This is a genomic window from Streptomyces sp. NPDC087440 (assembly GCF_044744005.1).
Classification (GTDB): Bacteria; Actinomycetota; Actinomycetes; order Streptomycetales; family Streptomycetaceae; genus Streptomyces.
In genome coordinates, this window is record NZ_JBIUXN010000015.1 from 55,883 (window position 1) to 261,858 (window position 205,976).

The 205,976-nt window shown below is 71.2% G+C and carries 157 protein-coding genes, 3 tRNA genes and 3 pseudogenes (1 of these 163 cut by a window edge); 74 read left to right on the forward strand and 89 right to left on the reverse strand.

The genetic code is table 11. The features are described from left to right. The 5 genes from ACIO3O_RS27025 to ACIO3O_RS27045 all read right to left on the reverse strand — a co-directional run. A protein-coding gene (locus ACIO3O_RS27025) for an ABC-F family ATP-binding cassette domain-containing protein (RefSeq protein ID WP_401750108.1) crosses the window boundary here: on the reverse strand, positions 1-545 show its 5' end (the start). Its footprint begins 1,093 nt before the window's first position; the window shows 545 of its 1,638 coding nt (coding positions 1-545); its start codon is at positions 543-545; the stop codon falls past the left edge of the window. A gap of 645 nt (positions 546-1,190) precedes the next feature. After that, complete coding sequence (locus ACIO3O_RS27030; RefSeq protein WP_401750110.1) at positions 1,191-2,231, reverse strand: oxidoreductase; 1,041 nt, start codon at positions 2,229-2,231, stop codon at positions 1,191-1,193. A 284-nt stretch (positions 2,232-2,515) separates the two neighbouring features. Then, positions 2,516-4,249, reverse strand: coding sequence for a BCCT family transporter (locus ACIO3O_RS27035; protein WP_401750111.1), 1,734 nt, complete (start codon positions 4,247-4,249; stop codon positions 2,516-2,518). A 71-nt stretch (positions 4,250-4,320) separates the two neighbouring features. Beyond that, positions 4,321-5,634: a M14 family metallocarboxypeptidase gene (locus ACIO3O_RS27040; RefSeq protein ID WP_401750112.1), complete on the reverse strand. Its 1,314-nt coding sequence runs from the start codon at positions 5,632-5,634 to the stop codon at positions 4,321-4,323. Continuing rightward, positions 5,631-7,655, reverse strand: a complete 2,025-nt coding sequence (locus ACIO3O_RS27045) for a Xaa-Pro dipeptidyl-peptidase (protein WP_401750113.1) — start codon at positions 7,653-7,655, stop codon at positions 5,631-5,633. The genes ACIO3O_RS27040 and ACIO3O_RS27045 overlap by 4 nt, the downstream gene beginning before the upstream one ends. Positions 7,656-7,865: 210 nt before the next feature. Between ACIO3O_RS27045 and ACIO3O_RS27050 the strand changes: the two genes are divergently transcribed. Then, positions 7,866-9,374 carry a M1 family metallopeptidase gene (locus tag ACIO3O_RS27050; protein WP_401750114.1) on the forward strand — a complete coding sequence of 503 codons (1,509 nt, stop codon included), beginning with the start codon at positions 7,866-7,868 and terminating at the stop codon, positions 9,372-9,374. 93 nt (positions 9,375-9,467) lie between these two features. On the opposite strand, the gene ACIO3O_RS27055 is transcribed toward ACIO3O_RS27050, so the two are convergent. Continuing rightward, positions 9,468-10,394 (reverse strand): oxygenase MpaB family protein, encoded by a 927-nt coding sequence (locus ACIO3O_RS27055; protein WP_401750116.1) that lies wholly within the window; start codon positions 10,392-10,394, stop codon positions 9,468-9,470. A gap of 249 nt (positions 10,395-10,643) precedes the next feature. On the opposite strand from ACIO3O_RS27055, the gene ACIO3O_RS27060 reads away from it, so the two are divergent. Next, entirely contained in the window at positions 10,644-12,137 is a 1,494-nt protein-coding gene (locus ACIO3O_RS27060; protein ID WP_401750118.1) for an aldehyde dehydrogenase family protein, read from the forward strand. Positions 12,138-12,348: 211 nt separating this feature from the next. Then, positions 12,349-13,329, forward strand: coding sequence for a sphingomyelin phosphodiesterase (gene sph / locus ACIO3O_RS27065; RefSeq protein ID WP_401750392.1), 981 nt, complete (start codon positions 12,349-12,351; stop codon positions 13,327-13,329). A gap of 10 nt (positions 13,330-13,339) precedes the next feature. Here the strand turns inward: sph and ACIO3O_RS27070 are convergent, their stop codons facing one another. Then, positions 13,340-14,362 (reverse strand): MBL fold metallo-hydrolase, encoded by a 1,023-nt coding sequence (locus ACIO3O_RS27070; protein WP_401750120.1) that lies wholly within the window; start codon positions 14,360-14,362, stop codon positions 13,340-13,342. Positions 14,363-14,457: 95 nt separating this feature from the next. Between ACIO3O_RS27070 and ACIO3O_RS27075 the strand changes: the two genes are divergently transcribed. Further along, on the forward strand, positions 14,458-15,270 hold the full coding sequence (locus ACIO3O_RS27075; RefSeq protein WP_401750122.1) for a helix-turn-helix domain-containing protein: 813 nt from the start codon (positions 14,458-14,460) through the stop codon (positions 15,268-15,270). A gap of 73 nt (positions 15,271-15,343) precedes the next feature. On the opposite strand, the gene ACIO3O_RS27080 is transcribed toward ACIO3O_RS27075, so the two are convergent. Further along, the gene (locus tag ACIO3O_RS27080; protein WP_401750123.1) at positions 15,344-17,806 is read right to left on the reverse strand and encodes an ABC transporter permease; all 2,463 of its coding nucleotides are present in this window, start codon (positions 17,804-17,806) and stop codon (positions 15,344-15,346) included. Then, positions 17,803-18,576, reverse strand: a complete 774-nt coding sequence (locus ACIO3O_RS27085; RefSeq protein ID WP_401750125.1) for an ABC transporter ATP-binding protein — start codon at positions 18,574-18,576, stop codon at positions 17,803-17,805. The genes ACIO3O_RS27080 and ACIO3O_RS27085 overlap by 4 nt, the downstream gene beginning before the upstream one ends. 110 nt (positions 18,577-18,686) lie before the next feature. On the opposite strand from ACIO3O_RS27085, the gene ACIO3O_RS27090 reads away from it, so the two are divergent. From ACIO3O_RS27090 to ACIO3O_RS27110, 5 genes are all read left to right on the forward strand, one after another. Continuing rightward, positions 18,687-19,892: a histidine kinase gene (locus tag ACIO3O_RS27090; protein ID WP_401750128.1), complete on the forward strand. Its 1,206-nt coding sequence runs from the start codon at positions 18,687-18,689 to the stop codon at positions 19,890-19,892. A 5-nt stretch (positions 19,893-19,897) separates the two neighbouring features. Then, on the forward strand, positions 19,898-20,530 hold the full coding sequence (locus ACIO3O_RS27095) for a response regulator (protein ID WP_401750394.1): 633 nt from the start codon (positions 19,898-19,900) through the stop codon (positions 20,528-20,530). A 96-nt stretch (positions 20,531-20,626) separates the two neighbouring features. After that, positions 20,627-21,796, forward strand: a complete 1,170-nt coding sequence (locus ACIO3O_RS27100) for an NAD(P)-binding protein (protein WP_401750129.1) — start codon at positions 20,627-20,629, stop codon at positions 21,794-21,796. Between the two features lie 241 nt (positions 21,797-22,037). After that, a complete protein-coding gene (locus ACIO3O_RS27105) occupies positions 22,038-22,805 on the forward strand; it encodes a sensor histidine kinase (protein WP_401750131.1) in 768 nt (255 codons plus the stop codon). After that, positions 22,769-23,005 carry a hypothetical protein gene (locus ACIO3O_RS27110; RefSeq protein WP_401750133.1) on the forward strand — a complete coding sequence of 79 codons (237 nt, stop codon included), beginning with the start codon at positions 22,769-22,771 and terminating at the stop codon, positions 23,003-23,005. The genes ACIO3O_RS27105 and ACIO3O_RS27110 overlap by 37 nt, the downstream gene beginning before the upstream one ends. On the opposite strand, the gene ACIO3O_RS27115 is transcribed toward ACIO3O_RS27110, so the two are convergent. Then, on the reverse strand, positions 22,969-23,880 hold the full coding sequence (locus ACIO3O_RS27115; protein WP_401750136.1) for a GlxA family transcriptional regulator: 912 nt from the start codon (positions 23,878-23,880) through the stop codon (positions 22,969-22,971). The genes ACIO3O_RS27110 and ACIO3O_RS27115 overlap by 37 nt on opposite strands. A gap of 165 nt (positions 23,881-24,045) precedes the next feature. Between ACIO3O_RS27115 and ACIO3O_RS27120 the strand changes: the two genes are divergently transcribed. Continuing rightward, the gene (locus tag ACIO3O_RS27120; protein WP_401750138.1) at positions 24,046-24,660 is read left to right on the forward strand and encodes an MBL fold metallo-hydrolase; all 615 of its coding nucleotides are present in this window, start codon (positions 24,046-24,048) and stop codon (positions 24,658-24,660) included. Between the two features lie 46 nt (positions 24,661-24,706). Here the strand turns inward: ACIO3O_RS27120 and ACIO3O_RS27125 are convergent, their stop codons facing one another. Continuing rightward, entirely contained in the window at positions 24,707-26,515 is a 1,809-nt protein-coding gene (locus tag ACIO3O_RS27125) for an AMP-dependent synthetase/ligase (RefSeq protein ID WP_401750139.1), read from the reverse strand. A 197-nt stretch (positions 26,516-26,712) separates the two neighbouring features. Between ACIO3O_RS27125 and ACIO3O_RS27130 the strand changes: the two genes are divergently transcribed. Beyond that, positions 26,713-27,453, forward strand: a complete 741-nt coding sequence (locus tag ACIO3O_RS27130) for a MerR family transcriptional regulator (protein WP_401750141.1) — start codon at positions 26,713-26,715, stop codon at positions 27,451-27,453. A gap of 236 nt (positions 27,454-27,689) precedes the next feature. Here ACIO3O_RS27130 and ACIO3O_RS27135 read toward each other — a convergent pair whose 3' ends face one another. From ACIO3O_RS27135 to ACIO3O_RS27155, 5 genes are read right to left on the reverse strand one after another with little or no spacing between them, the layout of a single operon-like run. After that, a complete protein-coding gene (locus ACIO3O_RS27135) occupies positions 27,690-29,864 on the reverse strand; it encodes a 3-hydroxyacyl-CoA dehydrogenase NAD-binding domain-containing protein (RefSeq protein WP_401750142.1) in 2,175 nt (724 codons plus the stop codon). Positions 29,865-29,905: 41 nt separating this feature from the next. Beyond that, positions 29,906-31,120 carry an acetyl-CoA C-acetyltransferase gene (locus ACIO3O_RS27140; RefSeq protein WP_401750144.1) on the reverse strand — a complete coding sequence of 405 codons (1,215 nt, stop codon included), beginning with the start codon at positions 31,118-31,120 and terminating at the stop codon, positions 29,906-29,908. A gap of 47 nt (positions 31,121-31,167) precedes the next feature. Then, positions 31,168-32,310 carry an acyl-CoA dehydrogenase family protein gene (locus ACIO3O_RS27145; RefSeq protein WP_401750146.1) on the reverse strand — a complete coding sequence of 381 codons (1,143 nt, stop codon included), beginning with the start codon at positions 32,308-32,310 and terminating at the stop codon, positions 31,168-31,170. Between the two features lie 14 nt (positions 32,311-32,324). Next, positions 32,325-33,350 carry an LLM class F420-dependent oxidoreductase gene (locus tag ACIO3O_RS27150; protein WP_401750148.1) on the reverse strand — a complete coding sequence of 342 codons (1,026 nt, stop codon included), beginning with the start codon at positions 33,348-33,350 and terminating at the stop codon, positions 32,325-32,327. Positions 33,351-33,372: 22 nt separating this feature from the next. After that, positions 33,373-34,527 (reverse strand): CaiB/BaiF CoA transferase family protein, encoded by a 1,155-nt coding sequence (locus ACIO3O_RS27155; RefSeq protein ID WP_401750150.1) that lies wholly within the window; start codon positions 34,525-34,527, stop codon positions 33,373-33,375. A gap of 145 nt (positions 34,528-34,672) precedes the next feature. Here ACIO3O_RS27155 and ACIO3O_RS27160 point away from each other — a divergent pair, with 145 nt between their 5' ends. Next, on the forward strand, positions 34,673-35,848 hold the full coding sequence (locus ACIO3O_RS27160) for a saccharopine dehydrogenase family protein (protein WP_401750152.1): 1,176 nt from the start codon (positions 34,673-34,675) through the stop codon (positions 35,846-35,848). Positions 35,849-35,893: 45 nt separating this feature from the next. Here ACIO3O_RS27160 and mmpA read toward each other — a convergent pair whose 3' ends face one another. Both mmpA and ACIO3O_RS27170 read right to left on the reverse strand, forming a co-directional pair. Then, on the reverse strand, positions 35,894-36,070 hold the full coding sequence (gene mmpA, locus ACIO3O_RS27165) for a morphogenic membrane protein MmpA (protein ID WP_401750154.1): 177 nt from the start codon (positions 36,068-36,070) through the stop codon (positions 35,894-35,896). Positions 36,071-36,118: 48 nt separating this feature from the next. Beyond that, positions 36,119-36,820: an endonuclease V gene (locus ACIO3O_RS27170; RefSeq protein ID WP_401750156.1), complete on the reverse strand. Its 702-nt coding sequence runs from the start codon at positions 36,818-36,820 to the stop codon at positions 36,119-36,121. A gap of 56 nt (positions 36,821-36,876) precedes the next feature. Between ACIO3O_RS27170 and ACIO3O_RS27175 the strand changes: the two genes are divergently transcribed. Further along, on the forward strand, positions 36,877-37,176 hold the full coding sequence (locus ACIO3O_RS27175; RefSeq protein ID WP_401750158.1) for a YciI family protein: 300 nt from the start codon (positions 36,877-36,879) through the stop codon (positions 37,174-37,176). 317 nt (positions 37,177-37,493) lie between these two features. On the opposite strand, the gene ACIO3O_RS27180 is transcribed toward ACIO3O_RS27175, so the two are convergent. Further along, a complete protein-coding gene (locus tag ACIO3O_RS27180; RefSeq protein WP_401750396.1) occupies positions 37,494-38,573 on the reverse strand; it encodes a WD40/YVTN/BNR-like repeat-containing protein in 1,080 nt (359 codons plus the stop codon). A 124-nt stretch (positions 38,574-38,697) separates the two neighbouring features. On the opposite strand from ACIO3O_RS27180, the gene ACIO3O_RS27185 reads away from it, so the two are divergent. The 5 genes from ACIO3O_RS27185 to ACIO3O_RS27205 all read left to right on the forward strand — a co-directional run bounded on the left by ACIO3O_RS27185 (position 38,698) and on the right by ACIO3O_RS27205 (position 44,376). Next, positions 38,698-39,006 carry a GNAT family N-acetyltransferase gene (locus tag ACIO3O_RS27185; RefSeq protein WP_401750160.1) on the forward strand — a complete coding sequence of 103 codons (309 nt, stop codon included), beginning with the start codon at positions 38,698-38,700 and terminating at the stop codon, positions 39,004-39,006. Positions 39,007-39,018: 12 nt separating this feature from the next. Continuing rightward, positions 39,019-39,471 carry a (4Fe-4S)-binding protein gene (locus tag ACIO3O_RS27190; RefSeq protein WP_401750161.1) on the forward strand — a complete coding sequence of 151 codons (453 nt, stop codon included), beginning with the start codon at positions 39,019-39,021 and terminating at the stop codon, positions 39,469-39,471. A gap of 118 nt (positions 39,472-39,589) precedes the next feature. Continuing rightward, positions 39,590-40,000 (forward strand): SsgA family sporulation/cell division regulator, encoded by a 411-nt coding sequence (locus ACIO3O_RS27195; RefSeq protein WP_401750163.1) that lies wholly within the window; start codon positions 39,590-39,592, stop codon positions 39,998-40,000. Between the two features lie 359 nt (positions 40,001-40,359). Beyond that, complete coding sequence (locus ACIO3O_RS27200; RefSeq protein WP_401750165.1) at positions 40,360-42,006, forward strand: ABC-F family ATP-binding cassette domain-containing protein; 1,647 nt, start codon at positions 40,360-40,362, stop codon at positions 42,004-42,006. A 93-nt stretch (positions 42,007-42,099) separates the two neighbouring features. Then, positions 42,100-44,376, forward strand: coding sequence for an ATP-binding cassette domain-containing protein (locus ACIO3O_RS27205; protein ID WP_401750168.1), 2,277 nt, complete (start codon positions 42,100-42,102; stop codon positions 44,374-44,376). On the opposite strand, the gene ACIO3O_RS27210 is transcribed toward ACIO3O_RS27205, so the two are convergent. Beyond that, positions 44,373-45,062 carry a FadR/GntR family transcriptional regulator gene (locus ACIO3O_RS27210; protein WP_401750170.1) on the reverse strand — a complete coding sequence of 230 codons (690 nt, stop codon included), beginning with the start codon at positions 45,060-45,062 and terminating at the stop codon, positions 44,373-44,375. The two genes, ACIO3O_RS27205 and ACIO3O_RS27210, sit on opposite strands and share 4 nt — an antisense overlap. Before the next feature lie 214 nt (positions 45,063-45,276). Here ACIO3O_RS27210 and leuA point away from each other — a divergent pair, with 214 nt between their 5' ends. The 6 genes from leuA to ACIO3O_RS27240 all read left to right on the forward strand — a co-directional run bounded on the left by leuA (position 45,277) and on the right by ACIO3O_RS27240 (position 52,131). Beyond that, positions 45,277-46,980, forward strand: coding sequence for a 2-isopropylmalate synthase (leuA, locus tag ACIO3O_RS27215; RefSeq protein WP_401750399.1), 1,704 nt, complete (start codon positions 45,277-45,279; stop codon positions 46,978-46,980). Then, complete coding sequence (locus ACIO3O_RS27220; RefSeq protein WP_401750173.1) at positions 46,980-47,789, forward strand: ABC transporter ATP-binding protein; 810 nt, start codon at positions 46,980-46,982, stop codon at positions 47,787-47,789. The genes leuA and ACIO3O_RS27220 overlap by 1 nt, the downstream gene beginning before the upstream one ends. 103 nt (positions 47,790-47,892) lie before the next feature. Further along, positions 47,893-48,672 carry a dimethylargininase gene (ddaH, locus tag ACIO3O_RS27225; protein WP_401750175.1) on the forward strand — a complete coding sequence of 260 codons (780 nt, stop codon included), beginning with the start codon at positions 47,893-47,895 and terminating at the stop codon, positions 48,670-48,672. A gap of 123 nt (positions 48,673-48,795) precedes the next feature. Next, positions 48,796-49,767 (forward strand): acyl-ACP desaturase, encoded by a 972-nt coding sequence (locus ACIO3O_RS27230; RefSeq protein WP_401750177.1) that lies wholly within the window; start codon positions 48,796-48,798, stop codon positions 49,765-49,767. 545 nt (positions 49,768-50,312) lie between these two features. Further along, on the forward strand, positions 50,313-51,248 hold the full coding sequence (locus ACIO3O_RS27235; protein WP_401750178.1) for a chitosanase: 936 nt from the start codon (positions 50,313-50,315) through the stop codon (positions 51,246-51,248). A gap of 49 nt (positions 51,249-51,297) precedes the next feature. Then, on the forward strand, positions 51,298-52,131 hold the full coding sequence (locus tag ACIO3O_RS27240; protein WP_401750180.1) for a hypothetical protein: 834 nt from the start codon (positions 51,298-51,300) through the stop codon (positions 52,129-52,131). A gap of 19 nt (positions 52,132-52,150) precedes the next feature. Here ACIO3O_RS27240 and ACIO3O_RS27245 read toward each other — a convergent pair whose 3' ends face one another. The 5 genes from ACIO3O_RS27245 to ACIO3O_RS27265 form a co-directional block, all read right to left on the reverse strand. Continuing rightward, the gene (locus ACIO3O_RS27245; protein ID WP_401750401.1) at positions 52,151-53,485 is read right to left on the reverse strand and encodes an SDR family NAD(P)-dependent oxidoreductase; all 1,335 of its coding nucleotides are present in this window, start codon (positions 53,483-53,485) and stop codon (positions 52,151-52,153) included. A gap of 475 nt (positions 53,486-53,960) precedes the next feature. Continuing rightward, positions 53,961-54,032 (reverse strand) — tRNA-Val (locus tag ACIO3O_RS27250). Positions 54,033-54,043: 11 nt separating this feature from the next. After that, a tRNA-OTHER gene (locus ACIO3O_RS27255) sits at positions 54,044-54,112 on the reverse strand. Positions 54,113-54,129: 17 nt separating this feature from the next. Beyond that, positions 54,130-55,767 (reverse strand): GMC family oxidoreductase, encoded by a 1,638-nt coding sequence (locus tag ACIO3O_RS27260; protein WP_401750182.1) that lies wholly within the window; start codon positions 55,765-55,767, stop codon positions 54,130-54,132. Positions 55,768-55,873: 106 nt separating this feature from the next. Next, positions 55,874-56,131, reverse strand: coding sequence for a WhiB family transcriptional regulator (locus ACIO3O_RS27265; RefSeq protein WP_401750184.1), 258 nt, complete (start codon positions 56,129-56,131; stop codon positions 55,874-55,876). Between the two features lie 365 nt (positions 56,132-56,496). On the opposite strand from ACIO3O_RS27265, the gene ACIO3O_RS27270 reads away from it, so the two are divergent. The 3 genes from ACIO3O_RS27270 to ACIO3O_RS27280 all read left to right on the forward strand — a co-directional run bounded on the left by ACIO3O_RS27270 (position 56,497) and on the right by ACIO3O_RS27280 (position 59,289). Beyond that, a complete protein-coding gene (locus ACIO3O_RS27270; protein ID WP_401750185.1) occupies positions 56,497-56,751 on the forward strand; it encodes a hypothetical protein in 255 nt (84 codons plus the stop codon). A gap of 170 nt (positions 56,752-56,921) precedes the next feature. After that, positions 56,922-57,806 carry a hypothetical protein gene (locus ACIO3O_RS27275; protein ID WP_401750187.1) on the forward strand — a complete coding sequence of 295 codons (885 nt, stop codon included), beginning with the start codon at positions 56,922-56,924 and terminating at the stop codon, positions 57,804-57,806. Positions 57,807-57,879: 73 nt separating this feature from the next. Next, positions 57,880-59,289 carry an NAD(P)/FAD-dependent oxidoreductase gene (locus ACIO3O_RS27280; RefSeq protein ID WP_401750189.1) on the forward strand — a complete coding sequence of 470 codons (1,410 nt, stop codon included), beginning with the start codon at positions 57,880-57,882 and terminating at the stop codon, positions 59,287-59,289. 15 nt (positions 59,290-59,304) lie between these two features. Here the strand turns inward: ACIO3O_RS27280 and ACIO3O_RS27285 are convergent, their stop codons facing one another. Then, entirely contained in the window at positions 59,305-60,375 is a 1,071-nt protein-coding gene (locus tag ACIO3O_RS27285; RefSeq protein ID WP_401750190.1) for an ATP-dependent DNA ligase, read from the reverse strand. A 105-nt stretch (positions 60,376-60,480) separates the two neighbouring features. On the opposite strand from ACIO3O_RS27285, the gene ligD reads away from it, so the two are divergent. Beyond that, on the forward strand, positions 60,481-61,527 hold the full coding sequence (ligD, locus tag ACIO3O_RS27290; protein ID WP_401750191.1) for a non-homologous end-joining DNA ligase: 1,047 nt from the start codon (positions 60,481-60,483) through the stop codon (positions 61,525-61,527). Further along, the gene (locus ACIO3O_RS27295; RefSeq protein WP_401750192.1) at positions 61,524-62,615 is read left to right on the forward strand and encodes an ABC transporter permease; all 1,092 of its coding nucleotides are present in this window, start codon (positions 61,524-61,526) and stop codon (positions 62,613-62,615) included. Before ligD ends, ACIO3O_RS27295 begins: the two co-directional genes overlap by 4 nt. Before the next feature lie 451 nt (positions 62,616-63,066). Here the strand turns inward: ACIO3O_RS27295 and ACIO3O_RS27300 are convergent, their stop codons facing one another. The 4 genes from ACIO3O_RS27300 to ACIO3O_RS27315 all read right to left on the reverse strand — a co-directional run bounded on the left by ACIO3O_RS27300 (position 63,067) and on the right by ACIO3O_RS27315 (position 68,198). Continuing rightward, complete coding sequence (locus ACIO3O_RS27300) at positions 63,067-65,286, reverse strand: glycoside hydrolase family 3 N-terminal domain-containing protein (RefSeq protein ID WP_401750193.1); 2,220 nt, start codon at positions 65,284-65,286, stop codon at positions 63,067-63,069. Positions 65,287-65,432: 146 nt separating this feature from the next. Further along, complete coding sequence (locus ACIO3O_RS27305) at positions 65,433-66,125, reverse strand: TOPRIM nucleotidyl transferase/hydrolase domain-containing protein (protein WP_401750195.1); 693 nt, start codon at positions 66,123-66,125, stop codon at positions 65,433-65,435. Positions 66,126-66,189: 64 nt separating this feature from the next. Next, positions 66,190-66,852, reverse strand: a complete 663-nt coding sequence (locus ACIO3O_RS27310) for a response regulator (protein WP_401750197.1) — start codon at positions 66,850-66,852, stop codon at positions 66,190-66,192. Further along, positions 66,849-68,198, reverse strand: a complete 1,350-nt coding sequence (locus tag ACIO3O_RS27315) for a sensor histidine kinase (RefSeq protein WP_401750199.1) — start codon at positions 68,196-68,198, stop codon at positions 66,849-66,851. Before ACIO3O_RS27315 ends, ACIO3O_RS27310 begins: the two co-directional genes overlap by 4 nt. 724 nt (positions 68,199-68,922) lie before the next feature. On the opposite strand from ACIO3O_RS27315, the gene ACIO3O_RS27320 reads away from it, so the two are divergent. Both ACIO3O_RS27320 and ACIO3O_RS27325 read left to right on the forward strand, forming a co-directional pair. Further along, the gene (locus tag ACIO3O_RS27320; protein WP_401750201.1) at positions 68,923-69,834 is read left to right on the forward strand and encodes an ATP-binding cassette domain-containing protein; all 912 of its coding nucleotides are present in this window, start codon (positions 68,923-68,925) and stop codon (positions 69,832-69,834) included. Then, positions 69,831-70,679: an ABC transporter permease gene (locus ACIO3O_RS27325; RefSeq protein WP_401750202.1), complete on the forward strand. Its 849-nt coding sequence runs from the start codon at positions 69,831-69,833 to the stop codon at positions 70,677-70,679. The genes ACIO3O_RS27320 and ACIO3O_RS27325 overlap by 4 nt, the downstream gene beginning before the upstream one ends. 7 nt (positions 70,680-70,686) lie before the next feature. Here ACIO3O_RS27325 and ACIO3O_RS27330 read toward each other — a convergent pair whose 3' ends face one another. Continuing rightward, positions 70,687-72,534 (reverse strand): GMC oxidoreductase, encoded by a 1,848-nt coding sequence (locus ACIO3O_RS27330; protein ID WP_401750203.1) that lies wholly within the window; start codon positions 72,532-72,534, stop codon positions 70,687-70,689. Continuing rightward, on the reverse strand, positions 72,531-74,450 hold the full coding sequence (locus tag ACIO3O_RS27335; protein ID WP_401750205.1) for an AMP-dependent synthetase/ligase: 1,920 nt from the start codon (positions 74,448-74,450) through the stop codon (positions 72,531-72,533). The genes ACIO3O_RS27330 and ACIO3O_RS27335 overlap by 4 nt, the downstream gene beginning before the upstream one ends. Positions 74,451-74,596: 146 nt before the next feature. Between ACIO3O_RS27335 and ACIO3O_RS27340 the strand changes: the two genes are divergently transcribed. Continuing rightward, positions 74,597-75,076, forward strand: coding sequence for an SCP2 sterol-binding domain-containing protein (locus ACIO3O_RS27340; RefSeq protein ID WP_401750207.1), 480 nt, complete (start codon positions 74,597-74,599; stop codon positions 75,074-75,076). Between the two features lie 14 nt (positions 75,077-75,090). Continuing rightward, positions 75,091-76,305, forward strand: a complete 1,215-nt coding sequence (locus tag ACIO3O_RS27345; protein WP_401750210.1) for an acyl-CoA dehydrogenase family protein — start codon at positions 75,091-75,093, stop codon at positions 76,303-76,305. Between the two features lie 12 nt (positions 76,306-76,317). On the opposite strand, the gene ACIO3O_RS27350 is transcribed toward ACIO3O_RS27345, so the two are convergent. Next, on the reverse strand, positions 76,318-77,502 hold the full coding sequence (locus ACIO3O_RS27350; RefSeq protein ID WP_401750212.1) for an adenylate/guanylate cyclase domain-containing protein: 1,185 nt from the start codon (positions 77,500-77,502) through the stop codon (positions 76,318-76,320). Between the two features lie 425 nt (positions 77,503-77,927). On the opposite strand from ACIO3O_RS27350, the gene ACIO3O_RS27355 reads away from it, so the two are divergent. Beyond that, positions 77,928-80,024 (forward strand): MDR family MFS transporter, encoded by a 2,097-nt coding sequence (locus ACIO3O_RS27355; RefSeq protein ID WP_401750214.1) that lies wholly within the window; start codon positions 77,928-77,930, stop codon positions 80,022-80,024. Between the two features lie 687 nt (positions 80,025-80,711). Here ACIO3O_RS27355 and ACIO3O_RS27360 read toward each other — a convergent pair. The 6 genes from ACIO3O_RS27360 to ACIO3O_RS27385 form a co-directional block, all read right to left on the reverse strand. Beyond that, positions 80,712-81,146, reverse strand: coding sequence for a hypothetical protein (locus ACIO3O_RS27360; protein ID WP_401750216.1), 435 nt, complete (start codon positions 81,144-81,146; stop codon positions 80,712-80,714). Between the two features lie 308 nt (positions 81,147-81,454). Next, positions 81,455-81,622: a hypothetical protein gene (locus tag ACIO3O_RS27365; RefSeq protein ID WP_401750218.1), complete on the reverse strand. Its 168-nt coding sequence runs from the start codon at positions 81,620-81,622 to the stop codon at positions 81,455-81,457. 385 nt (positions 81,623-82,007) lie between these two features. Further along, positions 82,008-82,688, reverse strand: a complete 681-nt coding sequence (locus tag ACIO3O_RS27370; RefSeq protein WP_401750220.1) for an RNA polymerase sigma factor — start codon at positions 82,686-82,688, stop codon at positions 82,008-82,010. Between the two features lie 191 nt (positions 82,689-82,879). Continuing rightward, positions 82,880-83,107 (reverse strand): hypothetical protein, encoded by a 228-nt coding sequence (locus ACIO3O_RS27375; RefSeq protein ID WP_401750222.1) that lies wholly within the window; start codon positions 83,105-83,107, stop codon positions 82,880-82,882. A 144-nt stretch (positions 83,108-83,251) separates the two neighbouring features. Further along, on the reverse strand, positions 83,252-83,461 hold the full coding sequence (locus ACIO3O_RS27380; protein WP_401750223.1) for a DUF397 domain-containing protein: 210 nt from the start codon (positions 83,459-83,461) through the stop codon (positions 83,252-83,254). Continuing rightward, positions 83,443-84,285, reverse strand: a complete 843-nt coding sequence (locus ACIO3O_RS27385; protein WP_401750225.1) for a helix-turn-helix domain-containing protein — start codon at positions 84,283-84,285, stop codon at positions 83,443-83,445. Before ACIO3O_RS27385 ends, ACIO3O_RS27380 begins: the two co-directional genes overlap by 19 nt. Positions 84,286-84,467: 182 nt before the next feature. Between ACIO3O_RS27385 and ACIO3O_RS27390 the strand changes: the two genes are divergently transcribed. After that, entirely contained in the window at positions 84,468-84,929 is a 462-nt protein-coding gene (locus ACIO3O_RS27390) for an ATP-binding protein (protein ID WP_401750226.1), read from the forward strand. 13 nt (positions 84,930-84,942) lie between these two features. On the opposite strand, the gene ACIO3O_RS27395 is transcribed toward ACIO3O_RS27390, so the two are convergent. The 5 genes from ACIO3O_RS27395 to ACIO3O_RS27415 form a co-directional block, all read right to left on the reverse strand. Continuing rightward, complete coding sequence (locus ACIO3O_RS27395; protein WP_401750228.1) at positions 84,943-85,545, reverse strand: DUF1877 family protein; 603 nt, start codon at positions 85,543-85,545, stop codon at positions 84,943-84,945. Beyond that, a complete protein-coding gene (locus ACIO3O_RS27400; RefSeq protein ID WP_401750230.1) occupies positions 85,518-85,742 on the reverse strand; it encodes a hypothetical protein in 225 nt (74 codons plus the stop codon). The genes ACIO3O_RS27395 and ACIO3O_RS27400 overlap by 28 nt, the downstream gene beginning before the upstream one ends. A 307-nt stretch (positions 85,743-86,049) precedes the next feature. Beyond that, positions 86,050-86,864, reverse strand: a protein-coding gene (locus ACIO3O_RS27405) for an IS5 family transposase (RefSeq protein WP_401750232.1) whose coding sequence is annotated in 2 segments (ribosomal slippage) — positions 86,050-86,538 and positions 86,541-86,864 — 813 coding nt in all. Because the reading frame shifts where the segments join, the coding sequence is not laid out codon by codon here. A gap of 75 nt (positions 86,865-86,939) precedes the next feature. Further along, positions 86,940-87,389, reverse strand: coding sequence for a hypothetical protein (locus ACIO3O_RS27410; RefSeq protein ID WP_401750234.1), 450 nt, complete (start codon positions 87,387-87,389; stop codon positions 86,940-86,942). A gap of 127 nt (positions 87,390-87,516) precedes the next feature. Next, on the reverse strand, positions 87,517-96,156 hold the full coding sequence (locus ACIO3O_RS27415) for a DNRLRE domain-containing protein (RefSeq protein ID WP_401750237.1): 8,640 nt from the start codon (positions 96,154-96,156) through the stop codon (positions 87,517-87,519). 238 nt (positions 96,157-96,394) lie between these two features. Between ACIO3O_RS27415 and ACIO3O_RS27420 the strand changes: the two genes are divergently transcribed. Then, complete coding sequence (locus tag ACIO3O_RS27420) at positions 96,395-96,901, forward strand: hypothetical protein (protein WP_401750238.1); 507 nt, start codon at positions 96,395-96,397, stop codon at positions 96,899-96,901. A gap of 40 nt (positions 96,902-96,941) precedes the next feature. On the opposite strand, the gene ACIO3O_RS27425 is transcribed toward ACIO3O_RS27420, so the two are convergent. Next, entirely contained in the window at positions 96,942-98,201 is a 1,260-nt protein-coding gene (locus ACIO3O_RS27425; protein ID WP_401750240.1) for a cytochrome P450, read from the reverse strand. Between the two features lie 248 nt (positions 98,202-98,449). Here ACIO3O_RS27425 and ACIO3O_RS27430 point away from each other — a divergent pair, with 248 nt between their 5' ends. Further along, positions 98,450-99,529: a TetR/AcrR family transcriptional regulator gene (locus ACIO3O_RS27430; RefSeq protein WP_401750242.1), complete on the forward strand. Its 1,080-nt coding sequence runs from the start codon at positions 98,450-98,452 to the stop codon at positions 99,527-99,529. 392 nt (positions 99,530-99,921) lie between these two features. Here ACIO3O_RS27430 and ACIO3O_RS27435 read toward each other — a convergent pair whose 3' ends face one another. Further along, positions 99,922-100,983 carry a PucR family transcriptional regulator gene (locus tag ACIO3O_RS27435; protein ID WP_401750245.1) on the reverse strand — a complete coding sequence of 354 codons (1,062 nt, stop codon included), beginning with the start codon at positions 100,981-100,983 and terminating at the stop codon, positions 99,922-99,924. Between the two features lie 190 nt (positions 100,984-101,173). Between ACIO3O_RS27435 and glnT the strand changes: the two genes are divergently transcribed. The 8 genes from glnT to ACIO3O_RS27475 all read left to right on the forward strand — a co-directional run bounded on the left by glnT (position 101,174) and on the right by ACIO3O_RS27475 (position 109,876). Next, a complete protein-coding gene (glnT, locus tag ACIO3O_RS27440; RefSeq protein ID WP_401750247.1) occupies positions 101,174-102,520 on the forward strand; it encodes a type III glutamate--ammonia ligase in 1,347 nt (448 codons plus the stop codon). 28 nt (positions 102,521-102,548) lie between these two features. Next, positions 102,549-103,433 carry a glutamine amidotransferase gene (locus tag ACIO3O_RS27445; RefSeq protein WP_401750248.1) on the forward strand — a complete coding sequence of 295 codons (885 nt, stop codon included), beginning with the start codon at positions 102,549-102,551 and terminating at the stop codon, positions 103,431-103,433. Then, positions 103,421-104,122, forward strand: a complete 702-nt coding sequence (locus tag ACIO3O_RS27450; RefSeq protein WP_401750249.1) for a glutamate synthase — start codon at positions 103,421-103,423, stop codon at positions 104,120-104,122. The genes ACIO3O_RS27445 and ACIO3O_RS27450 overlap by 13 nt, the downstream gene beginning before the upstream one ends. A gap of 39 nt (positions 104,123-104,161) precedes the next feature. After that, entirely contained in the window at positions 104,162-105,487 is a 1,326-nt protein-coding gene (locus ACIO3O_RS27455) for an FMN-binding glutamate synthase family protein (protein ID WP_401750252.1), read from the forward strand. Next, on the forward strand, positions 105,484-106,599 hold the full coding sequence (locus ACIO3O_RS27460) for an FAD-dependent oxidoreductase (RefSeq protein ID WP_401750254.1): 1,116 nt from the start codon (positions 105,484-105,486) through the stop codon (positions 106,597-106,599). The genes ACIO3O_RS27455 and ACIO3O_RS27460 overlap by 4 nt, the downstream gene beginning before the upstream one ends. Positions 106,600-106,722: 123 nt before the next feature. Then, positions 106,723-107,382: a helix-turn-helix domain-containing protein gene (locus ACIO3O_RS27465; RefSeq protein ID WP_401750257.1), complete on the forward strand. Its 660-nt coding sequence runs from the start codon at positions 106,723-106,725 to the stop codon at positions 107,380-107,382. A 47-nt stretch (positions 107,383-107,429) separates the two neighbouring features. Beyond that, positions 107,430-107,927: an NUDIX hydrolase gene (locus ACIO3O_RS27470; RefSeq protein ID WP_401750258.1), complete on the forward strand. Its 498-nt coding sequence runs from the start codon at positions 107,430-107,432 to the stop codon at positions 107,925-107,927. Positions 107,928-108,079: 152 nt separating this feature from the next. Next, positions 108,080-109,876: an FAD-dependent oxidoreductase gene (locus ACIO3O_RS27475; protein ID WP_401750259.1), complete on the forward strand. Its 1,797-nt coding sequence runs from the start codon at positions 108,080-108,082 to the stop codon at positions 109,874-109,876. Here ACIO3O_RS27475 and ACIO3O_RS27480 read toward each other — a convergent pair. Genes ACIO3O_RS27480 through ACIO3O_RS27495 form a run of 4 tightly spaced genes read right to left on the reverse strand, consistent with a single transcriptional unit; the run spans position 109,873 to position 115,754 of the window. Further along, positions 109,873-113,172, reverse strand: coding sequence for an NACHT domain-containing protein (locus tag ACIO3O_RS27480; protein WP_401750261.1), 3,300 nt, complete (start codon positions 113,170-113,172; stop codon positions 109,873-109,875). The two genes, ACIO3O_RS27475 and ACIO3O_RS27480, sit on opposite strands and share 4 nt — an antisense overlap. 43 nt (positions 113,173-113,215) lie before the next feature. After that, the gene (locus ACIO3O_RS27485) at positions 113,216-113,980 is read right to left on the reverse strand and encodes an amino acid ABC transporter ATP-binding protein (protein WP_401750263.1); all 765 of its coding nucleotides are present in this window, start codon (positions 113,978-113,980) and stop codon (positions 113,216-113,218) included. After that, positions 113,977-114,855, reverse strand: a complete 879-nt coding sequence (locus ACIO3O_RS27490; protein ID WP_401750402.1) for an amino acid ABC transporter permease — start codon at positions 114,853-114,855, stop codon at positions 113,977-113,979. Before ACIO3O_RS27490 ends, ACIO3O_RS27485 begins: the two co-directional genes overlap by 4 nt. Before the next feature lie 11 nt (positions 114,856-114,866). Beyond that, the gene (locus ACIO3O_RS27495) at positions 114,867-115,754 is read right to left on the reverse strand and encodes an ABC transporter substrate-binding protein (protein WP_401750264.1); all 888 of its coding nucleotides are present in this window, start codon (positions 115,752-115,754) and stop codon (positions 114,867-114,869) included. A 265-nt stretch (positions 115,755-116,019) separates the two neighbouring features. On the opposite strand from ACIO3O_RS27495, the gene ACIO3O_RS27500 reads away from it, so the two are divergent. Genes ACIO3O_RS27500 through ACIO3O_RS27510 form a run of 3 tightly spaced genes read left to right on the forward strand, consistent with a single transcriptional unit; the run spans position 116,020 to position 120,083 of the window. Continuing rightward, positions 116,020-117,927 carry a M64 family metallopeptidase gene (locus ACIO3O_RS27500; protein ID WP_401750266.1) on the forward strand — a complete coding sequence of 636 codons (1,908 nt, stop codon included), beginning with the start codon at positions 116,020-116,022 and terminating at the stop codon, positions 117,925-117,927. Between the two features lie 48 nt (positions 117,928-117,975). Next, a complete protein-coding gene (locus ACIO3O_RS27505) occupies positions 117,976-119,265 on the forward strand; it encodes a VWA domain-containing protein (RefSeq protein ID WP_401750268.1) in 1,290 nt (429 codons plus the stop codon). Beyond that, the gene (locus tag ACIO3O_RS27510) at positions 119,265-120,083 is read left to right on the forward strand and encodes a hypothetical protein (protein ID WP_401750270.1); all 819 of its coding nucleotides are present in this window, start codon (positions 119,265-119,267) and stop codon (positions 120,081-120,083) included. The genes ACIO3O_RS27505 and ACIO3O_RS27510 overlap by 1 nt, the downstream gene beginning before the upstream one ends. A gap of 59 nt (positions 120,084-120,142) precedes the next feature. Here ACIO3O_RS27510 and bglX read toward each other — a convergent pair whose 3' ends face one another. Then, positions 120,143-122,452 (reverse strand): beta-glucosidase BglX, encoded by a 2,310-nt coding sequence (gene bglX, locus ACIO3O_RS27515; protein ID WP_401750273.1) that lies wholly within the window; start codon positions 122,450-122,452, stop codon positions 120,143-120,145. 257 nt (positions 122,453-122,709) lie between these two features. On the opposite strand from bglX, the gene ACIO3O_RS27520 reads away from it, so the two are divergent. After that, on the forward strand, positions 122,710-123,789 hold the full coding sequence (locus tag ACIO3O_RS27520) for a hypothetical protein (RefSeq protein WP_401750274.1): 1,080 nt from the start codon (positions 122,710-122,712) through the stop codon (positions 123,787-123,789). 37 nt (positions 123,790-123,826) lie between these two features. Here the strand turns inward: ACIO3O_RS27520 and ACIO3O_RS27525 are convergent, their stop codons facing one another. The 3 genes from ACIO3O_RS27525 to ACIO3O_RS27535 form a co-directional block, all read right to left on the reverse strand. Next, positions 123,827-124,651: an SAM-dependent methyltransferase gene (locus ACIO3O_RS27525; RefSeq protein WP_401750276.1), complete on the reverse strand. Its 825-nt coding sequence runs from the start codon at positions 124,649-124,651 to the stop codon at positions 123,827-123,829. A gap of 99 nt (positions 124,652-124,750) precedes the next feature. Beyond that, positions 124,751-124,966, reverse strand: a complete 216-nt coding sequence (locus ACIO3O_RS27530; RefSeq protein ID WP_266660214.1) for a DUF397 domain-containing protein — start codon at positions 124,964-124,966, stop codon at positions 124,751-124,753. Between the two features lie 93 nt (positions 124,967-125,059). Next, positions 125,060-125,920: a helix-turn-helix domain-containing protein gene (locus ACIO3O_RS27535; protein ID WP_401750278.1), complete on the reverse strand. Its 861-nt coding sequence runs from the start codon at positions 125,918-125,920 to the stop codon at positions 125,060-125,062. A 240-nt stretch (positions 125,921-126,160) separates the two neighbouring features. Here ACIO3O_RS27535 and ACIO3O_RS27540 point away from each other — a divergent pair. From ACIO3O_RS27540 to ACIO3O_RS27550, 3 genes and pseudogenes are all read left to right on the forward strand, one after another. Then, positions 126,161-126,622 (forward strand): annotated as a pseudogene (locus tag ACIO3O_RS27540) (ATP-binding protein); the annotation flags it as partial. Positions 126,623-126,738: 116 nt separating this feature from the next. After that, positions 126,739-127,164 (forward strand): hypothetical protein, encoded by a 426-nt coding sequence (locus ACIO3O_RS27545; RefSeq protein WP_401750280.1) that lies wholly within the window; start codon positions 126,739-126,741, stop codon positions 127,162-127,164. Positions 127,165-127,299: 135 nt separating this feature from the next. Then, entirely contained in the window at positions 127,300-127,734 is a 435-nt protein-coding gene (locus ACIO3O_RS27550) for a hypothetical protein (RefSeq protein WP_401750281.1), read from the forward strand. 56 nt (positions 127,735-127,790) lie between these two features. Here the strand turns inward: ACIO3O_RS27550 and ACIO3O_RS27555 are convergent, their stop codons facing one another. The 4 genes from ACIO3O_RS27555 to ACIO3O_RS27570 form a co-directional block, all read right to left on the reverse strand. Then, on the reverse strand, positions 127,791-128,321 hold the full coding sequence (locus ACIO3O_RS27555) for a thioesterase family protein (protein ID WP_401750404.1): 531 nt from the start codon (positions 128,319-128,321) through the stop codon (positions 127,791-127,793). Between the two features lie 50 nt (positions 128,322-128,371). Continuing rightward, complete coding sequence (locus ACIO3O_RS27560) at positions 128,372-129,358, reverse strand: 3-hydroxyacyl-CoA dehydrogenase NAD-binding domain-containing protein (protein WP_401750283.1); 987 nt, start codon at positions 129,356-129,358, stop codon at positions 128,372-128,374. Positions 129,359-129,414: 56 nt separating this feature from the next. Beyond that, the gene (locus tag ACIO3O_RS27565) at positions 129,415-130,308 is read right to left on the reverse strand and encodes a 3-keto-5-aminohexanoate cleavage protein (protein ID WP_401750284.1); all 894 of its coding nucleotides are present in this window, start codon (positions 130,306-130,308) and stop codon (positions 129,415-129,417) included. Between the two features lie 159 nt (positions 130,309-130,467). After that, positions 130,468-131,424, reverse strand: coding sequence for a TetR family transcriptional regulator C-terminal domain-containing protein (locus ACIO3O_RS27570; protein WP_401750286.1), 957 nt, complete (start codon positions 131,422-131,424; stop codon positions 130,468-130,470). Between the two features lie 115 nt (positions 131,425-131,539). On the opposite strand from ACIO3O_RS27570, the gene ACIO3O_RS27575 reads away from it, so the two are divergent. Both ACIO3O_RS27575 and ACIO3O_RS27580 read left to right on the forward strand, forming a co-directional pair. Next, positions 131,540-132,712, forward strand: coding sequence for a GDSL-type esterase/lipase family protein (locus tag ACIO3O_RS27575; RefSeq protein ID WP_401750288.1), 1,173 nt, complete (start codon positions 131,540-131,542; stop codon positions 132,710-132,712). 2 nt (positions 132,713-132,714) lie between these two features. After that, complete coding sequence (locus tag ACIO3O_RS27580) at positions 132,715-134,010, forward strand: MFS transporter (RefSeq protein WP_401750290.1); 1,296 nt, start codon at positions 132,715-132,717, stop codon at positions 134,008-134,010. A gap of 52 nt (positions 134,011-134,062) precedes the next feature. Here ACIO3O_RS27580 and ACIO3O_RS27585 read toward each other — a convergent pair. From ACIO3O_RS27585 to ACIO3O_RS27615, 7 genes and pseudogenes are all read right to left on the reverse strand, one after another. Beyond that, positions 134,063-136,763: pseudogene (locus tag ACIO3O_RS27585) on the reverse strand (AAA family ATPase). Positions 136,764-136,891: 128 nt separating this feature from the next. Then, complete coding sequence (locus ACIO3O_RS27590) at positions 136,892-137,968, reverse strand: YeiH family protein (protein ID WP_401750292.1); 1,077 nt, start codon at positions 137,966-137,968, stop codon at positions 136,892-136,894. Continuing rightward, positions 137,968-138,537 carry a cysteine dioxygenase gene (locus tag ACIO3O_RS27595; RefSeq protein WP_401750294.1) on the reverse strand — a complete coding sequence of 190 codons (570 nt, stop codon included), beginning with the start codon at positions 138,535-138,537 and terminating at the stop codon, positions 137,968-137,970. The genes ACIO3O_RS27590 and ACIO3O_RS27595 overlap by 1 nt, the downstream gene beginning before the upstream one ends. Positions 138,538-138,625: 88 nt before the next feature. Further along, positions 138,626-139,530, reverse strand: a pseudogene (locus ACIO3O_RS27600) (LysR substrate-binding domain-containing protein). A gap of 117 nt (positions 139,531-139,647) precedes the next feature. Continuing rightward, positions 139,648-140,121, reverse strand: coding sequence for a hypothetical protein (locus ACIO3O_RS27605; protein ID WP_401750295.1), 474 nt, complete (start codon positions 140,119-140,121; stop codon positions 139,648-139,650). Then, positions 140,097-143,306 carry a M36 family metallopeptidase gene (locus tag ACIO3O_RS27610; RefSeq protein WP_401750297.1) on the reverse strand — a complete coding sequence of 1,070 codons (3,210 nt, stop codon included), beginning with the start codon at positions 143,304-143,306 and terminating at the stop codon, positions 140,097-140,099. Before ACIO3O_RS27610 ends, ACIO3O_RS27605 begins: the two co-directional genes overlap by 25 nt. A gap of 242 nt (positions 143,307-143,548) precedes the next feature. After that, positions 143,549-145,261, reverse strand: a complete 1,713-nt coding sequence (locus ACIO3O_RS27615) for a cytochrome bc complex cytochrome b subunit (RefSeq protein ID WP_401750299.1) — start codon at positions 145,259-145,261, stop codon at positions 143,549-143,551. Between the two features lie 615 nt (positions 145,262-145,876). Between ACIO3O_RS27615 and ACIO3O_RS27620 the strand changes: the two genes are divergently transcribed. Next, positions 145,877-147,352: a hypothetical protein gene (locus ACIO3O_RS27620; RefSeq protein ID WP_401750301.1), complete on the forward strand. Its 1,476-nt coding sequence runs from the start codon at positions 145,877-145,879 to the stop codon at positions 147,350-147,352. Here the strand turns inward: ACIO3O_RS27620 and ACIO3O_RS27625 are convergent. After that, a complete protein-coding gene (locus ACIO3O_RS27625; RefSeq protein WP_401750303.1) occupies positions 147,321-149,489 on the reverse strand; it encodes a tetratricopeptide repeat protein in 2,169 nt (722 codons plus the stop codon). The genes ACIO3O_RS27620 and ACIO3O_RS27625 overlap by 32 nt on opposite strands. Before the next feature lie 168 nt (positions 149,490-149,657). On the opposite strand from ACIO3O_RS27625, the gene ACIO3O_RS27630 reads away from it, so the two are divergent. Next, complete coding sequence (locus ACIO3O_RS27630; protein WP_401750407.1) at positions 149,658-150,827, forward strand: M20 family metallopeptidase; 1,170 nt, start codon at positions 149,658-149,660, stop codon at positions 150,825-150,827. 600 nt (positions 150,828-151,427) lie between these two features. Here the strand turns inward: ACIO3O_RS27630 and ACIO3O_RS27635 are convergent. Genes ACIO3O_RS27635 through ACIO3O_RS27645 form a run of 3 tightly spaced genes read right to left on the reverse strand, consistent with a single transcriptional unit; the run spans position 151,428 to position 154,435 of the window. Then, entirely contained in the window at positions 151,428-152,219 is a 792-nt protein-coding gene (locus tag ACIO3O_RS27635) for an ABC transporter ATP-binding protein (protein WP_401750305.1), read from the reverse strand. Between the two features lie 6 nt (positions 152,220-152,225). Next, positions 152,226-153,350, reverse strand: a complete 1,125-nt coding sequence (locus ACIO3O_RS27640) for a FecCD family ABC transporter permease (protein WP_401750306.1) — start codon at positions 153,348-153,350, stop codon at positions 152,226-152,228. After that, a complete protein-coding gene (locus tag ACIO3O_RS27645; RefSeq protein ID WP_401750308.1) occupies positions 153,347-154,435 on the reverse strand; it encodes a FecCD family ABC transporter permease in 1,089 nt (362 codons plus the stop codon). The genes ACIO3O_RS27640 and ACIO3O_RS27645 overlap by 4 nt, the downstream gene beginning before the upstream one ends. Before the next feature lie 152 nt (positions 154,436-154,587). On the opposite strand from ACIO3O_RS27645, the gene ACIO3O_RS27650 reads away from it, so the two are divergent. The 6 genes from ACIO3O_RS27650 to ACIO3O_RS27675 all read left to right on the forward strand — a co-directional run bounded on the left by ACIO3O_RS27650 (position 154,588) and on the right by ACIO3O_RS27675 (position 162,574). Next, positions 154,588-155,598: an ABC transporter substrate-binding protein gene (locus ACIO3O_RS27650; protein ID WP_401750310.1), complete on the forward strand. Its 1,011-nt coding sequence runs from the start codon at positions 154,588-154,590 to the stop codon at positions 155,596-155,598. Positions 155,599-155,817: 219 nt separating this feature from the next. After that, positions 155,818-157,470, forward strand: a complete 1,653-nt coding sequence (locus ACIO3O_RS27655) for a (2,3-dihydroxybenzoyl)adenylate synthase (RefSeq protein WP_401750312.1) — start codon at positions 155,818-155,820, stop codon at positions 157,468-157,470. Between the two features lie 95 nt (positions 157,471-157,565). After that, complete coding sequence (locus tag ACIO3O_RS27660; RefSeq protein WP_401750314.1) at positions 157,566-158,198, forward strand: isochorismatase family protein; 633 nt, start codon at positions 157,566-157,568, stop codon at positions 158,196-158,198. A gap of 4 nt (positions 158,199-158,202) precedes the next feature. Then, the gene (locus ACIO3O_RS27665; RefSeq protein ID WP_401750317.1) at positions 158,203-158,451 is read left to right on the forward strand and encodes a phosphopantetheine-binding protein; all 249 of its coding nucleotides are present in this window, start codon (positions 158,203-158,205) and stop codon (positions 158,449-158,451) included. Next, positions 158,448-162,386 carry an amino acid adenylation domain-containing protein gene (locus tag ACIO3O_RS27670; RefSeq protein WP_401750318.1) on the forward strand — a complete coding sequence of 1,313 codons (3,939 nt, stop codon included), beginning with the start codon at positions 158,448-158,450 and terminating at the stop codon, positions 162,384-162,386. The genes ACIO3O_RS27665 and ACIO3O_RS27670 overlap by 4 nt, the downstream gene beginning before the upstream one ends. Next, a complete protein-coding gene (locus ACIO3O_RS27675; protein ID WP_401750320.1) occupies positions 162,383-162,574 on the forward strand; it encodes an MbtH family NRPS accessory protein in 192 nt (63 codons plus the stop codon). The genes ACIO3O_RS27670 and ACIO3O_RS27675 overlap by 4 nt, the downstream gene beginning before the upstream one ends. A gap of 63 nt (positions 162,575-162,637) precedes the next feature. On the opposite strand, the gene fes is transcribed toward ACIO3O_RS27675, so the two are convergent. From fes to ACIO3O_RS27705, 6 genes are all read right to left on the reverse strand, one after another. Continuing rightward, positions 162,638-163,885, reverse strand: a complete 1,248-nt coding sequence (gene fes / locus ACIO3O_RS27680) for an enterochelin esterase (protein WP_401750321.1) — start codon at positions 163,883-163,885, stop codon at positions 162,638-162,640. Positions 163,886-163,963: 78 nt separating this feature from the next. Beyond that, the gene (locus ACIO3O_RS27685) at positions 163,964-164,776 is read right to left on the reverse strand and encodes an ATP-binding cassette domain-containing protein (protein WP_401750323.1); all 813 of its coding nucleotides are present in this window, start codon (positions 164,774-164,776) and stop codon (positions 163,964-163,966) included. Further along, the gene (locus ACIO3O_RS27690) at positions 164,769-166,943 is read right to left on the reverse strand and encodes an oligopeptide/dipeptide ABC transporter ATP-binding protein (RefSeq protein ID WP_401750325.1); all 2,175 of its coding nucleotides are present in this window, start codon (positions 166,941-166,943) and stop codon (positions 164,769-164,771) included. Before ACIO3O_RS27690 ends, ACIO3O_RS27685 begins: the two co-directional genes overlap by 8 nt. Next, the gene (locus ACIO3O_RS27695) at positions 166,940-167,947 is read right to left on the reverse strand and encodes an ABC transporter permease (protein WP_401750326.1); all 1,008 of its coding nucleotides are present in this window, start codon (positions 167,945-167,947) and stop codon (positions 166,940-166,942) included. Before ACIO3O_RS27695 ends, ACIO3O_RS27690 begins: the two co-directional genes overlap by 4 nt. A 9-nt stretch (positions 167,948-167,956) precedes the next feature. Then, entirely contained in the window at positions 167,957-169,555 is a 1,599-nt protein-coding gene (locus tag ACIO3O_RS27700) for an ABC transporter substrate-binding protein (RefSeq protein WP_401750327.1), read from the reverse strand. 96 nt (positions 169,556-169,651) lie between these two features. Then, the gene (locus ACIO3O_RS27705) at positions 169,652-171,091 is read right to left on the reverse strand and encodes an amidase (RefSeq protein ID WP_401750329.1); all 1,440 of its coding nucleotides are present in this window, start codon (positions 171,089-171,091) and stop codon (positions 169,652-169,654) included. A gap of 752 nt (positions 171,092-171,843) precedes the next feature. On the opposite strand from ACIO3O_RS27705, the gene ACIO3O_RS27710 reads away from it, so the two are divergent. Next, on the forward strand, positions 171,844-172,095 hold the full coding sequence (locus tag ACIO3O_RS27710) for a hypothetical protein (protein WP_401750331.1): 252 nt from the start codon (positions 171,844-171,846) through the stop codon (positions 172,093-172,095). Positions 172,096-172,139: 44 nt separating this feature from the next. Here the strand turns inward: ACIO3O_RS27710 and ACIO3O_RS27715 are convergent, their stop codons facing one another. Together ACIO3O_RS27715 and ACIO3O_RS27720 are read right to left on the reverse strand one after the other, a co-directional pair. Continuing rightward, the gene (locus ACIO3O_RS27715) at positions 172,140-173,891 is read right to left on the reverse strand and encodes a hypothetical protein (RefSeq protein WP_401750333.1); all 1,752 of its coding nucleotides are present in this window, start codon (positions 173,889-173,891) and stop codon (positions 172,140-172,142) included. A 79-nt stretch (positions 173,892-173,970) separates the two neighbouring features. After that, positions 173,971-175,197: a hypothetical protein gene (locus tag ACIO3O_RS27720; RefSeq protein WP_401750336.1), complete on the reverse strand. Its 1,227-nt coding sequence runs from the start codon at positions 175,195-175,197 to the stop codon at positions 173,971-173,973. Between the two features lie 156 nt (positions 175,198-175,353). Here ACIO3O_RS27720 and ACIO3O_RS27725 point away from each other — a divergent pair, with 156 nt between their 5' ends. From ACIO3O_RS27725 to ACIO3O_RS27750, 6 genes are all read left to right on the forward strand, one after another. Next, entirely contained in the window at positions 175,354-177,045 is a 1,692-nt protein-coding gene (locus tag ACIO3O_RS27725) for an N-6 DNA methylase (RefSeq protein ID WP_401750338.1), read from the forward strand. Then, on the forward strand, positions 177,042-179,105 hold the full coding sequence (locus ACIO3O_RS27730) for an N-6 DNA methylase (protein WP_401750341.1): 2,064 nt from the start codon (positions 177,042-177,044) through the stop codon (positions 179,103-179,105). Before ACIO3O_RS27725 ends, ACIO3O_RS27730 begins: the two co-directional genes overlap by 4 nt. Continuing rightward, positions 179,102-180,337 carry a restriction endonuclease subunit S gene (locus tag ACIO3O_RS27735; RefSeq protein ID WP_401750342.1) on the forward strand — a complete coding sequence of 412 codons (1,236 nt, stop codon included), beginning with the start codon at positions 179,102-179,104 and terminating at the stop codon, positions 180,335-180,337. The genes ACIO3O_RS27730 and ACIO3O_RS27735 overlap by 4 nt, the downstream gene beginning before the upstream one ends. Before the next feature lie 78 nt (positions 180,338-180,415). Further along, entirely contained in the window at positions 180,416-183,622 is a 3,207-nt protein-coding gene (locus tag ACIO3O_RS27740; RefSeq protein WP_401750343.1) for a type I restriction endonuclease subunit R, read from the forward strand. Between the two features lie 45 nt (positions 183,623-183,667). Further along, positions 183,668-185,308 (forward strand): protein kinase, encoded by a 1,641-nt coding sequence (locus ACIO3O_RS27745; RefSeq protein ID WP_401750345.1) that lies wholly within the window; start codon positions 183,668-183,670, stop codon positions 185,306-185,308. A 312-nt stretch (positions 185,309-185,620) separates the two neighbouring features. Continuing rightward, the gene (locus ACIO3O_RS27750) at positions 185,621-186,424 is read left to right on the forward strand and encodes a hypothetical protein (RefSeq protein ID WP_401750347.1); all 804 of its coding nucleotides are present in this window, start codon (positions 185,621-185,623) and stop codon (positions 186,422-186,424) included. A gap of 341 nt (positions 186,425-186,765) precedes the next feature. Here ACIO3O_RS27750 and ACIO3O_RS27755 read toward each other — a convergent pair. Beyond that, a tRNA-Leu gene (locus ACIO3O_RS27755) sits at positions 186,766-186,853 on the reverse strand. A gap of 97 nt (positions 186,854-186,950) precedes the next feature. Next, the gene (locus ACIO3O_RS27760; RefSeq protein WP_401750349.1) at positions 186,951-187,412 is read right to left on the reverse strand and encodes a hypothetical protein; all 462 of its coding nucleotides are present in this window, start codon (positions 187,410-187,412) and stop codon (positions 186,951-186,953) included. A gap of 160 nt (positions 187,413-187,572) precedes the next feature. Between ACIO3O_RS27760 and ACIO3O_RS27765 the strand changes: the two genes are divergently transcribed. Beyond that, positions 187,573-188,901, forward strand: coding sequence for a DUF2254 domain-containing protein (locus ACIO3O_RS27765; protein ID WP_401750351.1), 1,329 nt, complete (start codon positions 187,573-187,575; stop codon positions 188,899-188,901). A gap of 24 nt (positions 188,902-188,925) precedes the next feature. Here the strand turns inward: ACIO3O_RS27765 and ACIO3O_RS27770 are convergent, their stop codons facing one another. From ACIO3O_RS27770 to ACIO3O_RS27795, 6 genes are all read right to left on the reverse strand, one after another. Continuing rightward, positions 188,926-189,933 carry a sugar phosphate isomerase/epimerase family protein gene (locus ACIO3O_RS27770; protein ID WP_401750353.1) on the reverse strand — a complete coding sequence of 336 codons (1,008 nt, stop codon included), beginning with the start codon at positions 189,931-189,933 and terminating at the stop codon, positions 188,926-188,928. Between the two features lie 156 nt (positions 189,934-190,089). After that, positions 190,090-191,292: a Gfo/Idh/MocA family protein gene (locus ACIO3O_RS27775; RefSeq protein WP_401750354.1), complete on the reverse strand. Its 1,203-nt coding sequence runs from the start codon at positions 191,290-191,292 to the stop codon at positions 190,090-190,092. A 50-nt stretch (positions 191,293-191,342) separates the two neighbouring features. Further along, complete coding sequence (locus ACIO3O_RS27780; RefSeq protein WP_401750356.1) at positions 191,343-192,425, reverse strand: substrate-binding domain-containing protein; 1,083 nt, start codon at positions 192,423-192,425, stop codon at positions 191,343-191,345. A gap of 56 nt (positions 192,426-192,481) precedes the next feature. Further along, positions 192,482-193,453: an ABC transporter permease gene (locus ACIO3O_RS27785; protein WP_401750409.1), complete on the reverse strand. Its 972-nt coding sequence runs from the start codon at positions 193,451-193,453 to the stop codon at positions 192,482-192,484. Positions 193,454-193,497: 44 nt separating this feature from the next. Continuing rightward, a complete protein-coding gene (locus ACIO3O_RS27790; RefSeq protein WP_401750358.1) occupies positions 193,498-195,039 on the reverse strand; it encodes a sugar ABC transporter ATP-binding protein in 1,542 nt (513 codons plus the stop codon). 314 nt (positions 195,040-195,353) lie between these two features. Then, positions 195,354-196,541 (reverse strand): ROK family protein, encoded by a 1,188-nt coding sequence (locus ACIO3O_RS27795; RefSeq protein ID WP_401750360.1) that lies wholly within the window; start codon positions 196,539-196,541, stop codon positions 195,354-195,356. A gap of 242 nt (positions 196,542-196,783) precedes the next feature. Between ACIO3O_RS27795 and ACIO3O_RS27800 the strand changes: the two genes are divergently transcribed. Then, entirely contained in the window at positions 196,784-197,167 is a 384-nt protein-coding gene (locus tag ACIO3O_RS27800) for a hypothetical protein (RefSeq protein WP_401750362.1), read from the forward strand. Between the two features lie 114 nt (positions 197,168-197,281). On the opposite strand, the gene ACIO3O_RS27805 is transcribed toward ACIO3O_RS27800, so the two are convergent. Next, a complete protein-coding gene (locus tag ACIO3O_RS27805) occupies positions 197,282-198,238 on the reverse strand; it encodes a beta-ketoacyl-ACP synthase III (RefSeq protein WP_401750363.1) in 957 nt (318 codons plus the stop codon). Positions 198,239-198,452: 214 nt separating this feature from the next. Here ACIO3O_RS27805 and fdhD point away from each other — a divergent pair, with 214 nt between their 5' ends. Then, entirely contained in the window at positions 198,453-199,283 is an 831-nt protein-coding gene (fdhD, locus tag ACIO3O_RS27810; protein ID WP_401750365.1) for a formate dehydrogenase accessory sulfurtransferase FdhD, read from the forward strand. Between the two features lie 32 nt (positions 199,284-199,315). Here fdhD and ACIO3O_RS27815 read toward each other — a convergent pair whose 3' ends face one another. Together ACIO3O_RS27815 and ACIO3O_RS27820 are read right to left on the reverse strand one after the other, a co-directional pair. Further along, on the reverse strand, positions 199,316-199,720 hold the full coding sequence (locus tag ACIO3O_RS27815) for a (2Fe-2S) ferredoxin domain-containing protein (RefSeq protein ID WP_401750367.1): 405 nt from the start codon (positions 199,718-199,720) through the stop codon (positions 199,316-199,318). Continuing rightward, positions 199,717-200,760, reverse strand: coding sequence for a bile acid:sodium symporter family protein (locus ACIO3O_RS27820; protein ID WP_401750369.1), 1,044 nt, complete (start codon positions 200,758-200,760; stop codon positions 199,717-199,719). Before ACIO3O_RS27820 ends, ACIO3O_RS27815 begins: the two co-directional genes overlap by 4 nt. Positions 200,761-200,859: 99 nt before the next feature. Between ACIO3O_RS27820 and ACIO3O_RS27825 the strand changes: the two genes are divergently transcribed. Further along, entirely contained in the window at positions 200,860-201,732 is an 873-nt protein-coding gene (locus ACIO3O_RS27825) for a LysR substrate-binding domain-containing protein (protein WP_401750371.1), read from the forward strand. 60 nt (positions 201,733-201,792) lie between these two features. Here ACIO3O_RS27825 and ACIO3O_RS27830 read toward each other — a convergent pair whose 3' ends face one another. Next, positions 201,793-203,418, reverse strand: coding sequence for a glycosyl hydrolase family 28-related protein (locus ACIO3O_RS27830; protein WP_401750373.1), 1,626 nt, complete (start codon positions 203,416-203,418; stop codon positions 201,793-201,795). A gap of 409 nt (positions 203,419-203,827) precedes the next feature. On the opposite strand from ACIO3O_RS27830, the gene ACIO3O_RS27835 reads away from it, so the two are divergent. Next, on the forward strand, positions 203,828-205,651 hold the full coding sequence (locus ACIO3O_RS27835) for an AMP-dependent synthetase/ligase (RefSeq protein WP_401750375.1): 1,824 nt from the start codon (positions 203,828-203,830) through the stop codon (positions 205,649-205,651). Positions 205,652-205,976: the final 325 nt, after the last annotated feature.

Genomic DNA, 205,976 nt, shown 5'->3' on the forward strand with positions numbered 1-205,976 from the left:
AGGAGGAAGACGTCGTACCGGGAGAGGAGGAGGGAGGCGAGGCCCGCGCGGGCGGCCTGGCCGCCGGACAGGCCCGTCATCGGCTGGTCGAGTCCGACGGTGAGGCCGAGGGACGCGGCGACCTCCTCGGCCCGCTCGTCGAGGTCGGCGCCGCCGAGGTCGAGCCAGCGGTCGAGGCTGACGGAGTACGCGTCGTCCGCGCCCGGGGTCCCGTCGACGAGGGCCTGGGTGGCGGTGTCCAGGGCGAGCTGGGCGGCGGCCACGCCGGTGCGGCGGGCGAGGAAGTCCCGTACGGTCTCGCCTTCGCGGCGCTCGGGCTCCTGGGGGAGGTGGCCGACGGTGGCGGTGGGCGGGGAGAGGCGGAGCTCGCCGCCCTCGGGTGTGTCCAGGCCGGCGAGCAGGCGCAGGAGGGTGGACTTGCCCGCCCCGTTGACTCCGACGAGGCCGATCACGTCGCCGGGGGCGACGACCAGGTCGAGGCCGGAGAAGAGGGTGCGGTCGCCGTGGCCGGCGGCGAGGTCTTTGGCGACGAGGGTTGCAGTCATGAGGAGCTGATCCTAATCGAGGGGCGGGGCGGGGCGCCTCCGGCTTTTCGGCTCCGCCGCGGGGTGGGGCTTGCCGGGCGGGGCGCCCCGTCAGGGGCGCGGGGAACTGCGCGCCCAGCCACGACGCTCCTGCACGGAACCGTGTGGTGGCCGCGCGGCGAGCGCTTTAGGTGGAGGGGCGGGTCTGGGGCCTCTCTGCCTGAGCGGCACGGGGCTTTCGCGTCCGGTACGGGGGTGGGGCGGGGCCCTCTTGGACGCGCGTCCGGAGCAGGCGCTCGGCCAGGGGCCGGTGCCGGGCTGCCCCGGCGGCGAGAGGGCCGGTACGGGGGTGGCCCGGAGTCGGGTGGGCCGCCCCCTTGCCCGCCCGTTCCGCCCCCTTGGGGCGGCCCCGTCGCCCAAGGGGGCGGAGGTGGAAGAGGGCGGAGCCCAAGGGGGCGGGGACGGCACGGGGCGGAGCCCGAGGGGCGGGCGGCACAGGGCGCGGAGCCCCGGGGGGCCAGGGCCGCACAGGGCGGAGCCCGAGGGGGGCAGGGCGGCACAGGGCGGAGCTCGAAGGGGGTGGCAGAGGGCGGAGCCCGAAGGGGTGGGGTGGCGAGGCGGAGCTCCGCGTGGAGGGCGGGCGGGGTGGAGTGTGGGCCGTCGGGGTCAGCGGGCCATGGGGGTGGTGAGGACGGAGGCCAGGGTGCGGGCGACGATGTAGGACTGGCCCCGCGTCGCCTTCTCGTCCAGCGGAATGCGGTGTTTGCCCGCTTCGAGCAGCCCCTCGAAGACCAGCTGGGCGTGGGTCCGGTGGAGGCGGTCCTGCCGGTAGGCGTAGAGCTGGACGCGGCAGGTGGACGAGACCTCCACCCCCGCTTCGTCGTCGGCCGCGACCAGCCGGACCAGTCGGCGCTGTTCCGGCGGGCTCTGGTCCAGGGCGTTTTCGATCTGGGCGACGAGGACCGGGATGATCGGGGCCAGACCATCGAGGTAGGCGGGTTCGACCCCCGCGCGTTCGAAGGCGGCGCGTACCGCCTCCTTCTCGTGTTCGGCGATCGAACTGCCGAAGAGGACCGTTCCGTACGTGCGGATCTCCGTCGGCGGCACCCGGTCGGCGTCGGCGGCGATCTCCGCGCCGATGTTGATCGTACGGAGGGCGGCGGCCAGCTTCGCGAGGACGGCGACGCGGGAGCCGATGAGCAGGACGCGGCGGCGGAGCAGGGGCGCGGCGCCTTCGGGTGCGTCCTCGGGCGGGAGGAGGCGGGCAAGTTCGGCGCGGTACTGGGCGGCCTCGAAGCGGAACGGGCCTATGCCGTGGTAACCGTCGCGTTCGAAGTCGAGGGTCTCCGTGGTCTGCCAGGCGAAGTCGCGCCAGACGATGTCGGTGCCCTGCTGCTCTATGACGGCGGTGACCGCGCCGCATTCGAGGCCCTCGCACTCGGGGCAGCCGTAGATCACGTACCGGTTGTCGGGGAGCGGGGGCGCGGCTTCGAGGAGGAGTCTGCGGACGTGCGTGACGAAGATCGCGGGCGGGACGTCGGAGGCGAGGGGCGAGACGGCGTCCAGGTCCGAGAGCTGGTGGAGGAGGGGGTGGCCGTCGACGACGAAGTCCATGAAGTCGCGGTGGAGTTGGTAGACCCCGTTGGCCAGGACTCCCCCGGTCCGGACGGCCGGGGCCAGCCCGAAGGTCGCGTGCGCGGCAGACATGGGGTGAGTATTCCCCGTGGGGGGTGGTTGTGTGCGGGGGTCGGTGAATTCGATGGTTCCCGAACCCCCGAGAGCCGCCGACACCAACCGGTGATCGCCCCCGGTGCCCGAAACCTGGACGGACAGAGGCCTGGCGGCACCGGGAACTCGACGGCGCTGGGGACCCGGGAGGCCCGGGAATGCGGAGCCCCGGGACCTGGGAGCCCAGGGAACCCGGGAACCCCCGACAGGGGGCGCGGGAACCCCGGGCGGGGCGGCCTCGGGCCCCGGGCCCGGCGTGTCGGTCAGGCCTTTTCGGTCGCCTCCGCCTCTGTCGCCCCCGACTCCCCGTTCCCCGGGCCGATGCGGATTTCGAAGTCGCCGTCGTATTTCTGGTGGCCCTCGATGACGGCCGCCTCGACCGCCTCCACCCCCAGCTCGCCGCGCACGATCAGCGGGTCCCTGCGCAGGTCGCGCAGCAGGGCCCAGCACATGCCGATCATGACCAGGACGAACGGGGCGGCGACCAGGATCGTGAGGTTCTGGAGGCCCTTGAGGGCGTCGTCCTCGCCGTCGCCGATCAGCAGCATGACGGCGGCGACCGCGCCCGTGACCACGCCCCAGAAGACCACGACCAGCTTGGTCGGCTCGAAGGAGCCCTTCTGCGAGAGCGTGCCCATCACGATGGAGGCGGCGTCCGCGCCGGAGACGAAGAAGATGCCGACCAGGATCATGACCAGGATGCTGGTGAGCGTCGCGACGGGGAACTCGCGCAGGAGGCCGAAGAGCTGGCCCTCCGGGGTCGACTCGTCGGGCAGGTTGCCCGCGGCCTTCATCTTCATCGCCGTACCGCCGAAGACCGCGAACCAGAGCAGGCTGACGGTGCTGGGGACCAGGATGACGCCGCCGATGAACTGGCGGATCGTACGGCCCCGGCTGATGCGTGCGATGAACATGCCGACGAAGGGCGTCCAGGAGATCCACCAGGCCCAGTAGAAGACCGTCCAGCTGCCCAGCCACGTCGCGACGTCCTTGCCGCCGGTGGCCTCGGTGCGACCGATGAGCTGCGGGAGGTCGCCCAGGTACGCGCCGATGGAGGTGGGCAGGAGGTCCAGGACGATGACGGTCGGGCCGGCGATGAAGACGAAGACGACCAGGAGCAGGGCCAGCACCATGTTGGTGTTGGACAGCCACTGGATGCCCTTCTCGACGCCCGAGACGGCGGAGGCGACGAAGGCGACGGTCAGGACCGCGATGATGGCGATGAGGAGGCCGGTGCCCGCCTTCTCCATCCAGCCGACCTCCTTCATCCCGCTGCCGATCTGGAGCGCGCCCAGGCCCAGCGAGGCCGCTGAGCCGAAGAGGGTGGCGAAGATGGCGAGGATGTCGATGAAGCGGCCCACTCCCCCGTTGGCGTGCTTCTCGCCGATGAGCGGGGTGAAGACCGCGCTGATGGTCTGGCGGCGGCGACGGCGGAAGGTGCTGTACGCGATGGCCAGGCCGACGACCGCGTAGATCGCCCAGGGGTGCAGCGTCCAGTGGAAGAGGGTGGTCGCCATGGCGGTCTGCATGGCCTCCGACGCGTTGGCGGGGTCGGTGCCGGGCGGCGGCGAGGAGAAGTGGCCCAGCGGTTCGCTGACGCCGTAGAACATCAGGCCGATGCCCATGCCCGCGCTGAACATCATCGCGACCCAGGAGACCGTCTTGAACTCGGGCTTCTCACCCTCCTCGCCGAGCGTGATCTTGCCGTAGCGGCTGATGGCGAGCCACAGGGCGAAGACGACGAAGGCGGACGCGGCCAGTATGAACGCCCAGCCGCCGTTGTGGATGAGGCCGTTGAGGAGCGTGGTGGAGACGTTTTCCAGGGACTCGGTGGCGAGGGCACCCCAGAGCACGAACGCGAGGGTGAGTGCGGCGGTGACGCCGAACACGATGCGGTCGGTGTGTGGCCGGTGGGTGGTCTCCGGGCTGCCGGGCAGGTCCGCCATGAGTGGCGAAGCTGCCCGGCCGTCGCCCGACGGCTGGTCGTCGTGGGACACGTGGTCACCTTTCGGGTAGGGAGGATTCCCTGCCGCTACCCGGTATCACAGGTGTCCCACGTCACAGTCCGCTAACAGCGCGTGTCGGGTTTTCCCTTCGTGAGGTGGTAGGTCGCACCGGGGTCGAGGAGGAGCGGGACCAGGGCGCGCTGGGACTGCCGCAGGGGTACGTACGCCCCGTCCCGGGTGGTCCGGAACGCGACGCCGTGCAGGGCGAGTTCGTCTCGTACGTCCGCGATCTGATCCTTCGTCAGGCGGTACCCGCAGGGCGGATCGGCCAGGATCTCGGCGGGCTCGGCCGGGTCGTTGTCGGCCCCGCCGAGATAGACCGGGCCCCGGTCGGCGAATCCCGCCAGACGGGCGCGGGCGGTGGCCAGCGCGAGCGGGACGCGCCGCTGGTCCGCGTAGGAGAGCGCGCCGTCGAGGGAGACGGTGTGCGAGGTGACGCGGCGTCGCTTGTTGAGGGCCTGGTCCTGCTGCTCGGCCTCGGTGAGGGCGTCGACGCGGCTCTCGATGAGCAGGCCCGCGGAGTGCTTGACCCCGGAGGCGTTGCGCAGGATGCGTTCCTGGCCGTCGCCCGCGACCTGCTGGGTGGGCTCGCCGGTGACGGGGTCGGTCCAGATGCCGTACGTCCCGGTGGTGAAGCCGGAGGCGTGGGCGGCGGGACGGACGTACCGCTCGGAGAGCTTCTGGGACTCGTCGTGCAGGTGGGGGTCGGTGTTGAGGTTGCGGGGCCACAGGTCGAAGAGGTCCTTGTCGTAGACCTTCGGCGTGGAGCCGTATTCGTGCAGGTCGTAGACGAGGTCGGGCCTGCGGTCGCGGAGGACGGCGGCCATGGCGCGGCCCTCGGCGGTGGCGAGCGCGATGTGGTCGCGGTTGATGTCGACGCCGTCGGAGTTGCCGCGCGTGTCGGCGGCGCGGCCGTCCGGGTTGGCGGTGGGCACGACGAGGACGGTGGTGCCGCGCAGGAAGTCCCGGGTCCTGCGGTCGGTGGCGTACGCCAGGTCGCGGACCCGGCTCAGGCAGGCCTCGCGTCCGGCTGGTTCGTTGCCGTGCTGACTGCAGATCAGGAGCACCGTGGAGGTGGTGTGTTGGCGCTCGGCGATGCGGACCAGCTGCAGCGGGCGGCCCTGTTTGGTGGTGCCGATGGTGGTGAGGGTGGTGCGGGCGCTGGCCCGATCGACGGCCCGCAGGAAGTCCTGCTCCTCGGGCTGGGTGGTCCAGCGTGCACCGTTGGAGGATTCGAATCCGGTACGGGGAGCGGAGGCGCGGGCGGTGTCGGCCCCGTGTGCGGGCGCGGCCAGCATCGGGACGGCGAGGGCTGCCGTCCCGAGCAGGGTGGTGAGTGTCCTTGCCCGCGTCGCCGACTTCGACGGGGCCCTCATCGGGCCTCCCCCGGCATCCGGGACAGGTCCTGCGGGACCGGGACCGAGTCGCGGGCGCCCGGCGAGAGCGGGGCGGCCTGGGCGTTGCCGGAGGTGGCGCGGGCGAAGGCGCGCTCGCCGCCGACGACCGGGAGCCTCGCCGAGGTACCGGAGAGGGAGAGGTCGACGGTGGGGCGGCTGTCGGGGGCTTCGACGAGGCCCGCGTCGGTGCCGCCGACGATCAGGGCGAGGCGGTGGCCCGCCGGGACGACGTGGTCGGAGGCGGCGAGGTCGATGGTGATCTCGTAGGTCTTGCCGGGGGTCAGCGGGCGGGCCTTTCCGTCGCCCCGGTAGTGGGCGAGGCTCGCCCAGCCCCGGCTGAAGACGGTGTGGTCGACGGCCTTGGTGTTGGCCCGGGTCTCCTTGAAGCAGGCGCTGTCGGCGGCGGTGCTCGCGCCCCAGCAGGTGCGGCTGGTGAGGGTGGAGATGCCTTCACCGGCGGCCGCGTAGTTGCGGATGGTGTCGGGGCCGAGGTCGACGAGGACCGCGCTGAGGTTGGCGCTCGCGGTGGAGGGGGTGACCTTCAGGGTGACCTTGCCGGTGCCGGACAGGCGCAGGTCGCGGGAGAGCGGCTTGGTGGCGAAGCCCGCCTTCTCCGGGGTGCCGGTGTCGATCTTCGTGGCCCAGGCGTCCTCGTCGAGGGACGGGTCGTCGGTGAAGGTCTCCTTGGCGCCGGGCTTGGCGGGCTTGAGGCCGAGGGTGCCGACTCCGGCCGAACTGCCCTTGTCGGGGCGGACCTTGGTGGCTTCGGTGGAGCGCGGGGGCCAGACCTTGTCGGTGGTCCAGCGGTCGGGGGCGCGCTCGATGTCGGCCATGGGCTCGCGGTCGATGCCGTTGTCGTAACCCATGAGTTCGTGGTCGAACCAGCGGTGCAGGGTCTTCACCCACTCCGCGCGCCGGTAGTCGAACGGGTCGACGTGCCCGGTCTGCGACAGCCACACCTTGCGGTCGACGCCCTGCTGGGCGAGGGCGTCCCACCAGGTGCCGAAGTTGCGCATGCGGACGTTGAGGTCCTGCATGCCGTGCACGGCGAAGACGCTGGCCTTCACCTTGCGGGCGTCGGGGACGAAGTCGCGGTCGGCCCACATGGCGGTGCGGTCGCCGTTGAGGGGCGCGTTGTCGGAGAGGTACTTCTTCACCGGGGCGCAGCGCTGGGCGTACTCCTCGTTCTCGATGCCCGCGGCGAGGTCCTCGGGGCCGCCCTCGTACAGGTCGGCGCCCTGCTGGAAGTAGTAGTCGTACCAGGAGGAGATGGCGCCGATCGGCACGATGGTCTTGAGGCCCTTGACGCCGGTGGCGGCGGTGCCGTTGGCGACGGTGCCGTCCCAGCTCTTGCCGATCATGCCGGTGTCGCCGTTGGACCAGGAGGCGCGGGTGCGCTCGGTTCCGGTACGGGTGGTGTAGCCGGTGCCGCGGCCGTTCAGCCATTCGATGACGGCCTTGGCGGAGGCGATCTCGGAGCGGCCGCCGATGTCGATGCAGCCGTCGGAGCGGCTGGTGCCGGTGAAGTCGACGGCGACGTAGCCGTAGCCGCGCGGCACGAAGTAGTTGTCGTAGAACAACGGAAGTTGGAGGGGCTTGCCGTCCGTGTCGTACGTCTTCTTCTGGCTCTCGTTGCCGCGTCCGCAGCAGCGGTAGTACGGGCTGGCGTCCATGATGACGGGCACGCGGCGGCCGGTGCCGTCGAGTTCGCGGGGCCGGACGATGTCGACGGCGACCCGGTCGGTCCTGCCGTCCTTGTCGCCGTCGATGCGGGTGTCGACCCAGACCGACTCGCGGACGGCCTTGTCGTACGAGAAGACGGGCTTGCTCTCGGTGGGGCGCCCCGCAGCCGGAGCGGCGGCGGCCGGGGCAACGGCGCTCGGCGTGTCGGCGCCCTGCGCGGACCCGGCGGGCGCCAGCAGGACGGCCGTCATCGCCGCCACGGTCAGAGGGACGAGGGTGCTTCGTCTCGGGCGCCGGGCCCGCGCTGGTATCGACATGGGCGGACGGTAACCCGGTCAACTCCTGCGCAAAAGAGGGCAGTAGAGAGACGGTGAAGGACGGTGGCGGCAAATGGGATGCGGGTGGTCATGTCGGCCGTATGGCAATCGTGTGACGACACATGACAGCAGCAACCATGGACATGACTGGTGGCCGAGGGGCTGAATAGAGTGCCAATACGTCGCACCCACTGACCACTTGGAGCACTCGTGCACCGCAGATACATCGCCCCGGGCGTTCTCGCCGCGGCCACCATGCTGCTGGCGATCCCGGCATCGGCCGCTTCCTTCTCCCCCGGCGCCCCGGGCATCGGCGACCCCTACTACCCGGCCAGCGGCAACGGCGGCTACGACGTCTCGCACTACGACCTGCGACTGAAGTACCAGCCGACGACGGACCTGCTGGAGGGCACGGCGACGCTGAACGCCACCGCCAAGCAGGACCTTTCGCGCTTCAACCTGGACCTGGGGCTCGCGGTCAGCGAGGTGCGGGTGAACGGCAGGCTCGCGAAGTTCGCCAAGGAGGGCGAGCAGGAGCTCGTCGTCACCCCGGCCACGCCGCTCCAGAAGGGCAAGTCCCTCTCGATCGTCGTGAAGTACGCGGGCAAGCCCTCCGAGGTGAAGATCGGCGGCTGGACCGCCTGGGCGCGTACCCCGGACGGCGGCGTCGCCGCGCAGGAGCCGGACTCGGCCGCCTGGTGGTTCCCGAGCAACGACCACCCGCTGGACAAGGCCACCTACGACGTGTCGGTGTCGGTGCCGGACGGCCACCAGGCCATCTCCAACGGTGTGCTCCAGTCGCAGAGCTCGAAGCTCGGCTGGACCCGCTTCAACTGGCGCTCCAACAAGCCGCAGGCCTCCTACCTGGCCACGCTCGCCGTCGGCAAGTTCGACATCACCACCGACAAGACGGCGTCCGGCCTGCCGGTCCTCAACGCGTACAGCAAGGACCTCGGCGACAACGACGGCGCGGCGCGCGCGAGCATCGAGCGCTCGACGGAGGTCGTCGAGTGGCTGGAGGGCGTCTTCGGTCCCTACCCCTTCAACGCCGTCGGCGGTTACGTGCCCAACGTGACCAGCGGTTTCGCGCTGGAGACGCAGACCCGCCCGTTCTACAGCCCCCGCCAGTTCGCCAACGGCTCGAACGTCTCGGTGGTCGTGCACGAGCTGGCCCATCAGTGGTACGGCGACAGCGTCTCCGTGCACCACTGGAAGGACATCTGGGTCAACGAGGGCTTCGCCCGCTACAGCCAGTGGCTGTGGTCGGAGAAGGAGGGCGAGGGCACGGCGCAGGAGCTGGCCGACTATACCTATGCCTCCCGCTCGGCCGAGGACCCGTTCTGGCAGGTCAAGCCGGGCGACCCGGGTGCGGACAAGCAGTTCGACATCGCTGTCTACGACCGGGGTGCGCTCGCCATCCAGGCGCTGCGCAACGAGGTCGGCGAGGACGCGTTCTTCCAGATCCTCAAGGGCTGGCCGAAGCAGTACGCGTACGGCAACGCCAAGGTGTCCGACTTCGTGAAGTACGCGGAGAAGATCTCCAAGAAGCCCCTCGCGGAGCTCTTCGACACCTGGCTGTACCAGCCGGAGAAGCCGGCCGCTCCGGCCGCCGCCGAGTCGAAGATCGCGCGTGGTCTGGCCAAGGCCCCGGCCGCCAAGCCGGTCCAGCCGAAGTCCTGGAAGAAGATCGCCGAGACGAACACGATCCACGACCACTGATCGTCGGCCGGTTCCGCCCGTCGGTCGGCTCCGCCCGTCCGTCGGTTCCGCCCGCCTGTCGCTCCCGCGCCGTCGCCCGCTGTCGTACGTACGTCAGCGGGCGGCGGCGCGCTGCTGCGCCCCGGACCTCCGCGCCGCCCTGGCCCCGGCCCGCGCCCGTCGCGCCATCGGCAGATAGCGCAGCCGCTCCGGCAGCCGCGGTACGAGGCCGCGCACGACCCGGCTGAACCGGCGCAGCCTGCGCTCCTGTGCGGCCGTCCACTCCAGCCCCAGCGCCTCGCGCGCGTCGGGCGGCATGTAGCCGACGGTCACGAAGGCGCGGAAGGTGGACAGGGGCGGGAGCAGCACCGGCCACAGGGCGCGCAGCAGCAGCCGCACCGGCAGCGGGCCCCGGTCCGGCGGCGGAACCTTCAGCCCCGGGTCGGTCAACTCCCGCACCACCAGGGTGCGTTCGATCTGCTCGGCGAGCATGGTGCGGTAGTAGGGCCAGAACTCCTCGACGGTCTGTGGCATGTCCCGGTCGTGGATGCCGAGGATGCGGCCGACCTGGAGCCACTCGGCGTACAGCTGCCGTTCCTGGGCGTCGGTGAGGGGCCGCCGGTTGAGGTGTGCCAGGGCGTGCTGGTAGCAGGGGAAACCCGTGGCGTGCACCCACGCGTAGTACGCCGGGGTCAGCGCGTGGTACGTCCGGCCGTGCGCGTCGGTGCCCATGATCGTCTTGTGCAGGGTGCGCAGCCTGCGGCCCTCTTCGGCGGCGGCCTCCCCTCCGTACACCCAGAGCATCACCGACCGCAGCGAGCGCTCGCCGCGCCCCCAGGGGTCGGTGCGGAAGACGGAGTGGTCGTCGACGCCCGCGCCGACCGCCGGGTGCGCGACCTGCATGGTCAGGGCGGCGGGCAGCATCAGCAGGGCGCGGACGTCTCCCGCGACGGACCACAGGATGCCGCCGGGCGGCGGCGGGGCCGGGTCGGCGCCCCGGCCGTGGCGGGTGGCGGGGCGTATGCCGGGTTCGGTCGTCATGGGGCGGCTCCCAGGGTGGGGCGGGCCCGGGGCTGTGCCGGGTTTGTCCGTGATCCAGTATGCGCGGGCGGGAGGCGGCGGGAAACGGCCGGGTCGCCGCTGACCGGCGTCGGGCTTCCGTCGGCGGACCGCGCGGGTGCACGCTGTGGTGCGTACGGTCCGGGCGCTCGCGGGCACGCGTCGGCGCGAGGCGAAGCCCGGGCCCACGGCCCCTTCCCCCTTCCCCTTCCCCCTTCCCCAGGAGTCCAGATGCCCTCCCTGCCCCAGGCGACCACCGGCACGACCTTCGACTCCCTTTCCCCGGTGGATGGTTCGACCCTCGGTACGCATCCGGTGCACGGTCCGGCGGAGGTACGGGAGGCGGTGCGGCGTTCCCGGGAGGCGGCCCGGCGCTGGGCGGCGGCCGGGTGGAACGGGCGGCGGTCGGCACTGCTGACCTGGAAGCGTTCGCTGGCGCGGCGGATGGACGAGGTCGCGGAGGTGGTGGCGGCGGAGACCGGCAAGCCGGTGCACGACGCGCGCGCCGAGGTGCTGCTCGCCCTGGTCCACCTGGACTGGGCGGCGCGCAACGCCAGGCGGGTGCTGGGGCGGCGGCGGATGCCGTCGGGTGCCGGGGCCATGGGCCAGCGGGCGCTGCTGGCGTACAAGCCGGTGGGCGTGGTCGGGGTGATCGGCCCGTGGAACTATCCGGTGCACACGCCGATGGGTTCGATCGGGTACGCCCTGGCGGCGGGCAACGGGGTGGTCTTCAAGCCGTCCGAACTGACGCCGGGCGTGGGCGAGTTGCTGGCCGCGTCGTTCGCCGAGGCGGTTCCGGCGGAGTTCGCGGACCTGTTCCTGGTGGTGACCGGGTTCGGCGAGACGGGGTCCGCGCTCGCGGAGGCGGGGGCCGACAAGGTGGCGTTCACCGGGTCGCCCGGCACCGCGCGGAAGGTCGCCGAGGTGTGCGCCCGGACGCTGACCCCGCTGCTGGCGGAGTGCGGTGGCAAGGACGCGGTGCTGGTGGGCGCGGACGCCGATCTGGAGGCGGCGGCGAACGCGATCGTGTGGGGCGCGATGGCGAACGCCGGGCAGACCTGCGCGGGGGTCGAGCGGGTCTACGCGGTCGCCTCGGTGCACGGCGATCTGGTGGAGCGGATCGTCCGCAAGGCACGAGAACTGACGCCGGGTCAGCACTACGGCCCGATGACGCTTCCCTCCCAACTCGCGGTCGTGGAACGGCACATGAAGGAGGCACTGGCCGGTGGCGCGCACGCGCCGCTGGGCGGACCGGAGTCGCTGCGCGCGCCGTTCGTCCACCCGGTGGTGCTGGTGGGGGTGGCCGAGGACGCGGCGGCGATGCGCGAGGAGACCTTCGGGCCGGTGGTGTCGGTGAACGCGGTGCGCGACCTCGACGAGGCGGTGGAGCGGGCGAACGCGTCCGCCTACTCGCTGGGCGCGGCGGTGTTCACCGGCACCCGGAAGGAGGGGCTCGCGGTGGCGGAGCGGCTGACGGCGGGCGGGGTGTCCGTGGGGTCGGTCCTCGGGTACGCGTCGGTGCCCTCCCTCCCCTTCGGCGGGGCGGGCGAGTCGGGGTACGGGCGCATCCACGGCGCGGAGGGGTTGCGGTCCTTCGCCTCGGCCAGGTCGATCACGGTGCGGCGGCGGATCGGGGGTGGAACGGACCTGATGTCGTTCGCGACCTCGCGGGAGGCGGCGGAGCGGATGGTGGAGCTGGGGAGGAGGCTGCACGCCCGGCGGTGAGGGATTTCCCCGGTTGTTCAGGTGGCGAGGTGGAGAGGTCGCGCGTTGTCTACCGGGAAGTAACTCCGCCTGGTTTGATGTGCCGCACCAGCTCGTGCCGCACCTCTCGCCCCACCTTTCACGGGAGAACTCTGTGCAGATTCCTTCGCGCACTTCGCGTACGTCGGACACTTCGCGTACCTCGGGTACGTCGCGCTCCGCCCGCCGCCGGGTGCTCACCGCCGCCGCGACCGCGGTGGCCGCGGCTGCCGCGCTGGCGACCGCCGTGCCGGGCGCGGCGGCGGCTCCGGCGGCGTCCGGCGCCTCCGCCGACGTACCGGCGCTCAGCGTCCTGTCGTACAACGCCTTCATCTTCAGCAAGAACCTCTACCCCAACTGGGGCCAGGACTTCCGTGCGAAGGCGATTCCGGCGGCCTCCTTCTTCCAGGGGCACGACGTGGTCGTCCTCCAGGAGGCGTTCGACAATGGGGCGTCCGACGCGCTGGGGCGCAACGCGGCCGCCCAGTACCCGCACCAAACGCCGGTGGTCGGCCGGAGCAAGAGCGGCTGGGACGCCACGGGCGGCGCGTACACGGCGACCTCGCCGGAGGACGGCGGGGTGACGGTCTACAGCAAGTGGCCGATCGTGCGGAAGGAACAGTTCGTCTACCAGCAGGCGTGCGGCGGCGACTGGTTCTCCAACAAGGGCTTCGCGTACGTCGTCCTGGATGTGAAGGGCGTCAAGGTGCACGTGGTCGGCACCCACCTCCAGTCGACCGACCCGGGCTGCAAGGCGGGCGAGGCGGCGGCGAAGCGCAGCGCGCAGCTGAAGGAGCTGGACGCGTTCCTCGACGCGAAGAAGATCCCGGCGTCGGAGCAGGTGCTGGTGGCGGGCGACCTGAATGTCGACTCGCACAGCGCCGAGTACGCGTCGATGCTGGCGGACGGCGGTCTGGACGGGGCCGCTTCCCGCACCGGTCACCCGTACTCCTTCGACACCGATGACAACTCGATCGCCTCGGAGCGCTACCCGGACGACCCGCGCGAGGACCTGGACTACGTCCTGCCGCGCACGGGTCACGTCCGTCCGGCCGGGTGGAACAACCACGTCGTCAAGGAGCAGAGCGCTCCGTGGACGGTGTCGAGCTGGGGGAAGTCGTACACGTACACCAACCTGAGCGACCACTACCCGCTGGTGGCGTCGGCCCGCTGACCGACCGGCCCTAACGGACCGGCAGGAACGTGGTGCTGAGGTGGGCCGTGGCGAGCAGCGCGCGGCCCGCCCGTGCCTCGCGGAGCAGGTGCTCGCGGCTGTTCCTGGCCGTGGCGGGGTCGCCCTCGAAGCGGTAGGGGACGGCGGGGTCGACGAGCTGCACGGCGTGCACCAGGACGTCACCGGTCACCATGATGCGCCGGTCCCGGCCGCCGCCGCCCTCGACCAGGACGGACTGGTGGCCGGGGGTGTGTCCGGGCGTCGGCAGCAGGGTGACCGCGCCGAAGTGCCCCTTGCCCACCCCCAACAGCCTTGTCCTGCCGTCCACTTCGTGGAGCTGCCCGGTGCGGCGCAGGGGTGCGAGGACGTAGCGGTGGGCGGTGTCGGTCTCCGGGATGTTCGCGGTTTCGGCGCGCTGGAGGACGTAACGGGCCTCGGGGAACATCGGGACGCCCGCGGGTGAGACGGACCAGCCGTAGTGGTCCGCGTGGAGGTGGGTGAGGACGACGGTGTCCACGTCACGGGTGCGGATTCCGGCCTCGGCCAGCACCTGCGGGAGGTGTCCGGGGACGGGGGCCCAGGAGGCGGCGGGCGAGTCGGCGGGGCCGACGCCGGTGTCGACGAGCGTGACCCGGCCGCCGGGCCTGCGGATCGCGTAGCAGCGGAAGTCCAGCTCCCAGGTGTCGGCGGGCCCGAAGGCACGCGGGTCGACGCGTCGGGCTCGGGCCCAGGCGGCGGCGCTCGCACCGGGGAAACTGTCGGTCTGCTTGCCGGGGAACGGGCCGTGGGCGTCGAGCAGCGCGAGGACTTCGAAGGGGCCGGTGCGGCGGCGGACGATGCGGCCACCGGCGGCGGCCGTCGCGGTGGCCGCCGACACCTCGGTGTCGGCGGCGGCGGCCGGGAGCGCACCGGCCGTGAGGGCGACGGCCGAGGCGGCTGCCGCAGCCGCCGCGCCGCGCAGGACGGTCCGGCGTGCGGGGCTCGCACTGGGGGGTGTGTGAGGGTGCTCGGCGTGTGGACTGTGTCGGGTCATGCCGTCATGCTGACGCCGGGACCGCGGACCGTTCTTGAACAATCTTGCGCGGTTGCGACGGGTCTCCTGCGGGTGGCCGGCGGGAGGAGCGGATCATGCCGGTGGAGCGTCGGACGCATCTGGACGGCGACGGGCTGCGTGTCACGGGCGTGCGGTGCGAGGATCCCGGATGCGGGTGGACGGAGCCCCGGGCCGCCGGGGAGTTCGGGCTGGTGCTGGTGCGGCAGGGGGTGTTCCGCAGCCGGGTTGACGGGGTGGCCCGGCTGGTGGACGCGGCGAGCGTGTTCGTCGAACGGCCGGGCCAGGAGCAGCAGTTCGCACATCCGCAGGGGGCGGACGCGTATACCGAGGTCGTCGTCGGTGAGTCGTCGCTCGCCTCCCTCCTCGGCGGCGATCCGCGTGTCCCGGAGGGCCTGGCGTACTGCACGCCGGACGTGTCGTTCGCCCACCGGATGCTGCTGAGCCGGGCTGCGGCCGGTGCGGACTCCCTCGAACTCGCCGAGCGCAGCACGGATGTGACGGTACGTGTCCTGGCTCAGCTCGCCCCTGAGCGTCTCGCCTCCGGGCTGCCCCGCACGGCCGCCGCCAGGGCGGCCCTGGTGGACGCGGCACGTGGCGCGCTCGCCCAGGACCTCGGCCTCGGACTGACCGCGCTGGGCCAGGAGGTGGGCTGCTCCCCGCACCACCTGAGCCGGATCTTCCGGGCGGGCACGGGCGTGCCGCTGGCCCGCTACCGCAACCGGCTGCGGGTCGCGCTGGTGCTGGAGCGGCTCGTGCAGGGCGAGTCGGACCTGGGGGCGCTCGCGGCGGAGTCGGGCTTCAGCGACCAGTCCCACATGACCCGGGTGGTCCGGGAGGCGGCGGGGGTGCCGCCGGGGCGGGTGCGGGGGTTGTTGAGGGGGGCCTGAGGGGGGTGTTGCGGGGGGGGGCTGGTCCCTGGGCGCGGCACGCACCGGATGCGGGCGGCCCCCGCCCGGCCTCCTACCTGACCCCAGCCGCCCCCGTCCGCAGCGCCGCCCGTGCCGGGAGCACGCCGGCCGCGAGGGCGAGGAGGAGGCAGCCGACGACCGCCGCCAGGACCGGGGTCCACGGGATCACCAGGTCGACCTCGATGCCGAGGAGCGCGGTCAGTCCCGCCCTGATGCCGAGCAGGGAGGGAAGGGCGACCAGGGCCCCCAGCAGGGTGCCGAGGGCGACGACGAAGGTGGTCTCGCCCGCCACCGTCCACAGCACCTGGCGCGGTGTGGCCCCGGCGAGCCGCAGCACCCGGAAGTCCGCGAGCCGGTCGGCGGTCGCCATGAGCAGCGTGTTGGCGACGGCGATCGCGGTGTACCCGGCCGACATGACCACCAGGAGCAGGGTGAACACCCACACCAGCCGGTCCTCCTCGGCGTCCGCGCTGCCCGCGTGGGCGGCGAGGGAGATCTCGCGGCCCCCCGTGACGTCGCTCGGCGGGCCGGTCCGGTAGACGACCTCGGTGAGTGCGGAGGGGTCGTGCGCGCGGACCGTCGCCCGGTTCAGCAGGGTCTGGTACGGGCTGGAACGGTCGTCCAGCACCGCCACGACGCGCAGGGCGACCGTGCGCCCGTCCTCGAAGGTGGCGCGGAGGGCGGTCGCCGCGCCCAGGGTCCGGCGCACGGACTCCCCCACCGCCACGGTGTCCGCGCCGCGCAGGGCGTCCAGGGACCCGGAAAGCACCGTGAGCCGGGGGTTGACGCCCGTGAAGGGACCGGGGTCGATGCCCGCGGCGGTGAGCGTGGCGTCGGCGGTGTGCAGGGTGGTCGGCAGGAGCGCGGCTCCCCGGACGCGGGCGACGGCCGCGTCGCTGAGGCCCGGGGTGCGGTCGGGCACCACGGCGGCCTCGGCCCGTACGGACACGGCTTCCTCGGTGCGGTAGGACTGCGCGGAGGTCTGGGTGTTCCCGGTGATCAGGACGACGAAGCCGATGGTGGCGAGCACCGGCGCGACCGTGGAGGCGGTGCGCCGGACCGCCGTCAGCATCCCTTCCCTGACGAGCAGCGCAACGGCCCCTCCGCGCCGGTCCGACGGCCGGGTCACCAGCCTGACCAGCGGGGGGACGAGGGCCGGGGTGAGCAGGGCCAGCCCGGTGATCAGGCCGACGGCGGTCAGCAGGGCGAAGCTGACCATGTCGGTGGGGTCGCCGAGCGCGATGGCGAAGGCCGCCGCACAGCCGAGCGCGGTGCAGCCGATTCCGGTACGCAGCCGCGCCCTGGACAGCGGCCGCTCGTCGACGGCCGCCTCGCGCAGCGCGTCGAGCGGCGCGGTGCGCGAGGCCCGGCGTGCCGCCGCCCAGACTCCGGCCAGGGCGACCAGCAGTCCGACGGCGAACGCCCCTGCCAGTACGGGGAGTTGGATGCGGGCCGCGAAGCCCTCCGGCTGGAATCCCACGTCGACCAGGACGTCTCCGAGTGCGGGCGCGAGCACCGCCCCCAGGGTCACCCCGGCCCCGGCCGCCACGGCGCCGACGGCGAGCGCCTCCCCGTACAGCATGCGGCGCAACTGCCCGGGCGTGGCGCCGACGGTGCGCAACAGGCCGAATTCGCGGCGGCGTTGGGCGACGGAGAAGGCGAAGGTGGAGGAGACGACGAAGACGGTGACGAAGCCGGAGAGGGCGGCCATCGCGGCGAGGACCTGCGCGCCGATCCACCGGGTCCGCTCGTCCTGCACGGGCGCGAGGGCCTCCCGCCCGTCACCGGTCAGTACGGTGCCCGACGCGCCCACGGCCTTCGCGGCGGCGGCCGCGACCGCCGCCCGGTCCGCGCCGGGGTCGGTGAGCAGTCCCAGGACGCGGACCCCGCCGGAGAGGGCGGCGGCGCGGGCGTCGGTGACGTAGTAGCCGGGTCCGTCGACGGTTCCGGTGACGGTGAAGGGTTCCGGCCCCTCGGCGGTGACAAGTCTGATCCGCGAACCGACGGCAAGTCCCAACTCTCTTGCCACGACGACGTCCTGATGCCCCATCGGGGCACGCCCCTCCCGGACGGCGTACGGAGCGAGCGCCGCGCTCGACCACCCGTGCCCCTCCCGCGCCCCGGCCTTCTGCTCCCCCACCGGCCGCCCGTCGTCCCGTACCGCCTGGGCGGGGAAGGACCGGTCGGCCACCACCTCGCGCACCCCGGGGACGGCGGCCAGGTCCCGGGCGAGCCGCTCGGTGCGCTGCGGCGACCAGGGCGGCCGGTCCAGGAACGCACCGTCCGTGGCCGCTCCCTTCGGGGCGTGTACGAGGACGGGGGTCCCCGCATAGCGTTCCGGCACGCCGCTGCCGCCCGAGAGCAGGATCAGCGCGCTCGCGGTGAGGATCGCGACGCCGAGGCACAGCGCGAGGAAGGACCCGGCGAGGGCGGTGCGGCGCTCGCGGACGGAGGCGAGGGCCAGGGTGAGGGGGTTGGTGGCCGCCCCTGACCGGGGTGTGCGGCGGCGGCTCATGCCTGCTCCTCCAGTACCGCCATGCGCGAGGCGATGGCCTCGGCGCCCGAGCGGGTGGTGATCTCGTCGGCGACGCGGCCGTCGGCGAGGAGGACGACGCGGTCGGCCCAGGAGGCGGCGGCCGGGTCGTGCGTCACCATGATCACGGTCTGGGCGTGCCGGTCGACGAGGCCGCGCAGCAGGGCGAGCACGGCCCGGGAGGTGTGGGTGTCGAGGGCGCCGGTGGGTTCGTCGGCGAAGAGCACGGCGGGCCGGGAGACCAGGGCGCGGGCCAGGGCGACGCGTTGCTGCTGGCCGCCGGAGAGCTGGCTGGGCCGGTGCCCTGCCCGGTCGGCGATGCCCACCTCGGCGAGGGCCGCGGTGACGGCGGCCGGGTCGGGGCGGTGTCCGGCCAGGAGCAGCGGGAGAGCGACGTTCTGGGCGGCGGTGAGGGCGGAGACCAGGTTGAAGGCCTGGAAGACAAAGCCGACACGGTCGCGGCGGAGCAGGGTGAGGGCCGTCTCGTCGAGCCCTTCGAGGGCGGTGCCGTCGAGGGCGATGCTGCCGCTGGTGGGCCGGTCGAGGCCTGCGGCGCACTGGAGGAGGGTGGACTTGCCCGATCCGGAGGGCCCCATCACGGCGGTCATGGTGCCGGGTGCGAAGGAGAGGGTGACGTCGTCGAGCGCGGTCACGGCGCGCTCGCCGGTGCCGTACCGCTTGGTGACGGAGGTCAGCTCCACGGGCCGTTCGCCGAGTGCGGATCGTGGTGCGGGGTGTGTGGTCGTTGGCATGCCGGGAAGTCAACCGGCGGGCGGCGCACGGCACATGGGCCGCTGCGCTAGTCCTCGCACTACACCCAGCACTAGTGCCCATGCGTCCCGCCCGGGCTATCGTCGGCCGGATGATCACCCGAACCGTGCTGGAGGCGCTGACCCGCCACCCATTGGGCTTCCTCCGTTCGCCCTGGCCCTGGCGCTCGCTGGCCCATCTGCTGTCCGGCGGGGCGCTGGGCGTGGGGACCTGGCTGGCGGTGGGCGGCCTGTTCGCGGCCCGCGGCCGGATCGGCCTCGGCGTGACGGTGGTGTGCGCACTCCTGGTGACGGGCTTCGCGGCGCTGGTGTCGGGGCCGCTGGAGCGGTGGCGGCTGCGGCTGGTCGACCCGGAGGCACGGCCTGCCCGGCAGGGCCTGCGCACCCCCGCCGGACTGCGCGGCCTCGGCTACGGGGCGGTGTCGGTCCTTGCCGTCGGCTGGGCCGATCTCGCCCTGACCATCGTGGCGTTGGGGATTCCCGGCGTACTCCTCCTGGCACCCTGGCAGCCCGACGCCGTGCTGTGGGCGTCGATCGGCGGACCGGTGGCGGGGGTGCTGCTGCTGCCGGTGGCCGCGTACCCGATCACGGCGTGGGCGGGTGCACGTGGTGCGCTCTCCCGTGCCGTGCTGGCCCCGGACGAGGTGGAGTTGACGGAGGTGCGCCGTTCGAGGGCGCGCCTGGTCGATGCGTACGAGGCCGAACGGCGGCGCATCGAGCGGGACTTGCACGACGGCGCGCAACAACGCCTGGTGGCGCTGACGATGAAGCTGGGCCTGGCCGGGCTCGACCTCCCGGCCGGTTCGCGGGCCGCCCGGGAGGTCGCCCAGGCGCACGCGATGGCGAAGGAGGCCCTGTCGGAGCTGCGCGAGCTGATCCGGGGCGTGCATCCGCAGGTGCTGACCGAGCGGGGGCTGCCCGCCGCGGTGCGGGACGTGGCGGGGCGCTCCCCCGTACCGGTCGACGTGGACCTCGAACTGCCCGCCCGCACAGCGGAGTCGGTGGAGGTGGCCGCGTACTTCGCGATCTGCGAGGCGCTCACGAACACGGCCCGGCACAGCGCCGCCACCCGGTGCCGCGTCACCGGACGCCGGGCCGGCCCGATGCTGGTGATCGAGGTGTACGACGACGGGCGCGGCGGCGCGGACCCGGCGGCCGGATCGGGGCTGACGGGCCTGGCGGACCGGGTCGCGGCGGTCGACGGCAGAATGCTGCTGTCGAGCCCTCCCGGCGGCCCGACCCGGCTGCGCGTGGAGATACCGGTGGAGTCGACCGAGGAGGGGCCGTGCGGCAGTTGAGGATCGTGCTCGCGGAGGACGCGGTGCTGCTGCGCGAGGGACTGGTGGGCCTGCTGGAACGGTTCGGGCACAGTGTCCCGGCGGCCGTGGGCGACGGCCCCTCGCTGGTCGCCGCAGCGCGGGAGCACCGCCCCGACCTGGTGGTGGCGGACGTACGGATGCCGCCGGGCTTCCGGGACGAGGGCCTGCGCGCGGTGCGTGAACTCCAGCGGGAGCAGCCCCACTTGGCGGCCGTCGTGCTGAGCCAGTACGTCGAGCAGACCTTCGCCGAGGAGCTGCTGGAGTCCCGGCACGGGGCGGGCACCGGCTACCTCCTGAAGGACCGGGTGGGTGACGTCGAGGAGTTCGTGGACTCCCTGGTGCGGGTCGCGGACGGCGGCCTGGTCGTCGATCCGGAGGTCGTGCGCCAGCTCCTCGCCCGCCGCCGGGACCCGCTCCAGCGGATCACGCCGCGCGAGCGGGAAGTGCTGGGCCTGATGGCGGAGGGCAGGTCGAACGCGGCGATCGCGCGGGCGCTGGTGGTGACGGAGGCGGCGGTGGCCAAGCACATCGCGGGCATCCTGCAGAAGCTGGACCTGCCGCCGGCCCCGGACGACCACCGCCGGGTACTGGCGGTGCTGGCCTACCTCCGGGGCTGACGACTCGGGCACCCGCCTACCCCGATGTCACATTCGCAGGGGTGGCGTTCGTCCAGTGGTCGAAGGGGCACGGGGCCCCTGCGAAGGAGGTTCGTGATGAGCGGGAACGTGACGGTCGTCGGGGGCGGGATCGCCGGGCTGGTGGCGGCGATCACCGTCGCGGAGGCGGGAGTGGGCGTCGATCTGTACGAGGCCCACGGCTCGCTGGGCGGGCGGGGCAGGGCGACCCCCGCACCGTATGTGGCGCACGAGGGGGCGCACGTCTTCTACGCCGATCTGCCGCACTGGGACTGGCTGGTGCGACGGGACCTGGTGGGGAAGCTGGGCCGGCCGCCGGTCCGCGACCTGAAGTTCGGCTTCGTACGGGACGGCAGGCTGCGGGCGACGCCGCCCGCCGGGATGCTGCGGATGGTGCTGCCGGGGCGGCCCGCGAGCGCGCCGGTGGACATGACGTTCCACGCGTGGGCGTCGGAGCGGTACGGGGAGGAGGCGGCGCGGGCGGCGGCGCGGGCGATCTCGGCGGTGACGTACGACGCCGACACGGGGCGGCTGTCGGCGGCCTTCGTGTGGGAGCTGTTCCGCAGGGTGTTCGCGCCGGCCGTGCCGACGGTGCGGTGGGTGGTGGGCGGCTGGCAGGCGGTGCTGGGCAGGATGGAGGCGCGGGCCGGGGAGCTGGGGGTGCGGGTGCATCGGGGCGAGCGGGTGACGGAGCTTCCCTCGGACCGGCCGGTGGTCGTGGCGACGGAACTCGCCGCCGCGCGACGCCTGTTGGGTGACTCGTCCCTCACCTGGGAGAGCGGGCACTGCGTGCTGCTGGACCTGGCGGTGCGCTCGGACCGGCGGGACCGGTTCATCGCGTTCGACCTGGACGGGGGCGGGTTCCACGAGTCGTACTCGATGCAGGACCCGACGGTCGCGCCGCGCGGCGAGTCGCTGTTCCAGCTGGACATGCCGATACGGGAGGGGGAGAGCCTGGCGTCGGCGCGCGGCCGGGTGGAGGCGCTGGCGGACCTGACGGTGCCGGAGTGGCGGACCCGGACGACATGGAGCCGAACGGCGACGGCGAAGGGCCGCACGGGCGCCCTGGACCTGCCGGGCCTGACGTGGCGCGACCGCCCGGCGGTGGAGCGGGGCGACGGGGTGTTCCTGGCGGGGGACATGGTGGCGGCGCCGGGGATGCGCGGGGAGATCGCGATGCTGAGCGGGGTGGAGGCGGGCAGGGGTGCGGTACGGGCCCTGACGGGCGTCGACCCGGCCCGTGCCTGAACGGTGGGTGCCGACGTGGCCCGTGGCGGACGCCGCTGTGGCTGCTGCTGCATGTGGCACTGGGCCGGGTGGGGGCGGTGGTCAGCGGCGTACTGGTCCTCGCGGGGGTGACCCCGCCGGGGAACTGGCTGGACGCCGAGGCGGGGCTGAGCCTGTTCGGCCGGACGGTACGGGCGGACGGCGGCCCGCAGAACTGGGTGGTGGCGTTCTGCTGCCTGCGTTCGCGGCGACGGTGTGCGCGGTGGAGACGCGTGCACTGCGGTGGCTGGCGCCGAAACTGCTGGGGCCTTCCCCCAGCGAGCGGCTCGCGCTGGCGGATCTGCGGGAGCAGGAGCTGGCCGGGCGCAACAGGCTGGCGCACGAGCTGCACGACTCGATCGGCCACACCCTGACGGCCACCACGATCCAGGCCGCGGTGGCGGGCGAGGTGCTCTCCGCGGACCCGGTGGCGGCACGGGCCGCCCTGCGCAGCATCGAGTACTCGACGCGTGCCGCGCTGGAGGACCTGGACTACGTACGGGGCGTACTGCGCGAGCAACGGGCGGACGCGGCCCCGACCCGGACGCTGGCCGACCTGCCCGAACTCCTCGACCGGCTGCGGCACACGGGCACGGTGGTGGAGCAGGAGCTGTCGGGCGACTGGGCGCAGGTGCACGGGACGCTGTCCCGCGCGGCCTACCGCATCCTCCAGGAGGGGCTGACGAACGCGCTGCGGCACGGAGCGGGCGGGGTGGTGGAGGTCCGGGTGGCCGCCGGACCCGAAGGACTCGAACTCGGCGTGCGCAACAGGACCGGCACGGATGCGACCGCCGGGGAGTGCGCCCCGAGGAGGCCGCGTTCCTTCCCCACGTCCGGGCACGGTCTGCCCGGCCTGGCCGAGCGGGTGCGGCTGCTCCAGGGCGAGTTCGAGGCCGGCCCGCACGGTGCGCGGCACTGGCGGCTGGCGGTCCGGCTGCCGCTGCGGGTGGCGGCATGGGCGGCGACTCCCCCTCCTGCGTCGGTCTGTTGATCGCGGACGACGACGAGGTGACCCGCAGCGGTCTGCGCACGCTGCTCGCCCTGCAACCCGGAATCACGGTGCTGGGCGAGGCGGCCGACGGAACCGAAGCGGTCGAACTGGCGCTGCGGCTGCGGCCGGACGTGGTCCCCCTGAGCCTGCCGGACCCCCCGGGCTACAGCCCCGCGTTCCGCGCGAACGACCTCCGGTAGGACCTCGGCGGCACCCCCCTGCGCCGTACGAACTGCTCCCGCAGCACCGCCGCGCTCCCGTACCCGACCCGCCGCGCGATCTCCTCGACCGGCAGGTCCGTCGTCTCCAGCAGTTCCTCCGCCGCGCTCAGCCGCAGCCCCACCAGCCACGCGTGCGGCGTGGTCCCCGTCGCCGCCGTGAACCTCCGTGCGAACGAGCGCCTGCTCATCAGCGCCCGTCCCGCCAGGTCCGCCACCGACAACGGCTCGTGGAGGTTCCCGCGCGCCCATTCCAGTACGTCCGCCAGCCTGCCGTCCGCGCATTCCTCCGGCACGGGGGCCGCCAGGTACTGGGACTGCCCGCCCTCCCGGTGGGACGGCAGCACCAGGTCGCGGGCCACCGCGTTGGCGACGGCCGCGCCGTGCTCACGCCGCACCAGGTGCAGGCACAGGTCGAATCCGGCGGCCGCCCCCGCGCCGGTGACCACCGCCCCCTCGTCGACGTACAGATCGTCCGCCTCCACCCGCACCCCGGGATACCGGCCCGCCAGCAGGGCCGCGAACCGCCAGTGCGTCGTGGCCCGGCGCCCCTCCAGCAGCCCCGCCGCAGCCAGCGCGAAGACCCCCACGCAGTGCGCGGCGACCAGCGCGCCCCTCGCGTGCGCCGCGGCGAAGGCGTCCAGCACCGCGTCCGAAGGCGGGGTACGGAAGTCCGCCCAGGGCAGGGCCAGCACCAGGTCCGCCGTGGCGATCCGGTCCAGCCCCTCCCCCACCGCGACCGGCACTCCGATGTCTGTCCGCACCTGGCCCGGTCGCTCCGTGCACAGCGCGAAGTCGAAGACCGGCAGTCCGGGCCGCGGGTCGAAGACCTCCGCGACCACTCCCACGGCGAGCATGCCGACGCCGGACGGCGCATACGCCGCAATCCGAAGGAAAGGCCCCGACTCCGCTGCCGATTCCGCCTCTTGAGCCTCCATGGTTCCCCAGTCTGGCACGATTCCCGCGATCACTGGCAGAAGGGCCACTCGTACGGCCCGACCGGGCCCGGAATGCTTGCGGGCATGACGACAACGACCGCAGCACAGACCGAAACCCCTCTCGCCCGCACCGCCACCTACACCGTCCTGCACACCGGCTACACCCTCTCCACCGGCCCCGGTGTCGCCGCCACCGTCTCGTACGTCTCCGACGGCGACCGGCACGTGATCTTCGACCCGGGCATGGTGCCCGGCCGGGACAGCATCCTGGGCCCGCTGGCCACCCTCGGTCTGGGCCCGGACGACATCACGGACGTAATCCTCAGCCACCACCACCCGGACAACATCCTCAACGTGGGCCTCTTCCCCCGTGCCCGCGTGCACGACCACAAGGCCGTGTACGACGGCAACCAGTGGACGGACCGCGACGCCGAGGGCCACGCGCTCACCCCGGCGCTGCGCCTGCTGCACACTCCGGGGCACAGCGCGGAGGACATCACCCTCCTGGCGGGGACGGCATCCGGCGTGGTGGCCTTCGCGGGCGACCTGTGGTGGCGGCCCAACGGGCCGGTCGTCGACCCGGTCGCCCCCGACCAGGACCAACTGCGCCGCTCGCGGCAGCGGGTCCTGGCCCTGGCGGACGTGATCGTGCCGGGCCACGGGGCCCCGTTCCCGGCGGACGAGAACGCGCCGCTCTAGCGGGAAGGGGCGGCAAGCACGGGGCCGCCCCCTGCGGCCACCCCGCTCAGGCGTACAGCGCCTCGATCTCCGCCCCGTACTTCTCCCTGATCGCCCTGCGCCGCAGCTTCAGCGAAGGCGTCAACTCCCCGCTGTCCGGCCCCCATTCGTCGGCCAGCACGCGGTACCGCTTCACCTGCTCGGTACGGTTGAGGCGCGCGTTCGCCGCCTCCACGGCCCGCGCGATCTCCTCCCGTACCGCCGGATGCTCCGCCGTCACCGGGCCCTCGATGCCGCGCGCCGCCGCCCACGCCGGGAGCACCTCCGCGTCCGGCACCAGCAGGGCCACCACGTACGACTTACCGTCGCCGTGGACCAGGGCCTGGCCGATCAGGGGGTGTTCTTTGAGGGTGTTCTCGACGAGGGCCGGGGAGACGTTCTTGCCCGTCGAGGTGACGATCATTTCCTTCTTGCGGTCGGTGAGCCACAGGAAGCCGTCGTCGTCGATCCGCCCGATGTCGCCGGTCGCGAACCAGCCGTCCGCGTCGAGCGCCTCCTCCCGGGTCCCGTCCGGCCGCAGGTAGCCCCGGAAGACGGTCTCGCCGCGCACCAGGATCTCGCCGTCGTCGGCGATCCTGAGCTCCAGGCCGTCGAGCGGACGGCCCACCGACCCCAGCCGGAACCCGTCCGTGGGGCTGTTCGCGGTGCAGACGCCGACCGTCTCGGTCAACCCCCACGCATCCATGATCGCGATGCCCAACCCCGCCCAGAACCGGGTGACTTCGAGCGGCATCGGCGCGGACGCGCTCGCCGTCCAGACCAGCCGGTCGAAGCCCGCGAGGGCCAGCAGCGGCGCGAGCCCCTGCCTGGCCTCCGCGTACGCGGCCTCCAGCTCGGGCGGTACGGGCTCGCCGCGTTCGCGCACGGCGATGTGGGCACGCGTGGTCTCCCCCATCCGCTCGATCGCGGCACGCTGCTCCTCGGGCAGACCGGCCAGTGCGGCCCGTACGCCCGCCGCCATCTTCTCCCACACCCTGGGCACGCCGAAGAACTGCGCGGGGTGCAACTCCCTCACGGTGGCGGCAACTTCGGTGACGTCGGCGCACAGGTGGACGTGCGAGGCACGGAAGACGGGCAGGTAGATGCCGAGCACGCGTTCCGCGATGTGCGCGAAGGGGAGGTAGCAGATGTGCTCGACGTGGTCGGGGAGGTCGACCACCGTGTCGAGCGAGAGCGCGTTGCTCACCACCATGCGGTGGGTGATCGGTACGGCCTTGGGGTCGCCGGTGGTCCCTGAGGTGTAGACGACGGTGAGGACGTCCTCGGCACGGGTCTCCCGCCAGGTCTTCTCGAAGGCGTCGGGCTGGTACAGGCGGCCCCCGGAGGCGTGCAGCGAGCCGTACGTGCGGTGCGGTCCCGCCTCGGCGGCCTCCGCCACGACGAGCTTCTCCAGTGCGTTCGACGCATCCCCCAACAGGGGTTCCCAGCGCGGGAGTTCGGTCGCCCCCTCGATGACGGCGAAGCGGGCCCCGCTGTGCCGGACGATGTGCGCGACCTGCTCGGCGGCGGCCGTTGCGTACACGGAGACCGGGATCGCCCCCAGGTGCGTCAGCGCGAGATCGCTGAGCCAGTGCTCGGGACGGTTGCCCATCATCATGAGCACCTGCTCGCCCCGGCGCACGCCGAGTGCCGCGTACCCGGCGGCCAGGACGGCGGTCTTCCGGCGGACCTCGCGCCAGGTCAGCGTGGTCCAGCCGCCGTCGCCGGTGCGCCAGGACAGCGCGGGGAGATCACCGTGGTCCTCGGTGTTGCGCAGGAGCAGGGCGGGAAGGGTGAGTTCTGCCGGGTCGGCGGGAAGTCGCAGGATCGTGGTCATGACCGCCTCGTGTCGTCGTCGACGTCGGTCGCGTCGAATCCACCGGGCCTTGTCCGGACGTCGTGCCTGTGCGTCGTGCCTGGACGTGGGAGGGAGGCTTTCACAACGATGGTGAGACAGCAATACTGTTGCACTGCATCTCAGCACGGACCGGCGCCAGCGGGACGGTCGGACGGTCAGAGGAACGGGGCACTTGCATGACGACCACCACCGGTACCGGGGAGCCGACGCTCACGGTCGACGAACTGGCCGCGCGGGCCGGCGTCACCGTCCGCACCATCCGCTTCTACAGCACCAAGGGGCTCCTCCCGCCCCCGACGATCGGCCCGCGCCGGGTCGGCCACTACGGTCCCGAGCACCTCTCCCGGCTCGCCCTCATCGACGAGCTCCAGCACCACGGGATGACCCTGTCGGCCATCGAACGGTATCTGCAGCAGCTCCCGCCGGACCTGAGCGCGCACGACCTCGCCATCCACCGCGCGGTGGTCGCCTCCTGGGCGCCCGACTCGGCGGAGCTCGCCACGCGGGCGGAGCTGGAGCGCCGGGCGGGCGGCCCGCTGTCGGACGTAGACATCGACCGGCTGGCCGCCATGAGCGTCCTGGAGCGCGCGGAGGAACCGGACACCTTCCGGGTGGACCCGGGGCTGCTGGCGCTCGGCGTGCAGCTGCTGGGCGTACCGATCGCACACGAGACGATCCTCGCGGCCCGCACGATCCTGATGGAGCACACCCGCTCGGCGGCGCGCGAGCTGACGCGCCTGTTCCGGGACGAGGTGTGGAGCCCGTACCGGGAGCGCGAGTCGGACCCGGAGCACGTGGAGGCGATGAAGTCGCTGTCCGCGCACATGCAGCCGATGGTGCTCCAGGCCCTGGTCACGGCGTTCCAGCGGTCGCTGAAGGAGGAGCTGCGGGCGGCGTTCGTGGACAAGGAACGCTAGGGACGCCCGTGCGTCCGGCTCACGGACGCACGGGCCGGGACCATCCGGTCGCCCCTCACCGGCGGTGCCGCACCTCCGGCGGCTCGGTCCCCCGCACGTGCGCGGCGCGAGACCATCGCCCTCAACGGCCGCCGCCCACGGGCCCGGCATCCGGTCCTGGCCGTGGCAACGAGGGCGCCGGGAAGGGGTCCGACCCGTTCCCGGCGCCCTGTCACGCCCCCTCACCCCAGAACCGCTCACGCGTCCGTGAACTTCTCGCCCTTCTCCGCCTTCTCGACCAGCAGCGCCGTCGGCTCGAAGCGGTCGCCGTAGGCCGCCGCCAGCTCGCGGGCGCGGGCGACGAATCCGGGCAGGCCGCCCTCGTACCCGTTGATGTACTGGATGACGCCGCCGGTCCAGGCCGGGAAGCCGATGCCCATGATGGAGCCGATGTTCGCGTCGGCGACCGTCGTCAGCACGCCCTCCTCGAAGCAGCGGACCGTGTCGATGGCCTCGGAGAAGAGCATCCGCTCCTGCATGTCGCGGAAGGGGATCTCGGTGCCCGGCTTGGTGAAGTGCTCGCGCAGGCCCGGCCACAGGCGGGTGCGCCTCCCGTCCTCGCCGTACTCGTAGAAGCCGCCGCCACCACTGCGTCCCGGGCGCTGGAACTCGTCGACCATGCGGTCGATGACCGCGTCCGAGGGGTGGCCGGGCCAGGTGCCGCCCGCCTCCTCGACGGCCTTCTTCGTCTCCAGGCGGATCTTGCGCGGCAGGGTGAGGGTCAGCTCGTCCATGAGGGAGAGCACCTTCGCCGGGTAGCCGGCCTGCGCGGCGGCCTGCTCGACGGACGCGGGCTCGATGCCCTCGCCGACCATGGCGACGCCCTCGTTGATGAAGTTGCCGATGACGCGCGAGGTGAAGAAGCCCCGGGAGTCATTGACGACGATCGGGGTCTTCTTGATCTGGCGGACCAGGTCGAAGGCGCGCGCGAGGGCCTCGTCACCGGTCCGCTCGCCCTTGATGATCTCGACCAGGGGCATCTTGTCGACCGGCGAGAAGAAGTGCAGGCCGATGAAGTCGACCGGGCGCGTGACACCCTCCGCCAGGCCCGTAATGGGGAGGGTGGAGGTGTTGGAGCACAGGAGCGCGTCGGGCTCGACGATGTCCTGGATCTCCTGGAACACCTTGTGCTTGAGGCCGGTGTCCTCGAACACCGCCTCGATCACCGCGTCGCAGCCCGCGAGGTCGGCGGGGTCGGCGGTGGGGGTGATGCGGGCGAGGAGTTCGTCGCGCTTGGCCTCGGTCGTACGGCCCCGGCTGAGCGCCTTCGCGAGGAGCTTCTCGCTGTACGCCTTGCCCTTGGCGGCGGCCTCCGGGGAGACGTCCTTGAGGACGACCTCGATGCCGGCCCGCGCACAGGAGTAGGCGATGCCCGCGCCCATCATGCCCGCGCCGAGCACGGCGACCTTGCGGACCGTGCGGCGCTCGACGCCCTTCGGGCGGCTGGCCCCGGAGTTGACCGCCTGGAGGTCGAAGAAGAACGCCTGGATCATGTTCTTCGCGACCTGGCCGGTGACCAGCTCGGTGAAGTAGCGGGCCTCGATGGTCAGCGCGGTGTCGAAGTCGACCTGCGAACCCTCGACGGCGGCGGCCAGGATGTTGCGCGGAGCGGGGTAATTCGCGCCGCCCGTCTGCTTCTTGAGGTTCGCGGGGAACGCCGGGAGGTTCGCGGCGAAGCGCGGGTTGGACGGGGTGCCGCCGGGGATCTTGTAGCCCTTGACGTCCCACGGCTGCTGCGACTCGGGGTGGGCGTCGATGAAGGCGCGGGCCTTGGCGAGCATCTCCTCGGGGGTGGCCGCGACCTCGTGGACCAGGCCGTTCTCCAGGGCGCGCTGCGGGCTGTACTGGGTGCCCTGGAGGAGGACCTTGAGCAGCGCGTCGGCGATGCCCATGAGGCGTACGGTACGGGTCACACCGCCGCCCGCGGGCAGCAGGCCGAGGGTGACCTCGGGCAGGCCGATCTTGGAGCCCGGCGCGTCGAGGGCGATGCGGTGGTGCGAGGCGAGCGCGATCTCGTAACCGCCGCCCAGGGCCGCGCCGTTGATGGCGGCGACGACGGGCTTGCCGAGGGTCTCGATGCGGCGCAGGGCGGCCTTGATGGACGTGCCGGTGTCGAAGGCCTGCTGGGCGTTCTCCGGGCCGACCTTGATCATGTCCTTGAGGTCGCCGCCCGCGAAGAAGGTCTTCTTGGCGGAGGCGTAGATGATGCCCCGGATGGAGTCCTTCTCGGCCTCGACGCGGTCGGCGATCGCCGCGATGGAGTCCTTGAAGGCCTGGTTCATGGTGTTCGCGGACTGGTGGGGGTCGTCGAAGGTGAGGGTGACGACGCCGGTCTCGTCCTGTTCCCAGCGGATGGTGGTGGACTCGCTCATGTTCTGGCTTCTCCGTAAAGGGTGGCGGGGCGGGACGAGATTCAGACGCGCTCGATGACGGTGGCGACGCCCATGCCGCCGCCGACGCACAGGGTGGCGAGGCCGTAGCGCTTGTCCTGGCGCTCCAGTTCGTCCACGAGGGTGCCCAGGATCATCGCGCCGGTCGCGCCCAGCGGGTGGCCCATGGCGATGGCGCCGCCGTTGACGTTGATCTTGTCGAGGGAGAGGCCCATGTCCTTGGCGAAGCGCAGGACGACGCCCGCGAAGGCCTCGTTGATCTCGACCAGGTCGATGTCGTCGATGGTCAGGCCCGCCTTGGCGAGTGCCTTGCGGGTGGCGGGGGCGGGGCCGGTGAGCATGATGGTGGGCTCGGAGCCGGAGACGGCGGCGGAGACGATGCGGGCCCGGGGGGTCAGGCCGTAGCGCTCGCCGACCTCCTTGGTGCCGATGGCGACGAGGGCCGCGCCGTCCACGATGCCGGAGGAGTTGCCCGCGTGGTGGACGTGGTCGATCTTCTCGACCCAGTGGTACTTCTGGAGCGCGACCGCGTCGAAGCCGCCCATGTCGCCGATCGCCGCGAAGGAGGGCTTGAGGGCGGCGAGGGAGTCGGCGGTGGTGCCGGGGCGCATGTGCTCGTCGTGGTCGAGGATCAGCAGGCCGTTGCGGTCGCGGACGGGGACGACGGAGCGGTGGAAGCGGCCGTCCTTCCAGGCCGCGGCGGCGCGCTCCTGGGAGAGGGCGGCGTACTCGTCGACGTCGCGCCGCGAGTAGCCCTCGATGGTGGCGATGAGGTCGGCGCCGATGCCCTGCGGGACGAAGCCGTTCTCGTAGTTGGTGATCGGGTCGTTGAACCAGGCGCCGCCGTCGGAGCCCATGGGCACGCGCGACATGGACTCGACGCCGCCCGCCAGCACCAGGTCCTCCCAGCCCGAACGGACCTTCATGGCGGCCAGGTTGACGGCTTCGAGGCCCGAGGCACAGAAGCGGTTCTCCTGGACTCCGGCGACGGTGTCGGGGAGCCCGGCGGAGATCGCGGCGGTGCGGGCGATGTCGGAGCCCTGGTCGCCGACCGGGCCGACGACGCCGAGGACGATGTCGTCGATGGCGGCGGGGTCGAGGTCCGGGAAGCGGGCCCGGATCTCGTGGATGAGGCCGACGACGAGGTCGATCGGCTTGGTGCCGTGCAGGGCGCCGTTGGCCTTGCCGCGGCCGCGCGGGGTGCGGATCGCGTCGTACACGTACGCTTCGGTGCTCAAGACGAATGCCTTTCGGGAAACGGTGCGGGGCGAAGGGGAAGGCTGGGTCAGCCGAGGATCGACCGGCCGATGATCTCCTTCATGATCTCGGTCGTGCCGCCGTAAATGGTCTGGATGCGGCCGTCGGTGAAGGCCTTGGCGACCCGGTACTCGGTCATGTAGCCGTAGCCGCCGTGCAGTTGCAGGCAGCGGTCGGCGACGCGTTTCTGGAGTTCGGTGGCCCACCACTTGGCCATGGAGGCGTGGACAGCGTCGAGTTCCCCGTCTCGGTGATCGACGATGCAGCGGTCGAGGAACGTTCGGGTGACGGCGCACTCGGTGGCCATCTCGGCGATCTCGAAGCGGATGTGCTGGAGCTTGGCCAGCGGACGTCCGAACGCCTCGCGCTCCTTGACGTACTGGGTGGTGATCTCCAGCAGGTACTCGGCGGCGGCGATCGCGGCGACGGCGATGCCCATGCGTTCCTGGGCGAGGTTGGTCATCAGGTGGATGAACGCGCCGTTGAGCTCGCCGAGGAGGTTCTCCTTGGGGACATGGACGTCGTTGAAGAACAACTCGGCGGTGTCCTGGGCCTTCTGGCCGATCTTGTCGAGGTTCCGGCCGCGCTCGAAGCCCTCCGCGCCGCGCTCGACGACCAGGAGGGAGAGGCCCTTGGCGCCGCCCTCCGGGGAGGTCTTGGCGACGACGATCACCAGGTCGGCGAGGATGCCGTTGGAGATGAACGTCTTGGAGCCGTTGAGCAGCCAGTGGTCGCCCTTGTCCTCGGCGGTGGTGCGGATGCCCTGGAGGTCGGAGCCCGCGCCGGGCTCGGTCATGGCGATGGCGGTGATGGTCTCGCCGGAGCAGAAGCCGGGCAGCCAGCGGCGCTTCTGCTCGTCGGTGGAGAGGTCGGTGAGGTAGGGGCCGATGATGTCGTTGTGCAGGCCGATCGCGAGGCCGGAGGCCCCGGCGCGGGTGAACTCCTCGGCCAGGACGGCGCTGTAGACGAAGTCGGCGTTGCCGCCGCCCCCGTACTCCTCGGGAACGGCGAGCCCGAGCAGGCCCTGCTTCCCGGCGGCGAGCCAGGCCTCGCGGCTGACGATGCCGTCCTTCTCCCACTGCTCGTGGTGCGGGAGGACTTCCTTGGCGAGGAAGGTGCGGACGGTCTCGCGGAAGGCCTCGTGCTCGGCCGTGAAGATCTGACGCTTCATCATGACACCTTCTGTTAGAGCCAGTTCTTGACGGTCTCGATGAGCTTCGCGGGCTCGGGGCCGACCGGAACGACGTTGAGCATGGTGACGCCCGCCGCCCGGAAGGCCTCGACGCGCTCGCGGACGTAACTCTCCGGCCCGCACAGCGACATGAGCTCGCAGAACTCGTCGGGGACGGCGGCCTCGGCCTCCTTTTTCCTGCCCTGGAGGTAGAGGTCCTGGATCGTGGCCGCCTCCTCCTCGTAGCCGTAGGCGACGGCGAGGTCGTTGTAGAAGTTCTTGCCCCTGGCGCCCATGCCGCCGACGTAGAGGGCGATCTGCGGGCGGGCCACGTCCCGTGCTGCGGCGGCGTCTTCGCCGATGGCGAGGATGCCGCCCGCGACGGTCTGGAGCGGCCCGAGCGCGGGGTCCCGCTTGGCCCGTCCCGCCGCGAGGGCGCTCCCCCACACCGCGTCCGCCTTCTCGGGGAGGAAGAGGGTGGGCAGCCAGCCGTCGGCGATCTCGGCGGTCAGCTCCACGTTGGCGGGGCCGAGCGCGGCGACGTACACGGGAATGGTGTCGCGGACCGGACGGGTGAGGATCTTCAGCGGCTTGCCCAGCTTGCCGCCCTTCTCCTTCGGCAGCGGCATGTCGGTGATGCCGTGGTGGTCGATGACCTCGCGCTTCCAGATGCGGCGGCAGAGTTCGACGGCTTCGCGGGTGCGGCCCAGCGGCTTGTCGTACGGCTTGCCGTGCCAGCCCTCGACGACCTGCGGCCCCGACGCGCCGAGCCCCAGCAGTGCCCGCCCGCCGGAGACGGCGTCCAGGCCCGCGCCGGTCTGGGCGATGAGAGCGGGGGTGCGGGAGTAGACGTTGAGGATGCCCGCGCCGATCTTCATGCGGGTGGTGCGGGCGGCGAGGTAGCCCATGATCGTGGGGGCGTCGAAGCCGTACGCCTCGGCGACCCAGACGGCGTCGAGCCCGGCGGACTCCAGGGCCGCGATCTGGTCGCAGCCCTCGCGGGGGTCGCCCGCGTAGCTCAACGGGACGGAGATCTCCATCAGTTGGTCTCACCCTTCGGCATCATTCGGTCTCACCCTTCAGCAGATTCGGTACGTCCCAGTCGGCGGCCACCTCTGCCGTGTCGGCCCCGGGCAGCGCGGGCCCCCGGCCGATCGCGCCCGGCGTCACGGAGAAGCGGGGCGCGGGAGCGGGCTGGGTGACGCCGCCGTGCTCGACGTAGGTGGCGCGGGCGGCGAGGTGGGGGTGGTGCGGGGCCTCGCGCATGGACAGGACCGGGGCGACGCAGGCGTCGGAGGTCGCGAAGACCTCGGTCCATTCCGCGCGGGTGCGTTCCTTGAAGCGGGCGGCGATGGTGTCGCGCAGGTCGCCCCAGCGGGCCAGGTCGCCCCGGTCGGGGGCGGTCTCGGCGATGCCCAGGAGAGCGGTGAACTCGGCGTAGAACTGCGGCTCCAGCGCACCGACCGCCATGTACTGGCCGTCGGAGGTCTCGTACGTGCCGTAGAACGGGCAGCCGCCGTCGAGCAGGTTCGCCCCGCGCCGGTCCTGCCAGCCGCCGGCCGCGAGCATGCCGTGCAGCATGGTGGCGAGGTGGCTGGCGCCGTCCACGATCGCCGCGTCGACGACCTGGCCGGCCCCTTCGGGGGTGCGGGCGTGCTGGAGGGCGGCGAGGACGCCGATGACCAGGTAGAGGGAGCCGCCCGCGTAGTCGCCGACCAGATTGGCGGGGACGGTCGGGGGCTCACCGGCCCTGCCGATCATGCCGAGGGTGCCGGTGAGGGCGAGGTAGGCGATGTCGTGTCCGGCGCGCTGGGCGAGGGGGCCTTCCTGGCCCCAGCCGGTCATCCGCCCGTAGACCAGCTTCGGGTTGCGGGCGAGACAGGCGTCGGGGCCGACGCCGAGACGCTCGGCGACGCCGGGGCGGTAGCCCTCGATGAGGATGTCGGCGCGCTCGACCAGGGAGAGCACGCGCTCGGCGCCCTCCGGGTCCTTGAGGTCGACGAGTACGGAGCGCTTCCCCCGGTTGGTGAGGTCCTGGGCCGGTGCCACGCCCAGCCCGGCACCGCCGGGACGGTCCACGCGGACGACGTCCGCGCCGAGGTCGGCGAGGCACATCGCGGCGAAAGGTCCTGGTCCGATGCCCGCCAGCTCGACCACGCGCACTCCGGCGAGCGGTCCTTCGGCGGATTTGTCGTTCGTGCCTGCTGTCCCTGCCATCAAGCCCCCAGCACTGTGACACAACTGATGTAACAGCAGTGATGCTAAGAACGTGTTCCACTCTGCACAAGCCCTTTGGCCAAGCGAGCGCTTAGCCTTCTGGATGTGCCTTCTGGGCACGTACACCGACACCTGGAGGAGCGGCATGCCGCGTCCGTACGACATCGTGCTTTTCGGAGCGAGCGGCTTCGTGGGCGAACTCACCGCCGCCTACCTGGCCGAGCACGCACCCGCCGACTGCCGATGGGCCCTCGCGGGCCGCAGCCTGACCAAGCTGGAGGCGCTGCGGGAGCGGCTCGCGAAGTCCCGGCCGGAGTGCGCGGAACTTTCGTTGGTGCAGGCCGACTCCGCCGACTCGGATGCGCTGCGGGAACTGGCGCGCAGCACCCGGGTGTTGGCGACGACGGTCGGCCCGTACCTCCGGTACGGGGAGGGCCTGGTGGCCGCGTGCGCGGAGGCGGGCACCGACTATCTGGACCTGGCGGGCGAGCCGGAGTTCGTGGACCGGATGTACCTGGGGTACGACGCGGTGGCCCGGCGCAGCGGGGCCCGGCTGGTCCACTCCTGCGGCTTCGACTCCGTACCGCACGACCTGGGCGCGTACTTCACCGTGCGGCAGCTGCCGGAGGGGGTGCCGCTGCGGGTGGACGGTTTTGTGCGGACCGGGGCGCGGTTCTCCGGGGGTACGTTCGCCTCCGCGCTGGGGGCGATGGGGCGGGGGCGGCAGATGTTGCGGGCGGCGCGGGAGCGCCGCGAGGCCGAGCCCCGGCCCGAGGGCGGACGGCGGGTGGGCGCGCCGCTGGGGGTGCCGCACCGCAGCGGTGAACTGGGCGCGTGGGCGGTGCCGCTGCCGACGATCGACGCACAGGTGGTGGAGCGGTCGGCGGCCGCGCTGGAGCGGTACGGTCCGGACTTCCGCTACCGGCACTACGCGGCGGTGAAGTGGCTGCCGGTCGCGGTCGGCGGGGCGGCGGCGGTGACCTCGGTGGTCGCGCTGGCGCAGGTGCCTGCGGCGCGGCGGTGGCTGGGCTCGTTCATCGCGCCGGGGACGGGGCCGGACGCGGAGCTGCGGGCGAAGAGCTGGTTCAGCGTGCGGTTCGTCGGCGAGGGCGGCGGGCGGCGCGTGTACACGGAGGTGTCGGGCGGGGACCCCGGGTACGGGGAGACCGCGAAGATCCTCGCGGAGGCGGCGCTGTCGCTGGCCTTCGACGAACTGCCCGGGACGGCCGGGCAGGTGACCCCGGCGGTGGCGATGGGCGATGCGCTGGTGGAGCGGTTGCAGGGGGCGGGGATCAGGTTCAGGGTGGCGGCGGTGCGGTAGGGCGGGGGCGGCGGGGCCGGGGCATTCCGGATCGTCCGGGCACGGTCAGTGCCCGGATATCCAGCCGGAGATCGTGTAGATCATGCCGCCGGTCCAGCCCAGCATGGCCAGTGCGCTGACGAACATCGTCACCGCCAGCTTGCGTCCGGCGCGGTGGACGGTGACGGACTCGAAGTACTCGGCGGGGGCGGGGGCGGTCTGTGCGCTCGTGCTGATGCTCATGGTGGTCACCCTGTCCCGGGAAATCGATTTCAACATCCGTACATGTACTCAGTTACACGCCTGTTGCTTCTGCTCGCCCGTCGCTTCGGCCAGTGCGCGTCGGCACAGGGAGTCCGCGCGGCGGGTGGTCTCCGGCTGGCGGTAGGAGGCGGCCAGGTGCAGCGTGTGCGCGCAGGCGTTGTCCAGCGAGATCCGGTGGCCGACGGAGACGAACACCGGCTTCACCCCGGGCTGGGTGCGCAGGGCGCGGCCGACCTCGGTGCCGTCCCGCGCGTCGAGCAGGGGTGTCCGGTCGCCGCGGGCGGGGCCGGGTTGCTCGTACGTGAAGGTGAACGGGTTCTTCGCGACGCCCAGGGTGGGCAGGCCGGTCAGTACGCCGAGGTGGCTGGCCAGGCCGAAGCGGCGCGGGTGTGCCAGCCCGTACCCGTCGCACACGACGAGACCCGGGTCGGCGGTGAGGCGCTCCAGGGCCGCCAGCACCGTCGGAATCTCCCGGAAGGCCAACAGCCCCGGTATGTACGGGAACTCCACGCGGCCGGTGGCCGTGACCTCCTCGACCACGGCGAGCGTCGCCGCGTCGAGCACCACGGCGGCGGCCACGACGACGTCGCGCTCGTCGTCGTACGCCACGTCGACGCCCGTGACATGCCCCGTGCCGGGGGGCGGTCCGGGCTCGTCGAGGACGACCCGGGCGCGGAGTTCGTCCTGGACGGAGCGGGCGGTGGCTTCGTCGAGCGGTGAGTGGTTCATCGTGCTCGCCACTGTAGGACGTGGGTCTGACAAGGGGCCTCGGTAGGGTGGCGGCCATGTTCGTACTCGAATTGACCTACACCGCACCTGTCGAGCAGGTGGACGCGCTGAGAACCGATCACGTGGCGTGGCTGGACGCGCAGTACGAGACGGGGGTCTTCCTCGCGTCGGGGCGCAAGCAGTCGAGGGACGGCGGGGTGATTCTCGCGGTCGCGGACTCGCGGGCGGAGATCGAGGCCGTCGTGGCGGAGGACCCCTTCACGACGGGCGGCGTCTGCGCGTACCGCATCACGGAATTCGCCGCCACGAAGACGGTCCCGGGCCTGGAGCCCTACCGCCAGGCTCCGGTCGCCTAGACCCTCCGGGGGGGGGCGGGGCCTGTCACCTGCGGGGCTTCGGGTGGCTGCTGCCCAAGACGGGGCTACGCCCCTCGCCCCCTGCCCGGCTCCGCCGCGCGTCCTCAAACGCCGGACGGGCTGAAGTGCCTGGCGCGGGCTGTGGCGCCCCTGAATGCCGCCCGAAGGGCAGGCATATCAGGGGCGCGGGGCTGTGTCGATGTGCGGCTCCGCCGCGTGGGCGCGACCAGCCACGACGCACCCGCACAGAACCCCGCCCCGGCACCGGGTGCCGACCCGACCCCGCCCGCCCCGCGCCCAAGCGGCCCGCGGCCCGCTCAGAACTCCAGCCTCGCCACCCTCCCCTTCTCCCCCGCCGCCCAGCACCCGAAGTCCTCCGTGCACGACACCGTGTCGTACGAGCCCCCGTCGATCTTCCGCCACGAGCGGCCCGCGTTCAGCGTCACGTCCGTCCCCGTCGGACCCACCGCCAGCGCGACCGAGCGCGAGTGGGGCAGCCAGGTGACCCCCGAGCGGTACTCCGCCGGCGGCACGGCGGAGGCCTTCCATGTGCGGCCCCCGTCCCCGGTGACCGCGGCAGCCTGCGGTGACGGCTGTCCCGCGCGGTAGTCGCCGCCGACCGCGATGCCGTGCTCCCGGTCGCGGAAGGCCACGCCGAACACGCCCCGGGCCGGGTCGCCGGCCGGGATGGACACGTCGGTGGCCTTCCAGGTCAGGCCCCGGTCGGCGGAGTGCAGGACCCGCCCCCGGGAGGCCCCGCCGGTGGCCAGCCACACGTCCCGCGAGCCGTTGCTCACCAGGCACTGGCCCGACGCCGCGAAGCCCGCCTCGCCCGGCAGGGCGTCCGGCATGCCCTTGTTGGGGAGAACCTTCCAGGACCTGCCGCCGTCGGAGGTCGACAGGATGCGGTACTTGCCGTCGACCGGGTCGCTCATCGCCAGGCCGTTGCGGCTGTCGAAGAAGGTGAGGCAGTCGTAGAAGGCCTTCGGGTCGGGGTTGCGGAAGGTTTCCTTCCAGGTGCGGCCGCCGTCCTCCGTGCGGTACGTCCGCGACGCCTCGCCCTCGCCGATCGCCAGCACCACCGCACGCCGGCCGTCGAAGGCCTCCACGTCCCGGAACTCCAGCTCGCCCGCTCCCGGCGGAGAAACGTTGCGCCAGGTGCGCCCCCCGTCGGCGGTACGCAGCACGGTGCCCTTCGAGCCCGCCACCCACGCCGTCCGGCGGTCCACCGCCGCCAGGCCCCGGAACCGTACGTCCGTCACACCCGTGTCGCCCAGCCGCCACCCGGCGGGCGTGTGGGCCCGGTCGGCCGGTGCGGCCGGTGCCGTCGACGCCGCTTGCGCCGGTGCGGAGCCAAGTGCCGCGGCCACCGCCGCCGCACTCAGTCCCACGGCCATCATTCGTCTCGTCTTCCCCATACCCCTCATGGCGCTGGAAGCTAGCCGACCGGACTGCTGTCGTCCAGAGTGCGGGCCGGGGCGCCCGTTCCTATGGTGGGCTCAGAGCCGAGGAGGCGATGAGATGGCGGTCGACGTCGTGGATGCGCGGGAAGCCGGACGGTACGAGGCCCGGGTCGACGGGGCGGAGAAGATTGCGGGCATCGCCCAGTACATCCGTACGCCCGAACTGATCGCCTTCGTGCACACCGAGGTGGAGCCCGCCCACGAGGGGCAGGGCGTCGGCGGCACCCTGGTCCGGGTGTCGCTGGACGCGGCACGGGCCGAGGGCCTGCGCGTGCTGGCGGTCTGCCCCTTCTACACGGCCTGGCTGCAACGCCATCCGGAGTACGCGGACCTGCTTTACCAGAGCCGCAGCTCGGTCACGGACTGAGGCGGCCCGGCCATGAGCGAGCAGGCGCCGCAGGACAAGGAGCACGGGGGCGGCAAGGAACACCCGGGCGAGAAGGAGTACCGGGGCGAGCAGGTCGACGTCACCTTCCGGCCCGGCCGCTGTCTGCACGCAGCAGAGTGCGTGCGCGGGCTGCCGGAGGTCTTCGACCTCCAGAAACGCCCCTGGATCACACCGGACGCGGCGGCCCCCGAGGACGTCGCCGAGGTGATCCGGCGCTGCCCGAGCGGCGCGCTCCGCTACCGGCTGCGGGACGGGCCGCCGGAGACGGCCGAGCACCCCACGGTGATCACCCGCAATGGGGTGGGTCAGTTGTTCGTAAGAGGAGATCTGAGGGTCGACGGTTCACAGGGTCCCCACGACGAGACACGGGTGATGCTGTGTGGCTGCGGTGCCAGCGGGAACCAGCCGTACTGCGACCACGCAGGTGTCTGCGGCACGACGTGATCTTGCAGCACCGGACGTGGGTGACGCAGGTCACGCCTGGTTCGTGTGCACGGATTCGCGCGTTCCGACGTCTTTTTGGACGGCAGGACGCATCCACCGAGCATGAGAGGTGCTGGCCTTGTCCACCGTCATCGAGCAGGCCGTGCAGGCCCGTCTGATTTCCTCCGCGCCGCAGCTGGAGAACGTCCCCGCGACGCTCGGCTACGACCGCGCGGACCCGTTTGCCGTGCACATGACTTTCCCGCCCCCGGCGACGCTGGAGGGCGTCGAGGTGGTGTGGACGTTCGCGCGGGAACTGCTGGCCTCCGGCCTCGACGAGTCGGCCGGTGTGGGTGACGTACAGCTGCGGCCGTACGGATACGGGCGGACCGTGCTGGAGCTGCACGCCACGGAGGGCGTGGCCATGGTGCACATCCGCACGGCGGAGCTGCGGCGCTTCCTGAAGCAGACGCAGGAACTGGTGCCGACGGGTTCCGAGCACCTCTATCTCGACGTCGATCAGGATCTGGCGCAGCTCCTCAGCAGTTGAACCCTCCGCAGTTGATTCCTCCGCACTTGCGCGGCCGCGTGGCGCTGGTGCCGTTAATCGTTTGCGTCCGCCGGGGGGCGGGCGTACGGTTCGTTTCGCCCTGTTGCCGTCGAATGGAGAAGGACGTTGCTCGTCTGAGGTCTGGGACACCGTGCCGCGAGGCAGCCACCCGTGGGGGGCTGCAATGTTCCGCGTGCCGTGTGCGACCTCGGCGTTCGAGCCGTCTTCTTCGCTTCAGGGCCTCTCTCCGCAGTTCTTGAGCCCTTGCCTCGTCCTGGCCCTGCCGACCTGAGGTCTTCACGCCCTGCCGGTGTCTCCACCAGTTGCTCCGCACCACTCACCGCAACCTGGAGGCCCTTTTGTCTACCTACCCTTCGCCTGCACAGTCGCAGAGCGCGTCGCTGACCTGCACCGCCCTCTCCTTCTCCTGGCCCGACGGCACTCCCGTGTTCGACGACTTCCAGCTCGCCGTCGGCCCCGGCCGCACCGGCCTCATCGGCGTCAACGGCTCGGGCAAGTCCACCCTGCTGAAGCTCCTCGCCGGAGAGCTGACACCGACCGGCGGCAAGGTGAAGTCCGCCGGAAGCATCGGCTACCTGCCGCAGAACCTGGTGCTCGACACCGGACTGCGGGTCGACGAGGCCCTGGAGATCGCCGGGAAGCGGGCCGCGCTGCACGCCATCGAGGCGGGCGACGCGAGCGAGGCGAACTTCGACGCCGTCGGCGACGACTGGGACGTCGAGGAGCGCGCCCGGGCCACCCTGGACGGGCTCGGCCTCGGCCACATCGGCCTGGACCGCACCATCGGCGAGGTGTCGGGCGGCGAGTCCGTCCTGCTGCGCCTCGCGGCCCTGCTGCTGCGCCGCCCCGACGTCCTGCTCCTGGACGAGCCGACGAACAACCTCGACCTGTACGCCAGGCAGCGGCTGTACGACGCCGTGTCCGCCTGGTCGGGCGTCCTCGTCGTGGTCAGTCACGACCGGGAACTCCTGGAGCGCGTCGACCAGATCGCCGATCTGCGCGACGGCGAGGTCCGCTGGTACGGGGGCACCTTCTCCGCGTACGAGGAGGCGCTCGCCGTGGAGCAGGAGGCGGCGGAGCGCATGGTGCGCGTCGCCGAGGCGGACGTGCAGAAGCAGAAGCGGGAACTTGCCGACGCCCAGGTCAAACTGGCCCGCCGCAAGCGGTACGGGCAGAAGATGTACGACCAGAAGCGCGAGCCGAAGATCGTGATGGGCCTGCGCAAGCGGTCGGCCCAGGAGTCGGCGGGCAAGCACAAGATCATGCACACCGAGAAGCTGAAGGAGGCACGCGAACGGCTCGGCGAGGCCGAGGAGCTGGTGCGCGAGGACGCCGAGATTCGCGTCGAGCTGCCGTACACGACGGTCCATCCGGGGCGCGGCGTCCTCCTCGTACGGGATCTGGAGATGCCGTACGGGGCCTCCCTGCCCGGTGAGTTCGAGCTGCGCGGACCCGAGCGGGTGGCGCTGACCGGGCGCAACGGGGCGGGCAAGACGACCCTGCTGCGCACGATCGCGGGGCAGTTGGAGCCGGTGTCGGGCGAGGTCGAGACGAAGGTCACGACGCGCTTCCTGCCGCAGCGCCTCGATGTACTGGACGACTCGCTGAGCGTCGCGCAGAACGTGGCGCTGATGGCGCCGGGTGCGACGAACAACCTCATCAGGGCTCGGCTGGCGCGCTTCCTGTTCAAGGGCGCGAAGGCGGACCAGGCGGTCGGCACGCTGTCCGGCGGCGAGCGCTTCCGGGCGACGCTGGCGGCGCTGCTGCTGGCGGATCCGGCCCCGCAGTTGCTGATGCTGGACGAGCCGACGAACAACCTCGACCTGGCGAGCGTGCGCCAGTTGACGGAGGCGCTGCGGGCGTACGAGGGCGCGCTGATCGTGTCGAGCCACGACGAACCGTTCCTGGAGTCGATCGGGATCACCCGGCGGCTGCACCTGGGAGCGGAGCCGGAGGCCGAGGAGGAGGCCATGGTGGAGGAGTGAGGCCGCGGGCCGGTGCGCCTGCCCGGCCGCTCGCGGCAGAATCAGTGTGATACCCGACAGAAGGTGTCCGGTATTGCTCCTAGCGTCGATGTCATGGCATCGAACATCGTGGTCACGGGCGCGCGGGAGAACAATCTTCGGGATGTCTCCCTCGCGCTCCCCAAAGGAAAGATCGTCGTCTTCACCGGTGTCTCCGGGTCCGGCAAGTCCTCCGTCGTCTTCGACACCATCGCGGTCGAGTCGCAGCGCCAGCTGGGCGAGACCTTCACCTGGTACGTCCGCAACCGGCTGCCGAAGTACGAGCGGCCGCTCGTGGACGCGATCGACGACCTGTCGGTGGCGATCGTCGTCGACCAGAAGCCGATCGGCGGCAACGTCCGCTCCACCGTCGGCACGATGACGGACATCTACGCGATCATCCGGGTGCTGTTCTCCCGGTGTTCGGTGCCGAGCGCCGGTCCGGCGACGGCGTACTCCTTCAACGACCCGAGCGGCATGTGCCCGGCCTGCGACGGCGTCGGCAAGACGGTGCGCCTCGATCTGGACCGGGCGATCGACTGGTCGAAGTCGCTGAACGGGGGCGCGCTGCGGGTACCGGGCTCCTCGGTCGGCAGCTGGCAGTGGAAACTGTACGCGCACAACGACCTCTTCGACCCGGACAAGCCACTGCGCGACTACACCCCCGAGGAGCGGGAGCGCCTGCTGTACGGGGCGCGGGGCGCGGACGGCACCAAGGTGACGCTGCGGATGCAGTCCGGCACCGCCGAGGTGGACTCCGAGGGGCTGGTGAACCGGTTCGAGCGGCTCTTCCTCAAGCGGGACACCGGCTCGCTGTCCGCCAAGTCCCGTGAGGCGGCGGACGCGTTGACGGTCGAGGGTGTCTGCGAGGCGTGCGGAGGGGCGCGGTTGAACGAGGCCGCACGGAAGTACCGTATCGGCGGGCTGTCCGTACGGGACTACGTGTCGATGGAGGTCGCGGACCTGGTGGAGGTGCTGGCCGGGATCGACGACCCGGTGGGCGCGCCGATCGCCGCGGCGGCCCGGGAGCGGCTGGAGCGGCTGGTGGGGATCGGGCTCGGGTATCTGAGCCTGGACCGGGAGACCACGACGCTGTCCGGCGGCGAGGGGCAGCGGCTGAAGATGGTGCGGCACCTGGGGAGTTCGCTGACCGGGCTGACGTACATCTTCGACGAGCCGAGCGTGGGGCTGCACCCGCGTGACGTGGGGCGGCTGAACGACCTGCTGGTGCGGCTGCGGGACAAGGGCAACACGGTGCTGGTCGTGGAGCACGACCCGGACGTGATGGCAGTCGCGGATCATGTCGTGGACATCGGTCCGGGTGCGGGTGTCGACGGCGGGCTGGTGGTCTTCGAGGGTCCGGTGGCCGGGCTGCGGGAGGCGGACACGCTGACGGGCCGGTGTCTGCGGCGGCGGACTCCGCTCAAGGAGGCGTTCCGCTCCCCCACCGGGTGGCTGCCGGTGACCGGGGCCGCGCTGCACAACCTCAAAGGCGTCGACACCGCCTTCCCGACCGGGGTGCTGACCGTGGTGACGGGGGTGGCGGGGTCGGGGAAGTCGACGCTGGTGTCGGAGGTGTTCACGGCCGGCCATCCGGAGGCGATCGTCATCGACCAGGGGGCGATCGGGGTGTCGTCCCGGTCCACCCCGGCGACGTACGTCGGCATCATGGACACGATCCGCAAGATGTTCGCCCAGGCGAACGGGGTGAGTGCGGCGCTCTTCTCCTTCAACTCTACTGGTGCGTGCGGGAATTGCTCCGGGCGGGGTGTTCTGCACACCGACCTGGCCTTCATGGACCCGGTGACGACGGTGTGCCCGGAGTGCGAGGGGCGGCGGTTCGGCGAGGAGGTACTGGAGCACCGGCTGGGCGGTCTCTCGATCGTGGACGTGCTGGCGATGCCGGTGGACCGGGCGCGGGAGTTCTTCGAAGAGGCTTCGGTGGTACGGAAGTTGGAGACGCTGCACGAGGTGGGGCTCGGGTATCTCGCGCTCGGGCAGCCGATCGGTTCGCTGTCGGGCGGTGAGCGCCAGCGCATCAAGCTGGCGACGCAACTCCACCGCACGGGCAGCGTGTACGTGCTGGACGAGCCGACGACCGGGCTGCACATGGCGGACGTCGACACCCTGGTCACCCTGCTGGACCGACTGGTCGACGCGGGGAACTCGGTGATCTGCGTGGAGCACAACCTGGACGTGGTGAAGCGCGCCGACTGGGTGATCGACCTGGGCCCGGACGGCGGGAAGCACGGCGGCGAGATCGTGTTCGAGGGGACACCGCAGGATCTGATGGAACATCAGACGTCCTTCACAGCAGCCCATTTGCGACGGGACGTCTCGGATCGCGGCTAGAGGGACGTGAGCAGCGCCTGCGTGCCCTCCAGTTCGGTCTGGAGGGCACGACCGGCGGCGTCGGCGTCTCCCCGTACCACCGCCTCCACCAATTCCTCGTGGCCCGCCTCGCCGCAGCCCCGGTCCCGCTCGCGCAGGCCGGTCAGCGCGACCATGTCGATCAGCCCGGCCCGCAGCACCGGCCGGAACTCGGCGAACAGCGAGGACAGCACAGGGTTGTGCGCGGCGTCGACCACCACCGCGTGCAGTGCGATGTCCGCGTCGACGAAGGCCGCGTCCCCGCCGGGCACGGCAGCCCGGCGCGCGTCCATCGCCGCCCGGAGCGCGGTGACGTCGTCCTCGGTGCGGCGTTCGGCGGCGAGCCGGGCGGCTTGGACCTCGACCAGCATTCTGACCTCGTACACGTCGGTGATCTCCGCCCGGCGCAGCCGGGTCGGCCAGTCCTCCTCCGGCTCGGTGGCGAGGACAAAGACCCCGGAGCCCTGACGGGCGCGCAGCAGGCCCGCCTCGGCCAGGGCGCGCAGGGCCTCGCGGACGGTGGAGCGGCCCACGCCGAGCGTCTTGGCGAGGGTCGTCTCGCCCGGGATCTTGGTGCCGACGGGCCAGTGGCCGCCGGTGATCTGCTCGCGGAGCTGCGCAATGGCCTGTTCCACCAGGGGTGTTGGGCGGAGGGAGCCGAGCGGCATGCGTTTCACCTGTCAGGTTGTCTGAGGACTTGTGGTGTGGTTAGTGTAGCCGCCATGCGCTTCTGCGGTCTTCTTCTCGGCTGCCGCGGCGGGGTCTGAGCCGACCGGCACCCCGCCGCGGGGTGCCGTGCTGCCGGTCGGCCCCTGGACGGCCCGGACGACCGAAGGAAGACGTTTCCCCGTGCACACCTGGAATCCGCAACAGCCCAGCCCCATGCCCTCGCACCGCTACCGGCCCGCCCACGAGCGCGTCGCCGTGCCGCTTGCGGACGCCGACCGTACCTGGCCCTCCCGCCGCATCGAGCGGGCCCCGCTGTGGGTGCCGGTCGATCTGCGCGACGGCAACCAGGCGCTGGCCGAACCGATGGACACCGGCCGCAAGCGCAAGCTGTTCGATCTGCTGGTGGCCATGGGCTACAAGGAGATCGAGATCGGCTATCCCTCGGCGAGCCGCACCGACTTCGACTTCGTACGGCATCTGGCGACGAGCGGCGCGGTGCCGGACGACGTGACGACGGTGGTCTTCACGCCCGCCCGGCGCGATCTGATCGAGCGGACGTACGAGTCCATCGAGGGCCTGCCGCGAACGGTGGTCCACCTCTACACCGCAACTGCCCCTGCCTGGCGGGATGTTGTGCTGGGCCGGTCGCGGGCGGAGGTGCACGCACTGATCAGGGAGGGTGCGACGGACGTCCTGCGGCTGGCCGGGCGGCGGCCGGACGCGGACATCCGCTTCCAGTTCTCGCCGGAGGTCTTCAACCTCACCGAGCCGGACTTCGTCCTGGAGATCTGCAACGGGCTGACCGAGCTGTGGGACGCCTCCCCCGACCGGCCCGTGATCCACAACCTCCCGGCGACCGTGGAGATCGCCACGCCGAACGTGTACGCCGACCAGATCGCCTACCTGGACCGGCACCTGGACCGGCGGGACTCCGTGATCCTGTCCGTGCACCCGCACAACGACCGCGGCACGGGCGTGGCCTGCGCGGAACTCGCCGTGCTGGCGGGCGCGCAGCGCGTCGAGGGCTGCCTGTTCGGCAACGGTGAGCGCACCGGCAACGTCGACCTGGTCACCCTCGCCCTCAACCTGCACACCCAGGGCGTGGACCCGATGATCGACTTCTCGGACATCGACGCGGTCCGCGAGGTCGTGGAGCACTGCAACCGGCTGCCGGTACCGGTCCGCCACCCGTACGCGGGCGACCTGGTGCACACCGCGTTCTCCGGCACCCACCAGGACGCCATCAGCAAGGGCTTCGCGGAACACGCCCGGCAGGCAGCCGAGCAGCGCGTCCCCGAGCGTGAACTGCCGTGGTCCGTCCCGTACTTGCCGATCGACCCCGCCGACATCGGGCGCAGCTACGAGGCGGTGATCCGGGTCAACAGCCAGTCCGGCAAGGGTGGGATCGCGTACCTGCTGGAGAAGGGGTACGGGATCGACCTGCCGCGAGGGATGCGCCCGGAGTTCTCCCGGGCCGTGCAGCGGGCGACGGACGACAGCGGCCGCGAGGCGAGCGCGGAGGAGCTGTGGGAGCTGTTCCGTACGACGTATCTGGCGGCGGGTACGGGTGGGGCGGTGGCCGTTCCCTGGTGGGAGACGCGCGAAGTCGCGCCGGGTGAGCACGAGTCGGTGTGCGACATCAGCGTGGACGGCGGGCCGCCGGCGCGCTTCAAGGGGACCGGGAACGGTCCGGTCGCCGCGTTCACGGCAGCGCTGGCCGAGGCCGGGATCGCCGTGGAGGTGCTCAGCTACTTCGAGCACTCGACGGCGGCCGGGCAGGGCAGCCCTGCGGTCGCGTACGTGGAGTGCCGGATCGGCTCGACGGTCCTGTGGGGTGCGGGCCAGGACACGTCGGTGCTGACGGCGTCCGTCCTAGCGGTCCTCTCGGCAGCCAACCGGGCACGCAAGGAGGCATGATGACGAGCCGTCAGGATGTGCTGCGGGTCGACCACGTCGACTTCGTGCGCGACGGCAACACCCTGCTGTCCGACATCTCGCTCACTGTCCGCCCGGGCGAGCACTGGGCCCTGCTCGGCGCGAACGGGGCGGGCAAGACCACCCTGCTGCGCCTGCTGGGCGCGCTCGCGCACCCCACCCGGGGGCGCGTCGAGGTGCTGGGGCACGAGCTGGGCCGCATCGATCTGCGCGCATTGCGTTCGTACGTCGGCCATGTCGACCCGCGCCACCCGCTGCGGTCGCCGCTGCGAGTACGGGACGTCGTCCTGACCGGGCTCACCAACTCCATTGAGCCGGTGCCTCGTTGGCGTCCCTCCGACGAGCAGGAACGGTACGCGGACCACCTCATCGCCCTGCTCGGGCTGAAGGAGCGCGACCGGGCCCGCTGGCCGACGCTGTCGCAGGGTGAGCGGGGCCGGGCCCTGGTCGCTCGGGCCCTGATGCCCAGCCCGCGCCTGCTGCTCCTCGACGAGCCAGCGACCGGTCTCGACCTGGTCGGGCGCGAGCAACTCGTGGACCGGCTGGACGCGTTGGGAGAGAGCCGCCCGGAGCTGGCGTCGGTCCTGGTGACGCATCACCTGGAGGAACTGCCCTCGGGGACGACGCACGCAATGCTGCTGCGGGACGGCGTGTGCCTGGCCTCCGGTCCGGTCGGGCGGGTGCTGACGGACGACCTGGTCAGCGCGTGCTTCGCGCACCCGGTGCGGTTGCGGCGCGACGAGGGGCGGTGGAGCGTGCGGACGCGGCGGGGCGCGGTCGTCACCGGCTGACGGCTGCATACCCCTGGTCACGGGCCCGTCGTTCGATACGTTCGAGCGGCGGGCCCGTCGTCGTGCCGGGTCCGGTGACCCTTCGACGTATCGGAGTTGCCCCGTGCCCAGCAAGAAGGCCCTTGTCCGTCGCCCGAGCCCGCGTCTCGCCGAAGGGCTGGTGACGCATGTCGAACGGCAGCCGGTCGACGTGGAGTTGGCGCTCGCCCAGTGGGCGGAGTACGGGGCGGCGCTGCGTGCCCACGGGTGGGAGACCGTGGAGACACCTCCGGCCGACGACTGCCCGGACGGGGTGTTCGTCGAGGACACGGTGGTGGTGTTCCGGAACGTCGCGCTGATCGGGCGGTCGGGGGCAGCGTCGCGGAGGCCGGAGACGCCTGCCGTGGAGGAGGTGCTGGCGGAGCGGCTCGGGTGCTCGGTGAACCGGGTGCGCGAGCCCGGGACGCTGGACGGCGGTGACGTGCTCAAGGTCGGCGACACCGTGTACGTGGGGCGAGGGGGGCGCACCAACGCGGAGGGGGTGCGCCAGCTTCGGGCCGCGTTCGAACCGCTCGGGGCGCGGGTGGTGGCGGTGCCCGTGAGCCGGGTGCTGCACCTGAAGTCGGCGGTGACCGCGCTGCCGGACGGGACGGTGGTGGGGTACGAGCCACTGGTGGACAGCGTGACGGCCTTTCCCCGGTTCCTGGCCGTACCGGAGGAGGCCGGAGCGCATGTGGTCGTGCTCGACGGGAACTCGGTGCTGATGGCGGCGAGCGCCCCCAAGTCGGCCGAACTGTTCGCGGACCTCGGCTTCACACCCGTACCGGTGGACATCAGCGAGTTCGAAAAGCTGGAGGGATGCGTGACATGCCTCTCGGTCCGACTGCGTGACCTGCATACATAACGGTGCGTAGCAGGACGGAACGGACGGGGACTTGGCTCAGCGCTCACGCCACGCTTAACCTACGGTCTCGTAACCTACGAAGCCGTAGGTAACCGCCTTCGTCCCCACCCCCCTGGAGTACCCGTGACGATCACCTCTCCCCACCTCGGCAGCTCGGAGGCGTGGACCGACGCCAAGCTGCTGTTCGCGCTGGAAGAGGTGGTGGAAAAGGAACTCAACCGCCACCTGAAGGTCACCAAGGACTGGATGCCCCACGAGTACGTCCCGTGGAGCGACGGCCGGAACTTCCCCGGGTTCTTCGAGGACGGGGAGAAGTGGGAGCCCGAGCAGTCCAAGGTCACCGAGATCGGCAAGATCGCCCTCGTGGTGAACCTGCTGACCGAGGACAACCTGCCCAGCTACCACCACGAGATCGCGTCCCTCTTCGGCCGCGACGGCGCCTGGGGCACCTGGGTGCACCGCTGGACCGCCGAGGAGGGGCGCCACGGCATCGTCATGCGTGACTACCTGCTCGCCTCGCGGGCGGTGGACCCGGACAAGCTGGAGCAGTTCCGGATGGCGCACATGAGCGAGGGCTTCGAGTCGGACAACCGGCACTCGATGCTGCACTCGGTGGCGTACGTGGCCTTCCAGGAGCTGGCCACCCGGATCTCGCACCGGAACACCGGGCACCAGTCCGGGGACCCGGTGTGCGACCGGATGCTGGCGCGGATCGCCACCGACGAGAACCTGCACATGGTCTTCTACCGGAACCTGCTCGGGGCCGCCTTCCAGCTCGCGCCGGACCTGACCATGCAGGCCGTGCGGGACGTCGTGGTCAACTTCCGGATGCCGGGGCACGGGATGCCCGGGTTCGAGCGGGCGGCGGCGCAGATGGCGATCGGTGGGGTGTACAACATCCGCATCCACCACGACGACGTGATCCAGCCGGTGCTGCGGTTCCTGAAGGTGCTGGACATCGACGGGCTCGGGGCGGAGGGGCTGAAGGCCCAGGAGGAGCTCGGCCTCTACATGGGCGGACTGGACTCCGAGGCCAAGAAGTTCGACGAGAAGCTCGCGGCCCGCCTGGCCCGCCGGTCCGCCCGAGGCCTCTGACCCGACCGGGGCCCTCCCGACGCCCGACCGCTGCCAGCGCCCCCTTGCCCCCCCCGCGCCCCCTTGGGGCTCCCCCCGAGCCCCCTTGGGCGGCGGGGCCGCCCCCCGGGGGCGGAACGGGCGGGCAAGGGGGCGGCCCCTCCCGCTCCGGGCCCACCCGGGTGCCGCCCCCTGGCCCAGCACCTGTACCGGGCGCACGTAACGATCCGGTTCCCCGAGGTGGGCCGCACCCCATTCCGCGCACCCTCCCGCCGGCGCCGCGACGACCGCCAGACCTCTCCCGTACGGACCGCATCCCTCCAGTTCACCGAGGACCGGCCGCAGCCCCCAAGGGGGTCAAGTCCTGTGCGAACAGGGCCAGTTGACGCAGACGTCACGGGTGCGGAAGCGGTTCCAGGACGGCGAGAAGCCGGTCGGTCCGATTCCGTACGGTGGGAGACTTGGGGCAATTGTCCCCGCCGGGAGCGATGCGGCCCACCGCATGGGTGGGGCGGGAGGGGGGATCTCCTCGCAGGAGCACCGCACGCGCCACGTAATCTGTTCGAGTGAAACCTCTCACCCGTCTAGTCCTCATCGGCGCCCCGGTCGCCATCGTCGCCACCGCGGCCTTCGGCGGCGCTCCCAAGGGGGACGACCCCATCTACGTCGACCCCTGGTCGACCGAGACGACCGCCGACGACCCGAAGCCCGACGAGGCGAAGAAGCCGAAGACCGACCAGGAGGTGATAGCCAAGCTGCCTCCGGGTCTCGCCGACCCCGTCCTCAAGGACCGGGCCGCGCAGATCATCTCCACCGCGGAGAACTCGACGACGCACTGGCAGGGCCAGTACGCGAACATCCGCGACGTCAAGGACGGCAACGGCTACACGGCCGGTGTCATCGGCTTCACCTCCGGCACGCACGACATGCTGCAGCTGATCCAGGACTACACCAAGACGCACCCGAACAACCCGCTCGCCTCCTACATCCCCGCGCTCGTGGAGGTCGACGGGACCGCCTCGCACGAGGGCCTGGACCCCGGCTTCACCAAGGCGTGGAAGCAGGCGGCGAAGGAGAACGACTTCATCAAGGCGCAGGACGCGGCCCGCGACAAGTACTACTTCAAGCCTGCGGTCGACCTCGCGAAGATGGACGGTCTGGGCACGCTCGGCCAGTTCATCTACTACGACGCGATGGTCCTGCACGGCCCCGGTGTCGACAAGCGCGGCTTCTACGGCATCCGGGACTCGGCGCGCGCGAAGGTCAAGACGCCGTCCGAGCTGGGCGGCAAGGACGACAAGGCCTCGAAGCTGAAGGCGGAGAAGGCGTACCTCAACGCGTTCCTCGACGAGACGCGCGAGGTGCTGCGGACGAAGAAGACGCTGAACGACACGTCCCGCATCGACACCGCCCAGCGGGTGTTCCTGAAGGACGGAAACATGGACCTGAAGCTGCCGCTGAAGTGGAAGATGTACGAAGAGGACTTCAGCATCAACCAGTGACGTCCAGGCAGTGACGTCCGGGCAGTGGCATCGGCGGCAGGGGGCGGTCGTGTTCGGGGCTCGCAACGGCGGTTTCGAGCTGGAGTTCCTGGTGTCCCTGGCCGAGCCCGGACACCGGGAGCCGATCGCACGACGGGTCGAGGAGCAGCTGCGCGACAACCCGTTCGAACCCCGGCCGTCCTGGTGCACCTGGACGGACCTGCGGTCGTCCGCCTGGATGTGGACGCTCCAGGAGGACGACCCCGAGCTGAACGCGATCGTCTACGCGTCGGGCCCGCGGGGTGTGCTGCGCGACGAGATCAGGCGCGGGCTGCCCTTCGGGACGGCGCGCGGCCCGCTGCCCGTCGCGGACGAGGTGCGGCAGGACCGGGAGGTCCGGCCGGAGGAGGTCCGCTTCGACGACCCGGCCGCACTGGAGGCCGCCCTGCGGGCCGTGACCACGATGAAGGCGGGGAAGAGGATCGCGTGCCGGGTCGGCCGTGCGGACTGGGGCACGGTCGTGCGGGCCGACCGGAACGAGCCGCTGCCCGGGTACGCCCGGTGGGCACTGGCGCGGCGCCCCGACTGTCCGGACTGGGCACGGGCCGGTTTCCACACCGTCCCCGGCTTCACCCGGCGGATGCGGCGGGCCGGAATCTTCGACAGCCCTCTCGACCTGCTGCTCCACGGGCGGTGGGGGCAGACCGCGCTGACCGTCCTGCACCAGGGCGTCGTGCACTTCCCCTCCCGCTCGGAGGCCAGGGCTCCGCTGCGGCAGCTGGTGCGCGAGCGGCTCGGCACGGACCCGAACGCCTGGGCCTGGACGGCCTATCTGGTGCCGCGGTGGACCGGGACGGTGCCGGAGCTCTTCGACGCGGTGCACAAGGGGGTCAACGGGCGGTGAGCCCGCCGGGCCCGGCCGCTCACCAGTCCGCCGCCCGGTAGTCCTTGAGGAACACCCCCGACACCGGCTCCCCCGCCTCCCCGCGCACGATCGGGTCGTACACGCGGGCCGCCCCGTCCACGATGTCCAGCGGGGTGCGAAAGCCCCGGGCGGCGGTGCGGGCCTTGACCGGCGCGGGGTTCTCGTCGGTGATCCAGCCCGTGTCGACGCTGCACATGTGCACGCCCTGGAGGCTGAGTTCCTGCGCACTGGTGCGGGTGAGCATGTTGAGGGCGGCCTTGGCCATGTTGGTGTGCGGGTGGCCGCCGGTCTTCTTGCGTACGGCGAACCTCCCTTCCACGGCGGTCACGTTGACGACGTACCGGCGCGGCTGCGGCGAGGCCAGCAGCAGCGGCAGCAGCCGGTCGCAGAGCAGGGCGGGCGCGAGGGCGTTGACGAGCTGGGTCTCCAGGAGTTCCGCCGGGTCGAGGCCGCCGAGCCGGGCGGACCAGGAGTTCGCGGGCGACACGTCGGGCAGCAGCCCCGCCTCGTCCGTCTCCGTCGGCAGTACGAGGGCCAACGCGCCCCGTGCCGGGGAGAGTTCAGCCGCCATCGGGGTGAAGCCGGGGGCCCGCAGGGTGGGCCCGGCACTCAGCGCGCCGCGCTCGCCCTCGATGAGCGGGGCGTACGAGGAGGGCGGGCGGCGGATCGTCTGGGCGGCGTTGTTGACGAGGATGTCCAGCGGTTCACCCCGCTCCTTCAACTGCTCGCACAGGCCGAGGACTTGGCGCGGGTCGCGCAGGTCGACGGCGGCGACGGTGAGCCGGTCGAGCCACTGCGCGCTGCCCTCGGCGGCCCGGAAGCGGCGCCATGTGTCGTGCGGGAAGCGGGAGGTGACGGTCAGTTCGGCGCCGTCGCGGAGCATCATCAGGGCGAGCTGGAAGCCGATCTTGACCCGGCCGCCGGTGAGCAGGACGCGGCGGCCGGAGAGGTCGGTGGTCAGGGCGCGGCGGGCGGTGTTGTCCGCCGCGCAGTCCGGGCACAGCGCGTGGTAGAAGGCGTCGACCTGCCGGTACGACTGCTTGCAGACGTAGCAGCGGCGCGGCCGCACGAAGTCGCCGGGCGAGGCCTTCTCGGGCAGGGCCAGCGGCGCGTCCTCCCGGCGGTCGGCCGCACCGGTCACGGCGCGGGCGATCACGGCGGCGTCGGCCTGCCGGGCGAGCTCCTTGCGCACCTTGCGCCGCCGGTGCCGCCCCTCGCGGACGAACGTCCCGGCGACGCGCTCGGTGCGCAGCCGGACCGGGTCGTCGGCGGGCAGGGTGCGCAGGCGGGCGATCGTACGGTCGAAGGCGGCGATCTCCGCCTCGGACAGCACGACGGCCGCCTGCGCGGACGGCGACGCGTCGACGCTCCCGGACCGCGACCCGACCTCACCCCCGGACGGCGACACGCCGACGCTCTCGGACAGCGAAACGACCTCACCCCCGGGCAGCGGCCCGACCTCACCCCCGGGCAGCGACACGGCGACACCTCCGGGCGGCGAGACGGCCTCGCTTTCGGACGACGCACCGGACGACGGCCCCGGGCCTGTCCGGCCCACCGCCCCGGACGGCGGCGTGTCGCCCCGTACCGGCCGCTGCATCGGCGGCGCGTCGCCCGGTACCGGCCGCCGCATCGGCCCCCCGGGCACCTCCGTCAACTCGCTGTCGCTGTGCGTGCGCATACGTACCCCCGTGCCCCGTGCCTGCTTATGGCTCCCCCGTGCGGGTGTTCTCCCCTCGCATGGTGCCCGTACGACGTGGGCGACGTCACCCGAGTTACCCCGCTGCCCGCGCGGACGCGTGGGGCGGCGGCCCCGGCCGGATTCGAACCGGCGTGTCTCACCTGTCAGATGAGCGCGCCTGCCTCTGCGCTACGGGACCGCCCGGCCCACCGGTCGGCCGGATTCGAACCGGCGTGTCTCATCTGCGGATGAGTGCGCCTGCCTCTGCGCTACGTTCCCGAGGGGCCGGGGCGATCCTAACGGGCGTCCTCGCGCAGCAGTTCGGCGGCCTTCTCCGCGAGGGCGACGGTCGGCGCGTGGGTGTGCCCGCGCGTGATCTGCGGCATCACGGACGCGTCGACCACCCGCAGCCCCTCCACCCCCCTGACCCGCAGTCGAGGGTCGGTGACCGACCCCGCGTCGCGGCCCATCCGGCAGGTGCCGGTGGGGTGGTAGAGGGTCTCCAGCGAGCCGCGCAGGGCGGCGGTCAGGGCGGCGTCGTCGACGACGCCCGGGTAGAGGCCCGTGGGGCCGCTGGTGTACGGGGCCAGGGCGCGCCCGGCGAAGAGGCTCTCCGCGCGCCGCACCCCGGCGACGAGTCGGCGCAGGTCGGAGCCGTCGGGGTCGGTGAGGTAGCCGGGGTCGATGCGCGGCGGGGCGTCCGGGTCGGGGCCGGTGAGGGTGATGCGGCCGGTGCTGGCGGGCTGGAGGAGGACGACGCCGATGGTGAGCCCGTGTTCGGTGGGCGGGGTGAGCCCGTGTCCGACGAACGGCACCGGGGCGAAGATCAGTTCCAGGTCGGGGGTGTCGAGTTCGGGGCCGCTGCGCACGAAGGCGATGGCCTCGGCGACGTTGGAGGTGAGCGGTCCGCGCCCGGCGAGCAGATAGCGGGCCAGGTTGGCGGGGGTGTCGGCGCCGGTGAGGGTGATCGGGTCGGGGCAGCGCAGGGTGACGGCGGTAGAGAGGTGGTCCTGGAGGTGGCGGCCCACCCCGGGCGAGGCGACGCGGGGTGCGATGCCGAGGGCGCGCAGTTCGTCGGCGTCGCCGATGCCGGAGTGCAGCAGGAGGTGCGGGGAGCCGATCGCCCCGGCGCTGAGGACGACTTCGCGGCGGGCGGTGAGCAGGCCGGGCACGCCGTCGGCCTCGACACCGACGACCCGGTCGGTGCCGGGTGCGAAGCGCAGCCGTCGTACCCGGGCGCCGGTGAAGACGTCGAGGTTGGGGCGGCGGCGGGCGGGCCGCAGGTAGCCGTCGGCGGCGCTCCAGCGGCTGCCGCGCCGCTGGTTGAGCGGGGTGACGGCGAAGCCGCTGTGGTCGGGGCCGTTGAGCTCGGGCAGTTCCCGCAGTCCGTCCTCGCGGCAGGCGTCGAGGAACGCGGCGGTCAGCGGGCTGGGGTCGCGGGGCGGCGAGATGAAGAGCGGGCCCTCGGTGCCGTACACGGTGCGGGCGGGGGTGGGGCCGGTCCACCGCTCGGCGCGCCGGAAGTACCGTACGAACGCGTCGTACCCCCACTCGTGCCCGGCCGCCTCGCCCCAGACGTCGTAGTCGTCGCGGTGGCCGCGCACCCACATCATGGCGTTCATGGACGAGCTGCCGCCGAGCATGTGCCCGCGCGGCCAGTACAACTCCCGCCCGTCCAGGGCCTCTTGCTTGGTGGTGCTGAAGTCCCAGTCGTACGGGGTCTTGAACAGCTTGGGGAAGGCCGCGGGTATCCGGATCTCCGGCTTGGCGCGGCGGTCGGGGCCGCCGGACTCGATGAGCGCGACCCGCACGGAGGGGTCCTCGGAGAGCCGGGCGGCGAGCACGCAGCCCGCCGATCCGGCGCCGACGACGAGATAGTCGTACCGGTGCGCGGCGCCCGGCCTCTGCGCGGTGGGTTGCTTGCGGCGACTCAACACGACTCCCTGGTAAGGCGGTTGCGGACTCGTGGACCTCACGAGTGCGGCATGGACGTGCCGGTGCCCCAGCATGACCGCCCGCGCGCCGTGTTACCAGTGGGTACTAGCGGGTTTCCCGGGCGCGGCGCAGCGAATACCGCTCCTTCTCGGAGAGCCCGCCCCAGACGCCGAAGCGCTCGTCGTGGGTGAGGGCGTAGTCCAGGCAGGCGGCACGCATGTCGCAGGCGCCACAGAGCTGCTTGGCCTCGCGGGTGGAGCTGCCGGGCTCGGGGAAGAAGAACTCGGGCCCGGTCTGGGCACACAGGGCGCTCTCCTGCCAGGAGAGCGCGTCGGCGGCGGGGAGGATGGCGTTGATCGGCATGCCGCACACGCTGCCCGCTTCCGATCAACATTCGATCAACGCTTGATCAATGCATCGTCAGTGCCTGATCAGGGCCCACCGCCGAACCCCATTGCACCGGCCCCGGGTGTCGTGGAGGATTCCCCCATGACCGTGCTGACCGTAACCCGAAAGGCCGATGCCGCGTAGGCATCGCAGGCGCGCGCGTGTCCGCGCCCACGCTCCGTCGACCCACGTTCCGTCGTTCGGCGTCCAGACGCTGAGTCTGCGTCTCCTCGTCCGCCCGCCCGAGGACCCTTCGCGCACCCTGCCTGTTCGGCCCCGGCGCCCCACTGTGGCCGACCGCCGAACCCCGCCGCACCGACATCGCCTGCGGCCACCGCTGTGTGCCGGAGTGCTGCGGCCTCCCGGTCCGCATCTCGACGCCGGAGCCCGGCTACGTCGACTGGCAGGCACGCCTGCGCCCCGACATGCACGGGCCGCCCGTGGCTCCGTACCACTTCCGCTTCGAGCGCGAGCAGTACCTGTACGTCCTGGAGTCGGCCCGCGACGACCACGCGTGGGAATGCCCGACGCGCACCGTCATGCGCCTGATCCGCGCCCGCGTCGAGACCGAACGCCCCTTCGCCGCACGGGGCTGAACCGGGTACCGCTACTGGTGGCGCAGCGACTCGCTCAGCGTCCGCTGCGTCTTTCCCGACCGCCGCCACCTCGACCTCACCCTCCCTCCGACCGACGCACCACCCCCCGAACAGGCCGCCGCCTTCCTGCGTACCCTCCTGGAGTCCCACCCGTGCCCGACGTCCCGCCCGTGAGAACACTCCGCCCCGCCACCACCCGTCTACTCCCGTACGCCCGGCTCCCCCGCCGGTACAAGGGCCGACGGATCGTCACCAGCACGGTCGACGTGTGGGGTCGGGCGCACTGGCTGCTGGCCCCCGCCGACAACGACCCGCCCATGGCACACCACGAGTCGCTCGTCGTCACCGTCGCCGACGGCACGGCCCGGGAGACCCACCTCGCCACACCGTCGCGGCGCTCCGCCAGGCTGGACGCGCTGCCGCACGGCGGCTTCGTGCTCGCCGACGCACGGTGCGCGCCGGGCGAGGAGAACGCCCAGGTCTTCGACGCGCTCGGCCGCCGCGCGGGGAGCTTCCCCGTGGGCGACGGCATCGAGCACCTGCTCGCCGACGAGGCGGGCGACGTGTGGGTGGGCTACTTCGACGAGGGGATCTACGGCGACGATCCGCTCTCCGCCGCGGGCCTGCGCCGGTTCAGCAGCACCGGGGAGCCGGTGTGGGAGTACGAGGGCGGTGCCGGGCGGGAGTGGATCTCCGCGTGTTACGCCCTGAACGTCCACGACCGTACGGCCTGGACCTGCCCCTACACGGGCTTCGCACTCTTCGACGTACGGAACGACGCCTTGGGGGCGCCGCGTCCCGCCCCGGTGCACGGCGCGAGGGGTGTCGCCGTGCACGGCGACCGGGTCGCCTTCTTCGGCGGCTACCTCGGCGCCGCCGACAACCTGCTGCTGTGCACACTCGACCCCGAGGCCGTCGAACCCCTGCGCGAGACCCGCCTGATCCACCAGGACGGCGGCCCGCTCGGGCGGCGCCGGGTGGTCTGCCGGGGCGCGCGGCTGTACGTGCAGGCCGGGCGCGGCGGGCAGTGGGGAGTGGTGGATCTCGCGCGGTGAGACGGGTTCGGAGGGGGTGTTCGGTGGGGAGGGAAGGGACGTCCGACGCCGACTGCCGCGAGGAGTAACCCACATGACCGACTTCGCAGTGATCGGCGGCGGGATCGCCGGACTGGCGACGGGGCTGCTGCTGGCCCGTCGGGGGCACGGCGTCACGCTCTTCGAGCAGGACTCCCGGGCGCCCGGCGGCGATCTCGACGCCGACTTCTTCGACTGGTCGCGTCCCAGGACCGTCCCGCAGGCGGTGCAGCCGCACACGCTGCTGGGTGCGGCCCGTTCCGTACTCATGGCGGAACTCCCGGATGTTTATGAGGAGTTGTTGCGTCGGGGGGCGTCCGAGTACCGCGAGATGAGTGTGTACGAGGGGGGCGTCGAGCCCGTTCCCGGCGACGCCGAGCTGGTGCTGCTCCAGCCCCGGCGCATCCTGCTGGAGACCGTGCTGTACGACGCGCTGCGCGCGGAGGCGCGGGCGGAGCTGCGGTTCGGGGAGCCGGTGACGGGGCTGGCCTTCGACGGAGTCGACGCGGGGGGTGTGCCCCGGGTCTGCGGGGTCCGGACGGGCGCCGGCGTGTACCCGGCTGACGTGGTCGTCGACTCGGCGGGGCGCCGGGGCGGTACGGCCGACTGGTTGGTCGAGGGGGGCGGGCGTGCGCCGGTGGTGGAGCGGCATCCCACCGGGGTCGTGTACTACTGCCGCTGGTACCGGCTCGCGGAGGGCGAGGTGCAGGGGGCTCCCGTGGTGGAGGGCGGCACGTTCGGGGGGTGTGCGGTCTTCCCGGCCGACAACAGGGTGTTCGGGGTCGCCCTGTTCCTGCACGCGGGTGATCCGACGCGGGCGGCACTGATGGACCCGGAGGTCTTCGAGGCGGCGGCCCGGACGTACACGTCCGGGGCCCAGTGGCTGGCCGTCGACGCCACGCCGCTCTCGGGGGTGCTGCCGCTGGCCGGTCTGGAGAACCGCTGGACCTCGCTGGTGGACGACGAAGGCCCGGTCGTCGCGGGGCTGTTGAACGTCGGCGACAGTCTGACGCACACCAACCCGACCATGGCGCAGGGCATTTCGCTGGCCCTGTGGTCGGCCCGGTGGGTGGCCGAGCACGTCGCGGACCAGGACCCTTCGCGCGCGGACTTCACCGCCGCCCACCACGCGTGGGCGCTGGAGACGCTCCGCCCGTGGTTCGACGTGCAGGTCCAGACGGACGAGGCGGTCGGCCGGCGCTACGCCGAGCGTGTGCCCGGTCCCCCGACGGGCTTCGCCCGCCAGCGGGCGGCGATGGTGGCCTGCGCCCTCACCGACCCGGTGGTGGGCCGGGCCCGGATGCGGGTGCGCCACCTGCGGGAGCTGCCCGCGACGGCGTACGGGGACGAGGAGGTACGGAGTCACGTGGCCGCGTGGCTGGCGGCGCACCCGGACTGGGAGCCGAAGGCCGAGGGCCCGGCGCGAGAGGAGTGGGAGAAGGTGGTGGGGGCGGGGCCGCGGTAGGCGGTCCGGGGCGGATCAGGCGCCGGGGCCGAGGACCTCCGTGAGGTCGTAGCTCACGGGCTCCTCCAGCTGCTCGTACGTGCAGCCGAGCGCCTCCCGGTCCGGCCGCCACCGCCGGAACTGCACCGTGTGCCGGAACCGTGTCCCCTGCATGTGGTCGTACGCCACCTCGCAGACCCGCGAGGGGTCCAGGGCGACCCAGGACTGGTCCTTCCCGCCGTTCCACCGGTTCTGGCTGCCCGGCAGCCGGTTCGCCTCGTGCGCGGACTGGTCCTCCCACGCCGCCCACGGATGCCGCGCCCCCGGTGCGAGCCGCAACGGTTCCAGTTCCTCGACCAGTTCCGCCCGCCGCTTCGCCGTGAACGCGGAGGCCGCGCCCACGTGCTGGAGCGTCCCGCCGTCGTCGTACAGGCCCAGCAGCAGCGACCCCACCCCCAGGCCCGGCGTCTTGTGCAGCCGGTACCCGGCCACCACGCAGTCCACCGTCCGCTCATGTTTGATCTTGTACATGAGGCGGGCGTCCGGCCGGTAGGGAAGGGTGAGCGGTTTCGCGACGATCCCGTCCAGGCCCGCCCCCTCGAACCGCTCGAACCACACCTGCGCCGTCTCCACGTCCGTGGTCGCGGGCGCCAGGTGTACGGGTGGTGCCGCCCCCTCCAGCACCTCCGTCAGAGCCTTGCGGCGCTGCTCCAGCGGTACGTCGAAGAGCGCCAGGTCCTCCAGGGCGAGCAGGTCGAAGGCGACGAAGCTGGCGGGGGTGCGTTCGGCCAGGAGGGTGATGCGGGAGTCGGCAGGGTGGATGCGGTCGGAGAGCCGCTCGAAGTCGAGCCGCCCGTCCTGCGCGACGACGATCTCGCCGTCGACGACGCAGCGCGCCGGGAGGTTGGCCAGCAGGCCCACGACCAGCTCCGGGAAGTAGCGGGTCAGGGGCTTTCCCGTACGGCTGCCGATAACCAGGGCGTCACCGTCGCGGTGCACGATCGCCCGGAAGCCGTCCCACTTGGCCTCGTACTGCATGCCGGGCGGGATCTTCTTGACCGCCTTGGCCAGCATCGGCTTGACCGGTGGCATGACCGGCAGGTTCATTCCGTTCACCGTGTGCGCGGGATTGTCGGCATTGGGGCCCATGTACCCGACCCTGCCTGAAACTCCGATATGCGGCATATGTAGGCTCGGCCTACCGTGGCGCACATGGGCAAAGCAGGCGAAGCGATCGAGCTGGATGCGGGAGGGCGGACCGTGCGGCTGTCCAGCCCCGACAAGGTCTACTTCCCGGCGCGCGGCTTCACGAAGGCGGACGTGGCGCGCTACTACCTGGCGGTCGCCCCCGGCATCCTGCGCGCGCTGCGCGAGCGGCCCACCACCCTGGAGCGCTTCCCGGACGGCGTCGACGGCGAGTCCTTCTACCAGAAGCGCGCCCCCAAGAACGTGCCCGACTGGCTACCGACGGCCACCATCACCTTCCCCAGCGGGCGCACCGCCGACGAGATCTGCCCGACCGAGGCGGCGGCCGTGCTGTGGGCGGCGAACCTGGGCACCCTGACCTTCCACCCCTGGGCGGTGCGCCGCGCCCACGTCGACCATCCCGACGAGCTGCGCATCGACCTGGACCCGCAGCCGGGCACCGACTTCGCCGACGCGGTACGGGCCGCGCACGAACTGCGTGCGGTGCTGGGCGAGCACGGGCTGCGCGGCTGGCCGAAGACGTCGGGCGGGCGGGGCCTGCACGTGTTCGTGCCGATCGAACCGCGCTGGGACTTCACGACGGTGCGCCGGGCGGCGATCGCGGTGGGCCGCGAGCTGGAGCGGCGGATGCCGGAGCGGGTGACGACGGCGTGGTGGAAGGAAGAGCGCGGGACGCGCATCTTCGTCGACTTCAACCAGACCGCGCGTGACCGCACCATGGCCTGCGCCTACTCGATCCGCCCGAAGCCGCACGCCCCGGTGTCCGCGCCGCTGCGCTGGGCGGAGCTGGACGAGGTGCGCCCCGAGGACTTCGACCTGGCCACGATGCCGGACCGGTTCGCCGAACTGGGCGACGTGCACGCGGACCTGGACGACCACGCGTTCGTACTGGACTCCCTGCTGGAGCTGGCGGACCAGGACGAGCGCGACCGGGGGCTCGGCGACCTGCCGTACCCGCCGGACTACCCGAAGATGCCGGGCGAACCGAAACGGGTCGCACCGAGCCGGGCGAAGCACGACGAGCAGGACAAGCAGGAACAGGGAGAGGGATGAGCAGCGAGATACCCGAGGCGGAGCAGGTCACCGAGCCCGCGCACGAGCGGCACGGGGCGCACGGGCGGGTGCGCACGGGGGCGGAGCGGTGGGAGGCCTTCAAGAAGGGCCCGTTCCTGCCCGCGACGGTGCTGGTGTTCATCCTGGCGGCGGCCGCCGGGCTCTTCGCGGGCTCGTACACGTACACGATGGCCAACCCCACGCCGCACCACATTCCGGCGGCGGTCGTCGGCGATCCGGCGACGCCCCAGCTGAAGACGTTCGTGGCGGGCCTGGACAAGGCGCTGCCCGGTTCGCTGAAGGTCACGTCGTACGCGACGGACGCGGCGGCCCGGGAGGCGGTGGAGGAGCAGCGCGAGTTCGCGGTGCTGCGGGCCGACGGGCAGAAGGTCGAACTCGACGTGTCGGGCGCGTCGGGCGCCTCGGTGGCGCAGCTGCTCGGGGAGGCCGGGGCGAAGGTGGGGCAGGCCGCCGGGGTCGACGTCGAGGTGAAGGACGTCAAGCCCTTGCAGCAGGGTGACCCGCGGGGCCTCGCACTCTTCTACATCTCCCTCGCGGCGGTCATCATCGGCTTCGTCGGGGCGATCCAACTGAGCGTGCACGCACGGGGTTTGAACCCGGCGGAGCGGATCGGCTTCCACATCGCGTACTCCCTGCTGGGGGCCTTCGTGATCGCGGCGGTGGTCGACTGGCTGCTGGGGGCGCTGGACCTTCCCTTCGTGCAGTCCTGGCTGATCCTGGCGCTGACGATGTTCACGTCGGGGATGGTCTTCACGATGTTCAACACGCTGATGGGGCGGTGGGCGATGCTGCCGACGTGGGGGCTGATGGTCCTGCTGGGCAACCCGTCGTCGGGCGGGGCGGTGTCGTGGCCGCTGCTGCCGTCGGTGCTGGGGCACATCGGGCGGTGGCTGCCGCCGGGGGCGTCGGTGAACGCGCAGCACACGGCGGTCTACTTCCAGGGGCACCAGCATGTGCTGCCGTACGTGGTGCTGGGCGGTTGGGCGGTCCTGTCCTGCACGGTCTTCTGGGTCTGGCGCCACCGGCACCCGGGGGGCCGCCCGCACCCGGCCACCCACGCCGCCTGACCCGGCCCGGGGACATCTCCCTTTGCGCAACCGGGCCCTTCCCCCGTAGCCCCCTTGGGCGGCGGGGCCGCCCTCCCCCTCCTCCCCCCTTAGCCCCCTTGGGCGGCGGGGCCGCCCCCCGGGGGCGGGACGGGCGGGCAAGGGGGCGGCCCCTCCCGCTCCCGGCCCACCCGGGTGCCGCCCCTGCCCAAGCCCCCGTGCCGGGTGCACGTCACCGCCAGGGCCCCGGCCCGCCTCCCGGCACCGGGCATGCGCAGCTCTGCCCCGCCGGGGCGAGGGGGTCCCCAGCCCCGCCCCTTCACCTAAACCCGCGGGGCCATTGCACGGTTCCGTGCGGGTGGGTGGGTGGCTGGTCGCGCAGTTCCCCGCGCCCCTGACGGGTCGCGCCCGCGCGGCGGAGCCGCACATCGAGTACAGCCCCGCGCACCTGAAGGGCGCGGACGCACGCGGGCTAGTGGAGTTCGATCGGGCAGGACGTGCGGGTCGTCGAGCTCGTGCCGACGAAGAGCTCGATGGCCCCCGGCTCCACCACGAAGCGACCATCCACCGCATTCGTCCAGAACCCCACATCCTCCGCCCCCAGCGCGAAGCGCACCCTCGCCCCCTCCCCCGCCCCCAGCGCCACCCGCTCGAACCCCCGCAGCCGCCGCACCGGCTGGACCAGCGACGCCACCGGGTCGTGGACGTACAGCTGCACGACCTCGTCGCCCGCCACCGGGCCCGTGTTCCGCACGGAGACCTCCACCTCGAAGCGTTCGCCCCGCTTGAGGTCCGCCACCGCGATCCGCGGCACGTTCACCGTCGGCGTGCCGAGCTCGAAGGTCGTGTAGCTCAGCCCGTACCCGAAGGGGAACTGCGGGGTCCGGTCCACGTCCAGGTAGCCGGTGATGAAGGTGTTGTCGGGCGACTTCGGATCGTACGGCCGCCCCGTGTTCTCGTGGTTGTAGTGGACCGGGACCTGCCCCACGTTCCGGGGGAAGGACGCGGGCAGCTTGCCGCCCGGGTTGACCTTCCCGAACAGCACGTCGGCGACGGCGTTGCCGCCCTCGATGCCCGGGTGCCACGCCTCCAGTACGGCGGAGGCCGACTCCACCCAGTTGCCGACCGTCAGCGGGCGGCCGTTGAGCAGGACGACGACGAAGGGGATGCCGGTCGCCGCCACCGCCTCGATCAGCTCTTCCTGGTCCCCGGGCAGGCCGAGGTCACTGCGTGACGCCGCCTCCCCGCTCAGCTTCGCGCCCTCGCCGACGACGACCACCACGACGTCCGCGCCCTTCGTCGCCCCCACCCCGTAGGTGATCCGCGCGCCGCGCCCGGCGACGTTGCGCATCCCGTGCAGCACCGTCACCGGCGGGAACTTCTCTCCGCCCGGCCCCGCCCACGTACCGTGCAGGTCACGGGAGTCGGCGAACGGGCCGACCACCGCCACCGCCTTCCCCGGCGCGATCGGCAGCACCCCGCCCTCGTTCTTCAGCAGCACCATCGAGCGTGCCGCGACCTCGCGGGCGGCCCGGCGCGCCTCGGGCGTCGGCCCGGGGACGGCCTGCGACTCCTCCGCGTACGGGTTCGCGAACAGCCCGAGCGCGTACTTGAGCCGCAGGACCCGTGCGACGGCGTCGTCGAGCCGCTCCTCCTTGATGCGCCCCGAGGCGAGCAACTCCGCACCGTGGTCGGCGAGATGGGTGCTGACCATCTCCATGTCGACGCCCGCACCCAGCGCGATGCGGGCCGCGTCCGCGCCGTCGGCGGCGAAGCCGTGCGGGAGGAGTTCGCCGACGCCGTTCCAGTCGCTCACCACGATGCCGTCGAACTCCCAGTCCTCCTTGAGGATTTCGGTGAGGGTGTGGGAGTTGGCGTGCGCCGGGATGCCGCTGAGGGTGTTGAAGGAGGCCATCACGGTGGCGCAGCCCGCGTCGAGGGCGGCCTTGAACGGCGGCAGGTAGAGGTTGCGCAGCCGGGACTCGGAGACGTCGACCGTGTTGTAGTCCCGGCCGCCCTCCGCCCCGCCGTACGCCGCGAAGTGCTTGGCGCAGGCTGCGACGCGGTCCTTGGCCGTCAGGTCGGAGCCCTGGTAGCCGCGCGTCTTGGCGGCCGCGAACGCCGCCGTCAGGTACGGGTCCTCGCCGCAGCTCTCCGCGATGCGGCCCCAGCGGGGCTCGTGGGTGACGTCCATCATCGGGGAGAACGTCCAGTGGACGCCGTTGGAGCGGGCCTCCTTCGCCGAGACCGCGCCGTCGACGCGCGCGGTCTCCGGGTCGAAGCTGGCGGCCTGGGCGAGCGGGATCGGGAAGGTGGTCCAGAAGCCGTGGATGACGTCGAGGCCGAAGACCAGCGGGATGCCGAGGCGGGACTCCTCGACGGCGATGCGTTGCAGCGCGTTGCTGTGCTTGGCGCCGATGATGTTGAGTACGGACCCCAACTCGCCCTTTCTGGCGGCCTGTTCGGCCTCGGCGGTCTGGCTGCCGCCGGGGCCCGTCGCGCCGGTCCAGGAGAGCTGCTGGAGCTGGCCGAGCTTCTCGGTGACGGTCATCCGCCCGATCAGCGCCCGGATCTCCTCCTCGTGCCCGCCCGCCGCATCGGCCGCCGCCTCTCCCGTCGCCGCCGCGGCGGCGGCACCGCTGCCGGTCATCGCCGCGAGGAAGGTACGCCGTCCCACGCCACCGTCACCCATGTCTTCACCTTTTGAATGAGTCGAGCCCGCTGATTGCCACGGAGGCTCCAGGTAATCACCTCGGGGGCTGTTGCGGGAGGGGTCGGTGAGGGGCGGGTGATCACGGTCCGCCCACTTGGCCCACACCTCCCTGACGCGCGCTCGCCTCACACGTGGGCGAGCAGGGCGTCCAGCGGATGCGGTACGCGGTCCAGGTCGAGGGCGTCGACCATGGCCCGCGCGTAGCTCTCCTTGCGCCCGGACGTGGTGCCGATGAACCTGCGGAGCTGCTGGAGGGTGGTGCGGGGTCGTTGTGCGGGCTGGTTGCGGAACGTACGCAGGGACCTCATGTCTCCCTGCTCTGCGGCGACTTGCTCCACTCCCCCGAAGCCGAGGGCGCGGATCAGTTCGTCCTCCAGGTCGGCGTCGCAGACGTAGAAGCCGAGGCGTTCCAGTTCGTCGTACGTCGTCGGGCTGCCGAGCCCGGCCCGCTCCAGGGCGCGCCGGAAGTACCCGGTCTCGGCGGCGTCGCACAGCCCGCACAGGCGCAGGTCCAGTCCCTGCGGGCCGAGCAGGGTGAGGAAGCGGCCGATGCTGGTGGCGCCGCCCATCGGTACGACGCAGACCCCTTCGGCGTCGAGGTCGCGCCCGCGTCGCACGGCGAGGGCCTCCAGCGCGGCGCGGTCGCTGACGCCTTCGACGAGGACGACGGTCCGGGGCCCCCGCGTCCGGGCGAGTTCCGCCGCGTCCTGCCGGGCCGCGTCCGCTCCCGGGCCACCGGCCGCCCAGGCGACGGCGGCCGCCCGGAACCGGTCCGTGACGTGTGGGTGCGGCCTGCTGTCCAGCTGGTTCTCGTCCACCGAGTCAGTGTCGCAGGCACGTCAAAGGAATGACGGGAGCGGGGAGTTGCACCCCGTCCCCCGCTCACGTCCGGGGGCCGACCAGCCCCGTGTCGTACGCGATGATCACGAGCTGGACCCGGTCGCGGGCGTCCAGCTTGGTGAAGAGGCGGGCCACGTGTGCCTTCACCGTGGCGATGCTGATGAAGAGTTCGGCGGCGATCTCGCTGTTGGACAGCCCGCGTCCGACCAGGACCAGCACCTCCCGCTCACGACCGGTGATGCCGTCCACCTCACGGGTGGCGGGGGCCGGAGTGGCGGCGGGGCGGGCCGCGAACTCGGCGATCAGACGGCGCGTGACGCTCGGCGCGATGAGGGCGTCGCCCGCCGCGACCACGCGGACCGCGGCGAGGATGTCCTCCAGCGCCATGTCCTTGACGACGAACCCGCTGGCCCCGGCGCGCAGCGAGCCGTGAACGTACGCGTCGTCGTCGAAGGTGGTGAGCATCAGGACGCGCACGGCGGGGTGGGCGGCGGTGATCCGGCGGGTGGCCTCGATGCCGTCGACACCGGGCATGCGGATGTCCATGACGACGACGTCGGGGCGGAGGTCGTCGACGAGCGCGACGGCCTGGCTCCCGTCGGCGGCCTCGCCCACCACCACGAGGTCGGGCGTGTCGACCATGAGGACGCGCAGCCCGGCCCGCACGAGGGGCTGGTCGTCGGCCAGCAGAACCCGAACACTCATCGCCCGCCCTCCGTCCGTGCCGCGCCTGGGGTCTCGCCCTCTCCGCCCCCAGGGCCGGCCGTCGGCTCATGACCGGCCGTCGGCTCATGACCGGCCGTGGGCTCATGGCCGGCGACGGGGTCCGCCTCGCGGGCCGCCTCGCCACCACGACCGCGCACACGCTCCCGCTTGTCCACGTGCGTCCCCTCCCCCGTCAGGGCCTCCGAGTCCGGGGCCGGTGCCACCACGCGCTCCACCTCGGGCGCCGGTACCGGCAGACGGGCCGTCACCCGGAAGCCGCCGTTCGGGCGTGGACCTGCGGTGAAGTCGCCGTGCAGCAGCGTCGTACGCTCGCGCATTCCGACCAGCCCGTAGCCGATGCCCTGCGGGAGGGTGCCGCCGGCGCCCTCGTCGTCGACCTCGACACGGAGTTCCTCGGCCCGCTGGTCGAGCGCCACCCGGCAGGCGTCGGTGCCCGCGTGCCGTACGACATTGGTGACCGCCTCCTGGACGATCCGGTACGCGGCCAGGTCCAGGTCCGCCGGGAGCGGGCGCGGCTCCCCGGTGCGGCGGAGGTCGACCCGTACGCCTGCGGCGGCCGCCGATTCCAACAGACGGTCGAGGTCGGCGAGGCCCGGTGCCGGGTCGAGGGGCACGCCGTGCGGGGTGTGGCCGGGTTCGGCCTGGCGGAGTGCGCCGAGCATGCGGCGCAGGCCGGAGAGGGTCTCGCGGCTGGTGCTCTCGATGGCGCTGAGCGCGTTGCGGGCCTCGTGCGGCTGGGTGTCGATCACGCGGCTGCCGACGCCCGCCTGGATGGCGATGATGCCGATGCTGTGGGCCACCATGTCGTGCAACTCCCGTGCGATGCGCAGGCGTTCGGCGGTGACGGCCTGCGCGGCGGTCTGCGCGCTGAGGGCCGCCGCGTGTCGCCTGCGCTCGCGGACCGAGTGGCCCACGCCCCAGGCGACGAGGAGGACGAGGAGGAAGAAGAGGAGGGTGGAGACGTAGACGTTCTGCCCGGCGGTGAAGTACGTCGCCGCTGCGGCCAGCGCCGCGAAGACGGCTGCGGCGGCCCCGATCGACCACCGCGGCCCGCGCGTGGCCGCGACGACCGCCACGGCGAAGGCTCCGGAGGCGACGAGCGCGTACCCGGCCCACTCCGCCTCGACCTGTACGGGCGCGATCGGGTAGCCCCTCGGGAACTCCACCCACCGGTCGGGAACGGTGGTCCCGGCCGCGAACGTACCGACGACCACGGACACCAGCGCGGGCAGCGGCCGGCGGCTCAGCAGCCCGAGCGGCAGCACGCCGAGCAGGATGGGCACCAGCACCTGGAGGGCGGTGGGATACGCCCTGCTCTCGTGCACGGCGAAGTAGAGGACGACGGGGAAGGCAAGCGCCCCGGCCCACGAGAGCGCACCGGCCCGGGAGAGTGCCCCGCCCCTGGAGAGAACTCCGACCCGGGCGGGGGCTCCACCCCGGGAAGGGAACCTCGCCCGGACGGGGACGGCACCGCCGCGCGGCGGCCGCCCCGGTGCAGCACCGCCACCGAGGCGCCCGGAAGCCGACGCGGCACCGGTTGCGCCACGGGACGCACCTCCGCCGCGCGCAGCACGTCCGGCCCGAGGACCACCTCCCGGACCCGGATCGCCCCCCGCACCCGGGTCGCCCCCGGTCCACCCGGCACGCCAAGCACCCCCCACCGGAGCGGCACCCCCCGCAACCGGATCGTCCCCGGTACCCCCCGCACCCGGGTCGCCCCCGGAGCCCGGCGCGCCTCCAGCGCCCCCGGCACCCGCAACCCGAGCGGCGCCCCCCGCACCCGAGCTCCCTCCCCGAGCGCGCCCCGCAGGCCCGGCGTCACCCACCCCGAAAACGCCCCCGACCCGCCCCCACAAGCGGCGGAGCCCCTGGCCGGAAGGCGTGGTGTCCGCACCCCGCACTGCTTCCTCGTACATGTGCACGATCGTACGGGTGGCGATCCCGGCCGGTCATTGGTCCCGAGGCGTACGCCCACGGGCTGCCCCCGGCAGCGGAAGGTGGCCGTTGGTCCGATGCCTCCGCAGGGGGCCGGGCGGCAGCCTGGTGCACATGATCGAAGCGAACGAACTCACCAAGCGGTACGGAAGGACCACCGCCGTCCGCGGTCTGTCCTTCACCGTGCGCCCGGGGCACGTCACCGGGTTCCTTGGCCCCAACGGGGCAGGGAAATCAACCACGTTGCGCATGATTCTCGGCCTCGACGCACCGACGTCGGGCACCGCGCTCGTCGCCGGGCGCTCCTTCGGCGCACTCCCCCGCGGGCTGCGGCACGTCGGAGCCCTGCTCGACGCCCACGACGTGCACCACGGGTACACGGCGCGCGCCCATCTGTCGGTGCTGGCGCGCAGCAACAACATCCCCCGCCGCCGGGTGGCCGAGGTGCTGGAGGAGGTCGGGCTCGCGCAGGCGGCGGGGCGGCGCATCGGCGGGTTCTCGCTCGGGATGAAGCAGCGGCTCGGGATCGCGGGCGCACTGCTCGGGGACCCGCCGGTGCTGATCTTCGACGAGCCGGTCAACGGCCTCGACCCGGAAGGGGTGTTGTGGCTCCGCATGCTCCTTCGGCGGCTGGCCGCCGAGGGGCGGACCGTGTTCGTGTCGAGCCATCTGATGTCGGAGATGGAGAGCACGGCCGAGCAGCTCGTCGTCATCGGGCGCGGCGAGCTGATCGCCGCCGAGAGCCTCGCCGCGTTCGCCGCGCGCGGCACCCGGCGGCGCGTCGCGGTACGCACCCCCGACGCCGGAACGCTCACTCCCGCACTCCGGGCGGCCGGGGCTTCCGTGACGGCGGACCCCGACGGGCTGCTGACGGTGACCGGCCTGCCCGCACCCCGGATCGGCGAGCTGGCCTCCCACGCCCGCGCGGTGCTGCACGAACTCACCCCGCGCTCCTCCTCGTTGGAGGAGGCCTTCATGGAACTGACCGCCGACAGCGTCGAATACACCACGGGAGACACCCGATGACCGCCACGCTCCACACCACCGCGCTCACCACCCCCACCACCCCACGCCCCCGCTTCTCCGACCTCCTCGCCGCCGAATGGCTCAAGCTGTGGTCCCTGCGCGCGACCCGCTGGGCCTTCCCCGCCACCGCCCTGATCATCGTCGGCATCGGCGTCAACGGGGCCCTCGCCGACTACCGCAACTTCCCCCAGTACCCCGAGGGAATCCGCGAGAACTTCGTCCCGACCTGGGCCCTGCGCGACGCGTTCCCGCTGGCCTCCGCCATGGTCCTGATGCTGATCGTCGGCACGCTGGGGGCCCTGTCCGTGGTCAATGAGTATGCGAGCGGGCTGATCCGCACGACGACCGCCGCCGTCCCCGCCCGTCGCTCCCTGCTGGCGGCGAAGGCGCTGGTCATGACGGGTGTGACGGCGGTGTTCGGAGTGGCTGTGGTGGCCGCCTCGTTCGCGGTGACACAGGCGATCCTGTCGGGGCGGAATGTGGGGCTGTCCTTCGGCGACCCCGAGGTGCTCGCGTCGCTGGCCGCGTCGGCGGCACTCGCGCCGATGAGTGCACTCGTCGGCCTGGGTCTCGGTGTGCTGCTGCGGCACGGTGCCGCGACGGTGGCGGTCACCGCGCTGGTGCTGGTGCTGCTGCCGTCGTTCGTCGGGCAGGAGGAGGCGTGGACGGCGGCCATCAAGTTCGCCCTGCCGCTGAACGCCTGGCAGAACCTGGCCACCGTCGCCCCGCTCCACGTCCCGCCGCCGCACACTCCTTCCCTCACCCACTCCTGGGTGGTGCTGGCGGTGTGGCCGCTGCTCGCCACGGCCGTGGCGCTCGCCCTCGTACGCCGCCGGGACCTGTGACGTACCGTCACTCCCCTTGTACGGGTGCCTGCTTCGGCGGAACAACGGGCACGGGCAGCACCAGCTTCGCGTAGGCGTGTGCCGGTACGGCCGGGTGCCGCGGGGCGACCGGCGCGACCCGCTCGTACGGCGCGCCCTGCACCGGGCGGAGGTCGGGCTCGCCCTTGTTCGGCCACAGGGACATGGCGCGTTCGGCCTGGGCGGTGATGGTGAGGGACGGGTTCACCCCGAGGTTGGCGGAGACCGCCGAACCGTCCACCACGGAGATCCCCGGGTGCCCGTACAGCCGGTGGTACGGGTCCACCACCCCCTCCTCGGCATCGGCCCCGATCGGGCAGCCGCCCAGGAAGTGCGCGGTGAGCGGGCGGCCGGTCAGCTCGCCGAGGTTGGTGCCGGGGAAGCCGTTGATGCGCTCGGCGAGCAGACGTGCGGCTTCCGCCCCCTCGGGAATGTGGGTGGGGTTGGGTGCGCCGTGTCCCTGTTCGGCGGTGAGGAGGCCCTTGCCGAGGCCCTTCTTCTTGACGGAGGTGGTGAGGGAGTTGTCGTGGGTCTGCATGACGAGGCCGATGATGGTGCGCTCGGACCAGCGGTACGTCGTGGCGGTCTTCGCGACGAGGACCGGGTGACGTACGAACTCCACTGCTGCGGCAAGGGACTTGGGGAGCCGCCCGCCCACCGTGTACTGGGGTACGCAGATCAGGGCCATCAGGTTGGAGCCCTTGCCGTAGCGGACGTTCTCGATGTGGGTGGTGGCGTTGGGGTGGATGGAGGAGGTGATGGCGACGCCCCGGGTGAAGTCGGGCTCCGCGCCCGGGCCGTACTTCTTTCGGTAGCGGCGCGGGAACGTCAACGCCCCTACCAGCGACTCGGAGTTGGTGCGGGTGAGGCGGCCCAGCCGGTCGGAGATGAGGGGCAGCAGACCGGTGTACTTCATCCGGTGCAGGAGGGTCTGCGTACCGTACGTTCCGGCCGCGACGACGACGTGACGGCAACGCAGCACCCGCCGCGCCCTTCGCCTGCCGCGCCGGTCGGTGGGTGCGCAGGTCACCGCGAAGCCACCACCGCCGTCGCCACCACCAGCGTCGCCGTCACCGCCGCCCGCTTCGCGGACGCTCAGGACGGTGGTCAGCGGGTGGATCGCCGCGCCCGCCCGTTCGGCGAGGTGGAGGTAGTTCTCGGTCAGGGTGTTCTTCGCGCCGTGCCGGCAGCCGGTCATGCAGGACCCGCACTCCACGCAGGCCTTGCGGTCGGGTCCGGCCCCGCCGAAGTAGGGGTCGGGGACGGTGTCGCCGGGGGCCGCCTTGGGGCCGGAGCCGTCGACGTCCTGGCCGTCGCCGAAGAAGACGCCGACGGGGGTGAGCCGGAAGGTGTCGGCGACGCCCATGTCGGCCGCCGCGGCCCGCAGGTGTTCGTCGGCCTCGGTGACGGTGGGGTTGGTGCGCACGCCCAGCATGCGGCGGGCCTGGTCGTAGTACGGAGCCAACTCCGCCTGCCAGTCGGTGATATGACCCCACTGCGGGTCCCCGAAGAAGGCGGGCGGAGGGACGTACAGGGTGTTCGCGTAGTTCAGCGAGCCGCCTCCCACGCCCGCTCCCGCGAGGACCATCACCGAGCGCAGGACGTGGATGCGCTGGATGCCGTACAGGCCGAGGGCCGGGGCCCAGAGGTAGTTGCGCAGGTCCCAGGAGTGCTTGGGCAGGGTGTCGGGCGTGAAGCGGCGGCCCGCTTCGAGGACACCGACGCGGTAGCCCTTCTCGGTGAGGCGCAGGGCGGCGACGGACCCGCCGAACCCGGAGCCGATCACGAGGACGTCGTAGTCGTACGGGTCCTCACCCCGTAACGTCTGTGCGCTCACCGGTACAGCTCCTCGATCTCGCTCCCGTACGCCGCCTCGACGGCCCGCCGCTTGACCTTGAGGGACGGGGTCAGCATCCCGTTCTCCTCGGTGAACTCCCCGTCCACCAGACGGAATTGGCGGATCGACTCGGCCCGGGAGACCGCCTCGTTGGCGTAGTCGACGGCCTTCTGCACGTCGGCACGCAGCTCCGGGTCGTCCAGGAGCGCGGCGAGCGGGGTGTCGCGCGGTCGCTTCCGTACCGCCAGCCAGTGCTGGAGTGCGTCGGGCTCCAGGGTGACGAGGGCGGCGATGTACGAGCGGTTGTCGCCGACGACCAGGCACTGGCCGACCGGCGGGCGGCTGCGCAGCCGGTCCTCCAGGATGCTCGGGGAGACGTTCTTGCCGCCGGAGGTGACGAGGATGTCCTTCTTTCGGCCGGTGATGGTGAGGTAGCCGTCGCCGTCGAGGCTGCCGAGGTCGCCGGTCGCGAACCAGCCGTCACTGAGCACCTCGACGCTCGCCGCCGGGTTGTTCCAGTACGAGCCGAACACGATCCCGCCCTTGACCAGCACTTCTCCGTCGTCCGCGATACGTATCGCGGTGCCGGGGACGGGCTGGCCGACCGTGCCGGGGCGGGGCGCGAGGGGCGGCACGATGGTGGCCGCCGCAGTCGTCTCGGTGAGGCCGTAGCCCTCGTAGACGATGATCCCGGCGGCGTAGAAGAAGAGGTTGAGGCGGTGGTCGAGCGGGGAGCCGCCGCTGATGGCGTAGCGCAGCTGCCCGCCGAGCTCCTTGCGGATGCGGCGGTAGACCAGCAGGTCGTACAGCGCCCACCCGGCGTACAGGCCCAGGCTCGGCCCCTTGCCGCCGCTGAGGTACTTGGCGAGGTACGCCTCGCCGAAGCGGACCCCGATCCGGTCGGCCCGCTCGAACGACGCGCCGCGCCCGATCTTCTCGGCGGTGGCCCGCCCGGTGTCGTGGATCTTCTCGAAGAGGTACGGCACGCCGACGATGAAGGTCGGCTTGAACTCCTGGAGTTCCGGGCGGAGTTCGTCGGGCTTGATGCTGGGGCAGTGTCCTATTTCGATACGGGCCTGGAGACAGGCGATCTGGATCGTGCGGCCCAGGATGTGGGCGAGCGGGAGGAAGAGGAGGGTGGCGGCGGTCTGTCCGGTGACGGCTTCGAAGACGGGGTGCAGCAGCCCGACGGTGTTTCCCGCCTCGGCGAGGAGGTTGGCGTGAGTCAGGACGCAGCCCTTGGGGCGGCCGGTGGTGCCGGAGGTGTAGCAGAGGGTGGCGATGGTGTCGGGGGTCAGGGCGGCACGCCGCTTGGTGACCTCCTGCTCCTCCACCTCGCCTCCCCCACCGGCGAGTTGGGCCATCGCACCGTCGTCGAGGGTCCAGATGCGCGGGGGCCGCTCCAGTCCCGCGGCGGCCTGGGCGACGACGTCCGCGTTCTCGCGGGTCTCGGTGACGACGAAGCGGGCGGCGGAGTCACGGAGGATCCACTCCACCTGCGCGGCCGAGGACGTGGCGTAGACGGGGACGCTCTGGCCGCCCGCCGCCCAGACGGCGAAGTCCAGGACTGCCCATTCGTACCGGGTGCGGCTCATCACGGCGACCCGCCCGCCGGGTTCGAGCCCGGCGGCGATCAATCCCCGTGCGGTGGCGGTGACTTCGGCCGCGAAGGTGCGGGCCGTGACCGGCTGCCAGCGGCCGGTGGCGGGGTCCTTGCGGCGCAGCACGACCGCGTCCGGGGCCTGTGCCGCATTGGTGTGGGGGATGTCGGCGGTGCTGCCGGTGGTGGCCACCGGGGCGAGGGCTCCGGCACGCGCCTCGCGCACCACACCGTCCTCGCGGGTCACTTCCACCGTGACCCGATGTGCCAGGTCGTCGCGCTGTCGTGCCTTCTTCAGGTCCTTGCGTACGCCCACTGCGGCTCCTTGGAAGCAGCTGACTTCGCCGTCAACTTACCGTCAGGTAGGGGGACTTGACCGCCCCCTGAACGACCCTTGTCACACAACCTACGGAACCGTAAGCTTACTCAAAAGTAAGCTTACTTAGAAGTAAGGAATGGAAAGTGGCCGACGACGCCAACGCCCTCTCGTCCGAGATCGCCTCCCTGGACTTCGCTTCCGTGTCCCCGGAGGAGTTCGCGCGGATCGTCAAGAAGCTGAGCCCGAAGGAGATCAAGGAGATCGCGCACGGCGAGCTGCGGGAGCGCGTACTGGCCGAGATCTTCGGGCGGATGGAGCGTCAGTTCCGGCCGGAGGCGGCGGGTTCGCTGGACGCGCTGATCCGCTGGAAGGTGACCGGCGGCGACGGCGAGGGCGACGCCGTGTACGAGACTCACATCAAGGGCGGTGTCTGCACGGTCACTTCGGGCCGCTCGGAGAACGAGTCCCGGGTGACCCTGATCATGGGGGACGCCGAGTTCCTCAAGCTGGTCTCCGGCAACGGCAACCCGGTGACGATGTTCCTCACCCGCAAGCTGAAGCTGGTCGGTGACGTCGCGCTCGCGGCCGGGCTCACCCGCTACTTCGACATCCCCAAGGCGTAGGGGGACTGCGCGAGATGAGCGGCTTCTCCCTCGAACTCAACGAAGAGCACCGGGATTTGAAGGACTGGGTGCACGGCTTCGCCGCCGAGGTGGTCCGCCCGGCAGCATCCGAGTGGGACGAACGCGAGGAGACCCCCTGGCCCGTCATCCAGGAGGCCGCGAAGATCGGCCTGTACGGCTTCGAGTCCCTCGCCGACATGTTCGGCGACCCCACCGGGCTCTCCCTCCAGATCGCCAACGAGGAACTCTTCTGGGGCGACGCGGGCATCGGCATGGCCCTCTTCGGCACCTCCCTGGCGGTCGCCGGGATCTTCTCCGCCGGATCCCCCGACCAACTCGCCGAGTGGGTCCCGCAGTGTTACGGCGACGAGGACGACCCGAAACTGGCGGCGTTCTGCGTCTCCGAACCCGAAGCGGGCTCCGACGTCTCCGCGATGCGCACCCGGGCCCGCTACGACGAGGCCCGCGACCAGTGGACGCTGAACGGCCAGAAGGCGTGGATCACCAACGGAGGCATCGCGAACGTGCACGTCGTGGTGGCCTCCGTGGACCCGTCGCTGGGCGCGCGCGGCCAGGCGGCCTTCTTGGTGCCGCCCGGCACGCGGGGCCTCGAAGGCAACCGGAAGATCAAGAAGCTGGGCCTGCGCGCCTCGCACACCGCCGACGTCTTCCTGGACGACGTGGTGGTGCCCGGCAGCTGCCTGCTCGGCGGAAAGGAACGCCTCGACCGGCGGCTGGCCAGGGCCCGCGAGGGCGGCACCGCCAAGGGGCAGGCCGCGATGGCGACCTTCGAGGTGAGCCGCCCCACGGTCGGCGCGCAGGCGCTCGGCATCGCCCGGGCCGCGTACGAGTACGCGCTGGAGTACGCGGGCGAGCGGCAGGCCTTCGGCCGTTCCATCGTGGAGAACCAGTCGATCGCCTTCGCCCTGGCCGACGTCCGCACCGAGATCGAGGCGGTACGGCTGCTGATCTGGCAGGCCGCCTGGATGGCCCGCAACGACAAGCCGTTCACCGCGGGTCAGGGCTCGATGGCCAAGCTGCGCGCGGGCGAGCTGGCGGTGCACGCGACGGAGAAGGCCGTGCAGATCCTCGGCGGGGCGGGGTACAGCCGCGAGCATCCGGTGGAGCGCATGTACCGGGACGCGAAGATCTACACCATATTCGAGGGCACGAGCGAGATCCAACGACTGGTCATCGCAAGGTCATTGACGGGCCGTCACATCAGGTGACCTCCGGACCGGCTAGGACTTCTTCGGAGGCCGACCGCGCCGGATCGCGTAAGCCCGCAGCTTGCTGTAGCCGCGTACGGAGACCGGGCGCAACGACCGTACGTGGTAGTCGGGTTGGTCGCGCAGCCCGTCGGCGAGCTGCTGGTCGGCGACGATGGTTCCGGGGCGGGCCACGGCGGTCAGCCGGGCGGCGATGTTGACGACCTCGCCGTAGACGTCGCCGAGCCTGCCGAGCACCTGCCCGTGTGCGAGGCCGGTGCGCAGCTCGGGCATGTCGGGGTCGGCCTCCGCGCGTTCCAGCAGGACGAGGGCGATCTCAGCGGCGGCGGCCGGACAGTCGACGGTGAACAGGACCTCGTCCCCGATCGTCTTGACGACCCGGCCGCCGTGCTCGCTGACTGCATCGGCGGCCACCGACTCGAACTTCTCCAGTACGGCGACGAGCGCGTGCTCGCCGAGGCGGCGGGTGAGCCGGGTGTAGCCGACCATGTCGACGAACCCGACGGCGGTGTGCCGGGTCTCGCGGCCCGCCATGCCGTCGAGCGAGAGCACGCGTCCCGCGTGGGCGGTGAGGTGGCGGCGCCAGACGTACCCCTGGAGCTGTTCGAGCGCGGGCAGCAGGACTTCGGCGAGTCCGACCACGTCACCGGAGTCCGACGACCCGTCCGTCCCGGCGAGCCAGTCCCGGACCATCTCGATCTGCCACTCCGCGAGGCGGGACAGGTGGTGCCCCAGTGCACGCGTCACTGCCGCATCGAGCGAGGGGTCGATGAGCCCGGACTCCAGCAGGCCGTAAGCAGTACGGGCGGCGGCCACGTCGGCGTCCGTGAACACCACCTCGTCGTCACCCGCCGCGGCAAACCCGAGCGCCCGCCACAGCCGGTGCACACGCTCCTGCGGCACCTCGGCGAGGGCGGCGACCTCAGCACGGGTATACCGCCGCGCCCCACCCAACAGAAACGCTTCGAGGGCGGCGGCGGGGGTGGTGGGACTGCTGTCGCGGGACGCGTGGGGGGTGGTGTCGGCGGACGCGTGGGGGGCGGTGTCGGCAGACGCCCGGGGGCCGGTGTCGGCAGACGCGTGAGGGTCGCTGTCGGCGGACGCCTGGGGGCCGGTGTCGGCAGACGCGTGAGGGACGCTGTCGGCAGACGCGTGAGGGACAGTGTTGGCGGACGCCTGAGGGACGGTGTCGGTCATGCCCCCATGCTGTCGCCCCTACGGCACCCACCACCAGCACATCACCCCCGCGCCTCCAGCCCCTTTACGTACCGGGGGCGCGCCCTCCCCCAGCCCCCCCTTCGCCACCCCGCCCCCCTGGGCTCCGCCCACTTCCTCACCCCGCCCCCTTGGGCGACGGGGCCGCCCAAGGGGGCGGAACGGGCGGGCAAGGGGGCGGCCCACCCGACACGGGCCCGCCCCGGTTCCGGCCCTCTCGCCACCGGCCCACCCCACCACCGGCCCCCAGCCAAGCCCCACACCGGCCGCGCCCCACGCAGAGGCCCCGGCCAAGCCCCCCGCCGGACGCCCGTCCACAGAAGCCCCGGCCCACCCCCGTACCCCCCCATCACCGCACCAGCCCACCCCCACGTGCACAACCCCCCACCCAATGCCACCGTGCAAAAGTGACCACCGCCAGCGAGCAAGCCCCCACCGCGCCGCCCTCCACCCCGGTGCCCCCCGTCCTCGACGGCCGCCGACGCAACATCGTCTTCGGGACGATCATGCTGGGCGTCCTCCTCGCGGCCCTCGACCAGACGATCGTCGGCACGGCCCTGCCGACGATCGTCTCGGACCTCGGCGGCGCGGCCCACATGTCGTGGGTGGTTACGGCGTACCTGCTCGCGGAGACGGTCGCGACCGTCCTGGTCGGCAAGTTCGGCGACCTGTTCGGCCGGAAGGTCGTCTTCCAGATCTCGGCGATCGTCTTCATCACGGGCTCCTTCCTCTGCGGCCTGGCCACCGACATGACCCTCCTCATCGCATGGCGCGCGGTGCAGGGAATCGGCGCCGGCGGCCTGATGGTCACGGCGATGGCCCTGATCGCCGACGTCATCCCGCTCCGCGAGCGCGGCAAGTACCAGGGTGCGATCGGCGCGGTCTTCGGCGTCTCGACCGTCGTCGGCCCGCTCCTCGGCGGCCTCTTCACGGACCACATGTCGTGGCGCTGGGCCTTCTACGTCAACGTTCCGATCGCGATCCTGGTCGTGATCGCGGCCGCCCGCACGATCCCCTCCGTCAAGTCCGCGAACAAGCCCCGCATCGACTACCTGGGCATCGCACTCGTCGCGATCGGCTCCAGCGCCCTGGTCCTGGCGACGAGCTGGGGCGGCAACGAGTACGCGTGGGGCTCGGCCGTCATCATCGGCCTCTTCGTCGGCGGCATCGTCGCGCTCGCCCTCTTCTGCCTGGTGGAGACCCGGGCGGCGGAGCCCATGCTCCCGATGAAGCTGTTCGCCAACCCCGTCTTCACGGTCTGCTCGATCCTCAGCTTCATCGTGGGCTTCGCGATGCTCGGCGCGATGACCTTCCTCCCCACGTACCTCCAGTACGTCGACGGAGACTCGGCCACGATCTCGGGCGTCCGCACGCTCCCCATGGTGATCGGCCTGCTCATCGCGTCGATCTTCAGCGGCAACGTGGTCAGCAAGACGGGCACCTACCGCATCTTCCCGATCATCGGCTCGGCGGTGATGGGCCTCGGCCTCTACCTCCTGTCCCTCATGGGCCCCTCCACCAACACCTGGCTGGAGTCCCTCTACATGTTCGTGCTGGGCGTCGGCATCGGCCTGTGCATGCAGGTCCTGACGATCGCCGTGCAGAACACCGTCGACTACGCGGACCTGGGCACCGCCACCTCCGGCGTCACCTTCTTCCGTACGCTCGGCAGCTCGTTCGGCGCTGCGGTCTTCGGCACGATCTACGCGAACTCCCTCAAGCCGAATCTGGAGGAGGGCATCACGGCGGCAGCCCGCCTGGCCCCCGCCGGAACCGACCCCGCCGCCATCGCGCAGGCCGCACAGAACCCGCAGGCCCTGCACAAGCTCCCCGCCGCGCAGATCGCGCCGATCACCGAGGCGTACGCGAACACGCTCAGCACGGTCTTCCTGTGGACGGTGCCGGTGGCGGTACTCGGCTTCCTCGTCTCGCTCTTCCTCAAGCAGGTGGAACTGCGCGACACCTCACGCGCCGCGTCCGCCGACCTCGGCGAGGGCTTCGCGCAGCCGACGCCGAGCGGGGCGGGCGGCTCCTCGCAGGCGCTGGAACTGGCGGTCGCCCGCATCGTCCACACGAAGGGCGCGCTGACGGCCCGCCAGGTCGTCGCGAACTCCGACACCCGCCTGGACATCGCCGGCGCATGGGCGGTCATGCAGGTGGACCTCTTCACCCGCATGGTCGGCCACGCCACCCTCGGCCTGATCGCCGGCCGCCGAAACGTCCCCCCGGAGGTCCTGCTCCCGGTCTTCGACCGCATGGTCGACGAGGGCTACCTGACCCGCGACGGCAACTTCCTCGCCCACACGGCGGCGGGCGAACGCGAGGCCCGCGTCATCGCGGACGCGTGGTCGAACTGGCTCGGCGACCAACTCGAAAGGGACGCGGGCCGCCCGCGCAGCGCGGAGTTGCGAGCCGCAGCCGACCGCATCGCCAAACGCCTCCTGGCGGAGGACCTGGCCCAGAGCCTGCCAGTGGCGGAACGGGAGGGGGCGTCGGTCGCCTGACCGACCCCGCCGGTGGCCCGGGGCCGCGCCCGCTCGGCACCTCCGCCGTTGCGGGCGCGACCAGCCACGACATCCCCGTCACGGAACCGCGCACTGGTGCATGGCGACGCTCCGACGGAGCGGAACGGCCGGGGACTCTGCTCGCCGACGGCGGCCAGAACAACCACCGGCCACCCGACACCGCTCACCGTCGCGCACAACGCAACCTGCCGGGGCGGGGGGGGCGGGGGGGGGGGGGGGGGGGGGGGGGGGGGGGGGGGGGGGGGGGGGGGGGGCGCGTCCCCCCCCCCCCCCCCCCCCCCCCCCCCCCCCCCCCCCCCCCCCCCCCCCCCCCAACCCCCCCCCCCCCCCCCCCCCCCCCCCCCCCGCGCCTCGCGCCCCCGGCTCACGCCTGATCCATCCGGCGCCCTGGCAATCCCGCGACCCCGCGACCCCGCGACCCCGCGACCAAGTCTGAGCGTCCCGCGCCGCGCACACGAGCCCGTGCCGCGCTGGGCGAATCGCACTGCGCAGTATCAACCCGCTTGCCGTGCGCACAAACCCGAGGAACGCCGGGCGGGCGCGGCGCACTGTGCGGTTCCCCCACGCTCCGCGCACAACGAGCCCCATGCTTGCCATGCGCAGCGCCCTGCTCGGTCTTCACCCGCACACGAGCCCGAACCCAGCCATCCCCCACGCACCCCTCCCTCACGCAGCCACGCGAACCCTCCCCGGCAGCGTCAGGTAGTACCGCTCCAGGGACTCCTCCTCACCCCCACCCTCGTACCGGTTCCCCACCTTCCCCAACGGGCTCCGCACCATCCCGTCCCCCATCCGCACCCCGACCCACTGCCGGAAATACCCCCGCTGGTCCTCGTCCAAATCAACCCACTCAGCCCCGGCATTCCGCACCAGAACCTCCCCCACATACGCCCCGAGCCCGAAGAGATTCCGCGCGATCAGCCCCTGCTCCACCGCACCACTCCGCAACTCGTCAACCAGAAAATCCACGACCCGCAAACTCTTCACAGAGAAATCCAACGGCAACCGGCGTCCCACGGTCACCCGTTCCACAAATCCCTGGGCAATGTGCCGCATGTCCTCGGCTCTCGGAACCCGCTTCTGCTGTCCGTCACCGGCCACGGCTCCCACCCCTCCCTCTCACTTGGTCAAGGGGAGGCACGCAACTCTCCCCACCTGCTCACCCATCCAAGCGAAATCACCCCCACAACCGTCACACGATCCCCCCGTGGCCCTTCTCACGCCCTCCATCACCTCACTCCGTACAACCCTTCACCCCGCTCATTCGTCTACGCCGTCAAATACCCACCCCTTTCTCCGCGTTGACGACGTTGACGACATTCAAGCCCCTGATCAACCAATCCCACGGCTCGCACCGAATAGACCGCATGTCCTTTATCTACCCCCTACATGCGGAATAGCCTCGGGCACTACCGCAGCAGGTCCCAGTCAATCTCCGGATCTTCGACAAAGTCCACGATGTCCGGCCGGTGCGACCGCTGCCCGTTGACATGCCCCGCGACCCGGCCGACGGCCTCCGGGCGCGCGCCCGTGCGCAGAACGCAGAACTCCTCCACCGCCACCCGGACCCTCGGCATCCGCAGGGCGCTATCCGGATCATGGAACAGCGGTTAGCACGGGTCCGACACCACTCGCGGATCAAACCCAACGGGTTCCGGGCTGTCCGAGATCCAGACGGAGTCATACACCCCGCCCGTCCAGGGGCTCCCCTCATCGACGAACCAGACGAGCGCCCCGTACCCCCGACTCGGGTTGGCGGCGACCCGCAGGTTGCTCCCGTACATCAACTCCCCCTGACGCCCGCCCTCTCCCTTCAGAGAGAAATAACCAGGCAGCATCACCGGGCGAGTAGTCCCGCCCGCTTCCCCCCCTCCCCCTTCAACCCACCCAGCACCTCACCGACATCGTGCGACACATTCGCCGGCCCAACGTCACAGCGCCATTCGCCCTCGAAGAACACACTCAGGAACACGCACTCTCCCCGGAAGTACGCGCGCACTGCCGGACCACCGGAACGCTCGGCGCACACCCACGCCCATCCGCCCGCAGCTGTACGGCCAGCCCCCGCAGCCCCCGCGCCGTCGCCATCCGCACGGCCCCCGCCCGCTTCCCCAGCACCCTCCCGGCCTCAGGGCTCCCCAACCCCACCAGCACCCTCAACAACACGGCCTCCCCCTGATCCGACGGCAACGCCCGCACCATCCGCATCACGCAAGCGGTCGCCAACGCATCCATCACGACCTCAGCCGCATCCTTCGCCACCGGCCCGCCGTACGACTCCCACTCCACCGGCACGGCCACCTGCCGGGGCCTGCTCCGCACCCACCGCAGATGATCGACGGCCCGGTTCCGCGCCACGGCCCGCACCCACCCCCGAAACGCGTCCCCGTCCCCCGCGAACCGGCTCACATCCCGGCTGACCTGCAACCACGCCTCGGAGGCGACGTCCTCCGCCTCCTCCCCCACCAGTGTCCGCACGTACCGCAACACCCCTGGCTGCACGATCCGATACGCGACGGCAAAGCACCCCTCGTCCCCTCGCCGCGCCCCCTCGACCGCCCGCGTCAGCTCCGCCCGCTCCGCTTCCGGAGCTCTCCCACTGCCGGACACACGTTCCTCTTCACCTCGACCGACACTGCGCATCGTGCCCATGTACGCAGCGGAGCCCCACCCCTCACAGCAACCTCACAGCTCCACGGCGAGCACACCCCTACCACAGGCCAGGTCCGTACCTGATACGACCTCAGATTCCGGTCACCCCTCCCATGCAGGCCCCAACCCCGACAAACCCCCATGGCTCCAGCCCCGCACTCACCCCCGCGAACCCGAACCTCCTACAGGAACAGCACGGCGCCCACGGCCCGGTACACGCACACGACGCCGATCACCAGGAACACAGCCTTCGAGAGCAGACCGCGCGCGAATACCGCAACAGCGACTCCGGCGCATGCACCGGCCAGGCCAACCGAGATCAGCGGACCGTAGGCACCGTCGCTGCCCTTCCTCCCCAGGAAGACCGAGGGATGGCCCAGCTCCGTCGTAGCCGCGAAGCCGAAGACCACCAGCAGCGCTGCGGCGAGCTAGAGCACCCCTGCTCCGCAACACCTGACGAAGGCCTCCGAACGCCGCACGCCCATGCCCCCTCCCGAACGTCAGAAGCGCCCTGCCGATATTCCGGCAGGGCGCCCATGCACCACACAAATCGGTCAGCCGACGACCGGGAGACCCCTGACGCCAGCCACGAAGGACGACCAGGCCGCGGCCCCGAAGACGAGCGCAGGCCCGTCCGAAACCTTGCTGTCGCGCACGGGGACGAGCCCGGGGAACTGATCGGCGACCTCGACGCACTGGCCGCCGTCGGTGTTGCTGTACGAACTCTTGCGCCAGACAGCGGTGCTCAGATCAAGGGATCGCACGGTAGGTCCTCCAGCATGTCCGTGATGAACTTCCGCGACGCCGCCGGATTCAGGGCCAGGTCGCGCACCACATCATAGGCACGCTGCATTCGCTCAACCTGCGCGGATTCCTGGACCAGTTCACCCCGAAAGTTGTTCTCGGTGTAGGCGACCGGCTGCCCGTCCGCCATCCGCAGAAACATGGCGTCCGTATTCATCAGATGATGCAGACCGGCATCGAGTGGCAGCACGTGCAGCGTGACATTGGGCCGGTCCGCGGCCTCCACCAGATGCTCCAACTGCTCCCGCCACGCACCCGCGTCCCGCAACGGCGTCCGCAGGACCGTCTCCGACAGGATGGTCCGGAAGTGCGGCGCGTGATCGCCCTCCAGCAACTGCGCCCGCCCGACGCGAGCCGCGACCTGCTGGTTGAACTCCTCACCGCGCAGGCCACCCGCCGCGAGGGCCTCGCGCGCGTACCCCTCCGTCTGCAACAGCCCGGGCGGCGCGCTCACCGCGTAGTGCCACAGGCTGACGGCCTCCGCCTCCAGCGCCATGTACCGCCGGTACTGCTCGCGGAACTGCGCCGGGTCCCCCACCGCCAGCTCCCACAGCGCGAGCAGCAGCCCCGGCGTCCCGTAGTGCTGATCCAGCGCCTGTACGACCTCGGGGCCGCCCAGCGTCTCCCCGCTCTCCATCTTCCCGAACAACGACCAGTCCCAGCCCAGGACTTCACCCAGCTTGCGCAGGCTGTCACCCCGCTCGGTCCGCAACCGGCGCAGTTCCTCGGTGAACCGCACCCGCGGCTCCTGACTGCGGCCGGTGACCACCCGTCTCGTCGGCATCGTGTCGACCTCCGTGGTTCTGTGGAAGGTGTGGAGCTAACTGCGAAGGGAAGAGAAGTTCACGCCAAAACGGTCATTCCGCCCGCGACTCGGGGTCACTCTCGTAGTGCCCAGCAACCACGCAGAGTAGTCCAAGTGCCGTACGCCCCGCAGGCGTTGGCCGCAGAGAGCGGAGCCCGCACATGACCCAGACGCCACCTCCATCACCTCCAACCCCCGACGACCACACCGTCATCCGGCACTGGACCTACCGCCCCCGCTCCGTGGGCCTGGCCCGCGCCGAACTCCGCAAGACGCTGGCCGACTGGGGCCTGAGCGCATTGGAGGACACGGCCACGCTGATCCTCTCCGAGCTCCTCACCAACGCCCAACGCCACGCCCACGTCCCCGGCCGCCACATCGAGACGCGGTTCACCCGCCTCCCCGCCCCCACCGGAATCCGCCTGGAGGTCCACGACGCCTCCCCCCACCACCCCCAACTCCGCACGACAGCAGCCCCCGACGCCTGCGAGGGCCGCGGCCTCCCCCTCGTCAACCTCCTCGCCACCGACTGGGGAGTCACCCCACGCAACGGCCCCGGCAAACTGATCTGGGCCGAGTACGTCGCCACCTCACCCAGCGACGCAAAAGGCCGGCCCGCGTAGCGTCAGGCCACCCCTACGCGTAGAAACGCTTCACGACTGCCTGGCCCGCTTGAGCGGCAGCCAGATAGAACGCCCTCAACTCCTCGAAGATCCCACGCGCCTCCTCCAGGAGCCCTTCGGGGAAGGCCCCGAAGAGCTCATCCAGCGCCGCGCGATGAACCCGCGCAAGCTCATCAAAATCCGCCCCCTGCAAGAACCTCGACGCTTGCGCGACCCGCTCCCCCGAAAGCCAGGAGATGGAGTTCGGAGCCCCTCCGACAATGACAAGGAAGTCTCCACCGAGGACCGGCAAGCATTCTGGACCCGAGCTTCCCTGCCGATTCCCAGAAATCAAGGCGTCCATCATCTGCCACTGCTGGCCGACGTCACAGAGGATGAAATTCTCACGCTCTTCGGCATACACCTCCTCACTCTCCGTAGCGTCGAACCCTGCCTCCAAGATCTCGCCCCCCGCGGAAACAACCTCCGGCGAGACCCTCCGCAACAGCATGGAACTTCCCAACGCCCTGCCCTCACTTCCCGTGATTTCTCGCCCCGGCCCACGCGCGCTCCGCAGGCCGCCCTGCACGCAAGGGTCTCGAACGACCTCTACAGCGGCAGCCAGCTCGGCCACCATGGCGGCACGTTGTCAGGCGAGCAATAGCTGACCGGATACCCGTCAGGCGCGTGCCAGATCGCCATCAACGGCCACAGAAGTACCACGCAAACGGGAACAGTCAGCAGCAGCGGAATCAGCAGCCCACGCCTGCCCGTGATGCTGCGCATCAGCCACCAGGCAAAGGTCGACACTGCCGCCAGCGAGGTCGATGCCACGACGAACTCCCCAAGATTTGGACGATCCAGACCTGAGATTCACCCGCCACTGGCCCTGGACTGGCGTGATCATTGACGCAATCCAGCGACTCGATACACTCCCGAACCCTGGATGAACAGCAGCAAACGGCCCGTCCCGACGAACTCGAACCGCCCACCGGAGCCGTGGAACCGGGCGCACACCCGACGCGGCAGCCGGGCCATCGGCCTACGCGTCACCGAACCGACAAGCCGAAACGGCCCGCAGGAGAATCCGACGACCCGTCACAGAAGTTCGAGGCTTTCACCCTAAGAGCTCGTAACAGGATCATGGGTGGGCCTTCTTGAGGCGGCGCCAGCAGATCTGGCTGCAGGCCAACGAGACGAAGGCGTTGTGGAGTTCGAGGCGTCGTGCCCAGCGCACGGCGAGGCGCATGAACTGGTGGAGCAGGGCGAAGGTCTGCTCCACGACGTAGCGGAGCTTGCCGAGGCCCTTGATGTTCGGGGCACCCTTGCGGGAGATCACGGGCATGATCCGGCGCTTGCGCAGTCCGCGCCGGACGGCCTTGGAGTCGTACGCCTTGTCACCCAGGAGAGCGTCGGGTCGGCGTCGCGGCCGACCGGGGCGTCCGGCCACGGGCGGCAGACCATCGACCAGGGCGAGAGTCTGGGTGATGTCGTTGGCGTTCGCCGCGGTGATGATGACGTGGAACGGAGTGCCGCGTCCGTCGCAGATCAGGTGGTGCTTGCTGCCTGTTTTCCGCCGGTCGACCGGCGACGGACCGGTCGCGGCACCCCCCTTTTCGCGCGGATGTGGGAGCCGTCCACACACGCGCGGGACCAGTCGAGTTCGCCGGCCGCGTTCAGCTTCGCAAGCAGGATGCGGTGCAACTGCTCGAAAACCCAGGCCTGCTGCCAGCGATCCAACCGCCGCCAGCAGGTCTGCCCGGAGCCGAACCCCAGCTCCGGAGGCAGAAGTTGCCAGGCGATGTCCTGGTGCAGGACGTACAGGATGCCCTGCAGGCACATCCGGTCGTCCACCGGCTTCGGCCCCGGCGACCGCTCGGGCCAGCGCGGCAGCAGCGGTTCGATCAATGCCCACAAGTCGTCGTCCACGATCCACGGCCGAGTCGTCACACCCATCCGAACGACCAGATCATCACAACAGTCACGCCCGACCAGGGCACTTCAGCAAGATCCTGTTACCAGTTCTAAGGGTCACTCGATACGATCCGGAGGGAAGTTTGGAAACTTTTCAATCAGAAGTCTATATGTATTCGGGTAGGTTCCCATGAGGAACTCCTTGAAACTCTGGCGTGAATACGGCAGCGCATTCTCGAATGCCTTCAAGATGGTCTGTTCGCTCACGACAAATTGATCGAAGACTTGAAACTCCAGAGCGCCTTGAATGTGTTCGTCCGGGTTCTCGGTGAGATCCTCAATGAAGCTGAAAGATTCCCTCAGGGTAGACGAATCTGGCGATTCCTTTGACAATTCCGGTAGCAAGATCGGATGCATGAAATTCATGAGAAGGAAATCATAGAGATCGGCCTCTTCGGGCCACCTGGAGAGCTCCATCCTGCGCTCAGGGGAAGCGTGACTCAATGTTTCACGGGCGCCTGGAACTCTCCTTAGAAATTCAGAGAAAATATCTTTGAAGTCGATCATTTTTCTACCTCGATGCGGGGATATTGAAACTCAGGGTGGATTCGGGGAGGATTCCTCGAAACCACCCTGAGTGATCTTCATCTAGGGCGCGCCACTACCTGGTGCAACTTGCCTGCATTTCTTTTGGCTATGCAGTTTCCGGTATGGGCTGACTGAATAGGTAGTCGGTAGTTCCCAGCGGGTCAACCACATCTTTGAAAAGCTCAAAGAGTCCCCTGCCGACCCCGTACTGACGGATGTACATTGGGGTTTGCGCCGCACTTACTATCCCACCAGCCACTCCAAATGCCTTGTAGGAGCCTCGAAGATTCCTGGGCTCCCCTACAGGAAGCTCCGGGCCGTCCGGGTGCTTTCTAGCGAAATCACGACCGGTGATTTCCCCCATAGCGGGGGTCGACAGGATGTCTTTCCTGTTCTTCCTTATTCCCTGTATGGCTTGCTTGTTGGCCTGGACTGCGGACGTGACCTTTCCGGTCACGTCGGTCGCTCCGAGCGCATTCCATATTTCACGAGCTTCACTCCTCGCTACCTTCAGGTCTGAATCTGACAGCGTACCATTACCGCCTGCGTCCCGATTCGCCCTGTCAGCCTGCAGCAGTCCGGCAATTCCGCGGAGCGTCGATGAGAGCTTTGCGACGTGGTAATTTCCCTTTACACCCGTAGGTTCCCCCGTGTTGAACTCGTGGATCATTGCGGTGGTTGTCTTGCCATCGCCCAAGAGGTCACCGTCCGCTACGAAATCACGGGCATAGTTGGCGGCAACGTACTTCTGGAGATCTGCGCTATCCACCTTGGGCGCACGCGCTCGCGGCTTTCCCTTTTCCATGCCGGGATTGAAGTTCTGATTACAGATCAGGCAGAAGAACCCCCCAGCGGTGACGCCGCCACCGCATACATCGCTGATGCCTTCTGCACACGGAAGGTGTCCGTCAGCTTCAATGAAACTCGTTGGGTTGCCGCCTGCGAACGAGTACCGGTTTCCTGTCATGGGGTCGCTGCCGAGCCCCATGTCACCGAGCGCTCCGTTGTACATGTCCCGACTGGTGAACCGGTTCAGTCCGGGGCTGTAGTTCCGAAAGCCCATGTCATACGTGCCCGAGGCCGCGTCCCAGCGCTTGGAGTTGAAGCGGTAGGGGTTGTACGCGTTCTTCGTCGGGTTGGTGGCGGAGGGCTTGTCGATGCCGGTGAAGTCGGCGGTGTCGTCGGATCCGTACGCGGTGTAGCCGTACGTCGCCTTCGCGTTGCCGTCCTTGTCGGTGAGCGTTTCGACGTCGGTGTGGCTGTTGTAGCCGTAGTACGACTCGTCGGTCTTGCCGTCGGCGGCGTGCTTGACCTGGGAGAGGCGTTCGCCCCACGGGCTGTACTGGTAGGAGGCGGTGAGCTTGCTGGCGACTTCCTCGGTGAGGACCTCGCTCGACATGCCCAGGTAGTTGTACTGGGTCGTCTTGCCGGCCTCGGTCTTGGAGGTGGTGCGGTCGAGGGGGTCGAAGGCGTACGTGGTGGCTTGCAGCGTCCCCTTGGCGTCGGCCTTTTCGTGCTTCACCACGTGGTCGAAGCCGTCGTAGGTGTTCTTCTCGATGACCTGTGTGCCGGACTTGACGGAGTCCTGGCGGCCGAAGGGGTCGTAGATGTGGTCGGCGACAGCCTTGTCGACCGTGGTCTTCAGGAGACGGTTGCGGTCGTAGCCGAACGTCGTCGTCTTGCCCTTGACCGTCTGGGAGATGACGTTGGCGTTGTCGTCGTGGATGTACGTCTCGACGCCCGCACCGTTGCCGGTCTTGTCCGCCTTGGCGAGGCGGTCGGCCGGATCGTAGGTGTACTTGGTGGTGGAGGAGAGGAGCTTCGCCTGGTCGTCGGCGTTGCGCTTCTGGGCGACGTCCTCGGCCTTGTTGCCGTTGGCGTCGTAGGCGTAGGTGTGGCTGGAGATGAGGGTGCCGTCGGGCTTCTTCTCGCTCTGGGTGCGCAGGGCACCGTCGAGGTAGTAGCCGTAGTCGACGACGTTCTTGTTGCCCTTGATCGCCTGCTTCTTCTGGCCCCGGTCGGTGTAGTCGTACGTGGAGACCTTCGCCGCCGGGTCCGAGGTCGACTTGCCGACCGTCACCGTCTTGACCAGCTCACGCAGGTCGTAGGTGTATTTGGAGAACTGGTCGGGGTGGGTCTGGGTCTCCGGCTGGCCGTTCGCGTCGTAGGTGTAGGCGGTCTTCTTGACCTCCTGGCCCGCGAGGGCCTCGGTGACCGTCTGGACCTGGTTCTGGCCGTTGTAGGTGACCGTGTAGGCATCGATGCGGCGGCCCGTGGAGAGGTCGTCGACTGAGGTCAGGTTGCCGTTGAGGTCGTAGGCGTAGGTGAAGTTTTTCTGTTCCTGGTCGACGTCGGCCGTGTTGTCGCGGACCAGCTTCACGCTGTCCGCGGCGACCGTTCCCGCGCCGGATTCGGCCAGCTTGAGCTGGGCTTGCGTGCCTTCCTTGAAGTCGTAGTCGCCGATCTTGACCCAGCCGTCGGTGTTCGCCCGCTGGTCCACCGTGATGTTCGTGGAGCCCTTGGCGTGGGAGAGCGAATACGTCGCGGCCGGGGAGGCCCCGGCGACCTTCGGGTACTTGACGTACGCCGTGTACCGGCCGTCCTTGGGGATGTCGAGCGTCCAGTGGAACGCGTCGGTGCCGGTGCCCGGTGCGTGGACGTAGTCGCGGGTGAGCGTGCGCTTCCAGTCGGTGCCGCCGGTGGCGGCCACGTTCTGCTGGTCGGTGCTGTTGACCATGACGACCGACTTGCCGACCGGGATGCCGCCGTCCTTGAGGGACTTGAGCTTGCCGTCGGGGAAGTGGTCCCACGTCATCGTGCGCGACGAGGAGCCGCCGGCCGAGGTGAGGGTGCGCTTGGTCTGCTGGCCGAGGTTGTCGTAGTCGTACTCCGTGAGGATGTCCCACGGATCCTTGGCCGACTTCACCCAGCCGGTGTCGTAGTAGGAGTAGACCGTGTCGTTGCGGGTGGTCTCGCCCGAGCTGGGCGGCATGGAGACCTTCGAGACGCGGCCCACCGCGTCGTAGGTCGTATCCGTCCAGACCTTGCGGTTGTAGCGGCCGTCCTTCGGGTCGTACGGCTGGATCTGCCGCCACGGACGGTTGAGCTTGTCGTAGACCGTCTCCGCCGTGAAGTCGTCCGCGTCCGTGGTGGCCACGCCGCGCGGCGAGAACACCTTGATGCGGTTGCCGACCTGGTCGTACCCGAACTTCGTCTCGCGCACGACGTCGGTCGCGTGCGGGGTCTCGACAGAGGCCAGCTTGGCGCGGTCGTCGAAGTGGCTGACGGTCCGGTTGCCTTCGGCGTCGGTCGCGGCGACCGGCAGCGAGTCCTTGTCGTACTCCTGGCGCCTGGTCTTGCCCGCCGCGTCCGTGGTCGCGATGATCCGGTGGTTGGAGTCGTATTCGGTCTTGGAGGTGAAGTCGTCCGGGGACGGGGTCTTGTTCTTCTTCGGGTCGATGACCTTGACCGGGTTGCCGACGCCGTCGTAGACGTAACTGACCTTGTCACCGGCCGCGTTGGTGACGTCCGTGAGCTGGTAGACCTCGTCGTACGTGTTCGTGGTGACGAAGTCGCCCGCGGTCGTCGTGGCCGTGCCCTTGGGCTCGGTCGTCGACTTCAGGTTGCCGACCTTGTCGTAGGCGTACGTCGACTTGCGTTCGGCCGAGGTGGCCGTGTCCTTCGGGGCCGTGGCCCAGCTGATCTGGTCGGCCGCGTCGTAACTCGCCTCGGAGACAGCGCCGTTGATCGTTGTGGACTTCGTGACGTTGTCGTTCGCGTCGTAGTCGGGGGCGATGGTCTTCAGGATGACGTTCGCCGCCTGGTCCTTGGGGACCGTGGAGACCAGCGGGCGTCCGTAGGTGTCGTACGTCTGCGTGGTCTTCTTGCCCAACGCGTCCACGACGGACAGGACCTGGCCGCGTTCGTCGTAGTCGGTGGTGGTGACGTGGTTCTCGGCGTCCGTGGTCTTGCGCGGGTAGCCGGTCGGGGTGAAGTCCGAGGTCAGGGTCGGGTTGCCGTTGGCGTCCGTGGCCTTGGTGAGCTGGCCGAAGCCGTCGTAGTCGTACTTCGTGGTGTAGTCGCCGGCCTCCGCGGACTTGACGCCCATCGGGTCGGTGACCGTCTTGAGGTTGCCGAACGTGTCGTAGCCGAAGTTCCAGGCGCGACCCTCCGCGGAGGTCTTCTTCCAGAGGTCGGCCGCGTAGCCATCCGCCCGGGTCTGGTACTCGTAGCGGACCGAGTGGGCCGGGAACTTCCCCGGGCCGTCGCACTCCTCAGCCGTGGGCACGCCGGTCTTGTTGTCCTCGGCCGACCGCTGCCAGATCGGGAAGCCGGTCTTGCGGTCGTAGCAGTAGGCCGTCTTGGCGCCGTTGTTCTCCTCGATGAGGGTGACGTTGTGGTCGTCGTCCCAACTCATCTTGGTGGTCTGGGACTTGGCGTTGGTGACGGCGGTGGCGCGGTCGAGGCCGTCGGTGATGTACGTCGAGGTGTGGTTCTCGGCGTCGGTGACCTTGGTGGTGCGGCCGCTGCCGGTCGGGGTGTAGCCGAAGGTGGTCGGGCCGCCGAGGCGGTCGATGAGGGTCTTGGTCGACCAGCGGAACTCCGGGTCACGGTCGTAGGCGATCGTGGTGGCGTTGTTGCGCGGGTCGGTGACCTTGGTCAGCTTGACGTTCTTGGCGCCCTGCGCCGCGTCGTAGGTGAACCTGAAGACCTTCGGCTGGGACGTGCCCGCGCCGTCGGTGAGGCGGCCGAGGGTGCCCTGGCGGGTGTAGTGGAAGGTGATCTTGCGGCCGGAGATGTCGGTCATCGACTTCACCCGGTCGTAGATCTTCGGGTCCCACAGCTCCTCGCCCGGGGCGATCTCGCCGTTGGCCTCGATGTACTCGTACGTCGCGTCGCCCGGAAGCCAGTAGTCCAGCTTCAGGGAGGTGCGGCCGGCCGGGTCCTTGATCTCCTTGAGGAACTTGATCCAGCGGTTGCCGGAGTCGCGGACCTCGTAGACGTAGGTCTGGGTGTTGCCGTTCTTGTCGACGACCGAGCGGAGGTATCCGTCGCAGTCGATGAGGAAGCGGGTGCCGTCCGGACGCGTCATCGTCCACGCGTCCGTCACCTCGTCCATGCCGTCGGTGCAGGTCACACCAGTCTTCGGCTTGAGGAGGTAGTGGTATCCGGCGGACGAGCGCCAGGTGCCGTCGCCCTGCTTGCGGAAGATGTGCTGGGTGCCGTCGCCGTCGGTGATGTAGACCTCGCCCGGCGCGCTGTCCGGGTGGAAGTCCAGCATCGTGCCCAGCCGCATCGGGCCGGAGGCCTGCGCGGACCAGCCGTTGCCGAGCTGGGTGTTGGAGGTGTCCTGGGCGTTGTAGGACAGGCGGACGAAGGTGTTGAGTCCGCGTCCGGGGTTGTTGAAGGCGTTGTAGGACCACACGCCGTTGCCGGAGCCCAGGTTGGACATGAAGGTGGAACCCGCGCCGGTGTTCTTGCCCGTGTAGGAGTGATACTTCTCCATGCCCAGGCGGTCGGCGGTCGGGTCCTCCACCGCGACGGGCTGTTCCAGGCCGCCGATGGAGTCGGTCTTGGAGAGCCAGGTGGACGTCTTGGCGTTGAATACGTCCCAGATCAGGGCGTGGCCCTCACGCCGGTTGCCCACCACCGGAGGGGACTTGACCGTCGCCTTGACGATCGCTTCCTCGCCCGGGAGCAGCGCCGGGACGTCGGTGCGCAGGTTCAGGGTGGGGGTGTCGGTCAGCTCGGTGCCGTCCGGCAGGGCCCAGCGGTAGGAGAGCTTGCGCTCACCGGCGGGCCAGGCGCTGTCGCTGGTGTTGGTGAGGGTGACGTCGACCGGGTAGGTGTTGTCCTCGGTCATGCGCTGCGGAGTGTGCGGCGCGTAGTACGTGTTCCACGGGGTGGAGTCCACGTAGATGACCCGCAGTTGGGGGCGCAGGCGCTCCTCGGCCGCCTCGCCGGACAAGAACATGGTGCGTTCCTGCGGGGCGGTGGTGGCCTCGTTGTTGAGCTTGATCACCGCGCCCTTGTTGTCGGCCGGCTTCTCGACCCACTTCTGGGTCAGGGAAGTGGCGTCCCAGGTGTGGCGGCCGACCTCGCTGGTGATGCCACCGACGGAGTCGGAGACGGCCGGGCCGAAGTCACCGCCGGGCTTGGTCCAGGGGGTGGTGGCGTTCGCCTTGTTCCAGGTGGCGCCACCTTCGTTGAAGTCCCTTGCGAGGGGAGCGAGTTCGTACGTCGCACCCTTCGTTCCGGTCGTGGTCTCGGCGCCCCACAGCTGGACCTGCGACTGCAACACCGTCACGGTGTCGGGGATCGAGTCGGTCGGGAACTTGAACGCGCTGCGGGTCGTTCCGTGGGTGTCGGAGTTGTTGCCGACGCTCAGCCAGGACTGGTCGCCGCCGTCGGCGGGGAGCTTGTCCAGGTTGGCGTCCGGTTGCTTCGACGACAGGGTGGTGTCGGCCGCGGCGGGCAGGATGCGCAGGGTGCGGCCGGCCTTCGGCACGCCGACGTCACGCACCGGTGAGCCCAGGAGCTTGCCGCCCTTGGTCTTCACCGCGATCTGGTAGTAGTGCGTGCGCCCGATCTCGTTCGCGCTGGTCGCGGGGGTTGGGGCTGCGGAGACGTCCATGTACGACGTCTCGCCCTTGCCCACGGGGGCGACCAGGGTGTCGGGGCCGACCGTGAAGCCAGGGGTCGCGGAGCGGTGGACCTGGTACTCCACCAGGTCGTTCGCCGCATCGCCCGTGGTGTTGGCGTACCCGGCCCAGGACAGTTCGGGCCCGTTGCCGTGCACGACGGTCGGCTCGCGCAGCTCCGTGCCCACCGCACCGTAGGTGACGGTCAGGCGGGGGTAGTTCGCGGTCTCGCCGTCGTAGTTGCCGTCCGCCGACTCGTAGCGCGGGCCACCGAGCGGGCCGGTGGCCGACTCGTCGACCGCCTTGACGACGAACCCGTGGTTGGGCGAGGTGCCGTCGACCCACTTCTGCACGGTGTCCTTCACCGGGAAGCGGTGCCACGTGCTGTGCTGGCCCTTGGTCTTCACCACCTGGGCGTCGGCGACCAGGCGGACATCACCGGCGAGCGTGCGCTCGTCCTCGTCACCGCTGTCGGACAGGGTCACCTTGCCCGCGTTGCCGCGTGCGAAGTCCACCGGAGCACCGAGGGGCGACCAGTTTCCGGCCTTGCCCTCGCTCTGGTCGACGACGGTCTTCGTCGTGCCCTTGCTGCCGGTGACGGTGTACGGGGCTGCGGTGGCCGCGTCGTTCAGGTCCGTGCCCGGGACGCGGGTCTCGACCCGGTACTTCCCCGACTCCGGGACCTGCGGCTGCCAGGTGTACGACTCACCCTTGGCCGCGTTGCGGTTGTACGCGAAGTCGTCGCCCTTTGCGTCCTGCTCCTTCGGCCACTCACCGACAGCGGCGGTACTGCCCGCCGTGCCCGGGGCGGCCTGCACGGACGTACCCGAAACCTCGCCCACCAGGGCGTTCGTGTTCGTCCAGGTCGCCGTCGACTCGTCCCACGCGCCCGTCGCCCGGTGCGCGGCCAACGGCACGTCGTACGCATTACTGGCGTGCACCTGGTCGAAGTACAGGCCAAGACGCGCCGAGTCGATCTTCGTTCCGGCCGGGATCTGGTCCAGCGGGAACTTCAGGAGCGAGCGGGCCACGCCCGCACCGGTCCGGCCCACCGACATCTTCCACGACGTCCCGAAGTTCTCCTCCGGGGCGTCGGACAGGACCATCGTGTCCTGCGACTGGCCCGGCAGCGGAGCCACCGTCAGCGTCGGATCGACCGTCACCGGATACTGGCGTGCCGGGTCCGCGAGCCACCTGGCGTCCGGGGTGACGGTCAGCTTCCAGCCCTTGCCGTCCCGCACCAGCTTCTGGGCGACCTTGTTCGTGCTGACCTGCCCGTACGCGGAGGTCTCCGACCTCTTCGCATCCGTCATGAACGGAGCCGGAATCACCAGCACAGGGTGCTTCGACGTCTCCCCGAAGAACGCAATCGACCCGTCCTTGCGGGCCTTCGGCGTCAGCCCGGCCGTACTCAGCGTGAAGGTGAAAGAGACAGGCGTACCCGGCTTCTGCGCCAGGACGATGTTCTCCTTCACCTGGCCCGCACCGACCTGGTAGACCAGGTCCGCCCCCGACTTCGGGTCCTTGTACGAGACCGTGTCGCCCTTGACCGTCGGCGTCAGCGCGCCGGACGCACCGTCCAGGCCGAGCGTGACCGACCGGCCGCCCCCGACCTCGTACCGCAGCAGTTCCTCGGCCGTCCGCCCGAAGTGGCTCGTGGCGGTGTTCGTGGCATTGGTGAGTTCCTTGCCGGAACTCCGGACCGCCGTGTCGATCGGCTTCCAGGACGAACCCTGACGGTAGGAGGTCGGGAACGCCGAAAGCTCCGCCTCCACCCGTCCGTCCGAGAGCTGCCAGAACCGGGCGCTGGAGGTGCGCTCACCCGTCAGCTCCTTGACCCGCTTGGCCTGCGGCGCGTTCTTGCCCTGCGGGAGACGCTCCCTGCTGGGGATCTCCAGCTTGCCGCCGGTGGGCGGTTTCTGGTCGTCCGGGTCCTCGTCGTCCCCGCCGAACCACCCCGAAACGGTGTCCGCGAAGCTCTTGCCGTCTCCGTCGTCACCGCCCCCGGGCGCGGGTGCCGCATAGGCGATCTGCGGAAGCGCAGTACCCAGCACGGCCGAGACGACGAGGGCGGCGGTGAATCTTCGATGCCGAATCCTCATCATGCCAACTGCCTTTCCCCCAGCCGCAGTTGAGCCAAAGGCGCGTGCGGGCAGGGCTCAGCACCGCTGCGGGAATCTCCCGGGCGGTGGAGTGGAGTGGCGAGTTCTATGCGTGGGCATGTCAGGCCGTCAAGCGGGGGCAGGTGTCCGACAGTTGGCACTATTTCCGGGGGCTGGATTGCCGGGCGGGTGTGCGGTAGAACCGTCCGGCTCAGCGCCCGACAACCGAAGGTCCTCACTCATGTCCACAGCCACCGAACCCCAGTCCCCCACCGAGCCCTCGGGCGACGTCCAGCCCTCGGCCGATGTCGAGGCCTCGGTCGGCGCGGCCGACGGTCGGGCCGGCCGTCGTTCCCGGTTCCTCGTGGGCGGCGCACTGCTGCTGATAGCCGCCGGTGCCGTGTCCGCGCTCTATGCGCTGACCAGCCCGAACGCACCGGCCGCGCCGCCCGTGCCGACGGCGGCGGTGACGTACTCCGTGACGGGGGACGGGACCGCCGACATCACCTACCTCGCCACCAGCGCGGAGGGCACGGCCACCACGGAGAAGGGGGTGACGCTGCCGTGGAAGAAGACGGTGCGGGTGCCCCTCGGGAAGGAGCCGGTGGTGAAGGTCCAGCTGCCGAAGACCGGCGGCACCGCCACCTGCGCCCTCGCCGTACGGGAGCAGCACCAGCAGCGGGCGACGGCCTCGGGGGCGTACGGGCGGACGACATGCGTGGGGGCGGTGCCGGGCGAGGGGCGTTGACGCCGCGTACGGGGGATTTCTCCGTACGCGGCGGCTCTGCTCAGAGGCGTACGGGAAGTGACTCCAGGCGCCAAGTGCCGGGGTCCAGCGCCCTCTTGGCCTCCCCTGCGCGGGTCAGGTTCGGGAAGCGGCGCAGGAGTCCGGCGATTGCGGCTTCCGTCTGGAGGCGGGCGACCGAGGCGCCCAGGCAGAAGTGCGGGCCGTGGCCGAAGCTCAGGTGGGGGGTCGTCGGGGTGGCGCGCCGTACGTCGAGTTGTTCCGGGTGGGGGTAGGCGCGGGGGTCGCGGTTGGCGGAGGCGACCAGGGCGGTGACCGCCTCGCCCTGGGGGATGCGTACGCCGTGCAGGTCGGTGTCTTCGGTCGCGTAGCGCGGGATGGAGAGCAGGGTGGGGCCTGCCCAGCGGGTCAGTTCGTCGACGGCTCCGGGGAGGAGGGCCGGGTCTGCCCGGAGGGCGGCGAGCTGGTCGGGATGGGCGAGGAGGGCGTCGACGGCGTTCGCGACCAGGGGGGTGGGTGACTGGCCGGCCAGGACGACGTGCCAGATCAGGGTGACCATCTCGGCGTCGGTGAGGCGGTCGCCGTCCTCGTCCTGGGCGTGGATGAGGTCGGTGAGGAGGTCCGTGGGGGTGTCCGCGTGAGCCTCCGTGGGGGTGGGGTCGGCGAGTTCGGTGCGGCGGCGGGTCACCGCTTGTTTTGCGCTGCGGATGATTCCGGGGATCGCCGCCGCGAACTGGGGGCCCGCACCGGCTGCGATCGTCGCTCCGGCCGCGCGCCATTGCGGGCGGTCCTCGTCCGGGATGCCGACCCATGCGCAGATGACCTCCATGGGGAGGTAGAGGGCGAAGTCCGCCAGGAGGTCGACCATATCGTCCTGGCGGGAGGCCCGGGCGGCGAGGTCGTCGAGGAGGCGGTCGACCGTCGACTCGATGCGGGGGCGGAAGGCCGCGGCGCGGCGGGCGCCGAAGGCGGGGGCGACCAGCCTGCGCAGACGCAGGTGTTCGGGGCCGTTCATCTCGGCCATGGTCCGCATGTACGGGGCGCAGTCGTCCGGCACGTCCGGGCGCAGGAAGCTCTCGGTGCGGATCTCGAAGCGGGGGTCGCTGAGGAAGGCGCGGGCGTCGGCGTGGCGCGTGACGGCCCACATGCCGCCGAAGCCGGGAGCGGCGAGGTGGACGACCGGGGACTGTTCGCGGGCGCGGCCGTAGGCGGCGAAGGGGGTGTGGAGGACTTCGGGGTCGGAGAGCTGGAGTTCGGGGGTGGGGGTGGGAGTGGGGTTGGGGTTGGGGGTCTGGTGGGGCATGGGTGGGCTCCTCCGGGACGGGGCTTCGGGCGTGACTGAGCTGTGGTCGTGACGGAGCTTCGGCCGTGACGGAGCTCCGGCCGTGCGGGGCTTCGGGCTGCCCGCATTTTCGGATGACCGCGCCACATGATGCCATCATCTGGATGGTCTGGGTATCTTGAATGCGCCGATTCCGGGTGTGCGGAGCGGTGAGGGCAGCACTGCGGAACGGTGACAGCAGTGCTGATGACATGTGCGACAGGAGTGACATGGGCCGGTTGACCAGGGCCGAAGTCCAGGAGATGAACCGGCGGAAGGTGCTGGAGGCCGCGCGGGAGGAATTCGGCGAGCGCGGGTTCCGGGACGCCAAGATCGACCGGATCGCCGAGCGGGCGGGGCTCACCCGGGGTGCCGTGTACTCGAACTTCCCCGGCAAGCGGGCCCTGTACTTCGCCGTGCTGGCCGATGCGGCGGGGCGGGTCGTGGTGACCCCTCCCCCGGGTTCGGTGGACACCGTACGAGAGGCGCTGGGGGCGTTGGCGCGGGGCAGGGTGGCGCGTTTTCCCCTCTCCGGGGAGGAGAGTGCGGAGAATCCGGCGCGGGATCTGCCCTCGGTCGTCCTCGCGGACGCGCAGACCCGGGCACCGTACGCGCAACTGCTGAAGCTGGACGCCATCGTGCTCGGGCTCGCGCTGGAGGGGCTCGCCGGGCGCGGCCGCAAGCGGCTCGTGCCGGTGGCGGAGACGGTACTGACGCTGTTGCACGGGGCGGATCAACTGGCGGCTGCGGCACCGGGGTTCGGGGACCCGTTCCAGGTGGTCGCGGCGTGTGAGCAGCTCGGGGAGGTGGCATTGGAGGGGGCCGCCGGGGAGTGGGCGCCGCCGCACCTTCCGTTCGTGGGGAAGGCGCGGCCCGTCGATGAGGCGTGGGCTCCGCCGGTGGTGCGGGATGCGCTGCGGGGTGAAGCGGCGCGGCTCGGGGAGGACGGAGTGGTCGCCGTGCTCGGACTGCACCGGCTGGAGGCGGTGGAGGAGGCCGTGCGGGTGGCGGTGCCTGCCGGGGAGGTGGTGACGGCTGTGCTGGTCACGGGCGAGCCGGGCGAGTTGGGGCCGTTGGCGCGGCTGACGGTGGCGGAGTTGGGGGTGGCGATGCGGCAGGCGTATCCGCCGGGGGTGTGGCCTGCAGTACGGGTCGTGCACGACGAGTCGGGGGCGGTCGCGGCGGCAGCTGGGGTGTCGGCGGTGAGCGATGCGACGGAGGTCGCGGTACGGGTGCGGGGCGGGCGGATCGTGGCACGGGCGGAGGGCAGGGGGGCGGGGTACGCGGCGGCGTCGGCGGGGGTGGGGTGAGGGGGGGCGGGTGACGGGGTGGGGTGGCGGCAGACCCCCCGGACGGCTTTCCCGTCCTTGCGGCTCCCCCGCGTCCTTGGGGCGCCCCCACATCCTTGCGGCTCCCCCGCCCCGGCGGGACCCCCACCCTGGCAGCTTCCCCGCCCCAGCGGCACCTCCCCCGAGGAAGGACCCCTGCTTGCGGCGGGTCCCTGGGCGGACGCCCCGGGCGCGTTGCTGCCGTTCGACGTCGAGCGCGCCGCGACCCGCATCCTGGCCGCGGCCCCCTCCTGCCGCACGCACGCCGGGCGGGCCGGTCGCCGCCGTCCGGGAGTGGGCCCCGGTGTTCGGCTCGATGCGCTGCCCGCCGAACCCTGCCTCCGGTGCACCGGGCCGCCCGTGGCCCGCACCGCCTAGATCTCCCTGGCCGGCCAGTCCAACATCCGCGCGCCGATGACCGCCGTCTGGAGCGTGTACCTGCGCAGCGGGTCCGAGGGGTCGGCCCCGGTGAGGCGGTGGATGCGCTCCAGCCGGTACGTCAGCGCCCGCACGCTCAGATTCAGCCGCCGGGCCGCCTCGGCGGCGACGCAGCCCGCGTCGAAGTAGGCGCGGAGGGTCTCCACCAGGGGTTCGGCCCCGCCGCGCGCCTCCTCCAGCGGGCCGAGCGCGCTGCGCACCAGGTCGACGAGGGCCTGCCGGTCCCGGCCGAGGACCGGGAAGACCAGCAGGTCGGCGGCGTACAGAACGGGGCCCTCCAGTCCCATCCGCTCGGCGAGGGCGAGCGCGCCGAGCGCCTCCTCGTAGCTGTGCACGACACCGCCCGCGCCGGGGTGCGGGCGGCCGACGGCCACCAGGATGTCGGCGGCGGCGGCGTGCGCCTGCTTGGCGAAGTGGTGCAGGACGTCCAGTTGCTCGCCCGGTGCGATGCACACCAGACGGCCGTCCTTGCTGGCGACCAGGATGCGGCGGTCGGTGAAGCGGGCGGTGAGGGAGTTCTCCACGGTCCGGCTGATGGTGTCGCCGTCCTCGATGGCGTCCGGGCCCTCGGCGACGGCGACGGAGTGCGCGCGGGAGAAGCGGAGGCCGAAGCGTTCGGCGCGGGCCGCCAGTCGGCCGAGGTCGCTGCGGCCGTGCAGCAGGTCGTCGACGAACTCCCTTCGTACGGCCTCCTCCTGACGGATCGCCATGCGCTGGGCGCGCTCGTACCCTTCGGCGACGGCGTCGACGGCCTGTCCGACGGCGGCCAGCACCCGGTCGGCCGAGCCCGCCGACGTGCGCGGCCACTGCTCCCTGGTCTCCGTCAGGTAGGCGCGGACCACCGCCCGCAGCCCCAGGCCCGATTCGGCGGCCCGCTCCCCCAGTGCGCGCCGGGCGTCGAGTTCGTCGCGGTCCAGCCGCCGCCCGGTCTCCGCCACCTCGCGCAGGGTCTGGGCGTACCCCTCCACGTACTCCTCGGGAATCTCCCGTGCCGTCACGTCACACGCCCCTCCACCTGCTGCTTGTCCTGTCCAAGGATCGCAGACGGCGGAAATTTCGACCCCGGGTCGACCCTGACCGTGCCCGGGGCTCTTTACACGACGGCAATCGGTCGGACACGCTACAAGCGTTTACCCCCAGGAGACTCCACCTCACGACAGTGAACACCGGCAGTTGGGGAGAGAGCCCGTGACCGTAGCGCCCGCACCGTCCGCCGCCACCCAGTCCCTGGCGTCGCTCGCCAAGGCCGACGGAGTACGTTTCCTGCTCGCCACCTTCACCACCCTCACCGGAAAGCCCTGCGCCAAGCTGGTCCCGGTCGAGGCCGCGGATGCGCTGGAGGGCGACGGGGTCGGTTTCGCCGGGTACGCGGCCGGGGCGATGGGCCAGTTGCCGCGCGACCCGGACGTGGTGGCGGTGCCGGACCTCAGGTCGTACACACCGCTGACCTTCCTGCGGCCCGGGCTCGGGATGGTGCACTGCGATCCGTACGTGGCGGGCAAGCCGTACGCGTACGGGCCGCGCGTCATCCTGCGCACCCTCGCCGAGCAGGCAGCGGCCGAGGGAACGGCCCTGGTCAGCGGGGCGGAGCTGGAGTATTTTCTGCTGCGCAAGGACGGGTCGACGGGCGAGCTCGTCACCGCCGACCGGCTCGACGACGCCGCGCAGCCCTGTTACGACGCCCGGGGCCTGACCCGGATGTACGAGCACCTGACCGCCGTGTCGGACGCGATGGTGGAGCTGGGCTGGGGTCCCTACGCGAGCGACCACGAGGACGGCAACGGGCAGTTCGAGCAGAACTTCCACCATGCGGACGTGCTGACCACGGCCGACCGGGTGGTGACGCTGCGGTACATCGTGCAGGTGCTGGCCGAGCAGCGCGGCATGACGGCGACCTTCATGCCGAAGCCCTTCACCGACCGCACGGGCAACGGACTCCACCTGCACCTGTCCCTGTGGGAGGGCGAACGCCCGCTGTTCCCACGAGAGTTGATCGAGGACCCGTACGGGATGGGGCTGAGCCCCACGGCGTACGCCTTCACCGCAGGGCTCCTCGCCCACGCCCCCGCGATGCACGCCCTGATCGCGCCGACCGTGAACTCGTACAAGAGGACCGGTGCGACGACCACCGCCTCCGGTGCGACCTGGGCGCCGCGCGAGGCGACCTGGGGCGGCAACGACCGCACGCACCTGATCCGGGTTCCGGACGCGCACCGCGTGGAGCTGCGCGGCGGGGACGGCGCGGCCAGCTCCTACCTCGCGTCGGCGGCGGCCCTCGGCGCCGGACTCGACGGCGTACGGAGGAAGTTGGACCCGGGAGCGCCCGGCGCGGCCGGTGGTCCCGCACTGCCGCGCACCCTGCTGGACGCGGTGCACGCGCTGGAGGGGGACACGGTGCTGCGCGGGGTGCTCGACGCGGTGGACCCGGAGGCCGGGGTCAGCGCGTACTACGCACGGTTGAAGCGGGAGGAGTTCTACAGCTGGCACAACACGGTCACCTCGTGGGAGGTCGACCGCTATCTGACCGCCGTCTGAACTCATACGTCAGGGAAGGGAATTGACCATGTGCGGTATCGCGGGAATCCAGGTGCGGGACCCCGCCCTGGAACCACGCCTGGGGTGGCTGCTCGCCGGAATGCTCCACCAGGCCGCCGAGCGCGGCCCCGACTCGGCCGGAGTGGCGCTGTACGGGGACGCCCTGCTGTCGCCGCCGGGGCACGCCTCGGTGAGCCTGCTCGCGCCGGGGGTGTCTCCGGCGGAGCTGGCCGAGCGGGTGGGGCCGGACGCGACGGTGATGCCGGTCGGCCAGTCGACCGTCGTCCACGCGCCCTGCACCGCAGGCGAATTGGAGGCACGCATACGGGGTGCGCTGCCCGGTGCCACCGTCATCGGCCGGGGCGCGGACCTCGCCGTGTTGAAGGGCGTCGGACACCCGGACACCCTGGCCGAGGAGTTCGGGCTGCGGTCGGCCACCGGCCGCCAGGGCGTCGTACACACCCGGATGGCGACGGAGTCGGCGGTGACGCCCGAGGGGGCGCACCCGTTCGCGGTGGCGGACGACCTGTGTCTCGTGCACAACGGGTCGTTCGCGAACCACGCCACGCTGCGGCGCGAACTCGTCGCGGAGGGAGCGGAGTTCGACAGCGAGAACGACTCGGAGGTCGGTGCGCGCTTCGTGGCGGCACGGCTCGCCGAGGGGCACGACCTGGAGAAGTCGCTGCGTCTGCTGTGCGAGCGCTTCGACGGCTTCTACACGCTGCTGGTCACCACCGGGGACACGTTCGCGGTCGTACGGGACGCCATCGCCTGCAAGCCCGCGGTCGTCGCGGAGACGGATGCGTGGGTGGCGATGGCGTCGGAGTACCGCTGCCTGGCCGGGCTGCCCGGCATCGAGAACGCCCGCATCTTCGAGCCCGAGCCGGAAGAGGTGTACACATGGCGACGATGACAACTCCCGCCGTGACGAAGTCAGTTGACCTGGCCACCCAGTCGGTCCGCGAGCTGAACTCCGCCCTGCACACGGCGCGCGGGGGCAGCTGGCGCGTCACCCGCCCCGACGGCGCGCACAACCTGGCGGTGGGGCTCGACGCACCGCTGGACGTACGCATCGACGGGCACGCGGGCTACTACTGCGCGGGCATGAACCAGCACGCGACGGTCACCGTGCACGGGAACACCGGGGTCGGCACGGCGGAGAACATGATGTCCGGGACGGTCCGGGTGCGCGGCAACGCCTCGCAGTCGGCGGGCGCGACCGCCCACGGCGGGCTGCTCGTCGTCGAGGGCGACGCGGCGGCCCGGTGCGGGATCTCGATGAAGGGCGTGGACATCGTCGTCGGCGGGAGCGTCGGCCATATGAGCGCCTTCATGGGGCAGGCGGGCCGCCTGCTGGTGTGCGGCGACGCGGGCGACGCGCTCGGCGACTCGCTGTACGAGGCGCGGATCTACGTACGCGGACGGGTGAAGTCGCTGGGCGCGGACTGCGTCGAGAAGGAGATGCGGGACGAACACCTCGCGGACGTACGGGAGTTGCTCGCATCGGCGGGATTCACGGACGTCGATCCGTCGGAGTTCCGGCGGTACGGCTCGGCCCGCGCCCTCTACTACTTCGACGTCGACAACAGCAGCGCGTACTAGCCGACCCCAACAGCGCTTGCAGGAAAGGAATCCGGCCCCATGCACGACGACCTCTCCGCCCGCGGCCTGCGCGAGTCGGCCACCTTCGACCGCGCCACCATCCACGCCATCCAGCGCGCCGCCGAGACCGGTGTGTACGACATCCGGGGCTGGGGCGCCAAGCGCCGCCTCCCGCACTTCGACGACCTGCTCTTCCTCGGCGCGAGCATGTCCCGCTACCCGCTGGAGGGTTACCGGGAGCGCTGCGGCACCGACGTCGTCCTCGGCGACCGCCATGCCACCTTCCCCCTGCACCTGGACACGCCCGTCACCATCGCCGGAATGAGCTTCGGCGCACTGTCGGGGCGGGCGAAGGAGGCCCTGGGGCGCGGCGCGAGCGAGGCCGGCACCTCGACCACGACCGGCGACGGCGGCATGACCCCCGAGGAGCGCGGCCAGTCCAAGCACCTCGTGTACCAGTACCTGCCGTCCCGGTACGGAATGAACCCCGACGACCTGCGTAAGGCCGACGCCATCGAGGTCGTCCTCGGCCAGGGCGCGAAGCCGGGCGGCGGCGGCATGCTCCTCGGGCAGAAGATCACCGAGCGGGTCGCCGGGATGCGCACCCTGCCGGTCGGCGTGGACCAGCGCAGCGCGTGCCGCCACCCCGACTGGACGGGCCCCGACGACCTGGAGATCAAGATCCGGGAGCTGCGCGAGATCACCGACTGGGAGAAGCCGGTCTACGTGAAGATCGGCGCGACGCGTACCTACTACGACGTGAAGCTGGCGGCGAAGGCGGGCGCGGACGTCATCGTGGTCGACGGGATGCAGGGCGGCACGGCAGCCACCCAGGACGTCTTCATCGAGCATGTGGGCATCCCGACGCTGGCCGCGCTCCCGCAGGCGGTCCGGGCGCTCCAGGAGGAGGGGCTGCACCGGAAGGTGCAGCTGATCGTCTCGGGCGGCATCCGCTCGGGCGCGGACGTGGCGAAGTGCATGGCACTGGGTGCGGACGCGGTGGCGATCGGCACGGCGGCACTCATCGCGCTCGGCGACAACCATCCCAAGTGGGATGCGGAGTACCGGGAGTTGGGGTCGGCCGCCGGGTACTACGACGACTTCCAGGCGGGCCGCGACCCGGCGGGCATCTCCACCCAGGACGAGGCCCTGGCCGCCCGCCTGGACCCGGTCGAGGGCGGACGCCGTCTTGCCAACTACCTCCGGGTGATGACGATGGAGGCGCAGACCATCGCGCGGGCGTGCGGCAAGGCGCACCTGCACCACTTGGAACCGGAGGACCTGGTGGCCCTGACGATCGAGGCGTCGGCGATGGCGCGGGTGCCGCTGGCCGGTACGGACTGGATCCCGGGGGCCGGGCGGTGACCCCGGAGGCGGACCTGGCGGTGGTCGGGGCGGGCCTCATGGGGGCGGCGACCGCGTGGGCGGCGACCCGGCGCGGCCTGGACGTCGTCCTCCTCGAACAGTTCGCGCCCGGTCACGACAGGGGCAGCTCGCACGGCAGCGCGCGCATCGTCCGCCGGGCGTACGCCGACCCGCTCCACGTACGGATGACGGGTGAAGCCCTTTCCCTGTGGCGGGAGTTGGAGGCGGACGCGCACGTGTCGCTGCTGCGCATGACCGGCGGCCTGGACCACGGCGCGGGCCGCGACCCGGAGGGCATCGCGGCGGTGCTCGCGCGGTGCAAGGTCCCGCACGACCTCCTCTCCGCGTCGGAGGCCGCCCACCGCTGGCCGGGCCTGCGCTTCGCGGGCCCGGTACTGCACCACGAGGAGGCGGGCACGGTGGACGCGGCCCGCGCGGTGGACGCGTTCGTGCGGCGGGCCGAGGGGCGGGGGGCGGTGGTGCGGTACGGGGCACAGGTGCGCCGCATCGTGCCGTTGCCCGGCGACGCAGGGGCCCGGATCGAGGTCGCGGACGGTTCGACGGTGACGGCGCGGCGGGTGGTCGTGGCCGCCGGGGCGTGGGTGCGGGACCTGGTCGGCGATCTCGTACCGCTGCCGGAGCTGACGGTGACGCAGCAGCAGGTGTTCCACTTCCCGCGCCGGGACGAGGCCTCGGCGCGGTGGCCGGTGATCGTCCACAAGGCCGACTTGTCGACGTACAGCCTGCCCGGCGGGCGGGACGGCGGCCCGGACGACGGCCGCAAGATCGCCGAACACGACGCGGGCGCGCCGACGACGGCCCGCACCCGGGACGGCAGGGTCGACCCCGCGGCGCGCGAGCGGATCACCGCGTACGTACGGGACTGGCTGCCCGGTCTGGTACCGGAACCCTTCAACGAGGCCACCTGCCTCTACACCTCCACCCGGAACGAGGACTTCCTCCTCGACCGGGCGGGCCCCCTGGTCATCGCCTCCCCCTGCTCGGGACACGGCGCCAAATTCGCCCCGCTGATTGGCGAATGGACCACCACCCTCGCCACGGGCCGCGGCCCGGCCCCCGACCCACGCTTCTCCCTGGCGGCCCACCTGTAGGGGCGCGGGGAACTGCGCGACCAGCCACAACGAACCCGCGCGGTCGCCCCACCCCGAACGCCCCACCCCGAACGCCCTGCACAGGCACCTCCCACCCCACCCCCAAGCGCCCCCTGGGACAGAATGACCCCCATGACACCCCCACCCACCCCGGAGGAAGCCCCGGACCCCCTCCCGGACCGGGAGATCCACGCCCCCCGACCCCCCTCCCTCGAAGAGGCCATCGCCCACCAGGTCCGCCACTACCGCACCACCTCGGCCCTGTCCCTCGCGGACCTGGCCGCCCGCTGCGGGATCTCCAAGGCGATGCTCTCGAAGATCGAGAACGCCCAGACCTCGTGCAGCCTCACCACCCTCTCCCGCCTCGCGACCGGTCTCGACGTCCCCGTCACCGCTCTCTTCCGCGGCGTCGACGCCGAACGCGAGGCGGTGTACGTCCCCTCCGGCCAGGGCGCCCGCATCGCCCGGCGCGGCAGCCGCGTCGGCCACCTCTACGAACTCCTCGGCGCCCTGCGCGGCCCGCACAAACGCATGGAAGCCGTCCTGGTCACCCTCACCGAGTCGAGCGAGGTCTTCCCCCTCTTCCAGCACCCGGGCACGGAGCTGATCTACCTGCTCGAAGGGGCGATGGTGTACGGCCACGGGGAGGCCCAGTACGAGATGCGCCCCGGCGACGCCCTTCAGCTCGACGGCGAGGGCGCCCACGGCCCGCAGGAACTCCTCAGCCTCCCCATCCGCTTCCTCTCGGTGACGGCGTACGGCGACCAGCCCGGTGGCCACTGACCGGTCGGTCACCCCCTCCTGTCGATGACCCCCTACTGTCGATGACCATGAACCACGCACACCGCCTCACCGACCCCGCCACCGACACCCGGACCCGCACCTCCCCCACCCCGAACTGCCTCACCGGTGTCGGGGTGATCGTCCAGGACACGACGACGGGCCACGTCCTGCTCGGCCTGGGCCACAACGGCCGCTGGGAGCTGCCGGGCGGCAAGGTGGACACGGGCGAGAGCTTCGAGTCGGCGGGCCTGCGCGAACTGGCCGAGGAAACCGGCCTCTCCCCGGACCCCTCCCGGGCCCGGGTCGTGGGCGTGACCCTGGACGACGCCTACGGCCTGAACCGCATCTCGGCGGCGGTACTCGCCCCGTGCGAGGGCGGCACACCCCGGGTGACGGAGCCCGACAAGATCGTACGGTGGACGTGGTTCGCCCCGGAGGAGATCCCGGACGCCCTGTTCGTCCCCTCGGCGGCCGTCCTGCACGCCTGGCGCCCGGACCTGCCCCTCCCGCTGACGGACTCGCACGTGTACCGGGCTCAGGGCTGACCACGGCACGATCCCCCAAGGGAACATCACCTTTCAGCCACCCAACTCCCCTCGCCCGAACCGCAGTTGCCACAGGTCTTCCCGTGGCGTGCGGGGCCGCTCTATGCTCCTGCGACTCATGCGGCAGTTACCACTGGTAAGGGGCTGGGCAGATGGACCGTACGGGCTTCACCTCTCGACGTACCTTCGTGGCCGGAGCGGCGGCCGTCGGCGGGGTTGCCGCCGTCGGCGCGCTCCCGGCGGGGGCCGCTCAGGCCGCACCCGTCGGGCCGGCCGACGCACGGGCCGCCGGGCAGTCCGTCGCCGTGCTCGGCGGCGGTGTCGCCGGACTCACCGCCGCGCACGAGCTGGCGGAGCGCGGCTTCCGGGTCACGGTGTACGAGAGACGCGCCCTCGGCGGCAAGGCCCGCAGCATGGACGTGCCGGGCAGCGCGAAGGGCAACCGCAAGCCGCTCCCCGGCGAGCACGGCTTCCGGTTCATCCCCGGGATCTACCACAACCTCCCGGACACGATGCGCCGTATCCCCTTCCCCGGCAACGCCAACGGGGTGTGGGACAACCTGATCGCACCGCCCGAGATGATGTTCGCGCGCTCCGGCGGCCGCGAGGAGATGCGGATGCCGATCCCGTGGCCCGGCCACCAGCCGCCGAACCTCGACCTGGACGACATCCGCCGGATGCTCACCGGCCTGCTGGAAACGGCGCTCAACCTTCCCCTCCACGAGATCGCCTACTTCGTCAACCGCGCCCTGGTCTTCCTCACGAGCTGCGACGAGCGCCGCAACAGCACCTGGGAGAAGACCCCGTGGTGGGAGTTCGTGCGCGCGGCCCGCATGTCGAAGGAGTACCAGCGCATCCTGGCCATCGGCGTCACCCGCAACATCGTCGCGACCAAGGCCGAGGAGGCCAGCACCCGCACGGTCGGCACGCTCGGCGAGGCCCTCGTCTTCAACGCCCTCGGCCAGGGCGCGGACGGCCCGCCCGACCGCATCCTCAACGCGCCGACGAACGAGGCGTGGATCGACCCGTGGGTGGCCCATCTGCGCACGCTGGGTGTGGAGTTCAAGCTGGGCTGGACGGTGCGGGAGATGCGCACGGCCGGGGGGAGGATCGGTGCGGCCGTCATCGAGGACTCGGCGGGCGTGCGTCAGTCGGTCGTCGCCGACCACTACGTGTCCGCGATGCCGGTGGAGCATGCGCGCCGTACATGGAACTCCGACATGCGCTCTCTGGACCCGCAGTTGGCGCGTGCGGACAAGCTGGAGACGGACTGGATGACCGGCATCCAGTTCTATCTGACGGAACGTCCGAGGATGGTCGACGGGCACGTCAACCTCATCGACTCCCCGTGGTCGCTGACGGGCATCGCCCAGGCCGGGCACTGGAAGGACCGCGACTTCCCCGCCGTGTACGGCGACGGGGTGGCGGTGGAGTGCCTGTCGGTCGACATCTCGGAGTGGGACAAGCCGGGAATCCTGTACGGGAAGACGGCGAAGCAGTGCACGCGGGAGGAGGTGGCGAAGGAGGTGTGGGCGCAGCTCAAGGCGGCCCTGAACGACACGGGGAAGGTCGTGCTGAAGGACTCCGCGCTGCACTCGTGGTTCCTCGACCCGGGTGTCGACGGCCTCGGCACGCCGAACCCCACGAACGAGGACGAGCTCCTCATCCACCCGTGCGGGACGCTCCACAACCGCCCCTCCGCCGGGACCGCGATCCCGAACTTCTATCTCGCGGGCGATTACGTCGCCGTGGACATCGACCTCGCCACCATGGAGGGTGCGAACGCCTCCGCCCGGGCGGCGGTCAACGCGCTACTGGACCGGGCGGGTTCGGACGCGGCCCGTTGCACGGTGAAGGGGCTGCACAAGATCCCGGCCATTGAGGCGTTGAAGCGGCACGACCGGACGCGGTGGCGGTTGGGGCTGCGGAACGCGCTCGACGTGGGCTAGTCGGGGGTCGGTTCGTCGTAGCGGCTGCGCAGCTCGCGCAGCCGCTCGGCGTCGACCTGCGGCAGGAGTTCCTCGTACTGGGCGAGCAGTCGCCGGGTCTCCGGGCTTCTCTCCTCGCACCAGAGGTGGAACAGGAACGCGACGTCGTCATCCACCATTTCCAGCAAGAGATGCAGTTGATACTGCAAGCTCTCACGCGCATTCTCATCGGCCCGCTCCCCTCCGTGCCGATCCGGCGCGCTGAGCCGTCTGACGGCGATGCGTGCCTGAAGTTCCGACGCGGGATTGATCAGGTCCCCCGTCCACGAGGCAAGCAGCCGGTGGACGACGTCGACCGGCAGCCTCGTCGCATCGTTCAGCAACTGCCCGTACAACAGCGCCGCCAGGCGATCGGTGACGTCCACCGGCATGCCCTGCAACTGGCTGATGAGCCCGATGCACCGTTCGTACCGTACGGCCAACTCGCCGTCGGACGGGTCGAGATGACTCGTCAGCCACAGCTCCAGCAGGTCGTGCGCCATGGAGCTGGCGTAGCCGCCCGCCGCCCCGTGGAAGGTGTCCAGGGCGGCGCCGAAGTAGCGGAAGAACGGGTCGAGCGCGTGCCGCAGCACCTCGTCGTGGCTGACGTCGGCCACGACCATCTTGTGCCGGGCCTCCCGCGAACCGTTGCGCCACCACGCCTGGTCATTGCGTTGCAGTGAACTCGACGGCGGGTGGTTGTACACCCAGTACGGGTCGATCGGGTCCGGCTGCGGCGGCTCGGTCAGCAGCGGGGTGACGGTCAGTTCTCGCCGATCCCCCACCCAGGTCCGCTGCACGTCGAGCGCGAGCGCGAATTCGGTCCACTCCTGCGCGGTGAGCGCGGACCGGTACAGCTGGACCCGCAGCGGCCAGATCCCCGCCGGGTCGACGGCCGCGGGGAACAGCCGGCTCGCCGTGACCCCGCCCGTCAGCAGGACGGTCAGCATCATCAGGTTCGCCTCGTACTTCCCGTGCCGGGCCGCCGTCGCCCGGGGTATGGGCCGGTAGTCGGCGTACCGGTGCTCCACCCGGTTACGGGCGTCCTCCATCACGCCGATCAGCAGCTCGCCGAGCCGTTCCCGGCGCTCCGGGGCCAGCCGCTCGATGCGGGCCTGGACGAAGCGCAGCATCTGCCGGGAGGCCAGCGAGGCGTACGACAGCAGGACGTACGTCAAGTCGTCGTCCACCGGCGCCCGGCCGAGGGACAACGCGGGCCGCTGGTCCAGGAGTTGGTCGACGAGGATGACCGCGAGCCGGGCGACCAGGTACTCGCCGAAGGTGGCGTGCAGGAACTCGTACGTGGTCAGCTCACGTTCGTCCTGCACCGCCTGCGCCTTCTGTATGAAGAAGAACCGGCCGAGGGCGATCTCGGCCTGGTTCAGCGGGGTGCGGAAGTCTGCAGCGGGACCGGGAGCGGGCCTGCCGAGCAGGGCGGTGAGGTCCGACTCCAGCTCGCTCACCGTGATCCACTGGCGTCGTCGGTTGAGGATGCCGAAGGCGATGAGGGAGAGCCGCTGGAGTTCGCGTTCGCAGTGGTCGGCGCGTTGGTGCGAGGTCATGGCGTCGCCGGACTTGCCGACCTCTCGGACGGCGAAGGAGGTGAGCAGTTCCTCGTAGAGGTCGGCGGCGGCGAGGGGTTCGCCGTTCTCCGTCTCCTGCTGGAGGGCGTTCGAGGTGGCGTCGTACAGGGCCAGCATGAGGAGGAGCAGGGGCTGCGAGGCGAGTGCGGCGTGCCGGGCGGCCACGGCGGCGGGCAGCGGGCGCAGGCCCTGGGCGGTGAAGTGCGGGGCGTTGAGGTCGTTCCAGACGGCGAGCCAGCGCCGGATGTGGGGTTCCCGGAAGGGTTCGAGGCGCAGGGCAAGGGTGCCCTGCGGGCAGCGGGCCCGGTCGGCGACGGCGGTGCGGCTGGTGACCAGGGCGTACACGGGCCGCCCCTGGTCGGCTTCGCGCTGCTGGAACTTGGCGATCTTCACCAGGTAGTCGGTCTGGTTGACGCCGGTGGCCTGGAGGAGTTCGTCGAAGCCGTCGAAGAGGAGAACGGGTACCGTTCCGGGCGCCGAGCGGACCAGTTCCGGCCAGGTGACGCGCTCGGCGGTGGCGGACCGTACGGCGTGCTCGATCTGGTCCTGGATGTCGTCCTCGGCGCGGATCTCGCGCAGCACGATCCGTACGGGGAGGAAGCCGGTCCCGGAGAGGCGGGCGGCGAGGATCTTGGTCAGGACGGACTTGCCCGCACCGGGCTGGCCGAGGACGAGAAGCGGTGCGGCGGCGGAGGCGATCGAGGTGAGCGTGCCGGAGAGGAATTCGGTGAGGTCGGAGCGTACGGGAGCCCGCTCCCACCACTCCTCCCGCGCCGGGCCGTTGCCCTCCTCGGGCACGAGGGCGACCCGGAAGTCGGGGTCCACGTATCCCTCGGAGAGGCTGGGCACGGTGAGCCCGCTGGGGGCCTCGCCCTCGGACAGGATCGGGCGCGGGAGAGCTGCACGGTAGAAAGCGGTGAGGCCCGCGGCCGCGTGGGCGAGTGCGGCGGGACGGACCAGCCCGAGGAGGGCCCGCTCCACCCCGTCCAACGACTGCCGCAGCGCGCCACGCGTGGCCTGGTGCTCGACCTGCCCCGACCAGAAGGCGAATTCGGGTATGTCCAGGGCCAGTTGTGCGTAGAGGTCTCCATAACGCGTCAGGGCGCTGCGGCCGAGTTCCAGGAGTGCCCCGCGCGTGCGGGTGCGCGCCGATTCGTCGAGCCGTTCCCAGAGCGCGAGACCCTGTACGAAGTACCGCAGGACGTCCGCGCGTGCGGTGTACCAGGTGCGCAGCTGGTCGAGGGTCCGCTCGAAGGGCTGCGCGGGCGTGGGATGAGGCACTTCCGCCGAGAGGAGGGTCCGTATCAGCTGGTCCGCCGTGACCTGACCGCCGGAGAGCATCAACTGCTCGTTGCGGTTCAGCTCCAACTCGTTGAACTCGAAGGGCAGATCCGCCTCCGCCAACGCCTCGAAGAACGCCGTGATCACCAGCACCGCATGCGCCGCCGCGATCTTCTCCGTACGGTCCGCCCGCTCCGACGAGCTGAGCCGGTCCCGCAGCCCCGTCGTCACGTCCCGGCCGATCCGCAGCACCCGCCCCTGCGCCCCGAACAGCCCGAGCACCGCGTCGCTCGTCCCGCCCGTCGCGGCCGACAGCGCGCCGCCCACCACCCGGTCGGCGGCGGCCAGGGCCTCGCTGTCGCCACCCAGGATCGCTACCGCGTCCCGGTAACTCAGAAGTCGTCGCCCGCGCATACACCCAGATGTACCACGCGGGTCCGACAACCGAAGGGACGATCTACAACCTCCCCGCCTCCACGATCCGCTTCAGGAACTGCTGCGTCCGCGCCTCCTGCGGCGCCCCGAAGACCTCCGCCGAGGTGCCCCGCTCCAGCACCACGCCCGCGTCCAGGAAGCACACCTGGTCGGCGACCTCCCGCGCGAAGCCCATCTCGTGGGTGGCGATGACCATGGTCATGCCCTCTTCTTTGAGGTCGCGCACCACGCTCAGCACCTCCCCCACCAGCTCCGGGTCGAGTGCCGCCGTGATCTCGTCGAGCAGCAGCAGGCGTGGACGTACCGCCAACGCCCTTACGATGGCGGCCCGTTGCTGCTGGCCGCCGCTCAGCCGGTCGGGGTACTCCCCCGCCTTTCCGCCCAGGCCCAGCCGCTCCAGCAGCTCCCGCGCCCGCTGCTCCGCCTCCGCGCGGTCGACGCCGTGCACGCGGCGCGGGGCGAGGGTGATGTTGTCGAGGACGGACATGTGCGGGAAGAGGTTGTACGACTGGAAGACGACGCCGATCCGGCGGCGCACCGCGTCCGCGTCCGCCCGGGGGTCGGTGATGTCCTCCCCGTCGAGGAGGATCGCCCCGTCGTCGATCTCCTCCAGCAGGTTCACGCACCGCAGCAGTGTCGACTTCCCGGAGCCGGACGCGCCGATCAGGGCCGTGACGGTGTGCGCGGGGACCTCCAGGTCGACGTCGCGCAGCACCACGGTCTCCTTGTGCCGGGCGCGGTAGGTCTTGCGTACGGATTCCAGCCGCAGCACGGGTGTCGAGGTCATACCGTTCCTCCCTGGGCCCGCTGCCGGTCCATGCGCGCCGTCACCCAGTCCGTGAACCGTGTCATCGGGATGGTCAGGGCGACGAAGATCAGGCCCGCCACGATGTACGGGGTGTAGTTGAAGTCGCGGCTGGCGATGATCTGCGCCGCGTACACGGCGTCGACCGCGCCCGCGATGGAGACCAGGCCGGTGTCCTTCTGGAGCGAGACCAGGTCGTTGAGGAGGGGCGGGACGACCCGTCGCACCGCCTGCGGCAGCACCACGTACCGCAGTGTCTTGCGGTGGGAGAGGCCCAGCGAGCGGGCGGCCGCCCGTTGCGAGGGGTGCACCGATTCGATGCCCGCCCGGAAGACCTCCGCGACGTACGCCGCGTACGTGAGCGTCAGCGCGACCCCGCCGAGGACGACGGGGTCGGTGGTCACGCCTTGCAGCCGGAGCGCCGGGACGCCGAAGACGACGATCAGGAGGTTGATGATCAGCGGCAGGCCGCGGAAGAAGTCGGTGTACGCCGTCGCCAGCGCCCGCAGCGGGAAGAAGGCCGGTCCGCGCAGGGTGCGCGCGACGGCCAGCAGCATGCCGAGGACCAGGACCGACGCCCCGCACACCACGAGCAGGCGCAGGTTGAGCCAGAGGCCCTCCAGGACGTCCGGGAGGGCCTTCTTGGCGAACGCCGGGTCGAAGAAGGTCTCGCGGGTCCGCTCCCAGCCGGGCGAGTTGACGATGACGAGATAGAGGACGACCGCGGTGAGGAGGGTGCTGACGGCGGCGATGGCCGTCGCCCTGCGGGTGCGGCCGCGCTTGAAGGCTTCGCGTTCCAGGCGGCGGGCGGAGGGGACGTAACCGTCGCTGTCCCGCTCCGCCGCCGCCCGGGGCATCTTGTCGAGCGTCACTTCAGCACCGGGGCGTCGACCGCGTCCGCCAGCCACTGCTTCTCCAGCTTGGCCAGCGTGCCGTCCTTGCGGAGGCTGTCGACCGCGCCGGTCACGCACGCCGTGAGCGCGCTGCCCTTGTCGAGTACGAGACCGAACTGTTCGGCCTTGCCGGGCACGTTCTCGAACTGGCCGATCACGGCGGCGTCCTGGACCTCGGCGCCGGTGATGTAGAAGGCGGTGGGCAGGTCCACGACGATGGCGTCGACCTGGCCGTTCTTCAGGGCGGCCTTGGCGAAGTCGTTCTTCTGGTAGACGGCCGGCTGCTGGCTGGGCTTGATGACGTCCTTGATGACGTCGAGGCTGGTCGTGCCGACCTGGGCGCCCAGCTTGACGTCCTTGAGGTCGGCGACGGACTTCGCCTTCGCGGCCTTGGAGGACTTGAGGGCGACGACGGTCTGGCGGACGTCGTAGTAGCCGGAGGAGAAGTCGACGGCCTTCTTGCGCTGGTCGCTGATGGAGATCTGGTTGAGGTCGAAGTCGAACTTCTTCTCGCCCGGCGCGAAGGCGTTGTTGAAGGCGACCGTCTGCCAGACGACGTCGTCCTTCTGGTAGCCCAGCTTCTCGGCGACGGCGTAGGCGACGGCCGACTCGTAGCCCTGGCCGTTCTCCGGCTTGTCGTCCTTGAACCAGGGCGCGTACGCGGGCTTGTCCGTGCCGACGGTCAGCTTGCCCGCGGTCTCGGTCGCCAGCTTGCCCTGCGGACAGGCGGCGGCTCCCCCGGCGGACGACGACGGCGCGGCCTGCGAGGAGGGCTCGGGCTGCGGGGCGCAGCCCGCGGCGAAGGAGGCGGCGAGGACGACGGCGGCGGCGGTGAGACCGCGGACGAGAATGACAGGGCGCATGGCGCCGAGAGTGGCAGTGAGCAGGGACTTTTGTCCACGCCGAATAGGTGTTCGTCCGCATGGTGGAATGTGTTGCGGACAGATGAAATGTGGGTCGGGGCAACCGGTGAACAGCGGGGCGGGGCACGGGCGGCACGCCGCGGACGAGCGCCGGCCACCCGCCGTCCGCATCGCGCCGGACCCCGGCGCCTCCGCACCCCCAGCGGCCCCACACCCAACTCCGGCCTCTTTACCGCACGTTGGCGACAGCCCTACGCTCCGCGCCATGCGACTCATCCGACGCACCCAGAGATCCGCACTGCTGGCAGCCACGGCCGCGCTCCTCACCACCCTGGCCCTGCCCCAGCACGCCACCGCACAGGACCGCGACCCGGTCACCGCGAACGCCACCGTCGTCCCCGTCCAGACCACCGGCCCCGTCGACAAGCGCTTCAACCTCGTCGTCCTCGGCGACGGCTACACGGCCGCCGAGATACCGAAGTTCCGCGCCGACGTCGAGAAGCACATGAACGTGCTCTGGAGCATCGAGCCCTTCGCCTCCTACCGCTCCTACATCAACGTCTGGGCGGTCGAACTCCCCTCCCCCGAGTCCGGTGTCGACTGCGACCCGGGCCTCACCGACGCCCGCCGCGACACCCCGCTCGACATGGCCTTCTGGGGCGGCTGCAACGCCGGCAGCGTGCAGCGCCTGCTCACCGTCGACACCAAGAAGGCGAGCGCCGCCGCCGACCTCGTCACCGGGACCAGGAGCGCCAACCGGCAGATCGTCGCCCTCGCCAACAGCACGACCTACGGCGGCGCGGGCGGCGCCTGGGCGACCGCGTCCGGCGGCAACGCGCTGTCCTCCCTCATCACCCCGCACGAGATCGGCCACTCGCTGGGCAAGCTGGACGACGAGTACGACTACTACGGGCGCGGCGTCCCCGGCGGCACCTACACGGGCGGCGAGCCCACCTCGTACCACCACACCCTCCTCAGCGAGGAGGAGATGCGGGCCAAGCAGCAGAAGTGGTGGCGCTGGCTGGGCGAGGAGAGCCTGTCCGGCGGGAGGGTCGGCCGCTTCGAGGGCGGGATGTACTCCACCAAGGGCGTCTGGCGGCCGAGCAGGCACTCCATGATGAAGACCCTCGGCTACGACTTCGACCAGGTCGAGCGCGAGGTGATGACCCAGGCCATCGCCAACAAGGTGAACCTGGTGCAGGACCACACCCCCACCACCGCCCCGCTCGGCACCGACCGCACCGCGTGGGTCGACACCCTGCACCCGGTGGGCGGCGCGCTCGACGTGACGTGGAAGCTGGACGGGAAGCCCGTGCCCGCGACCTTCGGTGCGCGCAGCCTCGACCTGAGGCGGCTGCACGTGGGCGCGGGCGCGCACACGCTGACCGCGACGGTCACCGATCCGACCGATTTCGTACGGGACCCGAAGGTGCGCGGCTCGCAGGCCCTGACCCGTACCGTCTCCTGGACGGTCGACCGGTCCGTGCGGACACCCCAACAGCCGACTGGTGAGGCCACGTTCACCGGTCACACCCAGACCGACAAGCCGGTCGGCGCGCAGTCCGTCGTGTACGCCGACACCTCGCACCCGGGGACCGGCCGCAGCCCCCAGGTCCGCTGGACGCTCGACGGGTGGCCCGTCGCGACCAGCCTCGGCAATGACCGTGACCTCGATCTGAGCAAGCTGCCGCTGCCGGGCGGGCGCACGCACACCCTGAAGGCGCGGATCGCCGGGACGTCGCAGTCGCTGAGCTGGACTGTCGACGCGGCCGCCGCGAAGGGGTCGTACGAGCTGTCGAAGCCGGTACGGACCGTGCAGCGGCCCGGGAAGCCCGTGGAGTACGTCTACGACGGGCCGTTCACGATGAAGCTGGACGCGAAGGACGACCAGGAGGGGACGGTGGTCTCGCAGTTCCGGGTGAACGGCGACGGCTGGTACACCTACTACGGCTGGCCGACGGACGCGAACTCCCCGTGGCGGTTCACGCCGTCCGGGACGAACGTCGACGACCTGGTCTACGGGAAGCTGGGCACCCCGCGCGTGGTGCCGTGGGACGACGCGACGCCCGAGTACAAGACCCACACGATCGAGTACCGGACGATCGACGCGGCCGGGAACGTCGGGCCCGCGAAGAAGTTCCTGGTGACGCTGACGCCGCCTCAGCAGCGGTAACCGCTCCTCGTTTTGTGCCGGGCTGACTATCTTCCATAAGATCCGGCGATGATCACAAGGAAACGACTGGCGGCCGGAGCGTGCGGCGCACTGCTCGCCGCTCTGGCCGCCGGGCTGCTCCCATCGCCGGCGCTCGCCGACGACGGGGACAGCGCCGAGGGCGCCCCGAAGGAATCCCCCAAGGTCGAGCTGGTCCTCGACGTCAGCGGCTCGATGCGGGCCAGAGACATCGACGGCCAGTCCCGGATGGCGGCCGCCAAGCAGGCCTTCAACGAGGTGCTGGACGCCACGCCCGAGGAGGTCAGGCTCGGGATAAGGACCCTCGGGGCGAACTACGCGGGCGAGGACAAGAAGAAGGGCTGCGAGGACACCCGGCAGCTCTACCCGGTCGGCAAGCTGGACCGCACCGAGGCCAAGACGGCCGTCGCGACCCTCGCCCCCACCGGCTTCACCCCGGTCGGGCCCGCGCTGCTCGGCGCGGCGAAGGACCTGGAGGGCGGTGACGCCACCCGGCGGATCGTGCTCATCACGGACGGCGAGGACACCTGCGGGCCCCTCGACCCGTGCGTCGTGGCGCGCGAGATCGCCGCCAAGGGCACCCACCTGGTGATCGACACCCTCGGCCTGGTGCCGAACGCGAAGATCCGCCAGCAGCTCACCTGCATCGCCGAGGCGACCGGCGGCACCTACACCGCCGTGCAGCACAAGGAGCAACTCTCCAAGCGCGTCAAACAGTTGGTGGACCGGGCGGCCGACCCGGTCGTCAACCCGGTCGCCACCAAGGGCGGCGCGTCCTGCACCGACGCCCCGAAGCTGACCGCCGGTCTCTACACGGACCGCGCGAAGTTCGCCGAGCACCGCTGGTACCAGGTCGCGGTGAAGCCGGGCCAGGAACTGCGGGCCGCGGTGAGCATCGGCGCGGACCGCGCGGTGAACAACGACTACGGGATTCTCGTACGGGCCTCCACGCTCAGCGGGCGCGAGATCGTGCGCGGCCAGGAGTCCGGGGACGGCCGCACGGACGTGATCTCGTCCGGGCTGCGCTACCCGAAGGCGGAGGTGGACGCCGAGAAGGGGCAGGAGCCCCCGGCGGAGACGGTGTGCCTCCAGGTGAGCAGTTCGTTCTCCGCGCCGCCGTCGGTGAAGACGGAGCCGGGCATGCCGGTGGAGCTGGCTCTCGACCTGGTGGACGCGCCAAAGCAGGCCGCCGACGTGGCGTCCTTCGGGCTCGGGCACGGCTGGTGGCTGCTGGGTGTGCTGGTGCTGGTCGGTCTGCTCGCGGGCCTGGTGTTCGGCTGGCTCTCGCGCTGGCGCGTTGCGGTCTGGAGGACCAACTGATGCGTACGACACGTGTGGTGAGCGGTGCGCTGCTGGCCGCGCTCGCGGTTTTCGGTGCGGCTCCCGCGGCGAGCGCGGACGAGTCGCCCTCGCCGTCCCCGTCGGCCGGTGAGAGCGCCGCGCCGACCGAGGCCGGGACGTCGTTCCGTACCGCGACGGCCGTGAAGTCGGGGCAGCTCGCCACGGCGGGCGGCTCGACCGGCGACTACCTGTACTGGGTGTTCCCGGCCGACGCCGGTCAGGACGCGACGGTACGGGCCAAGGTCGCCCTTCCCGAGTCGGCACAGCGGCACGGGGCGCAGACCTGGCAGCTCGACGTGTACGACGGGCTGCGCAGGAAGCAGGCGTGCACCTACGGGTCCTCGACGGCGACCGCGCCGAAGGAGGCCTCCTCGGTGTCGCTGGCCTGCCACCTGCGGACCGTCCGGTCCTGGGCCGAGCAGTCGTCGAACGACCCGCTGCCGGGTTCCTATTTCGTACGTCTGACGGTGACCTCTCTCGCCGACGACGACCTGGGGCTGCCGGTGAAGGCCGAGGTGCAGCCCGCGGTGGTCGACGCGGGCGGGGCCAAGGCGGTCGACGGGGCGCTGACGGCGCCGCTGGTGCCGGGGGCGACGACGGTGAAGGACGACGCGAAGGGCGAGCCGAGGCAGATCTCGGTGCAGGCCTCGCCCGAGGGCGGCTGGGCGTCCGGGAACTGGTCGAGCCGGTGGCTGTGGACCGGGGGCGGCGCGGTGCTGGCCGCGCTGGCGGGCGTCGCGGGGTACGCGCTGACGCGGGGTTCGGGGCGTCCGGCACGGGTACCGCAGGGATACTGACGTCCCGTCATGTGTGATGGTGGCGCGGGGAGTTCACACTCCCCGCCCCCTTTTCATGCTCAGGTGATCTTCAGGGCTGCCTTGGCGGTCGCGTCGGAGCTGGTGCCGGCGTAGACGTCGATGTCACCCGGCTCGACAACGAACTTCCCGTCCTCGGAGTTCGTCCAGAAGCCGAGGTCGTCCGCGCCGAGCGGGAAGCGCACCGTGGTGGACTTGCCCGCGGCGAGCGTGACCCGGCGGAAGCCGCGCAGCTTGCGGACCGGCTGGACGATGCTGGCGAACCTGTCGTGCACGTACAGCTGCACGACCTCATCGCCGTCCCGGGTACCGGTGTTGGTGACGGTGACGGAGACCTCGACGGTGTCGCCGGAGCGCAGGGCGCGGGCGGAGATGCTGTCGCGGCCCAGCTTCGGGGCGCCGGTCTCGAAGGTGGTGTAGCTGAGGCCGTGGCCGAAGGCGAACTCCGGGCCGTTCGGCAGGTCGAGGTACTTGGACGTGTACTTGTTGTTCGGGTCGTACGGGCGGCCCGTCGACTCGTGGTTGTAGTAGATCGGGATCTGGCCGACGGAGCGGGGGAAGGTCACCGGCAGCTTGCCGCCCGGGTTGACCTTGCCGAACAGGACGTCGGCGACGGCGTTGCCCGCCTCGGTGCCGCCGTGCCAGGCCTCCAGGACGGCGGGCGCGGAGCCGATCCAGTCGCCCACGGTGAGCGGGCGGCCGTTGACGAGGACGACCACGAAGGGCTTGCCCGTGGCGGCGATCGCCGCGATGAGCTGCTCCTGGCCGCCGGGGAGGCTGATGTCGGCGCGGGCGGCGGCCTCGCCGCTGAGCGCGGAGGCCTCGCCGACGACCACGACGGTCACGTCGGCGGCCTTCGCCGCGGCGACGGCGGCGGGAATCTTGCTGGTGTCCTTGCCGTCGGCGTCGACGCCCAGCGCGTACGTCACGGTGGCGTCCGGCACGGCGGCCTTCACGCCCGCCAGCACGGAGATCGCCGGGGCCTTCTTGGCGGCGAAGGGGAAGGCCCACGCGCCGAGGAGGTCGGCGGAGTCGCCGAACGGGCCGACGACCGCGATCGACTTCGTGGTGGGGGCGAGCGGGAGGGCCTTCTTGTCGTTCTTCAGCAGCACCATGGAGCGGGCCGCCGTCTCGCGGGCGGCCTTGCGGGTCTCGGGGGTCGGCTCCCCGATGACGGCGGCCTCGTCGACGTACGGGTTCTCGAAGAGTCCGAGCTCGTACTTCAGGCGCAGGACGCGGCGGACCGCGTCGTCGAGGCGGCGCTCGGATATCTGGCCGGAGCGCAGCAGCTTCTTGCCGTTGGTGACCAGGTGGGTGCTGGTCATCTCCATGTCGACACCGGCATTGAGGCCCAGGCGGGCGGCGTCCGCGCCGTCGGCGGCGAAGCCGTGCGGGATGAGTTCCTGGATGCCGGTCCAGTCGGAGACCACGAGGCCGTCGAAGTCCCACTCGTCCTTGAGGATCTCGTTGAGGGTGTGCGAATTGCCGTGTGCGGGAACGCCGTTGATGGTGTTGAAGGACGCCATGACGGTGGCGCAGTCGGCGTCGATCGCCGCCTTGAAGGGCGGCAGGTAGTAGTTGCGCAGCTGCGACTCGGAGACGACGACCGTGTTGTAGTCGCGGCCGCCCTCGGCGCCTCCGTAGGCGACGTAGTGCTTCGCGCAGGCGGCCAGCCTGTCCTTGGCCTTCAGGTCGCGGCCCTTGGCGGTGCCCTGGTAGGCGATCACCTTCGCCTTCGCCAACGCCGCGGTGAGGTACGGGTCTTCGCCGTTGCCCTCGGCGATGCGGCCCCAGCGGGGCTCGTGGGTGACGTCCATCATGGGGGCGAACGTCCAGTGGATGCCGTTGGAGCGGGCCTCCTTGGCGGACACCTCGGCGTCGGTGGCGGCGACCTTCGGGTCGAAGGAGGCGGCCTGGGCGAGCGGGATGGGGAAGGTCGTCCAGAGGCCGTGGATGACGTCGAATCCGTACAGAAGCGGAATGCCGAGGCGGGTCTCCTCGACGGCGATCTTCTGGAGGGCGTTGTTGGCCTTGCCGCCGTAGATGGACAGGACGGAGCCGAGCTGTCCCTTCCGGGCGGCGGCGGTGGCCGCCTCGGTGCCGCCGCCGCCCGGTCCGGTGTCCCAGGACCAGGGCAGCTGCTGGAGCTGGCCGAGCTTCTCCTCGACGGTCATCTTGCGCACGAGCGCGGATATCTCGCGCTCGTAGCGGTTCCGGCCGGGCTTGGGGGCTGCGGCCGCCGCCGCTTGTGTCTCGGCGGCCTGTGCGGCCCCCGCGCTTCCGGCGACCGCGCCCGCCGCGACCGTTCCGCCGAACGCAGCCAGGACGCTGCGTCGTCTCACACCACTCATGCGTTCACCCTCTGAAGACGTACTGCCGAGAAGTAGCCGTGAATTGCGTGCGGATCATCAAGTGTTGAGTGGAAGCTAGGGGGTTGTTACAGGTGGGTCAAGAGGTGCGACACGACGGGAATGTACGCGCTTACACGAGGTGGAGGCATGAGACAGGTCTCAACTGCGCCGATCCACAGGCCCATTGAGGGTGCGTCGGCGGACCTCTAACCTTGCCCAGCGGGCGGGGAAATGCCGGGACGGCGGAGGGCACCGACATGACCGAGGAACTGTCCGACGAAGAGATACACGCAGCCGTACGTCGCCGCCTGAAACCGGGGGCGTCCGCGAGCTTGTCCAAGCCCGTCCGGCTGCACCGCGCCCGGTGCACGGTCGACCGGCTGGACGAATCGCGCCGCGAGGTGCCGTGCGAGGCCAACGAGAAGCCCGCCGACCTGGACACGCTGATCTCGTACGACACCACGCTGAAGGCCGCGAAGGTCCCGGCTCCCCGCAGCGTGTCCGACACCGAGCCGGTCCGGCTGTTCCGGCACGGCTCGCTGAGCCGGCGGCCGTGCGCCTACTGCAGTGAGGGCAGGATGCAGTGTCCCCGTTGCAAGGGGGCGGGCCGGGTGGACTGCCCACCCAGGGTGCCGTGCGAGGCGTGCAAGGACAGCACCGCCTGCCGTTCCTGCGACGGATCGACCGCCGGTCGGCACGCGCAGCCCGAGGAGCCGGACGACGACGACCCAGAACGCGTCCGGTGCCTGAAGTGCCGCACGCCCGGCGTCGCTTGCGCCTCGTGCCGGGGCATGGGCCGGATCAACTGCCCGGAGTGCCGCACCACGGGCAGCGTCGCCTGCCCCGAGTGCGCGAAGGCGGGCACGATCCCCTGCGGACACTGCGAGGGCACGGGCCAGAAGGTCACCTGGACGGAAGGGCACGTCGGCCGCACCCACACGCGACAGGTGCGGGAGCTGCCCGAGTCCTGGCCCGGGATGCGCGTCCGGTGGAAGATCAAGGGTCCGGCCCGGTGGAGCGAGGTCCTGCTGCGGCAGCCGGACGACCCGCTGCCCGCCCTGCTGGAGGAGGGCCACCGTGCGGAGCTGCAACAGTTCCGCACGGCCCAGCGCCCCGATCCGGGGTCGCGCGAGATCCTGCGTACGGTGCGGCTCTCGCAGCTGGCGCTGTACCGGGTGGGCCTGTCCGAGGACCCGAACGCCGAGTTCTACGTCTTCCCCACGGCGGACGGTGTCCGTGCGGTGAAGGTGGCGTCCGGGCCCCGGGTGCAGCTGATCACCGCTGCGGCGGTGCTGGCGGCACTGGTGGCGGTGCTGGTGCTGACGCTGGTGCGGTAGCCGCTCGCTCGGCGGCAGCGGGGGCGTGACGCGCGGCTCAGGCCTTGCGGGCCACGCCCACCCAGCCCGGGATCGGGTCGTCGCCCTGGACCGGGACGGGCTCGCCCAGCTCCGGGCGCCACTCGGCGGCCAGGGAGACGCCGGGCTCCACCAGCTCGTACCCCTCGAAGAAGCGGGCGACCTCTTCGCGCGAACGCGGCTGGAGGGTGAGTCCGCGCGCCTTGTACATGGCGGCCGCCGTGTCCGCGCCCTCCGGGTCGAAGTCGCGGGCGACGTGCGAGAGGACGAGGTAACTGCCGCTCGCCAGGCGGTCCATGAGGCTCCGTACGATCTCGTACGCACCGTCCTCGTCGCCGACGAAGTGCAGCAGGGCGACCAGGGAGAGGGCGATCGGCCTGTCGAAGTCGAGGATCTTGCCCGCGCGCTCCAGGATCGACTCGGGCTCGCGGGCGTCGGCCTGGATGTACTCGGTGACGCCCTCGGGGGTGCTGCGCAGCAGGGCCTCGGCGTGGGCGAGGACGATCGGGTCGTAGTCGCAGTAGACGATGCGGGACTCGGGGGCGGCGGCCTGGGCTATCTGGTGCAGGTTGGGCTCGGTGGGGATGCCGGTGCCGATGTCGAGGAACTGGCGGATGCCGTGCTCGGCGAGCCAGCGGGTGGCCCGGTGCATGACCGCGCGGTTGACGCGGGCCATCTCCCGTCCGCGCGGGTCGAGTTCGAGGAGCTGCTTGGCCATCTCCTCGTCGACGGGGTAGTTGTCCTTGCCGCCCAGGAACCAGTCGTACATGCGGGCAGGGTGCGGCTTGCTCGTGTCGATCTCGATGGAGGGGGAGCTGCCGGTGGTGCGGTCCTGTCCGGTCATGGAGGTCTCCTGGGAGGTCAAGTGGCCTGAAGGTAAGGGGTGCTGAGGGAGGTTCATGTGTGGTGCGTGCGTGCTGTGTTCAGGTGGGATCGGGTGCGTTCAGGTGAGGAGGAAGTCTGCCTTGCCGGCCTTCGCGCCCTGGATGAAGGCGGCGATCTCGCCGGGGGTGTAGATGAGGGCGGGCCCGTCCGGGTCAGTGGACTGGCGGACGGCTACGCGGCCGTCGGCCAGCTTCATGGTCTCGACGCACGCACCGCCGTTGCCGCCGCTCCAGGGCTTGGTCCAGCCGTCGGCGGGCAGGTCGGCGGCGGGCATGCCGTTGTAGATGCGGCGGCCCTGGCGGGGTTCGGAGCGACGGCCGGTGCGCCGGTCCGCGCGGGGGGTGCGGGGAATGTGGGACATGACGGTTCAGAGCTCCTTGCGGAAATCCGCGAGGATCTCCTTGGTGCGTGACGCGGTGGCGGCCTGCGCCGCCATGCGGTCCATGACTTCGAGGTGGGTGGCCACCTCGGGGCGCGCGTCGAGGTAGACCGCGCCCGTCAGGTACTCGCTGTAGGCCATGTCGGGGAGTTCCGGCACGGCGAAGCGGAAGAGGATGAAGGGGCCGAAGGTGCCCGGGTGCGGGCCGCTGCTGAACTCGGCGAGCTGGAGGGTGACGTTGGGCAGCTCGGCGGCCTCCAGCAGGCGGTCGGCCTGGGCGCGCATCACGTCGGGGCCGCCGGCCATCCGGCGCAGTACCGTTTCGTCCATGATCGCCCACAGGGTGGGGGCGTCGGGCCCGGTGAGCAGTGCCTGCCGTTGCATGCGCAACGCGACGTACCGCTCGATGTCCTCGGGGCGGGTCTGCCCGACGACTCCGCTGCGCATGACGGCGCGCGCGTAGTCCTCGGTCTGGAGCAGGCCGGGGACGAAGTGCGGGTCGTAGGTGCGGATGACGGAGGCGGCGCCCTCCAGGCTCACGTACATGCTGAACCAGTCGGGCAGGATCGCGTGGAACCGCTGCCACCAGCCGGGCTGGTTGGCCTCCTGGGCGAGCCGGACGAACGCCTCGCAGTCGGCGTCGGGGCAGCCGTACTCCTTCAGCAGGATCTGTACGTACGGGATCTTGAGGGCGACCTCGGCGGTCTCCATCCGGCGGACGGTCGCCGGTGCGACGTGCAGCACCTTGGCGGCCTGGTCGCGCGTGAATCCCGCGCGTTCACGCAGGTCCTGCAGGCGCTTGCCGAGCACCACCTGCCCGACGGTCGGGGCGGACCGCGGTTCACTCATGGGAAACCTCCCCGTAACTCACCGTCACTGAATGGCGGTTGTGCTCTACGTGCTGTTGCGAAGCAGTGTGCCATGCGGTCTTGATCTACGAAACGACACTCTGAAATTTCCAGAGTGCCCCTTGCCAAGTGACGTGAGCAGAGGGAGAGTTGAGGTGTGAACTGGTTCACGCGGCTACCGTGCACCGCATCGGGGGAGGCGGTGCACGGTGGTCGCTCCCCCCTTGGTGAGGATGCGGTCGTGGTACCTGGCTCCACGCTCTTTTCCCCGGTCACGGGCCCGATTCAGGGGGCCTGCGTCCGTCGGTACGGTTTCGCCCTGCCCGCATGTCCGGAGTCGGTCGCGCGCGCACGGCACCTGACGGCGGACCGGCTGAGCGACTGGGGCCTGGGCGAGGACGTCGGCTTCGCCGCCTGCCTGGTCGTCTCGGAACTCGTCACCAACGCGGTGATCCACACGGGCAGCGAGCGGGTGCGCTGCGAACTGGTCGACGCCGAGGGCAGGCTGCGCATCGCGGTGCGCGACGAGGGCATCGGCCCGAAGGGCCCCCGGCTGCGGCGCACCGCACAGGACGCGGGCGAGCACGGGCGCGGGCTCATCCTGGTGGACGGCATGTGCGACGCCTGGGGGTCGCAGGAGAACGACCCGGAATCGGAATCCGGGTCGTCGTCGGGGCGGACGGTGTGGGCGGAACTGCCGCACGCGTGCGCCGGACCCGGGCTGGACGCCGCCATGGGTGCCGCCCTCGGGGCCGAGCTGATGGACGGACTGGACGCCGAACTGTCCCCGCCGGGGTCCGTACAGGGCGGCGCGCTGCGATGAGCCACCGCCTCGCCGCCCGGCTCACCCGGGTCCGCAGGGCCGGTGCGGGCGGTCCCGCCCGGCTGCCGCTGCCGCCCTCCCTGGACCACACCCCGCTCGGCTGCGACGCGGTGGGGCTGCCCGCCCGGCACGGGCAGCGGCTGCTGCGGCAGCTGCCGCGTCCGGGGTGCGTGTTCGCCGACGGGTACGGCGACGGGGAGCACTGGTGGTGGATCGTGCCGTCCGGCTCGGACCTCGGGGTGCCGTGGCCGGAGCCCGCACGGTACGCGGCGGGGGCCTACGTCGCCGCGCCGCGCACCCGCCTGATCCACCGGCCCGAGGGCCCGGCTCCGTACACCCCGCCCATCCCCCTGTACCTGATGGTGTGCAGGCTCGCGGGGACGACGCCGGTCTGGGCGGACGGGCTGCCCGCACGTCCCTGATCCGGTCGGCCGGTGGCAGTACGTCTTCCGCTGCTGCCCCGGCATGGAGGGGCTGGCCGAGCTGGCCCGGGCGCGGGTGGTGGTACCCGCCACAGGCAGCCGACATCGCTCCGGAGCCGGTCGTCGCCGTACCGGATGTCGCCGACCCTCCCGCGCCGTCCGGACCCTCCCGCGCCCGGCCGCACAGGCCGGACCGACGGACGCCGCCCGTGCGGACCTGCCGGCCGACGCGCAGCGGGCGCTGGACGCGACTTTCCGTCGTACTCGGCCGCCGAGCCGACCCTGATCGGGCAGTCCGTACTGGCCTCGCAGGGGGACGTTCCGGACAACGAGGCGAATGCCGAGCTGGCGGCGGTGTTCACCCGCGCGCTGGTCGACGGGCTGGCGGACGCCAGGGGCAACGGCCGCCTCGCGCGCGAGCTGTGCCAGAAGTCCGCCGCGTTGCGCGACCTGCGCCTGTATTCGGCCCTGACGACGGGCAAGCCGACCCGGGCGGAGATGGTGGCCGTCCACGCGGAGGACGTCGTCGCGGCGTACGAGGAGCTGACGGCTCCCCACCGGGTCGGCTGACCTTCCGCACCGGCGGCCGGACCGCCCCCTGCCGTACGGGGCCGGTCCGGGCCGGTTCAGGCGTCCACGGCCCGTGCCCCCGACGGGACCTCCGCGATGGAGCGGCCCGCCCAGGACGGGGCGTCCTCGCGCAGGTCTGTCAGGCGTCGGCGGATGGTCTCCGGGAACCCGGTGGCGCGGCCCGCCGACTGGTCGACGTGCAGGGCGAGGAGTTCGGTGGTGGCCACCGGTTCGGCCTCGGTCGGCAGAATGGTGGGCGACTCCCCCGCCGCCTCGGTGTCGACCACGAACAGCTCGTGGGTGAAGCGCAGCTTCTTCGCGTCGACGCCCAGCACCCGGGTGCGGACGGCGAGGCGGGCGCCCTCGGGAACGTCGCTGAGGTAGCGGATGTGCGCCTCGACGGTGTAGAGGGAGCAGCCGGTGGACTCGCGGTAGCCCGCGTGCAGACCGGTCTCGATCATCATGGCGTCGGTGGCGTACCCGAAGACGAGGACGTAGAAGGCCTCGCTCATGTGGCCGTTGTAGTCGATCCACTCGGGGCGGACCGTGTGGTGGACGAGCGGCAGGCAGGTGACGACGCCGTCCAGTTCGGTGGTGTCGGTGACGTCCTGGCGGTCCCCGACGCGTGCTTCGCCGCTCACTTGCCGTCCTCCCCCGCGGTGCGCTGCTGCGGAAGGCGGCCGGTGGCGCGCAGGATGTCGATGACGCCCTGGTCGCGTTCGGCGACGAGGTCCGCGATGGTGCGTCCTTCGGCGGCGTCGTCGCATCCGGCGACCACGGCGTCGTACAGCTTCCTGTCGAGTTCGGGGGCTTCGAGGCGGGTCCACGGGGACTTCAGGGAGGGGCCGAAGTGGTCGAGCATGTGGGCCATGCCACCCTCGCCGCCCGCGAGGGCGAAGGTGAGCATCGGGCCCATGAACGCCCAGCGCAGGCCGGGCCCCTCGGTGATCGAGTCGTCGATCTCGCGGACGGTGGCCTCACCGTTGGCGACCATGTGCAGGGCCTCGCGCCACAGGGCTTCCTGGAGGCGGTTGGCGATGAAGCCGGGGACCTCGCGGTCCATGGTGATGACGGACTTGCCCGCGACCTCGTAGAAGCGGGACGACCAGGCGACGGCCTCGGCGCTGGTGCGCTCGCCGCCGACGACCTCGACCAGGGGGATCAGGTAGGGCGGGTTGAAGGGGTGCCCGACGACGAGGCGGCCGGGGTCGGCGGCCTCGGTCTGCATGTCGGTCATCGGGTAGCCGGAGGTGGAGGACGCGATGACGACCCCGGCGGGGGCGGCGGCGTCGAGCTGCCGCAGCAGGTCGCGCTTCAGCTCCAACTTCTCGGGGGCGCTCTCCTGGACGAACTGGGCCTCGGCGACGGCCTCGTGGAGGGTCGCGGTGACGGTGAGCCGGTCCGGGGACGCGCCGTCGGCGAGCCCGAGCCGGGTCAGGGCGGGCCAGGCGGCGTCGACGAGGCGGCGCAGCTTCTGTTCGGCGTCGGGGGCGGGGTCCCAGGCGGTGACGTCGTAGCCGCGGGCCAGGAAGTGGGCGACCCAGCCGCCGCCGATGACACCGGCACCGACACAGGCGACGCGGCGTACGTCCTCGGGGGCGCAGGGGGGTGTGGGGGAAGTCATGGTGGGGGGGGGAGAACTCCTCGTACTGCGGGCAGGGTTGACGAGTGGTCGGGGCGTCAGGCGCGCGGCTTCAGGCCGAGCGTGGCGCGGGCCTCGTCCGGGGTGGCGACCCGGGAGCCGAGCGACTCGGTGATGGTGACGGCGCGCTCGACGAGCTGGGCGTTGGTGGCCTTGTTGCCCTTGCCGAGGTAGAGGTTGTCCTCCAGGCCGACCCGGACGTGGCCGCCGAGCAGGATGGACTGGGCGACCCACGGCATCTGCATCCGGCCCAGGGCGAAGCTGGCGAACTGGGCGCCCTCGGGCAGCATGTTGACCATCGACTGGAGGACGCCGGGGTCGGCGGGCGCGCCCCACGGGATGCCCATGCACAACTGGAAGACGGTGGGGTCGTCGAGCAGGCCCTCGGCCTTCAGCTGCTTGGCGAACCACAGCTGGCCGGTGTCGAAGATCTCCAACTCGGGCCGTACGCCCAGCTCCTGGATGCGCCGGGCACCGGCGCGGAGCATGTCGGGGGTGGAGATGTAGAGGTTGTCGCCGAAGTTCAGCGAGCCGCAGTCGAGGGTGCAGATGTCGGGCAGGAGGTCCTCGACGTGCGGAAGCCGGTCCAGGCCGCCGACCAGGTCGGTGCCGGGCAGCGGGAAGTCCTTGAGCGGCTGGTCCGGGTCGATCACCAGGTCGCCGCCCATGCCCGCGGTGAGGTTGATGACGACGTCGGTGCCGGTCTCCTTGATCCGCTCGACGACCTCGCGGTAGAGGTGCGGGTCGCGGGACGGGTCGCCGGTCTCGGGGTCGCGCACGTGGATGTGCACGACGGCCGCCCCGGCCTCGGCCGCCTGGACGGCGGAGGTGGCTATCTGCTCCGGGGAGACGGGGACGTGCGGGCTCTTGCGGACGGTGTCGCCCGCGCCGGTGAGGGCGCAGGTGATGATGACGTCCTGGTTCACGGTCATGCGGATCTCCTTACGGGGAGCGGTGGTTGGGGAGGTGCGGAGGAGGGGACCGATCAAGCGGGGAGGCGGACCGCAGGGGCGCGGGAGCGCAACGGATCAGCCGTGGGAGGGGATCGGTCAGGCATGGGAGGGGGTCGGTCAGCCGTGGGAGGGGATCGGTCAGGCATGGGAGGGAGTCGGCCGGACAGGGAGGAGGGTCGCGGCCACGTGGTCGAGGAGCGCGCCGTGCATGTCCTCGGCGCTCGTCCCGCCGGCGGCGCCGGGCGTCGAGGCGAGCACCTGGGCGGCGAGCCCGTCGATGAGGGCGGTGAGGCGCAGTGCCGCGCCCTCGGGGTCGGTGCCGGGCCTGAAGGCTCCCTGGGCGACTCCGCGACGTACGACGTCGGCAACGGTGTCCCGCCACTGCCGGTAGTAGTCGACGTGCAGCCGGCCCACGGCGGTCGAGCGTGCGGCCTGGGCCCAGAGGTCGACCCAGACGAGCCACTGGCGGCGCTGCTGCTCGCTGTACGGGACCTGGAGCTCGATGAGCTGGTGCAGTTCGTCGGCGGCGTTCTGGGCCTCGGCGGTACGGGCGGCCCGGCGCGCCGTGTCCTCGTCCATGCACCAACGGACGGCGGCTTCGAGCAGGTCGTCCCGGCCCGGGAAGTGGTAGTGGATGGTGGCGGTGCTGGTGGCGCAGGCCTCGGCGATGTCGGCGACCCGTACCGCGTGGAATCCGCGTTCGGCGATGAGCCGGACGGCCTCGCGCACGATCTGCAGGGGCCGGCCGCCGTCCGGTGCGGCAGCGGTCGTGGCGGTGTCGCGGGTACGTCGTACCGGCGCGGCCGCAGGCGGGCGCGAGCCCAGCAGCCAGCCCACGTCGGCGCCGGCCGTGTCGGCGATCCTGGCCAGTTCGGCGGCGGTGAACCGACGGGTGCCGCCCAGCGAGCGGGACAGCTTCGAGGGGTCCATCACGACCCGCCGGGCGAACTCCCGCTGGCTGACTCCGGCCGCCGCGACGACCTCCCGGACCCGGGCGGCCACGTCGGTCGCTGTGTCGGCCGCAGTCTCGGCCGCTGTGTCGGCCGCTGTCTCGGTCGCTGTGTCGGCCGCGCCGTCGGCTGGTTCGTGCTGCATGGTCGGCCACCGTACGCACGTATTGAGCAAATCTCAACGCCTACCGCCTTCACCAGGGCATTGAGATAGCGACTGATGAGTCAGTCAGGCAAGATTCCCACGGAAGGACCCCAGCGTGACCGACGCGACAGCCGATTCCCCGGCCGCCGAGACCCGCACGGAGAACGGCACCGTGCCCGGCGGCCATCCCGCGCTCCGCTTCCGCGGCGCCGTCTCCGTGCAGCGCGGCCCCGGCGGCGCCTGGTTCTCCCCCTGGCGGGTGCCCCACGAGGAGGCGAGGCTGTATCTGCCCGAGGGCGGCATCGGCCGGGCGGCGATGCCCGCCGGGGTGCGACTGACGTTCCGTACCGACAGCGGTTCCCTGGTCTGCCGCTACCAGGCCGACCCGGCGCCCCGGCTGACCGGCGTGCAGGAACAGCCCCGGCTCGACGTGGTCTGCGACGGAAGGCCGGTGGAGACGGTCGAGCTGACGGCCCACGGCGGTGATGCGGAGTTCCGTACGGCACGCCTGCCGGGGCGGATGGTCACGGTGGAGCTGTGGCTGCCGACCTACCACCAGTTCCGGCTGCGCTCCCTGGTCCTGGACGCGGGGGCGGCGCTCGCCCCCGACACCGGCGTGCTGCCGCGCTGGGTGCATTACGGGAGTTCCATCTCGCAGGGGCGCGGGGCCGCCTCGCCGGTTCATGCCTGGCCCGCGCTGGTCGCCCGCAGCGCCGGGCTCGACCTGACGTCGCTCGCGCTGGGCGCGGCCTGCTGCCTCCAGCCGATGACCGCACGCCTGATGCGCGACCTGCCCGCCGAACTGCTCACCGCCTGCGTGGGGATCAACGTCCAGTCGCTCGGCAGCCACAGTCCCGGCGCCTTCGACGCCGCGCTCATCGGCTTCGTCCGCACGGTCCGCGAACGGCACCCCGACACCCCGTTCGTCCTCATGTCGGCGATCGTCGCGCCGGACCGCGAGACGCTGCGCGGGCCGACCGGAATGACCGTCGAGGAGATCCGCGCGCGCACCCGCGACGTCGTCCACCTCCTGCGCTCGCACGGCGATGTGAAGTTGCGCCACATCAACGGGCTCGACGTCTTCGGGCCGCGCGAGGTCCCGCTGATGCTGGAGCCGCCGGGTCTGGACCGGCTGCATCCGGGCCCGACCGGGCACCCGGTGTTCGCCCGGCGCTTCCTCGGCGCTCTGCGCAAGGTCCTGGGCGACGGACTCCCGGGCGGGGCACTCCTTGACGCGCCCTTCACATCAGACCCTTGTGCCGCTCCCCCGATTCCGCAATTGTCCTGATCATGACTGAGACGACCAGGCCGGCCGCGCCGCCGAACCCCGTCCGCAAACCCCTCAGGCAACTCCTTGCCGCCTCCGTCGGCAATGCCGTCGAGTGGTACGACTGGTACGCGTACACCTTCCTGGCGACGTTCATCGCGGCGCAGATCTTCCCGAAGAGCGCGGGCAGCCCGCTGGTGCCGCTGCTGTCGACCTTCGCGGTGTTCGCGGTCGGGTTCTTCATGCGGCCGGTCGGCGGGCTGCTGCTGGGCGCGGTCGCGGACCGGCACGGGCGGCGGGCCGCGCTGACGGTGACGATCCTGCTGATGGGCGGGAGCAGTCTGCTGGTCGGGCTGACGCCGACGTACGCCTCGGTGGGGGTGCTCGCGCCGGTGATCCTGGTGCTGGCGCGGCTGCTCCAAGGCCTGTCCGTGGGCGGGGAGTTCGCCGCGTCGACGACGTTCCTGGTGGAGTCGGCGGGGCCCGGCAGGCGGGGGCTGTTCTCCAGTTTCCAGTACGTGTCCACGACCGCGGGGCAGCTCGCCGCGTCCGGGATCGCCGCACTGCTGGTGTCGAACCTCAGCGACGGGCAGATGGACGGGTGGGGCTGGCGGGTGCCGTTCGTGCTGGGTGCCGTGCTGAGCCTGGTGGGGTTCTGGATTCGTCGCGGGGCGCACGAGACGCACGCGCCGGTGGAGCGCACCGAGCGGCCGGGGCTGTTCGACGCGCTGCGGAAGTACCCGCGCCAGTCCCTGCTGATCTGCGGAATCACCGCGGGCGGCACCATCTCGTACTACACGTGGACGTCCTACCTGCCGACCTACGCGGAGCTGAACGGCGGTTTCGACAAGTCGGACGCGCTGCTCGCGGGGACGATCTCGCTGGCGTTCTTCGCGGTGCTCCAGCCGCTGGGCGGGCTGCTCTCGGACCGGATCGGGCGCAGGCCGCTGCTTTTGTTCTCGGGGCTCGGGTTCGCGCTGCTGATCGTGCCGCTGCTGCGGGTGGTGGACGGGGGCGTCTCGTTCGGGACGCTGGTGCTGGTGAGCTGCGCGGGGATGGTGCTGCTGACGGGGTTCACGTCGATCTCGGCGGCGGTCAACGCGGAGATCTTCCCGGCGAAGGTGCGCGCCTCGGGGATCGGGTTCCCGTACTCGCTGACGGTGGCGATGTTCGGCGGGACCGCGCCGTACATGGGGACGCTGTTCAAGGAGATCGGCAATCCGGGGCTGTTCCCGTGGTACGTCGCCGTGCTGTGCCTGGTGTCCTCGGCGGTGTTCTTCCGGCTGCCGGAGAACGCGCACAAGGAGCTGGAGAAGTAACACCCGTACGACGCCGGGCACCGCGGGGCACCGCGGGGCACCGCGGTGCGCGTTACTCGTCGGCGTCCGGGAAGCCCAGCTCGCGCAGTGCCCGGTCGGCCGACTTGACCAGCTCGGCCGCACCGCAGGCGACCGCGATGGCGCGGCCCCGCTCCAGTTCGCTGCGGGAACCGGTGGCGATGCCCCATTCGACGCGGGCCCCGGCGTGCTCGTACTTGCAGGGCGAGGAGCCGAGCAGGTCCACGGCGCGCCGCAGCAGTTCCGCCCGCTGCTGCCCCTGGACCAGCTCGGCCTGGCAACGCATGGCTTCGCCGATCGCGGTGTTGGTGCCGAACCGTTCGGCCTTCTCGCGTGCGTACCGGGCGAGCTGCGCCGCGCGCTCCGGGTCGTCCGGGGCGACCGCGCGGGCCAGGTCCAGGGCCCACGGGGCGAGCACCGTGTTGTGCCTGCCGCGGGCCTTGAGCGCCTCGCCCGCCGCCTCCAGTTCGGCGACGGCCTCCTTGGTACGGCCCTGCGCGAGCAGCAGCCTGCCCCGTACCGAGGCGGCGTCGGGGATGACGATCGTGGTGGGGTACGGGGCGTGGAAGCCGAAGTCGTCGGCGACCTTGCGGGCCTCGTCGACCCGGCCGCGGGCCAGCAGCGTGTCGATGAGCATGCACACGGCGTCCCAGTGCATGGGCAGGCCGTGCCCGATGCGCTCAGCGAGCCGGACGCTCTCCTTGAGGTCCTCCTCGGCCCGCACCAGGTTGCCGCGCCGCCGCTGGACGTATCCGGTCAGCGCGTACGCGAAGGCCAGGTGGCCGCCGCTCCAGCCGACCTCGGTGAAGGCCCGGCGGGCGTCCGCGAACAGGGCGTCGGCGTGGTTGAGCCGGTCGGCGAAGGCGTAGCTGAGGCCGAGCAGGGCGGGCACCTCGAAGCCCCAGGTCTGGTCGGTCCAGTTCAGGCCCGGCGGCAGGCTGTCGTTGACGAGGGCCCGGTCGCCGATCTCCACGATCGTCTCCGCGTCCTCGCCGACGGCGGTCGCGTCGAAGGCGCGCAGCATCAAAAGGGCCTGTTCGGTGGTGTCCCGGCCCTCGACCTGCGCGGCGGCGTCCTTGAGCCGCCGGGACCTGGCGGGTCCGTCGAACTCGGTGGCGTACACGCCCTCCCAGAGGAACTGGATGGTCTGCAACCGCATCCGCAGCGGGCCGGGAGCGGCGTCGGCGGCCACCTGGGCCACCATCTGACCGGCCTCGGCGGCCTGGTCGTTGTGGGTGAGCGCCTGCGACAGCAGGAACACGGCGTCGGCCTGCTGCTCGTCGTCGAGGCCGGGCTGGTCCAGGGCCTCCTTCAGGTAGTCGACGGCGGTGGCGGGCGCGGTGAGGGTGATGAGCTTGCCCAGTTCGTAGAGCACTTGGGCTCTGACGGTGGGCAGCGGCGGCTCCTTCAGCGCCCGCTCCAGACAGAGCCGGGCGGCGTCGGGTGCGCCGACCGCGACGTACTCCCGGTGGGCGGCCCGCATCTGCTCGACCAGGTCGGCGTTGTCCTCGGGCGGTACGTCCAGGAGGTAGCGGGACGCCGCCGCGGCGCCGCGCCCGTCTTCGAGCAGGACTTCGGCGACGATGCCGTACATCGCGAGGCGGACCCAGGTGGGCACCGCCTCGTTGACGGCGGTGGCGATGGTCGGGTGGACGAACTCCAGGTGCTCGTCCTCGCCCTTGAGGATGCGGATGTCCCGCAGCCAGTGGGCGCACTCGACGGCGTCCTCGACGTTGATCCGCACCACCTTGGCGGCCTGCTTGAGGGAGACGTCGGACTCCAGGACGGCGACGGCGAACGCGAAGCTGAGGGTGTGCCCGCCCTTCGCCTTGAGCCGCTCCATCAGCCCTTCGGGGCGTTCGGTCGCCATCAGGGGGGCGCAGCCTGTCCGCGGTGCCCTCGACCGGTTCGAGCTCCTGGGCCTTGGCCCGGGCGACGAGCGCGACGGTCTCGAAGAGGTTGCCGCCGGTCACGGCCCACACCTCGCGGCAGAACGGGTCGTCGGCGTGCTCCCCCAGCACTTCCCGGGCGAAGCGGGCGGTGCCCGTGGGCGAGAGCGGGCCCAGGAGGACGTCGGTGCCCACGCGGCGCACGGTGCTGTCCAGTTCGCGGAGCAGGGTGGCGGTCTCGCCGTCCGCCTCGTTGGTGCGGTAGGCGGCGACCAGCAGCACCGGAGGGACCGGGGTCGCCAGGGGTACGTCGGCGCGTGCGGCGAACGGGACCAGCCAGCGCAGGGTCTCCAGGTCGCTCCACTGGAGGTCGTCGACGACGAGGACCAGCGGGTGGTGGCGCACGGCGAGGTTGTCGAACAGGGCGTCGAGGCCGTCGCGGACGCCCCGCGGGTCGGCCTTCACCTCGCTGCTGCGGGTGACGATGCCGAGGGCGGGGGCGACGCTGGAGTGCCATTCGCCGAGCAGGTCCCGGGTGGCGGTGTCGCTGGCGCCGGCCAGGGCCGGCTGGAGGAGATGGCGTACGACGTGGAAGGCGACGGAGGCGACCGTCTCGCCGCCGCGGGCCGACCAGACGGCGCAGTCGCGGGCCCGGGCGCGGCGCTGGATCTCTGCGAGGAGGGCGGTCTTGCCGATGCCTGCTTCGCCGCGGAAGAGGAGGACGCCGCCGCGGGGTGCGGAGGGTGCGCACAGGGCGTCGAGGGCCTTCGCGGCCGACTCCAGTTCCGCTTCGCGTTCGATCAACTGCGCTGCGGGTGCTGGGGTTTCCGGCCGGGGCACGGGCATTCCTTCCCTCGGTACGTCGGAATTCCGAGCGTATCCCTACGCTTCGGCCACTGACCAGCTTCTCCGGAATTTCCCCTCGACGGGGGGCGGTTGCGGGCCATAGCCGCCCCGCAACCGCCCCGTCCGTCTCACCCCGTGAGCAGCACTCCCCCGTACGACACCCCGGCCACGACCACCCACGCGCACAGCCCCAGCCCCGCAACCCGGCCCCCCGTCCGGGTCAGCGACGGCAGGTGGACGGCGCTGCCCAGGCCGAACAGGGCGGCGGCCAGCAGGAGTTCCTGCGTCTGCTGGGCGATGTCGAGGCCCAGTGGCGGCACCCAGCCGGTCGTGCGCACCAGCACCATCACCAGGAAGCCCACCACGAACAGCGGCACGATCGGCGGTCGCTTCTGCCCCGTGGCGGGGGCGTCGGCAGCGGCCCGCCCCGCGGCAGCGACCTTGTGCCGGTGGCGTACCGACAGCGCCACCGCCGCCACCAGCGGCGCCAGCAGCGCCACCCGCATCAGCTTCACCAGGACCGCTTCGCCGAGCGCCCCGGGTCCGGCTGTCTGCGCCGTCGCCACGACCTGGCCGACGTCGTGCACGCTGGCCCCGACCCAGCGGCCGAACTCGGCGTCGGTGAGCCCCAACGGGCCGTGCAGCAACGGGAGTACGGCTATCGCGAGGGTGCCGCACAGGGTGACGAGGGCGACGGAGGTCGCCGTGTCGCGTTCGTCGCTGTCGGTGGCCTCGCTCACCGCGCCGATCGCGGACGCCCCGCAGATCGAGTAGCCGGTGGCGATCAGCAGGGGCTGGTCGCCGGGCAGGCCCATCTTCCGGCCCAGCCACCAGGTGCCGAAGAAGGTCGCGGCGACCACGGCGAGGACCATCAGCACCGTCGCCCAGCCGATGCCCAGGACGTCGTCGAGGCTCAGCTTCAGGCCGAGCAGGACGATGCCGACCCGCATCAGGCGCTTGGCGGCGAAGGTGAGGCCGGGGCGCGCCGCTCCGCGTACCGTCGTACGGGCCAGGGGCAGGTGCGCGACGACGATGCCCAGCACCACGGCCGCCGTCAGCATCGGTACGGCCGGGACGATCCGGTGGATTCCCCAGGCGGCGGCCACGCCCAGGACGGCCAGGGTCAGCCCGGGCAGCTTGCCGGGGGCGGCCGGGGGTGCGGCGAGGAGAGGGCGGCGGGTCGGGCGTTCCCGCAGCAGCGCCATCAGCGGTCGGCCGGGAGTTCGTACACGCGGCGGACGCTGGAGCCGATGCGGGAGATGTCCGCACCGTAGACGTGCAGCGATATCGCGAGGTCGTCGCAGGCGTTCCAGACCCGGTGGATGTCGCCGGGCGGCGCGAAGCCGCAGACCGCGCCCTGCGGGTTGACGACGTCGTCGGTGGCGACGAGGTGCGCGCGGGCGCCCTCGGCGGCGGGAACCAGCCGGTAGCGGCGCTCGCGCTCCTCGCCGACGTGGACCCCGGTCGTGCACCAGGAGACGTGGTCGTGGACGGAGGTCTGCTGGCCGGGCAGCCAGACGAGGGCGACGATCGAGAAGCTGCCGTCGTGCTCGGCGTGCAGCAGGTGCTGGCGGTAACAGTGGGGGTCGGACTCCTGCTGCTCCTCGGTCAGCAGGTCGTCCGCGCCCAGGTGCGGGGCGAGGCGTTCGCCGACGAGGTAGGCGGTGAGGTCCGGCGGCAGGCCCTGGCCCACGGCTTCGCGTACCGAAGCGACGAGGGCGTCCAGGCGGGCGGTCGTGCGCGCGGCCGTGTAGGCGGTCGAAGTCGTGGTCATACGGGCAGCGTGCAGCCGCCCGATCCATCACGTCCAACACCGATTCGTACGCAGTTCCCCAAATCCTGCTTATGCCTCGTGGAGGGGTTCAGCAGCCGATCTTGTGGGCGGCGACGGTCTTCAGCTCGTCCAGCACCAGCGCGGTCGCCGGTATGCGCAGGTGCTCGCGGAGCACGTACGCGGACACCTGGCGTTTCGAGGCGGGGGCCAGCGCCCGCCCGGTGACCTGTTCATGGCGCAGGAAGTTCAGCACCAGGCCCGGCATCATGGCGATGCCGAGCCCCTCGGCGACGAGGCTCTGCACGACCAGGTTGTCGTCGGTGGTGAAGGCGATGTCGGGGGCGAAGCCCTGGGCGGCGCACTCGTGGAGGAAGTTGACGCGGCAGCGCAGACAGCCCGCGATCCAGCGTTCCTCGGCCAGGTCGGCGAGGTTGACGGACGGCGACGGGTGAGCGGGTGCCGGGTCGGCAGCAGCACGAGCAGCTGGTCCTCCAGCAGCGGCACCTCCATCACCTCCTGCGGAACCTCCTCGTCCGATCCCGGGTACGTGAAGGCCAGCGCGATGTCGCACTCCCCGCGCACCAGCCGCTGCAACGACTCCGGCGGCTCCTCCTCGCTCAGCTCCACCCGCACCCCGGGATGCCCGGACGCGAGCCGGGCCAGGGTCTCGGGAACGAGGGTGGCGTTGGCGCTGGGAAACGCGCACAGCCGCACCCGGCCGGTGTGCAGCCGGGTCAGCGCCGTCATCTGCTGCTGGGCGGCGCTCATGGTGTCGAGGATCGCGGCGGCGTGCCGGGACAGGGTCTCCCCCGCCTCGGTGAGCCGCAGCCCGCGTCCGGCGCGGGTGAACAGGGGGGTGCCGACGTCCCGTTCGAGGGCCTTCATCTGCTGGGTGATCGCGGGCTGGGTGTAGCCCAGGGCGCGCGCGGCGGCGGAGTAGGACCCGGTGCGCACCACTTCGTGAAAGGTCTTGATGTGCCTCGAATCGAACACCGGCTCAGCATAGCGGGGCGTCCGGCCGTGGATCATAAGCAGGTTTTGGGGGTACGCAGCGGACTCGCCGCCTCCTGCGGGCCCCGGGTCGGGTGATGCTGAGCGGGACGTGGGTGATCACCGGGCCCCGGCGGGGGCGGTCGGGGAGACGACCTTGAAGGTGATGTGGACCTGGCGGGTGCCGCCGCCCGCCCGGACCACGGCCGTGCCAGCCCGCGCCGCGCGGATCTCCCATTCCCGGTAGCCGGGGTCCGTCTCGTACGCCACGGGGACGACGGTGACCGCGGGTCCGTCGGCGGTGGCCTCCCCGGAGTCCGGTCCGGTGAGCCTCAGCAGGGCGACGCCGCCGGTCATGAGGGTGAGGGTGCGCCCCGAGTCGTCCCGGGTGAGCGAGAGCCGGGTGGGGGTGGGGGTGCCGGGCAGGTCGGGCAGGGGCGCGGAGGCGGACAGGGTGCGCCCGGGGGCGGGTTCCGGGCCCGCGCAGGCGGTCGCCGCCACCCCGAGGAGCAGGGTGGCGGCGACCGCGGACCAGCGCGCCGCCGACCGGCGCGACAACGGAGGAACGGCTAGAGGAGTGGAACGTTGACGCATGTCAGGATCCTCGCCTGCCGGAACAGCTCCTGCGGGCCGGATGCCGCATCCAGCCGCACCCTCTCCGCGTTCTGAAGCACCGTCAGGAATGGTGTGTCTGCTCTGAGATCACCGTCCGTGTCGACCTTCTCGTCCGGCTCGAAAGCACCTTTGGCGAAGTTCAGCCAGGCGCCCAGGAGTTGACGGTCGACGGACTTCTTCGCGTCGAAGAGGGACGGTGCGAGGACGTGCGCGGCCTTCGCCTGCGTGGACACGTCGACGCCCTCCGAGAACACCGCGCTGGAGTGCTGCACGATCTTCAGGTAGCAGTCGAGGCGTTCCTTGCCGAGCCCGGTGAGGTCCCCCGTCAGGTACTTCGCGTACCAGACGTCGGCGAGCAGTGAGAGCGGCGCGTTGCCCTGGACGATCACCTTGGCCTTGCCGGAGCCGGTGCCGCCGTCGTCGTCGCGGGCGGTGAGCCCCAGGTCGTACAGGCAGGGCTTCTGGTACGTGTGCGCCTGTGCGTCCGTGATGTCCCGGGGCTGGACGCCCGGGCTGTTCGCGGGGTCCGGTTCGGGCGGGTTGACCAGGGAGTTCGTCACGGTGTCGGGGGTGCCGTCGCCCCATGCCCAGGCGATCTTCTCGTCGTCGCTGCCGGGGTCGGTGACGCGCCCGGCAAACTCGGCCTTCTTGCCCGCGTGCACGACGAGGGTCCTGCCGCCCGCGAGATCGGCGGCCCGGGACGTGTCGACGGCGGCGGTCGGGTCGACGTTGGCGACCTTGACGGCGGTCTGCTCACAGGTCTCGGTGTCGTCGTCCTTGCCGCAGACCGTGAGGGTGTAGGTGCCGTTGTCGCCGAAGACGGTGTCGGTGGTGAAGGAGAGGGTGGCGTCGGGCCGCCCGTTCTCCACCTGCCCGTGCAGGGGTACGGTCCTGCCGTCCCCGAGGTCGACGGTCGCGGTGAGCGGGTCGAGCCAGCCGGGGTCGGTGACGGTGCCGCTGACGGTCAGCCTGCCGCCCTCGACGGCCTCGCCCTTGACGGTGAAGGAGACGGCGGGCGCGACGTTGGTGACGGTCACCGTGGCGGTGCCGGTGCTCGCCCCGGCGGCGTTCTGGACGCGCAGCCCGACCGTGTACGTGCCGTCCTGGCCGACCCGGTCGAAGAGCGGGGCCGGTCCGGTGGCGTCGTCGTACGCGCCGTCGCCGTCGAAGTCCCAGGCGTACGCGGCCGCGCCGCCCGGCGAGGTGCTGCCGGAGGCGTCGAGCCGGACGTCCGCGCCCTCCTTGGTGGTGTACGGTCCGCCCGCGTCGGCCGTCGGCTTGCAGGTGGCGGGGAGGTCGGTGGCGGGGGTGCCCTGGTTCTGGGCGGAGGAGGAGGCGCTCGCACCCAGGCCGCGCCTGGCGAACGCACCCCACAGCAGGCACTGGTTGGCGCCGTTGTTGTTGGCGCGGTCGGCGGCGAGGATGCCGTCGCGGGCATCCAGGAAGTCCGGCTTGGACGGGGTCAACTTCATTCCGTCGACCATGAGTTGCTCGTGCTGGGCCTTGCCGCCCGCAGTGCCGTGCGCGCCGACGAGGGCGGTGCGGGCCTCCCACATGACGGCCGCCCAGATCTCGCCTTCGCGGTGCACCTCGCAGCCGCCCTCGCAGAGGTTGGCGTAGGTGAGGGGGCTCTTGTCGTACGCGTAGCGGCGCACGCCGGACGCGGTGCCGGTGGCGTACTCGCCGTAGACCGGGTCGCTCCACAGGGAGGTGGCGATCGCGTCGCCCCAGCCCTCGCCGAGGCCGCCGGTCTGTGCGCCGCTGCCGAGGTTGCCGCCGCCGACGAGGCGGTGCGAGAGGCCGTGGCTGTACTCGTGGGCGACGGTGTCGCCGTTCATGCCGCGGTGGGTGTTGAGCGGGCTGCAGGAGGTGCGGCCGACGAACATGCGCATGGTGGGGTTCTGGCCGTCGGCGGGGGTGCCGAAGTTGGCGTTGCAGGCGCTGCTGCCGGAGGCGTTGTAGTCGACGTAGACCTGGACGCGGTCGCTGCCCTTGCCGCCGTTGCCGAGGTTGTCCTCCTGGAAGTTCCCGGACGCCTCGTCGAAGCCGAGCCGGTAGAGGAAGTCGTGCATGGTGTTGGTGTAGTAGAACGCCTGGGTGACGACGGCGTCCCGGTCGGTGGTGAGGTCGGTGCCGCCGCTGGTGCGGAAGGCGTCCGTGAACGGGTAGGTGAAGTGCTGGTACGCGGGATCACCGGCGGGCGGGGTCTGCGGCTGGTAGCCGAGGGACTCCTGCCCGGTGAGGTTCTGCGAGACCTCGGCGTTGTTGCCGGTGGGGACGCGGCCCTCGACCCAGGAGCGGCCGAGGCCGCTGAAGGGGACGGTCTGCTGGCTGCCGTGGTTGGCGTTCTGACCGGTGAAGACGCGGCCTTCGGGGCCCTCGTTGTGGTTGAGGTCGGTGCGGCTGAGGATCGTGCCGTTCCCGGCGTCGACCACGGTGTCGTACAGGTGGCCGTTCTTGGCGGTGAGCTGGGTGCGCCAGCCGGGGCGTGCGGTGCCGTCGGCGAGGGGCAGGACGACGCGGGTCGCGGTGGTCTGGCCGGTGACCTCGGGGGTGCCGACGGAGGCTGCTGCGAGGTCGAGTGCCGTGGTTTGACCGAGAGCTGACGGTGCGTCGGTATGGACACCGGGGATCAGCGATCCGGTGGCGGTGAGGATGCGGCCCTGCTTGTCGACGGCGACGGAGAGCTGGGCGCCGTGGACGGGCACACCCCGGTCGGTCTGGCCGAGGAAGACGTGCTGGACGCCGTTGTGCCGCGTATCGTACGACTTCACGACGTCGAGGCCGTTGAGGTCGGCGGCGGAGAGCCCGTACAGCTCGGCGTGTTCGCGCACGTAGCCGAGGGCGATGCTGCGGGCGTCGGCCGTGCGGGCACCGGTGAGGGTGGGGCGGCCCTGCGGGGCGACGAGGCGCGGGGTGCCGGTGCGGCCCCAGCGGACGGCCGACTTCCCCAACTCCCTTGCCGCGACGAGCTGTTCGGAGGTCGGGCTCTTGCGCAGGGCGGCCTGCGGATCGATGTCGGGGTAGGGCTGATCGGCCCTTTCCTCGACTGCGGCGACTGCGGCGGCGGCCGGTGGAGCGGGGGTGGCCGAGGCGGCCGGTACGGAGACGGCGGTGGCGGGCAGGGCGAGCAGCGCCGCGCCCACGACGAGCGTTCTCCGCATCGGGCTTCTTCGAGTGCGGGCTCTTCGTATACGGGTTCTTCGTATGCGTGCGGACGGCATCGCTCTCCCCCTGATACGCGGTTCACGGCAAGGAACCGCGCCAAGGTACGTGAGCATGACAAGAGGGAGGAAGGGTGCTCGGGGCGGGATGGCCGAAAGTGACGCACACGCACTGCTGTGACGCCTGGGCGCCGGTGAGCTGGAGGTGAGGGGTGCGCCGGGGCCCACCCCTCACCGGGCCCTCAACGGCTCTGCGACTCCTCCGTCTGCTCCCCGTGTCCGCCGTGGCCCCCATGCCCGCCATGGCCGCCGTGCCCGTTCTGCAACGCCCGCCGGTACTCCTCCACGGTCGGCTTCGGTACGTACGTCCCCGGCCCGTACATCGCCTTGGCCAGCCGCGCACGCAGCCGGTCGGAGCGTTTGACGGGCCTGCGCACACCGTTGGCGTCGACCTCGGGGCCGACCTCGAAGGGCACGGGCTGCTCGTGCGCGGTGAGGGTGTGCAGCTCGCCCTGCGTCAGCGGGGTGTGCACCTCGATGTACTCGCCGTGCGGCAGCCGTTTGAGCGTGCCGCTCTCCCGGCCGTGCAACGTCTTCTCGCTGTCCCGGAGTTGGAGCCCCTGACAGACGCGGCGCGTGATGACGAAGGCCAGCGCGGGCACCACGAAGGACCCGATGCGCACGAACCAGGTGATGGTGTTGATCGAGAGGTGGAAGTGCGTGGCCCACAGGTCGTTGCCGCCGCCGATCAGCAGCACTCCGTACAGCGTGAGCCAGGCGACGCCGAGGCCGGTGCGGGTGGGGGCGTTGCGCGGGCGCTGCGCGATGTGGTGCTCGCGCTTGTCGCCCGTCACCCAGGCCTCGATGAACGGATAGACGGCGATCGCCATCATGATCAGCGGGAAGAGCGTGAAGGGGATGAAGACGCCGAGTTGGAGCGTGTGCCCCCAGGCGTTGATCTCCCAGCTGGGCATCACCCGGATCAGCCCCTCGGAGAAGCCGAGGTACCAGTCGGGCTGGGCGCCGGTGGAGACGAGATCGGGACGGTAGGGGCCGAGCGCCCAGACCGGGTTGATGGTGACGACCGCACCCATGATCGCGAGGACGCCGAAGACCAGGAAGAAGAAGCCACCTGCCTTGGCGACGTAGACGGGCAGGAAGGGTGCGCCGACGACGTTCTTCTCGGTCCTGCCGGGCCCCGCGAACTGCGTGTGCTTGTGGTAGAAGACCAGGATCAGGTGGGCGACGACCAGCCCCAGCATGATCCCGGGCAGCAGCAGGATGTGCACCGGATAGAGCCGGGCGATGATGTCGTCACCCGGGAACTCCCCGCCGAACAGGAAGAACGCGAGATACGTGCCCACGATCGGCACCGACAGGATCGCGCCGTGCGCGAAGCGCAGCCCGGTCCCGGAGAGCAGGTCGTCCGGGAGCGAGTACCCGGTCAGCCCGGTGATCAGGGCGAGCATCAGCAGGGTCCAGCCGATGAGCCAGTTGATCTCGCGCGGCTTGCGGAAGGCGCCGGTGAAGAAGACCCGCATCATGTGCACGAGCATCCCGGCGACGAAGACGAGGGCCGCCCAGTGGTGGATCTGCCGGATCAGCAGCCCGCCGCGCACCTCGAAGCTGATGTCGACGGTGGACTCGAAGGCGCGGGTCATGCGGACGCCGTTGAGCGGGGTGTACGCGCCGTGGTAGACGACCTCGGCGGCGCTGGGTTCGAAGAAGAGGGTGAGGTAGATGCCGGTGAGGATGACGATCAGGAAGCTGTAGAGGCAGATCTCGCCGAACATGAAGGACCAGTGGTCCGGGAAGATCTTCCGCAGGTTGGCCCTGGCCATCGGGTAGAGCCCGAGCCGCCCGTCCGCCCAGTCGGCCAGATTCTCGCCCTTGCCGGGCGGTCCTGGCCTCGTGCTGTCGCCTTGGGTGAGTCCGCTGCCGCTGGTGCTGCTCATACGACCCCCTCATACGGACCTCTCAGAGTAGGCGCGTCGCCATACAGATCCAACAGGGTTGACGACGTAGGCAGTTGAAGTGTCAGGTGGCGGCCCAAAGGTGCCGGTGGGAGCCGAGCGGGGAGGGGCCGCGCGGCGCGCCTGGCGGCTGGATATGGTTGCCGATCACGGAGTACGGGATCAGGGACGGATCAGGGACAGGGCGCGGGGCCGGGAACGAGGAGGGCGGGCGCATGGCGGGTCCGGGGGACGGGCGCAGGGCGGGTCCGGGACGCGAGGACTGGATACGGGTGCCGGTCGGGCCCGACGCACAACGGTGGGCCACCCGGGGCGGGTGCCGCCTCGTGCTGCTCGTGGTGCACAACGTGACGTCCGCGACCCGGCTGCTGGACGTGGCACCGCTCTTCGACGACGACACCGGGGTGCAGCTGCTGGCGACCTGCCCCGGCTCGTCGCCGTTCCGCGCCGGGATCACAGAGCTGCTGCGGGACGTCGGGATACCGGTACTGCCGTGGGCGCAGGCGCTCGCGACGCCGGTCGACCTCGCGATATCCGCCAGCTTCGGGGGCGAACTGCACCGGATCCAGGGGAAGTTGGCCATCCTCTCGCACGGGGTTGGCTACACTAAGAGGCTGGCCACACCGGACACCGGACACCGGACACCGGACACCGGACACCGGACACCCTTCGGCCGAGGCCTCACCCCACGCCCGCATCGTCGGCCCCCCGCCCCCGCCGCCCGTCTTCGGCCTCTCCGCCCCGTGGCTGCTGCACAACGGTGTCCCCATCGCGGACGCGCTCGTCCTGTCCCACCCCGAGCAGCAGGACCGCCTCAAGGAGGCCTGCCCCGCCGCCGCCCCTACCGGCGTCATCGCCGGTGACCCCTGCTTCGACCGCATCCTGGCGGCCCGCCCGCACCGTACGTACTTCCGCAACGCCCTGGGAGTGCACCCCGGCCGGCGCCTGATCGTCGTCAACTCCACCTGGAACCCGGAGTCCCTGTTCGGCGACGGCGGCGGCGAGGACCTGCTGCCCGTCCTGCTGCCCCGGCTGATCTCGGAGCTCCCCCGCGACGAGTACCAGGTCGCCGCCGTCCTGCACCCCAACATCTGGGCGGGGCACGGCCCCGGGCAGATCCGCTCCTGGCTCGACCGGGCCCGCCGCGCCGGGCTCGTCCTCGTCGACCCGTTGCACCACTGGCGGCAGGCACTCATCGCGGCCGACGCGGTGATCGGCGACCACGGGGCCGTCTCCTTCTACGCGGCCGCCCTCGGCACACCGGTCCTGCTCGGCGCCGCCCCGCTGGCCGGACTCGCCCCGGACTCGCCGGTCGCGGACTTCGTCTCGGAAGCGCCACGCCTGATCCCGGACCTCCCCCTCCTCCCCCAACTGGACCGTCTCCTCGCGGAACACCAACCGTCCCCGCAGGCAGCCGAGTTCACCACGTCCGTACCCGGCGAGTCCGCGACACTGCTGCGCCGCCTGTTCTACGCGCTGATGGCCCGCCCGGAGCCGCCCGAGCCCGCCCGCCCCGTACCGTTGCTCGCTCCGCCGTACGAGCCGGGAGAGGCCACCGCACCCCTGCACGTCGTCACCGCGTGCGGCCCCGGCGGGGAGGTCTCGGTCACTCGGTACGCCGATCCGCGCACGGCACCCGCTGTGCGCGGCGAGGTGCACACGGCGGTGCACGAGGACACCCGGAACCCGGAGCGGCTGGCCCTCGCCGACCTCGTCCATCGGGCGAACGCGGCCGACGACCCCCGGTTCGGCGGGCCCGCCCGCTGGACGGCGGACATCCTCGACCGCTTCCCGCAGTGCGCGCTCGCGGTGTACGTCACCGGCCCGGACACCTGCACGGTCCGCACCCGGGAGGGCGCGCTCCTGCGCCTGACCGGCACATCGGGCGCCGACCCGACCCTGTACGCGTCCGCCCTGTACGCATCCGCCCTGTACGCATCGGCTCCGTACGCATCCTCTGCACACGCCCGCCCGGCAGATCCGGCGGAGCCAACGCGTCACCTGACCGTGCGCACCGGCTCCGCCCGCCACCCCGTGACGGTCACCCCGCTGCCGGACCCGCTCCGCGGCTGACGCACAGCGCGCGCAGCCGTCGCAGGTAGGCGAGGTGGTGTTCCGCCCCTTCCCGCTCCAGGACGGCGATCGCCTCGTCGACCAGCGGCAGCGCGGCAGCCTGTTCGGCCGGGCTCGCCCGCCGGGTGCCGTCCACGTGCGTACGGGCGAGGTCGGTCAGACAGCGCGCCATGTTGTACGCGTCGTCGCCCGCCCGGAAGTACCGCACCGCCGCACCGAGCCGCTCGCGGGCCTCCTCGGTGCGGCCCAGTCCGGTGAGCGCGCGGCCCCGGTGGCGTTCGAGGAGGGCGAGGGCGCGGGGCAGGTCGGCGGCGCCCTCGTCGCCGGGGCCGATGGCCGCGTACAGGCCCTCCACCCGGTCGAAGAGCGCGTACGCCTCCTCCCACCGCCACTGCGCGAGCCGCAGCAGCCCCAACCCCTCGATGGCGGAGGCCTGTCCGCGGACGTGCCCTGCGGCGCTCTCGTCGCGGGCGGCGGCTTCGAGGGCGTGCCCGGCCTCCTCGTACCGTTCGAGGGCGGTGAGGGCGAAGCCCAGGTGGGCGTGCATCATCGCGGCGGTACGGGTGCCGGGGAAGTGCTCGTCGGCGGTGCGCGCGCCGGTGTGCAGCGCGGGCAGCACGACGTCCAGGTGCCCCGCCTTGAGCTGCACCGGCCACAGGGCGCGGACCAGCCTGCACACGGTGTCGGGGCGGCCGAACTCGTCGGCCGCGGCGACCGCTTCCGCCAGGTTCGCGCTCTCGGCGGCGAGCGCGCCCAGGGCTTCGCTCTGGCTCTCGTACGTCAACGCCTCGTCGCTGTCGCGCGGTTGGGGGGAGCGCCAGCTCTGCGGCAGGGCGGCGCGGGCGGTCGGCTCGGCGAAGTGCAGGTACCCGTCGAGCACCCGCCCGACGGCCGCCGAGCACACGGCGGGACCGTCCTCCCGGGCGGCGGCCTGCTCGGCCTGGGCGCGCGCCGAGGGGCGGTGCCGGTAGTGCCCCTGCGGGGTGGTGTCCAGGAGCCGGGAGGTGGCGAGTACGTCGAGGGCGCGGGCGGCGTCGGGGACCGCGAGGTTGGCCGCGCGGGCGGCCAGGGCGGGGGTGACGGCGGGCCAGGGGCGCAGTGCGGTGAGCCGGTGGACGCGGGCGGTGACGGGGTCGAGGGTCTGGTAGGCGTGGTCGATGGCGGTGCGGACGGCGTCGCGTTCGGGCATGGCGGGTAACTGCGTCCTCTCCGTGCGGGGTTGCGGCACGTGCGCGAGGCGGGGTGCGGCGGCCAGGACCGCGTAGGGCGAGCCGCCGCAGTCGGCGATCACCGACGGGAGCAGGGCGCGGGCCGCGTCGAGGGCCGGGCGGCCCGCTGTCGCCTCCAGGAGCCGGCGGACGTACTTGTCCGCGAGCGGCCCGACGGGGATGCGCCGGGCGGGGAGCCGCAGCAGGGGGTCGCGGGCGGTGACCACCGTGACCACGCCCGGCGCGGTGGCGATCAGGGGGAGCGCCTGGGCGGCGGACGAGGCGTGGTCGAGGACGACGAGCAGGGCGAGGTCGGCGACGCAGCGCCGGAAGAACTCGGCCCGGTGCGGCTCGGAGGGAGGTATCTCCTCCTGGGGCACGCCGAGTTGGCGCAGGGCCTCGCGCAGGGCGGCTCCGGAGCTCATCGCCCCGTGGGGCCCGCCGCGCAGGTCCAGGTAGATCTGCCCGTCCTTGAACCGGCGTTCGGCCTCCCGGCCGCCCCAGCACCAGGCGATCTCGGTGGTGCCGATGCCTTCGGGCCCGTGCAGGAGGGCCACCTTGGGCCGCCCGTCCACCTTGCGGGCGGCCTCCTCGTCCAGCGCCTTCAGCACACCCTGTCGATTCATGAAGTGCCGTGAGGCGGCGGGGAGTCGAGGCGCGGAACGCGCGCCGGAGGCCCGTCTGACAGTGCGGGCGAAGACGTCCCAGTCCCGGGCGAGCCCGGGGTCGTCACGCATCGCCTCGTGCAACTGGGCGGCCATCAGCTCCACTTGACGCTGATCGACGGGCGCGGCGACCTCCCGCCCGAGAATCCGCTGCACCAGCGAACCCGCCGACTGCCAGACCCACTTGCCCGCCTCCGAGGCCGTTCCCGAGGCGACCGCGCCCAGCACGGTCGAAATGGCCCCCACCGAGATGAGATCGAGCATCCGGCACTCCCCCGTCGTCGCGTCGTCGAGGGATCAACCGTATCGACAGGAGTGGCCCACACAACACCCTCCCCGGACCGCCGCCCGGCCCTCCCCCTCGGGGGCGGCCGTAGGGTGGCGGGAAGACAGGAAACGCAATGGTCAGGAGGGTGACAGGTGACAGAAGCCATGAACGGCACCACCAACGTGAGCCACACCAACGACAGCATCGACGACATCAAGGCCGGCATACGCAGGCGGCTGGACGAGGTCGCCCCGGAGCTGGTGACCCTGAGCCGCCGCATCCACGCGCACCCGGAGAACGCCTTCGAGGAGCACCGGGCGGCCGCCTGGTGCACCGACCTCCTCCGCGCCCACGGCTTCGCGGTGACCGCGCCCGCGTACGGGCTGCCGACCGCCTTCGAGGCGACGGCGGGTTCGGGCCCGGTGACGGTGGCACTGGCCTGTGAGTACGACGCGCTGCCCGGGCTGGGCCACGCCTGCGGCCACAACCTCATCGCCGCGGCGGGGGTGGGTGCGGGCCTGGCCCTCGCCCCTTTTGCGGACGAACTCGGCCTGACGATACGGGTCTTGGGCACGCCCGCCGAGGAGAGCGGAGGCGGCAAGGCGCTCCTCCTCGACGCCGGGGCGTTCGCCGGGGTCGATGCGGCGATGATGATCCACCCGTGCCCGTTCGACGTGGCGGACTTCCACTCGTACGCGATGGGCTCCCTGGACATCACCTACACGGGCAAGTCGGCGCACGCCGCGATGAACCCCGAGGACGGCCGCAACGCGGCGGACGCGCTGACGGTCGCGCAGGTCGCCCTCGGCCTGCTCCGCCAGCACCTTCCCTCCGACTGGAAGGTCCACGGCATCACCACCGGGGCGGGCACGGCCCTCAACGCGATCCCGGAACGCGCCCACGCCTCCTACGCGCTGCGCACCCCTTCCGCACCCGAACTGCGCGCGCTCCGCGCCCGGGTCGAGGACTGCTTCCGCGCGGGCGCCCTGGCGACGGGCTGCGAGGTGGCTCTCGCCCAGCCGTCCCCCGACTACCTCGACTTCCGCTCCGACCCGGAGCTGGTCGCCCTGTGGACGGCGAACGCGCGCGCGGTGGGCCGTCCGGAGCCCACGGTCCGCGGCCCCTTCGCCTCCACCGACATGGGAAACGTCTCCCACGCGGTCCCCTCGATCCACCCCGTCCTGAACATCGGCACGACCGCCTGCGGCCCCCACCAACCCGAATTCACCGCGGCGGCATCGACTCCGGCCGCGGAACGCACGATGCTGGACGGCGCGCTCTCCCTCGCCTGGACCGCCGCCGACCTCCACACCCCTACGGCTGCACAAGACTGATCGACCCGGACGCCCCGACAGGAGGCGCGGGGCTGTGCTCGCTGCGCGGGGTGCGCCCTTCAGGGGCGCGGTGCTGTGCTGCACGTGCGGCTCCGCCGCGCGGACGCGCCCTTCAGGGGCGCGGGGAACTGCGCGACCAGCCACGACGCACTCGAACGGGAACCGTGGGCAGCCGCGCGGCGAGCGCTTTAGGGAAAGGGGCGGGTCCGGGGCCTCTCCTGCCCGAGCGGCAGGGGCTGACGTGTCCGGTACGGGGGTGGGCCGGGGCCTCTTTGGACGTGCGTCCGGCGCAGGAGCTTGGGCAGGGGCGGCACCGGGCTGGGCCGGGAGCGGGAGGGGCCGCCCCCTTGCCCGCCCGTTCCGCCCCCTTGGGGCGGCCCCGTCGCCCAAGGGGGCGGGGCGGCAAAGGGCGGAGCCAAGGGGGACGGGACGGCACAGGGCGGAGCCAAGGGGGCGCGGCGGCGACAGGCGAAGCCAAGGGGGACGGGACGGTACAGGGCGGAGCCAAGGGGGACGGGGCGGCGGAGCCAGACGGGGCGAGGCGGAAGAGGCGGAGCCGGAAGGGGGCGCGGCGGAAGAGGCGGAGTCTGAGGGGCCCCCTCAGCCCACCGGGCTCAAGGCTCCCGCCCTCGGCACCACCACCGGCGCCCCGTCCCCCGGCGCCTCCAGCACATCCACCTCCACCCCGTACAACTCCCGCACCAGCTCAGCGGTGACCACCTCACGGGCGGGCCCGTGGGCCACCACCCGCCCGTCGTTCATGGCCACGACCACGTCCGCGTACCGCGCCGCACTCGCCAGGTCGTGCAGCACCATCACCACGGTCCGCCCCACCGCCGCGACCTCCCGCACCAGCGTCAGCACCTCCACCGCGTGCCCGAGGTCCAGCGCGCTGGTCGGCTCGTCGAGGAGCACGATCGGCGTCTCCTGCGCCAGCACCATCGCCAGCCAGCACCGCTGCCGCTGTCCGCCGGAGAGCTGGTCGAGCCGCCGCTCGGCCAGGGAGAGGGTGCCCGTCGCCTCCAGCGCCGCCCGCACCGCCTTCTCGTCCGCGCGCGACCACTGCCGGAACAGCCCCTGGTGCGGGTGGCGTCCGTACCGTACGAGACCGGCGACGGTGACCGCCTCCGGCGCCTGCGGCGACTGGGCGAGCAGCGCGATCCGGTGGGCGGCCTGACGCTGGGTGAGCGCCCACACGTCCTCCTCACCCGCCCGTACCGTCCCGGACTCCGGCTTGTGGAGGCGGGCGACGGCCCGCAGCAGCGTCGACTTGCCGCAGCCGTTGGGTCCGACGATCGCGACGACCTGCCCGCTGGGGACGGTGAGGTCGACGCCGTCGACGACGGGATGGCCGGGGTATCCGGCGGTGAGCGCCTCTACGGTCAGTTCCACGGGGTTTCAGGCCTTTCCGGTCCGAGAGGGACTATCTGACTTCTTGCCGAACAGCACCCACAGCAGGAACGGTCCGCCGAGGACGCTCGTGACGACTCCCACCGGGATCTCGACCGGCGCGACGACCCGCCCCAGCGCGTCCGCCCCCGCGACCAGCGCCGCGCCGACGAGCGCGGAGCCGAGGATCGGCACGCGGGTGGGGCCGCTGAGCCGCGCCGCCAGTACGGGGGCCGCGAGGGCGACGAAGGCGATGGGGCCGCCGATACCGACGGCGATGCCGGAGAGCACGACCGCGAGCGCCAGGGTGATGGCCCGTACCCGGGGGACGTTCACGCCGAGCGTGGCGGCCATGTCGTCGTCGAACCGCAGCAGTTGCAGTCGGCTGCCCGCCACCAGCGCCAAGGGCACGAAGACCAGCAGCAGGTAGACGAGCGGGGTGCCGACGGCCCAGTCCCGCCCGTTGAGCGAGCCGACCGTCCAGAGGAAGACGCCTCCGGCGGTGTTGTCGTTCTCGCGCGACATCACGAGGTCGGTGACCGCGCCGATCACCGTGGAGACGCCGATGCCGACGACGAGGATGCGGTATCCGGCGTGCCCGGCCCCGCCCGCGCAGGCGACGACGAGCATGGCGGCGGCCGCAGCGCCGAGCGGTCCGAGCCACCAGTCGCCGATCATCCCGGTGGACGAGCCGACGACGGAGGCGACCACGGCCGCCGTGGCGCCGTCGTTGACGCCGATGACGTCGGGTGTGGCCAGGCGATTTCCGGCCAAGGTCTGGGTGAGGCAGCCCGCGATGCCGAGGGCCGCGCCGACCATCAGGCCGACCGCGATGCGGGGCAGCCGGAAGTCCCGTACGAGCATGACGGTGGCGCTGTCGCCGGTGCCGAGGAGACCGGCGAGGCTGTCGCCGAGGCTCATGCTGGTGGAGCTGGCGAACGCGGCGAAGGTGACGATGCCGCCGATGAGCACGGCGAGCCCGACGGCCGCGAGGGCGCTGCGGTGCGGGAAGAGCCAGGAGAACGCGCCGAACCGCAGCGGGGTGGAGTCGGGCGGGGTGAGGCTCTTCTCGTACGCGTCGTATGCGTTGTACGCGTCGTACGAGTCGTTCGGAAGGCTCGTAGGGCTGCTCATGCGCTCGCCCCCGCCGTCGACATGCGCCGCGACCGCGCGATCCAGATGAGCAACGGCCCGCCGATGAACGCCAGCAGCACGCTCACCGGCGTCTCCCAGGGCCGGATCACCACCCGCGCGAGCAGATCCGCGACGATCATCACGCACGCGCCGACCAGCCCGGACAGCACCAACTGGCCGCCCATGCGGGGCCCGGTGACGGACCGTGCCGCGTACGGGGCGAGCAGCCCGAGGAAGGCGATCGGCCCGGCCAGCGCCACCGCCGACCCGGCGAGCAGCGTCACGGCGACGGCGACGGTGAGCCGGATGCGCCCGGGATGGTGCCCGAGCGAGCGGGCGCTGTCGTCGCCCAGCGACAGCGCGGACAGCGGCCGTGCGGACAGGAACGCCACCGCGAGTCCGACCGCGATGAGCGGCAGCAACGGCAGCGTGTCCTTGGTCTCGATGCCCGCGAGGGAGCCGATGGTCCAGTAGCGGTACGTGTCGAACGTCGACTGGGTGCCGAGCAGTACGTACGACGTGGCCCCGTGGAAGGTAGCCCCGAGCGCGGAACCCGCGAGCACCAGCCGCAGCGGCGATCCGGCGGCCCGCCCCGACGCCGCCAGCAGGAGCACGACGGCGCTCGCCGCCATGCCGCCGACGAGGGCCCACACCAGGACCGCGTACGCGGAGGTGATGTGGAAGTACGTGAGTCCGATCACAACTCCCAGCGCCGCGCCGGAGTTGACGCCGAGCAGTCCGGTCTCGGCGAGGGGGTTGCGGGTGACCGCCTGGAGGAGGCAGCCGGCCGCGCCGAGCGCGACGCCGACGAGCAGTCCGGCGAGCGTGCGGGGCAGGCGTACGTCCAGGACGGCCAGCCTGATCTGCGCGTCCGCGCGGGCGGCGGGGTCACCGGTGAGGAAGCCCCAGGCCTTGGCGATCGGGTTGGAGCCCGAGCCGATCAGGAGGGACAGCACGCACAGGGCCGCCAGGAGCAGCAGCAGGGCGGCGGCCGCCCACAGCGTGGGCCGATGGAGTCTCGCCGAACCCGGTGTCGGGGGTTCGGTTCCGGCCTCCCGGACCCGCCCCTCTTGCGCAACCAACATGAAGTTAGCCTAACCTAACCACGACACGGAGCCCCTGGTCGGGTGCTGTGTGAACTCCCTGTTGCGGCAGGGACAGTTCGCCATGCCCCGACACATACCGAGTCACCCCGTATGTCCGGTTTCCGATCCGGGCAACACTTCGCCTCACCAGCATGGAGATCACGGACATGTCCTCGACCCTCACCCCGCGCGCCCGGCTGACCGCGGTGGCGGCCCTCACCCTGGCCTCCGCTCTCACCCTCTCCGCCTGCGGTTCGGACGACTCCGGCTCCGGCTCCGGCGACAAGGGTGCGGGCCAGGCCAAGAACGCCGGGAAGACCGTCGCCGTCACGGACGCCACGGGTGCCGAGGTGAAGGTGCCCGAGGCCCCCAAGAAGGTCGTCGTGCTCAGCGAGATGGACCTGGACTCCTCGCTCGCGCTCGGTGTGAAGCCGGTCGGTCTGACCGCGGGCCGCGGCCAGAAGGGCGCCCCCGGCTACCTGGCCGAGCAGGCGAAGGGCATCCCGGTCGTCGGCGCGGTGACCGGTCCGGACATCGAGAAGGTCCTCGCCGCGAAGCCCGAGGTCATCCTCGCCGGGCAGCTCGCCGACAAGCAGGTCCTCAAGCAGCTCCAGGCGATAGCCCCGACCGTCGTCACCATCGACAAGACGAAGGACTGGAAGAAGTCCCTCGAACTGACCGGCAAGGTGCTCGGCAAGTCCAACGAGGCCGCCGCCTTCGTCAAGGGGTACGGGACCAAGGTCGGCGAAGTGAAGGCCGCGCTCGGCGCGAACGCGGGCAAGACCGTGTCGGTGGCCCGCTACTCGGCCAAGGGCACCGCGGTCATGCAGCAGGGCGTCTTCATCTCGGACATCCTGAAGGACCTGGAGTTCAAGCGTCCGGGCATCCAGAACGAGAAGGGCCAGGGCCACTCCACGCCGCTCAGCGACGAGGACCTGAAGCAGATCGACGCCGACTGGCTGTTCATCGGCACGCTGATGCAGAAGGGCCCGGACGCGAAGCTCTTCGGCGAACTGAAGGAGAAGCCCGCGTACAAGGAGCTGGGCGCGGTCAAGAACAAGCACCTCACCGAGATCGACGGCTCCAAGTGGACCAGCCTGGGCGGCGCCACGGCCGCCATGTCCGTCCTCGACGACATCAAGACCGCCATGGCCTCCAAGTAACCAAGGCCCCCCCCCCACTGATCCCACCCCCGCCGGCTCGCTGTGGGCAATCGCCCCCGCTGTGGGCAATCGTTCCGCAGGGCGGAACGGGTGGGCACAGCGGAACTCCCTGCGCCGGGCAGGCGCCCCACCCTCCGGCCCACCCCGGCCCGGCCGCACACGGGGGTACGGGCCACTCCTCCCCGTACCCCCGACACCCCCACCTGCCAAGGACCCCTCGTGCCCGACACCCCCGACGCCCCCACCTGGCCCGAAGAGACCGCCGCCCGCTACCGCGCCGCCGGCTACTGGCAGGGCGAGACCTTCGCCGGATGGCTCGCCGAGCGCGCCGCCGCCCACCCCACCCGTACCGCGATCACCGACGGCGACCGCCACTGGACGTACGCCGAACTGCACACCCGCGCCACCGGGCTCGCCGCCGGTCTCGCCTCCCGCGGCATCGGACACGGCGACCGCGTCGTGGTCCAACTCCCCAACGTGGCCGCGTTCTTCGAGGTCGTCTTCGCCCTCTTCCGGCTCGGTGCGCTCCCCGTCTTCGCCCTCCCGGCCCACCGCGAGACGGAGATCCACTACTTCTGCGAGTTCACGGAAGCCGTCGCGTACGTCGTCCCGGCCACCCACGCCGGCTTCGACCACCGCGCGCTCGCCACCAAGGTCAAGGCCGCCGCCCCCACCCTCCGCGAGGTCTTCGTCGTCGGCGACCCGGGCGAGCACACCGCACTCACCGAAGTACCGCTCCCGGCAACAGACTTGACCGCCCCGGAGCCCGCCCCCTCGGACCTGGCCTTCCTCCAGCTCTCCGGCGGCAGCACGGGCGTCCCCAAGCTGATCCCGCGCACCCACGACGACTACATCTACTCGCTGTGGGGCTCCAACGACCTGTGCGGCGTCACCGAGGACTCCGTCTACCTCGTCGCCCTCCCCGCGGCCCACAACTTCCCGCTCTCCTCGCCCGGTTCGCTCGGCGTCCTGTACGCGGGCGGGCGGGTCGTGATGTGCCCGCAGCCCGACCCGGACACCGCGTTCCCGATCATCGAGCGCGAGAAGGTCACGATCACCGGCATCGTCCCGCCGCTCGCCCTCGTGTGGACCGAGGCCGGATCGACCACCGCTCACGACCTCTCCAGCCTCGACGTCCTCCTGGTCGGCGGCGCGAAGTTCAGCGAGGCGGCCGCCCGACGCGTCGGGCCCGCGCTGGGCTGCACGCTCCAGCAGGTGTTCGGCATGGCCGAGGGCCTCGTCAACTACACGCGTCTGGACGACGATCCGGAGACGATCGTCACCACCCAGGGCCGCCCGATCTCCGCCGACGACGAGATCCGCATCGTCGACGACAACGACGAGGACGTCCCCGAGGGCGTCAGCGGCCACCTGCTCACCCGCGGCCCGTACACGATCCGCGGCTACTGGCGGGCCCCCGAGCACAACGCCCGCTCCTTCACCGCCGACGGCTTCTACCGCACGGGCGACATCGTGCGCCGCACCCCGACCGGCCACCTGGTCGTGGAGGGCCGGGCGAAGGACCAGATCAACCGGGGCGGCGAGAAGATCGCCCCCGAGGAGATCGAGAACATCATCCTCGGCCACCCCGCCGTGCACGACGTGTCGCTGGTCGCCGTCCCCGACGAGTACCTGGGCGAGCGCACGCTCGCGTACGTGATCCTGCGCGCCGACGCCGAGCCGCTGAAGTCGATCGCGATCAAGAAGTTCGTACGGGAGAAGGGGCTGGCCGCGTACAAGGTCCCCGACCTCGTCGAGTTCGTCACCGCGTTCCCGCAGACCGGCATCGGCAAGATCAGCAAGAAGGACCAGCGCTCGATCGCCACGACCCCGCAGACCCCGGCCCCACAGACCACGGCCCCGCAGAACTGACCCCGTTTCCTGCCGCACGGCTCGGGAGCCACACACCACCCGCACCACACGCACGACCGGTCCCGAGCACCCGCACTACCGAAAGGCCCCCCACCATGGCTCTGCCCGCCGTCGCCCCGTACGCGATGCCCACCGCCGACGAACTGCCCGAGAACCGCGTCGCGTGGACCGTCGACCCGCAGCGGGCCGTCCTGCTCGTGCACGACCTCCAGAACCACTTCCTGACCGCGTACACCCCCGACACCTCGCCGACCAACGAACTCCTCGCCAACGTCGCCCAGTTGACGAAGGCGGCACGCGACGCGGGCATCCCGGTCATGTACTCCGCGCAGCCCGGCGGCCAGTCCCCCGCCGAGCGCGGCCTCCAGCAGGACTTCTGGGGCCCCGGCCTCCCGGACGACGCGCACGCGAAGGCCATCGCCGACGCGGTCGCCCCCGAGCCGCAGGACACCGTCATCACCAAGTGGAAGTACAGCGCGTACGTCCGCACCGACCTGGCGGAGCGGATGCGCGCAGCGGGCCGCGACCAGCTCGTGGTGGTCGGTGTGTACGCGCACATCGGCGTCCTGATGACCGCGGCCGACGCCTGGATGCGCGATGTGCAGGCGTTCGTCGTCGCCGACGCCGTCGCGGACTTCTCCCGCGAGGACCACGACATGGCCTTGCGCTACGCGGCCGGACGGTGTGCGGTCGTCACGACCACCGAGACCGTACTGAAGGGAATCTGAGCCGATGTCCGCCACCGAACCCACCACCCTGACCGTCGCGCTGATCCGGGCCGACGTCGCCGACGTCCTGGGCGAGGACGTCGAGGACATCCCCGTGGACGAGAACCTGGTCGACTACGGCCTGGACTCGATGCGGATCATGACGCTGGTCGAGCGCTGGCGGCGCGACCACGGCATCACCGCGTCCTTCGTGGACCTGGCGGAACAGCCCGCGATCGAGGCCTGGGCCCCGATCCTGGGGGCGGTCTCATGACGACGGCCCCCGCCTCGACGACCCCCACGAGCACCGGCCTGAAGCTGACCGCCGCCCAGTCCGGCATGTGGTTCGCCCAGGCCCTGGACCCCGGCAGCCCGGCGCAGAACACCGCCGAGTGCCTGGAGATCCACGGCGCCGTCGACCCCGACGTGTTCGCGCGGACGCTCCGTCAGGTGGTGTCCGAGGCCGACTCCTTGCGCGTCCGCATCGTCGAAACGTCCGACGGACCGCACCAGTTGGAGATCGCGGACCTCGACCTCCCCCTGCACATCGCCGATCTGCGCACGTCAGCGAACCCCTTCTCGGAGGCGTACGCCTGGATGCACGCGGACCTCGCCGTGCCCTTCGACCTGGCGGCGGGTCCGCTCTTCGCGCACGCGCTCTTCCGCGTCGGCGACGACCGGTGGCTCTGGTACCAGCGGGTCCACCACATCGTGATGGACGGCTTCGGCTACTCCCTCCTCGCCCGCCGCACCGCCGAGGTCTACACGGCGCTCGCGTCCGGCGCGACCCCGCCGGACAGCCCGTTCGGCCGGCTCGCGGAGCTGGTGGACGAGGACGCGGGCTACCGCGTCTCCGAGACGTACGACAAGGACCGCCGCCACTGGGACGGCGCCTTCGCCGACCGGCCGGAGGCCCCGACCCTCGCCGGCCGCACCGCGCTCCCCTCACGGACCTTCCACCGCCGCAGCGCCCATCTCTCGCCCCTCGCCACCGACCAGCTGCGCGAGGTGGCCTCCTCCATCAAGGCGACCTGGCCCGAAGTCCTCATCGCCGCCCAGGCGTTGTACGTCTCGCGGGCCACCCACACCGAGGAGGTCGTCCTCGGCCTGCCGATGATGGGCCGGATGGGCTCGGTCGCGCTGCGCGTGCCCGGCATGGTGATGAACGTGCTGCCGCTGCGCCTGACCGTCACCCCGCACGCGACGTTCGCGGAGCTGACCCGGCAGGTCGTGCTCGGCATCCGCGCCGCACGCCGCCACCAGCGCTACCGGTACGAGGACATCCGCCGCGACCTCGGCCTGCTCGGCGAGGGCCGCTCCCTGGTCGGCCCCCTGATCAACGTGATGCCCTTCGACTACGGGCTGACCTTCGCGGGATCCCGCACCGAGGCCCACAACCTCTCCGCCGGCCCGGTCGAGGACCTCACGGTCAACGTCTACGACCGCACCGACGGCTCCGGCCTGCGCATCGACTACGACGGCAACCCGGCCCTGTACACGCCGGACGAACTGGCCCTGCACCAGTCCCGCTTCCTGGAACTGCTGGAGCGCGTCGCCCGCACCGGCCCGCACACCCCGCTGGCGGCGCACACCATCGCCCGCGAGGGCGAACTCGCCCTGGTGCTGGACGAGTTCAACGCCACCGGCCACCCGGTGCCCGCCACCACCCTGATCGGCCCGATCGAGGAGCAGGCGGCCCGCACCCCGGACGCCACCGCGCTGGTCTTCGGCGACACGCCGTTGACGTACGCGGAGCTGAACGCCCGCGCGAACCAACTCGCCTCCCACTTGATCGAGTTGGGCGTGCGCCCCGGGGCTCTCGCGGCGGTCGCCGTGCCCCGCTCCCTCGACCTGGTGGTCTCCCTGCTGGCCGTCCTGAAGGCGGGCGGGGCCTATCTGCCGCTCGACCCGGACTACCCGGCGGACCGGCTCGCCCACATGCTGGCGGACGCGGAGCCCGCCTGTGTGATCGCCGACCGCGCGGACCGCGTCCCGGCCGCCTCCGGTGTCCCGGTCGTCGCCCTCGACGGGCTGGACACCACCGCGTACACCAGCGAGAACCCCGCCCCGGGGCTCACCCCGCAGGACCCGGCGTACGTCATCTACACCTCGGGTTCGACGGGCCGCCCCAAGGGCGTCGTCGTGAACCACGCGGCGATCGACAACCGCCTGCGCTGGATGCAGCACGCGTACGAAATCGGCCCCGGCGACCGCGTGTTGCAGAAGACCCCGTCCGGCTTCGACGTGTCGGTGTGGGAGTTCTTCTGGGCACTCCGGGTGGGTGCGACGCTGGTCGTCGCCGAGCCCGGCGGCCACAAGGACCCGGCCTATCTGGCCCGGGTGATCCGCGAACAGGCGGTCACCGTCTGCCACTTCGTGCCGTCGATGCTCCAGGTCTTCCTGACCGAGCCCGCCGCCGCGGGCTGCACGGGCCTGCGTCACGTCTTCTGCAGCGGCGAGGCCCTCCCCCGTGAGACGGTCCGGGAGTTCGGGCGCGTCCTGGGCGCCGGTGTGCCGCTGCACAACCTGTACGGCCCGACCGAGGCCGCGGTCGACGTGACGTACCACCCCTGCGACACGCAGGGGACCGGCACGGTCCCCATCGGCCGCCCCGTCTGGAACACCCGGCTGTACGTCCTGGACGCGGCACTCCAGCCGTGCCCGCCCGGCGTCAGCGGCGAACTCTTCCTCGCGGGCGTCCAGTTGGCGGACGGCTACCTGGGCCGCCCGGCCCTCACCGCGTCCCGTTTCGTCGCCGACCCGTACGGCGCCCCGGGCACCCGCATGTACCGTACGGGCGACCTGGCCCGGTGGACGGCGTCCGGCGAGATCGAGTACCTGGGCCGCACCGACCACCAGGTGAAGCTGCGCGGCCAGCGCATCGAACTCGGTGAGATCGAGGCGGAGTTGGCGAAGGACGAGACGGTCGGCGCGTCCGGTGTCCTGGTCCGCGAGGACCGCCCGGGCGACCAGCGTCTCGTCGGGTACGTCACCCCTGCCGCCGGCGCCGACCGCCCCGACCCGGAGGCCCTGCGCGCCCGCCTGGCCCGTACCCTTCCGGAGCACATGGTGCCGGGCGCGGTCCTCGTCCTGGACGACTTCCCGCTCAGCCCGAACGGCAAGCTGGACCGCAAGGCCCTGCCCGCACCGGAGTTCAGCACCACGGCCGACGGCGGCCGCGTCCCGGCCAACCACCGCGAGGAGACCCTCACCCGGCTGTTCGCGGAGATCCTGGGCGTACCCCGGGTCGGTGTCGACGACGCGTTCTTCGACCTGGGCGGCACCTCGCTCCTGGCGGCCCGCCTGGTCGCCCGGGTCCGGGACACGCTCGGCGCGGAACTCACCATCGGCACCCTCTTCCAGGCCCAGACGCCCGCCTCGCTCGCCGCCCAACTGGACGCGGGCAACACGGAGTCGGACCACGCCCTGGACACCCTGCTGCCGCTGCGCGCCACCGGCGACCGCGCCCCGCTGTTCGCCTTCCACCCGGCGGGCGGCATCAGCTGGTGCTACTCGGGCCTGCTGTCCCGCCTCGACACTCAACAGCCCGTCTACGGCCTCCAGGCGCGCGGGCTGCACGGCGACGGCGAGCAACTCCCCGCCACCATGGAGGAGATGGCCGCCGACTACGTCGAGCAGATCCGCAGCGTGCGCCCGCACGGCCCGTACCGGCTGATCGGCTGGTCGGTGGGCGGTGTGCTGGCGCACACCGTCGCCGTGCGCCTCCAGGAGGCGGGCGAGCAGGTCGAGTTGCTGGCCCTGATGGACGCCTACCCGTCCGACCAGTGGCAGGACTCGGCGATCCCGGCCGAGGCGGACGCGCTCACCGCGCTGCTGCGCATGGCCGGGTACGACCGCACGGACGAACTGACCCGCGAGGACGTCCTGGCGACCCTGCACCGGGAGGGCAGTGCGCTGGCCGGGCTGCCGGACGCCACGCTGTCCGCCGTGGTCGACATCGTGGTCAACAACGCCCGCCTGATGCGGGCCCACCGGCACCGCGCCTTCGACGGCGACGTGCACTTCTTCACGGCCGTCGCGCCGCGCGAGGAGGACTGGCTGACGCCGGACGCGTGGGCCCCGCACCTCACCGGCCGTCTCCTCGAAACGGAAATCGACTGCCTGCACCCGGAGTTGACGCAGGCCGGCCCGTTGGACGAGGTCTGCACGGTGCTCGCCGCCCGCCTGAAGGAACTGGACCACGCATGACGCACTCGCCCTTCGACCCGCCCGAGCAGGACGCTGCCGGTGAGCCGACGCACCTGGTGCTGAGCAACGCGGACGGCGCGTATTCACTGTGGCCGGTGTTCCGCGCGACGCCGGACGGCTGGACGCCGGTGTTCGGCCCCGCACCGTACGGGCAGTGCACGGCACACCTACAGGAGTCTCCCGCCTGACCCTCCCGGACGTTGGTGGGGGCCGCCGCACCCGGCGGCGGCCCCCACCAGCTACCCCACCACCTACCCCAGCAACTCCACGAGCCCGTCCGCGAGTTCGGTGCGCCAGCAGAGGTAGTCGTGCCCGCCGTTGTACTCCCGGTACGAGGCGTCCTCGTACCCCTTCTTCTCCAGCACGTCCCGAAGCCTGCGCGCGGCGGGCAGCGCCACCCACTCCTGCTCGCCGACGGACAGCCAGAACCGTACGGGCAGCCGCTCGGCCGCCTCGATCCGCCCGGTCAGCCACTCGGAGCTCTCCAGGTCGGGTCCGTCCGGCCACCAGAACGACCCCGACTGCGCCAGCACCGATCCGAACCGCCCGGGCGCACACACGGCGGCATAGGCGGCCGTGAGCCCACCCAGACTCTGCCCGGCGACCACCGTCCGCGCGGGGTCACCGGTCACCGACCAGCGCTCCCCCGCCCAGTCCATCAACTCCCGCTCCAGGAACCCCACGAACCGCTCGTTGCAGGCGAGTTCGTCCCAGCGCACATCGGAGTCGATGGACTCCGGGAGCAGGGCGAGCAGCGGCGGAATCCGCCCGTCCGCGATCAGGTTGTCGAGCAGCGCCGCGACGTCGAGCCCCGGCTGCCACATCTCGCCGTCCATCAGGACCAGGACGGGCAGGTCCTGCCCGCCGCCCGGCGGCTCGTAGACGTGCACCCGCCGCTCGTTGCCGAGAATCTCGCTCCGTACGACGTGCTCACTGACGGCGCCCCGCGCACCGTCGCCCCGCCGCTCCCAGTCGCCGCCGCGAGGGGCCTGCGGCAGCTCGACGTACGCGACGGGATCCCCACCCCAACGGCGGCTCAGCGTACGCGGGTTGAGCGCGTCCCCCTGTTGCGGACGGCTGCGCAGCCACGGCCAGTACGCGGCCCCCTCGGGGGCTCCCCCCTCGTCCACGCAGAAGCTGTACGTGGCCCGCCAGTCGGCGCGCATCCGCACCGACCAGTGCCAGGCGTCGGTCCCCGGCACCCGCTCCATCAGGTTCCGCCCCATGTCCCGCGGATCGACGATCTTGTTCGGCATGCACAGGACGGCCCGGGTCTCCGCCGTCCCCCGCCACAAGAACGTGACGACCCGGTACGCGGGATCCCCCTCCGCATCGGGCTCGACCAGCGGGGCACCGCCCGCCCGCCGCACGTCCCCCCAGAAGTCGTCGCCCGCGACCGCACCCGCCACCCACGCACTCTGCGCACGCTCCACGGGCTCCGGCCGGTCGATCCGGGGCGGCCTGCGGGTGGTCCCGACGGGCGGCGGGGTCAGCGGCATGGAGTCTCCAGACAACGCGGGGCAAATAAGGGTCACCTTACTTGTCCCGGATGCGCCGGGGCGTGGCCGCCCCTGCGGTCACGGCACGCTCGCGAGGAGCTGTTGGGTGTACGGATGGGACGGCGCGCCGAACAGCGTGTCGCGCTCGGCGTGCTCGACGATGCGTCCGCCCGACATCACCGCGACCTCGTCGCTGACGTGCCGTACGACGGCCAGGTCGTGCGAGATGAAGAGCATCGTGAGGCCCGACGCGCGGCGCAGGTCCGCCAGGACGCGCAGGACCTCCGCCTGGACCGAGCAGTCGAGGGCGGAGGTCACCTCGTCGGCGATGATCACTTCGGGTTCGACGGCCAGGGCGCGGGCGATGGCGACGCGCTGGCGCTGTCCGCCGGAGAAGGCGGCCGGGTACCGGTCGGCGGCGGACGGGTCCAGGGCGACCTGTGCGAGCAGCGCTTCAATACGAGAGCGGTGCTCCGCGAAGCGGCCGCGGCGCGGGTCGATCGCTTCGGCGAGGGCCTCTCCCACGGTCATCCTCGGGTTGAGGGAGGCGTACGGGTCCTGCGGGATCAGCTGGATGCGCCGGCGCAGGCCGCGCAGCCGGACCTTGCCCGCGTCCGCGAGATCCACCCCGTCCAGGAGGACCCGGCCGCGCTGCGGACGCACCAGGCCCACCACGGCCTTGGCCACCGTGGACTTCCCGGAGCCGGACTCGCCGACCAGGCCGAGGGTGCGCCCGGCGGACACCGAGAGGCTGACGCCGTGCAGGACGGGCCTGCGCCGCGCGCCGAAGCCGAAGGAGACGTCGAGATCCTCAACGCGCAGGACGGGAACGCGCAGGACGGGCGCGCTCGCACGGGGTCCGGGCGATCCCGGAACGGCTGCTTCAGGCATGAGCGGGCTCCCAGTCGAGTGCGTGGCAGGCGGCCCTCGGGCCTTCGGTGCGGAGCATGGGCCGCTCTTCGACGCACTGCTCCCGGGCGAGGGCGCAGCGGGGCGCGAAGGCACATCCGGCAGGGCGTTCCGCGGGCTGCGGCGGCCGGCCCGGGATCGGCTGCGGCGGTGCGTCGTCGTCCAGCGAGGGCGTGGCCGCGAGCAGCGCCCGTGTGTAGGGATGGTGGGCCCGGCCCGCCCGGAGGTCGGCCACTTCCAACTCCTCCACCAGCCTGCCCGCGTACATCACCAGCACCCGGTCGCAGATCCCCGAGACGACTCCGATGTCGTGCGAGATGAGCAGCACCGAAGTGCCGTCGGTCGTGTTGGCCTGTCGCAGCAGCTTGAGCACCTCGGCCTGGACGGTGACGTCGAGCGCGGTGGTCGGTTCGTCCGCGACGATCAGCCGGGGCCGGGTGAGGAGCGCGGCAGCGATCATGGCGCGCTGCCGCATGCCGCCGGAGAGCTCGTGCGGATGCTGGCGCAGCCGCTGCCGCGGCAGGGTGACCTTGGCCGCTTCGAGCTGTTCGGCCGCCCGCCGGTCGGCATCGGCGCGGGACACGCCCGCGTGGACCCGCAGCACCTCGGTGAGCTGCCCGCCGAGGCGCAGGGTGGGGTTGAAGGAGGCGGAGGGGTCCTGGTAGACGATGCCGATGTCGGCGGCGAGCCGTCGCGGGTCCGGGTCGGCGGCGGCCGCCAGGTCGAGGTCGCCCACCCGTACCGTGCGGGCGTCGGCGGTGAGCCCGTCCGGGAGCAGCCTGGCCAGTGCCATGGCCGTGACGCTCTTCCCGGAGCCGGACTCGCCGACGATGCCGACCACTTCGCCTTCGCCGACGTGCAGCGAGACGCCGTCGACGAGCACGGTCGCGTCGGCGAGCCGCACGCTGAGGCCGTCGACGGAGACGAGGGCGTCGGGGTGGGGGTCCCGGTGAGAACCGGGGCCCGGGACCGGCGCCGTATCCGGTTCCGGGGCCGGGTCCGTCGGCCGTTCGGGGGGCGCGGTCGTGGGTGCTGCGGCGGGCAGGGCCGAGGAGGTCGCCCGGGCCGGGTCCGGCACGAGCGCACTCCCGGCCCTTGCCGTACCGGAGCGTGTGCCCGAAGCCGTGCCTGTACGTCCGCCCACTCCCGTACGCGAACGTCCGCCCACCCCCGTGCCCGAGCGTGCACCCGAACCCGTACCCGAGCGTGCGCCCGATCCCGTACCGGCGTTCGCCCCCGCAAGCCCCGCCTCCGCAGCCCGCAGCGCGGCCCGCAGCGCGGCCCGCACCTGCCGGCGCCCCCACAACCCCGGCCCGGCACCCCTCCCGGATGCGGCTCCGCTCCCCCGGTCCGCCGAGGCCGCGAGTCCGTCGCCGATCAGCCCGCCCGCGAGCCCGGCCAGCACGATCGCCACGGCGGGGCCGAGTGCGGGGGCGGGGTTCACGTAGATCCCCTCCAGCCCCGTGAACAGCAGCCGCCCCCAGTCGAAGTCCGCCCCGAGCCCCAGGAAGGACAGCCCGGACAGTGCCTTCAGCGAGGCGGCGAACGCGACCGACACGAGGACGAGGAGAGGTTCGGCGATGTTGGGCAGGATGTGCCGGCGCAGCAGCCGCAGCGGGGACACACCCAGCAGCCGGGCCGTCGGGACGAAGTCGCGTCCGGCGACCGACGCGGCGAGGTTGGTGGTGAGGCGGGCGAAGGCCGGGCAGGTGGCGAGCCCGATCGCGGCGACCGAGGTCGTGCCGCCCGGACCGAGGACGGCCGCGACGATCAGCGCGAAGATGACGCTCGGATAGGAGATGAGTACGTCGATGAGCCGCTGGCCCAGTTCGCGCACCCGCGCTCCCGCCACCCAGATCGCCGCGCCGAGCCCGATGCCGCCGACGGCGGCCACGGCGGTGGCGGCGAGCGTCATCAGCAGGGTCGGCCGGGTCGCCGTCATGGTCCGGGCGAACACGTCCCTGCCCAGCGCGTCGGTGCCGAACCAGTGTGCCGCGGAGGTGGGTTGGTGGGCCGCGCCGGTCAGCTCATCGGCCCGAGCGCCCCAGATCCAGGGCGCCACCAGCGCCAGCGCCGCGAACACCGCGAGCAGGACCGCACCGGTCACCAGCGCCGGAGTCCACGTGCTCCGCTTCGTACCCGGCCTCATGCCCGGCCCGCCTTTCCGTTCAGCGTCCGGGGGTCGAGGAGCCCCAGGACGACGTCCACGAGCAGATTGAGCAGGGTGGCGAGCAGCCCGAGGAGCAGCACGATGCCCTGGACGACCGGGTAGTCCCGGGCGGTGATGGCGTTGACGACGCCGGTGCCCAGGCCGGGCCAGGCGAACACGATCTCGACGATGACGGTGCCGCCGAGCAGCCCGGAGAGGATCAGCCCGCCGAGGGTGAGGGTGCTGGTCAGGAGGTTGGGCAGGGCGTGACGGGCGTACAGGCGCAGGGGTTTGAGCCGGTGGCCGCGCGCGGTGCGCAGGTAGTCTTGGGTCAGTACGGTCGCGGTCTCGCGGCGGACGATCCGGGCGAGCGTGCACACCGGCCCGACGCTGACGGCGAGGACCGGCAGGATCAGCGCGGACAGGGTGGCGGCCCCGGCGGCGGGCAGCACGCCGAGCGTGATCGCGAAGACCAGCACGAGGACCGTGGCGAGGACGTATTCGGGGATCGCGCCGGCCACCGCCGTCAGCGAGGTGAAGGCGGTGTCGAGTCGTCGCCGTCGTCCTCCCCGGCAGGCGACGGCCACGGACATGCCCAGGGGCACACTCACCAGCAGGACCAACACCATCGCGATCAGGGCGAGTTCGGCGGTGAAGGGCAGCCGGGCCGCGATGAGGTCGGTGACCGGCAGGCCCGCCGCGAAGGAGGTGCCGAGGTCACCGTGGAACAACCCGCCGACGTACGCGGTGAATTGCTGCCAGAGCGACAGGTCGAGCCCGAGTTCGTGCCGGACCTGGACGATCCGTTCGGCGGTGGCACTGCTGCCCGCGAGCTGTTGTGCGGGGTCGCCCGGAATCAGCTGGATCATCAGGAAGGTCCCGACGACGAGCGTGAGCAGCACCCCGACGAGCCCCGCGCCCCGGCGGACGAGGAACCCGAGCCACGGTGAACGCCCCCTGGACTCCCTGGACTTGACGAAGGACTCGGCCTCGATGACGGACATGGCGCCCCGCTACTTCTTCAGCCGGATGGTGCTCGGGTCGTACAGGCCGTCGGGCGAGGCGGAGGCGATCCGGCTGCCGTCGATGTAGAAGACGTTGGCGGCGGCGAGCGGTACCACGTCCGTGCGGGCGAGCAGTGCCTTCTGCGCCTCGCCCCAGGCCGCGCACTTGGCGGTGGTGTCGACGGTGGTCATGGCCTTCGCGAAGGCGGCGCCGAAGGCGGGGTTGCGGACGTCGCCGAAGTTGCGGCCCTCGGCGGGTGGCGGCCCGGCGAGGAGGCTGGCGGGGGCGGTGAGGACGTTGGTGAGGTTGAGGTTGGGCCACAGGGTGAGGTCCCAGTCGCCCTTGTTGCCGAGGACTTCGCTGCCCCAGGTGGCGTTGGCGGCGTTGCGCAGGACGACGTCCGCCCCGGCGGCCTTCAGGGCGGCGGCCACGTACTCGTTGCCCGTGCCGCCCGCGACGGCGTTGGTGCCCGTGATCTTGATCCTGACGCCCTTCAGGGCCTTGGCGGCGGCCATCTTGTCGGGGGCGGTCAGCAGCGATGCGTCCTTGGACACGCAGGGCACCCCGGCGTCGGCGATGCTGGTGAGCAGTTGTCCACTGCCACGTGTCACGGCCTTGTTGAAGGCTGTCCGGTCGAGGGCGGCGGCCACCGCCTTGCGCACTGCGGGGTCCGCGCCGGGGCGCCCCGCGCGCTGGTTGAAGACGACCATCATCCGGACGATGGGCGCGGGCCGCAGGGTGAACTCCTTCTTCCCGGTGAAGCGGGCGACGTCGGCGCCGGTGAGCCCGGCGTAGTCGAGGGCACCGGTCTGGAGTTCGTTGGCCATGGTGGCCTCGGACTGGATGACCCGCATGTCGGCGGAGCCGGGCGGGGTGCCGCCGGGCTGCTTGGCGTACGCGGGGCCCCAGGCGTAGCCGTCGCGGGCGGTGAGCCGGTAGACACTTCCGGGCTGCGCGGAGGCGACGTAGTACCGGCCGGTCCCGGCCCCCTTCCCACCGGCGGCCAGCAGCTTCGGGTCCTTGAGAGCGGCCGGGCAGACGATCCCGGACTGCGGCATGGCCAGCCCGAACAGCAGGTCCGACCAGGGGTTCTTCAGCTTGACGGTGACCTTGCGGGCCGCGTCGTCGGCGGTCGCGGTGACGGTGTTGCCCGCGCCGAAGACCTGGGCGGACGCGGTCGCGCCGGTCTTCGGGTCGCCGAGGCGGTTCAGTGAGTCGGCCACCGCCGTGGCGGTGAGCTTCGCGCCGTCGGTGCAGGTGATGCCGTCCCGCAGCGTGAACTCGGCGGAGTCGGCGGTGGCGCTCCACTTCTCGGCGAGCGCCGCGACGATCTTCCCGCCGTCGTCCCGGCCGACCAGCGAGTCGTACGCCATCCGGGCCATCTGGAAGTCGGAGGCGACGGTGGCCTTGCTCGGGTCGAGCGAGGTCGGGTCGGACGCCATGGCGACGGCCACCTTCCCCGCTCCGGCCCCCGCCCCTCCCTTGCCGGCCCCGGTGTCGGCGCCGCCGGTGGTGCAACTGCTGATCGCTGCGGTCGCGGTGACGGCGAGCAGCAATGCGAGCACTCTGCGCTCGGCTGCTGCATGAGGGCGTGACGAACTGGCCATTCGTGCCTCCTGGGGCGCGACGGAACGGTGTGGGGCGGGGCGGCTCGTGCGGAAGAAGCAAGTACGGCAGAGGTGGTACGCGGAAGGGGTACGGAGTCAGAGCGCCGGACGGCGGTGCGCCCATGGCCGGGCGGCTTCGAGCTGCGCGCACAGCGACAGCAGCGGCCCCTCGCCCGCCGGCCGCCCGGTGAGGGAGACGCCGACCGGCAGGCCGTCCTCGGTCCAGTACAGCGGGAGGCTCGCGGCCGGCTGCCCGGTGACGTTGGCGGCGCTGGTGAAGGGGGTGAACAGGCTCTGCCTCATGACCTGTTGCATGAGGTCCTCGGCGGGCACACCGGGTTCACCGGTGAAATACGCGGGCGGCTGCGGCAGCATCCCGAGCGTCGGGGTGAGCACGGCGTCGTGCTGCTGCGTGGCGGCGAGCACGCGCCGGGTCAGCAACTGCTGCCCGGCCAGGGCACGGTAGAACTCCTCACCGGAAGTGGCCCTCCCCCGCTCACGCCAGAACCGCGTGATCGGCCGCAACAACTCCTCTTCCCCCTCGGCGACAGGGAAGCGCAGCGACTGAACACCCCAGGTGACGAAGAAGATTTCCCCGATCTCCGCGACGAACGGATTACGAATCTCCTCGACCTCGTGTCCGAGTGAGAGCAACAGCTCGGTGGCCTGCTCGTACGCGGCCCGGCAGGCGGGGTCGATCACCGCTCCCGTGTCCCCCAGGTCGGCGTAGCGGGCGATCCGCAGCCGGCCCGGCTCGGTGTTCCGCGCGTACGAGAGGAAGGTCTCGCCCTTCCCCAACGGCGGTGCCCAGTAGGGGTCTCCTACATCCGGCCCGGCGAGCGCGTCCAGCATGGCCGCCGCGTCCCGCACGGTGCGGGCGAGGGGCCCCTCCACGGTCAGCCCGGCGACGTTGGCGTCCGGTCCGGGGCTGACCCGGCCCCGGGACGGCTTGAGCCCGAAGATGCCGCAGGAGCTCGCGGGGATACGGATCGAACCGCCGCCGTCGCTGCCGTGCGCGAGGGGCACCACCCCGGCGGCCACGGCTGCGGCGGCCCCGCCGCTGGACCCGCCGGCGGACCTCGACACGTCCCAGGGTGTCCGGGCGGACCGGGTCACGTCGTTGTCGCTGTACGAACTCAGCCCGAATTCGGGGGTGTTGGTCTTGCCGACGCTGATCAGTCCGGCCGCACGCAGCAGCTCCACGCTCCGCGCGTCCCGCTCGGGAACATGGCCCGCGAAGGCCCGCGAGCCGAAGGTCGTCCTGACACCGGCGGTGGCCGTCAGGTCCTTGATGGCGGTCGGCACACCGAACAACGGCGGCAGCCCCTGCGCCCCGTCCTCCCGCAGCCGCCGCTCGGCCTCCCGCGCCTGGCGCCGGGCGGCGTCGGCCGTCACGGTGACGAAGACCCCGAGCGGGGCGTCGTACTTCTCGACGGCGGCGAGACTTCGCTCGACCAGTTCCACGGGGCTCACCTCGCCCCCACGCACGGCGTCCGCCTGCGCGAGCGCGTCCATCCCGGTGATGTCCTCGTACATGTGCGGGTCGCCCTCTCAGCCGAAACGCGAAAGCCGTACCACGAACAGACACACGGCGGCTCGGAAGGCTCCCGTCCGCATACCCACGGACCGACCGGTCGGTGTGACGCAGGCATCACAACGCCTGGACCGCCGTTCTGTCAATACCGACCGGTCAGTACGCCCGAGTTGAGACCCCATCGGCCATTCCGCCCGCTCCCCGGCCACGCCGCAGAAACGCAAAAGACCCCACATGAAGTGGGGTCTCAGCTGGTGTCCGAGGGGGGACTTGGACCAATGCCCCACGGATCACACCGCTCACCACTGAATTGCTCCTACTGTAACGGCTGTGTGTCGGCGGATCGACACTCTGCATTCGCACATGCCGGTGGTGCGGGGCGAATTCCGGTGCTGTGACCTGCTGTTTCTCTCACTCGTCGGCCCGAACCCGGCCGCCGTGCACCAACGGAGAGTGCGGAGAGCCGCCCGGTGACCCGGCCCGGCGGAATCAGGTGGCTTACCAAATGGGCGATCATGGTGCGGGTGGAGTCGCTCAAGTGGTTCCGAAAGTTCCCGCAGGGACGCGGTAGCGTCACGGACGAGTATCTGCGGGAGCTGGCCAGCGCATACAAGCACTGCTCGGCAGCGTTCGAGCGGGAGCCAGTCAAGTACCGGCCGAGAAGTTAGGCCGGAACCGGACCACGCTTCAAAGTCACTTCACCCGAGCAAAGAAGCTCGGGTACCTCGATCAGGAGCAGAAGGGGAACTGACCAGTGAGCGATGAAGGGGAGAAGGTCACCTACGCGGACCTCAATCCAGGGGACCTGGTGCTCCGTCGCCGGATCACGAGCCACAATGAATACACGTCAGTGATCAAGGACGTGAAAGACATGCCGGAGGGGTGGGCGCTCCGTGAGTACGGCGTCGAGGTCCCCATGCGCGAAGTGTGGTTCGACGGTCGTGCTACCCCGGACGTCATGGACGCCCGTGCGTTCATTACCCGCCTGCGGCGCGGAGACCAGTAAGCGCGTGGAGAGGGCTGCGGCCCTCCCCGTCAGCTGTCTGACACCTACAAGGGATCAGCCTGTTCCTCCCACCACGGCTCGTACGTGCGGATCAGAGGTTGCGTCACCTCGTGATGCCGCAGCCCGTGTGTACGCTTCGCCCCCTCCCGGAACTCGACCGGAAGGTCGATGAACCAGTTGAGGACGGCGTCCGACTCCAGGTCCGGGGCCTCCGCGAGAGAGTCCACAAGGGCCTCTGCGCCTCGGATGTCGTACGGCTGCGGCAATACGGCTACGGCGGCTACGGCATCACGGACCACCGCGGTACAGATCGCCCGCCAACGGCCCTGACCCCACCAGCTGCTGGTGTAGCTGGTGGAACCGGAGACCGTGAGCAGGCGCAGTACCGCCTCGGGTCCGAGTAGTTCGGTATCGATCCGGCGCCAATAGTCGATCTGGCACCGTACGGTACGGGTCACCTCCGACCAGCCGGCGCCGAAGAGTCCGGAGACGGTACGGCCGTTCGGCAGCGCCCAAGCCTCGTCGGTGAGCGCCGACTCCACTCCGTCCCAGTCGACGCCCTCGAACGGGCACACGAAGGGCTCCACCGCGCGCGTCACCGCTATGTTCACCCGGGCCATCAGGACATCGGTGGCCAGGTGGTGGTCCTCGACCGCGGTTTCATTGCGCCAGCAGGTCAGCGCGATCCCCAGGGCCACCGCGCTGGGCACGACGTCCGGCTCCACGTGACGCCCGGCCAGGAAGAACATGATCCGGACATGGGCCTGAAGGTCAGAGTCCGCGTCGATGTCCCTTGCGACCTGTTCAAGAGGAACGCCACGGTATTCGGCTGCGGGGCGAAGAAGGCTTTGGAAGCGTTCGGCCGCAAACAGCGTCTGTACGTCCTCGGGCGCGCCGCCCACCACCTGCACGTGGAGAGCGTCCAGTAGCCCTGCTTCTCCGGCCGCTCGCGCGACGGCACGAGCGGCAGCTTCGGCGCCCTTGTCCTTGGGCACCTCGATCTCGACCCACGATTCCAGTGCCGAGATCGGCTCCGGCCAGTCGTCACCCACACTCTCGTAGGTGTGCAGCGTGATCCGCCCGGCCTCGGGTGCGTACTCGAACGGCAGTGCCGCCCTCCCCCGCCACATCTCTGCGAAGAGCAGCGGTTCATGGCCAGGTTGGCCGTCCGAGTCGAATTCCTCCCGCAGTTCCCAGCCCGCATCGGCAAGCGGCTGAAGAATAGTGACCAGTCGGTCCGCATAGTCCTGCCAGAGTGTCTGGACGGTCTTCTTCTCCCCCTCATGGTGAGCCGCTGCCGTGAGCGCTGTTTCCGGTTCGGCCCATGAAACGAGGTCGACCAACTGCGCCATCCCCTCCTCCGCCATGCGGGAGATGTCCTCACGCTCGGCCTTCCGGCAGGCCGAGCACAGGTACCGGTACTGCTGCCCCCATGAATTCGAGTACCTGGTCAGCACCCGCACCCGTCCGCAGTCCCGGCAGGGGCCGCGCCCCTTCTTCGGCCACCACAGCCACCACTTGCCGTCGTAGTCGTACGGGCCCGGCACCGCGCCACGGGAGACGAGCAGTTCGGCGAGGCGCTCGAGCAGCCCACCGTTCCGGTGGGAAACCTGCGTCCACAACTCGTAGTGACAGGAACGAAGTTCATCTGTGGTGGCGTCCTCGCGTCTCAGTGCGCTGACCGCTCCGGCCAACGCTTCCATCTCTGAGGAGCCCTCCGTATAGTGATGCCGTTCCTCCGCTGCCAACCGGCGGGCTTCGGCCCGGTCGCCGTCCGTCACGTGTCCCTCGGCCATGCGCCTACCTCTCTCGCCTTTCATGCACGGACCGAACCGTACGTTCTGCCACTGACAAAGCCTCAGAACTCGTGCCGGGCTACCAACCGCGGATCTTGCGCCCGTAGTCGGTGTCGGGCCCGAGCAGTGCATCGGCGACCCGCCCCCCAGAGTCCTTGGCCCCGCCGCCGAAGTTCAGCGTTCCGGCCGCGTTCGCGCTGGCGGCCACACCATCCCAATAGCGGGCATCACGCTCAAAACGCACCGGTTCGACCAGTCGCAGCAGCTCCTCGGCACTCAGCCTCGTACCACCAAGGGCCCAGCTTGTGGCCTGGTGGGCGGCGATGCCGAGCCCAGCGAGCACCGCAGGTGCGGAGATAGCATCGCGCGCCACGAAGTGCGGGAAGAGCTGCCCGATCAGCTGCGACAACAAGGGAACCAACTCGCTCTCAGCTTGCTCGGCGCTCACCCCGTCCGGCAGTTCATCCTCGTGCACCGTGGCCGAGGAAAGCCCCAGTCCGCCGCGGCCACGCATTGCCGTAATCACCAGGACCCTCAGCGCGGACAGCGTCACGACCTCCGGGTCCGTCCTCGTCAGCTGCCGCTTACGAGCCTGCACCAGCTTACTGAAGGGGACGATCTTCCCTTCGTGCTCTACCTTCACCGTCTCTGCGATCCGATGGGCGAGCTGAGTACCCATGTCACGCTGGTCCATCGACATGGCCAGATTCTTCGCAACGGGCACACCCTCGACATTGCGGTCGTAGAAGATCTGCCGCGCATCCTCGACGCTGAGCCCGAAGTACAGCTCGAACGGCAGCCGTACGCTGCTGAGCTTTTCGTACGTCGTCCCGAAGCGCTCCGGGTTGTCGAACAATTCGTGCCACGCGGTGACCTGGGTCTCCCCGTCAATCGCTACGACCGGCGACCCCGGCAGCACGGTGATGGTGCGGATCCCGCTCCCCGCGATCAGCTCCTCGCTCACCGCCCCCGGCTGCCCGTCCAACCAGAGCGTAATCGGCGGAGTCGACCAGGCCGACCCGTGCCCGCCGCCAACGCCGGTGGCGATATAGGACGCGTACGAGGTGACGTTCCGCCCCTTCTGCGAGGCCTTGAGCATTCGCTGCACGAGTCCGCGCACCTCGGCATGCCGGCGCACCGCACCGGAGGCGTACTTCAGGGCCCGCTTGTCCTCCTCGGCACGGGGAGAGGGGACGAGCTGGAGCAGCGTGGGCAACCCCATCGTCCCGATCACGGCATCCGGGCGGAACGGAGTGACCGTGAGCTGGATTCCTTCGACGCTCGCGGTCGGCATGGTGATGGTCATCGTGGGGCCCTTCGGGACGAGTGGGAACGCAAGATTGTGGCCAGCCACGGAGAGCATGCTCATCGCGACCACCAGAGAAAGAGTGACATCATCTCGTTAGCAGTGTCAACGCGCTCACGGATTTCATCTGGGCGGCGCGACGTGTACTCTTCCACCATGGAGGAAGAAGGATCCGCTTCAGCACCGGTCGTCACGGCGGCCCAGATCGCACGGCTCGCCGGCGTCACCCGTGCCGCTGTCGCCAACTGGCGACGTCGGCACGACGATTTCCCCGCTCCCACCGGCGGGACGGCGGCAGGCCCGCTCTTCTCCCTGGCCGAGATCGATACCTGGCTGGCCAGCCAGCGCAAGGGTCGAGGGGCCTCAAGGGAGGTCACCCTCTGGCAGTCCCTGCGCGTCGCCTACAGCGACGACATGACTGCCGCCCTGCTGGACGTCGGTTCCTACCTGATCGGGAAGGCTGCCGGGACGCTCTCGGACCAGCTCTGCGAGTCCGTCGACGGTCTGGTCGCGGAGCGCTCCGCGCCCCAACTCTTCGAGGACCTAGTCACCCGCTTCCTCGCCTCGGCGGGCCGCAGTGGCGCACAGGCGGCCTCCTCTCCTCGCCTCGTCCGGGCCTTCACCCACTTCGCCGGACCGGCCGAAGGCCTCGTCTACGACCCGGCCTGCGGTGCCGGATCACTGCTGTTGGCAGTCACAGGGCCGGACGTGACTGGGCTGGCCGGACAGGACCTCGCCCCCGGCCTGATCCGGTTGGCCCAGCTGAGAACCCGGTTGAGAGGCGACCCGTCGGCCGAACTCGAAGCCGGGGACTCTCTCCGCGAGGACCGGCACCCGGACCTGCGGGCTCAACTCGTCGTATGCGAACCGCCTTTGGGGCAGAACGATTGGGGTCGCGAGGAGCTACTGCTCGATGCCCGGTGGGAACTGGGGGCGCCCCCTCGGGCAGAGAGCGACCTGGCCTGGCTCCAGCACTGCTACTTCCACACCGCGCCCGGAGGCCGCACCCTCATTGCGCTCGCGCCGTCCGCCGCGTACCGCAAAAGCGGCCGTCGGCTCCGAGCTGAACTTGTGCGACGCGGAGCCCTCACCGCAGTCACAGCCCTGCCACCGGGCATGGCGTCCAGCCACAACCTGCCGGTCCTCCTGTGGGAACTCCGCCGTCCTGCATCGCCGGGTGAGGAAGCCCGATCCGTACGGATGGTCGACCTCACGGCCAATGCCCCGGACGGCCCACTGGAACCGACCGTGGACCAAATCGCCGACGTACCGCTGATCGACCTCATCCGAGAAGAAGTCGACCTCAGGCCGACCTCGTACGTGACCGCGGCCCAGCCCGACTACCCGGCCGAGTACACGGCCATTCGGGCCGCACTGGAACGTCAACTACGCGCACTGGCCAAGCTCTTGCCCCCGCTGCCCCCCGGCCCAGGAGCAGGCTCGATGGACGAGATCACCCCGGTGGGAGTCGGCGATCTGGTACAGGCCGGTCTGGTACGTACGGAGGACGGCAAGACCACTTCCAGCAGCGACCAGCTCGACACGGACTACCTGCGGGGCTTCCTCCGTAGCGCGGGCAACACCCGGCGCAACACCTCCGCGACGGGCACCCACCGAGCGGACCTTCGCGGGGCCCAGTTGCCCCAGATGGACATCGAAGAGCAACGCCAATACGGGGAGTCTTTCCGGGACTTGGGCGAGTTTGAGCGAAGGCTGAAGGAACTTGTCAGGTTGGGTGATCGAGCTACCCAACTGGCATACGACGGACTGACCAACGGCGCCCTCGCGCCAGCTGGTACTTCACACGACGTGACATCACGAGACGCAACACGAGAAGGTGCCGAGTGAGCAACACCAACCAGGAACTTGCCGACTTCATCTGGTCGGTGGCCGACCTGCTGCGCGGCGACTACAAACGCTCGGAGTACGCCAAGGTCATCCTGCCGCTCACGGTGCTGCGTCGCTTCGACTGCGTGATGGAGGAGAAGGGCACGCGTGAGGCCGTGTGGGCGCGGAATGACTCCTTCGCCGGCGAGCGTAAGGATTCGCTCCTGATCGGCGTTTCCGGGCTCCCGTTCTTCAACACCTCCCGGCAGAGCTTCAAGACCATCGGCAGCGCCGACAAGAACGTCTACACCAACCTCAAGGACTACATCCGCGGCTTCTCGTCGGAGGTCACCGAGATCATTGATCGGTATGACTTCCACACCCAGATCGAGCGCCTCCAGGACGCTGAGCTGCTGTACCTGGTGGTCCAGGAATTTGCGGCGATGGACCTCAGCCCGAGCAAGGTCAGCAACCACGACATGGGCTACGTCTTCGAGGAGTTGATCCGCAAGTTCGCGGACGCCTCCAACGAGACGGCAGGTGAGCACTTCACGCCGCGCGAGGTCATCAAGCTGATGGTCGAACTGCTCCTGGGCCCCGACGAGGAGCTGATCCGCAGGCCCGGCGCGGTCATCGACATCCTCGACCCGGCGTGCGGCACCGGCGGCATGCTCGCCGCTGCTGAGGAACACATCAAGGACCTCAAGCCGGGTGCCCGCGTCAACCTGTTCGGCCAGGAGATCAACGCCGAGTCTTACGCGATCTGCCGCTCCGACATGCTCCTCAAGGAACACGTCGCCGACAACATCCGGTTCGGCAACACTTTCACCCGTGACTGGCACGAGGACCGCAAGTTCAGCTACATGCTGGCCAACCCGCCCTTCGGCGTGGAGTGGAAGAAGGCGGAGGCCAAGGTCCGGGAGGAGTACGACCGCGGCTTCGACGGACGCTTCGGCGCCGGTCTCCCCCGTATCAACGATGGTTCCTTCCTCTTCCTCCAGCACATGCTCCACAAGATGCAGCCGCTGAAGAAGGACGCCAACGGCGAGGAAATCGGCGGTTCGCGCATCGCCATCGTCTTCAACGGCTCCCCGCTCTTCACCGGCGGCGCGGGCTCCGGCGAGTCGGAGATCCGCCGCTGGATCCTGGAGAACGACTACCTGGAGACCATCGTCGGACTCCCAGACCAGCTCTTCTACAACACCGGAATTTCCACGTACTTCTGGATCCTCAGCAACCGCAAGCCCAAGCACCGCAAGGGCAAGGTCGTCATGATCGACGCGCGCGGAGAGTGGGTGAAGCGGCGAAAGTCGCTGGGCGAGAAGCGCAAGGAGATCTCGGAGGAGCAGATCGCCGACATCTGTACCATCTACCGCGACGCCGAGCAAATCGCTGAGGACGAGGACCACCCCCAGCACGCCAAGGTCAAGATCCTACGCAACGAGGAGTACGGCTACCAGCGCATCACCGTGGACCGTCCGCTGAAGCTCCGCTTCGAGGTCACCGAGGACACACTGACGGAGCTGGCGGCTTCCGCGGCGCTCCAGAGGGTGCTGGGCGACAAGAAGATGGCGGAAGAAGACGTCGCCAAGCGACAGGCACAGTTCGTGGCAGCGCTCCGTCCTCTGATCGGGGAGATCTGGCCGACCAAGTCCGAAGCATGGGACGCTTTGCACAAGGCCGTTGTGGCGGCCGGCATGATCTGGCCGTCCGGAGCGGCCTTCCAGAAGGCCCTGCGCGACGCAGTCGGCGTACGCGACCCGAAGGGTGAGGTTCAGTACGCGAAGGCCAAGCAGCCGGAACATGACCCCGACCTCCGTGACGCTGAAAACGTACCGATGGACCAGAACATCGACGAGTACCTGACGGAAGAGGTCATCCCGCACGTCGAAGACGCCTGGATCGCCGACCTCAAGAACCCCAAGACGAAGCTGACCGAGCGCTACAAGGTCGGCTACGAGATCCCCTTCACCCGGCATTTCTACGCCTACGAACCGCCGCGACCATTGGCCGAGATCGACCAGGAGCTCAAGTCTCTTGAGGCCGAGATCCAGGCGCTGCTGGGCGAGGTAACCGAATGAACCCTACTGTCGCAGTGAAGCGCGTAGCGCAAATTCAGTACGGGCTGGGACAGCCCCCTAAGCTTTCTGAAGATGGCATTCCAATCCTGCGTGCGACAAATATTACTCGTGGGAAGATTACTGAACGCGGTCTCCTACGGGCAAACCTTGAGGATCTCCCCATCAAAAGGGCTCCACTTCTCACTGAAGGGGAGATTCTCGTTGTGCGAAGCGGTGCATATACGGGAGACTCCGCCCGCATCACGAAGAAGTGGGCGGGGAGCGCTCCAGGGTACGACTTGCGCGTAACTCCGATCTCCGTCGAATCGAGATATCTTGCACATGTTTTGCTGAGTATTCCCGTGCAAGATCAAATCAAGTTGGTCAGTTCGCGGGCGGCCCAACCCCATCTCAACGCTGAGGATCTCGGTGAGGTAGAGATCTGGTCACCACCGCTGGAAGAACAGCGCCGCATCGCCGACTTCCTCGACGCCGAGACCAGTCGCATCGACACACTCATCTCACTTCAGAAGGAGGTTCTGGCGCGACTGGATGAGCGAGACCGCTCTTTGAGGGACGGTCTACTTGATCGACTTTCTCTGGAAACACAGGAGCTCCCGCTGCGGCGATTCGTAACCAGAATTGACCAGGGGGCAAGCCCACAATGCGATGCTGTTTCGCGTATTGGTGATGAGTGGGGCGTCCTGAAACTGAGTGCGGTAAAACACGGGCTTTTTGTCCCCACCGAAAACAAGCGACTCCCTGAAGATATCTCACCACGCAAGGAGTACGAGGTGCGCGATGGAGATTTCCTCGTCACGCGCGCGAACACTCCCAGCCTCGTCGGCGATGTTGCCGTGGTAAGAGGGAATGTTACGAAGCTCATGCTTCCCGACCTCATCTATCGAGTTGGGTTGACCGCGGGAATCGACCCGAGGTTCGTATCGGAAATCGCGCAAGGCAGTCGAGTGCGACTCCTCATTGAGGCCGTGGCCCGAGGGTCTTCGCAGTCCATGGTCAAGTTGCGCGGTGACGATATTCGCGAATGGCCTATCCCAGCAGCAAATCAGGCGCAACAAGCATCCTTGATCGCAGAGATCGATAGAGGAACGGGTTTCACTAAAACCCTCAGAACCGCAATCCATCGCCAGCTAGACCTCCTCGCCGAGCGCCGCCAATCCCTGATCACCGCCGCCGTGACTGGCCAGTTCGATGTCTCGTCCGCCTCCGGCAGAGGCGTTGCCACTCCATGATCGCCACTCACCGCAGCGCGTACCGTCCGCTTCTGCCGTCCACTCCCGCCGCACCGAAACCCTAGGAGCCTGATCCCTATGGCGCGTGTCGACACCGAGAAAGCCTTTGAGGATGCCGTCGAGGCGGGGCTTCTCACTCACGGATGGAAACTGGCCCTGGCCAAGACTTACAATCATGCGCTCGGCATTGAAACTGACGAGTTGGCTGCCTTTCTCCGCGCCTCGCAGAAGGACGCCTGGCTTCGTCTCCAAGCCGAGTACGGTGAGGACGAGGAAGCATCTATCCAGCGATTCGCCAAACGTGTGGCGCAGCAGATCGACGCCCGTGGCGTACTCGACGTGCTCCGGCGCGGGGTGAACGACCGGAACGTGAAGATCCAGCTCGCGTACTTCCGGCCCGCACACACCCTCGCCGCCGACGCCCTGCATGAATATGACGCCAACCGGCTCACCTTCGCAAGGCAGTTCCGCTACTCCGCGAAGACAACAGACTCCGTGGACCTGGCGCTCTTCGTAAACGGAATTCCCACCGCCTCAGTCGAACTCAAGAGCCACCTGACGCATCATCCTCAGACTGCGGAAGACGCCATTCGCCAGTACCGCACCAAACGCGATCCGAAGGAGTTGTTCTTCGCCAAGCGCACTCTCGTGCACTTCGCAGTGGATCCGACCCTGGCGTTTCTCACGACCAGGCTTTCGGGGAAGAAGACCCGATTCCTGCCCTTCAACATCGGCTCCGGCGGCCCAGGAGTCTCCGGCGGTGCGGGAAATCCGCCGATCACACCCGATGGCAAGGACGGCACGTACCCCGTCTCGTACTTGTGGGAACAGATCTGGAACCGGGACAACTGGCTTGAGCTGCTTGAGCGTTACCTGCACGTCGAGGACGACCAGGCCAAGGCCGGCAAGTCTCCCTCGCACCGTCCCGGCAGTGCACACACCCAGCCGTTGATCTTCCCGCGCTACCACCAGTGGCACGCCGTACGGCAACTCACTGACCACGCGACCTGGCACGGCTCCGGGGAGAACTACCTCGTCCAGCACTCAGCCGGTTCGGGGAAGTCCAACACCATTGCCTGGCTCGCACACCGTCTGTCCTCCCTGCACACTCCGGAGGATCCGACACAGCTTGGCGAGGCAATCCGGGCGAAGGGTGCCAAGCCCAATGAGCCTGTCTTCGACAAGGTCATCGTCATCACCGACCGTCGTGTCCTGGACAAGCAACTCCAGGACACCATCTTCCAATTCACGCACACACCTGGCGTCGTACGGCGTATCGACGAGGACTCCACACAGCTCGCCGAAGCCCTCACCGGATCCACCGCACGGATCGTCATCACCACACTGCAGAAGTTCCCGTTCATCCTGAAGAAGGTCGGTGGGCTCGGGAAGCTCCGCTATGCGGTGATCATCGACGAGGCGCACTCCTCGCAGGGCGGCGACGGTTCGGCGGCCCTGAAGAAGGCCCTCGGCTCCAAGGCCGTGGACGCGGACGGCGACCCGTTGACCGCCGAAGCTCTGGCGCGCGGCCAGCAGCCAAACATGTCCTTCTTTGCGTTCACCGCCACGCCCAAGTCCAAAACGCTCGAACTCTTCGGCACGAAGGACCCGGTCACCGACAAGCCGGGCCCCTTCCATGTGTACTCGATGCGCCAAGCCATCGACGAGGGCTTCATCCTCAATGTGCTGGACACCTTCATCACGTACGGCACCTACTTCAAGCTGCAGAACGAAGCGGCTGACGAGGTCGAGCAGCAGGTGGACCCGCGAAAGGCCCGCTCCAAGCTTGTGCGGGCGGCGCTGCTCTCGGACGCTTCGTTGGCCCAGCGGGCCAAGATCATGGTCGATCACTTCCGCTCCCACAGTGCCGGCAGCCTGGGCGGCCGGGCGAAAGCCATGGTCGTCACCCCCAGCCGAGAGCACGCGGTCCGGCTCTTCCTCGCGATCCGTAAGTACGTGGACGAGCGGGGGGCTGCGGACTGCACTCCGCTGGTCGCCTTCTCCGGTGCACTGACGGTCAATGAGGTCGAGTACACCGAGTCCAAGCTCAACGGGTTCCCGGAGAAGGAGCTTCCGGCCCGGTTCGGGTACGTGCGCGCCGACGACTCGAATCCGCCGTCCGTACCCAAGCCCGAGTACCGCATCCTCGTCGTCGCGGAGAAATACCAGACCGGCTTCGACCAGCCACTTCTGACGACGATGTACGTGGACAAGCCGCTCGCCAACGTCGCTGCTGTGCAGACGCTCTCCCGTCTCAATCGCACGCACCCCCTCAAGTCCCAGGAGGACCTGTTCGTCCTGGACTTCGCCAACAAGTTCGAGGTCATCCGGAACGCCTTCCAGGGTTACTACGAGACCTCACTGACCGAGCCGACCGACCCCAACCTGTTGTTTGACCGGCAGGATGAGGTCATGGGCTACCAACTGCTCGTGGAATCCGAGATGGACGCACTGGTCAAGGCGTACTTCGCAGCCTTCGACGACGGCCATGCCACAGAAGACCAAGTCAAGAAGGCGCACGCACGGCTTTACCACTACACGGCCCCCGCAGTGGACCGCTTCAACGGTCTCGCGGCCAATGAACCCGAGAAGGCCGAGGAGTTCCGACGGGCCCTGGAGTCGTACGTCAAGGCGTACGGCTGGCTCTCGCACATCATCGGCTTCGAGAACCTGGAGCTCGAACGGCTCTTCCAATACGGGCGGTTCCTGCTGCGCAGGCTTCCGCGTCCCGACGGCACCGCGGCCGCCGACATAGGGGAAACGGTGCCCAGCCACATGCTGGTCAAGCAGACCGGGACCCCTGATCTCAAGCTGGAGGCGGTCGGAGCCCAGGTGCTGCCGGGCCTGGTGGCCCAGGCCGCCGGGGCGGCACCCGAGGTCGAAGAGAAGTCGCTCGCCGAGGTCATTCAGTCCATCAATGACGAGTTGGGCGCGGAGCTCTCCACCGCGGACCAGATCCTGCTCGGTCAGCTCGTCGTGACGATCGCCGAGAACACGGACATGCAGGAGGTGGCCCTGGCCCAGGACGAGGCGACCTACGGCCGCGAACTCGCCAAGGACATGGACGGCTTCGTCATCAAACAGGCGCAGTCCAACGATGCGCTGATGGTCCGCTACTTCGACGACGACAAGGTGAACCGCCTCTTCCGGCGAGTGGCCACGGCCCAGTCGTACAACTTGATCCGCCGACCGGCCCGCCGTGAGGCGGACCGGCAGGCAACTGCCGAACGGGCGGCGGAGTTGAAGAACCGTGGATCCGGCCCCACCGGGCCTCCTGCGCCGTAATCTGCACTGACGATCATCACGTCATTACGAGGGAGGGGGGCGGGCATGGGCGACGACACGGCGCCGACCCAGGACACGGGGCGAAGCGGCAGGCCGCTGGCCGGACGGTATCGCTTGAACGCGCTCATTGGCGCCGGCGGTATGGGCGAAGTCTGGCAGGCGTACGACGAGAGCCTTGACCGGCGCGTCGCCGTCAAGATGATGCTCGATGAGCAGCCACACGTGTACGCCATCCGGAACGCCGCCCACCGGGAGGCGATGGAGGTACGGCGCCAACGTTTCCTGCGTGAGGTGCGTACAACCGCCGGGCTCCATGAACATCTCAGCATTCCGGCGGTCTACGACGCCGGATTCGACGAGGCGAGCGGGCGATTGTACGTCGTGATGCAACTGCTGAGGGGACGCGAGCTCCAGACCCTCATCGATGAGACGGACTACGACTACGAGCCGTTGCCGCTCGCCTGGGCAGCAGCAATCGGAGCGCAGATCGCCTCTGCCCTGGACGAGGTTCACCGCCACGATGTCGTACACCGTGACATCAAACCGGCCAACCTGATGCTCACTCCGGGCGGCGTGGTGAAGGTGCTCGACTTCGGCGTCGCAACTCTTCTCGGTTCGGGGTCAAACCCTCATCTGACCCAGCCCGGAATGACCGTGGGCACCCCTGCCTACATGTCCCCCGAGCAGAGTCTGGCCAATGCGGTCGGCCCGGCCGGCGACATCTACGCACTTGCCTGCGTTATCTATCAACTCCTCACCGGACGCACGCCATTCGCCGAGTCCGACGGCAAGTCCGTCACCTGGCACCAGGTGAACACCGATGCACCGGCCGTCCGCGCGCTGCGCTCCGATGTGCCCAGCGGCATCGAGCGACTGCTGCTCGGCATGATGGAGAAGGCCCCCGAAGACCGGATGTCGGCGGCAACCGTCTACGAGACCCTGCTGCCGCTGGCCTCCCAGGGAGCTCCGGCCGGGGTTACGCCGCTGGTCGGCGTCGGCGGTCTCGATCTCGATCCGTGTACGCCCTTTACTAGGCCGTTCGGCGGGTCGGTCCGCCGTGGGCGGGCACAGGCGCGGGCGTATACCCCTACTGTGCTGGACACCCCAGCGGTGGTGGACTCTGGTGTACTGCCCTTGAGCCCGGCGGAGGCCGACGAAGCGGCTGAACGTGCGTCGGAACTCGTCGGCCAAAAGCAGTTCACCCAGGCAGCCGACATTCTGACGAATGCGCTTGTCAAGGCCAAGGACAGTGCCCTGGAGGACGAACTGACTCTGTCACTGGCACACGTCAAGTTCATTGCCGGCATACACGGCGAGGCGCTGGGCCTGTTCCAGGAAGCCGCAAAGAGGTTCGGCCTTCGGTTCGGCCCCGACGACGCCGAAGTTCGGCGGTGCCTCTACTACGAGGCCGAGTGCCAAATGGAACTCGGCGAGACCACCGCGGCCATCACCGCCTTCACCACGTACACGCAGGAGAGCCCGGACGAGGAAGATCAGGACGCCGTCGACCGATATCTGGAAGCGCTCGCCCAGGTCATGCGCCTGGAGGCAGGATCGGAACGCTTCTCAAAGGCGCAGGCCGCCGCTGCTGCCCTCCGTGACGAGACGAGCCGCTATCGCGGCTCGAACTCCCCGGAACTCGCTGACATCGACGGGTTCATCCAGCGGCTGAGGCGGTTCGAGTAGGTGCGAGAAGGGGACCGCACCTACGTTCGCGGTCCCCTTCTGCACAGCTCGGTATGTATGTAGCCGTGTCTCCGGCCGTCCACGCATAGCCCCACGATCGCCTCGTCTAGGTCCGCGAGCAGCTCAAGCCGGAATAGGCCGCTGGAGAGCACCCGGGCAGCCCATCGACCTCGTCGACAAGCAGAGGGAACACTGCGTCTACCAGAGGCCCCAAAACCGACATTACAACGACCTTACTAGCCAGCGCAGTTCGACTCCACACCCACCACTGCAGACAGCCAGTGGCACAGATCTCACGGACAGGGGAGAAATATGGGAGAGCTCACCAACCAAGTAGCACGGCTCGAACGCGAAGCCGAGGAAGCTCGCGAGGCAACGAAACTTGCTGATCGGGTCGGTGAGGAATTGGAAGGAGGCATCGATGACGTTGCGGCCGTCTACGGTGCTCTGCTCGAACTGAGTGGCGAGCTCGACAACCAGATCGCGGAGCACAACTTCATGGCCGTGGAGCAGAGTGCGTACGAGCTGCAAGGTCTCGTGGATGACCGCAGCCTGTGCCGCACCATTGACCTCGTTCTCCTGATGACCGCGCTGCACGAGGGAAGTGGGCTTCCAGGAACCTCCATCGAGCATCGTATGGAGGGGATCAAGGAGATGGAAACCGGCCATCCGACCCTGACCCAGCAGGACCTCGACGAGGAGTTCAACGAGACGCTGCGCAAGGCGGAAGCCACCTGGGATTCCATCTGGGGAAGTGACCCATGGGACAGCGAGGAGGAGCGTGAGGACCATCGAGTAGAGCACCTCCACGACGCCCGCCGCGACGCCACTACTGACCGTGCACTGCGCGCAGGCCGTCACCTCATGGAACTCTGTGACTACATTGCGGACACTCTCTGGGAAGAGCTCACCGTGAGCCTCCGCAGCGGCGACCTGGACGGAGTCGCGCACACTCTGAAGGCTGCTGTCATCGCGGCCGACACTGCACCCGGTATCTACAAGCTGTACGAGGCCAACCTGTCCGAGCAGTACGAGTCAAACCCCGACTCCCTCGGAGATGTCGGTGAACAGCTGATGGCCTTCGAGTCGTGGCTGCAGGTGCAGGGCCGCGACTGAGCCGGAGACGGGGCCAGGGCTGAAGTGGGGTTGCCCTGGATTGTGGACATCTCTTGAGGGCCGGATCGTGGGATCCGGTCAGGAGGTGTTCTGATGGGTATCGCCCGGTATTCAGACGAGTTCAAGCAGGACGCGGTCGCGCTGGTGGAGTCCAGCGGCCGGTCCGTCAACGCGGTGGCCTGAATCTTGTCGCATAGGCCGCAGATATCCACATAACGGGGCAAAGTCCACCGACTCAGCTACACCCCGGGCCAGAGCACCGTGCACGCCGAGATCAGCCCCGGCCCGCAGCCGCACAACGCAAAATCCCCACGGTCTACGAAAGACCGTGGGGAAATGGTTGGTGTCCGAGGGGGGACTTGAACCCCCACGCCCGATAAAGGGCACTAGCACCTCAAGCTAGCGCGTCTGCCATTCCGCCACCCGGACAAGGTGTCTGTCGGGCCGGGGCTTTTTGTGCTGTCCCGTTCCGACATGGAAAACAATACCAGGGGTTCGGGGTGGGTTTCACCTGCGTATTGCGTGGTCAGTGACCTGCGGCTGTCTTGTTGGAGGCGATCCAGTCGTCGTTGTGCTGCCAGGCGTACAGGGTGTTGCCGTCCGTGTACGCGTAGTACAGGTCGCAGCGGTGGGTGGCCTGTTTGCCGGTGGTGTCCTTCGGGAACCACGAGGCCTGGAGTTCCGGGGTCTTCGCCTGCCGGCCGGTGGGGAGGGGCTTGCAGGTCGGGGGGAGGGAGGTGGGGAGGGTGGCCTTGAGGAGGCGTTCGCCGCCGGTGGTCTTCATCGCGTACGAGATGTCCGCGGCCGTGTCCGGGAGCCAGCGCGGGACCGAGGGGCGGGCCTGCTTCGCGGCGGTGCCGGAGGCGTAGGAGGCGGACTCCTCGTGGCGGCCCTCGTACCAGTCGTAGGCGGCCGGGGCCGCGACGAAGGCCAGGAAGGCGGTTCCCGCGAGGGTGGCGGTGGCGGTGACGAGGACGGCGGGCTTCATGGGGTGCTCCGGGAGGGAAGGGAGGGTTTGGGGTGCTGCTTCCATCCTTGGGGCGGATTCGGCCGATCGGGTCAGACCGGGGGACCGTTGTACGTACGACTGGAGGGGCATGCGGAGAGGTGAGCACCTAGGGGAGACGGGGGCGTCCTAGCCTCGCCCGGTGAGCACTCAGCAGCCGGGCGTCGAGAAGTCGCCGCGTTATCGCAGGCCGCGGGCCCTTTCGCCGTTGCGGGAGCACCTACGGGACACCTTCTGGTTCGCCCCCGTGGCGGGGCTCGTGGGGGTGATGCTCCTGTGGTTCCTGGCGTACGGGCTCGACCTGGCGGTCGTGGAAGCCCTGAAGGGGGACGAGCAGTACGAGGAGCTCGGCAAACTCATCGGGTTCGCCGACGACGCCAAGACGATCATCACGACCGTCAGCTCCGCGATGATGACCTTCATCGGTGTGGTCTTCAGCATCTCGCTGGTGGCCGTGCAGATGGCCAGCGGGCAGTTCAGTCCGCGGGTGGTGCGGATCTTCGTGCGGAGCCGGATCACCAAGCTGACCTTTGCCGTCTTCCTGGCGACGTTCGTGCTGTCGCTGCTGGTGCTGTCGGTGTACGACGGCGAGACCGACCCGGAGAAGGTCGAGACCGTACCCCTGGTGCAGAGCGTGCTGACCATGCTGATGGTCGCCCTGAGCCTGCTGCTGTTCATCGCGTACGTGAATTCCACGCTGCGGCTCATGCGGGTCAGCCATGTGATCGACCGGATCAGCCGGGCGTCGCTCGCTCTCCTCAAGGGGATGGAGCGGGACTGGGAGGAGGACGTCGAGCTGGGGCCGGAGACCGCGCGCTTCACCTACCAGGGGCAGGCGGGGGTGCTGCGGGACGTGTACATCGCGCGACTGGTTCGGGTGGCGCGGCGGCGGGGGGCGGTGCTGCGGCTGCTTCCGAGGATCGGGGACTTCGTGGTGCCCGGGACTCCCCTGATCGCGGTGCACGGCGGGGAGGGGGTGACGCGGAAGGCGGTGCGGCGGTCCGTGTCCGTGGGGGTGGAGCGGACGTTCCACCAGGATCTCGGGTTCGGGCTGCGGCAGCTCGCGGACATCGCGCTGCGGGCGCTGTCGCCCGCGGTGAACGATCCGACGACGGCCGTGCAGGCGCTGGACCGGATCGTGCAGTTCCTGGCGGTGGCGGCGGACCTTCCGCTCGGGGCGCTGCGGCACCGGGACGGGCAGGGGCGGGTGCGGCTGGTGCAGGACGTACCGACCTGGACGGACCTGGTGGACCTGGGGCTGACCGAGATCCGGGGGGTCGTGGCGGGTAATCCGCAGGTGTCGCGGCGGATGGTGGCGGGTCTTGACGATTTGCTGCTGCTGGCGCCGGCGGAGCGGCGGGAGGTGCTGGAGCGGCACCGTGCGCTCCTGGTGGAGGTCGTGGAGCGTACGGTGCCGGACGCGGCGGACCGGGAGTTCGCGCTGACGGCGGATCGGCAGGGGATCGGGTAGGCGCCCCTCTGACCAGGGCCCGGTTCAGGGGTTGTTGCCGCCGAAGGCCGCGTCGAAGGAGGCGGTCGGGGGTGGGAAGTCGAAGCGCTTGAGATGGGCCAGGGCTTCCGGGGCTCCGGCCAGGCGGTCCATGCCCGCGTCCTCCCATTCGACGGAGATCGGGCCGTCGTACGGGAGGGAGCGCAGGGTGCGGAAGATGTCCTCCCAGGGGACGTTGCCGTGGCCGGCGGAGACGAAGTCCCAGCCGCGCCGTGGGTCGCCCCACGGGAGGTGGGAGCCGAGGCGGCCGTTGCGGCCGTCGAGGCGGGTGCGGGCCTCCTTGCAGTCGACGTGGTAGATCCGGTCGCGGAAGTCGAGCAGGAAGCCGACCGGGTCGAGGTCCTGCCAGACGAAGTGCGAGGGGTCAAAGTTCAGGCCGAAGGCGGGGCGGTGGCCGATCGCGTCCAGGGTGCGGCGGGTGGACCAGTAGTCGTAGGCGATCTCGCCGGGGTGGACCTCGTGGGCGAAGCGGACGCCCTCGGCGTCGAAGACGTCGAGGATCGGGTTCCAGCGGTCGGCGAAGTCCGTGTAGCCGCGTTCGATCATCGCCTCGGGTACGGGTGGGAACATCGCGACCAGGTGCCAGATGGCGGACCCGGTGAAGCCGATGACCGTACGGACCCCGAAGGCGGCGGCCGCGCGGGCGGTGTCGGCCATCTCCTGGGCGGCCCTGCGGCGTACGCCCTCGGGTTCGCCGTCGCCCCAGATGCGGGGCGGGAGGATGGCCTGGTGGCGCTCGTCGATGATCGCGTCGCAGACGGCCTGGCCGACGAGGTGGTTGGAGACGGCCCAGCACGTGAGGCCGTACGTGGCGAGGAGGGTGCGGCGGGAGTCGAGGTAGGTCGGGTCGGTGAGAGCCTTGTCGACCTCGAAGTGGTCGCCCCAGCAGGCGAGTTCGAGGCCGTCGTAGCCGAAGTCGCGGGCGTACGAGCAGACTTGTTCGAGGGGGAGGTCGGCCCACTGGCCGGTGAAGAGGGTGAAGGGGCGGGGCATCGGGGATTGCCTCCTTGGGCGATACGGGTGCTTCTCGGGGCGGCGCGGGGGCCTCCGGGCGATACGGATGACCCTCGGGGCCATGCAGGTGCGCTCGGGGCGATACGGGCGTCCCTCGCGGGACATCGGGTGCCCCTCACGGCATTCGGGTGTTCCTCAGGGCGATACGGGCGTGTAGGCCGCGTTCTTCTCCGCGCTCTCCTCCACCGCGGCGAGCACCCTCTGCACCTGGAGGCCGTCGGCGAAGGAAGGGGCGACGGGGGTGCCGGTGGCGATGGCTTCGAGCAGGTCGCGGGCCTGGTGGACGAAGGTGTGCTCGTAGCCGAGCCCGTGGCCGGGCGGCCACCAGGCCTTGAGGTAGGGGTGGCCCGGTTCGGTGACCAGGATGCGGCGGAAGCCCGCGGTGTGGGCGGGTTCGGTGTGGTCGTGGAAGGCGAGTTCGTTGAGGCGTTCCAGGTCGAAGGCCAACGAGCCCTTCTCGCCGTTGAGTTCGATGCGGAGGGAGTTTTTGCGGCCGGCCGCCATGCGGGTCGCCTCGAAGGAGGCCAGCGCCCCGGAGGCCAGACGGCCGGTGAAGAGGGCCGCGTCGTCGACGGTCACCTCGGCGTGGCGGGAGCCCGTCTCCGGGTCGGGGCGGTGACGTACGAACGTCTCGGTCAGTGCGGAGACGCCGGTCAGCTCCTCCCCCGCCAGGTACTGGGCGAGGTCCACGAGGTGGGCGCCGAGGTCGCCGAGGGCCCCGGAGCCCGCGCGGTCGCGTCGCAGCCGCCAGGTCATGGGGGCGAGCGGGTCGACGAGCCAGTCCTGGCGGTACGAGGCCCGGATGTGCCACAGCGTGCCGATGCGGGCCTCGGCGACGAGGGTGCGGGCGTACGCGAGGGCCGGGACGCGGCGGTAGTTGAAGCCGATCATCGCCAACTGTCCTCGGGCGGCGGCCCGTTGGGCTGCCTCCGTCATGGCGCGGGCTTCCTCGACCGTATTCGCGAGGGGCTTCTCGCACAGGACGTGCTTGCCCGCCTCCAGGGCGGCGACGGCGATCTCGGCGTGGCTGTCGCCCGGGGTGCAGATGTCGACGATGTCCACGTCGTCGCGGGCGATCAGGGCCCGCCAGTCGGTTTCGGCCGCCGCCCAGCCGTGCCGTACGGCCATGGCGCGTACGGCGTCCCGGTCCCGGCCGCACACGGCGGCCAGGGCGGGGCGGGCGGGCAGGTCGAAGACGCGGCCCACGGTGCGCCAGCCCTGGGAGTGGGCGGCACCCATGAACGCGTAGCCGACCATGCCGACACCGAGGGTCGGGGCACCGGGGGCCGGGGCGCCGGGAGCCGTGGCGCGGAGGGGGGTGGGTGCGGATTGTTCCATCCGGTCTCTCCTTGTCCGTCGCGTACGGGTCAACTCGCTTACCGGAGTGGTCAGTTGAAGCCGGTGGGGAGGTAGGCGTCGACGTTCTCCCGGGTGACGACGGCGGAGTAGAGAGTCAGGGAGGCGGGGATCTCCAGTTCGGCGGTGCCGCTGATGCCCTTGCCCTGGCCGAGGGCGCGGGCCAGGTCGATGGCGGTGGCGGACATGGTCGGCGGGTAGAGGACGGTGGCCTTGAGGACCGAGTCGTCGGCCTTGATGGCGTCCATGGCGGACTTGGCGCCCGCCCCGCCGACCATCAGGAAGTCCTTGCGGCGCGCCTGGGCGATGGCCCGCAGCACGCCGACGCCCTGGTCGTCGTCGTGGTTCCACAGGGCGTCGAACTGGGGCTGGGCCTGGAGGAGTTGGGCCATCTTGGCCTGGCCGGACTCGACGGTGAACTCGGCGGCCTGGCGGGCGACCTTGGTGATGTTGGGGTAGTTCTTGAGGGCGTCGTCGAAGCCCTGGGTGCGCAGCCGGGTGAGCTCCAGGCTGTCGATGCCGGCCAGTTCGACGACCTTGGCGCCGGGCTTGTTCTTGAGCTTCTCGCCGATGTAGCGGCCCGCGTTGAGTCCCATGCCGTAGTTGTCGCCGCCGACGTAGGCGCGGCAGGCCTGCGGGGAGGCGAAGGCGCGGTCCAGGTTGATGACGGGGATGCCCGCCTTCATGGCGGCGAGGCCGGTCTGGGTGAGGGCCTTGCCGTCGGTGGGGAGGATGACCAGGACGTCGACCTTCTTGTTGATGAGGGTCTGGATCTGGCCGATCTGGGCGGCGGTGTCGTTGGAGCCCTCGGTGATGTCGAGGGTGACGTCGGCGTACTTCTTGGCGCGGTTGCGGGCGTTCTCGTTGATGGCGTTCAGCCAGCCGTGGTCGGCCTGGGGTCCGGCGAAGCCGATGGTGACCTTCCTTCCGGGCGCGGAGTCGGCGGCGGGCTGGTTGTCGGTGGCGGGGGCGTTGTCCTTCGTGGTCGGCTCGTTGCTGGTGCAGGCGGCGAGGAGGGCGGTCGCGGAGACAGCTGCTCCGCCGAAGAGGATGCCGCGGCGGGTGCTTCCTGGGCGGGCGGCTTCGGGACGGGCGGTGTCGGGTGTTTTTGGCATGGCTGGGGCGACCCTTCGGGCTGGGAGGTCAACTTCGGTGATGTGTACGGCTGTTGCTAGATGCCGTCGTGCGCGGTGCGGCGCTGGACCAGGACGGCGGCGACGATGATCGCCCCCTTGGCGATCTGCTGGACGTCGCTCTGGAGGTTGTTCAGGGCGAAGATGTTGGTGATCGTGGTGAAGACGAGCACGCCGAGCACGGAGCCGACGATGGTACCGCGCCCTCCGGTGAGCAGGGTGCCGCCGATGATCGCGGCGGCGATGGCGTCGAGCTCGTACAGGTTCCCGTTGGTGTTCTGGCCCGAGCCGGACAGGACGATCAGCAGAAAGGCGGCGATTCCGCAGCACAGGCCGGACAGCAGGTAGAGGTAGAGGCGCTGGCGGCGTACGTCGATGCCCGCGAGCCGGGCCGCTTCGGCGTTGCCGCCGACGGCGACGGTGCGGCGGCCGAAGGTGGTGCGGTTGAGGAGCAGCCAGCCGATGACGGTGACGACCGCGAACACGAGGACCAGCGGCGGGATGCCGAGGACGTACGCGTCGGGCAGGCCCAGGTCGAGCACCGAGTTCACGGTGACCATCTGGGTGCGGCCCTCGGTGATCTGGAGGGCGAGGCCGCGGGCGGCGGCCAGCATGGCGAGGGTGGCAATGAACGGCACCAGCCTGCCGTATGCGATGAGCACCCCGTTGACGAGTCCGCAGGCGGTGCCGACGAGCACGGCGGTGAACAGGATGCCCGCGAAGCCGTACTCCTGGGTGGCGACGGTGGTGGCCCAGACGGAGGCGAGGGCGACGATCGCACCGACGGAGAGGTCGATGCCGCCACTGGTGATGACGAAGGTCATGCCGACGGTGACGACGCCGATCACCGAGGCCTGGGTGAGGACGAGTTGAAGGTTCCCGGTGTCCAGGAACTGGTCGGGCCTGGTGATGCCGCCGACCGCGATCAGGACGGCGAGGACGCCGAGGAGGGAGAGGTTGCGGATGTCGAGACGCGAACTCCCCCTGATCGTCGGAGACTTCGCGGCCATGGGTGGGGCTTGTGTCGGGCCTGTCTTCGTCAGGTCGGGCGGGGTCATGGGGCGGTGCTCCCTTCCATCACGAGGTCGAGCACACGGTGTTCGTCGAGGTCGCGGGCGGGTGCGGTGTGCACGAGGCGGCCCTCGCGCAGGACGAGGACCCGGTCGGCGAGGCCGAGGACTTCGGGGATCTCGCTGGAGACGAGGAGGACGGCGAGGCCGTCGTCGGCGAGGCGGCGGATCACCGCGTACAGCTCGGCGCGGGCGCCGACGTCGACGCCGCGGGTGGGTTCGTCGAGGAGCAGGACGGTGCAGCCGCGCAGCAGCCAGCGGGCGAGGACGGCCTTCTGCTGGTTGCCTCCGGAGAGGGTGCGGACGCGGGCCTCGGGGTTGTCGGGGCTCAACGAGAGTTCGCGGGTGGCGTGTTGGGCGGCGGCGCGTTCGGCGCGGCGGTCGAGCCAGCCCGCGCGGGAGAAGCGGGAGAGGGTCGAGACGGAGACGTTGCGGGTGACGGACTCCAGCATCAGGAGGGCCTGCGCCTTGCGCTCCTCGGGGGCGAGTCCGATGCCCGCACGGACTGCGGATCGTACGCTTCCGGTACGCAACTCCCTTCCGTTGACGGTGATGTGACCGGCCGTCGGCCTGCGGGCCCCGTAGATCGTCTCCAGGATCTCGGAGCGGCCGGAGCCGACGAGACCGGCGAGGCCGACGATCTCGCCGGGGTGGACGGTGAGGTCGAGGGGCTCGAACTCGCCGCTGCGGCACAGGCCTTGGACGTGCAGGGCCGGAGTAGCGGGGCGGTCGGCGGGGGCGGGGCGGTCCGGGAAGGCGTGGGCGACGTCGCGGCCGGTCATCAGGGCGACGATGTCGCGGGTCGGGGTGGAGCGGGCGGGCAGGCCGGTGGCCACGGCGCGGCCGTCCTTGAGGACGGTGACGCGGTCGCCGATGCGGCGGATCTCCTCCAGGCGGTGCGAGATGTAGACGACGGCGACGCCTTCGGCGGTGAGGGAGGCGACGATCCGGAAGAGGTTGTCGACCTCGTCGGGGTCGAGGGCGGCGGACGGTTCGTCCATCACGATGAGGCGTACGTCGTGGGAGAGGGCGCGGGCCATCGAGACGATCTGCTGCTGGGCGGCGGAGAGGGTGCCGACGAGGCGGTTCGGGTCGATCTCGGGGTGGCCGAGGCGGGCGAGGAGGGCGGCGGTGGCGGTGCGGGCGGTGCGGCGGCGGACGAGGAAGCCGGCGGTGGTGGGCTCGTGGCCGAGGTGGACGTTCTCGGCGACGGAGAGGCCTTCGACGAGGTCGAGCTCCTGGTAGATGGTGGCGATGCCCAGGCGCATGGCGGCGGTCGGGGACTTGAGGGCGACGGGGGTGCCGGACCAGGTGATGGCGCCGCTGTCGGGGTGGTGGGCGCCGGCGAGGACCTTGATCAGGGTGGATTTTCCGGCGCCGTTCTGGCCGAGGAGGCAGTGGACTTCGGCGGGGAGGACGTCGAGGGTGACGCCGTCGAGGGCGCGGACGCCGGGGAAGGTCTTGGTGATGTGGGACATGGTGAGGAGGGGGGTGGGGGGAGGTGGGGGTGCGGGGTCGGGTGGCATGAGGTCCCCTCGGGTCGGGTGGGTGGGTGGGTGAGTGGTGGGGTACGGGGGCCGAGCGGGGGCTGAGCGGGGCGTGCGGCCGGTGCGGGGGCGGGGCGGGGGCTCCCGGGGTGGGCCGGGAGCGGGAGGGGCCGCCCCCTTGCCCGCCCGTTCCGCCCCCGGGGGGGCGGCCCCGTCGCCCAAGGGGGCGGGGGGAAGCGGGGGGGAAGGGCAGACCCGCCACCCAGGGGGCTAGGGGGAAGCGGGGGAAGGGCGGCCCCGTCGCTCACGGGGGCGCGGTTGCAGAGGGCGGAGCCCAAGGGGTAGGGGGAGGGTCAGGTGGCGGGGGTGAAGAGGTGGTTGGTGATGAGGAGGGTGGCGCCCGTGACGCCCGCGGTGGGGCCCAGTTCGCCGAGGACGATGGGCAGGTTGCCCGTGGCCAGGGGCAACGACTGGCGGTAGACCTGGGTGCGGATGCTGGCGAGGAGGTTGTGGCCGAGACCGGTGACGCCGCCGCCGATCACCACCAGCCCGGGGTTGAAGAAGCTGACGAGGCCCGCGATGACCTGCCCGACCCGGTTGCCGCCCTCGCGGATGAGGGCCAGGGAGGTCGGGTCCCCGGCAGCGGCCGCCGCGGCGACGTCGGCCGCGGTGAGGCGGCCGTTCGTGTCGAAGCGGGAGGCGAGTTCGAGGGAGTGGCCCGCGCGGGCGGCGGCCTCGGCGTCGCGGGCCAGGGCCGCGCCGCTGAAGTGCGCTTCCAGGCAGCCCTTGTTGCCGCAGGCGCACAGGCGGCCCTCGGGTTCGACCTGGATGTGCCCGATGTCGCCCGCGCTGCCGGTGGACCCCCGGTGGACCCGTCCCCCGACGACGATCCCGCAACCGATGCCGGTGCCGATCTTGACGCACAGGAAGTCGTCCACGGAACGGGCGACGCCCGCGTGCTGCTCCCCCATCGCCATCAGGTTCACGTCGTTGTCGACCAGCACCGGGCAGCCCAGGTCCTGGCTGAGCGCCTCGCGCACCGGGAAGCCGTCCCAGCCGGGCATGATCGGCGGGGCCACCGGCACGCCCTCCGGGAAGCGCACCGGCCCGGGCACCCCGACCCCGGCGCCGTCGAAACCGCCCGGGGCGAGGCCCGAGGCGCGCAGCTTGGCGGCCATGTCGAGGGCCTGCTCGAAGACCGCGACCGGGCCCTCGCGCACGTCCATCGGCTGGTTGAGGTGCCCGAGGATCTCCAGCTCGGCGTTGGTGACGGCCACGTCGACGGAGGTCGCGCCGATGTCGACACCGAGGAAGCGGAGTTCGGGGGCGAGGCGGACGTTGTGCGAGCGCCGTCCCCCGCGTGAGGCGGCAAGCCCGTCGGCGACGACGAGCCCCGTTTCGAGGAGCCGGTCGACCTCGACGGCGAGTTTGGAGCGGGAGAGGTCCATCCGGTCGCCCAGTTGGGCCCGGGAGCCCGGGCCTCCGTCGCGCAGCAGGCGGAGCAGGCGCGCCTGGTGCGCGTTCGCGGGTCGAGCCGTCATGCGCCTCACGTGCCCCTCCTGCCGCACGGGCCGCCCGGAAGCGGCCTGTTCCCTGCCCGCCACGGGGTCGTCCGGGCGGGCTGTGGTGGGGAACGTAGCAGCGGGTGCCGGGGCTGGGAAGAAGTTGAGCCGGAATCGGTCTCGACTTTCTCCAGCGGCAGGACAAAGTGGTGCTCGGCGACAGGTGAATGCTCCGGACCCCTCGCGGGCACCCGCCCCCCATGAAGGTGATGGAGGGTCACATGCCTTTGGCCGCAGGCAAGTTCATCGACTACACCGGTGTCCTGTGGCAGGACATCATCCTGAACATCGCCACCATCGCGGCGATGGTGGGTCTTGTGCTCCGCATCGCCTGGTGGTGGCGGGAGCGCAAGCTCGGGGTGCGCGGGGCCGCCGAACGGAACGAGGACCCCAAGCGGCACATGTCCGGCCACAAGGTGCGGACGCGCCGCATCTGGGCGGCCGCGTCCGTCGCAGGCACCGTGCTCCTGCTGGCCTTCGGCGGCGTCCTGATGCTCCGCGGCAACGAGGACGGCGGCACGGCGGTGCTCTTCGGCGGGATCTTCGCGCTCGCGTGGCTGGTCGCGGCCCCGGTGTGCCGCACCCGCCCCCGCTCGGAGGCGTGAGCGCGAGCCCGACAACCGACGGGGCCCACGGCAAGCGCACCACCACCGGCGAAGCCCACGGCCAGCGCACCACCACCGGCGAAGCCCACGGCAGCGCACGACCACCGGCGGAGCCTACGGGCAGCGCACGACCTGCCCCGCGTACGACAGGTTCCCGCCGAAGCCGAACAGCAGCACCGGGTCCCCCGAGCGCAGCTCCCCGCGCTCGACCAGCTTCGAGAACGCCATCGGGATGCTCGCCGCCGAGGTGTTGCCGGAGTCGACGACGTCCCGCGCAATGACCGCGTTGACCGCGCCGATCCTGGCGGCGAGCGGCTCGATCAGGCGCAGGTTCGCCTGATGCAGGACGACCCCGGCCAGGTCCTCGGGGGCGATTCCGGACCGCTCGCACACCGTGCGGGCGATCGGCGGGAGCTGGGTGGTGGCCCACCGGTACACGGACTGCCCGACCTGCTCGAAGCGCGGGGGCGTGCCCTCGATCCGTACCGCATGGCCCATCTCCGGAACGGAGCCCCACAGCACCGGGCCGATCGCGCCCGCCGCCGTGTCGTCGTGCTCCGGCGTCGCCTCGACGACCGCCGCGCCCGCGCCGTCGCCGACCAGGACGCAGGTGGAACGGTCGGTCCAGTCGGTGATCTCGGTCATCTTGTCCGCGCCGATGACCAGGGCGCGGGTCGCCGATCCGGCCCGTACCGCGTGGTCGGCGGTGGCCAGGGCGTGGGTGAAGCCCGAGCAGACGACGTTGAGGTCCATCACGGCGGGCGAGCCCATGCCGAGGCGGGCGGCGACCCGGGCGGCCATGTTGGGCGAGCGGTCGATGGCGGTGGAGGTGGCGACCAGGACGAGGTCGATGTCCGCCGGGTCCAGGCCCGCGGAGGCGAGGGCCTTGGCGGCGGCGTGCGCGGCCAGCTCGTCGACCGGTTCGTCGGGACCCGCGACGTGCCGGGTCTTGATGCCGACCCGGCTGCTGATCCACTCGTCGCTGGTGTCGACCAGCTCGGCCAGGTCGGCGTTGGTCAGTACCTTGGCCGGCTGGTAATGCCCGAGCGCGACGATCCGTGAACCGGTCATGTGCGCCTCCACCCCTCATTGCGGACAGTCGGAGCGACCCAGTCTTCTTTGTGACTCACCGGTACGAGGTGCGTGAATCAACAGCGTTCGCCACCTGGACTTTGGAGCTTCCCGCCCACCCCACGGACAATGGACGTCGCCATACGCACATCGGGTCGCACCGTCACTCCCGGTGGGGCGCTTTTTCGTCACTCTCGGGGCAGGACTGATCACCATGGGCCGGGTCACCGCACGCCGTCGCGTCGTACGCATCAGGGGCGGGGCCGTCTCGACGCGTCCGGACACGCTCGTGGCGGAGGAGCCGCTGGAGATCAGGCTCAACGGCAAGCCCCTGGCCATCACGATGCGCACGCCCGGCGACGACTTCGCGCTGGCCGCTGGCTTCCTGGTCAGCGAGGGCGTGCTCGGCGACGGGACGGAGGTCGCGAACATCGTCTACTGCGCGGGCGCCCAGGAGGACGGTTCCAACTCCTACAACGTGGTGGACGTACGGCTGGTTCCCGGGACGCCGGTCCCGGACATCACGCTGGAGCGCAACGTCTACACGACGTCGTCGTGCGGGCTGTGCGGGAAGGCCAGTCTCGACGCGGTGCGCACGCAGGCGCGCTTCCCGATCCTGGACGTGCCGCCGGTGCGGGTGACGCCCGAGCTGCTGTCGTCGCTGCCGGTGCGGCTGCGTGCGGCGCAGCAGGTGTTCGACCGGACGGGCGGGCTGCACGCGGCCGCGCTCTTCTCCGACACCGGCGAGCTGATCGACGTGACGGAGGACGTGGGGCGGCACAACGCGGTCGACAAGCTGGTCGGGCGGGCGTTGACGGACCGGCGGCTGCCGTTGTCGCGGTCGATCCTGCTGGTGTCGGGGCGGGCGTCGTTCGAGCTGGCGCAGAAGGCGGTGATGGCGGGGATACCGTTCCTGGCCGCCGTCTCCGCGCCGTCGTCGCTGGCGGTGGACCTGGCGGCGGAGACGGGGCTGACGCTGGTGGGGTTCCTGCGGGGGGCGGACATGAACGTGTACGCGGGCGAGGAGCGGGTCGTACTCCCCTAGGGGCACGTCAGCGTCGCCTGACCAGGTGCACGTCAGCGTCGCTTGACCGTACGGTTCTCCACCGGTGCCGGGATGAACTGGAGCTCCAGCGTCGCCGGGGGCTTCGCGATGCCGGGTCCGCCCGCCGCGACCCAGGCCAGGATCTCGTCGGTGCTGTCGTCGTCGAGCGCCCAGCCGACCCAGGCCGCCCGGCCTCCCCTGCGCCGTCCCTCGGTGGACGGCTGGACGACGACGACGTTCGCCTGTCCGCACGGGCCCAGGCAGTCGCTGGTACGGACGACCAGACGGCCCGAGGACGCGGCGGCGGCCTCGTGCATCCTGCGGAGCTGGCCCGCGTGGTCGGTGCCGGGGTTCTTGCGGGCGTCGCCGCAGCAGCAGCCCCGGCACACGGTGAGGGCGCAGGGGCGGTTGCCGAAGGTGCGTATCGCTGAGGTCACTTGTCGATCTTGCCAGCCGGGGCCGGTGCGGCGACAGGCGGCATCTCCGTCGGCAACGGCTCCCGGTCCTCTCCCCTGCGCCGCGCGATCACCGCACACACCATCAGCTGCATCTGGTGGAAGAGCATCAGCGGCAGTACCGCCAGGCTGGCGTGTGCCCCGAACAGGACGCTCGCCATCGGCAGCCCCGCCGCCAGGCTCTTCTTCGATCCGGCGAACTGGATCGCCACCCGGTCCGCCCGCTCGAAGCCGAGCCGCTTGGACCCGTACCAGGTGAGCGCCAGCATCACCGCGAGCAGCACGGCCTCGACGCCGAGCAGGGCCAGCAGCCGCAGCGGCGAGATCCGGTTCCAGATGCCCTGGGCCATGCCGAGGCTGAAGGCCGCGTACACGACGAGCAGGATCGACGACCGGTCGAAGTAGCCCAGCACCTTCTTGTGGCGCACGACGAATCCGCCGACCCAGCGCCGCAGCAACTGTCCGGCCAGGAACGGGGCGAGCAGCTGGAGCCCGATCTTCAGCAGTGAGTCCGCGGAGAAGCCCGCCCCGCCGCTGCCGCGCAGCAGGAGCGCCGCCAGGAGAGGCGTCACGAAGATGCCGACGATGCTGGAGAAGGAGCCCGCGCAGATCGCCGCGGGAACGTTTCCGCGCGCGATGGAGGTGAAGGTGATCGAGGACTGGATGGTCGAGGGGACCAGGCACAGGAAGAGGAAGCCGTTGTAGAGCTCGGGGGCGAGCACGTGCGGGACCAGGACCCGGCCCGCGAGTCCCAGCAGCGGGAAGACGACGAAGGTGGTGGCCAGCACGGTGACGTGCAGCCGCCAGTGCGCGAGTCCCTGGAGCATCTCGGCGGTCGACAGCCGCACTCCGTACAGGAAGAACAGGATCGCGATCGCCGCCGTGGAGACGTGCCCCAGCACCTGGGAGGCCGTGCCGGTGGCGGGCAGCAGGGTGCCCAGGCAGACGGCGCCGAGCAGCGCGAGGACGTACCCGTCGACCGGGAACCAGGAGGGCGGCTTGAGGCGGCTCATGCGTGCCATCGTCGCCCGTCGGAGCCTGATCGGGAAACCCGCATACGGCGCTGACTGTCATCGCCGATCGTGATGACGAGCAGGCCCTGCGGGCGGTACGTTCGCCGCATGTACGAGCCGACGCATCTGCGGACCTTCCTGGCCGTGGCCCAGACCCTCAGTTTCACGCAGGCGGCGCGCCGCCTGGGGCTGCGGCAGTCGACGGTCAGCCAGCACGTGAAGCGGCTGGAGGAGGCGGCCGGGCGGCGGCTGTTCGTCCGGGACACGCACCGGGTGGCGCTCACCGAGGACGGCGAGGCGATGCTCGGCTTCGCCCGGACGATCCTGGCGGCGCACGAGCGGGCGGCGGCGTTCTTCACGGGGAAGCGGCTGCGGGGGCGGTTGCGGTTCGGGGCGTCGGAGGACTTCGTGCTGACCCGGCTGCCGGAGATCCTGGAGGCCTTCCGGCGGGATCACCCGGAGGTGGACCTGGAGCTGACGGTGGAGCTGTCGGGCATCCTGCACCGGCAGTTGGAGAGCGGGCGGCACGATCTGGTGCTGGCGAAGCGGCGGGCGGACGACACGCACGGGGAGCTGGTGTGGCGGGACACCCTCTCCTGGATCGGGGCGCCGGGGCTGCGGGTGGCGGCGGACCGGCCGGTTCCGCTGATTCTGTTCCCGCCCCCGGCGATCACGCGGGCGCGGGCCCTGGAGGTGCTGGAGGGGCAGGGCCGGGCGTGGCGGATCGCGTGCACGAGCGGGAGCCTGAGCGGGCTGGTGGCGGCGGCGCGGGCCGGGCTGGGAGTGATGGCGCACACCCGGGGGCTGGTGCCGCCGGGGCTGGAGCCGGTGGGGACGCGGGCGGGGCTGCCGGAGCTGGGCGAGGTGGAGTTCGTCCTGCTGCACGGGAGGCGGCGGGGGGCCGCGGTGCAGGAGGCGGCGGAGGCGTTGGCGCAGGCGGTGCTGGCGGGGGCGGACCGGCTGCACCGGGGTGGGCCGTAGGGCGCGGCCCACAGCGGCGGGTCGGCCACCGGCCGGCGGGACGGCCCCCGCTCAGCAGGCTCAGTAGGACGGCACCCGGAGCGATCCGAGGCCGCTGCCCGCCGGGCCCGTACAGCCCGTCGGCGACCGGGTGGCCCTCGGCGGCGCGGCGCTGCTCTCCAGTGCGACCGTGGGGCCCGCGGCGTAGACGTTGTCCGGGGTGATGGTGAAGGCGTTCAGGGGGCCGTTCGTCAGGTCGATGCCGGTCTTGCGGGTGGGGTCGCGGAAGACGTTGCCGCGTACGGTGACGTCCGCGACGGTCGCGTCCTTCGGGTACTCCATGTAGGAGATGCCGGTGCCCCACGTCCCGTGGTCGCGGGTCGGGCGGAAGTCGTTGTGGCAGACCTCGACGTCCTTGAGGTGGTGCGGGTGGTCGGCGGCATTCGAGTCGTCCTGGACGTACAGCAGCACCGAGGTGTCGTGCAGCGTGTTGTTCCGTACGGTCACGGCTTGCCCGTTGCGCACCTTGACGCCGCCCTCCGCACCGGACAGCCACCAGCCCCGGAACCAGTTCCCGGCGACGACCGTGCGCGCGCCGTGCGTGCCCCAGAGGTAGACGGCGTGGTCGAGGTCGTAACGCTCCGTCGTGCGGGAGGCGTTGCGGTCCAGGCTCGCGTTGAAGACGTTGCGCCGGATCGTCGTTCCGGAGGCCGCGTTCCCGAACAGGCCCGAGGCGAAGGCCCCTTGGTCGGCCCGCCAGCCCTCGGCCTTCGCGACGGCGGACAGGACGCCGGCCGCGCCGGGGAAGGAGGACCCGAAGAAGCCGTCCAGCCAGCCCAGTTGCGCGGTGTTCACGCCGATGACGTTGTCGTGGATGTTCGCCCGGTCCGTCTTGTAGAGGTCGACGGGCGGGGTCACCGGAACGGGCCGGTCCGAGAGGAAGAGCGACTCGCGCACCTCGGCGTTCGGGGTGGTGCTGAAACTGGCGACCGCGTTGTGGAAGACCACCCGCTGGACGCGGTAGTCGCGCTTGTACGTCGACGAGCCGCGCTGGGCGACGTCGACGCCGTCCAGCACCAGGTCGCGGAGGGTCACGCCCGCCGCGCGGCCGTTCCACTCCTCGTCGCCGAGCCGGCCCTTCCCGGTGAGCACGGCGGGCCGGGCGAGGTCGCCCGCGAGGGTCACTCCGTCGGCCAGCGGCACCGCGCCGTCGATCCGGTAGTGCCCGGCGGGGAACCAGACCGTGCCGCCCCGCGCGGAGGCGGCCGCGACCGCCCTGCCGAGGGCGGCGGTCGAGTCCTTGCGGCCGGTGGGGTCGGCGCCGTGCGCCGCCGGGTCGATCCGGGGGCCGGTGACGCGGGGCGGCCGGTAGGCGTTCGTGTCGGCTTCCGCTTCTGCTTCTGCTTCCGCTTCTGCGGTACGACGCGGGCGCGCCGTGCTGTCGGCCTTCGCCGGGAGCGTGGGCCTGGCGGAGGCCCTCGCGGGGGCCGCCGGTCCGGCCGCCGCCGGGGCCTGCTCGGGGCGCGCGCCGGGGGCGCCGTCACCGTCCGCCACGGCCCAGACCAGGGCTCCCGTGATCCCGGCCGCCGCGACCGCGCCGCCGATGGCGACCGTACGCCGGGCGGGGAGGCGGGGGGAGTCCGCGGCGGCGCGGCTGCGGGAACGGTCGGAAGGGGTGGAGGCTGCCCGGCGGCGGGAGCGGGACATGGGGAAGAGGGCCTTCCGGAAGACGGCGGGGGAAGCGTCGCGCCCGACCGCAGGGGGGTGCGGACGTCGGCCCGAGGAGGCGCCGAGAAGGGCGCGTACGTCGCCCCGAGAGGGCACACGTCGACCCGAAGGGGATGCGAACGTCCGTCCGACCCTAGTCTCCGGGGGCGCACGCCCGTAGGCGCGCGGTGGCCTCCGCGTACAGATTCCGTGGAGATTTCCCCGGGGTCGACTTACCCGGAAGTAAGGTCACCGTCCGAGCCCTCCGATGGGGTCGCCCGGGGGGCCTGTGACCTGTACCGATATGCCCGTTCGCAGCTTCCGGCAGTGGCTCTCGCCCCCTCCCGCGCGGGGCGGCATTGGGGTACCGTCACCGGCGCTGTGCGGAGCGCCTCAAGGAGCCAGGTCATTGCGCGAGTTCACTGTCCCACCCACGGCTGCGCCCCCTCAGGTCGGCGGACTTGCGGACGCGGTGTTCCGCAACGCCGACGAGGACCCGCACCGGGTCGCGCTCGGCCGCAAGGACGCGGAAGGACGCTGGCAGGACGTCACCGCCGCGCAGTTCCGCGACGAGGTGATGGCGCTCGCCAAGGGGCTGCTGGCGCAGGGCGTGCGGTTCGGCGACCGGGTCGCCATCGTCTCCCGTACGCGCTACGAGTGGACCCTGTTCGACTTCGCCCTGTGGACGGTCGGCGCGCAGCCGGTGCCGGTGTACCCGACGGCCTCCACCGAGCAGGTCTTCTGGACACTGCACGACTCCGAGGTGGTGGCGTGCGTCGTCGAGCACGAGGACCACGCGATGACGGTCGCCTCCGTCATCGACCGGCTGCCGCGCCTGTCCATGCTGTGGCAACTGGACGCGGGCGGGGTGCAGGAGGTGGTCGCGTCGGGCGCGGGGGTCGACGACGACGTGGTGCACCGGCACCGCAGGGCCGTCACCCCGGAGTCGGTCGCCACCGTCATCTACACCTCCGGCACCACGGGCCGCCCCAAGGGCTGCGTCCTCACGCACGCGAACTTCATGACCGAGACGGACACGGTGATCGCCCGCTGGGAGCCGGTGTTCCGCTCCTCGCCGGGCGACGAGGCGTCGACGTTGCTGTTCCTTCCGCTGGCGCACGTCTTCGGGCGGATGGTGGAGGTGGCGGCGATCCGGGGGCGGGTGAAGATCGGGCACCAACCGGCCATGGCCGCAGCCGAGTTGCTGCCCGACCTGACGGCCTTCCGGCCCACCTTCATCCTGGCCGTCCCGTACGTCTTCGAGAAGGTCTACCACGCGGCCCGGCGCAAGGCGGAGGCCTCGGGGAAGACGGCCGCCTTCGACAAGGCGGTCGAACTGGCGGTGCGGTACGCGGAGGCGCTGGAGCACAAGGCCTTCGGGACGGGGCCCGGCCCCTCAGCCTCCCTGCGGATGCAGCATCAGCTGTACGAGAAGCTCGTGTACGGAAAGGTGCGCGAGGCGATGGGCGGGCGGGTGCGGCACGCGATGTCGGGCGGGTCGGCGATGGAGCGGCGGCTCGGGCTGTTCTTCGCGGGGGCGGGCGTCACGATCTTCGAGGGGTACGGGCTGACCGAGTCGACGGCGGCGGCGACCGCCAACCCGCCGGAGCGGACGCGGTTCGGGACGGTGGGGCTGCCGCTGCCCGGGACGACCGTGCACATCGCGGACGACGGGGAGGTGTGGCTGCACGGCGGCCACGTCTTCGCGGGCTACCTGAACGATCCGGCCGCGAGCCGGGCCGTGCTCCACGACGGATGGCTGTCGACCGGCGACATCGGCTCGCTCGACGCCGACGGGTACTTGACGATCACCGGGCGGAAGAAGGAGATCCTGGTGACCTCGGGCGGCAAGAGCGTGTCGCCGACGGGGCTGGAGGAGCGGGTGCGGGCACATCCGCTGGTGGCCCAGTGCATCGTCGTCGGCAACGACCGGCCGTACGTGGCGGCGCTGGTGACGCTGGACCTGGAGGCGGTCGAGCACTGGCTGTCGATGCACGGGCGTCCGCCGATGGAGCCGAAGGACCTGGTGCGCGATCCGGACCTGGAGATGGAGGTCCGCAGATCCGTGGTGGCGGCCAACACGCTGGTCTCGCAGGCGGAGTCGATCCGGACCTTCCGGATACTGGCGCACCAGTTCACGGAGGAGCAGGGGTTGCTCACGCCGTCACTGAAACTGAAGCGCAAGGCGATCGAGAAGGCGTATGCGGTGGAGGTCAACGCGCTGTACCGGTGAGGGGGGCGGGGGGCACCGGTGCGGGGCAGCCCGCACATCCCCCAGCGGGGCAGCCCTCACATCCCCAACGGGCCCGCCCCCCTGGACCCTGCCGCTTCCCCGCCTCCTCCTCGGGCTCCTCCCCCGCCCCCTCTGCCCCCTCCCCCCTCGGGCTCCACCCTTCGCCACTCCGTCCCCCGGGCTCCACCCTTCGCCACTCCGTCCCCTCGGGCTCCGCCCCCCTTCCCCCTCCGCCCCCTTGGGCGACGGGGCCGCCCCAAGGGGGCGGAACGGGCGGGCAAGGGGGCGGCCCGCCCGACTCCGGGCCACCCCGCTCCCGGCCCTC

Excerpts from the sequence above, each read along its gene's own strand:
- ACIO3O_RS27370 (WP_401750220.1), bottom strand. The coding sequence starts at position 82,688 with ATGCGCAGTGTCGGTCGAGGTGAAGAGGAACGTGTGTCCGGCAGTGGG.
- ACIO3O_RS27450 (WP_401750249.1), top strand. The coding sequence starts at position 103,421 with ATGGCGACGATGACAACTCCCGCCGTGACGAAGTCAGTTGACCTGGCC.
- ACIO3O_RS27415 (WP_401750237.1), bottom strand. The coding sequence starts at position 96,156 with ATGATGAGGATTCGGCATCGAAGATTCACCGCCGCCCTCGTCGTCTCG.
- ACIO3O_RS27285 (WP_401750190.1), bottom strand. The coding sequence starts at position 60,375 with ATGAACCTGCCGGTCATGCCACCGGTCAAGCCGATGCTGGCCAAGGCG.
- ACIO3O_RS27510 (WP_401750270.1), top strand. The coding sequence starts at position 119,265 with ATGCGTACGACACGTGTGGTGAGCGGTGCGCTGCTGGCCGCGCTCGCG.
- ACIO3O_RS27770 (WP_401750353.1), bottom strand. The coding sequence starts at position 189,933 with ATGCCCCGCCCCTTCACCCTCTTCACCGGCCAGTGGGCCGACCTCCCC.
- ACIO3O_RS27365 (WP_401750218.1), bottom strand. The coding sequence starts at position 81,622 with ATGCCGAGGGTCCGGGTGGCGGTGGAGGAGTTCTGCGTTCTGCGCACG.
- ACIO3O_RS27760 (WP_401750349.1), bottom strand. The coding sequence starts at position 187,412 with ATGAAGCCCGCCGTCCTCGTCACCGCCACCGCCACCCTCGCGGGAACC.
- ACIO3O_RS27535 (WP_401750278.1), bottom strand. The coding sequence starts at position 125,920 with ATGAGTGAACCGCGGTCCGCCCCGACCGTCGGGCAGGTGGTGCTCGGC.
- ACIO3O_RS27045 (WP_401750113.1), bottom strand. The coding sequence starts at position 7,655 with ATGTCGATACCAGCGCGGGCCCGGCGCCCGAGACGAAGCACCCTCGTC.
- ACIO3O_RS27320 (WP_401750201.1), top strand. The coding sequence starts at position 68,923 with ATGATCGAAGCGAACGAACTCACCAAGCGGTACGGAAGGACCACCGCC.
- ACIO3O_RS27420 (WP_401750238.1), top strand. The coding sequence starts at position 96,395 with ATGTCCACAGCCACCGAACCCCAGTCCCCCACCGAGCCCTCGGGCGAC.
- ACIO3O_RS27775 (WP_401750354.1), bottom strand. The coding sequence starts at position 191,292 with ATGGAACAATCCGCACCCACCCCCCTCCGCGCCACGGCTCCCGGCGCC.
- ACIO3O_RS27825 (WP_401750371.1), top strand. The coding sequence starts at position 200,860 with ATGTACGAGCCGACGCATCTGCGGACCTTCCTGGCCGTGGCCCAGACC.
- ACIO3O_RS27505 (WP_401750268.1), top strand. The coding sequence starts at position 117,976 with ATGATCACAAGGAAACGACTGGCGGCCGGAGCGTGCGGCGCACTGCTC.
- ACIO3O_RS27300 (WP_401750193.1), bottom strand. The coding sequence starts at position 65,286 with ATGGGTGACGGTGGCGTGGGACGGCGTACCTTCCTCGCGGCGATGACC.
- ACIO3O_RS27280 (WP_401750189.1), top strand. The coding sequence starts at position 57,880 with ATGACCGACTTCGCAGTGATCGGCGGCGGGATCGCCGGACTGGCGACG.
- ACIO3O_RS27445 (WP_401750248.1), top strand. The coding sequence starts at position 102,549 with ATGTGCGGTATCGCGGGAATCCAGGTGCGGGACCCCGCCCTGGAACCA.
- ACIO3O_RS27395 (WP_401750228.1), bottom strand. The coding sequence starts at position 85,545 with ATGGTGGCCGAGCTGGCTGCCGCTGTAGAGGTCGTTCGAGACCCTTGC.
- ACIO3O_RS27745 (WP_401750345.1), top strand. The coding sequence starts at position 183,668 with ATGGGCGACGACACGGCGCCGACCCAGGACACGGGGCGAAGCGGCAGG.
- ACIO3O_RS27690 (WP_401750325.1), bottom strand. The coding sequence starts at position 166,943 with ATGAGGCCGGGTACGAAGCGGAGCACGTGGACTCCGGCGCTGGTGACC.
- bglX (WP_401750273.1), bottom strand. The coding sequence starts at position 122,452 with ATGAGTGGTGTGAGACGACGCAGCGTCCTGGCTGCGTTCGGCGGAACG.
- ACIO3O_RS27325 (WP_401750202.1), top strand. The coding sequence starts at position 69,831 with ATGACCGCCACGCTCCACACCACCGCGCTCACCACCCCCACCACCCCA.
- ACIO3O_RS27425 (WP_401750240.1), bottom strand. The coding sequence starts at position 98,201 with ATGCCCCACCAGACCCCCAACCCCAACCCCACTCCCACCCCCACCCCC.
- ACIO3O_RS27570 (WP_401750286.1), bottom strand. The coding sequence starts at position 131,424 with ATGCAGCACGAACCAGCCGACGGCGCGGCCGACACAGCGACCGAGACA.
- ACIO3O_RS27740 (WP_401750343.1), top strand. The coding sequence starts at position 180,416 with ATGGCGCGTGTCGACACCGAGAAAGCCTTTGAGGATGCCGTCGAGGCG.
- ACIO3O_RS27030 (WP_401750110.1), bottom strand. The coding sequence starts at position 2,231 with ATGTCTGCCGCGCACGCGACCTTCGGGCTGGCCCCGGCCGTCCGGACC.
- ACIO3O_RS27080 (WP_401750123.1), bottom strand. The coding sequence starts at position 17,806 with ATGAGCCGCCGCCGCACACCCCGGTCAGGGGCGGCCACCAACCCCCTC.
- ACIO3O_RS27385 (WP_401750225.1), bottom strand. The coding sequence starts at position 84,285 with ATGCCGACGAGACGGGTGGTCACCGGCCGCAGTCAGGAGCCGCGGGTG.
- ACIO3O_RS27685 (WP_401750323.1), bottom strand. The coding sequence starts at position 164,776 with ATGCCTGAAGCAGCCGTTCCGGGATCGCCCGGACCCCGTGCGAGCGCG.
- ACIO3O_RS27790 (WP_401750358.1), bottom strand. The coding sequence starts at position 195,039 with ATGCCACCCGACCCCGCACCCCCACCTCCCCCCACCCCCCTCCTCACC.
- ACIO3O_RS27090 (WP_401750128.1), top strand. The coding sequence starts at position 18,687 with ATGATCACCCGAACCGTGCTGGAGGCGCTGACCCGCCACCCATTGGGC.
- ACIO3O_RS27500 (WP_401750266.1), top strand. The coding sequence starts at position 116,020 with ATGCGACTCATCCGACGCACCCAGAGATCCGCACTGCTGGCAGCCACG.
- ACIO3O_RS27350 (WP_401750212.1), bottom strand. The coding sequence starts at position 77,502 with ATGACCGACACCGTCCCTCAGGCGTCCGCCAACACTGTCCCTCACGCG.
- leuA (WP_401750399.1), top strand. The coding sequence starts at position 45,277 with ATGCCCTCGCACCGCTACCGGCCCGCCCACGAGCGCGTCGCCGTGCCG.
- ACIO3O_RS27465 (WP_401750257.1), top strand. The coding sequence starts at position 106,723 with ATGACCCCCATGACACCCCCACCCACCCCGGAGGAAGCCCCGGACCCC.
- ACIO3O_RS27605 (WP_401750295.1), bottom strand. The coding sequence starts at position 140,121 with ATGCGTCAACGTTCCACTCCTCTAGCCGTTCCTCCGTTGTCGCGCCGG.
- ACIO3O_RS27120 (WP_401750138.1), top strand. The coding sequence starts at position 24,046 with ATGACGACAACGACCGCAGCACAGACCGAAACCCCTCTCGCCCGCACC.
- ACIO3O_RS27580 (WP_401750290.1), top strand. The coding sequence starts at position 132,715 with ATGACTGAGACGACCAGGCCGGCCGCGCCGCCGAACCCCGTCCGCAAA.
- ACIO3O_RS27410 (WP_401750234.1), bottom strand. The coding sequence starts at position 87,389 with ATGATCGACTTCAAAGATATTTTCTCTGAATTTCTAAGGAGAGTTCCA.
- ACIO3O_RS27610 (WP_401750297.1), bottom strand. The coding sequence starts at position 143,306 with ATGCGGAGAACGCTCGTCGTGGGCGCGGCGCTGCTCGCCCTGCCCGCC.
- ACIO3O_RS27150 (WP_401750148.1), bottom strand. The coding sequence starts at position 33,350 with ATGGAGATCTCCGTCCCGTTGAGCTACGCGGGCGACCCCCGCGAGGGC.
- ACIO3O_RS27205 (WP_401750168.1), top strand. The coding sequence starts at position 42,100 with ATGGCATCGAACATCGTGGTCACGGGCGCGCGGGAGAACAATCTTCGG.
- ACIO3O_RS27430 (WP_401750242.1), top strand. The coding sequence starts at position 98,450 with ATGGGCCGGTTGACCAGGGCCGAAGTCCAGGAGATGAACCGGCGGAAG.
- ACIO3O_RS27715 (WP_401750333.1), bottom strand. The coding sequence starts at position 173,891 with ATGGCCGAGGGACACGTGACGGACGGCGACCGGGCCGAAGCCCGCCGG.
- ACIO3O_RS27800 (WP_401750362.1), top strand. The coding sequence starts at position 196,784 with ATGCCTTTGGCCGCAGGCAAGTTCATCGACTACACCGGTGTCCTGTGG.
- ACIO3O_RS27310 (WP_401750197.1), bottom strand. The coding sequence starts at position 66,852 with ATGAGTGTTCGGGTTCTGCTGGCCGACGACCAGCCCCTCGTGCGGGCC.
- ACIO3O_RS27055 (WP_401750116.1), bottom strand. The coding sequence starts at position 10,394 with ATGACGACCGAACCCGGCATACGCCCCGCCACCCGCCACGGCCGGGGC.
- ACIO3O_RS27390 (WP_401750226.1), top strand. The coding sequence starts at position 84,468 with ATGACCCAGACGCCACCTCCATCACCTCCAACCCCCGACGACCACACC.
- ACIO3O_RS27750 (WP_401750347.1), top strand. The coding sequence starts at position 185,621 with ATGGGAGAGCTCACCAACCAAGTAGCACGGCTCGAACGCGAAGCCGAG.
- ACIO3O_RS27625 (WP_401750303.1), bottom strand. The coding sequence starts at position 149,489 with ATGCTCGATCTCATCTCGGTGGGGGCCATTTCGACCGTGCTGGGCGCG.
- mmpA (WP_401750154.1), bottom strand. The coding sequence starts at position 36,070 with ATGAGCATCAGCACGAGCGCACAGACCGCCCCCGCCCCCGCCGAGTAC.
- ACIO3O_RS27780 (WP_401750356.1), bottom strand. The coding sequence starts at position 192,425 with ATGCCAAAAACACCCGACACCGCCCGTCCCGAAGCCGCCCGCCCAGGA.
- fdhD (WP_401750365.1), top strand. The coding sequence starts at position 198,453 with ATGGGCCGGGTCACCGCACGCCGTCGCGTCGTACGCATCAGGGGCGGG.
- ACIO3O_RS27590 (WP_401750292.1), bottom strand. The coding sequence starts at position 137,968 with ATGGCGCTGCTGCGGGAACGCCCGACCCGCCGCCCTCTCCTCGCCGCA.
- ACIO3O_RS27130 (WP_401750141.1), top strand. The coding sequence starts at position 26,713 with ATGACGACCACCACCGGTACCGGGGAGCCGACGCTCACGGTCGACGAA.
- ACIO3O_RS27110 (WP_401750133.1), top strand. The coding sequence starts at position 22,769 with ATGGGCGGCGACTCCCCCTCCTGCGTCGGTCTGTTGATCGCGGACGAC.
- ACIO3O_RS27100 (WP_401750129.1), top strand. The coding sequence starts at position 20,627 with ATGAGCGGGAACGTGACGGTCGTCGGGGGCGGGATCGCCGGGCTGGTG.
- ACIO3O_RS27125 (WP_401750139.1), bottom strand. The coding sequence starts at position 26,515 with ATGACCACGATCCTGCGACTTCCCGCCGACCCGGCAGAACTCACCCTT.
- ACIO3O_RS27210 (WP_401750170.1), bottom strand. The coding sequence starts at position 45,062 with ATGCCGCTCGGCTCCCTCCGCCCAACACCCCTGGTGGAACAGGCCATT.
- ACIO3O_RS27695 (WP_401750326.1), bottom strand. The coding sequence starts at position 167,947 with ATGTCCGTCATCGAGGCCGAGTCCTTCGTCAAGTCCAGGGAGTCCAGG.
- ACIO3O_RS27075 (WP_401750122.1), top strand. The coding sequence starts at position 14,458 with ATGCCGGTGGAGCGTCGGACGCATCTGGACGGCGACGGGCTGCGTGTC.
- ACIO3O_RS27660 (WP_401750314.1), top strand. The coding sequence starts at position 157,566 with ATGGCTCTGCCCGCCGTCGCCCCGTACGCGATGCCCACCGCCGACGAA.
- ACIO3O_RS27830 (WP_401750373.1), bottom strand. The coding sequence starts at position 203,418 with ATGTCCCGCTCCCGCCGCCGGGCAGCCTCCACCCCTTCCGACCGTTCC.
- ligD (WP_401750191.1), top strand. The coding sequence starts at position 60,481 with ATGGGCAAAGCAGGCGAAGCGATCGAGCTGGATGCGGGAGGGCGGACC.
- ACIO3O_RS27175 (WP_401750158.1), top strand. The coding sequence starts at position 36,877 with ATGTTCGTACTCGAATTGACCTACACCGCACCTGTCGAGCAGGTGGAC.
- ACIO3O_RS27190 (WP_401750161.1), top strand. The coding sequence starts at position 39,019 with ATGAGCGAGCAGGCGCCGCAGGACAAGGAGCACGGGGGCGGCAAGGAA.
- ACIO3O_RS27220 (WP_401750173.1), top strand. The coding sequence starts at position 46,980 with ATGACGAGCCGTCAGGATGTGCTGCGGGTCGACCACGTCGACTTCGTG.
- ACIO3O_RS27485 (WP_401750263.1), bottom strand. The coding sequence starts at position 113,980 with ATGACCTCGACACCCGTGCTGCGGCTGGAATCCGTACGCAAGACCTAC.
- ACIO3O_RS27700 (WP_401750327.1), bottom strand. The coding sequence starts at position 169,555 with ATGGCCAGTTCGTCACGCCCTCATGCAGCAGCCGAGCGCAGAGTGCTC.
- ACIO3O_RS27160 (WP_401750152.1), top strand. The coding sequence starts at position 34,673 with ATGCCGCGTCCGTACGACATCGTGCTTTTCGGAGCGAGCGGCTTCGTG.
- ACIO3O_RS27470 (WP_401750258.1), top strand. The coding sequence starts at position 107,430 with ATGAACCACGCACACCGCCTCACCGACCCCGCCACCGACACCCGGACC.
- ACIO3O_RS27630 (WP_401750407.1), top strand. The coding sequence starts at position 149,658 with ATGAACGGCACCACCAACGTGAGCCACACCAACGACAGCATCGACGAC.
- ACIO3O_RS27595 (WP_401750294.1), bottom strand. The coding sequence starts at position 138,537 with ATGACCACGACTTCGACCGCCTACACGGCCGCGCGCACGACCGCCCGC.
- ACIO3O_RS27520 (WP_401750274.1), top strand. The coding sequence starts at position 122,710 with ATGACCGAGGAACTGTCCGACGAAGAGATACACGCAGCCGTACGTCGC.
- ACIO3O_RS27560 (WP_401750283.1), bottom strand. The coding sequence starts at position 129,358 with ATGACTTCCCCCACACCCCCCTGCGCCCCCGAGGACGTACGCCGCGTC.
- ACIO3O_RS27475 (WP_401750259.1), top strand. The coding sequence starts at position 108,080 with ATGGACCGTACGGGCTTCACCTCTCGACGTACCTTCGTGGCCGGAGCG.
- ACIO3O_RS27480 (WP_401750261.1), bottom strand. The coding sequence starts at position 113,172 with ATGCGCGGGCGACGACTTCTGAGTTACCGGGACGCGGTAGCGATCCTG.
- ACIO3O_RS27265 (WP_401750184.1), bottom strand. The coding sequence starts at position 56,131 with ATGCCGATCAACGCCATCCTCCCCGCCGCCGACGCGCTCTCCTGGCAG.
- ACIO3O_RS27115 (WP_401750136.1), bottom strand. The coding sequence starts at position 23,880 with ATGCTCGCCGTGGGAGTGGTCGCGGAGGTCTTCGACCCGCGGCCCGGA.
- ACIO3O_RS27705 (WP_401750329.1), bottom strand. The coding sequence starts at position 171,091 with ATGTACGAGGACATCACCGGGATGGACGCGCTCGCGCAGGCGGACGCC.
- ACIO3O_RS27665 (WP_401750317.1), top strand. The coding sequence starts at position 158,203 with ATGTCCGCCACCGAACCCACCACCCTGACCGTCGCGCTGATCCGGGCC.
- ACIO3O_RS27070 (WP_401750120.1), bottom strand. The coding sequence starts at position 14,362 with ATGACCCGACACAGTCCACACGCCGAGCACCCTCACACACCCCCCAGT.
- ACIO3O_RS27295 (WP_401750192.1), top strand. The coding sequence starts at position 61,524 with ATGAGCAGCGAGATACCCGAGGCGGAGCAGGTCACCGAGCCCGCGCAC.
- ACIO3O_RS27180 (WP_401750396.1), bottom strand. The coding sequence starts at position 38,573 with ATGGCCGTGGGACTGAGTGCGGCGGCGGTGGCCGCGGCACTTGGCTCC.
- ACIO3O_RS27640 (WP_401750306.1), bottom strand. The coding sequence starts at position 153,350 with ATGAGCAGCCCTACGAGCCTTCCGAACGACTCGTACGACGCGTACAAC.
- ACIO3O_RS27545 (WP_401750280.1), top strand. The coding sequence starts at position 126,739 with ATGAGCCACCGCCTCGCCGCCCGGCTCACCCGGGTCCGCAGGGCCGGT.
- ACIO3O_RS27720 (WP_401750336.1), bottom strand. The coding sequence starts at position 175,197 with ATGACCATCACCATGCCGACCGCGAGCGTCGAAGGAATCCAGCTCACG.
- ACIO3O_RS27675 (WP_401750320.1), top strand. The coding sequence starts at position 162,383 with ATGACGCACTCGCCCTTCGACCCGCCCGAGCAGGACGCTGCCGGTGAG.
- ACIO3O_RS27060 (WP_401750118.1), top strand. The coding sequence starts at position 10,644 with ATGCCCTCCCTGCCCCAGGCGACCACCGGCACGACCTTCGACTCCCTT.
- fes (WP_401750321.1), bottom strand. The coding sequence starts at position 163,885 with ATGCCGCTGACCCCGCCGCCCGTCGGGACCACCCGCAGGCCGCCCCGG.
- ACIO3O_RS27085 (WP_401750125.1), bottom strand. The coding sequence starts at position 18,576 with ATGCCAACGACCACACACCCCGCACCACGATCCGCACTCGGCGAACGG.
- ACIO3O_RS27185 (WP_401750160.1), top strand. The coding sequence starts at position 38,698 with ATGGCGGTCGACGTCGTGGATGCGCGGGAAGCCGGACGGTACGAGGCC.
- ACIO3O_RS27135 (WP_401750142.1), bottom strand. The coding sequence starts at position 29,864 with ATGAGCGAGTCCACCACCATCCGCTGGGAACAGGACGAGACCGGCGTC.
- ACIO3O_RS27170 (WP_401750156.1), bottom strand. The coding sequence starts at position 36,820 with ATGAACCACTCACCGCTCGACGAAGCCACCGCCCGCTCCGTCCAGGAC.
- ACIO3O_RS27795 (WP_401750360.1), bottom strand. The coding sequence starts at position 196,541 with ATGACGGCTCGACCCGCGAACGCGCACCAGGCGCGCCTGCTCCGCCTG.
- ACIO3O_RS27145 (WP_401750146.1), bottom strand. The coding sequence starts at position 32,310 with ATGAAGCGTCAGATCTTCACGGCCGAGCACGAGGCCTTCCGCGAGACC.
- ACIO3O_RS27785 (WP_401750409.1), bottom strand. The coding sequence starts at position 193,453 with ATGGCCGCGAAGTCTCCGACGATCAGGGGGAGTTCGCGTCTCGACATC.
- ACIO3O_RS27645 (WP_401750308.1), bottom strand. The coding sequence starts at position 154,435 with ATGTTGGTTGCGCAAGAGGGGCGGGTCCGGGAGGCCGGAACCGAACCC.
- ACIO3O_RS27670 (WP_401750318.1), top strand. The coding sequence starts at position 158,448 with ATGACGACGGCCCCCGCCTCGACGACCCCCACGAGCACCGGCCTGAAG.
- ACIO3O_RS27490 (WP_401750402.1), bottom strand. The coding sequence starts at position 114,855 with ATGCCCCGGGCGGCGGCGGAGCGGGACAGCGACGGTTACGTCCCCTCC.
- ACIO3O_RS27495 (WP_401750264.1), bottom strand. The coding sequence starts at position 115,754 with ATGCGCCCTGTCATTCTCGTCCGCGGTCTCACCGCCGCCGCCGTCGTC.
- ACIO3O_RS27345 (WP_401750210.1), top strand. The coding sequence starts at position 75,091 with ATGAGCGGCTTCTCCCTCGAACTCAACGAAGAGCACCGGGATTTGAAG.
- ACIO3O_RS27650 (WP_401750310.1), top strand. The coding sequence starts at position 154,588 with ATGGAGATCACGGACATGTCCTCGACCCTCACCCCGCGCGCCCGGCTG.
- ACIO3O_RS27040 (WP_401750112.1), bottom strand. The coding sequence starts at position 5,634 with ATGAGGGCCCCGTCGAAGTCGGCGACGCGGGCAAGGACACTCACCACC.
- ACIO3O_RS27725 (WP_401750338.1), top strand. The coding sequence starts at position 175,354 with ATGGAGGAAGAAGGATCCGCTTCAGCACCGGTCGTCACGGCGGCCCAG.
- ACIO3O_RS27550 (WP_401750281.1), top strand. The coding sequence starts at position 127,300 with ATGTCGCCGACCCTCCCGCGCCGTCCGGACCCTCCCGCGCCCGGCCGC.
- ACIO3O_RS27805 (WP_401750363.1), bottom strand. The coding sequence starts at position 198,238 with ATGACCGGTTCACGGATCGTCGCGCTCGGGCATTACCAGCCGGCCAAG.
- ACIO3O_RS27615 (WP_401750299.1), bottom strand. The coding sequence starts at position 145,261 with ATGAGCAGCACCAGCGGCAGCGGACTCACCCAAGGCGACAGCACGAGG.
- ACIO3O_RS27525 (WP_401750276.1), bottom strand. The coding sequence starts at position 124,651 with ATGACCGGACAGGACCGCACCACCGGCAGCTCCCCCTCCATCGAGATC.
- ACIO3O_RS27735 (WP_401750342.1), top strand. The coding sequence starts at position 179,102 with ATGAACCCTACTGTCGCAGTGAAGCGCGTAGCGCAAATTCAGTACGGG.
- ACIO3O_RS27155 (WP_401750150.1), bottom strand. The coding sequence starts at position 34,527 with ATGGCAGGGACAGCAGGCACGAACGACAAATCCGCCGAAGGACCGCTC.
- ACIO3O_RS27565 (WP_401750284.1), bottom strand. The coding sequence starts at position 130,308 with ATGACCGTGAACCAGGACGTCATCATCACCTGCGCCCTCACCGGCGCG.
- ACIO3O_RS27820 (WP_401750369.1), bottom strand. The coding sequence starts at position 200,760 with ATGGCACGCATGAGCCGCCTCAAGCCGCCCTCCTGGTTCCCGGTCGAC.
- ACIO3O_RS27455 (WP_401750252.1), top strand. The coding sequence starts at position 104,162 with ATGCACGACGACCTCTCCGCCCGCGGCCTGCGCGAGTCGGCCACCTTC.
- ACIO3O_RS27530 (WP_266660214.1), bottom strand. The coding sequence starts at position 124,966 with ATGCCCGCCGCCGACCTGCCCGCCGACGGCTGGACCAAGCCCTGGAGC.